The organism is Corynebacterium singulare, assembly GCF_000833575.1.
GTDB classification, from domain to species: domain Bacteria; phylum Actinomycetota; class Actinomycetes; order Mycobacteriales; family Mycobacteriaceae; genus Corynebacterium; species Corynebacterium singulare.
This window is the reverse complement of record NZ_CP010827.1, coordinates 2408439-2639124: the sequence shown is the minus strand read 5'-3', so window position 1 is coordinate 2639124 and position 230686 is coordinate 2408439. Positions and strand designations below refer to the sequence as shown.

Genomic DNA, 230686 nt, shown 5'->3' with positions numbered 1-230686 from the left:
TTCGGTTCGCTGTTTATGGCCTCCGGTAAGCGTTATTCGGAGATTCTTCTGGCGGAGCGCACGGGCGCGAAGATCCGCAAGTCCCTCGAAGGCTATACGCCGACGTATCTGCGCTTTGTGTGGACCCTGGCGGCCACCGCGGTGGTCATGTCGTACTCGCTGTGGGGCTTCCAGCTGTCTAACCTGGCCGAGGGTTCTGCCGGCGTGTGGTACCAGGTGTCCATGGTGCCCTTTACCATCGCCATCCTGCGCTACGCGGCGGACGTTGACCGCGGCAATGGCGGCGCCCCGGATGAGATTGCGCTGGAGGATCGCGTCCTGCAGATCTTGGCGCTGGCGTGGCTGGCCTGCATCGTCATGGCCGTCTATGTTATGCCCTCGATTGGTGGATAGCTACTAACTGCTGTCACAGTGCTAGACTCTTTCCCCATGCGAAAACCCGATTCACGCACCGTTGCGGCGCTCAGCGCGTTGGCCTCGGTTCTCGTGATCGGGGTTTTCTCGTTCTGGGGCGGGTTCGCTCGCCGCTGGATTTCGGATGACGGTCTCATCGTCCTCCGCACCGTCCGCAACCTCGAAGCGGGCAACGGCCCCGTCTTTAACGCGGGCGAGCGCGTCGAAGCCAATACGTCAACGCTGTGGCAGTACCTCATCCTGCTTGCCCACTGGCTGTCGAATGCCCCGTTGGAATCCATCGCGGTCAACGTGGGCCTGCTGCTTTCGGTCGCGGCGATGATGCTTGGCGCGTGGGCAACCGCCCGCGGACTTTACCGCTCCCACGCTTCTGCTGCACGCGGTGCCGCGCCGCTCGTGCTTCCCGCCGGCGCGCTGGTCTACCTCGCGCTGCCGCCGGCGCGTGACTTCTTCACCTCCGGCCTTGAGTGGGGCCTGTCCATTTTCTATCTCGCGGCCCTGTGGGCGCTGCTGCAGAATTGGGCGCAGTCTCACTCCACACCCAGCGCATACTGGCTGGCCCTGTGGGCAGGCCTGTCGTGGTTGGTGCGCCCGGAACTCGCGCTATATGGCGGATTGGCCGGACTGGTGCTCCTTGCGGCGCACCGCAACTGGAAGGTGTGGCTCGGTATCCTCGGGGCGGCGCTGCCCATCCCGGGCGCGTACCAGATTTTCCGCATGGGCTACTACGGTCTGCTGACTCCGCACACGGCGGTGGCGAAGTCGGCGTCGGAAAGCGCATGGGCCAGCGGCCTGAACTATCTTCAGGATTTCGCCGGGCCGTATGCCCTGTACCTGCCCGTCCTCGTGCTGGCGGTGGCCGGCGCGTGGGCCTCCCGTGAGCACCTGCGCCCCACGGCGCTGCGTAGCCCCACGGCCGTAACCTATGTGTTCCTGGGCGCGGCCGCAGTACACACGCTGTATGTCCTGCGCGTCGGCGGCGACTTTATGCACGGCCGGATGCTCCTGCTGCCGCTTTTCGCCGCGCTACTTCCGGTTTTTGTGCTGCCGCTCAAGGGCCTGGCCACGTGGTTCGCGGTGGCCTTCTGTGCCGTGTGGGCCCTCGTCGTTATTCTGCGGGGCCACGAAACGGATTGGGATGCCTATGAGCAGCCCCTTGACATCGTGGACGAGCGTGATTTCTGGACCTATGCCACCAAGCGCGAGGCTGGATATCCGCCGCGCTCGGCGCGTGATTACCTCACAATGAAATTCATGAACGGCTACCCGAGCGCCATGGAGAACCTCGAGGACGGCGATGCCCTGGCCGTCATCTACGTGGAGGACAAGGACGCCGACCGCCTCAACTGGCTTACGGTCCCGCGCGAGGAGGGCCGGAAGGATCAGCCGACGCTGTTCCTGGTGAACCTTGGCATGACGTCGATGAATGCGCCGCTTGACGTCCGCGTCCAGGACACCATCGGTCTGGCCACCCCGTTGGCGGCGCGCATGCCGCGCGAGGACAACGGGCGCATTGGCCACGACAAGTCCTTGGCCCTTGAATGGCAGGCCGCGGAGTCCGGCGCGGACATTGATTATCTGCCGCCGTGGTACGACAAGGAGAAAACCCGCCAGGCTCGGGAGGCGCTGGAGACCCCGGAGCTGAAGGAGCTTGTCGCATCCTATAGCGAGCCCATGTCGTGGGAGCGTTTCCGCGCCAACCTGGGGTTTTCCCTGACGACAGGCCGCACGCTGCAGCTGTCGGAGGACCCGTCCGATTACCTTCCTGCCGGGTAGCCACCCCCGAGGGGAGGCAAAACTCGGCCGAGTGGGCTACTCTACAAAAGATTCTCGTTATTGATCCGTAACCATCGCTGGCGTGTCGGCGATGTAGTAGTGGCAGTAAAAACGTTAAGGAGAAAAATGAGTGCACTGAGCTCTGCCCTGCGGACGCGCGTTGTGGCGGTTGTCGCCGCCATCGCCGTCGCCTTGGGCCTCGTCGTCACCGCCGGCACCCAGGAGGCCTCGGCGGCCAATCGTGACTGGTTGCGTGGGGACGCCACCGGCGCCTGCGAGTGGGACCGCGTGGGCTACTGGGTACAGCGTTGTGATGTGTGGTCCGCTGCTATGGGCCGCACCGTTCCGGTTCAGGTTCAGCCGGCCAAGAATGGTGGCAACGCGGGCCTGTACCTTCTCGATGGCCTCCGCGCCACGGACCGCACCAACGCCTGGATCAATGACGTTAATGCGGCGCGTTCCTACGTGGACCACAACATCACCCTGGTTATGCCGGTGGGCGGTGCGGCTTCTTTCTACGCGGACTGGCGTGCCCCGGCCACCTATGACCTGGTGAAGCCGGTGAACTACAAGTGGGAGACCTTCCTGACCCAGGAGCTGCCGGCTTACCTCGAGGGCAACTTCGGCGTGGCCCGCAACAACAACTCCATTGCTGGCCTGTCCATGGGTGGCACCGCGGCCATCACCTTGGCCGGCAAGCACCCGGAGCAGTTCCGTCAGACGCTGTCCTACTCCGGCTACCTCACCACGACTCTGCCGGGTGCGCAGACCTTTATGCGCCTTGCGCTTCTCGACGCCGGCGGCTTCAACATCAACGCCATGTACGGCTCCGTCATCAACCCGAAGCGCTTCAGTAATGACCCGTTCAACCTGATTCCGGATCTGGCGGCGCACGGCACGGACGTCTTCGTGTCCGCGGCCTCCGGTATCCCGGGCCCGCTGGACCAGCAGCGCTACCTGCCGCAGCACATCGCTTCCGGTGTGGTGCTGGAAGGTTTTGCGAATGCCACGACCCGTCTGTGGGAGCTCAAGGCACGCGCGTCGGGTGTCCGTTTGCAGACGAACTACCCGGCCCAGGGCCTGCACAACTGGGAGCAGTTTGGCTACGAGCTGGAGCACTCCAAGCCGCAGGTACTCAACGTGATGAACGCCTGGTAAGCGTCGCGGCAGCTTCTTTGCGCCGGCTTTTCTGGCGTCTCAGTGACATCCTTTCGCTGAGGCGCTGGGGGAGCCGGCTTTTTCGTGTTCGGTGGGGCAGCGTGGGCGTGTCCCTCTTCCAAAAGTCTCAAGTTCAACTTAAACTTGAGCACACATTAGACCGCTCACCGCGTCTGCAGTGGCGAGTTCCGCAGGAGGGGAACCTGCGGAGCCCGCTCGATGCAACGTGCCTTCACTCGACACATCGCAAGGATTCACCAATGCCGAACACTGCGCCTTCTCAGAAGTCTGCACAGCCGTCCACGCGTGCCGGCCTGCGTTCCCCGTCCGCTGCTCGCAAGGGCCTGACTATTGCTGCTTTGCCCACCGCCGTGGCCGTGGGCCTCGCACTGCTGCCTATGGCTAACGCACAGTCCTCCGGCTCCAGCTCCGGCGAGGGCCTCACCGACATCCTGGGAAGCTCCAATTTCTCGGACTCCTTCGCGCCGTCGAACCCGCCGCAGCGCACCCCGATTGAGACCGAGTACCCGGACATCGAAGGACTGCCGGAGGGCGTCTCCGTCTCCCGTGTCGAGTACCTGACGAACCGCCACCTCAAGGTCTACATCAAGTCCGCCGCCATGCCGGACCAGGAGCAGGTCGTGCAGATTCAGCTGGCTCGTGACTGGTACTCCAGCCCGGACAAGACGTTCCCGGAGGTATGGGCCCTCGACGGTCTGCGTGCCCGCGACGACGAGTCCGGCTGGACCATCGAAACCAACATCCTGTCCCAGTACGCTGACCGCAACGTCAACCTCATTATGCCGGTGGGCGGCGAGTCTTCCTTCTACTCCGATTGGCAGAAGGCAGACAACGGCAAGCACTACAAGTGGGAAACCTTCCTCATGCAGGAGCTCATCCCAGTGCTGGAAAAGGCCTACCGCTCCAACGGCCAGCGCGCTGTTACCGGTATCTCCATGGGCGGTACCGCCGCCATGAACCTGGCCGAGCGCAACCCGTGGGCCTTCAAGTTCGTTGGCTCCTTCTCCGGCTACCTCGACACCACGACCACCGGCATGCCGGAGGCCGTGACCGCCGCCCAGGCAGATGCCGGCGGATACACCTCCACCAACATGTGGGGCGAGCTGTACTCCCAGGACTGGGTTGACCACGACCCGAAGCTGGGCATCGAGAATCTTAAGGACATGAAGGTCTACGTCTCCGCCGGCAACGGCAAGGATGACTACGGCCAGATCGGTTCCGTGGCCAAGGGCCAGGCCAACATGGCCGGCGTGGGTCTCGAGGCCATCTCCCGCATGTCTACCCAGACCTTCGTGGACTACGCCAAGCGCGCCGGCGTGGAGCCGGTAGTGAAGTTCCGCCCGACCGGCGTCCACAGCTGGGAATACTGGCAGTTCGAAATGACCGAGGCGTGGCCGTTCATTGCTGACTCCCTCGGTCTGGACAAGAGCGACCGCGGTGCGGACTGCACCCCGGTCGGCGCCATCGCCGATGCCACCAAGTCCGGCATCATCGGAACGTGCCTGAACAACGAGTATGACGTCGCCGACCGCGGCAAGGCCCAGGACTTCCAGGCCGGTACCGCCTACTGGTCCCCGGAGACCGGCGCCCACGCCGTCATCGGCCGCATCGGCGCGCGTTACTCCGAGCTCGGTGGCCCGACCTCATGGCTGGGCTTCCCGGTGACCGGCGAAGAAAAGACCCCGGACGGCCGCGGCCGCTACGTCCACTTCGAGCACGGCTCCATCTACTGGACCCCGGAGAACGGCGCATGGCCCATCCCGAAGGACATCTTCGACGAGTGGGGCAAGAACGGCTACGAGGGCGGTGACCTCAAGTACCCGACCTCCGATGTCCGCAAGATCGGTGACGGCGTGGTCCAGGAATTCGAGGACGGCGTTCTCACCCACAACCCGGACGGCTCCTTCCACATCGTCCACGGTGCTATCGGCGCCAAGTACAAAGAACTGAAGGCGGCCGAATCCGATTTGGGCTACCCAGTCGGCGAGGAAAAGCAGGTCAACGGCGGCTTCTTCCAAGAGTTCGAGCACGGCAACATCTACTGGTCCATGGACAGCGGCGCGCACTACATCCTCAAGGGCGACATCTTCGACGAGTGGGGCAAGCACGGCTACGAGCAGGGCGAATTCGGCTGGCCGACGGAAGACTACAAGGAAATCCCGGCCGGCGGCCTGACCCAGACCTTCCAGCATGGAGTCATCCGCAAGGTCATGGGCACCGTTCAGGCAGACAAGAAGTAAGCCATGCGCATGCGACGTCTTTCCCATCCCACCGTAGCGGCGGCGCTGCTGGCCGCTGGCGCACTGCTGGCCGGCTGCGGTTCCGCCACTGTCGATGAGAGTGAAGCCACCGAGACCTCCGTGGCGCCGCTTGAGCGTTCCGCGTCCGCGTCGTCGGCGGCGTCGGGGGCGTCCTCTGAAACGTCGACAAGCGCTAGCGAAAACTCCCCTGCAGGCAGCTCATCCCGAGGAACCGGTGACGAACCTGAGGACCGCGGCGCGCGCGAGGTCTCCGAAATCCCCGCACCCGCTCCCGATGAGGGGCCCAACCAGCACTTCCTGGCTGCGATCTCCCAGGGTGGCGTGAACACGGACGGCGTGGAGGACCAGCTCATCGGCGCCGCCCAGGCTTCGTGCCAGGGTGATGCCGTTACCGTGCCCGCGGTGGCCGGCCAGCTCATCGAACAGGGCCGCAGCGAGCTGAGCCACGAGCAACTCACCCAGCTCATCACGGAGCAGGGACGCGCCCTGTGCGCTGGCTAGAGCGAAGCCCAGCGCACACAGCTCCATGTCAGGGATTCCGCAGGGAATCCCGCACCTTCCCAAGCTAGATTTTCCCACCATGCGTAAAACATTCACCGTCCTCGCCGTCGTCGTCCTCCTCGCCGTGATTGGCGGGGGAGCGGTTCACTTCCTCAACACCCGCAACGAGGGTGAACCGGGAGTGCTCGTCGCGCCTTCCGACGACCCAGCGCAACCCGGTGAGGAGGAACCCGCACAGCCTGACTGGTGCCCGCGCTTCGAGTTCGTCTCCGCGCCGGGCACGTGGGAATCTGCCGCCGACGATGACCCCATCAACCCCGGCGCGAACCCGAACTCCTTCATGCTTTCCATTACCAACCCGCTCAAGGAGTCCTACGTCCCCAATGACGTCAAGGTGTGGACGCTGCCGTACACCGCGCAGTTCAAGAACATCAATGCTCAGCAGGAGATGAGCTACGACGAGTCCCGCGATGAAGGAACCTCCCGCCTGGAGGGCGAGCTGACCTACATGCACGAGACCTGCCCCGATACGCAGTTCATCCTGTCCGGATTCTCGCAGGGCGCGGTCATCGTGGGCGATGTCGCCGACCGCATCGGCGGCGGCAATGGCCCCATCCCCGCCAGCAGTGTGGCAGGAGTGGCGGTGATTGCGGATGGGCGTCGCGAAGAAGGCGTTGGCATCAACCCCGGCGCACACGTCGGTGGCGTCGGCGCGGAGATTGCGCTGCAGCCGGTCTCGACCCTCATTCAGGGCATCGTTCCGGGAGCAACGATGCGCGGCGCGCGCGCCAATGGGTTCGGCGAACTAGCTGACCGCACCTTCCAGATCTGTGCGCCCAATGACTCCATCTGTGATGCCCCGCTCGACGTCAGCAACGGTCTTGATCGTGCGATGGACCTCATCGAAGCCAACGGTGTACATGCCATGTACGCCTCCAACCCGCATGTTATTGAAGGGACGACGGCTAGCCAGTGGGTAACGCAGTGGGCCAAGGACATCATCGACGCGCACTAGTGCGTGCCATGTAACACTTTCCCGATCCCGTCTGATATTTTTAGTGTCAAAAGTACGTGACCTATCTACCTCCCCACGAAGGAGCCCACATGGATCTGAAAGCCTTGATCGGCCAGTTCTTCGACGAGAAGGGCAACATCGCCCTGCCCCCGCACCTCACTCTGGCGGGCCTAGCGGAGCACCTCTACGGCGCTGAACAGCAGGCAGGAGTCCCCGACCGCCCGGTTATGCGGCAGTGGGTCTACAACGACAACCCTGAGGGTACCCCGCGTGACTTCACCCGTTCTCAAGTCAACACCCGCATCAAGGTGGTGGCCGCGCGCCTGCAGCAGGTGGGCAAGATGGGGGACCGTGTGGCCATCCTGGCCGGCAACTCGCCGGAATACATCTTTGGCTTCCTTGGTGCCATGTATGCGGGTATGACGCCCATTCCGCTCTATGACCCGAATGAGCCGGGGCACACCGACCACCTGCGCGCCGTGTTCGGGGATGCCAACCCGCCGGTCGTGCTCACCAACAACGTCTCGGCTGCAGCCAACCGCGCCTACTTCTCCGATCGTCCGGCCGCGGAGCGCCCGCGCATCATCTCCATTGATTCCCTGCCGGATTCCCTGGCGGCAAGCTGGACCAACCCGCTGGAGACCGAGGAGGGCAAGGCGGCCCTGGCTGCGCTGAAGACCCCGCCGGTGGATCACCCGGCCTTCCTGCAGTACACCTCCGGATCCACGCGTACCCCGGCGGGCGTGCTGCTGACCAATCGCAACATCATGACGAACGTGCTGCAGATCTTTACCGCGGTGCAGATCAAGCTGCCGCCGCGTGTGGTGTCCTGGCTGCCGATGCACCACGATATGGGCATCATTCTTGCCGTATTCGTCACCATTCTGGGCCTCAATCTGGAGATCATGACCCCGCGTGACTTTGTGCAGCAGCCCAAGCGCTGGGTGGACCAACTGAAGCGCCAGCCTATCGATGCACAGCTGCAGGGTACCTACGCCGTCGTTCCTAACTTCGCCCTGGAACTCGCCGCGCGCTACGGTGCGCCGGCGGCGGGCGAGGAGCTGGATCTGTCCAATGTGGAGGGCATCATCATTGGCTCGGAGCCGGTGACGGAGTCTGCGGTGAATGCTTTCTGGGAGACCTTCGGCAAGGAGGAGTACGGTTTGCGTCGCGAGACCTTGCGCCCGTCCTATGGCATGGCGGAGGCCTCCCTCATCGTGACGACGCCACAGACGCCGGATCGCCCCATCATTTCGCACTTTGACCGCGAGCGCCTAGCGCACGGCGAGGCCGTCATCGTGGAGAAGTCCGAGGATTCGGTGGCGTATGCGTCCTGTGGTCAGAGCGTTGTGGCCCAGGATCTGACCATCGTGGATCCGGAAACTCGAGCCGAGCTTGCCGACGGTCACGTGGGCGAAATCTGGCTCCACGGCGAAAACCGCGCCGCCGGCTATTTGGGCCGCGACGAGGAGACTGCCTCGACCTTCCACAACACGCTGGGTAAGCGCCTGGCTGAAGGTTCGCGCGTAGCGAATGCTCCGGACGACAACAACTGGCTCGCCACCGGTGACCTGGCCACGATTGTGGATAACCAGGTCTACATCACCGGCCGTCTCAAGGACCTCATCGTCGTGGCTGGCCGCAACCACTACCCGCAGGATATTGAAGGCACCGTGCAGGAGGCCTCCGCTCACGTGCGCGCGGATTCCATCGCGGCCTTCTCCGTTGAAGGCGGCAGCACCGAGGAGCTGGTCTTGCTCATTGAGCGCGCCGATGGTGCCAACCCTGCCGAGGATGAAGCCGCCTCCGAGGTCATCCGTTCTGCGGTGTCCTCACACCACGGCGTGACCCCTGCGGCCATTCAGTGGTTCAACGCCAACGAGATTAAGCGCACCTCCTCCGGCAAGATTGCCCGGCGCGTGGCCAAGAAGGAGTACCTCGCCTCCTAGCCCGCGCTTGGCGCTTACCGCGCTCAGCCCGAACGCAGCCCCTGCTTCCTTCCGTGGTGGGGGCTCTTGTCGGTCTGTGTCAACCTCAGCCGCTGGGGCGCTACGGTTCCACACGCACGTATGTGGAACTCAACCGGGTTTTCGCAGGTGGGGGAACATAAGGGCATGTCGGTTATGAAACTCAAGTTAACGAAGTGAGATAATCGTCCGATAACTCTGATAGAAGCGTCGTCGAGCGCGCCTTCGTGCTGCGCAAAATCGACCGACCTTGCACATAGTCCGCGTTAGAAAGCTAAAGATTTATGACCGTTGAAGAGCTTCGTGGCTGGCTGCGCACCTGGGTTGCGCAGACCACCGGCCTGTCCGCCGAGGAAATCACGGACACCAAGCCGCTGGAGAACTTCGGGCTGTCCTCGCGCGACGCCGTGGTTCTTTCCGGCGAATTAGAAAACCTCCTCGGCATTAAACTCGAGCCGACCGTGGCCTATGAGTACCCCACCATTGCGCAGCTGGCGGATCGCCTCGTCAACGGCGCAACTCCCGAGGCGCCGCAAGCAACGTCAGGGCAGACACAGACACCACTCATCGAGGGCGGCGATATCGCCGTCATCGGCTATGCTGGTCGCTTCCCAGGGGCCAAGAACGTCGCCGAGTTCTGGGACATGCTGGCTGAGGGCCGCCCCGGTACCGGACCGCTGCCTGTCGGCCGTTGGTCGGAGTACTCCTCCGACCCAATTACCAGCGAGAAGATGGCGCAACAGAACACCGACGGTGGCTATATCGAGGACATCGCCAGCTTCGACGCTGAATTCTTCGGCCTCTCCCCGCTGGAGGCGGCCAATATGGACCCGCAGCAGCGCATCCTCCTCGAGGTGGCCTGGGAGGCTCTCGAGGACGCCGGAGTGCCCGCCAACCAGCTGCGCGGCACCGCCACCGGTGTCTACATGGGCTCCACCAACAATGACTACGGCATGCTCATCACCGCGGACCCGGCGGAGATGCACCCCTACGCCATGACAGGCACGTCGTCTGCCATCATTGCCAACCGCCTGTCCTACGCTTTTGACCTCCGCGGACCGTCCATCAACGTGGATACCGCCTGCTCTGCCTCCCTCGTGGCAGTCAACCAGGCGGTCAAGGACCTGCGCGTGGGCGCGGCGGACGTGGCCCTGGCCGGCGGCGTCAACATCCTGTCCTCCCCGCACGCCTCCATCGGCTTCAGCGAGTTGGGTGTCACCTCGCCCACGAGCGCCATCCACGCCTTCTCTGATGACGCCGATGGCATCGTCCGCGCGGATGCCGCCGGCGTGCTGGTGCTCAAGCGGCTTGCCGACGCCGAACGCGACGGCGACACCATCGCCGCCGTCATCAAGGGCTCCGCCGTCAACTCCGACGGCCACTCCAACGGCCTCACCGCCCCGAACCCGGAGGCGCAGGTTGATGTCCTCGAGCGCGCCTATGCCGATGCCGGCATCCGCCCGCAGGATGTGGACTATGTTGAGGCCCACGGCACCGGCACCATCCTCGGTGACCCCATCGAGGCCACTGCGCTGGGCCGCGTGCTCGGCCCAGGCCGCCAGGCCGCGACACCGACCCTCCTGGGCTCCGCCAAGACCAACATCGGTCACTCCGAATCCGCCGCAGGTGTCGTCGGCCTCATCAAGGTCATCGAAGGTATGCGCCACGGCGTCATCCCACCGAACATCAACTACGCCGGCCCCAACCGCTACATCGACTTTGACGCTGAACACCTCGAAGTGGTCGAGGACCCGCGCGAGTGGCCCGAATATTCCGGCCAGAAAATCGCCGGCGTCTCCGGCTTCGGCTTTGGCGGCACCAACGCGCACGTCGTCCTCACCGATTACCGCGGGCTGACCCGCCAGGACGCCCCGCAGGTCGCCGTCGGTGAAGGCCAGCCGGTGGCCTTGCCGGTCTCCGGCTTGCTGCCCTCGCGCCGCGCAGCCGCCGCGGCCGACCTTGCGGATTACATCGAGGCCGAGGACCCGAACCTGCTCTCCCTGGCCCGCACCCTCGCCCGCCGCAACCATGGAAGGTCGCGGGCGGTGGTGGTGGCGTCGTCAAGCGAAGAGGCCATCAAACGCCTGCGTCAGGTGTCTGAGGGAACCGTCTCCGTGGGCATCGCCGCGGCGGATTCCCCGACGGTGCACGGCCCGGTCTTCATGTACTCCGGCTTCGGCTCGCAGCACCGCAAGATGGCCAAGGACATGATCGAGATCTCCCCGCTGTTTAAACAGCGCCTGGAGGAGCTCGACGCCATCGTGGCCTATGAGTCCGGCTGGTCCATCCTGGAACTGGTCCACGATGATTCCCAGACCTACAACACCGAGACCGCGCAGGTGGCGATTACCGCCATCCAGATTGCGCTGACGGACCTGCTCGCCGCGTTCGGCGTCCGCCCGGCTGGTGTCATCGGCATGTCCATGGGTGAAATCGGTGCGGCCTACGCCTCCGGCGGCATCACCGCCGAGGATGCCATGCTCATTGCCTGCCACCGCGCGCGCCTCATGGGCGAGGGCGAGGCCTCGCTTGCCGACGACCAACAGGGCGCCATGGCCGTCGTCGAACTCTCCGCCGAGGAGATCGACGCCCTACCTGGACATATCGAGCCCGCCGTCTACACCGGCCCCGGTATGACCACCGTGGGCGGCCCGCGCGAGGAAGTCCTCGCCCTGGTGGAAAAACTCGAAGGTGAAGGCAAGTTCGCCCGCGCCCTCAACGTCAAGGCCGCCGGCCACACTTCCGCCGTGGACCCGCTGCTGGGTGAGCTCTATGCCGAAATCGCCGGCATTGAGGCCCGACCGCTGCACACCACGCTGTTTTCCTCCGTGGACCGCGGCAAGGCTTACCGCCCAGGGACCGTCGTGCACGATGCGGACTACTGGATCCGCATGACGCGCCACTCCGTCTACCTGCAGGATGCGACCGAGTCGGCCTTTGATGCGGGCCACACGCAGATTGTGGAGATCTCCCCGAATCCGATTGCACTCATGGGCCTCATGTCCACCGCTTTTGCCGCGGGCAAGGCGGATGCGCAGCTGCTTTACAGTCTCAAGCGCAAGGTCGATCCCACCGAGTCCCTGCTGGATTTGCTGTCCAAGCTCTATGCCTCGGGTGCTCCGGTGGAGTACACGAAGGTCTTCGGTTCGGGCGCGCTTGTCGACGCCCCCTCCACCCGCTTCCGCCGCCAGCGCTTCTGGACCAACGCCCGCCCGTCCTCCGGTGTGTCCGGCCTGCCTGGTGCGCGCGTCACCCTGCCGGAAGGGGCCGTGGCCTTCTCCACGAATGCGGACCAGGCACCGAGTGCACTCGCGCTGCTGGAAGCCGCCGCCGAGGCCGTGACCCCGGGTGCGCAGATTGCCGCCAGCGAGGAGCACCTCGATCTTCCCGCGAAGGGTGAGGTCACCACCATCGTGCGCCGTACCTTGGGCGGCCTATCGGTAGCGGTGCACTTTGTCGACGGTGCGTCGACCAAGCTCATTGCGGAAGGCTTTGCCTCGACCCTCAACCTTCCAGCGCCCGCTGTCACTCCGGAGCCGACTCTGGCACAGGCCGTGACCGCGCCGCAGTTCGCTGATCCTGAGGTGGGCGTCGACGCCGTGCGCTGGGACCCTGCGAAGGAAACGGTGGAGGAGCGCCTGTCCCTCATTGTCTCGGAGTCCATGGGCTATGACGTCTCTGACCTGCCGCGCGAGCTGCCGCTCATTGACCTGGGACTGGATTCGCTGATGGGCATGCGCATCAAGAACCGCGTGGAGAATGACTTCCAGATCCCGCCGCTGCAGGTGCAGGCGCTTCGCGACGCCTCCCTCGCCGACGTCATCACCATGGTCGAGGACGCCGTCGCCGAGCAGACCCCTGCCGCGCCTGCTGCTGATGCCTCTGACGCCACCACCCCGGCCGACGCGACCCCGGCCCAGGCCACCGCACCCTTCGCGCTCACCGAGAGCGACGACTCCGCCGGAAAAGCCGCCACCGTGAGCGCGAAGGGCGGCGCGGATGAGCTGCGCGGTGACAACCGCGGCGCGGATGGAGCGCAGAACGACGGTGAGCGCGACGGCGAGGCTGAGGGCGTGGGCGTGGCCCCGCGCGATGCTTCCGAGCGCATGGTGTTTGGCACCTGGGCCACCTTCACGGGTAAGGCCGCGGCCGGCGTGACCTCTGCGCTGCCGGAGGTGAGCGACGAGGTGGCCGCCCAGATTGCTGAGCGCCTCACGGAGCGCGCCGGCATCGAGGTCACCGCACAGCAAGTCCACGAGGCCGACGCCTTGGAAAACCTCGCAGACCTGGTCCGCGAGGGCCTGGAAACCGAGGTCGAAGGCAACATCCGCGTCCTGCGCGAGGCCGACGGCCCCGCCGTCTTCATGTTCCACCCGGCCGGCGGCACGACGGTGGTCTACCAGCCGCTGACCCGCCGCCTGCCTGCCGACGTCGCCGTGTACGGCGTCGAGCGCCTTGAAGGCAGCCTGGAGGACCGCGCCGCCGCCTACATCGAGGACATCCTGCACTACGCGCGCGGCCGCAAGGTCGTGCTCGGCGGCTGGTCCTTTGGCGGCGCGCTGGCCTACGAGGTGGCCTACCAGCTGCAGGAGCGCGCCGCCCGCGGCGAGGACTCCGCCGAGGTCGCCTTCATCGCGCTGCTGGATACCACCCAGCCCGCCCACCCAGCGCCGGACACCCTCGAGGAAACCAAGGCCCGCTGGGGCCGCTACGCGGCCTTTGCCAAGAAGACCTACGGCCTCGACTTCGACCCGCCCTACGAGATGCTGGAAACCGTCGGCGAAGATGCGCTTATGGCCATGCTCGCCGAGTTCCTCACCTCTACCGACGCCTCCGAGCACGGCCTGTCCGCCGGCGTACTCGAGCACCAGCGTGCGTCCTTCGTGGACAACCAGATTTTGGGGTCGCTGGATATGGGAAGGTGGGCGTCGGTAAGCGTGCCGGTGCTGTTGTTCCGCTCCGAGCGCATGCATGACGGCGCCATCGAGCTCGAGCCAGCGTACGCGGAGATTAACCCGGACGGCGGCTGGGGCGTTATCGTGAAGAATCTGGAGATTGTGCAGCTGCCCGGCGACCACCTGGCGGTTCCCGACGAGCCGGCAATCGGTATCGTGGGCAAGCACATGGAGGATTGGATCGAGGAGAAGATTCGCAAGTGACTAGCACCGCCGACAAGCTAGCGGACCTGCGCGAGCGCCTCGAGCGCGCCCAGGACCCCGGTAGTGAACGCTCCCGTGCCCGCCGCGACGAGGCCGGCCGCTCGACGCCGCGCCAACGCATCGCCGCGCTTCTCGACGAAGGCTCGTTCGTCGAAACCGGTGCCCTAGGCAAAACCCCCGGCGACCCGGACGCGATTTACTCCGATGGCGTGGTCACCGGCCACGGCCGCATCAACGGCCGCCCGGTGTGCATCTATGCGCACGACAAGACCGTCTACGGCGGTTCCGTGGGCGTGACCTTTGGTAAGAAGGTCACCGACATCATGGATTTGGCTATCAAGATAGGCTGCCCGGTCATCGGTATCCAGGATTCCGGTGGTGCGCGCATCCAGGATGCGGTGACGTCCCTGGCCATGTATTCCGAGATTGCCCGCCGCCAGCTCCCGCTTAGTGGCCGCAGCCCGCAGATTTCCATCATGATGGGCAAGTCCGCCGGTGGTGCGGTGTATGCGCCGGTGACCACGGACTTCATCATCGCCGTCGACGGTGAGGCGGAGATGTACGTGACGGGACCGAACGTGATTAAAGAGGTCACGGGTGAGGAGATTTCCTCGCACGATCTCGGTTCCGCGCGTCAGCAGGAGCTCAACGGCAACGTGTCCGTCGTGGTGCCCTCGGAGGATGATGCCTTCGACCTGGTTCGTGACTTGCTGGACCACCTGCCGCTGACCTGCTTCGATGAGGCGCCTGTCTTTGACGCGCCCTCTGATGAGGAGGTGGCCCAGGACACCGAGCTGGATTCCTTCATGCCGGATGACACGAACGCCGGCTATGACATGATGGATTTGCTCACGCAGCTTGGCGACGATGACGAGCTCATCGAAATCCAAGAAAACTACGCGCCCAACGTCATCACCGCCTTCGGCCGCATCGACGGCAAGGCCGTGGGCTTTGTGGCGAACAACCCGATGCATTCGGCGGGCTGCATTGACGCGGACGCCGCCGATAAAGGTGGGCGTTTTATCCGTATTTGCGATGCCTACAACATCCCGCTGGTCTTCGTAGTGGATACGCCGGGCTACCTGCCAGGCGTGGACCAGGAGAAGGCTGGTCTGATTCACCGTGGCGCGAAGTTTGCGTTCGCCGTGGTGGAGGCCACCGTGCCGAAGGTATCGCTCATCGTGCGCAAGGCCTATGGCGGTGCTTACGCCGTGATGGGCTCGAAGAACCTGACCGGTGACATCAACCTGGCGTGGCCGACGGCCCAGATTGCCGTCATGGGCTCGGCCGCAGCCGTGGTCATGATTGCCGGCAAGCAGCTCGAGGCCGCCGAAACCCCGGAGCAGCGCGCCATGACGAAGAAGATGTTCATGGATTTCTACGATGAGACCATGACCGCGCCCTATGTCGCCGCGGAGCGCGGCTACCTCGATGGCATGATTAAGCCCTCCGAGTCGCGCCTAGCCCTGCGCCGCGCGCTGCGCCAGCTTGCTGATAAGCAGGAGAAGGACCTGCCGAAGAAGCACACCATCTCCCCGCTCTAGCGCCGGTTGTGCTCCCCGGCTGTATGCCGGTTTTCTTGCAGGGGCGTAACGTCGAGGGCATCCTCGCACGATAGACATAAAGTCTAGGTAATCGAATAAAGGAGAATTATCATGCTCTCTAGCGTTATTGACCTCGGTGGCGACATCATCAACCTCGTCATCATGCTGCTCAACCGCGCCGGTGTCTCGGTCTCCGGTTCCTCTCTGAGCTCGAAGTAGTCGCAGACCAGCGCCTGTAGCCCCTCCTTTGGAGGGGCTTTTTCGATCAGTGTTTTAGCGCCAGGCAGGACTGGGGCTGGGAACTGGAGGACCGCCACCGGGCGGCAACCAATGGACTCTGCCGTTGATGCGGTCGACTCGACCCCGGCCGGTAGGGCGAGTGGGGTCGTCATCATTAATGGCGTTGTGGTACTGGCATAAAGGAACCAGATTGGCCACGTTGGTAGGCCCGCCATCCTGCCAGCGTTGAATGTGGTGCATCTGGCACTCCGCAGCTGGTCGTGTACAGCCGAGCCAGGCACACGTCGGGTGCTCTGCGCTGAGTAACAGCCGCTGCTTCTCGTTGGCAAAACGGCTCCCGTAATACAGATTCACCGGCCCCTCGACCGGGTGGAAGAGCGAGACAAAGCCTCGATCGGCAAACTGCGTGCGGAGAAATTCCGCGCCGGTCATGGTGCCGCCGTCGGTAGCCTGCAGGATGATGTCATCGCCCTCGCCGCGCACAATCGTGTCAAGCTCGTCGAGGCGCACAATGACATGTGCATGCAGCGCCGGCCTCGGTGCACCGGAACCCGCGAAGACGTCGTGTGCGGCTTTGAGCAGGTCATCGTTGGTCGCTCGGAGTGTGCCGACCATGTCCGCGATCGCTCGCGGGCGGTCTGTAATGGTGATGCTGTGCATACCAGTCGCGCTGCGGCGCACGCGCACGCCCGGGGAGGGCTGGGGCTTAAGTTCCGCCAGCCGGCGTCGTGCCACAGCAGCAATCTCACCCACCGGCGTCTCACACAACTCCACTCGGAGGTCCCAGGCTTTACGGGAATCCTTCACCCGCGCAACATGTCTTTCGATGGTGAGCAGCGTATCCAGTGCGTGGTTGGTGTTCCGCGCGCGACGCTGCTTAGCGGTGAACGCGGTCTGCCCAAAATACACGCGGTGCAACGCATCCAACTGCCGCGCTACGCGCGGAGTGGCGCCGAGTGCGATCATTTCATCGAGCGTGTGGCCCGCGCACAAGGAAACGACGTGCATGCCGCGAGCGAGTACCCCGAGTAAGTCCCCCAACTTCATGGCTCACACACTAAACCCCCTCCACCTACCCCGCAACTGGAACGGCAAACTCCCAGCTCAAAGGGGGTGACTATGGTTGGTTGTAAGCGTGGCAAGCCTGGCTGGCGGGTGCCTCCCTAACACGTGAGCGCGTCTTGTGAAGGGAAGAAAACAGGCTAGAGGAAATGGCGAAGCCGGATACTAAGCGCGGGAGCGGGAGGTAACAGTAGCGATGGCGCGCCAGCCAAAGAGCAGCAGCGCGGACATGACCGTGGCCACGATGAGGAAGGACCAGTGCGGCAGGCGGCCATTGACCAGCACCCACAGGGCCATGCCGCCAAGGATGGCGCTCACCCACACCACGGCTCCCTGCTTCCACAGGCCGCCAAGCTTCGTGGCCATGATGATAAGCCAGCCCACAATCGCTCCCGCAGTCCACGGCCAGAAGGCATCGAACCATGTGCTCAAGCTCAAACCGCCATGCGCCAGGCGGGCGAGGATGGCGAAGAGGGCGAGGGCGAGGACGTCGATAAGCGGGGCAACGCGCATTTAGGATTCCTTCTGGTTCAGCGCCGCGTAGGAGAAGCCATCGCGGGCGTAGTGGGCGAAGTAGATGACCCATCCAATGATAGTGATGAGCGCAAAGGAAATAAGCCGGTAGATGATGGCCGCGGAGGTGGCATGCACCACGGTCAGACCCGTCGCAACCAGCGGAGCAATAAGTGCGGCCTCAACCGTGCCCAAACCGCCTGGCGTGACCTGTGCGGAGCCGGCCAGTTTTGCGGCGAGGAAAGCCAGGGCAACACCGGCAATTGTGGTGTCGTCCGCACCAGCACGCAGCCACGGGATCTCCCCGGTCACCGCCCACACCGACGCCCACAATGCGGCCATATCTGCCAAACGGTGCACCAGCGACGCCCCGGCAACCACGGCAAAGGGGCCGCGCGAGAGGTGGACCTCGCCCAAGTTGCGGACTTCCTGGATGACTCGATCCCGGGTAGCCCCCGGGTGAAGCTTGCGCAGCCAGCGCTCGAGGGTCACCGGGTGGGAGGTCAGCCAAAAAATTCCGCCAAGCGCGGCAAGCATGAGAACGATGGTGGTAATCAGCGAACCTAGAGCCATATCCGCGTTGAGGAAAAACACCCCGCCGAGTCCGATGAGCGCGAGGAACATTGAGCTAATGACCGAGGACAAGAACAGGAAGTAACTGCACAGCGCCACCGACGCGCCCCAGCGGCGCTGCACCTGGAAGGTCAGCACTGCGGAGAACGCCGGGCCCGCCGGAAGGGTCGTGGACCATGCGTTGGAGGCCAGGGTGATGGCGTAGGTCTCGCGCAGCGGAACGTTGACGCCGCCGGCGCCAATGAGACGCTTCATCACCTCGGCCATGCCGGCGATGGAGAGCAGCGCAAAGACCACGACGAGCACCACGGGGAAAGGTTCGGCGTGGCGCAGGCGGCGCAGACCTTCGGTGATGAAGTCGAGCTGGTCGCGGAAGAACCACGCCAGCGCGGCCAGGATAACCAGGGAGATTATCCAGGTGATCCACTTCTTGTTCATCGTTTATCCGTGGAGTTCAGGCGCCGCATCAGTTCGGTGAAGGGGATGAGTTCCTCGTCCGTGTCGGCGCTGCGGTCACCTCGCACGGCCGCATCGTTCGCGCTGCTTGGCGACGCCCCCTCCTCAGCCGGCGCCTGGCTGGCTGCAGGTGTTGGCGCCGGGCTCGCGGCGGCAGCAGGCTCCGCCCCGGTAGGCTCCGCCACGGTAGGCTCCGGCACAGCAGGCTCTTGTGCAGCGGCGGGCTCGGGGGAGTCGCCGCCAAGGCGGTGGGTCAGGCCAGTGAGGAAGCGCGGTGCCCACCAGTTGTCCTCGCGCAGCAGGTGCATGACGGCGGGGACGAGGAGCATGCGGACGATGGTGGCGTCGATAAGCAGCGCGAAAATCATGCCGAAGGCGATGTATTTCATCATGACGATGTCGGAGAAACCGAAGGCACCGGCGACGACAATCATGATGAGCGCGGCCGCGGTGATGATGCCGCCGGTGTGGGCGGTGCCCGCGGCGATGGCCTCGTCCGTGGACGCACCTTTACGGCGGGCCTCCACCATGCGGGAGACCAGGAAGACCTCGTAGTCCGTGGACAGGCCAAAGACGATGGCGATGATGAGCACCAGGATCGGGCTCATGAGCGGGCCCGCGGTGTAGTTGAACAGGCCAGAGCCCAGGCCGTCGACGAACATGAGCGTCAAGATGCCCAACGTTGCGCCCAGGGAAAGCAACGTCATGATAATGGCCTTGAGCGGCAGGATGAAGCTGCCGAAGACCAGCGCCATGAGGAGGAAGGTGGCCAACACCACGTAGAGGGCCATCCAGGGGAGGGTCTCAAAGAGCGCGTCGAGGGACTCGACCTCCATGGCCGGCGTGCCGCCGACGTAAAGTTCGACGCCCTCGGGAGCCTCGATGTTCTCGAGCTCGTGGACGATACGCCCGTAGTCCTCGCGGTCCTGGATGCCGGCGCCGAGGACGGTGGTGCCGTCGACAGTCGCGGTCTTCGGGCCCATCGGTTCGGTGAGGCCCTGGATGGAGCGGGCTTGCATGACGACGTCTACAAGCTGCTCATTCGTCGCATTCTTCACCACGAGCTTGACCGGTTCGGTGCGGAAGGAGGGGAAGTCCTCGTTGAACTGGTCCTGGGCCACGCGCACGTCGTTATCCGGCGGCAGGTAGGTTTCGTTGATGCCGCCAAATTTCACGCCCAGTACCGGCAGCGTCAGCGCAATGAGCAGGGCGCAGATGGCAGCGGTCATCAGCCCCGCGCGGCGCATGGCCCAGCGTGGTAGTTTGTACCACCACGTGTCCTCGATGCGGCGCCCGCGGCGTGAAGTCTTGCGCACGGTCCACTTGTCAATGTTGTGGCCCAGCATGCCGAACAGTGACGGCAGCACCATAACGGAAAGCAGCGCGGCCAGGCCCACCGCGGAAATGGAGCCATAGGCCACGGACTTGAGGAAGGCCTGCGGGAAGAGGAAAAGCCCCGATAGGGACACGGCCACCATGGCGGCGGAGAAGACCACGGTCTGGCCCGCGGTGGCGGTGGTTATTGCTACGGCCTCCTTGGTGTCGCGGCCCTTATCCAGCTCCTCGCGGAAGCGCGAAACCATGAAGAGGCCGTAGTCGATGGCCAGGCCTAGTCCCAGCAGCGTGACGACTGCCTGAGCAAACACGTTGACCTGCAGGAAGCCGGCCAACACGGAGAGGATGCCCAGCGATCCGAGGATGGACAGCCCGCCCACCACGAGCGGCATAAACGCCGCGACAACGGAGCCGAAAACCACGAGCAGCAGCAGGCCCACGAGCGGCAGGGCGGCCTTCTCCGCGCGGGAGATGTCCTGGGCCATGCCCTCATCCAGCGCGTCAGCCACGGCAGTGGCACCCGCTACCTGCACGGGCAGGTCGCTGGCGTGGAGCGAGTCCTCGATGGCGCGGAAGTCCTTGAGGGTCTGCTCACCGTCGCCTTTGAGCCCAATGGCGGCGAAGGCCCTGGAGTGGTCCCGCGTGATGAGATTGGGGTTACGTGAATCGAAGTAGCTGGTCACGGAGTCAATCTGCCCTGGGTGCTGGGATTTGAGGTCCTCCAGGAAGGCGGTGGCCTCGGCGGCGTGGGCATCGGGGTCCTCAAAGAGGAGGATGACGTCGCCGGAATTGTCACGGCCGAAGGTGTCGAGCTCAATCTGTGCCGCGCTTGTCGACGCCGCCCCCGGATCCTCCCAGCCCTCCTGGCTCATCCGGTCGCTTAAGCGGGTGCCGAAGCCGAAGAAGAGCACCAGGATAAGGCCGACGAGAACTAAGGGAATGGCTTTGCGGTGCGCGTAGGAGAAGCGCCCCCAGGAATAAAACACTGTGGCTCCTAACTGTGCTCGGGCCCGCGCTGCAGCAGCGCGGACAGCGGGCGGAAAGGCTGCAGCCAGGCACCGCCTGGGGGCAGGTTGTCCAGGTTGACGCGGGGCAGCGGCTCGCGGAAGACACCCTCGATGTCTTCGAGGTCAACAAATTCAATCTCCGGGTGGGTCACGGCCCAGGAGGCGTGTTCGTGGAAGCCCAGCACGCAGGTGGGCAGGCCGGATTCCGCGAGCTGTTCCAGCAGGTGCTGGAAATTCTGGCCGTCGGCAGACGCCACGATGACGCCGGAGAGGTTCTCGCGGTTGGCCTTGATGTGCTCCACCATGTCGGGATCGACGTCATCATCCTCGGAGAGCTTGGGTTTGGCAAAGACGGCGAAGCCAACGTTGCGGATGGCCTCCACCCACGGGCGGATGGCGTCAGCGCCGCCGGGGCTGACGTTGGTGAAGACCGCGGCTTCCGGGGTGGCGTCATTGTCTCGGGCTAGCTCGGCGAGCCAGCGGCCAATCGCATCAAAGCGCGGACGGTGTGCGGAGGTGGGGCGCCCGCCCAGGATGGCGCCAAGCCCCATGTCCATGTTGGGGGCATCCCATACCAGGAGATAGGTTCCGGCCATTACTTCTTCTCCCACAGGTACTCGGTGATGACGTGTTCCTTGTCTAGACCCTTGCCCTCAAACTTGGTGATGACCTGGCGGTCGGTGAGGATGGGGCACTCCGGCCACGGCCAGCCCTTGTAACCCAGGGAGGGCTCGACCCGCACTAGCTCATCAATCCACTCGGCATAGCCAGCGTGGTCGGTGGCCACGTGCAGCACGCCGCCCTTCTTCAGGCGGGAGGCGAACAGGTTGAGCGTCCCGGATTGGATAATGCGGCGCTTGTGATGGCGGGCCTTCGGCCACGGATCCGGGAAGAAGATGCGGATGCCGTCGAGGGACTCCGGGGCAATCATGCGCATGAGTACCTCGATGCCATCGCCGCGCACCATACGGATGTTCTCAATGTCATTGCGCACGATGGAGCCCAACAGCTTGGCCAGGCCCGGCTTGTAAAGCTCCACCGCGATGATGTTGGTGTCCTTCTCCAGTGGCGCCATGGCCGCGGTGGAGGTACCGGTACCGGAGCCAATCTCCACGATGGTCTTCGCGCCGTCGTGGCCGAACCAGGAGGGGATGTCGAGGGGGACGTCGGAAAGCATCTGCCCCAGCTTGGGCCAGTGTTCCTCAAAGAGGGCATTCTGGTTGTCCGTCAGTGTGCCGCGGCGGAAGGTGACGTTGCCTAGGCGTGGGTAGTCCAGATCGTTGTCGAACTCGGTGTTGAAGTCCGTCTGGAAGCCGCGGCCGTGCGGCATCTCGGCGGCGGGATTCGGGGAAGAGTCTGCGCTATTCATCAGCTTACATCTTTCCCTTAAGCAGGTGTTTGAGGCAACGTGCCGCGCCGTGCAGAAAAGTCCGATGATGCCCGATCGGACGCGCCGGGGGTAAAAGTACGCCCGTACGGGATGTGCTCGTGTGGGAATTTTTACCCCCATGAAGGGGGATTTCCCGCAGTGTTATGCCCTATTCCACAGTCCTTTATCCTCGGCTAAAGCGGTCTGAGCTGGGTGGATATAACCAGCGTGGCCTTTGTTACACATCCTGGTAGCACCTGTGTCCGTATTCTGGTTGGTGAGACGTCGATGGAGGAGCGTTCTCCACCGGCGCCAAGAAGTGCCCCGGCCTACCGAACACAGGAGAATGTGAAATGACCGCAACTATTCCAGGCCTTGTAGGTGAACTGCCCACGAAGAATGAGAAGCTCATCTCGTGGATCAGTGAGAACGTTGAGCTCTTCCAGCCGGATGAGGTCGTGTTCGTTGATGGCTCGCAGGAGGAGGCTGACCGCCTCGCTGCCGAGCTCGTAGAGAAGGGCACCCTCATCAAGCTTAACGAGGAGAAGCGCCCGAACTCCTACCTCGCGCGCTCCAACCCGTCGGACGTCGCCCGCGTGGAGTCCCGCACCTTCATCTGTACCGAAACCGCTGAGGACGCAGGCCCCACCAACAACTGGGCCCCGCCGGCAGCGATGAAGGAAGAGATGACGGAGGCCTTCCGCGGCTCCATGAAGGGCCGCACCATGTTCGTCGTCCCGTTCTGCATGGGCCCCATTAGCGACCCGGACCCCAAGCTGGGCGTGCAGCTCACCGATTCGCCCTACGTCGTGCTCTCCATGCGCATCATGACCCGCATGGGCCAGCAGGCGCTGGACAAGATTGGTGAGAACGGCGAGTTCGTTCACGCCCTGCACTCCGTGGGCGCTCCGCTGGAGCCGGGCCAGGAGGACGTCGCTTGGCCGTGCAATGACAAGAAGTACATCACCCAGTTCCCGAAGACCAAGGAAATCTGGTCCTACGGCTCCGGCTACGGTGGAAACGCCATCCTGGCTAAGAAGTGCTTCGCGCTGCGTATCGCTTCCGTCATGGCGAAGGAAGAGGGCTGGATGGCTGAGCACATGCTCATCCTGAAGCTCACCAACCCGGAGGGCAAGAAGTACCACATCGCAGCCGCCTTCCCGTCTGCCTGTGGTAAGACCAACCTCGCCATGATTACCCCGACCATCCCGGGCTGGAAGGCTGAGGTTGTCGGTGACGACATTGCCTGGATGCACCTGCGTGAGGACGGTCTCTACGCCGTCAACCCGGAGAACGGCTTCTTCGGTGTGGCACCTGGCACCAACTATGAGTCCAACCCCATTGCTATGAAGTCCATGGAACCGGGCAACACTCTGTTCACCAACGTCGCGCTGACCGACGACGGCGATGTCTGGTGGGAGGACATGGGCGAGGCCCCAGAGCACCTCATCGACTGGCACGGTAATGACTGGACTCCGTCTTCCACCACCAAGGCTGCCCACCCGAACTCCCGCTACTGCGTGCCGATTACCCAGTGCCCGTCCGCTGCTCCGGAGTTTGATGACTGGAAGGGCGTCAAGATTGACGCCATCCTCTTCGGCGGCCGCCGCGCGGACACCGTTCCGCTGGTGACCCAGGCTTTCGACTGGAACCACGGCACCATGATCGGCTCCCTGCTCTCCTCCGGTCAGACCGCGGCTGCTGAGGGTAAGGTCGGCGCTCTCCGCCACGACCCGATGGCCATGCTGCCGTTCATGGGCTACAACGCCGGTGACTACCTGCAGCACTGGATCGACATGGGCAAGGAAGGCGGCGACCGCATGCCGGAGATCTTCCTGGTCAACTGGTTCCGCCGCGGTGAGGACCGCCGCTTCCTGTGGCCGGGCTTCGGTGAGAACTCTCGCGTTCTCAAGTGGATCATTGACCGCATCGAGGGCAATGTCGAGGCCGTGGAGACCGTCGTGGGCCACACCGCCCGCCCGGAGGACATCGACCTCACCGGACTGGACTTCGACATCGAAGACGTCCGCGAGGCCTTGGCCGTGAACCCGGCCGACTGGGCTGGCGACATGGAAGACAACAAGGAGTACCTGCACTTCCTGGGCTCCCGCGTGCCGTCTGAGGTGTGGGATCAGTTCAAGGCCCTCAAGGAGCGCGTTGAGGCTGCTAGCTAATTAGCCTCCCTGCGCTATAGGCTCCCCGCTGAATCTGCGGGGAGCCTTCGCTGTTTTCACGGCTCGGCCTGCAGGACGAGGACCAGGTTAGAAGTGAGGAATTCTCGCAGCACTGGCACCTTTGCCACCCACCAGGCCCACCACGGGTGGTAGCGCGGAAAAGCTGCAACAAGCTTGGCGCCGCGTGCACTCACGCGGCGCGCCCAGTCCAGGCCCTCGCGGGCGGAGAGCGCAAACAGTGAGGTGCCGAAGACGTTCTTCGGTGGGTGGCCGTGGCGGCGGGTGTAGCGGTCACGGGCGAACTCACCGCCCACGTAGTGCTCCCAGAGGCCGGTCTCATGCCCGCCGAAGGGCCCCAGCCACACTGTGTAGCTGAGGATCACCAGCCCGCCGGGCTTGGTCACGCGCAGCATCTCCTCACCCATGTCCCACGGGTGAGGGATGTGCTCAGCCACGTTGGAGGAATACGTGATGTCGAAGGTGTTATCCGCGAAGGGCAAGCGGGTGCCATCGCCGCGCACGGCATGGGCTACCTCAATACCCGCGGCTGCCATCTCGCCCGCGTCCGGCTCCAGCCCCACGTAACTGGCCCCGCGCTGGGCAAAAGCTGAAGCGAAATAGCCGGGCCCGCCGCCGACGTCGAGCACGCGCGCACCGTGAAGGGAGAGGGAGTGGTCGTGGCAGAGGGCGTCGATAAGCGCGGCGGTGTCGTCAGCCAGACCGCCATAAAATACCGCGGGCGCAGTCTGTTCGAAGCGGAAGGAGCGCAGCAACCGCCACGAGCGGCGCAGGGTGGCCATGGCACGGGTGCGTTTCATAACCCACTAGGCTAGTTCCTCGACATGAAAATCCTTCTACTCTGTTGGCGCGATTCCACCCACCCGCAAGGCGGCGGATCCGAGCGCTACCTTGAGCGCGTGGGCGAATACCTGGCGGCCCAGGGGCACGAGGTGGTCTTTCGCACCGCTCGCCACATGAATGCGGCCAAACGCGAGCGCCGCAACGGTGTGCTCTATTCGCGCGCTGGCGCCAAGTTCAGCGTCTACCCGCGTGCGCTGCTGGCGCTGCTGTTCGGCACGCGCGATATGCGTGGCATTGACGTGGTGGTGGACACTCACAACGGCATTCCGTTCTTCGCACGCCTGGCCACCCGCGTGCCTGTTGTCATCCTCACGCATCATTGCCACCGCGAGCAGTGGCCGGTGGCTGGGCCCATCTTGGCGCGGCTGGGCTGGTTCCTGGAATCCCGCGTGGTGCCGGTGCTCTACCGTGGCAACACGTGGGTGACGGTGTCGGAGGCCTCGAAGCGCGACCTTGAGAAGTTGGGAATTCACGGCGCGCACATCATTGAAAATGGCGTCGATCCTCTGCCGGAGCACGTGCCTACCCTAGAGCGCGAGGCTGACATCCACCTGGTGACCTTGTCACGCCTGGTGCCGCACAAGCAGATCGAGCATGCCATGGACACCGTGGCCAGGATTCCGGGCGCGCTTCTCGACGTCATCGGTTCCGGCTGGTGGGAATCCCACCTGCGCGAGTACGCCCGGACCCGCGGCGTGGAGGACCGCGTCCGCTTTCGCGGACAGGTCACCGAGGACTACAAACATGCGCTGCTTGCCCGCGCCGATGTTCACCTCATGCCCTCCCGCAAAGAAGGTTGGGGTCTGGCAGTCATGGAGGCGGCCCAACATGGGGTTGCCACAGTGGGGTATGCCTTCGGCCTGCAAGACAGCGTCATTGATGGGAAGACCGGGGTGCTGGTGCAGCGCGAGGCGGAGTTTACGCAGGCGGTCCAGAAGCTTGTTGAGGACCCGTCCCTCCGCCATCGTTTGGGAGCCGCCGCCCGCGAGCTGGCCGCTACGTATTCCTGGGAGAAGACCGGCGCGCGTTTCGAAGAACTGCTAGAAGCGGAAGTGCGCACCAGGCGGCGCTAAGCATCCACGGTGCCGGCTGGGGTGCGGCGTCGGTGGTGGCCACGATGCGACCGCCCTCAACCACTACGCCCACTCCGAGTTCTTCCAGCCGGTCGAGGTCGCGCTCCGCCCAGGCTGCGGCGGCGGCCAGGTAGCGGGGCGAAGGGTGGTCTACCACGGTGCCGTCGACGGTGAGCGCGCCGGAATCCAGCTTGTTCGTGGCCTTGGAGTAGGGGTCGAGGGCGATGCCGCCGGGGACCTCGACCATGGCGGGGCGGTCCACAAAGTAGGTCAGGCGCCCATCGAGTTCCTCTACCAGCTGGTGGTCCACACCGGTGTCGTGGGGCCGAAGCACAGCGAGCTCCCGCGGCGCATCGGGGGCTTGGAGGAGACACGCGCAGATGGCTAGCGCGGCGGGCAGGCGGTGCAGCGCCCCGATGCCCGCCACGGCCAGCGGCAAGGCGAGCAGGGTGAGCTTGGAGGAATCACGAAGAAGGCCCGCGCCGGGGATATGTTCCACGGCGAAGGCGGTGACCCCAGGTGCAATCCCGCCGAGGATGGCCAGGCCCATGCCCACCGCCGCAAGCACCGCGAGTGGGCGCAATTCACCGCGATCAAGGCTGGAAGCACCCAGGACTGCCAGCACGGCGACCACCAATCCGACCAGCGCGAAGCCCGCCTCGCGGGAAGCCGGAACGGCCGCGGCGTTCCAGATGCCACCAAAGCCGAGCAGCGAGCCGACCGTCCCCGCGTAAGCCTCCGCGCGTGGAGCAAAGGCCGCGGCCTGCGCCGCCGGATCGCCCGCGGCGCGGGAGCTGCCGCTGAGGAGGCTGGGGACCGCCCACGGCAGCCACAGGAGAACTGAACCGCCGGCGAAGAGCCACCGCCTGCGCCCTTCGCGCTCACAGAGAACCGCACTCAGCGCCCCGAAGACCCCGCCGGTGGGCGTCAAGGACGAGGCCCACAGCGCCAGCCATGCCGTACGCGGATGACCGTTTAGGCACCCCCACGCGATCACCGGAGCCAACCACGCCGCCACCACCAGTGACCACTGGCCCTGCAGGAGCCGCTCAATGACGAAAGGATTGGCCACCGCACAGGCCATCGCTGCGGCCGCCGCCCAGGGGCTGGGGTGGGCGCGGCCCAGGGACCAACGGCACGCTGACCACGCGGCAGCACTGGCTGCACCAAGAACGAAGACTCGCGCCAGCCACGCCCCACCGACAAGGGCCAGCACGCCATCCTGCGGGGCATTGCGCGCGGGCAGATCACCGGAACCGAAGGCGGAGGCGGTCAACGCCGGCTGGTCCAGCAGCACCATATCGCGCCACACAAACTCACCGGGCAGGAGAAAGGGCCAGCACACCGCGAGAACGAGCACCACACCCCAGACCCGAAGGGCCCAGCGCACTGCGCTGCTGGCGGACACGCCCCGCGCCACCTTAAGCGCTCTGGGCACGGCGGCGCATAAACATCGCGGCCGCAATCGCCAACAACACCACGCCACTGGTCTTGCCCAGCCAGCCGACAATACTCAACACTTTGACCGTCTCGATGACGCGGCGCACCGCATCAAGGCGAGCGGTGCGGGTGGAGTCGGGCCAGGTGAGGGGGACGTCGAGAAGCGCACGCTCCTTTGTGTCATCGGCCTCAACCATTGCCTGGGCCTGGTGGGAATCCGTGGCCCAAAAGATGCGCGGATGCTCCTCCTCATTGACAATGGTTCCGGTGGTCGGCTCCACCCACACGGTGCGGCTCACGGCGTAAAAAGGCTCGAGGATGACATGGGACGTTGGCTTGAGGTTATAGCGCTCGAGCGACGACGGGGAATAGAAATCGCTGGCAGGGCCGGCTTGGTGGGCATCGAAGGAAAAGACCTCAAGAAGTGAGACCGGGGCGACATCTTGGTAAAAGACGTAGGTGGGGATGCCGTCGAGTTTCTCATCACGCACAAAATCGATGGGAGCGGCGGCCTGGGCCAGCGGGTCGAAGATAGGATAGGAACGCTGCTCCGCGCCGGCGGGGAAGAAATAGCTCATTCCATCGCGCTCAATGCGGTCCTCCACTTGGACGTCGAAGGCGGGAAGCTCGATGTGCTGCGTCGTGTTCGGGCCGGCTACCGGGTAGGTGGATTCGCGGTTGAGCAGGGAATCCTCGGTGATGTGCGCGATGGTCTCGCCATCCGCGACGAGATCCGTGGTGGACTGCGCGCGGGTCACCGAATCCTTCTCTGCCGGGGAGGTGGTGGTGTGGCGGGTGAACTCGACTCCGTCCTGCTCCACGCGGACCTCGAGGTTGAGGTTCGTGGCCAGGGGCCGTGCCTGATTGTTGTAGAGCGGCGGCAGAACAGATCCGAGAATGAGGAAGACCGCAGCGGCAATGGTCACCTGCGCTAGGCGGGAGCGAAGGAACACGTTAGCTCCGATCGGTCGAAGAGAATCACTGCAGAAATAGTATCGTAGTGGGTCATGCGCTTTCTCCCCGAGCTCGAAGGCGTGCGTGCGCTGGCGGCCCTGGCGGTCGTGGTCACGCACGTGTCCTTCCAGACGGCCACCGGCTGGGCCTGGGCCGAGCGCTTGGACTACGGGGTGGCGGTTTTCTTCGTGCTCAGCGGTTTTTTGCTGTGGCGCCGGCGGCATGCGCACACGGTGGGGCAGTATTTTCTTTCCCGTGTGGCGCGTTTGGCGCCGTTGTATGTGGTGTGCGTGGTGGCGGTACTCGCCTTGCTTCCCGACGCCTCCCCCCTCTCCCTCCCTCAACTCCTCACCAACCTGACCGGCACGCAGCTGTATATCGCCGATGGGCTGGTTCCGGGGCTGACGCAGTTGTGGTCGCTGAGCGTGGAGTTCGCTTTTTACGCGGTGTTGCCACTGCTGGCCTGGGGGTTGGATAAGTTGTCAGCGCGTGGGCGGGTGGCGTTTATTGCTGTTGCCGGTCTGCTGAGCCTCGGGTGGGGCTTCCTGCCCTTTGTGGCCTCGTATGAATCAGGCCAGGTCAACACGCAGATTTGGCCGCCGGCGTACTTCTCGTGGTTCGCGGTGGGCATGCTGGCGGCGGAGGCGGAAGCGGCCGGGGTGCGCGTGCGCGCAGGTCGCATCGTCCGTCCTGCCTGCTGGGCGGTGGCTTTGGGCTGCGTGTGGCTGGCGAGCCGCGAATGGTTTGGCCCGCAGGGCCTAGTTCACCCGGCCCCGGATGAGTTCGCGCGCCGCATTGCGGTGGGGGCTGTGTGCGGGGCCTGCATCGTGGTGCCGGTGGCGCTCGCGCCGCGTCAGAGCTGGCTGTCTTCCGAGTGGATGCGGGCGCTGGGCCGCTGGTCTTACGGGGTTTTCCTGTGGCACGTGGCGGTGCTGGCCATCGCCTTCCCGCTCTTAGGCGTTTCGGCTTTTTCTGGTTCTGCCTGGGACTTCGCGGTGGTGCTGGTCTTTACGGTGGTCGTGAGCTGCGCGCTGTCTGCCGCGACTTATGTGCTGGTGGAGGTCCCGGGCCGCGACTTGCTCCGCTCCCTAGCGGCCTCCCGCGGCCGCATCATTGTTCCGCGCTCTCTGCCCCGTCAAGCTGCCGACCCCGCCCGCTCCGCTCGCGCTGGCTCCCGCTCCGCTCGCGCTAATACCCGCTCCGCTCACGCTAAAACCCGCTCCGCTCGCGCTAATTCTTGCCGAAACCCCTGACCTGGTAGAGCCCGGCGGCATGGCAGGCTCGTAAACGGCACCCCACACATGGCATCTTCCAGATGGCATGGGAGAGGTGGCATGTTTCAGAAGGCGTTTTCAAGCGTGAAAACGCCTTATAGGGCGTCCATATGGCGTTTTTACTCCTATAAATGCCTTCTGCCGGATGCCGTCTAGCGGATGCCCGGTGCGCGAGTTGCCCGATGCCGTCTAGCGGATGCCCGGTGCGCGAGTTGTTATGAGTTCGAGGCGGATGATGTTTAAGAGGCAGGGAGAGGGGCGGTCTTAAGCCTCACCTCGGGGCGGGAGGCACGCACAGGTAATAGCCGCGACGCAGAGTAGTTGCACAAGGAGCGAGTCGCCGGCATAACCATCGGAGGGCCAGGGCGCGCGGGCGAGCATCGCGCCGGCGGCGAGGGCAAGCGCGCCCGCGAGGTAGTCAGCGCGCAGCGTGGTCCAACGCGTGACGGCCCATGCTGCAGCAGCGGTGGCAAGGCCGGGCAGGCCAGCCACGAGCGTCATCGTTGCCGCGATCATCAGGGCGATTATGACACTAGTGGGGTGAGACGGGACTGAGTGGTGTGCCGCGGGCAGGGCCGCAGTAACGGCCCGCCGGGGCGGGCGGGAGAGGGCCAACAAGCAGAAAGCCGTGGTGAGCGCGGCGAGAGCGCCGCCGAGGCCGAGGCTCACGCGGTAGGCGCGGTCAGCAACAAAAGAGAGGTGGACGCGGCCGGCGGCACCGGCAGGAATGAGGAAGGCTTGGGTATCGGCGTCGACGGAGCGCGGTTCAAGGTGAAGCGGCTCGGAGCCGGGGTAGCGGAGTTCGCCACGCAAACCCTCGTTGAAGGCGCGGCCGGTGATGAGGAGGCGGTCGTGGTCAGCGGGTTCGATGGCTTCGTCGGGGGCGAGTGGAGTATAGCCACGGTCAGAAACGGACAGCGCGCGGGACGAAGCGGGCAGGGGAGCGGGAAGCGCGGACGCGGTATCGGTCAGCGCGGCCCACGCGCCGGTCGTGCGCACGAGGTGCTGACCGGCGGGGAGGGTGAGGGTGGAGCCGGGGGAGTGGGGGAGGTCGTCGATAAGCACGGGCTTTTCACCGGACACGCGCACGGTCATAGAACGCGGCGCGGTGAAAGAGCGGATGAGAACACCTTCATTATCCTGCTGGAAGAGGAATTGCTCCGCACTGGGTGAGGTATCAGGCACCGTGACCAGGCGGCGCGGCGTTGGCTGATCAACGATGGACGCCTCCGCAATGCCCGTGCGGCGCTGGGGCTCGATGCGGATGGTGGAGGCCCGGGCCCCGGGCACACGGATATCGCGGGCGCGGAAGGCCTCCATGGTGACGGTGACGGAGGAGTCACCATTGTGGATGGTCACCTCAGTCGTGCCGGTGGTCATGAGCCTGAGCGTGGGCGCGGTCCACTCCGTGGCCGCGTGGAGCTCCAGCCAGCCGGTATCACCGGGGGCTGGCCACCAGGCGGTGGAGTTCTCGCCGTCGACGGCCGCGGTCATTGAGCGCGCCGGGTTCGCACCGCCGAAAGCAGACGCATCCGCGGCTGACGACGACGCAGTCACGCGGCCATCGTGTTCCACCACCTGCGTGAGCGGGCCAGCGGAGGGGTAGTCGCGCAGGCGATTGCGCACAGTCGACGGATCGGTCGGCGCCAGCGGCGCGGAGACTGGGCCGTCGAGCGTGCCGTAGTTGCGGTCACGCAGGGAGGGCGAGTCGGTGACGATGGAGGCGTCGGAAGGCACGAGCTCATGCGGTCCCTGCAGGAGCGCCAGCGCCTCACCGCCACCGGCCACGCGCGGCAGATCCGCAGGCGCCAGGTTCATAGAGAGATCGGAGTCGAAGACGACGACGTCGACCTCACCAAACGTGTGGACCTCGCCGGGAATTCGGGCCGAGGAACCGGAGATAAGGTCGTGGCGCACCGCCACTGCGCCGATGCCCAGGCGCTGGAGGACGTCCGGGGCAGTCGCGGGATCGCGTGAAATCTGCGCCATCGCGCCGTCGAGACCACGAATGGCTTCAGGAGGGATGAGGGGGATGGCGTCGCGCACGGCCCAGGGCACGCGGAGAAGCGGCTGCGCAGGCTCATCGCGCGTCCAGCCCCAGTCCTGCCGGGCAAAGGAAGCGGGCGGGTAGATGAGCACGCGCGTATTCAAGCTGTTCATGAAGTCGGCCGCCTCATGCCAGTAGGCGGGCACCTCCTCATACGCGCCCTTTGGCAGTAGCCGCCCAGACCAGGCGGGGGCAGTAGCACCCACCATGATCAGGCCCACGAGAAGGCCTGCCGCTTGGCGGCGCGTGGGATGCACACTGTGTGGCAGACCCATCCGTGACACCACCGCAGCAACGCCCAGCAGAAGCGGTATGCGCACCAGCGGGTCGAATTTGTGCACGTTGCGCAACGCGGCTAGCGGCCCATCCAACGCATCGAGGTACCACGCGGCATGCGTGCCTAACACGGCTACGCCGATCAGCAGCATGACACTCCACATGCGCGGCAGGCGCGCCAGGCCCACCAGCCCCAGGGCGGCCACGCCAACCGTGAACAGCACAAAGACGGGCTCGGTGGCCAACGCCGTGCCGGCGACGCGCTCGGTATCCACAAAGGGCGCCCAGCTTGTTGTGCCGCGCAGGATCTCCGCCAGGTTGAGCCAGCGGGTGGTTACCCCAGCGGACTCGATGAACTCCGTAAATGGCGGGGCATAGCGGCCCAGAATGAGCAGCGGAACAATCCACCACGCGGAGACAGCAGCGCAGCCAGCCAACCAGGCCAGCCCAGTTCGGCCCGCGCGACACCACACCAGAACCAAACCTGCGGGCAGGCAGGCGGCTAGCGTGGCCGTGGCGTTGACCGCGCCCATGCAGGCCACCGCCACGACCGAGGGCGCGGCATCCCGCCAGGTCAGCCGCCCGGCCCGAAGAAAAGGCAGCACCACCCAGGGCGCTAACATGACCGGCCACGTCTCTGAGGAAATCGCGCCGAGCGTCGTGAGCACGCGGGGAGAGAGCGCATAGAGCAACCCACCCGCAAGAGCCGCGTGGGCAGGTGCCGCGGGAAGCGCCGCGCGAACCAACCGGAAGAAACCCCCAAAGCCCACGGCCAGCGACAGAAACCACCACAGGCGCTGGGCTATCCAATCCGGAAGCGGGTCCGTCAGCAGGAAAAACAAGCCCTGCGGGAAGAGGTATCCATAGGCTTGGTTCTGTAGCTGTCCCAGAGTGAAGGTGTCCGTATAGGCATGCAGGGCACCGGCCAAGAACCCGGAGGGGTTGGCCACGAGGTCATGTTTGGTGTCGGCGGCGGTCAGCCCCCACGGCTGCACCACGACCACGAGGGCTAGACACACAAGCCCCCCGATGCGCGCGCGCACTGTTACTCGCGGGAGCCGTACTCCGGCCCGCCCATCACGGCGTCGGAGGCTTTGACGGAGCTAGTGCTCGGCACGGCGTCTGCCTGCGAGAATTGGGCAATCCCCAGGATGGTCACGACCCCCAAAGCCACGCCAACGACCGCGCTGCCCAGGGCCGGACCCAGGGTGCGCTTGTTGAGGGAATCGCTATCGAATGCCATGTCCGCAGATCCTAGCAGGTCGCTAGCGCGTTATGGCCTTTTCTTAGGCGTCGTCGCCGGATGCGTCGGAGTCATCGGAATCATCGTCATTCTCCGGCGGAACGATGAACACCGGCAGGCCCGCATTGCGCACGATGTACTCCGCGGTCGAGCTATTCCACAGCGAGCGGAAGCCGGTCAGCGCGCGGGTTCCGGTGACGATGACATCGACGTCAAGTTCCTGAGCGGCGTCCACAATCGCGCTTTGAATCGACGACACGGATTCCACCAGGTGGGCATGTCCGCGCAGGCCCAGGGACTCCGCCTTGGTGATGCCCCGGCGGCAAATCGCCAGCGCCTCCTCGTACGCGGGGTCGTCCTCGACGTGCTCAGAAGACACTGCAGACTGGTGCAGTCCGCTGCGGCTCACGGCACGCGCAGCCTGGCGCGCGGAGGTCTCCCATGCGGTGAGAATCTTCACGTCGGTGGGGCGCAAAAGATGCGCGGCGTATTCGAGGGCGCGGTCGGCGCGGGCGGAGCCGTCGTAGGCGATCAGCAGGGTCTCTCCGTTACTCATGTGACCATCCTAACAACCGTCCATCGCCCGCGCGGGTTCTTTGAGGCACACTGGTGGGCATGAGAAAAGCAACAACCGCCCTCCTCGTGAGCGCCGCCTGTGCACTGAGCGCGTGCGATTCGGAGCCGGTGCTTTCCGACGTCCCACCCAGCACCGCACCTCACAGCACCGCGCCGAGCAGCGCGGCATCCAGTGCCGCAGCCGCAGGCGAGTCCCCCGAAACCGAAAAAGCCGCGCCCGAGGATATTCGCGCCCAAGCGGCCGCGAAACTCATGCCACCGGCCCTGAACTATGAGGACGCCCGCGCCAAGCTGGACGCGGGCGTGGGTGGGCTTTTCATTCCGAGCTGGGCCGACCCCGAACTGCTCAGTGATGGGCCCCGCGGTCTCAACGCTCTGCGCGCGGAGATGGGCCGCGACTTCGAGGTCTCCATCGACTTCGAAGGAGGCCGCGTTCAGCGCTTTTCCGAGATTCTGGGCGAGTATCCCTCACCGCAGGCCATGGCTCAAGGCCACAGCCCAGAGGAGGTCGAGGCCATGGCCACCGAGATCGGGCACAGCCTGCGCGCACACGGCGTGACGGTGGACTTTGCCCCGGTGCTGGACGTTGACGGGGGAGACCTGGAGGTTGTCGGGGACCGCGCTTTTTCTACCGACCCGGAGACCGCCGGTGAGTATGGCGCGGCCTTTGCCCGCGGGCTGCAGGCAGCCGGGGTGAAGGCCGTGTTCAAACACTTCCCCGGCCATGGGCGGGCTTCCGGCGATACGCACTTAGGTGAGGCCGTCACCCCGCCACTTGAGGAGCTCTACGGACATGAATTCCGTCCCTTTGCACAGGCCGTCCCGCAGGCCCCGGAGGCAGCGCTCATGATGGGGCATCTTGTGGTTCCCGGCTTGGGTGAGGAACCGGCGTCCCTTAACCCGCGTGCCTACCAGCTGGCCCGTGAGGAGCTGGGGTTTGAGGGCACGATTTACACCGATGACCTGGGGGGAATGGCCTCCATCTCGGAGAACTTCAGTGTGCCCGAGGCGGTAGCTGCAGCGTTGGCCGCGGGAGCCGATATGCCACTGTGGTCCACCGATGAGGACATCACCGCTGTCATCGATGCTGCTGCGGAGATCGTGGCCCAGCAGGAATCCAACCGCGCTGCCGACTAGGAAAAACTAGCTGGCAGACGATAGTCTCATACACGTGAAAAAGGCAATCGGACACAGCCAACACCGGCGAGACCGCAACCGCAGGGGACTCAAGGTCTTCCTCGGCATGCTCGTCGGCCTCGTGCTCATCGCCGGCATCGCCTACGCGTGGGACGTCATGGCCAACCAGCACAAGGTGCCGCGCGCGACGTCGGTAGGCGGCGTGGACATCTCCCGCATGGAGCGCACCGCCGCCGTGGGCAAGCTCGAAAAGGAACTCGGGGATGTCACCACCCGCCCCGTTATTGTGCGTGCGGGCGAGAAAACATCTGAGTTCATCCCGCAGGATTCGGGCTTGAGCCTCAACTACCAGAAGGCTGTGGACGGCATCCCGGATGCCTCGCTCAATCCCTTCGCCCGCCTCTACAGCTTCATCAAACCCACCGAGGAGATCCCGGTGGCGGTTGACATCGATGAGGATCAGCTCTCCGGCGAACTTGATCGCGTCAGCGAGGAGCTCAAGGTTGAGCCGAAGGATGGAAACTTGGAGCTTATCGATGGCTCCCTCAAGGAAACCTCACCCGAATTGGGTCAGGCAGTGGAGAAGGAAGCGTTGCGGGGGGACGTCGAGAAGCACTGGCTCGACCCCCAAGGCGTGGAGGTCACGCCCATGGTGGTGGAACCACGGATCAATGACGCGGCGATCGAGGCCATGCGCACCGGTGATGCCGCCCGTGCGTTGGATAACCCGCTGACGCTCAACGGTGAGAACAACACTTCCGGTACCCTGCGCAAGCCGGAGATTTCCCAGTTTGTCTCCATCGCCGCCGAGGACGGCGAGCTGCGCCTCAAGGTGGACAAGAACCGTGCCCGCGAACTGTTTGAGGAGCGCATGCAGGGCTCCGAGGTTCCCGGCACCAACGCCAAGATTTCCTTCAGCGGCAGTGACAAGCAGATCACGCCCTCCGTTGATGGCTCCATCATCGACTGGGAGAAGACCCTCGATGGTTTTGAGGATCGCGTGAGCAGCGAGGATGAGCGCAAGTGGGACGCCGATTACAAGCCGGACCCGGCCGAGTTCACCACCGAGATGGCAGAAAAAGCCACCTTCGATGACACCATCTCTGAGTTCTCTACCGGCGGCTTCTCCGGTGCATCCGGCACCAACATCCGCCTCGTGGCCCAGCAGGTCAACGGTGCGGTGGTCAACCCGGGTGAGACTTTCTCCCTCAACGGCTACACCGGCCCCCGCGGTACCGCGCAGGGCTACGTGGAATCCGGCATTATTATTGACGGCCACGCCGGCACGGCCGTTGGCGGCGGCATCTCCCAGTTCGCCACCACCCTGTACAATGCCGCCTACTTCGCCGGCATGGAGGACACCGCCCACACCCCGCACTCCTATTACATCTCGCGCTACCCGGCCGGCCGTGAGGCCACCGTCTACGAAGGTGCTATCGATCTGCAGTTCACCAACACCTCGAAGCACCCGGTGCGCATTGAGACCAGCTTTGGCAAGGACATCACCGTGCGCTTCAAGGGTGTGAAGACTGTCGAGGTGGAGTCCATCAACAATGGCCGCTGGGCCAAGACCGAGCCGCAGCGCATGTCGGTGGGGGAGGACTGTTCGCCCTCGGGCGGCGCGCCGGGCTTCACCACCTCCGATACCCGCGTGATTAAGGACCTCTCCGGCAAGGAGCTCTCCCGGGAGACCACCACCACGGTCTATGACCCGCAGCCCATCGTCACCTGCGGTTAATCCATGACGCGGCCGATGCACACCGCGGTGAAGGACCCTGCGGACGTCGATCAGCTGGCGGAGCATCCCGTAAAGTTCGGCCGCGTCGCCGGCCTTTTTGCCGCCCACCGCGGCACCCTGCTGGTGGTTCTGGCCCTCATCCTGGCCACGTCCGGCCTTACTGTGGTGCAGCCCTTCCTCGTGCGCCGCACGGTGGATGATGCCATCCCTCACCACGACACCGCGCTGCTGCTGTGGCTCGTCGGCGGCATGCTGGCGGTCACCGTGGTTTCCCAGGCCATTGGTGTCATCCAGTCCTTTCTGTCCGCGCGCGTGGGGCATACCATCATGCACGAGCTGCGCACCCAGGTCTTTGCCAACCTGCAGCGCCAGTCCCTGCAGTTCTTTACCAATAACCGCGGTGGTGAGATTCAGTCCCGCCTGACCAATGACATTGCGGCCATGCGCGGCATGGTGACCACCACCGCGACGTCTGTGGCGAGCAACCTCACCATGACCGTGGCCACGCTGGTGGCCATGGTGGCGCTGTCACCTACGTTGTCCTTACTCTCCCTCATCGTTCTGCCGCCCGCAGTGTGGCTGACTCGCCGTGCTGCCATCCTGCGCCGCAGCCTCATGGAGAAAAACAGTCAGGCCCAGGCCGAGCTCCAACAGACCATTTCTGAGAACCTCTCCGTCTCCGGCATGCGGCTAGCCACCACGTTGGGCGCACAGGACCGCGTCTTCGCCGGTTTTGAGAAGACCTCGCGCTCCCTTATCCGCCTGGAGCTTGAGTCTCAACTGGCCGGGCGCTGGCGCATGGCGCTGACCCAAATCATCTTCGGTGTCATGCCGGCGCTCATTTACCTTGTAGCCGGCCTGCGCCCGGGTATTACCATCGGCACCCTTATCGCCTTTTCCACCCTGCAGACCCAGATTTTCCGCCCTATTACCGGCCTGCTCAATGTGGGCGCGCAGTGGGTAGCTTCCATGGCGCTGTTTAGCCGCATCTTCGAATACCTCGACCTGCAGCCCGAGCTCACTGAGGCCACCGAGCCCGCCCAGCTTGCCGATGCCTCCCTCACCCTCACCCACGTCTCCTACCGCTACCCCGGCACGGACACCGACGCGCTTGCCGACGTCTCCCTTCACATCCCCTCCCACACCACCACCGCCCTGGTGGGGCACACCGGCTCCGGCAAATCCACCATCGCCGCGCTCATGGCGCGCCTGGCCGATCCAACCGATGGTTCTGTACGTCTGGGTGGGGTGGACCTGCGCGATATCCCCGCCGAGCAGCGCGCTGAAGTCATCGGTGTGGTTTCTCAGGAGACCTACCTCATCCACGGCACGGTGCGCGAGAACCTCCTCTTTGCCCACCCGGACGCGTCTGAGGAGGACATGTGGCAGGCCTTGAACGCTGCCAACGTGGCTGAGGTGGTCCGCTCCCTTCCGGAGGGATTAGACACCCTCGTGGGCTCGCGCGGCTACCGCTTCTCCGGCGGTGAGCAGCAGCGCATCTCGCTTGCACGAACGCTCCTGCGCCGCCCGCAGGTGCTCATCCTGGATGAGGCCACCTCCGCCCTCGACAACGAAACTGAGCGCGCCATCCAGGAGGCCGTCTTCGGCGCGGAGGCCACTCGCTTGGTCATTGCCCACCGCCTCTCCACGATTTACGACGCCGACCAGATCATCGTCCTCGACCACGGCCGCATCACCGAACGCGGCACCCACGCCGAGCTGCTCGCCCGCAATGGCGCCTACGCTGCGCTTATCCGTGCTGCTGCCGACGCTACCGACGGCGAGGCCTCCTAGGCCCTCCCCGCAGGCTCTTAAGGGAGTCTTAGCATCCCTACCCTTGGGGACACTCGTGTTAACTTCCCAAGCCTTATCGCCCGCAAACGTTAAGGATTCAGGAAAAATCAAGGGTAAATTTTTCGAAGGATGCGGTCGTTTTGTCGAAACTGGTACTGAATTACCCAATCTACCTGCAGATATTTAAGTACCTTATGTCTAAGGTGCCCTGGTTCAACATTCTCGACACATGGGAACTAGCCTTAAATGAAGCTGCCTTAGCTGTCAAATATAAGTGAATAGAGTGCCAATCTCCCCCAAAATGGGGTAGCTACGCAATGGTGTGACCTACGTTATTTTGCAGACGTGGAAAAAATTTTGATAGCCTTTTGGCCTGGCTATATAAAGATTATGAAGTGTCTTTCGGACGTCAGTCACAGCAAAAATTCATCATATCCCGCAAGGAAGCTGTGGATCGACTATCAGATTTCGGCATCTCGGTATAGGATTTGGCTATGCGATTCACCGGACGTCGTTAGTTAAGGCTGGTGACCTGCGGCGATGGTATTTATCTTTGGAAAAATCTCATCAACCGGGTTGAAAGTTCTTAGCAATGAGTCGGGACATGGTGCGTGAGCCGTGCGAAGTGGATTGCACATCATCAGTGAGGCAAGGCGCCTCATTCCACAACTCATGTAAAGGACCTGTTTCCGTGAACAAAATCTCTCGTACCGCTCGTTCGGTCACTTTCGCTGCAGTCGTAGGCCTCTCCCTGGGTATCTCCGCTCCGGGCGCCTTGGCTGAGGACGCTACCCCTACTACCGAGCAGCAGTCCACCACCCAAAAGGGCAACATCGACTTCTCCCAGAAGGGTTCCATCACCCTCTACAAGAAGAAGGGTGCAGAGTCTGAGAACGCTGCTACCGGTAAGGACATGGAGGGTGTCCAGGGCGAAGCTCTCAAGGGCGTGACCTTCAAGATCACCAAGCTGGACTACGACCTGCAGAACGGTGACTGGTCTAAGTTCCCGAAGAAGGCTGCTGACGTCGAGGAAGGGAAGAAGACCAACCTCACTTTTGAGGGAACCACCGGTGACGACGGCAAGGTGGCTTTCGACAAGCTGCCCCTGGGTATCTACCTCGTTGAGGAAACCGACGCTCCTGACGGCATCGTTGCTGGCGCTCCATTCATCGTGTCTGTCCCGATGACCGATGATTCTTACGAGGGTTGGAACTACGATGTCGTGGCCTACCCGAAGAATACCGAGTCTAAGACCGTCAAGACCGTCAAAGATGCTGACAAGAACATCCAGGACGAGTACACCTACACCATTGAGGCTGACGCCCCGCAGTTCGGCGGCGAGAAGACTCTGGAGAAGTTCGAGTTCTCCGATAAGCTCGATTCCCGCCTGGCTTTCCAGCGCGTCACCGAGGTCAAGGCTGGCGGCACCATTCTGGATGAGGCTGACTACACCATTACCCAGCCGTCTGCTGCCAACGAGAACACCCTCGGCGTCCAGCTGACCCAGACTGGTCTGGACAAGGTGAACTCCGGCGACAAGATGTCCCTGACCTTCGGAGTGAAGCGCACCGAGGTTGGTGCTTCCACCGACGTGAAAAACAAGGCTGACGTTGTCTTCAACAACCCGAACACCAACGACGATGTCAAGCTGAAGACTAACGAGGTCGTCACCTACCACGGCAAGCTCAAGGTTGTGAAGAAGGACGGCAAGGAAGCCGGCGCACTCCTGCCAGGCGCTGAGTTCAAGCTGTACCAGTGCACCAGCCAGGAAAACCTTGGCAACGCAATTTCCATTAATGGCAAGGACACCTGGACCACCGGCGAGGACGGAACCTTCACCATCGACGGTCTGCACGTGACCGACTATGAGAATGACAAAGAGGCTCCCGCTACCAAGAAGTTCTGCCTCGAGGAGACCAAGGCTCCGGCTGGCTACGCACTGCCGGAGAACAAGATTACCGAGATCGACTTCACCCGCGAGAACCTGAAGACTACCGGCGAATACGGCGATGACGAGGTCACCCTCGTCTCCCAGATTGAGAACGTCAAGCAGGGCACCCCGAACCTGCCGATGACCGGTGGTGCCGGTGTGGGCATCCTGGCCGCCATCGGTGCAGCCATCGTTGCCGCAGGTGCTTGGTTCGCACGTCGTACCTCCCGCGCCTAAGCCCGAGTTCCTGCTCGGTGCTGTGAGGCCCTAGAGCCTCACACGTGGAGCAGGACTGGGCACAACCACGATGAGTGAGCGTGCCCGCCCTGTTCCATGCAGCGCACCAGAACCTGGTGCGCTGCTAGCATGTTTAGATTTTTAACGTCGACAAGCATAAGCTTTGTCGGACCCAAATACGTCGTGGGGAGAATCCCGTGGTGCAGTCATCCGTCTCGGTCGCAGAACGCAACGCGAACCGCACAACGAAGCAGTCGAAACGCAAGAGCTTGGTATTGCCAGCGATTGTCGTTATCGTTGGCCTGCTCGTGATGCTCTACCCGGTTGTCTCCACGGCGTGGAACAATAAGAATGCCTCGCGCATTGCGCAGGAGTACGCACAGCTGGAGAAGGATATTCCGCAGGAAACGCGGGATACCCTTTGGGAGAATGCACACGCTTATAACGAGCACCGCACCACCGGCCCAATCCTGGATCCCTGGCTTAGCCGCGTCCCAGAGGACAGCGTTGACTACGCCGAGTACCTAGACCAGTTGCATGAAACTGACGCGATGGCGCGTTTTATCTTCCCCGAGATTGATGTAGACCTTCCGCTCTTTCACGGCACGAAGGAAGACACCCTGCAGCGCGGCCTAGGCCACCTGTATGGCTCCGACCTTCCCGTCGGCGGCGAGGGCACGCACTCCGTCATCACCGGCCACACTGGCTTGTCGAACTCCACGATGTTCGACCACCTCAACACCGCCAAGGAAGGCGATGCCTTCTACGTCCAGGTCGCCGGCCACCGTCTCAAGTACGTTGTGGACCAGATCAAGGTCGTGCTGCCGACAGAGACCGATGGCTTGCACCAGGTCCCGGGCAAGGACTACATCACCCTGATTACCTGCACCCCGTATGGCATCAACTCGCACCGCCTGTTGGTCCGCGGGCACCAGGTTCCGCTACCACAGGAGGAGTCGGAGATCTTCGAGAAGACCCACGGCGCCGGGTGGCAGTGGTGGATGTTCGCGCTGATTGCGGCGGTCATCATCATGGGCAGCGCATTCGCATGGTGGGTCTGGCAGCAGCGCCGAAAGGCTGCGCTTGCCGACACCCTACAACTCAATAACGACAACGTCTCGTGGGAGCACAACAATGACTAAGAACCAGAACAATCGGCTAAAGCGCACGGTCGCCGCCAGTGTTGCTCTTGCCTTCGCGGGACTCGGCCTCGGCCTCGGCCTAGGCCCGGCCTCTGCCGTGCAGGTCGCGGGCCAGGATGGGACCTTCATCGAGCAGTCTGTAGCCACGGATTCTCTCAACATCCGCCTCACCAAGGGCAACCCGGATGATGACACCAACGTTGTCGCCGGGTCCGTCGAGGGCGTGAAGATTCACCTCGACCGCCTCAAAGGCATCAATCCGAAGGATGCTGCCGACATGGAACGCGTGCGTAACGCCTCGCTTGCCGACGTCTCCACTTGGCCCACCGATCACCACCTCACCGACGTCACTGGGTCGAACGGAGAGGTTCAGTTCGACAACCTGGACGACGGTATCTATCTGGTGACTTCCACCGCACCTGCGGGTAACTACCGCGAGATTAATGCCTTCCTTGTCGCTGTTCCTTTCCACTCGTTGAATGACGACCCGGCTCCGGTTCCGGGAGTCATTGTGGCCAAGACTCACACTCCGGGGAATACCCCGCCGGCCACTCCGCCAGAGACCACCCCGCGCACTCCGGACAACCCGCCCGGTGACACCCCGGGTGATACTCCCAAAGACACTCCTGGCGATACACCACGGGATAATTCGCGGGAGACCCCGGGGGAAAGGCCTTCGGATGAGCCGACTCCCGCCGATTCAACCGAGCCTGGCACCCCAGTGGTTCTCGACGGCGAGCCCCCCGCAGGCGAACCTCCCGTCAACGAGCCCCGAGTGCCCTCCGTCTTGGCGATGACCGGTGCGCAAGTCATCGGCCTCGTCACCGTAGCCTCAGTCCTTATCATCGCAGGTTTCATCATTATTGCCGCTAGCCGCATTACGACTAAAGAAAGTGGGAAGAACTAATGTTTAAGACATCGTTCCGCCTACCAGACGCACTGCGTTCCTCCTTGGGCGTGTTCTTCGCCGCTTTCCTCGCGGTGGCCCTCGTCATCGGCGGCCAGTCCCTGGTGCTCAATACTCCGGTGGCCAATGCCGCCACGAACGAAATCTCCGTCAGCCCAAAGGAGCACACCTACAACAGGGTGTCGGCACGACCGATGGATACTCTCGAGTTCACCATCGAGGAAGACGCCACCATTAATGAGCTCGACTTTAAGCTGGAGGGAACCGGTTGGCTCCAGGAATACAACTTGTGGGTCAACGGTAAAGAACTTTCTCCGAAGATCACTCGCTCTGGTGCACCGCAGAAGGCTCCTCTCGTTGAGCACAATAATCTCAATATCGAGGTTAAGAAGGGTGACAAGGTAGAGCTGAAGCTCCGCTACACCGCGCCGACCGTGTCGGGCTCGGTTGCGCTCACCCTCCGCGGTATCCTTCCCGAGCCCGAGCAGCCATCAGAACCCGAAGTAACCTCCGAACCTGAGACCGAAGCCCCGACGGAAGAACCATCGGTCGAGCCGACCACGGATCCTGAGACCGAAAAGCCTGAAGATAAGCCAACTGTCGGCCCCGAACCTACCACTACTGAAGAAACCACCTCTAAGCCGACTGAGACTCCCGTTCCATCTGTGACTTCTCCGCAGCCCAGCGCTGCCGAGGTAACTCCGGCAGCTCCGGAGTTCGTCGATCCTTCTACTTCTGAAAAGTGCGTGGAAAAGGGGTACGTCACTCTCCCGGAGACCGAGGGCGTTGATTACTACCTCAACAGCGTCAAAAAGGCTGCTGGCCTGCACGTCTACGAGCAGACAAAGCCAGGCAAGGTCCAGATCACTGCAAAGGCCCAGGACGGCTTTGTTCTGGCATCTGATGCCACTACACAGTGGGACTTCGAGTTTAGCGGTGAGGTCAAGAATTGCTCGACCAAACCTGACCAGCCTGTCGATGAAGGCGAGAAGGTTCGAGAGTTCACTGCAACCGGCCACGATTTCGCGCTTAACGCAGATGAGGTGGACACTACCCGCCCCAACACCTTCACTGCAGTGGTCGGGGAGGACATCAAGTTCACTCGCGCCACCGTTCGCATAGAGACTAACGCGACCTTTCTTGACCCGCAGTACTACAGGCTAACCATCGACCAGATGGAAGATGGTGTAACGCTTGAACGTCAGAACGTTCACATCGGTAATGGATACATCGAAATGGATGCTGTTCCAGTCAAGAATGGTCAGCCTTATGAATCGAATATTCCCAAAGACGCGGTGTTCACCTTCACTAACAGCTTGTCGCAGAATAAGAACCTCAAGGTAACTCTCGACGTCTATGGTAAGAAGATTGAAAAGAACGAACCGGAAATTATCACCCCTCCGGACGGTGCTGACTGGGTCCACAGCCGCGTAGCGAATCCCCAGCTACCGGAGCAATGCGGCCTTCGCGTTGCGGTGGTAGCCGATATGTCGCGTTCGCTGCAGTACGCCGATACCAATGGTTTCGAGCAGTCGAGACTCGCAGCAAATGCGCTCATCGACGCTCTTGCTGGTACTCCGGTTGAACTCGGCGTCTACAACTTCGCTACTACGGCACCTCAGGTCCCGGCGGGATCTACCTATGGTGGAAACCCGCCCTACGAGTCGATGGAATCTGAAGCGGGTGTCGCAAAGGTTAAGCAGGCAGTAGCCAATTGGAACCGTGTTAGTGCAGACTCCACCAACTGGGAGGCAGGTCTTCAGCAGGTTGAGGACGGTGACTACGACATTGTCTACTTCATCACTGACGGTATGCCAACCTACTCTTCCAAATCCAGGGGCTTGGGCATTAACGGTGAGTTCGTCCAGGCGTCGGCGTTGAATGCTGCGATCGACGCGGCTAACGAGCTCAAGAAAAATGGAACTCGAATCGTGCCCATTATGGTCGACCTGACCCTTGGCGGCAATGGGGCCGAGCGGCACACAGTTACGCAAGACTATGTCCTCAAGGACATCGCGCCATTACCCGACTACCTGGATAAGGGTGGTTACTACTATCAGGTCCAGAGTGCTGATAAAGGACCGCAAACCTCCAAGTACATCAGTAAAACAGACTCAATCACGGTAAACTTTGAGATTGCTGTTAACGGTGGAGGCCTGAAAGTTTATAAATCCACCAATCCGCGAGGTTTTTACACTGCTAAGGAAGCGACGCAGGACAAAAGCGGTTATACCTACGGCCCACGTGGTGTCAAAGTAATGGGTGAGGACATTTCAGGTACCGGCGACACGATTCGTGTCGAGCAGTATTCGTTGCTCGCTGAAAAGATGGGCGAACTCGGTAACCAGATCGCAAATAACTGCCGTGGAATCGTAACCGTGAAGAAGAACATCGTCGATAAGAGTGGAAAGATCCTCGAAGATGGCGCTCCTGGCTGGGATTTCACCCTAACCGCAAATGACGCTGTAATCGACTCGGAATATGGTGCGGATCGACGTACCTCGATGAAGTCTACCTCTGGTTCTAAGTCTTCCTGGGGTACTGCATCCTGGCGCATCAATAGCGATGAGGAGCAGGTCCTGAAGCTTGAGGAAACCCAGCAGACTGGCTTCAACCTCTTTAAGACGGATTCTAAGAATGCGGTCTGTACCCAGGAAATCGATGGTGAGACCAAACCACTGGAAGTTACCAACGACGGAGACCTCGGGTTCAAGGTAAAGATGGCGAAGTCCGGAATGGGATTAGCCTCAGTGAGCTGTGTGGTCAGCAACTACGAAGAGAAGGACTCCCCGAAGGGCAAACTGACCTTCAAGAAGGCACAGTACGGTGCTAATGGCGAGGAGATTTTGGATAACCTCGGCGGTGCTGCCTTCGAGATCTATGCCGCAGCGAATGGGAAGCCTAATTTCGAGGGTCGACCGGTCTTCTCCATCGAGCCAGGTAAGACCTCAGTTGATATTGACAAGACTGGCACGTTCTACCTGGTGGAGACGAGGGCCCCGAGCGGTCTGAACCTGCTGCCTAGGCCAGTAAAGTTCAACATCACTATGGAGTCCGGCGAGTTCAAGGTATCCGTGGATGGTGAGGAGAACCCGTTCCTGGCTGCTAGCGGCACGGGCCAGAATATGGTCCTGACCGTGACTGACACCATGTCCGGCAAGTTGCCGAAGTCCGGTGGACACGGTTTCCTAGCCTGGGCGCTGTTTGGTCTGCTGATGACGGTGGGCGGATTCTTCTGGATTCGCCGACGCGCAGCGGCCTAACAACGACATAGAGCAAAAGGCCCGCTCTTCCTCCACTTCTGGTGGGGAAGGGCGGGCCTTTGGGTTACTGGGGATCGTCGGAAAGCGCGTCGGCGTCGTCCTTGTTGCCGCCTACGTACTTGCGCCACCACAAAATAAGAAGAATGAGCACGAGAGCAGCAGCGGCCAGAATGGCCCACATCCACCACTGCCATTTGGTCTTAGTGCCGTTAAAGACAGACTCTTCAGCCGGGTCCATCGGCACCTGATGACCCGTGACAAGCAAGCGGTGTGTGTTAATGCCATAGGGCGTACACGTGATGAGCGTGACGAGGTCCTCGCCCGGCTGACGAGTGAGGTGGCTGGTCTCAGAAGGCTCAACAACCTGGATGTCATGGACCTCATACTTGAGCTTTTCACCACTGACCATGATGTAGAAGGCATCGCCCTTCTTTACATCCGGGAGGTTGTCCCACAGCGTGGAGTTCTGGAGCCCGCGGTGCGCGGAGAGTGAGGCGTGGCGGCCTTCGCCCTCGCCGACGCCGCCCACCGGCAAGTCCGTACCAAACAAATGACCCGCACCACGGGAAAGGGACTTCTCCGAGGTGCCGTGGTAGATCGGCAGGTCAGAATCAATCGAGGGAATGACGATGCGACCCATGGCGTCAGTTTCCGACAAGACAGAGAGGTACTGGCGGTAGCGCTGGTACTCGGGGGAATCCTCATCAGTGGTCGTGGTCCACGCATCAGTCACCTGGACCTGGCCGAGCTGACGGTTGTACTCCTGTGCCTCTTCCCACGCGGTGTTCAGCGCCTCCGGAGGGACTTGCTTCTCTAGCTTGGCGTACTCCTTTGCGGCCTGGGACTGGTTAAAGTTATTCCACTGCGTGGCCGCAACAGGATAGAGGAGTACGCCAAGCCCCACGAGGATAAGCACCACCGCGATGATGGCGTTGGGGTTGATGCTCTTCTTCTTTTTCTTCTGCGAGTCGCTATTATCTGCTGGTCCGTGTTTGCCCATCGTGTCCTGCCTTGTGTGGGGTTCGTAAAAAGGAGAGTCTTAGAACCTCAGACTAAGGCAGACGCAGGGCCGAGAGAAACTTAATCACCGGTGAACGCAGCACAGACCATTTTCAATCGGTCAGGGATTATCTGGGGTGCCGCAGGGAAGTCATCAACCGTTGGGGGTTACGGGAATGAAGGTTGTGGTGGTCTAGCTTCAGCAAAAGGAGCCATGACCCGCAAAAACAAATGGAGCCGACGACGGGAATCGAACCCGCGCCAGCAGCTTGGGAAGCTGCAGTTCTACCATTAAACTACGTCGGCACGGTGCACGTTATGCACGGGTAAGAGCTTAGCACCGCCACGGTACGCACCCACAAATGGCCCTGTAGGAGGGGAGTGGGGCTTGGGCCGCGTAGACTATAAGCTGTGCTTCTTTCTGATCGTGACATCCGTGCCGCCATCGCAGCAGATGGCCCCGAGCGTCTGAGCATTGAGCCTTATGACGCTGAGATGATTCAGCCCTCTTCTATCGACGTGCGCCTGGATAAGTTCTTCCGCGTGTTTAATAACTCGCGCTACACGCACATTGACCCCAAGGAGGAGATGCCGGACCTCACCAGCGAGGTCGAGGTGGCGGACGGAGACGCCTTCGTGCTGCACCCGGGCGAATTCGTGCTGGGCGCAACGTTGGAGAAGTTCACTCTCCCGGCGAACCTCGCGGGGCGTTTGGAGGGCAAGTCTTCCCTGGGACGTTTGGGTCTGCTGACGCACTCCACGGCGGGCTTCATCGATCCGGGCTTCTCCGGCCACATCACGCTGGAGCTCTCGAACACGGCGAACCTGCCGATTACCCTGTGGCCGAACATGAAGGTGGGGCAGCTGGCGATTTTCCAGATGTCCTCACCTGCGGAAGCGCCGTACGGTTCCGGCGCACTGGGCTCGAAGTACCAAGGCCAGCGCGGGCCGACGCCGTCGAAGTCCTATCTGAACTTCCGTTAAACTTTTCAGCCCCGTCGCGCATGCCGTCTGCGTAGCGCCTAAAATAGCCGGTTATGCGTATGACTGTTATTGGTACCGGCTACCTGGGTGCGACGCACGCCGCCTGTATGGCGGAGCTTGGCCACGAGGTACTCGGTGTAGATGTAGATGAAAAGAAGATTGAGGCGTTGAAGAACGGCCGCGTGCCGTTCTACGAGCCTGGTTTGCCGGAGGTTCTCGAGCGCAACATCGAGTCCGGTCGCTTGGATTTTTCCACCAGCTATGACGACGCCGCGGAGTTCGCCAACCTGCACTTCCTCGGTGTGGGCACCCCGCAGGCCCATGGCTCTTATGCAGCGGACCTGACTTATGTTAAGTCGGTCATCACCGAGCTGGTTCCGCGTCTCAAGGGCGAGCACGTCATCTTCGGTAAGTCCACCGTCCCGGTGGGCACCGCGGCGGAGCTGCAGCAGATGGCTAATGACCTCGCCCCGGAGGGTACCAGCGTGGAAATCGCGTGGAACCCGGAGTTCCTCCGCGAGGGCTACGCCGTCAAGGACACCATCACCCCGGACCGTATCGTCTTGGGCGTCCGCGCGGGTGAAAGCCGAGCCGAAGAGCTTGCCCGCGAGGTCTACGCCCAGCCACTGGCGCAGAACACCCCATTCATCGTGACGGACCTGCAGACCGCTGAGCTGGTCAAGGTCTCTGCCAATGCTTTTCTCGCCACCAAGATTTCCTTCATCAACGCCGTGTCCGAAATCTGCGAGATTGCCGGCGCTGATGTAGTCAAGCTTGCCGACGCCATCGGCCACGACGAGCGCATCGGCCGCAAGTTCCTCGGCGCTGGCCTGGGTTTTGGCGGCGGCTGCCTGCCTAAGGACATCCGCGCCTTCATGGCCCGCGCCGGCGAGCTTGGCGCCGACCAAGCTCTGACCTTCCTCCGCGAGGTCGACGCCATCAACATGCGCCGCCGCGACCGCGTGGTGGACCTGGCCAAGAACGCCTTCGACGGCTCCCTCTTGGGCCACCGCGTCACCGTGCTGGGCTGCGCCTTCAAGCCGAACTCCGATGACGTCCGCGATTCCCCGGCCCTCGCCGTCGCCGGTTCGCTTTCGCTGGCCGGTGCCGCCGTGACGGTCTTCGACCCGGAGGGTATGGAGAACGCCAAGAAGGTTTTCCCCACCCTCAACTATGCGCCGACTGCCGACGCCTCCCTCAAGGACTCCGAGCTCGTCATCCTAGCCACCGAGTGGCAGGAATTCCGTGACCTCGACCCCGAAGCCGCAGGTGAGCTCGTTGCCCGCCGCCACATCATCGATGGCCGTAACGTGCTCAACGTCGATGCTTGGCGCGCGGCCGGCTGGACTGTCGACGCCCTCGGCCGCGTCCTTCCGGCATAGTAAAGGCCGCAATCGCCGTGGTCAGCGGTACTGCGAGGGTCAGGGCCACGGCGCCGAGCAGCGAGCGCATGACCTCCGTAGCCACGAGGTCACTGGACAGAATCTGACCCGCCGGGCGCTGCGCCGCCGTGATGAGGATGAGCAGCGGCAGCGCCGCGCCGGTATAGGTCAGCACGATGGTATACACCACGGACGCGATGTGGTCGCGGCCCACCTTCATTGCGGACGTAAACAGCTTTCCTGGCCCCGCCGCAGGATCAGCTGCGTGCAGCTCCCGCACGGTCGAGGCCTGCGCCACGGCGATGTCGTTAAGGCTGCCCAGTGCGCCCACAATGAACCCGCACAACAGCACGCCGACGACGGGTACCCCGGGCATGTAGAGCAGTAACTTGAGGTTGTCTTCCGAGCTGGCTCCGGTCAACGCCGTGCTGCTTATCGACGCCCACCCCAGCGCCCCCGCAATCCCCAACGCCACCAATGCGCCACCCAGCGCCGAGGCGGACTTCCAATTCACTCCGTGGACGAGTGGTACGACGAGGAAAATGATCGCCGCGCAGGCCACCATAGCCAGCGGTAGCGGCGCGTGCCCTTCCACCAGCGAAGGCACGAGATAAAACAGGACGATGGCGAGGCTAATCCCCAAACCTAGCAGCGCGCGCAGGCCATGCCACGCGGCAAAGCCCACGATGATGAGCGCCGCGATGACGGCCCACAATGCGAGGTTTCCACCGCGTCGGTAGTCGGCGAAGGCATAGGTTCCGTCCGCTGAGCGTGAGAGCATGACCTCGTCGCCGGTAGTGAGCGACGGTTCACCCGCCACCCCATAAAATACAAGCTGCGTTAAGCGGCCTTTGTCTTCGCCGGACGTAAGGTCAAAGAGTACGCGGGTACAGGAGGTGTCATCACCAGAAGCTGGAATGAGTGGTTGTTCATCGAATGCTTTCCCTGTGTGTGGGTCGCTGCACAAGTGGTTATCCACAGTCGTGACCGTACCTTCGACTTGCGGCTGGTTGAGGGCATACGTCGACGCGAATTCAGGGCTGGTGTGCTCCATTAGTGCACTGGTGGGGCGGAGTATAAGTAGGCCAGCCAACGTTGCGAGCGCTGCTGCTGCCAAGAATCCAAGAAGTCCCATCCGCCACGGGCTGAGGTTAGTCATGCTTACTATTGTGAACGATTTTCATGAGGATGCAAACTTATGCTGACGCGTTCAACAAGTTGTCCACAGGCTTCGTCCCGAGCTGTTGTGCAGGCCGTCTGTGCCCATTAGCGTCGCTGGCATGAATCTAGTTGAAGCGCATCTTCGCAGTCAGGCGGCCGGCATTGAGCTCGTCGCCGCCGTTGCGGGGCTCAGTCTCGACCAGCTCCGCGCGTGGGGCCCGGAGTCAGCAGCCCTGTCCCTGCTGGCGCTTCACGACGTCTACTTTTCCCCCACCTCCTTCTCCCGCAAACAGGCCCGCGCTGTCGAGGCCGCTCGCGCCAATAGTCATGATCTGCCTACTCTCAAGCTGATCGAGCGTTTTGCCCGTCGCCTCACGAAACAGCGTGAGGCCTGGGACTTGCGCATCGAGCTGTGCAGTATCAGCGGTGATGAGAAGGTCGTCGCTCGGCATGCCCGCACCCGCATCCGCGAGCTCGCTCCATCGCCTGCTCCCAAACCCGGAGTTACTATCCGCCGCGGCAAAGAACTCTCCAAACTCACCCTCACTGCCCCGGCGTCCCTCATCGAGGATCTCCGCCCCAACATCGACGAGAATGATCCGGTTGGTTCCTTCACAGCCGCGTTTCGTGAAGGCCGCCTTGCTCGCCCCGTCGCCCAGACCTTCGCCGTTATGGAGCTTCCCGAATATGCCCAGATCCTCGGCCGTCTCGGAGACCCTTCCACCCCGCGCCCTGATTCCCATCCCGTTCCTTCTGCAGCGTCTGGCTCTGATTCCACCGGCCCTGACCTGGGTGACATTGTCGTTCAGCTTTCTAACGGTGCGAGAATCACCGGTGCGGAACTCATCGAGCGTGAGCTCGCTGAGGAAGGCCTCGTCATGCTCGTTGACCGCGTTCACGGCCCCGTCGATTTGCACCGCACCCAGCGCCTCGCTTCCGACAAGCAGCGAATCATGGCCATTGGTGAGCAGCCCACCTGCGCATGGGATAACTGCCTGTGCGGCGCGGACTACGCCCAAATTCACCACATCACCGAATGGCGCAACGGCGGCGAAACCAACCCCGAAAACCTCACCCCGCTCTGCGCATACCACAACGCCATCAACGGCCTTCCCGGGCGCGGTCGCATCGTGCGTGAGAACGGCCGAATCAAGTGGCAGCCGCCAGGACCCCGCGACCCGCGCGAGCCCGTTCACCCGCACCGCGCTCCCCGCTCCCAGCGCCTGCACAACGCCCGCACCGCCGGAAACACTTCCGGCACTGCGAGCAATGCCCGTCGGGACATCGAACCGAACCAGAGGGCAGCCAGCACCCCCACGGGGAAGGCATCCCCCTCCGGACCAGCCCCACCCTGCGGCGACCCTTAACCACCCGCCCTCCCCGCTCGGTTATGCGAGCAGGGAGGAGGGCACGCCTGCGTTATTGGCGGTAGCTGGCCAAGAAATTGCCCAGGCGCTCAATCGCATTCCCCAGCTGCGACGCCCACGGCAGTGTCACCACACGGAAGTGGTCAGGCGTGGGCCAGTTAAAGCCGGTACCTTGCACCATGAGGATTTTCTCGGCGCGCAGAATATCGAGCATGAGCTTCGAGTCATCGCGAATGTCATACACTTCCGGGTCGAGGCGCGGGAAGCAATACAGCGCGCCCATCGGCTTGACCACGGAGACACCGGGAATCTCGTTGAGCTTCTCGTAGGCAATGTTGCGCTGCTTGAGCAAGCGCCCACTGTTGCCAGTGAGCTCGTAAATCGACTGCCGCCCGCCCAAGGCCACCTGGATGGCGTGCTGCGCCGGCACATTGGGGCACAGCCGCATGCCCGCCAACAGGTCGAGCCCCTCAATGAACCCACGTGCATGGTTCTTCGGACCCGTCAGCACCATCCAGCCAGCGCGATAACCCGCCACGCGGTATGCCTTCGACAAACCATTGAACGTAATCGTCAGCAGGTCCGGCGCCAGCGACGCAATCGAAATGTGCTTCGCACCGTCGTACAAAATCCGGTCATAAATCTCATCCGCCAAAATCAGCAGATTGTTCTCCCGCGCCACCTGAACAATCTTCTGCAGCGTTTCGCGCGAATACACCGCACCCGTCGGATTATTCGGATTGATGACCACAATCGCCTTGGTCTTCTCCGTGACCTTTTCCCGAATATCCTCAATCGACGGATTCCAGTCATCCTCCTCATCGCACAGGTAGTGCACCGGCGTGCCGCCCGCCAGCGACGCCGCCGCCGTCCACAGGGGGTAGTCCGGGGCGGGGATGAGGACCTCGTCGCCGTCGTTCAGCAGTGCCTGCGTCACCATCGAAATGAGCTCGGAAACACCGTTGCCCAGGTACACATCATCGACATCAAACGCTGGGAAATCCTCCAGCTCATAGCGCGTCACAATCGCTCGACGTGCGGACACAATGCCCTTCGACGTCGAGTATCCCTGCGAGGTCGGCAGAGCCGCAATCATGTCGCGCATGATGACATCCGGCGCATCAAACCCAAACACCGCCGGGTTGCCGGTGTTGAGCTTCAGAATGTTATGCCCGTCGAACTCCATGCGCTCGGCCTCCGCGGACACCTCGCCGCGAATGTCATAAGCAACGTCCTGCAGTTTCGTGGATTGATCAAAAATCCGATTGTGAGTCATGCGGGCTATGTTACTTCTGGTTCCACTGCTCCAACTTGCGTTTCGCCAGATTCATTGCATCTCCCGTGATTTCACTTGCTTGCCGACGCCTCTCCGCCCACTGCGCCTGCTCCAACGCCCTCATCTGGGCGCGCTCCTCCGCGCCAGCGGCCTTGAGTTCGCGCATGCGCTGGCGCTCGATCTGCCGCGGCGACGGGCGGTGCCACGACTCCGGACCCACCTTGGCCACGTAGAGCATGATCCACAGCGCCGGAATGAGGAACAGCAGCCCGGTTCCCGTCATGGCAGCTGCCACTCCAGTCAAAGCGTTGAAAGAAACTATCGAGCCAAAGATCAAACCCAGCGAGCCCACCATCGCGGTGGCCAGCCGTGGCTTTTTCGTAGCCTGGTAGGCGCGCTCCATCTCGCCCTGCGAGTAGATCTTAAGCTCTGTGCTGGCCTTGGTGGGGATATCCATGAAGATATCCGCAAGCTCGCGGCGGGTCGAGGCCTGCATCACCGCGTCGGTACGCTCCTCGAACTCATCCAACGAGAGACGGCCTTCCCCCAGGGCCTGGGCGAGGTCGTTGACGGCGTCGGTCCGTTCGGCGTCGGAAAGCCGCATGCTGAAAGGATTAGTCACAATCCCTACTCTAGCAGCCTATTCTTCCGACTTAGCCGGCTCCTTTTCGCGAACCAGGCTGGCAATGAACGGGAAAATAGCCACGGTCAGAGCGCCACCGGCGATGAAGATGGAGGCCATTTCGTTGTCCACGATTCCCGAGGCCTCCGCCAGCGACATCACCGCCACAATGATCGGCAGGCCCGTTGCCGCGTAAAGGGCAACCTGAATGCGCTCACGCGTGGTTTCCACATCGGAACCAGTGTGGTGAATGTTCTCACGCAGGAACACCGGCAGGCCGCGCGTGACCAGAATAAGCAGCGGGATTCCGAGGACCTTAACCGGCTCGCTCACGATAACGTTCCAGTTAATCGCCATGCCGGAAATGACGAAGAACACCGGGATGAGCATGGAGTAGAACACCACGTCGAGGCGGTTCTCCAAACCCTTGTGAAACTCATCGGGGATGATGCGGTTCAGGATGATGCCGGCCGCGAAGGCACCTAGCACGATGTCGAGCTCGAACACTGCCGTCACCGCCATGAGAATCGCCAGAATCAAGATGATGAGGCGCATAATGGTCTGGTTCGTCGATCCCGCCCCAGAAATGAACGCGTCCTTGAACCACGGCATCAGCGTTGTGATGGCAAACGGCATCAGCGCCACGGCCACCGCGATGCCGATGAACGCGAGCAGGATGAGCATCGTCGCCAGCGTGGACCGCGAACCCAGCAGCAGGGCCATCGCAGTGATAGGCGCAACCTCACCGATTGCACCATGAATAATTACCGAGTCTCCCACCCGCGTGCCGAGCAGTTTGTCTTGCTTCAGCATCGGCGTAATCGTGCCGAGTGCTGTCGACGTCAGCGCAATCGCCATCACGATGGCCCCCGGGATGTCCTCCATGAGGAAGTAGGCGCCGATACCACATACCACCAGGCAAATGGCCCACGTGGAAAAGCCAGTGACGGCTTCCTTCGACTTCAGCGTCGCCAGGTCAATCTCGAATCCAGCAAGCAGGAACAGCGCGCCGACACCCAGCTCCTTCAACATGCCGATGCCTGGGTCCTCGTGCGCTAAATCCAGCATCGAGGGGCCGATAATCATGCCGAAGAAAATAAGCAGCGCCACGGCCGGCATCTTCTTACCCGTCAAGTGGGATACCAGCGGCGCGAGCAAGGCCACCGCCATAATCCATGCAAACGACACCAGCGAGTCGGTGTAGTTGCTTTCGCCAGCGGCGAGGACGTATGTCACGTCAGAAATCATGACTAGAGAGTACCCGCGCTGCCGGCGTCGCGCCTATTTTCTTAAGGGCTCAGCGCAACAGTGTGGGCGGCGTCGCACTAGTCCTCGGTCGGTGGCGTCGGGGCCTTCGGCGCGTCGGGGGCGTTTCGTGACGCCGCTGCGCCTGGTGCTTGTGGTGCCGCCGGAGCACTGGGCGCCTGAGGCGCTTGCGGAACTCCCGGCGCAGCAGGCGCAGCCGGAGCCGCCGGAACCGCCGGTGCAACAGGCGCGCCCGGGGCCGCCTGCGCAGTGGGTGCCTTCGGCGCAGATGGGGCCGCTGGAGCACTAGGTGCTGCGGGTGCCTTAGGCGCACTCGGCGCTGACGGCGCGGCAGGTGCACTCGGTGCTGACGGCGCGGCAGGTGCACTCGGCGCTGCGGGTGCGGCGGGTGTGTCCGGTGCCTGTGGAGCACTCGTTTCCGCCGGTGCGCTTGGCGCTGGGGGAGCCGCCGGTGCCGCAGGAGCAGCAGGCGCAGCTGGGGCTTTAGGAGTCTTGGGAGCCGCAGGTGCCTTAGGCGCACTCGGTGCAGCGGGAGCGGATGGCGCGGCAGGCGCCTTGGGTGCATTCGATGCTGACGGGGCGCTAGGAGCAGAAGGCGTAACCGGAGCACTCGGCGCTGCCGGAGCGGTGGGCGCGCTGGGCGCTGACGGCACGGCAGGTGCACTCGGCGCAGCGGGCGCTGGCGACGACGCAGCGGCTGGCGTAGCCGGTGCGGTCGGTGCGGAGGGGGCTGCCGGTGTTGTGGGGGCACTTGGAGCAGCAGGAGTTGCGGACGCGGTGGGCGCAGGCGGTGCTGCGGGCGCAGACTGCTCGGAAGGCGCAGGAGCAGCCGGCTCGGCAGGCGCAGGAGCGGACGGAGCTGCGGGCTCGGACGCTGGCGCGGGAGCTTCCGTCGCGGAGGCGGCGGGGGAGAGAGGCAGACGGCGCGGCGTGTCGAGGAAGGCCTTCTCCCGCGGGGCGGGGAGGTCGCCAGAGGGAGCGATGGCGTCGCGAAGCATGAGCGCGACGTCATTGACCTTGGGCTGCGCCTCCGGAGCGACAGCCTTCACGCCGCCGGTGAGCATGACGTTACAGAACGGGCAACCCGTGGCCACTTCGGCGGCACCGGTGGCCACCGCCTGCTCGGAACGGAACTCGTTGATGCGCTGGCCGGTGCGCTCCTCCATGAACATGCGCGCGCCACCCGCGCCACAGCAGAACGCCTCATCGCGGTTGTGGTCCATTTCCGCCAAGGAGGCACCGGTGGCCTCGACGAGCTCACGCGGCGGGTCGAAGACCTTGTTGTGGCGGCCCAGGAAGCAGGGGTCGTGGTACGTGACGGGACGGCGGTTCTCCGGCGAGCGCGGAACCGGCACCAGAAGCTTCTCGCGCACCAGACGGTTGAGCAGCTGCGTGTGGTGCAGCACGTCAAAGTGGCCGTCGAAGTCGGGGTATTCGTTGCGAATCGTGTTGAAGCAGTGCGGGCATGTCGTGATGATTTTGCGCTGGCCGGTGGGGACGCCGGCGAAGGCGTCGTTAAGCGCGGCGACATTCTGCTCCGCCATCACCTGGAAGAGGAACTCGTTGCCGGCACGGCGCGCGGGGTCACCCGTACAGGATTCGCCGGTGGCCAGCACACCGAATTTCACGCCGGCGGTGTGCAGCATGTCCACCACGGCGCGGGTCGTGGCGCGGCCCTGGTCGTCGTAGGCACCGGCACAGCCCACCCAGAACAGGTACTCCAGGTCCGAGAAATCCGTGGCATCCTCGCCGATAATCGGCACCTCAATGCCGTCGGCGCGCGCCTCATCAATCCACGTGCGGCGCTCCGAGGCGTTGCGACCCCACGGGTTGCCCTTGGTCTCGATGTTTTTGAACATGCCGGTGAGCTCGGACGGGAAATCGGACTCCGCCAGCACCTTGAAGCGGCGCAGGTCCGCAATGTGGTCGATGTGCTCGATATCGACCGGGCACTGGTCCACGCAGGCGCCGCAGTTGGTACACGCCCACAGGACGTCGTCATCGATCGTGCCGGCCATGGCCAGCACGTTGAGCCCCTCGTGCGGGTTGTAATTATCCAGCGCGCCCTGGCGCAGGTCCATCATGACCTTCTTCGGGCTCAGCGGCTTCTCGGTGTTCCACGCGGGGCACAGGTCTTGGCAGCGGCCGCATTCGGTGCAGGAGGTGGCGTCGAGAAGCATTTTCCAGCTGCCCGGCGTGAGGTCTTCCTCCAGGTCCGGGGTGGGCAGGGACTTCAGGGCCTTCGCGCCGTCGGCGTTGCGCTGGAAGAAGATGTTGAAGAACGCCATGAAACGGTGCCACATGACACCCCACTGGAAATAGCGCGCGATGCACGCGATGAAGACAAGGCCGGAGAGGAGTTTCACCAGGGCAAAGAACTGCACCATGCTTGGCGACGTCCCCATCATCCCCGCCACATGCATCGTCACGAAATCAGCCCACGGCGACCCACCGCCGTAGGTAGCGATGGTGGAGGCCTTCACCAGCAGCATGCCGAGCCCCTCGATGAACACGATGGCCTCCACCAGGCGCGCCGGGAAGACCTGCGAGTTGTAGAAGCGGCTGCCGCGCTCGGTGTGGCCGAGCTTGAGGCGCACCGCGGCGAGGAAACCAATGCCCAGGACCGTGGCGATGCCGAGGACTTCCTCGATGAAGTGATAGACCGGCCAGTCGCTGAGCCACGGCCAACCCTTACCCGGCGCGAAGGTTTGGATATAGGCCTCAAACCACACGACGATGCCGAAGAGGAAGCCCACCATGACCAGCCAGTGCGCCGCGTTGACCAGCGGGCGGCCTTTGAAGTGGGTATGGCCGAAGACCTCGGTGATCACGCGGCCGAGGCGCGCGGCGGGGCGGTCGGTGCGGTTGAGCTGCGTGGGGCCGCCGGAGCGGACGAAGCGGAAGAGCACCCCGACTCGGTGGAAGAAATACAGCCACACCGGGATCGATGCGGCGATGGCAACCCAGCCGTACATGCGCGCTCCTTTATCGCTTGGCTCAATGCTGCCTCCTACCTTAAGGCCTTGGGCTTGAAATCCGGGAGTCGGGATTCAGCTATCATTTTGAGGGTTACGTTGAAGGAGGCGTTGTGGGCAGAATTAGTGTTCCGAAGGCTGCGGCGGGTCTTGTGGCGGGCTTCGCCGCATTCGGTGTGGCTGGCGTTGCGGTGGCGCAGGGCGGTCTGACGGCGAATTTGGCGCTGTCCGGCACGTTCTTCAACGTCAACATGCGTCACTTGGAGGGCGAAGGATTTTCGCTCTTCGTGGACAGTGACAAGAAGGGCGAGGAGGACGTCCCCACCGCGCGGTTGAAGCTGGAGCATGCCGTGGCCTCGGACTTGTGTCTTTATGTCACCACCGACCTGCCCGCGGTGGGCGAGTCCACGCTCGCGCTCAAGGCCAAGGGCGATAACAGCGTGGAGGCCACCGACCTCCTCGTCGGCGCCTCAGATATCGAAGGGTCGCTGGTCATGCAGGACGCCAACGTGGGCATTGATGCCCGCCAGCTCTCCCAGACCGCCGACCCCGGCACGTGGGGCCTCTACGCTAAGCACGTATCGCTGACCGCCGACGATGTCCGCGCCACGTCCATCGGCGCGAAAACCCTCTCGGCAAAGAATGTTGGCGTGTCCGTGGAGCGAGGACGCGGCAATGTCTGCTGACACTGACACCGGCACCGACCCTGCGGCGACGACCCAGACGCGCCGGGCGCGGTTTCAGCAGTGGCGCGCCGGGCGTCCCTTCATCCCGGGCCTGCTGCTCATCCTCTCTGGCATCGTCATCGCCACGCCGGCGTATTTCACGGTGAAGATTTCGGACCTCCTCGTCATGATCTCCACCGTCTCTGGCGTGTCCACGCTGCTCATCGGCGCGCTGCTCGTCATGTTTGGCCTCGGCGCTTGGTTCCGGCCGGCCACCGCGACCTACCTCGGCGTGCTCGGCATCATTGTCGCGGTCATCGCCGTGCCGACCTCGAACCTCGGCGGCTTCCTCATCGGCTCGCTGCTCGGCATCGTCGGCGGCGCGCTCACCTTGGCCTGGGAGCCCAGCGATGGTTAAGCCCCGCCCGACCGCCCCGCGTCGCGTGGCCCGCCCTTCGCGCTCACGGAAAGCGGTGGCGGCGGCCGTGGTGGTCGTCGCGGTGAGCGCGAAGGTCGTGGGAGGAGGCGCGGTGAGCGCGCAGGTTGCCCCGGCGCAGCCGTATTTCTCCACGGTAACCGCAACAGAGGTGACGCTGCGGGGCAACGTGGGCGCCACCATCAGCACCACACCCACCGGCGACGGCGAGGCGCGCGTCCTGGAACTGACCGGAGACCGCCTCGTCGCGCGTGATTTGGCCATTACGTTGCCCGGCAATGCTGGCGATGGCCTTCTCACCACCGACGGCGCGCTCACCACGGTGGAGGGCAGCGTGAAGGTCGTGGCGACCTCCCTGACGGCCACGCCCGCCATCGAAGGCGCGCGCACCGTGCCGGTCACCGTGGATCTCACCGGCGACATCAACCACGTCCTCGATCAGCTCGGCATCCCGCCGGCCCCCAACGCTGCGCTTCCCGACGTCCTCATGGACCACCTCTCCCTCACCAACGTCACCCTCGAACTGGCCAACCTCACGGCCGACTCCTTTGAGGCTCCGGTGATCTCAGTAAGCGTGGACTAGCGTGCGGCGCAGGAAGCGCCGCACAGGGGGACGTACAGCGGTGCGAGCCTGTGCTGAAGCGCGCCGCTGGGCGTGCCGCGCCGGGGGTTAGGACTCGCGGAACTGGGACTGGTGGAGGCGGTGGTAGGCGCCGTGGGCGTCGAGAAGCTCAGCGTGGGTGCCCTGCTCCACGATGCGCCCGGATTCCATGACGATGATGACGTCGGCGTCCCGAATCGTGGACAGGCGGTGCGCGATGATGAAGGACGTGCGGTCCGCGCGCAGAGCATTCATGGCTTTCTGGACGAGCATCTCGGTACGGGTATCCACAGAGGAGGTGGCCTCATCCAGAATGAGCAGCGCGGGCTGGGACAGGAAGGCGCGGGCAATGGTGATGAGCTGGCGCTCACCGGCGGAAATCGCGCCGCCATCCTGATCAATCTTGGTGTCGTAGCCCTCCGGCAGGGAGTGGACAAACCGGTCGACGTAGGTAGCCTTCGCCGCGGCGATGACCTCCTCGTCGGTGGCGTCGAGGCGGCCGTAGCGGATGTTATCCATGATGGTGCCCTCGAAGACGGTGGCATCTTGGAGCACCATGCCCACCTGCGAGCGCAGCTCGTGCCGGGACATCTCGGCGGTGTCGATGCCATCGAGGCGGATCGTGCCCGAGTCGATGTCGTAGAAGCGCATGATGAGGTTGACCAGCGTGGTTTTACCCGCACCTGTGGGGCCGACGATCGCCGCAGTCTGGCCGGGTTCCACGCGCAGCGACAGGTCCTGGATGAGCGGATTTTCTGGGTCGTAGGAGAAATCGACGTCGTCGAACTCCACGAGGCCCTTCGCGCGGCCGCCCAAGGCAGTGACGGTGCGCTCGGGGGACTCTTCCTCGGCGTCGAGAAACTCGAAGACGCGCTCGGCCGACGCCACGCCGGACTGCACCTGTTGCATCATGCCGCCGAGCTGGCCCAGCGGCTGGTTGAACTCGCGGGAGTACTGGATAAAGGCCTGGGCATCACCCAGCGTGAGGTTGCCGGCAGCCACCTTGAGCGCGCCGAGCACCGCGATGACGACGTAGGACAGGTAGGAGATGAATTGCATGATGGGCATGAGCATGCCGGCGAGAAACTGCGCCAGGGAGGCGGAGCGGAAGAGTTCGGCGTTGCGCTTATCGAAGTCCTCCGTCATGGCGTCGATGCGGCCGAAGACGGTGGCGAGATCGTGACCGGAAAAGGCCTCCTCAATCTGACCGTTGAGGTCACCAGTAGCCTTCCACTGCGCCTTGAACTGCTTCTGCGCGCGCGAACCAATCACCGCGACGACCACCGCGGTCAGCGGCAGCGCCAGCAGCGCCACGAGGGCCAGCTGCCAAGACACGGTGAACATCATGACCGTAATGCCCACGACCATGAGCAGGTTATAAAACAGCTGCGAAATGGCCTGCTGGAGGGCGGACTGGATGTTGTCGGCGTCGTTGGTCGTGCGCGAAAGCAGGTCACCGCGCGATTGCGTATCGAAATAGTTGAGCGGCAGCGCGTTGAGCTTGGCCTCGATGCTCTCGCGCAGGTCGAAAACCACCTTCATCACCAGCGAGTTGAGCAGGTAGCCCTGCCACCACTGGAACAGGGAGGACACCACGTACATCGCGATGACGATGAGGATGATGGTTCCCAGCTTGGAGAAGTTAATGCCGAGGCCCGGGGTGAGGTCCATGGCGGAGGCCATGTCCGCGAATTTGTCCTGGCCGCCCGCACGCAGCGCCGCGATAGCCTGCTCCTTGGTGATGCCGGCGGGCATCTGGCGCGAAATCACGCCGGAAAAAATGACGTCGGTGGCCTTACCCATCACCTTGGGCGCGGCCACGGCGAGGAACACACAGACGATGTTCATCGCCGCAATCGCCCACAGCTGCACCTTGAACGGAGCAAGCAGGCCAAAGAGCCGTTTCGCAGAAGGCCAAAAGTTCTTCGCCTTGCGCGGAGCGTTTTCGCCGGTTTTCTGCTCAAACTCGGCGGTGGTCTCCTCGTTCAAGGTATTGTGCTCAGCCATTTATGCCACCTCCGCAGTCTTCTGGGATTCCACGATTTCGCGGTAGGTCTCGGACTTCTCCAGCAGCTCCGCATGCGTGCCGCGCGCGACGATGCGTCCAGCATCCATGACCAGAATCTGGTCCGCGTCCACAATCGAGCTCACGCGTTGCGCCACGATAATCGTCGTGGCGTGGGCGGTGTATTCGCGCATGGCCTCGCGCACGGCGGCGTCCGTCAACACGTCCAGCGCCGAGAAGGAATCATCGAACAGGTACACCAGCGGGCGCGCGACGAGCATGCGGGCAATCGATAGGCGCTGACGCTGCCCACCGGAGACGTTCGTGCCGCCCTGCGCGATGTGCATGTCGAGGTCCTCAACAAAGTCCGCCTGCGCGGTGCGCAGCGCCGCCCACAGTTCCTCGTCGGTGGCGTCCGGGGCGCCAAGGCGCAGGTTGGAGGCCACGGATCCGCTGAACAGATACGGTTTCTGGGGCACGAGGCCCACGCGCTTGACGACGTCCCCCCGTTTCATCTCGGCGACATCCGTCCCGTCGAGAAGCACGTGGCCCTCGGTGGGAAGGTAGAGGCGCGGGATGAGGGAGAGCGCCGTGGTTTTGCCGGAGCCCGTCGCACCGATGAGCGCGGTGGTGGTGCCGGGGGTGGCGGTGAAGGAGACGTCGCGAAGCACAGGCTCCTCGGCGCCGGCGTACTGGAAGGTGACGTTGCGCAGCTCGACCACGCCCGCGGAGCGCTCCGGGACGATGGGGTTAGCGGGTTCGTCGATGGAGGGCGCGTGGTCGAGGACATCAGTGATGCGGCGCGCGCAGATGATGGAGCGCGGCAGGATCATCGCCATGAAGGTACCCATCATGACCGCGGCGAGGATCTGCAGGAGGTACTGCAGGAAGGCCGTGAGCGAGCCGACTTCCACGAGGCCCTCATCCACGCGGTGGCCGCCGAACCATAGCACCGCGCCGGTGGCTACGTTGAGGATGACGGTGATGATGGGGAACATGAGAATGAACAGCTGACCCACCTTGAGGGAGAGGTCGGTGAGGTCGCGGTTGGCGGTGCGGAAGCGCTCCGCCTCGTGGTCCTCGCGGACGAAGGCGCGCACGACGCGAATGCCGGCGATTTGCTCGCGCAGGGTGCCGTTCATGGTGTCGAGCTTGCCCTGCCAGGCGCGGAAGAGCGGCATGAGCTTGACGATGAGCACCGAGATGGCCGCCAGCAGCACGACGACGGAGACAACGACGAGCCAGGACATGCCGGCGTCCTCGCGCATGGCCATGATGATGCCGCCGATGGACATGATGGGGGCGGTGACCATGAAGTTGAGGATCATCATGTAGACCATCTGGATCTGCTGGACGTCGTTGGTGCCGCGGGTAATGAGGGTGGCGGTGCCGAAGTGGCTCATGTCCTCGGCGGAGTAGCGGGTCACGCGGCGGAAGACGTCCGAGCGTAGATCGCGGCCTAAGCCCATCGCCGTGCGTGAGCCGAACCAGATGGCGGCGATGGCGGCAATGACCTGGATGAAGGCCACGCCCAGCATGATGCCGCCGGTGTGCCAGATGTAGTCGATGTCGACTTTAGCCACGCCCTTGTCGATGATCTTCGCGTTCAGCGACGGCAGGTAGAGCGTTGCCGCGGTGGAGAGCGCCTGCAGTAGGAGCACCGCGATGACGTAGCCGGTATAGGGCTTGGAGCGGGATAACAGTATGCGAACGAGTTCCATGGGTGCCCCTCTCTTTTTTGTCTGAGGCAATCTTAGACCGGCGGGAGCAACAACGGGCCGAAGGGGTGCGCAGGCGCAGTGCGAACTCCGGCTGCGTCTACTCCGGGCGGCCTAGCCGGGGTAGTGCTCGGGCAGGCCGTCTTTGCCGTACGATAGACGACGGTGCAGCCACTCGAACGGACCCGGCTTGCCGGCCCACTCGAGCGCCCACGCACCAGCCACCGTAACCAGCCAGATAAGCACCGCCCAGCCAAGCTTTCCGGAGATTGCTGCGTCGCGGGTCGCCCACCAGAACGCGGGCTGGGTGGTCAGGGTGAACAGGACCGTTTGCGCAAGGTAGCCGCTCATGGAACGTTTCCCCAGCGCCACTAGCGGTTGGGCTAGGTGCGGGAGGGGGCCGGAGGCGTTGATACGCGATTGCAACGGCCGGCACGCGAGGGAGATGGCAGCGAGGATGCCGGGGCCGGTGAGCATGCCGACGAGCCCGTTGGTGGCATTGAGCCCTGTAGCCCACCTGGGTTCGAGCGCGCCGATTTCCGCACAGCCCCACGGGATGCCGACGGCCGCGATAACTACGGCTGCAAGAATCGCCCACCCGCGGAGCATCCGGGAGTCGCCGTTGACGTCGCCGAAGATACCGCGGCGGCCCCAGACGAACCCGACCACGACAAGCGGGAAGAAGGCGAGCATCTCGATCACGCCCATTGCCGGGTACACCCAGAAGTTGGCCAGGCCCGCGGCTATGCGGTCGCTGAGGTCGACGATGCGCGCGGGGCTGCCGTCTATCGGTTCCGCTGTCGACGAAAACGCGGCGAATACGCCAGGTGCCTGAAGCGCCGTGTACAGGGCGAACGCAGCACCTGCGAGGGCGTAGAGGGCCTTGTCGCTCCACCCGATGAACAAGCACAGGATAAGTGCCGCGATGCCGTAGGCCGTCATGATGTCGTTGGTAAAAAACAGCGTCTTATGCACCAGACCGAACAGGAACAGGAACCCGTAGCGGCGCGCGAGCACCCCGCGCCGGGCGCGCAGCGGGTAGCCGCGTCGTTCGAGGCTGACAAAAATCATGCCCATGCCAACACCGAGGAGGGTGGCAAACATGGGTAGGCCGCGCACATGCACGAAGAGCGTCTCTAGGAAGACGAGCAGCTTCTCCCACGCGGTGCCGTCGCCGTTGTAGCCGCCGAGGCCCGCCGCGTGGTCGACACCCTCCGCTGGATCCCAGTCGGTGACTATGTTGGCCATCGCGATGCCGACTAGAGCGAAACCGCGGGCGAGGTCGGGGGCCACGAACCGCCGACGGGCGGTGGTGCGCTCACCGGCATGTCTTGTGCTCTCTTTCATGCTCATTTCACGGCCCTCCGCTGCACGGAAGCGTACGCGGCGGCGGCAAGGGCCGCGACCCAGACCGCGATAGTGACCACGCCGGCCGTGCCGTTCCCGGCCGCGCCGCCCGGTAGGATCTTCTCCAGGGCTGCGGCCCACGGCTGGTTGATCGCACTGAGGGCAGTCTCCACAATGACCGACTCTACGACCCAGACGAAGAAGGACGCGGTGCCCGAACCGAGCAGTACGGCTGTCAGGGCCGCGAGTATCGGGTACGCGATCCACAGCTCGGCCTGGTTGCGCACCATATCCGCGCTGTCGGCGCCGCCCAGAGCGACGCTGTCAACAAACACGTGCGCGCCGCCAAGCCCGATCGCCGAGGCGGCAAACGCCGTCAGCGTGCAGGCGAGAGCTGAGATTCCGACGCGGCATGCGAGCTCCCAACCGCGGTGGTTCGACGCGAGGTAGGCGTAGCCGATCGTGCCGCGCGAGTGCGCGCTGCCGGCGGGGAAAGCGCCCGCGGCGAACGCCATGGGGAGCATCAAACTGGCCGGGATGAGCAGCATTGCAGGGTCTGCGGTGCTTGTACCGTTGGGGCCGAAGAGCATCGCGATGGCCATGGGCCCGAGAATGAGGGCGGCCGCGACAAACGCGAGCAGGATGCGCGTCGCGGGGTGGGAAAAGACCTCCCGCAGCGTTGCTTTCAGTGTGTGCATGGAAAACCTCCTACGTCCTATTTCGTCGACTCCAGGAACACTTCTTCGAGGCTTCGGCGGGATTCCTGGAGGGAGTACACCGTCACGCCCACGCGGTGGGCGGCCTCGCCGACGTCTCGGACGGTGGCGTCGTCGACGACAACGGAGTCGCCGATGACCTGGCCGCCGACGGCCTCAGCCAGCCGTGCCGGGTCGCTGCAGGTCGCCTCAACCCGGTTGGAGCCCAGGAAGTCCTCGAGCGGGCCCTCGCCGGCGAGGCGGCCGCGGTTGATCACCACAAGGCGGTCCGCAGTGAGCTGCATCTCGCTCATCAGGTGCGAAGAGACAACTACCGCACGGCCCTCGGCGGCCATCTCGCGGATGCGCCCCCGCATCCAGGCGACGCCCTGCGGGTCGAGGCCGTTGACCGGCTCGTCCAGGATGACGTTGGATGGGTCCGCGATCAGCGCGCTGGCCACGCCGAGGCGCTGGCGCATGCCGAGGGAGTAGTTTTTCACTTTCCGTTTTGCTGCTTCCGCGAGCCCGAACGCCTCAAGCGCCTCGTTGGCGCGGGATTCCGGCACGCCGGCGTAATCGGTGACCATCTTCAGGTGGTCGCGCCCAGTCATGTGCGGGGCGATCCATTCTGGGTTGAGCAGCGCCCCGACGGCGCGTGCGGGCTGGTCGAGGGATCGGAAAGTGGAGCCGTCGATAAGCGCCTCGCCCTCGTCTGGGGTTTCTAGCCCGACGATCATGCGCATGGTCGTGGACTTGCCGGAGCCGTTCGGGCCCAAGAAGCCTGTGACGTCGCCGTCCGGCGCGGTGAACGACAGCGCGTCGACGGCGGTGGAGTTTGAATACCGTTTGGTCAGGTTGTGAACTTCAATCATGGTTCTCACAATCGCGCGCGGCGCAGGCGAAATCGTCCGCCCGCGGGTGTAAATGGGCGCGTACACCCTGGGGTGTACGTGGCTAGTGGCCCAGCAATTCACCGGTGCCCACCAAGCCCGCGCGGAACGCGAAGAGGACGGCGTGGACGCGGTCGCGGGACTCGGTCTTGAACAGAATGCGGTGCACGTGGGTCTTCACCGTCGCGGGGGAGAGCGTTTCGGCCTCGGCAATCTCCTGGTTTGAGTAGCCCAGCGCCACCAAGCGCAGGACCTCCACCTCGCGCGGGGTGAGTCGCTCGAGCATTGCCTCGTTGCGTGCCGCCTCCCGCTGCTCGGGGGCTTGCGCGGCGCCGATGACGTGGCGCGTCACCTTCGGCGCGAGTACCGCGTCGCCGCCGTGGACGGTGCGCAGCGCGTCGAGCAGCTCGTCAGGGTCGGCGTCTTTGAGCAGGAACCCGGAGGCCCCGGCGTCAAGTGCGCCGAGGACGAGGTCGCGCTCGTCAAAGGTGGTCAGCATGATGACGCGGGTGTCCGGGTGCTCGGCGAGCAACGCGCGGCAGGCCTCGATGCCGTCCGTGCCGGGCATCTGAATGTCCATGAGCACGATGTCCGCCGCCGGCTGCCCGGCCACCCCAGCGCCGTCGCCCGCCTGCCAGATCACGTCCATGTCGTCCTGGGAGGTGACGAGCAGGGAGAAGCCGGTGCGCACGAGCGGCTGGTCGTCCACAAGCGCGACGTTGATCATCGTGGTACCTCCGCGGTCAGGACGAACTCGCCGCCGTCGTCGGTCACGCTCACGCGCCCGCCGTGCGCCGCGACTCGCTCGCGGATGCCTACAAGCCCGAAACCGTCGGGGCCGTGCTTGCTTTTCGGCGCAGCGTTGACCGCCTCCACACGCACCGACTTCGCGTCGGCGGAAAAGGTGAGCGCACCTTCCGGTGCGGGCGCGTGGCGCAGCATATTAGTGATGGCCTCCTGGCAGACACGGTAGAGGGTGAAGAGCGTGAGTGGCGGCACATCCTCCGGGAGCTCGTCGAAGCCCGCGACAGTTAAGTCGAGGTCATGGGCGCGGGCGTCGTTGAACAGCGCGGTGAAGTCGCGTCGGCCCGGGGCAGCGCCGGTGGGTGCCGTGGCATCGTCGTCGCGTAACACGCTGAGCAGTCCGCGCATCTGCGACAGCGCGGTGCGTGATTCAGCGCTGATAGTTTCAAGGGCCTCCCTGGCCACTTCTGGGTTGTGTTTGGATGCGTATCGCGCACCGTCCGCCAGGGTGGTGATCCCGGCGAGAGTGTGGGCGACAATGTCGTGCATCTCTCGTGCGATCTGGGTGCGCTCGCGGACGTGAGCGAATTCGATCTGCTGCTCCAACTCGGAGATCTTTTCCCGCCGGTTGCGAAGCTGAACGCCGAGAAGGAAAAAGAACCCTAGAAACACCCACGATAGCGCCACCGTGCAGACTGCGACGGCGGCGGCGCGCCACGCGGACTGGCCGCCCGGCCAGTCCGGTGTGAACATGCTGTGGGTGAAAAGTGCGACGGTGGGTATCGCGAGGAGCCAGACGGTCAACCAGGTGCGGTCGCGCCGGGGGACGCGGGATGAGGTGACGACCGCACCGAAGGCGAGCGCCGGTTCCCAGTAGAGGGGGACGCTCAGCGCAACGAGGCACAGCGCGAAGCTGGCGCACGCGGCGATCCCGGCGACAGCTGCGGCGGGGCGGACGTGGTACGCCGCGCAGCAGGCACCGCACACGGTGATGAGGGCGGCGCCGGCGGCGGTACCGGCCGCACCGTAGGGGGACTGGACTGTGACCCAGTCGAAAGCGAAGAGCAAGGTCAGGATCGCGACGACTATGAGCACGGTCGCTCGCTGCCAGGTTATGTTCATGCGTTCGCCCCGTTCTCGGCGAAGAAGCGCTGCATCGTGGCCAGCAGGTTCTGGTTCCACACCCCGTGGGCGCTCAGCGCCGAAGCGTGGTCCGCGTGCCTGCGGACCTGCTCTGTCAATGCGACGCCGTGCGCAGTAGCCGCCGCGCGGAATGCGTCGTAGCTCTCTGGGGGAACGAGCCGGTCGTGGTCGCTGCGCCAGATCATCGTCGGCTGGGATGCGTCGGTGACGTGGTTGGCGGATGTGACAAAGTTCGCACGCGCCGGCACTTCATCCGGAGCGCCGCCCAGGTACTTCACCGCCGTGTCCTTTGAACCCTGCCCGGCGTACGGGTCGCCCGCCGAGTACACGCGGCGGATATCCAGCGCAGGGGAGTCTACGTAAACGGCCCGCGGCACCGCTGGGGCGCCACCGCAGTCGGAGGCCAAGGTGCCGGCGGCGGCGTCGTAGGTGGCGTTGAGGACCAGCTGGCCCCCGGCTGACTCGCCGTAGGTGAAGATCTTGCTAGCGTCGCCACCGTAATCCCCAGCGTGGCGTCCCACCCACGACAGAGCGCAGCCGACTTCACCCGCGGCGGTGTCCCACGTCGGGCGGCCGGGACGCGCGAGTGTGTAGTCGATCGAAGCGACGACGTAGCCAGCGTCCGCCATACGCCGCATGTTGTAGGCCTGCGAGCGCCTGCTCATCTGGTCCCACCCACCCCCGTGAACGTAGAGCAGTACGGGCCGTGCACCGCCCACGCTGGGTGTGTAGACGTCTACGTCAAGGTCGTCGCCGCCGTGCGTGTCGTAGGTGGCCGTGGCGTCGGGCCCGTGGTCGGTTTTCTCTAGCCCGTCCCAGCTCAAGGTAGCGGCGAGGTCGACGTCGGTGCCCGCCTGCCGCGCGCTCGCAACCTGCGTGGCGAGCAATGAACTGCTGGCGACGGCAGCCAGCGCGGCTACCGCCGCTGGAATTAGGTTCGCCTTGGAAACGGAGCTCAGTGCCGCTGAGGCGACGAGGGTGGCGAGGCCAATCAGCAGCACCGGCCCGATGTACTCGGGGCCGATGAGCGACCCCGTGCCCCAATAGGGGATGCGCGGGGTGAACGGCGCGACCGCCAGCCAGGCCGCCGCGAGCGCCAGCAGCGCGAGCGGGAGCGAACAGATCCGGGCCAGCCATTGCATGCAGACCAGGATAGCGCCTGCCGGGCGGACCGGCGGCGGCAGACTGGGACTAATCCGCTTACTGGCCGGCGCGGGCGTGCTCGACCATTTCCTCCCACTCGACGATCTTCTTGCGCTCGCGCGGCAGGGCAGACTGCTCGCCCAGCTTGCGCTCGGCCTCGTCCAATCGGTACCAGCCGTCCCAGGTGGTGTAGGGGATGTTGCGCTCGTCGAGCAGTTCGAGAATTTCGTCCGGGCCGGTGTGCGACGGGGTGGCGAGCTTGCCGGCGCTGGCGTCGGCGATGAGCATGTCGGTGGTTTCCTTCGCGTTGGACTTGGTGCTGCCGATCAGGCCGATCGGGCCGCGCTTGATCCAGCCGGTGACGTAGAGCTTGTCCTCAAAGCCGGCGTCGTCCTCGATGGTCTCCAGAACGTGGCCGCCGTCGTTCGGGATGACGTTGCGCTCCACGTCGAAGGGCACGCCGTCGACGGGCTCGGAGCGGTAGCCCACCGCGTGGTAGACCTGCTGGACCGGCCAGTCGGTGAACTTGCCGGTGCCCGTGATGCCGCCGTTGCCGTCCAGCTCCTGGCGCTCGGTGCGGAGGCCGGTGATGGCGCCGGAGTCGTCGGTAAGCACCTTGACCGGCTCTTCGAAGAAGTGGATGTAGATTTTGTGCGGCGCGTCGTCCGGCTCGCGCATGGCGTACTGCTCCAGGACCTGGCAGTTCAGGTCGACGGACTTGTCGGCACGGCGGACTTCCTCGCTTGTGGCGTCGTAATCAATGTCCTCCGGGACCACGAGCACCTGGATGGTGTCGGAGAGGTCCATCTCGCACAGCTCCTTCGGGGTGAACTTGGCCTGCGCGGGGCCACGGCGGCCGAACATGTGGACCGTCTCCGCCTTGTTGTTCTTCAGGGACTCGTACACGTTGTCCGGGATCTCGGTGACCAGGAGCTCGTCGCCGGTCTTGGCCAGGATGCGGGAGATGTCGAGTGCGACGCCGTAACGGATCAGCCCGAAGGGGGCGGGCATCTGCTCGAAGAGGTCGACGTGGATGTCGTGCTCGTCGTTGCGGAGGAGGAGGTCGGAGGCGTAAATACCGGCGGGGCCGGCGCCGACGGCGGCGACACGTAAACTCAGTGAGGGTGTCCTTTCAAGGTAGGGAACCGTTAATATTGGAGCAATATAGCGTACAGACAGCTTGGTCTAAAAATGGGTTGGTGTCAAGGGGTGCGGGTGCGGCGTGGCGTCGAGAAGCGAACTGCTCGCTGCAAGTTGGAAAACATTCAGGTAAAAACCGCTGGATGAGCTGGGGGAAGGAAATAGTACTTGCCGTAGACCGCTCAGTACGGCAAACTCGACCGCACGGAAATTTAGTGCCGCACGCCATAGACCGCTCGGTCTGTTCATTAAGGAGGAAGGCATGCCAGCATCGACGGCGACCCGCGCCGTGAAGGAGCGCGCGAAGAAGCCAGAGGGGCAGTGGCTTATCGACGGCACCGAGCCCCTCAACCACGACGAGGAGCTCAAGCAGCGCGAACCCGTCCTGGAGGTCAAGCAGCGCGTCATTGACACCTACGCCAAGGGTGGCTTCGACTCGATCGACCGCGAGGACCTGTACCCGCGCTTCAAGTGGCTCGGCCTGTACACGCAGCGCAAGCAGAATCTCGGCGGCGAGCACACCGGCGAGGACAACTCGGTGCTGGAAGACAAGTACTTCATGATGCGCATCCGCTTCGACGGCGGTATCTGCTCCACCGAGCAAGCCCGCGTGGTCGGCGAGATCTCGCGCGACTACGCGCGCTCCACCGTGGACCTCACCGATCGGCAGAACATCCAGCTGCACTGGGTGCGCATCGAAGATGTGCCCACCATCTGGGAGAAGCTCGAGTCCGTTGGACTGAACACGTGGGACGCCTGCGGCGACGTGCCGCGCGTGGTCCTGGGCTCGCCGGTCGCGGGCATTGCCAAGGACGAAATCATTGACGCCACCCTGGCGATCCGCGAGATCCAGGACATCGTCACCAACGAGGAGTTCCAGAACCTCCCGCGCAAGTTCAAGACCGCCATCTCCGGCAACGCGCGCCAGGACGTCGTCCACGAGATCAACGACCTCGCCTTCATCGGCGTCGAGCACCCGGAGCTCGGCCCCGGCTTCGAGTGCTACGTCGGCGGCGGCCTGTCGACCAACCCGATGCTCGCGCAGTCCCTCGGCGCCTTTGTCACCTTCGAGCAGGTTCCCGAGGTGTGGGCCGGCGTGGTGCGCATCTTCCGCGATTACGGCTACCGACGCCTCCGCAACCGCGCCCGCCTGAAGTTCCTCGTGGCCAAGTGGGGCGCGGCCAAGTTCCGCGAGGTCCTGGAGAACGAGTACCTCGGCTACGCGCTGCCCGATGGCCCGAAGGCGCCCACCAACCTCATCGACCGCGACCACATCGGCGTGCACGAGCAGCGCGACGGCAACGTCTACCTCGGCGTCAAGCCCACCCTGGGGCACATGTCCGGCGAGCAGCTCATCGAGGTCGCCGAGTTGGTGGAGCGCTACGGCTCCACCTCCATGCGCTTCACCCCGTTCAAGGAGCTGCTGATCCTTGACATCGCCCCGGACAAGGCCGAGGCGCTGCAGGCGGACCTGGAGAACCTGGGCCTGTACTCCAAGCCCAGCGAGTTCCGCCGTGGCCTGCTCTCCTGCACCGGGCTCGAGTACTGCAAGCTCGCGCACGTGACCACCAAGTCCCGCGCCATTGAGCTTGCCGACGAGCTGGAGGAGCGCTTCGGCGATCTGGACAGTCCAATCACCATCTCGCTCAACGGCTGCCCCAACGCCTGTGCCCGCCACCACGTCTCCGACATCGGTCTGAAGGGCCAGACGGTGACCAACGCGGACGGCGAGCGTGTCGAGGGCTTCCAGGTGCACCTGGGCGGCACCGTCGGCGAGGGCGCCAACTTTGGCCGCAAGCTGCGCGGCCACAAGGTCGCGTCGACCGAGCTCACCGAGTACGTCACCCGCGTCGTGCAGAACTACGTGGACAACCGCGAAGAGGGGGAACTCTTCCGCGAGTACCTGTTGCGGGCCGACGAGGAGCAGCTGCGATGAGCTTTCGCCGCCAGCCGAACCCGAACCGCAACCACCCGACCTTCTGCCCATATTGCTCGGGCGAGGGCCTGTGGCCGGATGAGGAGACCGAGTTCGCATGGAAGTGCGATGCCTGCCTGCGAATCTTCGAGGTGAAGTTCTACGGGCAGGACGACCCGGACCACGCCCCCGCGCCCGCGCCGTCAACCCCGCAGGCACTGCAAGATTCACTCGCTCGCCACGGGCACACCTCGGTGGCGCGCAACCCTGGAGGCACGAAATGATCAACCTTTTGCAGGGCGACAGCTCGCAATACAAAGACCCCGAGGTCAGCCCCGACGGCCCGACCACGACGGCGCCGCTCGACGAGGCCACCGCCGCGCGCAACGCCGAGCTCGTGGACAAGTACGCCGCATCGCTTTACGACGCCACCGCGGCCGACATCCTCACCTGGGCCCATGAACACGCGCCAGGCCCGCTCGTGGTCACGCTGTCCATGGAGAACACGGTCTTGGCGGAGCTGTCCAAGCAGTTCCTGCCGGGCGCCGACTTCCTCTTCCTGGACACCGAGTACCACTTCGCGGAGACACTCGAGGTGGCGGACAAGGTGGAGCAGCGCTACCCGGACAACCGCCTGGTCCGCGCGACCGCGCAGCTGAGCCGCGCCGAGCAGGATGAGCTGTACGGGCCGAACCTGTACCGCCGGAACCCCACCGCCTGCTGCCGGATGCGCAAGGTGGAGCCGCTGGCGGTGCACATGAGCCCCTACGTCGGCTGGATCACCGGTGTGCGCCGCGACGACGGCCCGACCCGCGCCGAGGCGCCTGCGCTGAGCCTGGACAAGACGGGCCGGCTAAAGATCTCACCGCTGGTGACCTGGACGCTGGAGGACACCGACGCCTACATCGCGGACAATGACCTGATTATCCACCCGCTGACCACCCAGGGCTACCCCTCGATCGGCTGCGAGACCTGTACGTTGCCGGTAGCGGAGGGCGAGGACCCTCGCTCGGGACGCTGGGCGTTTGCGCAAAAGACCGAGTGCGGCCTGCACACCGACTAGATCGCTGGAACCTGGGACAAGGAGTAGAAGGACCACATGACTGTTGCAACGAACGGGGAGCGCGCCGGCGGCGGTACGCTCTCACCGCACCTGAAAGACTTAGAAGACGAGTCGATCCACATCCTGCGCGAGGTGGCCGGGCAATTCGACAAGGTAGGCCTGCTCTTCTCCGGCGGCAAGGATTCCGTCGTCGTCTTCGAGCTCGCCCGCCGCGCCTTTGCGCCGGCGACCGTGCCGTTCGAGCTCCTCCACGTCGACACGGGCCATAACTTCCCGGAGGTCATCGAGTTCCGCGACCGTCTCGTTGAGGAGTCCGGCGCGCGCCTGCACGTGGCGCTGGTCCAAGACTGGATCGACCGCGGCGACCTGCAGGAGCGCCCTGACGGCACGCGTAACCCGCTGCAGTCCGTGCCGCTGGTGGAGACAATTGCCAACCGCGGCTATGACGCCGTTCTGGGCGGCGCGCGCCGCGATGAGGAGCGTGCCCGCGCCAAGGAGCGCATCTTCTCCATCCGCGATTCCTTTGGCGGCTGGGACCCGCGCCGCCAGCGCCCCGAGCTGTGGGACCTCTACAACGGCGGCAAGATGGCCGGCGAGAACGTTCGCGTCTTCCCCATCTCCAACTGGACCGAGTCCGACATTTGGGAGTACATCGGCGCCCGCAACCTCGAGCTGCCGTCCATCTACTACTCCCACCAGCGTGAGGTGTTCAAGCGCAACGGCATGTGGCTGACCCCCGGCGAGTGGGGCGGGCCGCGCGAGGACGAGCAGCTGGAAACCCGCACCGTGCGCTACCGCACCGTGGGTGACATGTCCTGCACCGGTGCGGTGGAATCCACCGCCTCCACGACGGATGAAATCCTCGCCGAAATCTCTGTGTCTACTCTCTCCGAGCGCGGTGCCACCCGCGCCGATGACAAACTGTCCGAGTCCGCCATGGAGGACCGCAAGAAGGAAGGCTACTTCTGATGAGCAACGTTTCCGCGCTTAAGCAGCGCGATACCCTGCGCCTGTGCACCGCCGGCTCCGTCGATGACGGCAAGTCCACCTTCGTCGGCCGCCTGCTTTATGACACCAAGTCCGTCCTGGCGGACCAGGTGGAGTCCATGGAGCGTTCCTCCGCCGATCGCGGCTTCGACGGCATGGACCTCTCGCTGCTGGTCGACGGCCTCCGCGCCGAGCGCGAGCAGGGCATCACCATTGATGTGGCCTACCGCTACTTCGCCACGGACAAGCGCACCTTCATCCTCGCTGATACCCCGGGCCACGTGCAGTACACGCGCAACACGGTCACCGGCATGTCCACGTCCCAGGTGGTGGTGCTGCTTATCGACGCCCGCCATGGCGTCGTCGAGCAAACCCGCCGCCACCTCAATGTCGCAGCGCTTCTCGGCGTGCGTCACGTGGTGCTGGGCGTGAACAAGATTGACCTGGTGGACTATGACGAGGCGACCTTCCGCGCCATTGAGACCGAGTTCAACGAGATTGCCGCCCGCCTGGGCATCACTGATTCGGTGGCCATCCCGATTTCGGCGCTCAAGGGCGATAACGTAGTCGAGCGCTCCACGAACATGGACTGGTATGAGGGCCCGACGGTTCTCGAGGTCCTGGAGACCGTGCCCGTGGCCACGGGCCGCGCCGATGACCTGGACTTCCGTTTCCCCATTCAATATGTCATCCGCGAGCATGCTTCTGACTACCGCGGCTATGCCGGCCGTGTGAAGGCAGGTTCGGTTTCGGTGGGAGACACCGTGAGCGCCCCGGGCGGGCGCACCACGACCGTCACCGGCATTGATACCGCCGACGGCCCGCTTGCGGAGGGCGAATCCGCCACGGCGGGGGACTCGGTGGTGCTGTTGCTGGCCGACGACATCGATTTGGCCCGCGGCGACCTCCTCGCCGGATCTGAGCGCCCCGAGGCCGTGCGTGAGTTTGCTGCCACCGCGGTAGTGCTCACGGAAAAGGACCTCACCCCGGGCCAGATGCTCAAGCTGCGCTACGGCTCTGACCTGGTCAAGGCCCGTATCGCGTCGGTGGACCGCATCCTCGACCTCGACGGCGTGGCCGATGACGAAGCTCCGGAGAAGGCCACGCTCAACGACATCGCCTACATCACCGTTCAGACCCAGGCGGAGCTGCCCGTCGAGGACTATGCCGCCCGCGGCGCGGTGGGCAACTTCTTGCTCATCGATGCCTCCAGTGGCAACACCCTTGCCGCCGGCTTCGTGGGCCAGCGCCTGCGTTAAAGGTTGCGTTGCGGCGGCCGAACCGCCGCGCTTAGCTTCCCGGCGGGACGTCGCCGCTCATGATGACCTTCTGCTGGGCGTCGTCCCAGCGGAAGCCGGCCTCCGTAGTTCCGGTGTGTTCCGCATTGGCTTCGCCCTCGCGCGGCCAGTGGTAGGTCACGGCAATCTCAGTGCCGCTGACCTGCTCGACGGTGGGGAAGAAACCGTAGGGCTCGGCGGTGGCGGTTCCCAGATAGTCGCCCTTGTGGAAGAGCATGATGTGGTACGGCGAAGAGGCCGTTCCGCGCTCGATAGTGATGATCTGCCAGCTCAGCTCCGCACAAGGATCGAACTGTGAAAAATCCACCAGCGTCCAGTTGTTGTCCTTCCACGGAGGAATCGTGCCGATTCCTGATTCATAGGCCGCGTGGGCGTCGATAGACTCGCAGGATTCCGCGTCCGCTTCTTCTGCCGGGGATTCAGCAGGAAGCGTCGGCGAGGCGCCCGCGGCCGGTGGTTCCGACACAGGGTCATCAGTGCTCTCCGTGTCATCCGGAGCGTTGTCCGTCGCGCTGTTTCGGACGGTGTCGAACGCTGGCGAATTATCCTGCGCCGCGTCGCCGGAGCAGGAGGCGAGCGGGAGGCAGAGAAGGGCAGCGCCCATAAGTACACAGCTACGCCTCAACATTGATGTTCCTTCCTCGCATTGTGCGCCTCATGTGGGGCGCACGACTGGCTCTATTTTATCTGGGCCTTCGGGGGAACATCGCCGTTCATGATGACCTTCTGCTGGGCGTCGTCCCAGCGGAAGCTAGCATGCGTCTGGCCCGTCGGCGCGGCATTGGCGTCGCCTTCTTGTGGCCAGTGGTAGGTCACGGAAATCTCGTTGCCATTGACCCGCTCCACACTGGGGAAGAAGCCATAAGGCTCAGCGGTGGCGGTGCCGAGGTACTGGCCGTAGTGGAAGAGCATGATGTGGTGCGGCGAGGAAGCCGTTGCGCCCTCGATGGAAATGGTCTGCCAGCTTAAGCTCGCGCAGGGATCGAAGTGGGAGGAATCAACCAGTGCCCAGTTGTGGGCATTCCACTGCGGAATTTGGGCGATGTTGTCGTTGAAAGTCGCCTGGGCGTTTCCTGCCTCGCAGACTACGGGGCTGGCCTGGGCTTCTGCAGGGCTGCTGCATGCCATAAGGGGGAGGCAGAGCAGTGCGGCTGCGGCGAATACTCGTGGGGTGAACATGGTGTTCTCCTTTCTGAGGTCTCGGTGTGGTTCCAGACCCTACAAGTGGCCGTGGACCCCAGACCAGAGCCGCGGAGAACATTCCTCGGGTCACCGGGTAGTCTCGCAGGCATGGAGAATGTCTTGTTTGTTGCCGCCGTTGACGCCGAAGCCTCGCACGTGCCGGAGGGAGCGCCGCTGCTCATCACGGGTATCGGCACGGTTCCGGCCGCGATTGAGCTCACCAACGCGCTGGCGTCCGCGCAGGTGCTGCCGGAGCGCGTCATCAACATTGGTACTGCGGGCGCGCTTGTCGACGATCACTCTGGCGTCTTCGAGATCTCCCACGTGAGAAAGCACGACTTCCACCTGGACGTGCTCAGTGATGTCTCGCGGTACCTCCTGCCGGAGGTCATCGAGCTGGAGACCTCCGGCAAGTTGCCGACGGCCACGCTGGCCACGGGTGATTCTTTTATCTCGGACACTCAGACCCGCACGCGGCTGGCGGAAGAGTCGCAGCTGTGTGACATGGAAGGCTACGCCATCGCGGCGGTGTGCAGAAAGTTTGGGGTGCCGTGCACGTTGCTCAAGCAGGTGTCGGACACCGCCAATGAGGAGTCCTATGGCACGTGGGCCTCGGTGCTGGACCGTGCGGCAGAGGAACTGGCGGAAGCCTTCGATACGGTGTCCGCAGACTAGGCCCTACATATGGAAAGTGCCCTAGTTGCCAAAACCATTGCTCCCGTCGCGGGTGGTGGGGGAGAAGTTTGGCAACTAGGGCAGTTGCACGGCCGAGAAAGCTCGAGCCATGCGCCGGTTCTGTGGCTAGCGGGCGCCGCTGGCCTCAAGGTGCTCGTAGAGTTCCATGACGGTGTCGTGGCCCTCGGTGGTGGAGATCTTGATGTGTTCTGCCTCGAGCTCGCCGGCGCGCAGGCTGGCCATCTCCTGGTGGTAGCGGAAGACTACGGCGATGGTGGCGGCTACCGGCACGGCGAGGAAGGCGCCGATAATGCCGGCGAGGGCGGAACCCACGGTCACGGACAGCAGCACCATCGCGGCATGGAGACCCATGGCCTTGGACTGGAGCATCGGCTGGAGGACGTTGCCCTCCACCTGCTGCACGATGACGATGAGCGCCAAGGCCAGCAGGGCCTTGGTGAGGCCGTCGGACACCAGCGCGATGATGACCGCGAGAGCGCCGGCGGTGACGGCGCCGATGACCGGGATGAAGCTGGCGAAGAAGGTGACCACGGCAATGACCAGGGCCAGGGGGACCTGGAGGGCCCAGAGGCCGAGGCCGATGAGGATACCGTCGACAGCCGCCACGGCAGCCTGGGCCTGGATGAAGCCGGAGAGCGTATTCCACACGCGGGTGAGCAGCTCCGTGGCGTGCCAGCCGGCGGAGTAGCCGGTGTAGGTGCGCAGCCAGGGCAGGAATTTATCGCCGTCTTTGAGGATGAAGAAGGCGACGAAGAGCATGATAGCTAGGGCCATGGCGATCGAGCTAGCCATCGACACACCGGAAATCACCCCGGTGGCGATGTTGGAAGCTTGGCCCTTGATGAAGGTCATGGCGTCATCAAGTACTTCCTGCACCTTCTCCGCATCGATATCGAAGGGCAGGTCATTGGCCATTTCAACGAGCTTATTCAAGCCGTTCTCGGCCTGGCTCACCAGCGCGCCTCCCTGGGAGGACACAACCGGCGCCATCGCGGCGAAGACGCCGCCGATGATGGCCAAGAAGCCGAGCAGCGTGGTGATGGCAGCCAGCGCGCGGGGGAATTTCTTGCTCCGCAGCCACGCCGTGACCGGGTACAGGACGGTGCACACCAGGATGGCCAGAATGACCGGCAGCAGGCCCACCCAGATGAACTTCAGCAGGTAGCCGGCAAGGCCCACGCCGGCGACCACGATGATGAAGATCAAGCAGACCTTGGCCAACGACACGGCATCGCGGCCGAGGACGCGGGACTTGTCGTCGGTTTCCGAGGGGTGGATGGTGGCATCTTCGCTAACTGGTGTCGCCGCAGCGCCCGAGGTGCGGGGCTGCGGCGCGGTGGTGGCCTCGTCGGCCAGGGAGTCAGTGCCCGGCAGGGCACCGTCGCCGTTGTTTTTACTCATGCGCTATATCTTTGCACACAAGATATCTGTGCACATAAGCAGAAGAAACGACTATGCGCGGATGCTGCCAACCTCACGGATGATGCCGAAGCGGTGCATAGTCACGGAGACTGCCTGCTCGAGGAGGAAGGGAAGGAGCTCGCGGCGGCCGTCGGCAAGCACAGGCTGGTCCAGCACCACGGAGTTGGACTTCACTGCGGCCTCGTAGACGCCCGGCTCCACCGATCCGACCGTACGCACGCGGCCGGACTCCAGCGCCGCAACCTCGCGGGTGAAAGCCTCCAGCGCCACACCATCCACGTTGAAGCCCAGTTCACGCAGCTCCGCAGCCTTCTCCGGGGCAGCGCTGATGCGAACCGGGGAGTTCGTGCGGGTGGCAGCAAGGGCGAGGCGGGCGACATCACGGAGCGAGGCATCCGCCCCAATGCGCACCTGCAGCGGGGTGAGCACCGGACGGTAGCGGAAGACGTTGGCCTCGCAGACCAGGCCGGCGCGGTCGTGGGAGCGGCCGAATTCCTGCTGCCAGGCCAGTTCGTCGAGCTCCGCAGCGCGCCACAGCCAGGCGGTGTCCTCATCGGACAGCGACAGGACATCGAAGGCACGCAGCTGGGCGGCCACCGGCTGGGAAATGTCGACGTCGAAGGGGCGCAGCGGGCCATCGGCCCAGGTACCGAACTGTGCCACGTAGTTCGGGCCACCGGCCTTGGCACCCGGGCCCATGACGGACTGCTTCCAGCCGCCGAAGGACTGGCGCTGCACAATCGCGCCGGTGATGCCGCGGTTGACGTAGGCGTTGCCCACCTCGACGCGCTCGAGCCAGTAATCAATCTCATCATTGTCCAGCGTGTGGATGCCGCCGGTGAGGCCGTAGCCGGTGGAGTTCTGCCACTCGATGGCCTCATCGAGGGTCTCTGCGTGCATAATGCCCAGCACTGGGCCGAAGCACTCGTTGACGTGGAACCAGGAGCCCGGGCGCACGTTATCGCGGATACCCGGTGACCACAGGGTTCCCTCCTCGTTGAGCTTCTTCGGCTTGATGAGCCACTTTTCACCCGGCTCCAGCTGGGTCAAGCCGCGCAGGAGCTTCTCGCCCGGGGCCTCGGCTAGGCCGTTCATCGTGGTGGTGATGTCGTGGCCGGGGCCGGGGATGAGGGTCTCGACGGCGTCGACAAGCTGCGAGCGCAGACGCTCCGACTCGCCCGCCGCACCGACGAAGATGACTAGCGAGGACGCCGAACACTTCTGGCCGGAGTGGCCGAAGGCGGACAGGTAGAGGTCCTGAATGGCCAGGTCCGGGTCCGCGGACGGCGTAATGATGAGCGCGTTCTTGCCGGAGGTCTCCGCCATGATGTTCATCTGCGGGTCCCAGGAACGGAAGAGCTGGCCGGTGGCAGAAGCGCCGGTGAGGATGACGGCGTCGACATCCGCGTGGGAGATGAGCGCGCGGCCGGCGTCGGACTCGTCGGTGAAGACGAGCTGCACCAGGTCCGGGTCGAGGCCCTGGGATTCCAGGGCGGTGCGGAAGGCGTCTACGACCACCTTGGCGCAGTGCACGACCTGCGGCGCGGGCTTGATGATGACGGCGGAACCGGCAGCGAGTGCGGCGGCAATACCGCCGGTGGGGATGGCCACGGGGAAGTTCCACGGCGGGGTCACCACGGTGACGCGGTGCGGGGAGAACTCGGCGGCGTAACCGTCGAGCAGGCGCGCGGACTGGGCGTAGTAGGTGCAGAAATCGATGGCCTCAGAAATTTCCGGGTCAGTCTGCGTGACGGTCTTGTTGGCCTCATAAGCGGCGACGGAGATGAACTCGCCGCGGCGGTTGGCCAGCTCATCGGCCACGGCCTCGAGCGCACGGGCGCGGTCCTCGGCGTCGCGCGCGCCCCAGTCGGCACCCAGCTCGGCGGCGCGGGCCACGTGCTTGTCGACGTCCCCCGCATCCGTCACCTGCTCCACGCCATGCGCGCCAGGGTCGGTGTTCAGCGCCTGGATGGCCCACTCGCGGTTGGGTTCCAGGGCCGGGTCGGTATCCGGCTCGTTGGCAAAACGTCCGGTGCGTGGAGCCTGGCGCCCGGATGCGTGCGTGGCTTCCTCCAGGCGGTTCTGGGTACGGCGAGCACCGGCGAAGGTGTCCCAACGGTTGTCTACTGCCTTGCGGAAGACGGCCTCCTGATCCTGCAGCGCCTTCTCTTCCGGGGCGAAGAGGGCGTAGAGGAAGTTCTGCGGGGCGGCGTTCTCCTCCAAGCGGCGCACGAGGTAGGACACAGCGACGTCGAAGTCCTCCATATGCACCACCGGCGTGTAGAGGATCTGGCGGCCCTCGAAGGCCTTGCGCACTGCGGCCTGCTGGGCCGGGGACATGCCCTGGAGCATCTCAGAATCCATCATGGACAGCACGCCACGCTTCTTGCCCAGCTGGTAGGCAAAAGCCGCGGTGTAGAGGTTGTGGGTGGCCACGCCGATGCGCACAGCACCGTCGAACTCTGGGCGCAGGATGTAGTCGAGCAGGCGGTAGTAGTTAGCATCCACCTCATCCTTGGTGGAGTACGGCGCGGAGGGCCAGCCGTGGATTTCTCCTTGGACGTGCTCCATGGAGAGGTTGGCGCCCTTGACGATGCGAATCTTGATATGCGCACCACCCTCGGCCACGCGCTGCTTGGCAAACTCCGCCAGGTGTGCCAAGGCGTCGAAGGTGTCCGGCAGGTAGGCCTGGAGCACGATGCCGGCCTCGAGGTTCATGAACTCCGGCTCGCTGAGGATCTCCGTGAACAGGCGCACGGTGAGGTGGAGGTCGTGGTACTCCTCCATGTCCAGGTTGATGAAGACCTTGTCCGGGCGGCGGGTGGCGGCCTCATACAGCGGGCGCAGGCGCTCCTTAAGACGGACCAGCGAGCCCTCGATGTCCCACGGGTTGAGCTGGGCCACCATGGAGGAGGCCTTGACGGACACGTAGGTCACGCGCGGGTTCTGGATGAGCTTGAGGGTGCGCTCGGCACGGGAGCGAGCTTCCTTATCGCCGAGCACGGCCTCTCCCAGCAGGTTGAGGTTGAGCTGCTCGCCGGATTCAGCGGCCTTATCCAAGGTCTTGTTGAGGGCCTCGCCCTCAGCATCAAGAACCAGGTGGCCCACCATCTGGCGCATGCGCAGGCGTGCCAGCGGCATGACGAGGTTGGGCAGGATGGGGCCAAAGAAGCCGCCGAGGCCCACGAGGGAGCCGTTGATAAGTCCCAAGAAAGAGGCATCATAGCTGGTGGTCACGGACTTCAAAGCCTGGGCGGCCACCTTGTCATCTTCCGGCCGCATGACGCGGTCGACGAAGTCCATGGTGAAGGCCACGCCATCCGGGTTGCGCAGCAGGTCCGCGAGCTGCTCGGTGGCGGGGTCCTGCTCATCGGCGGTGGAAGCGAGCCAGGAGTGGGCTTGGGCCGCGGAGGCGTCGACAAGCGCGGCGTCAATATCGGTGGACTCGGGTACAGGGGTGTTGGCGTTCGTCATTGAGTTTCCTTGAGTAATGGGGTGTGAATGATGGGCGGTTAGGCCCGGCGAACCGGCGGGCGGTCGCCAGCACGACGTGTGCGGAGAACGGGAGAAATCATCGGATCCGTGTCCCTTTTCAATGAGTGCTGAGGTGTGACAACACTGGCGCGAAAGGTGTGTCACATCGAATGTGCGGACAGTATATGAAATCCCCATCACTTAAACCAGAACGGGGGTTGTGATGCGAGCGGGGGTGCTGGGGCGAAGCGCCGCAGCGGTCATACGCGTCCAGGTCCCACGGGTGCGTGGGCGCTGTGGGGTACGAAAATCAAGAAAGGAATGAGGAAAGCCCGTTTCTTATTGTACCGGCGGCCGATCGCTTAAACGACGAGTCCGCGTCTGAAAAATGCGCACTGCCTGCCGTTTCCTTTCTTATCCGATGGTGGGGCGACCTATGGCGCGCAGCCATCGAATGTGATACTGGTCAAAGTAGTTCAGAAAAGTAATCTTTCCACGATGGGGGCGGGGAGGGGGACCCCCTCGGGCGTGGGCACGATCCACTGTGGCGCACATTGGTCTAAATGTTGGGGGAGCCTTATGGCGTTGGCATGGATGTTGGCAGACAGGCACTTGGGCCATATGGGAGGCGACTGCCCAATATGTGCATAGTCGGATAAGTGGAAGCGTCTGGATGAACGCAGGCGATAAGTGATGGTGCATTTTTGGTCTATGGCTACTGTGGGGGTAGGCGAAATTGGACGAAAGGTCTCAAAATGAGGCTTGTTACCCCCGCATGCGGGGGGGGGGGAGACGGGGATTCTTTGCGGTCTGCCGCCTCGTTGAGGGTGGACTGGGTAATAATTACTGCGTGTTGAATATCTCTCTTAGGCGAGGATATCTTGCCTCTCTCATTGCTATTTTTTGCGTTATTGCTTGCGTAGCGACTGCACAGGCAGACGTCTTTCATCGCTATTGGATTCGCGGCCCTATTTATGAGGCGTACGTCCGCCTCGGAGGTCATGGATTTTTCGGTGATGCTATTCGTAATGAAGCTCAGCTTCCTGATGGTGGCAAGTTTCAAGAGTTTCACAAGGACACATCGATCTATTGGCATCCTGATGCAGATAGTGGAATTGCGCATCAAATAGGAGGGGTCATTAGGGGGAAATGGGGTCAATTGGGGTGGGAAAAAGGACGCCTCGGTTATCCGGTAACTGATGAGTTGTCTCTGCCGAACCGAGAGGGAAAATTTAACCACTTCCAAAATGGTTCGATTTATTGGTCGCCAGAGACCGGGGCTCATGTTATCGACGGCCGCATTCGCGAAAAGCGCCCCGATTTACAATTCAGGGTTAATAAAAACATGGAAGATACAGGGGATGTGAACCTCGGCCTTTACAAAAACGGAATCTTTACTGAGTTTGATTCACGCTCGAGTAATCGAGCTTTTGGTCATGGAGGAAGCGCGCTCTTTGCTAATCCTGGCGGAACGGTTTTGCTGGTGGAGTTAGATTCTTCAATGCTGTCAAAGCAGGCGCAGGAGGCACTGAAAGATTATGCAGAACGAGTAGCGAAGGAGGCCAAAGCGAAAGGATGAGTGGAGCTGGAAATGGAAAGGACAATACAGTGAAGAAACCAGAGTATATATTTGAATGTGGTAAGGGAATCTACGACTATGTCACTTTTGTTGACTGTGATATTGAGTCGGCATGGGAGTATTGGATTTCGAGGTATATCGGCGATCAGGAGATCTTGGCTCAACCTTTGCCGTTGCGTGATGGGGGCGTTGAAGCGTGGAAAAGGGATACTCGCGAGGAGCTAGAGAAAGCTCCTGAGCAAAGGGTAAAGCGAATCCTGACTGAAACGTCAGCTCCTGGTTGGTGTGCATTTGTAAGACCAGCCGTGGTGGGGGAGCCTACTCCTCGGTATGACCGGTACCATCTGTGTGGTCCAAGTCCTGGGATCCATCTAACTCCCTGGGCGAGGTATATAACTGCACAGTATATTCGAGAAGAGGATACGAGAAAATCACGTTCAATCATGATTAACTACACGGATTTTCGGCGGGAGGTATTTTTTCAAGGTGGCATGATTGGTGACCAACTTGCGAACGAGGTGCAGAGGGGGGTGGACAGTTTTCAAGACTCCCTCTGGGTTGACAAAACCAGGCGACGGGTGCCCTCATGGATTAATTGGGACCATGATATGAGCTTTGAGGGCAGAGGGTTTGCTCAGTTGAAAATTGAGCAGATTCGGCTCATGCTTGGCCGCCAAGGGATTGATTGCAGTGATGAAGAGTTGTTTTGTGGTCGCTTCCGTCAAGTAGGGGGATGGGATTTTAAGAAGTCTTTGAATGAGGTAGTGGAATGACGTTCAATTTTGGGCAACTCCCAGTCGGTAAGGATGTTTGTTTTGTGCGAACGACTATTGAAAATGTCGAGCAAGCATTTATGGAATATCCCTATGCCGGAACTCACCACATGACTGATGACTTTCAGTTAGGAAAGAAAGAGTGGGAATCGTTGTATGTTGGGGAGTCGACGGTGGATGATTGGTGTAGGTTGCTTCTTCCACAGAATTTTTTGCATTCCGTTATGTTCGTTGATGTCGATCTTCCGGGATGGGTTGCCGTTGTTTTATGTGAGCCTTTCCCGCTTGGAGTGGATTGGGGCTATAAGATAGCCGATTTGGATATTCGTAGAAGTCGATCAGTTGGTATTCCGGATGACGGTGTGGTCGGCATTCAAATCGGAGGTTGGCCTGGTGCGCGGCGGCACCGCTCCCTCCTTGGACTCGATAAGGCCGACAGACTTTTTGTCACGGTTACGGGAATGGTTGATAAAGGATATGATCCACCTCCATTTGGTTATTACGATGATCTTACGGTTGCCAGGTGGACTTTTGAAGCGTGGGGGATGGAAAAGTATGAGGGCTTAGACTCCCCGGTGTGGCGGGATATGGATAGGGAGATGAAGCCTCCGGCTATAACCGAGGAGTTTAAAGGGCGGCGTGAAAGGATGTTCCACTATGAGGTCGCGGGACGGTCGGCACCGACGTCTGTATTTTTTGATAGCGATGGAAATCCAACGAATGGATACGGAGAAGAGGATAGCTACTATACCAAGCTTCTAGATGAGATATTGGCCCGCGTTCCGTTCGATTATCGTGGGCATGAACGTTTCAATGAGTTCTTTTCTACTGCACACGTTGCGCGGTGGCTGCGTGAGGGTTATGGGATTCGCTGGGATGATCCGGAGTTCTATTCCGGTAAGACATTGGTATATGCGGCTGTGGAACCTGAGGTATCGAGCCTTGACGCCATCACAAGTCCTCGAATGCCAATCGAAGAGTTTCGCGCTCTGTGGAAGATCGATACGGATAAAGTAAATGACCTCATCTCACGTGGAAAATTCTAGGGGGACTGCCATGATTGATACTTTTGCAGCTACGCGCCCGGTTATTGCTGCGCTGAGCTATTTGGGCTATAAATTTATGATCGTGCCCGTTGATGATGAAGGCGGTGCCTATTTCCAAATCCCCACACCTTTGTCGACGGTGTACATTCGGCACGTACCGGGCACCGACATCATTATGGGTGACATCGTAGAGACTCAATTTCCGGAGTCAGCTATGCGAGCGGACTATGATCGTGTCGCGCAACAGCTTCGCGAACTGCCTTTTGCTGTCTTTTTCCTCGTGGATGAACAAACCCCCGCTGGAGTTAAGATAGCGCTGCGAGCCATGCTCCGTCTCGAGTCGGGGTGCACCTGGGAACAGGTGGTTTCTTTCGTACGAATGCTCGTCGAAGTGGGGGAGCACAGGTTTGCACAACTCCGCAAGGCTACGTGGGAGATATCTCCTCTGACGGAAGATGTATTCGATCTGGAGACAGCGGAGATTAATTCCGTCGTTAAACTGCCGGAAGAATTCCGCTCTCCAGCGTTCGGAATTTCACATGAACCAACATCTCCAGTGACAATAGCGCGGCTGCGCGAATACTTGGATGGAGCTGGGGCTGCGGTCAGCGTGGTTAATGAGACCATGCTGCACGCTGAATTGGATGATGCCTATACTTTTTCCTGGGAAAAGTTCGCAGCACGCAATGGTGAGATAGAAACTCTGCGAATTTCCACAGCGGGCCCGCTCACGGAGCCGACACGGCGAGGATGGCTATCTAAACTATCGCGGCGTTCTGTGGCGTCGGCGGATGAGATTTTCGCTCGCCTGAAAGACAAGGACATCGCCCCAGTGGAAGAACGATTTGCCCAGTATGCCCCGGCAAGTCAACTTCATTGTGAAGGTGACCAGCTTCGCATTGCGCGTAGTCTCGATATCACCGAAGGTTGGGATGAAACGCAACTGGCGGTGGCGATGTATCGCGCGACGAATGAACTCTTGGAAAGTTTACAGATTGCGCAGAAATTGATGAGCCGTCACCTTGATGGCCGCAGTCTTGACTTGGCGTAACAACGTGGACGTGGCGAAGTAGGACGCCTCGACTTTATAGGACTCTGAGAATGGAGAAGCATTATGTCTATTGACTGGAAACAGTTTGGGCTCCCGGATCCGATTGGAGAGCTGGCACATGGGGGCCACACCATCTATACATTTGATTCGGGATTGCCTGAGTATTCAGTGCTTGATGAGTTGCATGAGCAAGGATTGCACGGTGCCCTGTGGGCAATGTGGAACGAGAGTATTGATCCCGATGATGTCGAAGAAGAGGACCTTGCTCTGGTCGGTGGATTGAAGGAGTACAAGGAATTCATCGGGCGCGAGTATGAGGCGCTCGCAGCGTTTGGCTTGAATCCTGACCTCTCGGTGCGCGCTGAGGCTGAGGTTGATGAGCCGTCTGTCTGGACTGATTCGGGGGACATTTGGGAAGAGGAAATTGCCAATTCTCAATTTGCGGTAGTGGAAGCATCAGTGGGGCAGGCGGCGATGGCTATGTCCTGTACAGCCTGTGCAAATGTTCTTCCACTGGGCGCCCTGGGACATGTGTTTGATGCTCTGGATACTCGTTTCGGTATGCAATTGCTGGGACTTGGGGACCAAGAACTCCCAAATGTGATTGTCCGTTTCCCCAACGTTGATGGGCAGCGCGAAGACATTGTGGCGGCCTTGAGCGCTGTTGCCGATTGGTTCGATATCTATGAGGAGCCGAACGGGGCGCTGCAGGCAAACCTGTGCTGGGATTAATGCAGATTGGCGTTGAAGTGCGCGGGGTACTTGCGTCGGGAGGGCGGGGCGAGACGTTCCTAAAAGGTGGTAAGGCTCGCGCACGCATCTGTCGGGCGCTTCTCAGGGTGAAGAAGTGCCTACAGTCGTTGCACCTGACTTTCACAATTTGTCTTAGTCCGTGAAAGTCCGTTCAGCCTAACCTAACTCAAGGACACCGCGCTACTGAAAGTCAGGATGCATTGCCTGCCGTGTCTCGGGCGCGGAAATCGGGGTTTCGGGGAGGAAGCGTGTGCAGATTTTTCATAGGTTGACCAGCCATGTTGTGGGCGTGGATAAAAAACTTGAGTGCGTCGGGAACAACTTTTGGGGACTTGGCGTTGTAAGGGTTGAGTGACCGGCGCTCAGGTTTGGATGACTTCGAGTGGCGCTTCTGTTAGAGTCGCTGACTGAACGCGGCAGAAGTTGAGTCGCGAACAATCAACTTAAGAACAAAACCCAACAAGCAAGGAGAAACATCATGGGACGCGCAGTAGGAATCGACCTCGGTACTACCAACTCGGTCGTATCCGTTCTGGAGGGTGGCGAGGCCACCGTTATTGCTAACTCCGAGGGTTCCCGCACCACCCCGTCCGTCGTGGCTTTTGCCAAGAATGGTGAAATCCTCGTCGGCCAGTCCGCGAAGAACCAGGCGGTTACGAACGTTGACCGCACCGTTCGCTCGGTCAAGCGCCACATTGGTACCGACTGGACCATCGATATCGATGACAAGAAGTACACCCCGCAGGAGATTTCGGCCCGCACGCTCATGAAGCTCAAGCGCGACGCCGAGGCTTACCTGGGCGAGGACGTGACCGACGCCGTCATTACCGTCCCGGCTTACTTCGAGGATTCCCAGCGCCAGGCCACCAAGGAGGCCGGCCAGATTGCAGGCCTGAACGTCCTGCGTATCGTTAACGAGCCGACCGCCGCCGCACTGGCTTATGGCCTGGAGAAGGGCGAGCAGGAGCAGACCATCCTGGTCTTCGACCTCGGTGGCGGTACTTTCGACGTCTCCCTGCTGGAGATCGGCGATGGTGTCGTTGAGGTTATGGCTACCGCTGGTGACAACCAGCTCGGTGGTGATGACTGGGATCAGCGCATCGTTGACTGGCTCGTGGAGAAGTTCAAGGCTTCCCAGGGCGTTGACCTGACCAAGGATAAGCGCGCCGTGCAGCGTCTGCGTGAGGCTGCGGAGAAGGCCAAGATTGAGCTGTCCTCCTCGCAGTCCGCCAACATCAACCTGCCGTACATCACGGTGGACTCCGAGAAGAACCCGCTCTTCCTGGATGAGACCCTGTCCCGTACCGAGTTCCAGAAGATCACCCAGGATCTGCTGGACCGCACCAAGGCTCCGTTCAACCAGGTCATCAAGGACGCTGGCCTGTCCTTGTCCGAGGTTGACCACGTGGTCCTCGTCGGTGGTTCCACCCGTATGCCGGCCGTGTCCGACCTGGTGAAGGAACTCACCGGCAAGGAGCCGAACAAGGGCGTAAACCCGGATGAGGTCGTGGCCGTGGGTGCTGCGCTGCAGGCAGGTGTCCTGCGCGGTGAGGTCAAGGACGTGCTGCTTCTCGACGTCACCCCCCTCTCCCTCGGCATCGAGACCAAGGGCGGCGTGATGACCAAGCTCATCGAGCGCAACACCACCATCCCGACCAAGAAGTCCGAGACCTTCACCACGGCTGATGACAACCAGCCTTCCGTGCAGATTCAGGTCTTCCAGGGTGAGCGCGAGATGGCTTCCGCCAACAAGCTGCTCGGCTCCTTCGAGCTTGGCGGCATTGCCCCGGCACCGCGCGGTATCCCGCAGATTGAGGTCACCTTCGACATCGACGCCAACGGTATCGTCCACGTGACCGCTAAGGACAAGGCCACCGGTAAGGAAAACACCATCAAGATTCAGGATGGTTCCGGCCTGTCCCAGGAAGAGATCGACCGCATGGTCAAGGACGCTGAGGCTCACGCCGAAGAGGACAAGAAGCGCCGCGAGGAGCAGGAGACCCGCAACCAGGCAGAGTCCACCTCCTACCAGACCCGCAAATTCATGGATGAGAACTCCGACAAGCTGCCGGAGGACCTCAAGACCCGCGTGACCGAGGCTGCTGACGCCGTCGACGAGGCCCTCAAGGGCGATGACATTGAGGCGATTAAGTCGGCCGTCGAGAAGCTGGGCACCGAGTCCCAGGAGCTGGGCAAGGTCCTGTACGAGGCGCAGGCTGCTGAGGCAGGTGCCGAGGGCGCTGCTGCTGGTGACGCTGCGGGTGACCCGAACGTCGTCGACGCCGAGGTTGTCGACGAGGACGACGAGAACAAGGAGAAGTAAACCATGACCTCCCCTCAGGACCCGGGCAACCCGGCCAACACCGACCCTGAGGCAACCTCCGCCGACGCCGCGGAGGCTGCCGCCGCCGAGGCCGCTGCTGCCGATGGTGCTGCTGACGAGGCCGCTGAGGCCCAGGCTGACGCCGCGACCGCAGACACCGCTGAGGCTGAGGCCGCCGTGGATGATGCCGCACGCGACATCGCCGAGGAAGAAGCGGCTGACCCGGCCGTGGACACTGCGGAGAACTCCCTGGAGGCTCAGCTGGCTGAGCGCACCGAGGACCTCCAGCGCCTCAATGCGGAGTACACCAACTACCGCCGCCGCACCGAGCGCGACCGCCAGGCCGTGATCGAGACCACCAAGGCCAAGGTCCTGGCAGGTTTCCTGCCTATCCTTGATGACCTGGAACTCGCCCGCCAGCATGGTGACCTCACTGAAGGCCCGCTGAAGGCCATCGCGGACAAGCTCAACGGCGTGCTCAGCAACAACCAGCTGGTGCCTTTCGGTGAGGAAGGCGATGCCTTTGACCCCGAGGTGCACGAGGCCGTTCAGGACCTCTCCACTGGTAATGAGCAGGCAGTGGGCACGGTGCTGCGCCCTGGCTACAAGGTAGGCGAGCGTGTTGTGCGTACCGCCATGGTGATTATCGCCGACCCTGCCGGCCAAGCAGAGTCTGCTTCTCCGGATAGCCCGGATAGCGCAGAATAATGGCAGATGGTGGCGTCAGGGTGTTTCTTCCTTGACGCCACTCTTCTTTTAGATACAACTTTTGAGATTCTCCTGAAAGGAGGAGATGCCCAGTGAATGCTAAGCCAGAATGGGCAGACAAGGATTACTACGCGGATCTGGGGGTCTCCTCGTCCGCCAGCGCCGACGAGATTAAGCATGCTTACCGCAAGCTCGCCCGCGAGAATCACCCCGACGCCAACCCGGACAACCCGGAGGCGGCGGAGAAGTTCAAGCAGGTGGCTGAGGCGTACGACGTGCTGTCTGATGCGTCCGACCGCAAGGACTACGACCAGTTCAAGGCCATGATGCGCAGCGGCGGTGGCTTTGGGCGGAGAGGAGGCGCCGGATTTCCCGGCGGGTTTCGATCCCCGAACATGGGTGGACCGGGTGCGCAAGAATTCGACCTCTCCGACATCTTCGGAGGATCCCCTCGAGGAGCGTCTCAAGGCGGCGGTTTTGGGGATATCTTCGGTGGCGTTTTCAACCGCGGCGGTGGTGCTGGCCACACAGCTCGGCCGTCGCGGGGGGCCGACGTCGAAACGCAGATAACTCTCGACTTCCGCGAGGCAGCCAAAGGCACCACGATCCCGCTGCAGCTCAGCGGCGAGGCGCCGTGCACCACCTGCCACGGTTCGGGCTCGAAGACCGGGAAGCTGTCGACGTGTAAGACCTGCGATGGCACCGGTTTCACCTCTGAGCAACGCGGTACCTTCGGCCTCTCGGCGCCGTGTACCGACTGCGGTGGCACCGGCCAGCGCGCGGAGGATCCGTGCCCGGATTGCTCCGGCTCCGGAACCGTACACCGCACGCGCTCTATCACGGTGCGCATCCCCGCCGGTGTTATCGACGGGCAGAAGGTGCGCCTCGCCGGCCAAGGTGAAGCGGGCCCCAACGGCACGCCGTCCGGTGACCTCTTTGTGGCCGTGACCGTGAAACCCGACGAGGTCTTCACGCGTGAGGGCGATGACCTGCACGTCACCGTCCCGGTCTCTTTCGCGGAGCTGGCCTTGGGGGACACCATCACGGTGCCCACCCTGGATTCGCCGGTACGCGTGAAGGTTCCTGCTGGTACCCCGGATGGCCGTACCTTGCGTGTCAAGGGCCGCGGTGTGCCGAAGCGCTCCGGCAAGGCTGGTGACCTTATGGTGAGTGTCCAGGTTGCTGTGCCCACCAACCTGGATGCTGCTGCCTCCTCGGCGCTGCGCAGCTATGCGCAGGCGGAGAAGGATTCCGGCTTTGACCCGCGCAAGGGTTGGGACGGAAACCCGGTAAAGCGCTAGAGGGAGGTGTGTGATGAATAAAGACGCAACAGGCCGAAGCGACTCTGCGAAGCCGAAGGCGATGTACGTCATTTCCGTCGCAGCGGAGCTGTCTGGCATGCATGCCCAGACTCTGCGCACCTATGACCGCATGGGGCTGGTGTCCCCAGCCCGTACCTCCGGTGGCGGACGTCGCTACTCCGAAAGCGATATCGAGCTGCTGCGCAAGATCCAGGCCCTCTCGCAGGATGATGGCGTGAATCTGGCCGGCATCAAGTCCATCATCGAGCTGACAGCGGAGCGTGACCGCCTCGCCGCCGAGCGCGACGAGCTCCAAGCCGAGGTCGAGCGCCTCCGCAGCGAGTCCCGGCCTTCCCGTGGCGAGCTCGTGCACGTGCCGCGCTCCACCTCCGTGGTGATGTGGAAGCCGCGCCGCGGCCGCCGCAGCTAGGCGCTTTTACCCCCTCATTGATGGAGGGGGTTCTACTGTTTTCGGCCTTTCCCAGTCTCGGCCGGCCCTGCCCGGCCACCCGTTTGGGCCCGGCCTGCGTGCCTGCTGCGCTCCCAGGGGCCCTAACTGACGCAGATCCTGCCCCACATTGCTCTGGGGTCCAGATCCCCGTCAGTTAGGGTCCTTCTTCTAGGCCAACTTCTGCGCTAGTTGCCCAGTGCCAAAAGCTTTCTTGTAGAAAAACGTGAGTTTGGCAGAATATATCGCTACACTCGCATTCAATGGTGTGTTGCCCGTCACTTTCTATGAATTTTGTGCGGGCGGCCGCCGTGATGGAAAAGAACCCACAAGAAAGGCACTACGCGCATGACTTTGTATGCAAACCCCGGAACTGACAATGCCATCGTCTCCTTCCGCGAGCGCTATGACAACTACATCGGCGGCGAGTGGGTTGCGCCCGTCGATGGCGAGTATATGGACAACATCACCCCGGTCACCGGTGAGGTCTTCTGCCAGGTAGCCCGCGGTAAGGAAGCAGACATTAACTTGGCTATCGACGCCGCCGAGAAAGCCTTCGAGACCTTCGGCAAGACCACTCCGGCAGAACGTGCTCTTTTGCTGCACCGCATTGCGGACCGCATCGAGGAGAACCTGGAGAAGATTGCTGTCGCGGAGACCTGGGAGAACGGCAAGGCTGTGCGTGAGACCCTCGCCGCTGACATCCCACTGGCCGTGGATCACTTCCGTTACTTCGCCGGCGCCATCCGTGCCCAAGAAGGCCGTCTTTCCCAGATTGACCAGGACACCGTGGCGTATCACTTCCACGAGCCACTGGGCGTGGTGGGCCAGATCATTCCGTGGAACTTCCCTTTGCTCATGGCCGCATGGAAGATTGCCCCGGCCCTGGCTGCGGGCAACACCATCGTGATGAAGCCGGCGGAGCAGACACCTGCGTCCATCCTGCTGCTCATCGAGATTATTGAGGACCTCCTGCCCAAGGGCGTGCTCAACATCGTCAATGGTGTCGGCGACGAAGCCGGTGCTGCATTGTCCGGTTCTGACCGCATTGCCAAGATTGCCTTTACCGGCTCCACCCCGGTGGGCAAGATCATCAACAAGACCGCTGCTGACAAGGTCATTCCGGTCACCCTGGAGCTGGGCGGAAAGTCGCCGTCCATCTTCTTCGCCGACATCATGGATAAGGACGATGACTACCTAGAGAAGTGCGTCGAGGGCTTTGTCATGTTCGCCCTCAATCAGGGCGAGGTCTGTACCTGCCCGTCGCGTGCGCTTATCCATGAGGACATCGCGGACAAGTTCCTTGAGTTGGCTGTGGAGCGCGTGAAGAAGATCAAGATTGGGCATCCGCTCGATACCGAGACCATGATGGGTGCCCAGGCCTCGCAGGAGCAGATGGATAAAATCACCGAGTACCTCGAGGTGGGCCCGAAGGAAGGTGCGGAAACCCTCGTCGGCGGCCACGTGAACAAGGTGGAGGGCCTGGAGAACGGCTATTACATCGAGCCCACCGTGTTTAAGGGCACCAACGATATGCGCATCTTCCGCGAGGAGATCTTTGGTCCGGTGCTCTCCGTGGCCACGTTCAAGGACTTCGAGGAAGCTATCCAGATTGCGAACGACACCAACTTCGGCCTCGGTGCCGGTGTGTGGTCGCGCCACCAAAACACCTGCTACCGTGCTGGCCGCGAAATTCAGGCCGGCCGCGTGTGGATTAACCACTATCACGTATACCCCGCTCACAGTGCCTTCGGTGGCTACAAGGAGTCCGGCATCGGACGTGAGAACCACCTTATGATGCTGGGGCACTACCAGGAGACCAAGAATATGCTCGTGTCGTACTCAGAGGAGCACGCCGGCCTATTCTAAGAGGCCCTGCGCAGCGGGCTAGGTAAGTCCTAACTGCGCTGAGCAATAGAGCCTAGACCCCGCAGGAATGCGGGGTCTTTCCAATAGGTGCCATGGTCGCCCGGCAGGCCGTTCGCGCCGGGGAGGGGAGCGGCGCCGAAATGAGGGGAAGACGGACTAGGGCCGTGGATGCCGCCGAGGGGACCGGTGGTCAGAGCAATGGGATCATCGGCATTGGTGGCACTCCACACACGGCCGTGGAGCTGGTCCGCGCTCGTGGTGGAAGCGCCAGGGCTGCCGACGAGCACGATGTCATCAGCAACCTTCTCCTCGTGGGCGGCCTTGCCCACGACGACCGAGCCATAGGAATAACCGATCAGCATGTGCTGCGCCCGAGGGAAGCGAGCGCGGAGTGCACGTTGAAAGCGAGTGAGCTCCGCCGCCCCGCGCCGGGCCGGCTCCTCGTGCACGGCGCGCGACAAGGAGGAAGGGGCGGAATAACCGAGCCACGCCACCGTGGGCCCACCGGTGGCATGGGCAATGGAGCGAGCACGCTCAAGCGAGGTTGGCCAACCTGCGGGATCGGAGGAACCTACACCGCCCACGAAGGTGCTGACGTTTAACACCTGCGCGGGCTGAGTGGCTAGTCCGGAGGGGTCGATAAGAGCCACGAGGCGCCCGGGACTGGTTTCCAGAATGGTCATATCTGGATTCGCGGCGGCGAGCATGCGGACCTCGTCGCTGGCGAGGGTGAGTTGCACCTGATGGAGCTCGGCAAAGGAGAGATCAGCATAATCGTCGAGGCGGGTTGGGGGAGCGGACATCTCTGGTGTGCACAGGGCGTGGAGTTGGCGGGCGCAGGCCCAATCGAGGGCGTCGGCAAGCGCATCGAGCTGGCCCATGAGACTACTGCGTGGATGGGTAAGAGGGGAAGCACTGAGGCGGGCGCGAAGGTTCTCAATCTTCTCCTGGAGGGGAGCGTAGAGCGACACGATCTGGGCGGCCATACGCATCTGCTGGGCGGGGCTGAGAAGGCTATCCGTGCCTCGGCGAAGAGCGGAGCGGGCAGCATCGCCAGCGGCGCCAGAGATAGCTAGAGCTACCCAATGATGGTGGGACTCATCGATATAATTATCCAGCTCACGGGATAAAGCGGAGAGTTCAGACGAGGTGGCATAGAGGGTCTGCGCGGTGCTCATCGGAAACCTTCCAAACGGGCGGACAGCTCGGAATCGATATCGTTGGCCGCCACCACGAAACGCTCAAGGTCCTCTAAGTGGGCCATGCGCGCGGCGTCGCTGGAGCGGCGAGAAGATTCCCACTGGGAAGCTAAACGCGCGAGCGCCGCAGCGGTGCGGGGCGGGGCATCTAAAGCTGTGGGGCCGGGTGGCGGGCGGTGGTCATAGAGGTTGCGGATCTGGGTGAGGGCAGCATGATCAATGTCGAGGTGGTTCATAGCATCGAGACTGCGCCAGGTGTCCTATCGCCGTAAAGAGCGGCAACCGCGAATCCACGAAATCTGTGGATAACTAGTCCGGGCTCGTCTACCGTAGGCCGCATGAAGGTAGCAGCAGTACAGTTCACCAGCACCGGAGACGTGGAGGAGAACCTGGCCGTAGCGCTGGGGAAAATCCAGGAGGCGGCGGAGAATGGCGCCCAGCTCATTGTCTTGCCGGAGGCAACCTCCCAGAGCTTTGACTCCGGGCGCCTCGATACCCACGCGGAGGGGCTGGACGGACAGTTTGCTACCAAGGTGCGCGCACTGGCAGAGGAGCTTGGTGTGTATGTGGTGCTGGGCATGTTTGCCCCGGCCGATACCGTCGAGCGCGGTGACAAGACCATCAACCGCGTGAGCAATGTGGCGCTCATTGTGGGCCCAGGTGTGCTCGAAGGCTACGAAAAGGTCCACACGTACGACGCTTTCAACTACCGCGAATCCGATACCGTCCGGGCAGGCGATTCCCTCGTGACGTTTGAAGTTGATGGCATCACCGTGGGGGTTGCTATCTGCTATGACATTCGCTTCCCCGAGCAGTTCAAGGAGCTGGCCCGCCAGGGCGCGCAGCTCATCGTGGTGCCTACGAGCTGGGCGGATGGTGAGGGCAAGCTAGACCAGTGGCGCCTACTTACCGCTGCTCGCGCATTGGATTCCACCAGCTATATTCTTGCTGCGGGCCAGGCGCGCCCCGGCGGGGAGGCGAAGGCCGGGGAAGACTCAGGGCCGACCGGTATCGGCCACTCGGTGCTCGTGGCCCCCGACGGCACCCGCGTGGCCGAAGCCGGTTACGAGCCAGAAATCCTCTACGGCGAGGTTGACCCGGACACCGTGGCCTCGGTGCGGGAATCCCTCCCCGTCTTAGATGCCTAAGCGCTTTGAGCGCTTAGGCGCTTTGAGCGCTTAGGCGCTTCGAGCGCTTAGGTCCACTGGGATTTCTTCCACGCGGCCCAGGCCTCCCAATCACCGCCCCAGCCGTCGAGCTCGGCTGCCGACGCCGTCCATTCACTACCGCGCTGCCAGCCTTCCGTGATGATGGATTCCGGCTTTACCCCGCCCTTGAGTAGTGCGGCCTGGGCTACCTCGACGCGGTCAGCCGCGCCAATGAGCACAAAGCGGCGCTCGGTGCCCGCGGCAAGGACCGGGTCCATGGGCTCTGCAGCGACGATGGGGGAGAAACCCGCTGCCGGGGCGGTTGCGCCAAGCAGCCACGGATCGGTCGCATCGCGAACAATGTGCTGAATCTTTAGGGAGGGCACCAACGTTTGCAGGTTCGCCCGAAACTCTGTGTCATAGTGCTTGCCCGGGGTAGGTGCGACGACGACCACGCGCAGGCCCGAGGGGAGGTCGGGGAGGGCGTCGAGAAGCAAGGCGCGCGCACCGGCCCACCCAGTGCCGAAGGCGATGAGGGTCGTGGAGGGGCCGAGACGCACCGGATCACCCGTAGGGGCGCCGAGCGTCCACCAATCGCCCGGTTTGGCCTTCGCCAACATGGATGAGGCCTCACCCGCCAGGGCCACGTGGAAAATCAGCTGGCCTGAGGGATCGGCCGGGGCGGCAGGGGTGAGCAGACGCCACGTGCCGGGGGTGAGCTGCGACGTTACTGGCACAGACTGTCCCGCGCGGTACTCCACTGGCACACCTGACTCCAGCCGCACTACGGCCGTGCGCCGATTCGGCTTCTCGACGGCCACGACTTGGGCGCTATGGGCAGGAGCAACACCGGAGACGTCGGCAAGCGCGGCGGCCTCCTGCATGAGCGAACAGATACGAGAAATGGTGCGCGTGGCCACGCTGTACTGATGCGGCGTGAGCCCCAGCACGCTGAGGCCGTGGATAAGCGAAGCCTCAAACTGGGGATAGATCTCCGGTGGGAAACCATGCCGGCGGTGCTCGCGGCCCAAGCGTCCTAGGCGTTCGGCCACATCGGGGGGAATCCTGCCCTCCTCGAGGTTCTCCAACACCCACGCCAAGGCCGGCGCCATCGAGGGATGGGTGTCTTTCATAGAGAGAGCAAAAATCTGGCGGGCCTGCGCCACGGTGGCGAAAAAGTGACCGTGTACTGCGTCGCGGTACTCCTCGGCGTGATTGCGCAGATGCTCACCCAGTTCCCTCATGCCCGCCCATCATAGTCGCCGGGGGTAGCCATCAATTACCCACGGATTATAAGCAGGGGTGGCATAGCAGGCATGTGGTTGTAGTGTAATCTACGGTTCATTTCCCGGAAGAGGGTGACTCTTATCTCTATGACGCCGCCATGAGCGGCACGGAAGGAAGATTTCGCATGGAAGAATTCTCTGCGTATACGATCATGGTCGATGTCGGCTGGATCTCGTTGCTCATGGTCATCGGCAACGTACTGCGCCACAAGATCAAGTTCGTATTCCAGGATCTGCTCCTGCCCGCCCCCATCACCGCGGGCCTCCTCGGCCTCATCCTTGGCCCCAACGTCCTGGGCTGGGTAGGCCTGTCCGATAATCTTGGCAGCTACACGTCGCTGCTTATCGCGGTGGTCTTTGCGTCTATGGCCTACTCCATGGAGATGGGCGGCAACATGGGCAAGGGTGCTCGCAACATGTGGGGTTATTCCACCATGATGTTCACCGGCCAGTGGGGCTTGTTTATTGTGCTGGGTCTGCTCCTGTTCAAGCCCACCTTCGATACCCCGGACTGGTTTGGCATGATGCTGCCTGTGGGCTTCACCGGTGGCTTCGGTACCGCAGCAGCCGTGGGTGGCGCCCTGGAGGGCGTGGGCGCAGATGCCGCTTCCTCCCTGGGCTTTACGTCCGCGACGGTGGGCACGCTGGCCGCCATTGTCGGCGGCATTGTGGCTGGTAACTGGGGAATCCGTAAAGGCAAGGTGTCGCATGTGCCGAAGGAGCTTCCGGAGGAACTGCGCCGCGGCTATATCTCCCGCCTTGAGGACCGTCCGTCCGTGGGCCGTGCGACAACCAACCCCTCCGCCATTGAGCCCATCACCCTCCACGTCGGCTTCATTGCGCTGACCGTCATGACCGCCTACGGCATCAACCAAGGGATCGCGTCCCTCTGGGAGAACGTTTCTATCCCATTGTTTGCCATGTCCATGGTCGTGGGCCTTATCTTCCGCGCCATCATGAACATGGTGGGCGCCAAGGACTACTTGGACAAGGACACCGTGAGCTCCGTGTCCGGCGCTGCTACCGACTACCTCATCGCCTTCGGCGTGGCGGCCATCGTGCCGGCAGCTGTCGCGGCCTACTGGCAGGCACTCCTCCTGCTCTTCGTTCTGGGCACCATCTACTGCGCGTTCTTCCTTATCTGGTTCCCGGCGGAGTTCTTCGGCGAGCGCTGGATCGAGCGCGGTATCTTTGGTTGGGGCTGGGCCACCGCTACCGTGGCCACCGGTATCGCCATCCTCAAGATCGTGGACCCGAAGCTGAAGTCCGGCACTCTTTCGGAGTATGGCATGGCCTACATCGGCTTCGGACCCTTTGAGATCTCCTGGACCATCCTCGCCCCGATGGCCGTCATGTATGGCTTCACCGCAGGCTTCGGTTGGGTCTCCTTGGGCATTGCGGTGGTCATCTACCTCGTGTTCAAGTTCACTGGCATGATGCCGCCGCGTGGCACCATCTTCAAGGAGGGCATCGGACACGTCGGCGAACGCAAGTAATCTCGCGCTATTCTAGCCCCGGCTGCGGCCGGGGCTTTTGTTGTCTAAACATTTTCAAGGTGGATTGCGGACTTCGAAGCGGTATTGCCAACTAAGTGCATGCGATCGTAGAAAGGCGAATCTGCGAAACTCTGACGAGGAAAAAGCTGAAGTTATTATATTTTTCCGGGGATGTTTATGGTGTGAAGACTTGGGGTAGGATGTTGTGGTGGCGTCACTGCCCCGCGGCAGTGTGATGTTGAAACTAACTGTCGCCTGCACATTGCTGTTTATATATTATTCGGGCTAAAATCTGAGAAGCTGTTAACCTAGCCCTATCCCTCCTCTTACCCATCGGGCTCAAGCTTAGGAAAATGCATGAAGTATCTATTTGCGGATTCGCCTCGTGAGGCCATCCTCGAGGCGGCGGTCCATGTTGCTGCTGCTCATGGTGATGACGCTGTCACAGTGGAGTCGGTGGCCAAATATGCCGGTCTACAGCCCTCTGATGTCACTGCTGTATTTTCCGATCGTGCCGAGATTGTTTCCGCTATCTGCGAGTACTTGTCCCAGCGCAAGGTGTCGTTTCTCAAAGAAACCCTTGAAACTAATCCTGGCTACGCCGATCTTTTCACCAAGCTCACCACGTTCACTGAGGCGTACTACGAATATGCCGAGCGTGAGCCGGAACTATTCCGCTACCTCTTCGAGCAAAAAGCCTGCGTTTTGGAGGATGAATGGCGGACCATCTGTGAGGGAAAGCCATCCAACAATATGGCGCTCGATCTTGTCTACGAGAACATGGTGGCTATCGCCGAGCATGCGGGGCTAGAGGTGGGACCGGATGTGTGTCCGCCGACGTTGGCAAAGTTGAGCGTAGCCAGCTGGGCCACTGTCCATGGCATGGCCCACCTCAGTGTGCTGGGAGTCCTGCGCCATCAGCATTCGGTAGTCCGTCGTTTCAACCTGCGTGAAGTGGGCAAGGCGCTTATCGGCACCCTTTTTCAAGCCGCGGATACCTGCGAGACGCCGGATATGAGGGCACCTATGGAGGAGTACCGTGAGCGCCTGCGTCAGTATGATTCGGGCCGCGATAATATTCCGGATATTTCTGCCATTGAGGACCTCACTGCGCTACCTGCTGACGAGGCTCGCGTTGCCATCATGGAACGCGCTATTCAGCTAGCCGGCAAGAACGGCATGCACGCTGTGACCATTGAGAACGTTGCTGAGTACTTTAACGTGTCCGATGTTTTCGTGGCCTCCCTTGCAGATAATGACTTTGTTCTGCGTGAGCGCGTCGAGCAGGAAACGGACCGTGAGCTTGAGAGTCGAATTCTGTATCTCCTTGACCAGCTCCCGGAGGATGCTCCTGCGCGCGAGAAGCTTCTGTGCATTGCGGTGGCGTACTTTGCGTACGCGATTTCGGAACCGGAACGCTACAGCGCATGCATTGCAGCGGCGTCTGGCTCCGTTGTCCCGCTCAGTGAGGATGGTGAGGAGCAAACCCAGATGGGCGAGTCCTTTGCTCTGCTCATGCGCTTCACGCGTGAAGCCCTGCGGGAGGCCGGCCACGAGCCGGAAGATCGCTTGGTCTATATCAAGAATTTCACCCTGTGGGCTGGTGCTGATGGCATGTGCCACCTAGCTTCTGTGGGCGAGTTCCGCACTATCGATATCGAAGAGAAGTGGTCCATCTACTACGCCGTGGTGGGTATCGTCTTCGCTTCCTTTGCGTACAGCCTGCGCAGCTAAACGCACCGTAGCTCTGATGTCCGCGTGCCTGTGGCACGCGGATTTTTTATGTTCATCCTGTCTCCACCGGCGGCATCCAAGAAAGTTGAGCGCACCAGTATCAACCAGGGGCTGAAAAGTTTTCCAAAAAAGATCTACTTGAGTGGAACAGACTCAAGTTCTTTGGCGTTATAGTCGGTGAAGCTTCCTTTTCCTCCCCATACCGCACGGGTCGACACTGCACGGGCCACCATCGTAAGAGTTGTGGGAAGGGGAGGGGAAGGACTGAGAAACACAAGGAGAAAACTAATCATGAGTTCGTTCAACCCCACCACTAAGACGCAGGAGGCGCTGCAGCAGGCGCTGCAGGTAGCCTCCACCAACGGCAACCCGGATATCCGTCCGGCACACCTTTTAGCAGCAATCCTCGAGCAGAAGGATGGCATTGCCGCCCCGGTGCTCAAGGCCACCGGCGTGGATCCGGAGACCGTCCTGAAGGAGGCCCGCCAGCTCGTTGATGCCCTGCCCAAGGCAGAGGGCGCCAACATGGCGAACCCAAACTTTAACCGCGACGCACTCAACGTCTTAACCCGCGCCCAGGAGCTGGCCGGGGAGCTCGGTGATGAGTACGTCTCCACCGAGGTTCTCCTAGCCGCCATTGCGGGTTCGCAGTCGGATGCTGCGGAGCTTCTGACCTCTCGCGGCGCTACCTATGATGCGCTGAAAGGTGCTTTCCCCTCCGTGCGTGGTGCTGCGAAGGTGACCTCGGAAAACCCCGAGGATCAGTTCCAAGCCCTTGAGAAGTACGCGACCGACCTGACCGCCCGCGCCCGTGAGGGCAAGATTGACCCGGTTATTGGCCGTGATCAGGAAATCCGCCGCGTGGTGCAGGTGCTCAGCCGCCGCACGAAGAATAACCCGGTCCTCATCGGTGAGCCGGGTGTGGGTAAGACCGCCATTGTGGAGGGCCTCGCCCGCCGCATCGTGGCCGGTGACGTTCCGGAGTCACTCAAGGGCAAGACCCTGCTGAGCCTAGACCTGGGCTCCATGGTTGCTGGCGCGAAGTACCGCGGTGAGTTCGAGGAGCGCCTTAAAGCCGTTCTCGATGAGATTAAGGCTTCTGAGGGCCAGATCATCACCTTCATCGATGAGCTGCACACCATCGTTGGTGCCGGTGCCTCCGGCGATGGCTCGATGGACGCCGGCAACATGATTAAGCCTATGCTGGCCCGTGGTGAGCTCCGCCTCGTCGGTGCCACTACGCTGGATGAATACCGCAAGTACATCGAAAAGGACGCCGCTCTGGAGCGCCGCTTCCAGCAGGTCTATGCCGCCGAGCCTTCCGTTGAGGACACCATCGGTATCCTCCGTGGCCTCAAGGAGCGCTACGAGGTGCACCACGGCGTGCGCATCCAGGACTCCGCCCTGGTCTCTGCTGCGGAATTGTCGCACCGCTACATCACCAACCGCTTCCTGCCGGACAAGGCCATTGACTTGGTTGATGAGGCCGGTTCCCGCCTGCGGATGGAAATTGATTCCTCCCCGCAAGAAATCGATGAGCTTGAGCGCATTGTCCGCCGCCTCGAAATTGAAGAACTTGCGCTGAAGAAGGAGTCCGACGCTGCCTCGAAGGACCGTCTGACCAGTCTCCAGCAGGAACTAGCAGATGAGCGCGAGAAGCTCGGTGAGCTCAAGGCCCGCTGGGCCAATGAGAAGAAGGCCATCGATGATGTCCAGGATCTCAAGGAAGAGCTCGATGACCTGCGCCGCCAGGCAGAAATTGCGGAGCGTGATGGCGACCTAGCCCTCGCCTCTGAGATTAACTACGGCAAGATGCCCCCACTGGAGAAGGAGCTGGCCGCCGCCGAGGAAAAGGCCTCCGCGCAGCGCAACACCATGCTGAGTGAGGAGGTCACCCCGGACACCATCGCAGAGGTTGTCTCCGCATGGACCGGTATCCCCGCCGGCAAGATGCTGCAGGGAGAGACTGAGAAGCTGCTCAACATGGAATCCGTCCTGGGCAACCGCGTCGTGGGCCAGAAGGAGGCAGTAACTGCGGTCTCGGATGCTGTGCGCCGCGCCCGTGCTGGTGTGGCGGATCCAAACCGCCCGACTGGTTCCTTCCTCTTCCTCGGCCCGACGGGTGTGGGTAAGACGGAGCTGGCGAAGGCCCTGGCGGACTTCCTCTTCGACGATGAGTCCGCGATGGTCCGCATCGACATGTCCGAGTTCGGTGAGAAGCACTCCGTCGCGCGCCTCGTCGGTGCCCCTCCGGGATACGTAGGCTACGACGCCGGCGGTCAGCTCACGGAGGCGGTGCGTCGCCGCCCGTACACGCTGGTGCTTTTCGACGAAGTGGAGAAGGCCCACCCCGATGTCTTCGACGTCCTCCTGCAAGTCCTTGATGAGGGCCGCCTGACTGACGGCCAAGGTCGAACCGTGGACTTCCGCAATACCGTCATCATCCTCACCTCGAACCTGGGTGCCGGCGGCACCAAGGAGGAGGTCATGGAGGCGGTCAAGCGCAACTTCAAGCCGGAGTTCATCAACCGCCTCGATGATGTTGTCATGTTTGAGCCGCTTACCGCGGACCTGCTCTCTGGCATCGTGGACATCCAGCTCAAGGGCCTCACGGACCGCTTGTCTGGTCGCCGCCTGACGCTTGAGGTGTCTGATGCCGCCAAGCTGTGGTTGGCTGAGCGCGGCTATGACCCCGCTTACGGTGCCCGCCCGCTGCGCCGCCTCATCCAGCAGGCCATCGGTGATCAGTTGGCGAAGAAGTTGCTGGCCGGGGACATCGTGGATGGTGACACCGTGCACGTTGACGTGGCCGATGGCGGCGAACGCCTCGACCTGGCTGCGCGCCGCTAAACCCGCCGCCGCGCGCCATTGAGCTCATGCCCTTATCATCAGGGGCATGAGCATTTTGGTCTCCCCACACGAGCTTCGTGACAAGATTTACCGCGGCGACAAGACAACTATCCTTTCTTCCCTCTGGGCTCCTGGTGAAGGCGAGGCCTTCAACCAGTTCTCCTCCCTCCACGTGCCCACCGCCCAGTACGCGGACGCCGCTTCCGCCTTCGTGGGCCTGCCTGGCTCCACGGCGGGGCGCAACCCCCTCCCGAAGCCGGAAAAGATGCAGGAGTGGATTAACCACTGGGGTCTGCGTGAGGATTACGAAGTCGTGGTCTACGACGAGGGCCGTGGCCTCTTCGCTGGCCGCGCTTGGTGGACGCTGCGGTGGGCGGGCGTGCAGAACGTCTGCATCCTTGACGGCGGCCTGTCCAACTGGCGTGCCCAGGGGCTGCCCACGATGACCGGCCCGGGCAACCTCGGCATGACCTCCACCATCACGGTTCAGCCAGGCTCCATGCCCACGGTCACCCTCGATGAGGTTAAGGAACATACGGGCCTGCTTCTCGACGCCCGCACGCGCAACCGCTTCGCCGGCCGCCGCGAGAACCTCGACCTTAAGGCCGGCCATATCCCGGGCGCAGTGAACCTGCCGGAGCGCCTCTTCCACACGGATGGTGTGACCGTGTGGCGCTCGCCGGAGGAGATCCTCGATATCTTGGGGCAGCACGGCGTGACCAAGGAGAACACCGACGGAGCCATCATCTATTCCGGCTCCGGTAACCACTCCTCCCTGGCCATTGCCCTCCTCGAGTACGTGGGCTTTACCGGTCTGCGCCACTTCGTGGGCGGCTGGTCCCAGTGGTCCGCGAACCCGAAGAACCCCGTCGAGCGCGGCGACCGCGACCACGTTTAATCGCACCACCCTCAGCCCCGCGCCCACCACAGTGCCCCGCTCGGCCCGCTCGCCTTAGCGATTCTGTGCTGCCAAACCAGTACGTGACCAGCGTGCCAGCACGGATCGGGCGCGCCGGGCTATTAGAGTCGGTCAGTGATGCCTTTCGTACTCTTAATCCTCGCCATCGCCGCACTTGCGGCGGGCGTAGCGCTGCTCTGGTGGGACCAGCGCCAGCGCACCACACACCCCACGGTCGACGCCGCTGACTCCACCATCGAGCCCGAGCTAGAGCCCCAGCCGGAACCTCTGCCAGAGCCCGAGTACGAACCAACCCCCGAACCGGAAGCAGCTCCCGAGCCAACACCCGAGCCAGCCCCCGTCACCCCGGACTCAGATCCGGCTGAAGAGGCCACTGACGACGCCACCGACGACGCCACCGAAGAGCCACTCCCGGCGCCCCGCTTTGCTGAGCGTGCGGAGCGGGCCAAGCACTTGGTGCCTGGCAGCGCTCGCCGTGAGCGCAAGGCCTTTGGTCAGCAGCGCGGCTGGGACTATGCCAAGCATGACTCCTACCTGGCTGATGAATGGACGCGCGGCGCCGCCGCTCGTGGCCAGGAGCCCAAGGACATCGTCGCCGGGACCGTCCGCGGCCATGAAACACTGCTCTTTGACATGGGAGCTATTCCGGTCATGGCCATGCGCACCGGCGCGGCTTCCGACATCGTGGTGGATATGCGCCGGGTTGGGGAAACTGTGGACAACCCCTCCGAGGATTTGGTGCATGTGTGCACCGAGGAAGGCTTCGATATCTATGCATCCGAGGCCGGCGTGGGCCAACGGCTTATTGATGACCGAGTTACTCACGCCCTGCAGACCCTGCCTGCCGCAGTGACGGCCGTGTGGATGGAAGGGGAGTGGGTCCTCGCCCAAACCACCAAGCAGGCGCGCAGCTCTGAGTGGGAGGAGCTTCTTGAACCGCTCGCCCTCCTCGCGGATTCCGCCCGGGTACTCCCACCGCGTTCTGAGGCGACCCAGGTCCTGCGTGTGGAGGAGCTCGACCCAAGCCGCGACATCCCCGAACCCCCGCAACCTGAGCCCACCGGCCCCACGGCGGTCCCAGACCGTGATGCTTCCCTTGGTGCCCCTAATATCCAGCGCCCCACCGAGCCTGTGGTGATGCCAAGCCGCACGGCAAGTGAAGCTCGCGGCATCATCGACCACACCAGCTTGGGCGCAGACGAGGTCGATGCTATTGCCGATGGCCACGAACACCCCACCCACGAACACAATCAAGCGCGACTGCCGCGCCGCCTTGACGGCGGCTCCTCTATTTTCGACTAGACGCATCGCCAGCAGCGGCTGCCGGCTCTGGCCGCCGGCCCCGGCTGCTGGCGGCCAGCTTTGTTTGCCTACCTCGGCTGGTGGGGGCCTCGCGTGCGGGAGAGGGTAGACTACAGGGCGGATTTTTAAAGGCCACAAAAGGCTAGGAACAAGCCACACACAAAGGAGCGCGCGATGAGCCTGGATCAGCAGAAGAAGCAACGCCTAGCAGAACTGGTAAAGGAGCTGGCCGTTGTTCACGGCAAGGTCACGCTGTCCTCTGGCAAGGAGGCCGACTACTACGTTGACCTGCGCCGCGCCACTCTGCAGCATGAGGCTTCGCGTCTCATCGGCTCCCTGCTGCGCGAGCTCACCGCCGATTGGGACTTTGCCGCTGCCGGCGGCCTGACCATGGGCGCGGACCCGGTTGCGCTGTCCATCATGCATGCAGATGGCCGCGACATCGATGCTTTCGTCGTGCGCAAGGAAGCCAAGAAGCACGGCATGCAACGCCAGATTGAGGGTTTCAACGTGGAGGGCCAGAAGGTTCTCGTCGTTGAGGACACCACCACCACTGGTAACTCTCCACTGACCGCCGTCAAGGCTCTGCGCAAGGCCGGTGCCGAGGTCGTCGGCGTGGCCACCGTGGTGGATCGCAACACCGACGCCGGTGCCGCGATTGCCGCCGAGGGACTGGAGTACCGTTACCTGCTGGGCCTTGAGGACCTCGACCTTGCCTAATCCCGGCGACGCCGCGAATCCCAGCGAGGCTGCACACCAGGCAGACCCGGCCGATGTCACGGACGCTAAAGGCCCCACCGAGTGGAACGAAGGCCGCCATGGCGTAGGCCCCTGGGAGGGTCCGCTGCCTGAAGGCCCCGAAGCAGAGAAGTATGACCCAGAGCTGCTTGCTGAAGGTGACCGCCGCAACGTCGTTGACGCCTACCGTTACTGGACGCGCGAGGCCATCCGTGAGGATATCGACACCCGCCGTCATGCGCTGCACATCGCTATCGAGAACTTTGAAAACGATGCCAATATCGGCACGGTGGTTCGCACGGCGAATGCCTTCGCTGTCGATACAGTGCATATCGTTGGCCGCCGCCGTTGGAATCGCCGTGGTGCCATGGTGACCGATAGGTACCAGCATTTGATGCACCACGGGGACGTCGGCAAGCTCATGGCGTGGGCAGCCGAGCAGGAACTCACGGTCGTGGCCATCGATAACACCCCCGGGTGTGTGCCCCTGGAAACCGCAGAGCTTCCGGAGCGCTGCCTTCTCCTCTTCGGGCAGGAAGGCCCCGGCGTCAGCCCTGAGGCCCAAGACGCCGCACTCATGACCTGTTCAATCGCCCAATTTGGATCTACACGCTCCATCAACGCGGGTGTGGCCGCGGGGATTGCCATGCATGCCTGGATCCGCCAGCATGCAGACTTGTCAAAAGCATGGTGAGACCCCGCCCACTATGTTTACATGTGAGGTAACGAATTCACACGCCAGGATGATGAGACAAACGTGTTAGAAAAATGGGCCCACCGCGCTGACCTCGCGGAGACAGCCATCAATGAGCGCCACGCGCACGCCGTGTGGGGCCTGCCGCGTACCAACCTTGCCGTGGTGAGCTGGCCGCCCACCACCAAGGAATCGCTCTTCGTCCATTGGCACTACTGGTGGCAGGCTCACTACCTGGACTGCCAAGTCGACGCCGCACTGCGCAAGAACACCAAGATGCGCCGCACACTCATCGCGAACACCATCCGTGGCATCCACGTGCGAAACCTGCGCGCGTTGACGAAGAACCGCTACTACGATGACAAGGCCTGGATGGCCCTGGCTATGGCCCGCGCCGGCGAGCTGAAGAAGCTGCGCCCGCACAAAAAGCTCGGCACTCTGCAGGGCAATATCCACGCGGGCCTTGACGCCCAGGAGGGCGTGCTGCCGTGGCGTGAGGGCGAAACCTTCCTCAACGTGCCCTCCAATGGCCCCGGCGCCATCATGTTGGCCCGCATGGGCCGCTTGGAGGAAGCCCGCCATATCGTGGACTGGATCTATGACCATCTCATTGATGATGACGGCTTCGTCATGGATGGCATCCGTATGCGCATGGATGGCCGCGAGATCGTTCGTGCCATCCACCCTTATTGCCAGGGTGTGGTTCTCGGCGCATGCCTGGAAATCGTCCTCGCCTTGCGTAAGAAGTCTGGGCTGACCTCCCTGGAGACCATCGACACCATCCACGAGGCGGAGCTGGCCAAAGACATGATGGACTACACCACCCGCATTCGCAGCCTCGTACAGGCGGTGGCCACGGGTATGGCTACCCACACTGGTGTCATCGATTGGAATACTGGCGATGGCGATGGCGGGCTTTTCAAGGGCATCCTTGCGCGCTATCTCGCTGATGTTGCCGTGCGCCTGCCCGGTGATTCACCCGCCAACCGTGCCACGAAGAAGCTGGCTGCTCGCCTAGTCATGTGCTCCGCGGAGTCCGTGTGGGAGCACCGACTCGAAGTGGATGGGCTGCCCATTTTCGGCTCCGACTGGACCGCTGATGCCAAGCTGCCCCACAACTATGGCTTCGGGCCGTCGAGCTTGGGGCAGAAGGTCGGGATTATCCGCGTGGCTGAGCGGGACTTGTCCGTTCAGTTGTCCGGGTGGATGCTCCTGGAAGCCTGCACCCGGATTGTGAAGCACAAGTCAAAATCTAAGTAGGTAAGAAAAACTACCTGGCTGTGGCGTACATTCACCGGCGTGCGCCACCCCCTTTAAGTGAGATCACAGTGCATCTCACGGCGCAAATCAACAATAGTAGGCATACTTGGGTGTTGGAACGTGTTGTTTCGCTCGACAATGGAGCAACACGGCTTACTGCACAGCAACTCCAAAGGATGGATCTACATGCCAATCGCAACCCCTGAGGTCTATAACCAGATGCTTGATACCGCCAAGAAGGGCGGCTTCGCATTCCCGGCCATCAACTGCACCTCCTCCGAAACCATCAACGCAGCACTCCGCGGCTTCGCCGAGGCTGAGTCCGACGGCATCATCCAGTTCTCCACCGGCGGCGCCGAGTTCGGTTCCGGCCTGTCCGTGAAGAACAAGGTTGCTGGTGCTCAGGCCCTCGCTGCCTTCGCTAACGAGGCGGCTAAGCACTACGGCGTCAACATCGCTCTGCACACCGACCACTGCCAGAAAGAAGTTCTGGATGACTACGTGCGCCCGCTGATGGCCATCTCCCAGGAGCGCGTCGACCGCGGCGAGCTCCCGCTCTTCCAATCCCACATGTGGGATGGTTCCGCTATCCCGATCGATGAGAACCTGGAAATCGCCCAGGAGCTCCTAGAGAAGGCAAACAAGGCCAACATCATCCTTGAGGTTGAGATTGGTGTCGTTGGCGGCGAAGAGGACGGTGTCCAGGCTAAGGCCGGCGCTAACCTCTACACCTCCCCGGAGGACTTTGAGAAGACCATCGATGCTCTGGGCACCGGTGAGAAGGGCCGCTACCTGCTGGCCGCTACCTTCGGCAACGTCCATGGCGTGTACAAGCCGGGCAACGTGAAGCTGCGCCCGGAGGTTCTGGATGAGGGCCAGAAGGTTGCCATCAAGAAGCTCGGCCTTGAGGACGGCGCGAAGCCGTTCGACTTCGTCTTCCACGGTGGCTCCGGCTCCGAGAAGGAAAAGATCGAGGAGGCTCTGCGTTACGGCGTCATCAAGATGAACGTTGACACCGATACCCAGTACGCCTTCACCAACCCGGTCGCTCGCCACATGTTCTCCAACTACGATGGCGTCTTCAAGATCGACGGCGAGGTGGGCAACAAGAAGGTCTACGACCCGCGCTCCTACATGAAGAAGGCCGAGCAGGCTATGGCTGACCGCGTGGTTGAGGCCTGCACCGACCTGCACTCCGTGGGCAAGACCGTGTCCAAGTAACGGCCTGAGGGCCCGGTGCCTGGCAGAATCCCGTTGAGGGAGCACGCCCTACACTCACGCCCTTGCAAGAATTGAGCACGATAGCTGCCGAACCCTTGAGGTTCGAACGGCTATCGTGCTTATTTTTTGCATTCCGCTTTCTTCACCCTTGCCACTCCTTTATCTAGGTCGCGTAAAATACGGGAACCATGGGAACGCAAGAGTCATCGTCGAATACGTCGAGCACCGTCACGCGCGTTCGCAGGACTACCCGCGAGCAGCTGCGGCTGGTGGATAAGTCTCTCAAATCGCGCTTCACGCGTGTGCGCAACCGTCTTGTCTTCATGCTGCAGAGCACCCTGGGGGCTGGCTTGGCCTTCTACGTCGCGCATGATTTCTTTGGTCACGAGCAGCCCTTCTTCGCACCGATGGCCGTCATCATTATTTTGGGGCTTTCCGGAAGTGATCGCATCAATCGCGCGGTGGACATGGCCATCGGTGGCGTCATCGGCGTTCTCGTGGGCACATTGCTCGTGGATGCGCTTGGCACCGGCCCGATTCACATGACCATCATTATTGGGCTGGCGCTCATCATTGGCTCTTTCGTCACCGGCTCGCAGCTGGTGTCCAATCAGATCGTCATTGCCGCCATCCTTATCGCGACCATCCTTCCCCCGGAAGAAATGGGTGGCGTTTCCCGCGCAATTGACGCCATCATCGGCGCGGTCATTGGTTTGACGATGATTATGTTGATCCCTACGTCACCCCTTCGCGCGGGCCGCTCGGAGGTGTCCAAGGTCTTGGGCATCACGTCGTCGGTTCTCAACGATGTGTCCAAAGGCTTGGAAGATGACGATCCGCACCGCATTCTTGAAGCACGTGATGCCGTCCGCGGAACGCAGGGCGATATCAACAACATGCTGAGCGCCACAAAGGGCGGTGCCGAAACCGCCCGCCTTTCGCCTTTCCTGTGGGGCTCGCAGCGCAACGTCCGTTCTCTCGAGCGTGTCCTTACCCCGGTCGATAACGTTGTTCGCGGCACCCGTGTGCTGTCGCGTCGCGCGCTTGTTCTGTCTGAGGACGGTGACAAGGCCACTACTGAGCAGATTGAGCTTATCGACGCCCTCTCGGACATCATGATGGAACTGTCCGGCCTCTACAGTCACCAATCCGCACGTGAGCGCCGCGTGGATGAGGCCCATGCCATCCCGGACATCGTTCACCGCCTGCGCCAGCTCGCTGCGCGTTCCTCAATGGATATCGCGGGGGAGAACCCAGTGCTCTCCGCGTACTCGGTCTTGGCCCAGACGCGCTCTATCATTGTGGACTTGCTCATGATTTGCGGCATGTCCCGCGAGTCCGCCGTGGCCCAGCTTGCGCCCACGTCGAATCACCCGGCCTACCCTCCAGAAGTACTGGAGGACGAAGATTAAGGATGACTAGGGCCGCAACTTTAGCAGTGCGAATTCGGAAATCATTCGGACTACTTGGTCGGTGAAGGCAAATCAGATGTGACTTTGGCAGCCAACAGAGAACTACTCTGAAAGTACCGGGGTCTCTTCACAAACGCGGAGCCGCGTCCACTTGCTTCGTGCAGGATTTCCTGCTCACCAGCGGTAGTGAGAGTTAAGGCGTGCTTGGGCCCACTAAGGTGATACACCTTGTAGGTTTTCTCCGGTGGATAGCTTTTGACGAGTCGAGAATGGTAGAGTTTTCCGCATACCGCCTAGGTGCATTGCACAATGCGCATGCGGTGAGGATCCGGTTCCGAGCCTAGTACCGAAAGGTAATGCTGGTCGGATCCTCATTTCGTTTTACCCTCAAACTCGGGCTCGAGAATTGAGCTTAAACGACATTTCGTGCTGGCTCCCACATTAGTGGTCCCAGTACTGAGCCAGATTGATCGGATCATTTAGCAGGATAATTAAGGCCGCACTATCTGCAGGTCGCGCAGGTGACGGTAGAACGTCACGCGTTTGACTGGGCGCGGTGCGCGGACTCCATCGACGCTGATGCTTAGCGACGGCCCCCCTGCCTGCACCGCCCTTCCTCTGACTACGCTGGCTGGGTCGAGTTGCCCTGGCTGCACGTGCTTGCGCAGCCGGCCGAACACCCCTCGTCGTGGCGAGGCATCCGCCGCAAAGCTCGATACTGCCCTCGCCGCCACGATGCCCGGAGCATCGGTCATTGGCACGAGGCGAGCACCAAAAACGTGTTTCTCGCGGTCTGCGCGCAGCAGTACGTCGTCATCAACGATAATCTCGCCCGTTATCTCCTCATCCGTCCACTCGGCAATAGTGGCCGCACCCGCTACAGCAAGCCCCGCGTCATTGCGAATGAGGGGTACAGGTTTAACCGGTGCACTCAACGCAAACGAGAGCGCGTCTTCAGCGGATGTAGGCAGTCCCCAATTCATCGCTGCCGTCGATGTCTCATCGGTTGGCACGAAGCCTACCTCAGCCCACAGGTAATCAGCCCGCATCAACCGGGTGAGCACGGCGCTCAGCGCCGCGTCGCTACCTACGACGACTACGCGCAGCGGTTCACGCAAGAATCGTGCTTGCGGTGCTGCGGCAGGCCTTCCTAAATGGTCCACGTCCGGCTGTGCAGCGATCTCATCGAGCGTTGGAGTTGGGTCCTCTGGCAGGATCTCCTTCGCCAGCGCATCAAGCTGTTTGAGCTCGGCGCGGGTGGGAACCTCGCTCACCTGCAGTCGCCGTACTTTAAGTCCTCGCTCTTCAGCGTGGGCAAGGGGAGCGGAAGCTGTGACTGCGAACTGGCCGCCGCAGTCCAAAAGCGCACAGAACATACAAAGATCATAGAAGCCCTATCGACAAACCTGTAATGGCAGGCAGTTGATCAACCGAGAAACGGGGAGCCTTGCCCAATTTTGTAGTGCACATCACAAGCACTGGGTAGTCTGGCACTCGACCCCACAAGGTTTCCTATATCGAAGAGTTCTAGAAGAATCCCATTTTTCCTTGGAGGTTTCCCACCGTGTCTGCTCGCATGACTACTCTCGCACTCCTCTCCGCTACCGGCTTGACGCTAAGCGCCTGCACCTTTGGCGGAGGCTCTGGTGATAAAACCGAAGAACCCACTTTAACCACGGCAGCGGCGATAACCCTGGCAGAGTCGAGCGTGGAAGCACCAACGACCTCGAGTACCTCATCGTCCAGCAGCTCGGCCGCATCTGCTACGAGCGCCAACTGCGGGGAAGGCACGAAGCTGGAGGACACCGAACTCGGTAAGGTGCTGGAGAACAAGGAGGCCTTTGTGAAGGGCTCTACCGAGAAATTCGAGGACCTCACCATCGGCGAGGATGAATATGACCCCTGCAAGTTCCTCAGTTACGTGGTGCTGGAGGGCAAGTTCGGTGGAGAATCCGTTAAAGTCCCTGCTTTCTTCGTCAATGGCAAAATCTATAGCGAGGATGCTCTTTACATCACATCCTCCTCGTTCGAGGTCAGCGAGGATGGCGAGGGCTACACCTATGAGTCCGAGACCGACGGTGACATTGTTGGTGTTGAAGGCAAAGTTTATAAGCGTCCAGGCACCGAAGCACCTATGATGGATGACTCTTTTGACGGTGTGAACTCTGACATCTTCTACCTTGACGTGAAGTCTGAGCCCACCGAGGCCGCGGACCTAGCACAAGACGAAGAAGACCTCCGCGGCGAAGAGCTCTTCACTATCGCTGCCGATGGCTGGAATATGGTCTGCGGAATCGCTGAGGAGAATAACGCTATCGACTGTGCACATGGCGATGGCGGGGGTTGGGGCGTTAAGGGCGGTAAGAGCCCAATGCCAGAAGGTATGGAATTTAACTTAGTGACCTTCCTGCCACTGGAGCACAGTACCCAGTTCAGCCAGTATGACGATGAAATCCCAACCAATGGCAAGAAAATTGAGGGCAACGGACTCTACCGAATTGGCATTGGTGACATTGAGGCTCAAATCGCCGTTGTTGATGACAACATCATCGTCAGTACCCCAGACAAGTCGAGGCTGACGTTCACCAACGACACTATCTATTTCGATAACGAGGACTCAGACGGTGACGAGACAAATACCGAAAGCGTCTAGTTGGATCTTTGCTGAAGTTGCTGCGATCGTGCCTCGTGCTGCCAGCACGCTAATTCTTGATGACCTTGTCACAAACTCACCACCACACCAGCAAGGCAGGTAAAGTAGGTGCGTATTTGACTTCAATAACTAGGAAGTGACACCAAAAATGGCAGCGATCGTCATTGTCGGCGCCCAGTGGGGCGACGAAGGCAAGGGCAAGGCCACCGATATTCTCGGCGGTAAGGTCGATTATGTAGTCAAGCCCAACGGCGGCAATAACGCCGGCCACACCGTCGTGGTCGGCGGTGAGAAGTATGAGCTTAAGCTCCTTCCGGCCGGCATTCTTTCCGAAAACGCCACCCCGGTGCTTGGCAACGGCGTGGTGATTAACCTCGAGGCTCTCTTCGACGAGATTGATGGCTTGGAGGCCCGTGGCGCCAACGCCTCCCGTCTGCGTATCTCGGCCAACGCTCACCTCGTTGCGCCTTACCACCAGACTCTGGACCGCGTGCAGGAGCGCTTCCTAGGCAAGCGCGCCATCGGCACCACCGGCCGCGGCATCGGCCCAGCCTACGCTGACAAGGTGGCTCGCATCGGCATCCGTGTCCAGGACCTCTTCGATGAGTCGATTCTGCGTCAGAAGGTGGAATCTGCTCTCGACATCAAGAACCAGATGCTGGTGAAGATGTACAACCGCAAGGCCATTGACCCAGAGCAGATCGTGGAGTACTTCCTGAGCTACCGCGAGCGTCTACGCCCGATGGTTATCGAGGCCGAGCTGGAGCTCAATCAAGCCCTCAATAACGGTAAGCACGTCCTCATGGAGGGCGGCCAGGCCACCATGTTGGACGTGGACCACGGTACCTACCCGTTCGTGACCTCCTCGAACCCCACCGCCGGCGGTGCCTCTGTCGGTTCCGGCATTGGCCCAACCCGCATCACGACCTCCCTGGGCATTATTAAGGCCTACACCACCCGCGTGGGTGCAGGTCCCTTCCCAACCGAGCTTTTCGATAAGTGGGGCGAGTACCTGCAGACCACCGGCGGCGAAATCGGCGTCAACACCGGTCGTAAGCGTCGTTGTGGCTGGTATGACTCTGTTGTTGCCCGTTACGCCACTCGCGTCAATGGTTTCACGGATTACTTCCTCACCAAGCTCGATGTCCTCACCGGCATCGGTGAAATCCCGATTTGTGTGGCCTATGACGTCGACGGCAAGCGCTACGATGAGATGCCGCTGACACAGTCTGAGTTCCACCACGCCGAGCCCATCTTTGAGACCATGCCAGCTTGGGATGAGGATATCACCGGTTGCCAGACCTTTGAGGAGCTTCCACAGAAGGCCCAGGATTACGTCCTGCGCTTGGAGGAGCTCTCCGGCTGCCGCATCTCCTACATCGGCGTGGGGCCTGGCCGTGACCAGACCATTGTTCGCCATGATGTTATGGAGGATCAGTAGTCCGGACATGTGATCCGCATAAGTACTACTTATTTATTTACCGCCCCGCTTCCTGGATGTAGCGCTGTCAGTGCTCGAGCGCTGAAGCTATACCACGGAGCCGGGGCGGTTTTCTTATGAATTGGTCCAGTCGTGTGCAGTGAAAATTCCCTGCTTGTCGACGTCCCCCCTCATCCCGTCCCGTACAAAACACCCCCAGGTGAGTTAAAGTTCTGTGGCTGGTGTTACAGGTGTGAAAGTGTGACATATTACACTTAAGTGACGGCGTGTCATGTGCGGGGGCTATACCTGCAGGTTGCGGGTGTTTGCATGACGATAACTATGAAACTATTTCTTCTATGGAATTTTAAGGTTGCTGTGCGGTTTTCCAAATGTCTAAAAGCGGATAGCATCTTAAGGGAGTTAACTTACTGATCCCTGGATTCTCTGACCTCTGTCCGGGTGATAGAAAGTGAGTCGCTCTCGGTTGCGTAAGCCGGATTCCCTACTTGCGCGGTCACGTGTCCCTAACGTGATCACCTCTAATAAGTCTTAAGGAAAGGACTTCTTGGCATGACTAAGAAGAACACTCGAGCAGCATCTGCAGCTCGCCGCCGCGGTACCACTATTGCCGCGGCCGCCCTGTCTGTTGCACTTGTTGCTCCGTTCGTACACCCGGTTGCTGCTCCGCAGAACGCTGCGGTTGCACAGGCTGAGGAAACTTCTGATTCTTCTGTTCCTGGAAGCTCCGGCAACAATCCGATTGACGCTGATGCTATTGCTAGTGGCGATGTAACTAGCGGTAGTGATCTGAAGAAGGTCAACGGTGCGCCGGTGTATAACGGTCACGTTTATCTGTTGGCCGGTCAGAACTCCCAGACCTCTGAGAATGATGGCAAGGCGCACGTGCCGGATGGTACAACGGTGTTGTTCCAGTGGATTGATGACGACGGCGCGGTCAGCCCAGTGTACTCGGCAAAGACACACTTCCTTCCGTATGGTGGAGATGGCACCACGTCTGGCCCGGGCACTTTTACTTTCGCCCCGGGATCTTGGACTGATGAGAACGGCAAGGAGCACACTTATGCCTACCGCCATAAGGCACGCATCTGGCTTGCGGAAGGGCAGACTGGACGTGCCGGTCAGCCGCTGCAGCAGGTGTACCAGTGGCCTGGTCGCTTCCCTGGTTTCTACGGTCCGACTGGTAATGAGCCGAATGGTGCGTTTGGTCTAGCGGGCCAGTACATGGCCCGCACAGCTCTTGAAGTAGTTGAAGGGCCGGCTCCGTACATGACGGCGGACCCGGCTGACTGGAAGATCGACACTGACGGCTACGACATCGCTCCGGATAGTCGTGATGACCCGAACCAGTACTACATCGAGGGTCGAGTGTGGCTGGAGTCTGAGCAACAACGCGGTCACATTGGTCTCCCGACTTCCGCAGATGAGCGATTCGTTGAAGGTTACAAGGTCGTCTCCACGATTTTGACTGATGAAGGCCTCCAAGCTGTGAAGCAGTTTGATAAAGAGCGTCCAGACGTGCGAGCGGATAAGATCCGTGAACTGTTCGAGAATAAGGCCAACCGCGATAAGTTCATCGCGCAGACGGTTGTTAATGAGACGAACAAGGACGGTTACTACCGCGCTCACTTCGATACTAAAAACGAAGAGGCGCTGAAGTACGCCTACCAGTTTGTTCAGGACCCGGAAGGAAACTGGAAGCCGACCTACGGTGCTCATGGCGCGAACCTTTTCCAGCCGCTGAACCAAAAGACTTCTGGTGCGGTGAAGAACCCTCTGGGACGTCCTGGTTGGTATAACTCTCACCTGCCTGTTGCGGTTCGCTACGTCGATGAGATCAAGGTTGTCAAGTTTGACGATGAGGATGCCAACGGTGTTGCAGTGCCCGGTCAGAAGGCTCATATTGATGTAACTCGCGTGTTTGACGAGAAGAACCCGGTTCGAGTTGTATGGCGTGACGAGCGTGGTCGTGAGCTGAAGGCATGTGACGGTCTGACCGATACGGCTGGTGCTGAAGCGTGCTCGTTCGACATTCCGGCGGACATCAAAACTCCGCAGACTATCCGTGTGGAGCTCGAGGTCGATGGCAACGTTACAGCATCTGACTCCTTCGTGGTGACTACCAAGACCGTTGTGGATCCGTCTGGTGTGAAGCCGGTCAACCCGACCGATGCGAAGCAGGACACTGGTATTGACGTCAAGAACAAGGACGACGACACCAAGATCTCTGCGAAGGATAAGAACGGCAAGGACGTTCCGGTTGAGATTGATGAGAACGGCAATGTCATCGTCACCCCGGGCACTGATGCAGAGGGTCCGATTTCTGTAACCATTGAGGATCCGGATCTGCCGAAGGATGAGAACGGTGAAAACAAGGTCGTCGTTGACGTTCCGGTTGAGAAGCCGAAAGATTCGGACAACGATGGCCTGACCGATGACAAGGAAGACGAGCTCGGTACCGATCCGAATAAGGCTGATACCGATGATGACGGCATCAACGATGGTGACGAGGTAGACGGTTCTAAGAACCCGTTTGATGAGGACGGCAACAAGGTTAAGCCGGGTGAGAACGGTGCGCCGACTGATCCGACGAAGCCTGATACCGATGGTGACGGCACCAATGATGGTGACGAGGTCAACAACAAGGATAAGGACGGCGAACCTGCTCCGACCGATCCGAATGATCCGGACTCCAAGCCGGCTGTTCCGGTTGAGAAGCCGAAAGATTCGGACAACGATGGCCTGACCGATGACAAGGAAGACGAGCTCGGTACCGATCCGAATAAGGCTGAWACCGATGATGACGGCATCAACGATGGTGACGAGGTAGACGGTTCTAAGAACCCGTTTGATGAGGACGGCAACAAGGTTAAGCCGGGTGAGAACGGTGCGCCGACTGATCCGACGAAGCCTGATACCGATGGTGACGGCACCAATGATGGTGACGAGGTCAACAACAAGGATAAGGACGGCGAACCTGCTCCGACCGATCCGAATGATCCGGACTCCAAGCCGGCTGTTCCGGTTGAGAAGCCGAAAGATTCGGACAACGATGGCCTGACCGATGACAAGGAAGACGAGCTCGGTACCGATCCGAATAAGGCTGAWACCGATGATGACGGCATCAACGATGGTGACGAGGTAGACGGTTCTAAGAACCCGTTTGATGAGGACGGCAACAAGGTTAAGCCGGGTGAGAACGGTGCGCCGACTGATCCGACGAAGCCTGATACCGATGGTGACGGCACCAATGATGGTGACGAGGTCAACAACAAGGATAAGGACGGCGAACCTGCTCCGACCGATCCGAATGATCCGGACTCCAAGCCGGCTGTTCCGGTTGAGAAGCCGAAAGATTCGGACAACGATGGCCTGACCGATGACAAGGAAGACGAGCTCGGTACCGATCCGAATAAGGCTGAWACCGATGATGACGGCATCAACGATGGTGACGAGGTAGACGGTTCTAAGAACCCGTTTGATGAGGACGGCAACAAGGTTAAGCCGGGTGAGAACGGTGCGCCGACTGATCCGACGAAGCCTGATACCGATGGTGACGGCACCAATGATGGTGACGAGGTCAACAACAAGGATAAGGACGGCGAACCTGCTCCGACCGATCCGAATGATCCGGACTCCAAGCCGGCTGTTCCGGTTGAGAAGCCGAAAGATTCGGACAACGATGGCCTGACCGATGACAAGGAAGACGAGCTCGGTACCGATCCGAATAAGGCTGATACCGATGATGACGGCATCAACGATGGTGACGAGGTAGACGGTTCTAAGAACCCGTTTGATGAGGACGGCAACAAGGTTAAGCCGGGTGAGAACGGTGCGCCGACTGATCCGACGAAGCCTGATACCGATGGTGACGGCACCAATGATGGTGACGAGGTCACCGGTTCTAAGAACGACGGTAAGCCGACCGATCCGAATGACCCGAACTCTAAGCCGAAGAAGCCGAAGAAGCCGATGATTCCGGGTCTTCCGTGGGGTCCGTCCTGGCCGGTTCCGCCGACCAAGCCGGGCGATGACAACGAGGGCAAGGACTCCGATGGTGATGGTCTGACTGACGATCAGGAAAAGGAACTGGGTACCGATCCGAATAAGGCTGACACCGATGGTGATGGCATCAAGGATGGTGCTGAAGTAGACGGTTCTAAGAACCCGTTCGATGAGGACGGTAACAAGGTTGAGGACGGCGAGAAGGGTGCGCCGACTGACCCGAAGAACCCTGATACCGATGGTGACGGCACCAATGATGGTGACGAGGTCTCCGGTTCTAAGAACGACGGTAAGCCGACCGACCCGAACGATGCTGACTCCAAGCCTGCTCAGCCTTCTGAGCCGGGTGATGAGCCGGGTGATAAGCCGGGTGACGAGCCGGGCGAGGATGGCTTGTCCTCCAACCTGTCCGAGCGTTGCGTCAACACTGGTTTGGGTATTGGTATCCCGCTGCTGTTCCTGATTCCGGTTGGTCTGGCTTCCCAGATGAACATTCCGGGTCTGTCGGACTTTATTGCTCCGATTAACAAGCAGATTCAGGATCTGAACACCCGTCTGCAGATGCAGACCAACACCTTCAATGGTCCGCTGGCCAAGCAGATGTCTGGTATTGATGCTCAGCTCAAGCGCTTTGGTGTCAACGCTAACCAGGCTGCTGGTGCTGTAGCGCTTATCTCCGCTGGTGCACTGGCTATCGGCCTGCTGGCTGATGCCTGCACACCGGGCGCTGACGAAGAGGGCTCTTCCTCCAACTAACTAAGAGGTTAAAGAGCGTGTTCTCTAAGCCGCTGGCCCCCATGCTGGCGGCCTAGAGTCCTAAGAGGTCTGGTTTAAGCGATAAGCCCACTGTTCTCACTCCCTAAAGGGGTGGGTATGGTGGGCTTTCGTGATCGGAGGGGGCGTCGGCAAGCGTGGCGTAGGCACGGTGACTGAGGGGCGCACACATGCAGTAGCGAGCTGCAAAGCGTAGTCTCTGCAGGAAAATTTGCATGTGACAAAGTCCACAGACTATGCGAACAATGCTGACGGTGTAAGTTTGTCCAGCTGGTGGGCCCACAATTAAAAATAGTTACAAGTTGTTGATGTCAAAAACTTTGCAGCGTAAACCGGGGTATCTTCCTGCGACTTTGCTCAGTACTATCGGGGGCGAACTGCTTGCTGACCGCCGGATTTTCTGACCTCTTTCTGGTGGTAGAGGTGAGTCGCTCTCGGTGTGTAAGCCGACATGTCCTCTTGCACGTTCACGTAGTTCTAGCGTGTCCAACTCTTCACAGTCTCTCAGAAAGGACTTCTTGGTATGTCTAAGAAGCATCTCAGGGTTACGTCCAGAGCCCGCCGCCGCGGAACGTCCTTCGCGGCCGCGGCCCTATCCGTAGCGCTTGTTGCCCCGTTCGTTCACCCCGTCGCAGCGCCGCACAGCGCTGCCGTTGCCGCCGCTGCCGAAATTACAGATGCAGAAGGTAATTACATCCCGGCGGACACTGGCCGCGTTTTCGACAACGGTGTTGACGATGGCGTGCTCTATGTCGGCCTCGTTCCCGAGTTCACCGATGCACAGCAAAATAACCCGCAGTATGTCCTCAAGGTTCCGCATTTGAGGAAGGCGATTTGGAATGGCGGTAAGACCCCGAAGGGGGATACGGACGCGAACGGTCAGTTCATCCGGTTCCGTGATGAGGCCCTCTACTCCCAGATCGCTCGCATGGAGTTGGTTGGTATTAACGGCGACGCACAGGGCTCGTTTACCAAGCGCGATCCGAAGGGCTCTGAGTGGGGCCTGAAGTTTGATGATTCGAGGAACTTCCCGGGTGCCTCTGGCGTGCCGTATGCTTCCTATATTCAGATCTTCTTGAAGGACGACAAGAAGATTGAAGACCTTGGCCTTCCAGCAGAAGGTTCGCAGGTTGACTACTACTGGGTTCGCAGGGACGGTCGAATCTTCAACAACTCCGTGCAGCACGTCAACATCGTTGGCGAGAATCAGTTTGCGGGGGAAAACGGCGTTCCCTCAAGCACTTTCGAGGGTCCCGGAGAGGATGTGTACCACAACGGTATCTCCAAGCAGCTGAAGTATGACCAGGAGAACGGGTCTATCAAGTCCACCACCACCGCCACGATGGCGGGCAGGAATTTCGGTGGCAACAGCTACTGGAACTGGATTCTTAACGAGAACATCAGCCCGGATATAGCGAAGCACATTACCGACGTCACGGTCTACAAGTCTGACATGGAAGGCAATCCGCTTCCGAATGCGAAGAAGTGGAAGATGGACTTCAACAAGGAGACAGGGCTCGCGACCACCGCTACGCGCCCTGAGCTGTCCTATCTCCCACACGAGCCCGGCATTGACGGGAAAACCAAGGACCAAGTGTGGTCCAATATGGACAACATCGTGGGTATCGCGGCTAACGCCACCGGTAGCTACACCATTGAGTACCAGCTCGAAGAAGGCGCTGAAAACCTCTCCAACTCTCCGTACGGCAAGCGTATTGACACCACGTCCTGGATCTCGGTGGACTTTACTGACAAATGGCCGAAGCTACTTCCCAATGCAGAGAAGCAAGACGGCGGCGCTGAGCCGAAGCTACTGAAGCAGACGCTCAAGTCTGATTACCTCAACATCGCGGATTCCGATGGCGATGGCCTGACGGATGATTACGAGCGCGACCTGGGTACTGATCCTTCGAAGGCCGACACTGATGGTGATGGCATTCGCGATGACGTTGAGGTTCTGACTGACAACACGGATCCGCTGGATCCCAAGTCCTTCAAGCCCGCTGCCCCGCAGCCGTCTGAGAAGACCGTCCTGCCTCAGCCGGAATCTTTGTCGGGCACGATTACGCGTGAGCAGGATAAGGACTCCCAGGGCAAGGACATCCCGCTGCTCGATGTCACTAACGCCGACGCAGCACCGGTCAAGATCGTGGCGGTTCCTACCGAGAAGTTGAAGGAAGACGCAGACGGCAATCTCACTTTCGATGCTGCTGATGCTGTCGACGTTGCCACGCTTGGTGACGTCGCCGCCATCCAAAAGGGCGAGTTCAAATCCGGCAAGCTTGAACTGCAAGACGGTACGGAGTACACCCTCGTTGCGGAGTCCCCGAATGGTGAGCGCACCAAGGGTGGCGCTTTCAAGGCAACCTCGGATGCCCCGACGGAAGTGACAGAGACCCCGTCCATCGAGCCAGTGAAGGCCGATGACAGCAAGGTCACCGTGAAGGCCCCTGCCGGCAGCGAGGTGAAGGTAACCCTCCCGTCCGGCACGGAAGTTACCGCAACTGAGGATCCGGACAACCCTGGCACCTTCACGGCAGATATTCCTGTGGGTGAAGAGCTTAAGGCTGACGATGAGATCACGGCTATTGCAACTGAGGCCGGTAAGAAGCCTTCTGAGCCGGCAACCGTAAAGGTTGAGGCCGCGGACGCATCGGAGCCGGAGACCCCAACCGACCCTGAGGCTCCTGGGGCTGATAAGACCTACGGCGTTGACTACCCAGCGCTGAAGAACCTTAGCGTGGACGGTGAGAACGCTACCGCTACGGTTTCTCCGAAGCTAACCCTCAACGGTGAGCCCGTGGATACTTTGCCTAAGGGATCCGAGTTCACGGCAGATACCTCCAATGCCCCTCAGGGCACTGAAGTGAGCTTCGATGAGAATGGTGTTGCAACCATCACCGTTCCGAAGCAGGAGCCCGGTGCTCCAGCCAAGGTCTTTGAGCTGCCGGTCACCGCTACTATCGATGGCAAGGAATACACCGACACCATCGTTGTTCAGGTCCCGGCTGGCGACGAAAAGCCGGCTCCGAAGGACCTGGTAGTTGACAAGATCAAGGGTCAAGAGACTTGGTCCGATGAGGCCATTGACCCGATTCAGGTTTCTGCCAAGACCTCTGACGATGCGGAGCTGTCCAACCCCACGTACGAGCTCGTTGGTGCACCTGCAGGCATCTCCATCGATGAAAACGGCAAGATCACCGGTACTCCTGCTTATAACAAGGACACCGCTGACATTGTGACCGAGAACGGCAACGCTGTCTACAACGTCACCGTCAAGGTCACCGATGGTGACAGCACCGGTACCCAGACCTTCCCGCTCGTGGTCAAGGACGCCACCGCGGACTCCGATAAGGATGGTCTGACGGACAAGGAAGAAGCCGAGAAAGGTACTGATCCGAAGAAGGCCGACACCGATGGTGATGGCCTGAGCGATAAGGAAGAAGTCGACGGCTCCAAGAACAACGGCAAGACGACCGATCCGACTAATGCCGACAGCGACGGCGACGGTGTCAACGACGGCGACGAGGTCAACAACACGGACGCCGAGGGCAACCCTGCCCCCACCGATCCGAATGATGCGAATGATAAGCCGGCAGGTCCGAAGGTAGCTGTTGATGAGTCCTCCAAGACCCCGGTGGAGCCGACTGCCAATGAGCAGTCGACCGGTGTGAAGGTGGAGAACCCGACGGGTAAGACCACTGTCACCGCTAAGGATGAAGACGGTAAGGGTGTCCCGGCCAAGATTGACCCGGAGACCGGTGAAGTCCTCGTTACTCCTGGTGAGGGTGTTGATGGTCCGATTACCGTGACCATTGAGGATCCGTCTCTGGAGCAGCCTGTTACTACTGAGGTTGCGGTCAACGGTCACGAGAAGGGCCAGGATGACAACAACTCTGAGCCTGCGAAGGACTCTGATGGTGATGGTGTTTCCGATGAGCAGGAAGCCGAGGACGGTACTGATCCGAATAAGGCTGACTCTGATGGTGATGGCCTGACTGATGGTGAGGAGAAGGAGCACGGTACCGATCCGAAGAACGCTGATTCTGATGGTGATGGTGTCAACGATGGTGACGAGGTCACGGATGGCACCGACCCGTTGAAGGCTGACTCCGATGGTGATGGCCTGAGCGATGGTGAGGAGAAGGAGAAGGGTACTGATCCTCTCAAGGCTGATACCGATGGTGACGGTCTAACTGATAAGGAAGAGATCGACGGTTCCAAGAACGGTAAGTACGGCAATGAGCCGACGGATCCAGCGAAGGCTGATTCTGATGAGGATGGTCTGACTGACCGTACTGAGATTGAGATCGGTACCAACCCGAACGTGGCCGACACCGATGGTGATGGCGCCAACGATGGTGCCGAGGTGACAGCCGGCACCAACCCGACCGTGAAGGATGAGACTCCTGAGGAGCCTGCCAAGGACTCCGATGGCGATGGTGTTACCGATGAGCAGGAAGCAGCTGACGGTACTGATCCGAACAAGGCCGATTCCGATGGCGATGGCTTGAGCGACGGTGAGGAGAAGGAGCGCGGTACCGATCCGACCAAGGCTGACTCTGATGGCGACGGTGTCGATGACGCCCAGGAGATTGAGGACGGCACCGACCCGCTGAAGGCTGACTCTGATGATGATGGCCTGAATGACGGGGAGGAAAAGGAGAAGGGTACTGATCCTCTTAAGGCTGATACTGATGGTGATGGTCTGAGTGATAAGGAAGAGCTCGACGGTTCTAAGAACACTAAGTACGACAACAAGCCGACGGATCCGACTAAGGCGGATTCCGATGGTGATGGTCTGACTGACCGTACTGAGATTGAGATCGGTACCGACCCGAACGTGGCGGATACCGACGGCGACGGCACCAACGACGGTGACGAGGTCAAGGCTGGTACTAATCCGACTGTGAAGGATGAGACTCCGGAGGAGCCTGCCAAGGATTCTGATGGTGATGGTGTTTCCGATGAGCAGGAGGATAAGGACGGTACTGATCCGACTAAGGCCGATTCCGATGGTGATGGCCTGACTGATGGTGAGGAGAAGGAACACGGTACCGATCCGAATAAGGCTGATTCTGATGACGACGGAGTCGAGGATGGCCAGGAGGTCACCGATGGCACTGACCCGCTGAAGGCTGATACCGATAATGATGGCCTGAACGACGGTGAAGAAAAGGAACTTGGCTCTGATCCGACTAAGTCCGATTCTGATGGTGATGGGCTGAGCGACTCTGAGGAAAAGGAGAAGGGCACCGATCCGACTAAGGCTGACACTGATGGTGATGGGCTGAGTGATAAGGAAGAGCTCGACGGTTCTAAGAACACTAAGTACGACAACAAGCCGACGGATCCGACTAAGGCGGATTCCGATGGTGATGGTCTGACTGACCGTACTGAGATTGAGATCGGTACCAACCCGAACGTGGCGGATACCGACGGCGACGGCACCAACGACGGTGACGAAGTCAAGGCCGGCACCAACCCGACCGCTAAGGACGAGCCTGCTCCCGAGCAGCCGAAGGTCTCCGTCGAGGGAGCTGACAAGCCAAGCACCGTTAACCCGACGGACGACGAGCAGTCGACCGGCGTAAAGGTGGAGAACCCGACTGGTAAAACCACGGTGACCGCCAAGGACGAAGATGGTAAGGGTGTTCCGGCCAAGATTGACCCGGCAACCGGTGAGATTGTTGTAACCCCGGGTGAGGGTGTTGATGGCCCGATTACCGTAACCGTTGAGGACCCGTCTCCAGATGAGCCAGTAACGGTTGAGGTACCGGTCAATGGCCACGAGAAGGGCCAGGATGACAACAACTCCGAACCTGCGAAGGACTCTGACAACGACGGCGTTACGGATGAGCAAGAGGAAGCTGACGGCACCGACCCGGACAAGGCTGATTCTGATGGTGATGGCCTGTCTGACGGTGAGGAAAAGAAGCGTGGTACCGATCCGACGAAGGCCGATTCTGATGACGATGGTATTAACGATGGTGATGAGGTTGCCGATGGCACCGATCCGCTGAAGGCTGACACCGATGGTGATGGTCTGAGCGACGGCGAAGAGAAGGAGAAGGGTACTGATCCTCTCAAGGTTGACACCGATGGTGATGGCCTGAGTGATAAGCAGGAGCTAGATGGTTCCGAGAACGGTAAGTACAACAACGAGCCGACAGATCCGTCGAAGGCTGACTCTGATGAGGATGGTCTGACTGACCGCACTGAGATTGAAATCGGTACCAACCCGAATGAGGCCGACACCGACGGTGACGGCGTCACCGACGGTGCCGAGGTCAAGGCCGGCACTAACCCGACCGTGAAGGAGGAGACTCCTGAAGAGCCTGCCAAGGATTCCGATGGTGATGGCGTCACTGACGAGCAGGAAGCTGCCGACGGCACCGACCCGAACAAGGCTGACTCCGACGGCGATGGCCTGACTGACGGTGAGGAGAAGGATCTCGGTACTGACTCGACGAAGGCGGATTCTGATGACGATGGCGTCAACGATGGTGATGAGGTCAAGAATGGCACCGATCCGCTGAAGTCTGATTCTGATGGTGACGGCCTGAGCGACGGCGAGGAGAAGGATAAGGGTACTGATCCCCTCAAGGCCGATACCGATGGCGATGGTCTGTCGGATAAGGAAGAGCTGGATGGTTCCGAGAACGGTAAGTACAACAACGAGCCGACGGATCCGCTGAAGGCTGACTCCGATGGTGATGGTCTGACTGACCGCACCGAGATTGAGATCGGTACCAACCCGAATGTGGCCGATACCGACGGTGACGGCGTCAACGATGGTGACGAGGTCAAGGCCGGCACCAACCCCACTGTGAAGGAGGAGACTCCTGAAGAGCCTGCCAAGGACTCTGATGGTGACGGTGTCTCCGATGAGCAGGAAGCTGCTGACGGTACTGACCCGAACAAGGCTGATTCTGATGGTGATGGCCTGACTGATGGTGAGGAGAAGGAGCACGGTACCGATCCGTCGAAGGCTGATTCTGACGGTGATGGTGTCAACGATGGTGATGAGGTTGCCGATGGCACCGATCCGCTGAAGGCTGACTCTGATGACGATGGCCTGAGCGACGGTGAAGAAAAGGAGCTTGGCTCTGATCCGACCAAGGCTGATACCGATGGCGATGGCTTGACCGACGCCGAGGAAAAGGAGAAGGGTACCGACCCGACCAAGGTCGATACCGATGGTGATGGCCTTTCCGATAAGGAAGAGCTGGACGGTTCGAAGAACACTGAGTACGGCAATGAGCCGACGGACCCGGCGAAGGCTGACTCCGATGACGACGGTCTGACGGACCGTACTGAGATTGAGATCGGCACCAACCCGAACGTCGCTGACACCGATGGTGACGGCACCAATGATGGTGATGAAGTCAAGGCCGGCACCAACCCGACTGCCGAGCAGCCAAAGGTCTCCGTCGAGGGAGCTGACAAGCCAAGCACCGTTAACCCGACGGACGACGAGCAGTCGACCGGCGTAAAGGTGGAGAACCCGACTGGTAAAACCACGGTGACCGCCAAGGATGAAGATGGCAAGGGCGTTCCGGCCAAGATTGATCCAGAAACCGGCGAGATTCTTGTTACTCCGGGCGAAGGTGTCGATGGTCCGATTACCGTGACCGTCGAGGATCCCTCTTTGGATGAACCGGTAAAGGCTGAGGTTCCAGTTGACGGCCATGAGAAGGGCAAGGACGACAACAACTCCGAGAGCACCGGCGGCACCCCAACCGACCCGACCGATCCAACTGACCCATCTTCTTCTGAGAAGGATTCCGATGGTGATGGTGTCTCCGACGAGCAAGAGGCTGAGGACGGTACTGATCCGAATAAGGCTGACTCCGATGACGATGGCCTGAAGGATGGTGAGGAGAAGGAGCACGGTACCGACCCAACTAAGGCTGACACTGATGGCGACGGTGTCAACGATGGTGACGAGGTCAAGAACGGCACCGATCCGAACAAGGCTGATTCCGATGGTGACGGCCTGACGGATGGTGAGGAAAAGGAAAAGGGCACCGATCCGACTAAGCCGGATACCGATGGTGACGGCCTGAGTGATAAGGAAGAGCTGGACGGTTCTAAGAACGGCAAGTACAACAACGAGCCGACGGATCCGACCAAGCGCGATTCCGATGGTGATGGTCTGTCTGATGGTACAGAGATTGAGATCGGCACCAACCCGAACGTCGCCGATACTGACGGTGACGGCGTCAACGATGGTGATGAAGTCAAGAACGGTACCAACCCGACCGTCAAGGATGAAGAAGATTCTTCTCAGAAGGATTCTGATGATGATGGTGTTTCCGATGAGCAGGAAGCCAAGGACGGTACTGATCCGAATAAGGCTGACTCCGATGACGATGGCCTGAAGGATGGTGAGGAGAAGGAGCACGGCACCGACCCAACTAAGGCTGACACTGATGGCGACGGTGTCAACGATGGTGACGAGGTCAAGAACGGCACCGATCCGAACAAGGCTGATTCCGATGGTGACGGCCTGACGGATGGTGAGGAAAAGGAAAAGGGCACCGATCCGACTAAGCCGGATACCGATGGTGACGGCCTGAGTGATAAGGAAGAGCTGGACGGTTCTAAGAACGGCAAGTACAACAACGAGCCGACGGATCCGACCAAGCGCGATTCCGATGGTGATGGTCTGTCTGATGGTACAGAGATTGAGATCGGCACCAACCCGAACGTCGCCGATACTGACGGTGACGGCGTCAACGATGGTGATGAAGTCAAGAACGGTACCAACCCGACCGCAAAGGACGAGGATGCCGCCGAGGACCCGAAGGTCTCCGTTGATGGTGCTGATAACCCGAATACCGTCGAGCCGACTGATGATGAGCAGTCGACTGGTGTGAAGGTGGAGAACCCGACGGGTAAGACCACGGTGACCGCCAAGGACGAGGACGGTAAGGGTGTTCCTGCCAAGATTGATCCGGAGACCGGAGAGATTGTTGTTACGCCGGGTGACAATGTTGATGGTCCGATTACCGTGACCGTTGAGGATCCGTCCCTGGACCAGCCCGCTACTGCTGAGGTTCCGGTTGGTGGTCATGAGAAGGGCAAGGACGATAACGGTTCTGAGAATGCTGGCGGTTCCCCAACCGACCCGACTGACCCATCTGAGGAGCCTGCGAAGGACTCTGACAATGATGGTGTTTCCGATGAGCAGGAGGATAAGGACGGTACTGATCCGAACAAGGCCGATTCCGATGGTGATGGCCTGACTGATGGTGAGGAGAAGGAGCACGGTACCGATCCGACCAAGGCTGACTCTGACGGTGATGGTGTCAACGATGGTGACGAGGTCAAGAACGGCACCGATCCGAACAAGGCTGACACTGATGGTGATGGTCTGAGCGACGGCGAAGAGAAGGAGAAGGGTACTGATCCTCTCAAGGTTGATACCGATGGTGACGGCCTGAGTGATAAGCAGGAGCTAGATGGTTCCGAGAACGGTAAGTACAACAACGAGCCGACGGATCCGAAGGAGGCTGACTCTGATGAGGATGGTCTGACGGACCGTACCGAGATTGAGATCGGTACCAACCCGAATGAGGCCGACACCGACGGTGACGGCGTCAACGATGGTGCCGAGGTCAAGGCCGGCACTAACCCGACCGTGGAGGAGGAGACTCCTGAGGAGCCTGCGAAGGACACCGACAACGATGGTGTCTCCGATGAGCAGGAAGCCGAGGACGGTACTGATCCGACCAAGGCTGATTCTGATGGTGATGGCCTGACTGATGGTGAGGAGAAGGAGCACGGTACCGATCCGAACAAGGCCGATTCTGATGGCGACGGCGTCAACGATGGTGACGAGGTCAAGAATGGCACCGACCCGAAGAACGCTGACTCCGATGGTGATGGCCTGAGCGACGGCGAGGAGAAAGAGAAGGGTACTGATCCTCTCAAGGCCGATACCGATGGTGATGGCCTGTCCGATAAGCAGGAGCTGGATGGTTCCGAGAACGGTAAGTACAACAACGAGCCGACGAATGCGACCAAGGCTGACTCCGATGAGGATGGTCTGACGGATCGTACTGAGATTGAGATCGGTACCAACCCGAATGAGGCTGATACCGATGGTGACGGCGTCAACGATGGTGACGAACTCAAGGCCGGCACCAACCCGACGGTCAAGGACAAGCCTGCTGATGAGCCCGGTGCCGGCGAAGGCACAGGTGAAGGCGAAGGCACTGGCAACGGTGGGGACAATGGCGCTGGTGAGGAGACCGTGAAGCCGTCTGTTGACCCAGTCAACGAAGGTGACACGGAGATCTCCGGTGAGGCTGCGCCGGGTACGGATGTCACGGTCACGGTGACGGACCCCGAAGGCAATACCAAGTCCGAGGACACTGCCACGACTGATGACGACGGTAAGTGGTCCGTCACGCCGGATAAGGGCGTGGAAGAGGGCGACAAGGTCACTGTTGAGGATGAGAAGGGTAACTCTGAGACCATCACGGTTGGTTCCCCGTCTGATGATGGTGGTGAGAATGGTGCAGAGACCATCAAGCCTTCCATTGATAACGTCACCGAAGGCGACAAGAAGATCTCCGGTACCGGTAAACCTGGTTCCACGCTGACGGTTACTGTCACTGATGCCGCAGGCAAGGAGACTGAGAAGACCGTCACTGTCGGTGAGGACGGTACCTGGAGCGTCGAGCCTGGGGTTGACCTGAAGAAGGGTGACAAGGTCACAGTTTCCGATGAGTCCGGTAACGAGCAAAGCGTCGTTGTCCTGGGGGCTGAAGCACCTGAAGACAACGGCAATGGTGACGGACGCCCGACGAAGCCGATGAACCCGAGTCTTCCATGGGGTCCGTCTTGGCCGATTGCTCCGTCCAAGCCGACCACTCCGGAGAAGCCTTCTGAGGGCGAAGGCACTGAGTCCCACGTCCTCGACGTCGAGCCGGTGAAGGAAGGTGACTCCACGGTCAAGGGCACTGCTACGCCGGAGACCGAGGTTACTGTCACTATCGTCGGCAAGGATGGCAAGGAGAAGTTCAAGGATGAGCACGTTGCCGTCGATAAGAATGGCAAGTGGAGCCTTGACCCGAAGGTAGACATCACTGCGGGCGATAAGGTCACTGTGACGGATTCCGAGGGTGAGGAGGACTCCGAGGTTGCGACCCCGAAGGAATCCACGACCCCGGACTCCCCGGCACCGAAGCCGGATGTGGAATTCGGCTCCTCCGAGCGCTGCATTGAGACTGGCCTGGGTGTTGGTCTGCCGCTGCTGTTCCTCATCCCGGTTGGTTTGGCTTCCCAGCTGGCTATCCCGGGTCTGAAGGACTTCATCGCGCCGATTAACAAGCAGATCGCTGACATCAACGCACGTCTGCAGATGCAGGCAGGCGTGTTCAACGGTCCGCTGGCGGACCAGATGGCTGGCATCAATACTCAGCTCAAGCGCTTCGGCGTTAGCGCTGGCTCGGTAGCGCTGGTTGCCGCTGGTGCACTGGCTATTGGCCTGCTGGCTGATGCCTGCGCACCGGGTGCTTCTGAGGAAGGTTCCTCTAAGTAAGTACCGCGTGTGAACCACACCCCCTTTCCCCACTGCCATCTTTCGGCGGTGAGGGAAAGGGGGTGTGGGGATCATTGGGGGGACGTCGCCAAGCAGCACGGCACCAAATGTGTGCGATAATTCGAGAATGACTACCGCAGGCGATATCGCAGGCCACATTGGAACTCCGCTGACAGGAAGTGCCACCAAGGTGCTCCTTCTTGGGGCGGGTGAGCTGGGAAAGCAGCTGGTGGTGGCCTTTCAGAACCTAGGGTTGGAAGTTCACGCCGTGGACCGCTATGCAGGAGCGCCCGCCCAGCAGCTCGCGCACTTTAGCTACATCGCGGACATCCAAGACCCAAACAAGGTGTGGGAATTGGCACAGCGCATCCACCCAGACTACGTAGTCCCCGAGGTGGAGACCGTGAATGTGGAGGTGCTCGCCCGCATCGAGGAGGAGATGAACTCCATCGTCGTGCCTTCTGCACGTGCGTGCGAGCTTACGCAGTCCCGGGAGAGCGTGCGTGGCGTGGCGGACAGCATCGGCCTGCCCGTAACGGCGTACCGTTTCGCAGAATCCCCTGAGGAGCTCTCGGAGGCGGTAGGGGAGTTGGGGCTGCCGTGCATAGTGAAACCAGATATTACGACCTCCGGTAAGGGGCACGTGTTGCTCAAGCATGCGGAGGACGTGGAGGAAGCGTGGGGCATGGTGCGTCACGTGTCTCCGGAGCGCAAGCGCGTGGTGGTGGAACGTTTCGTGAACTTTGATTATGAGGTCACGCTCCTGGCCGTGCGCTCCATTGACCCAGCGACGGACAAGATGGCCACGTGGTTTAGTGAGCCCATTGGCCACCGCCACGAGAATGGTGACCTTGTAGAATCCTGGCAACCCATGGCCATGAGTGAAGATGCGCTGGCGAATGCGCGTTCCGTGGCTGCGCGTATCTCCAACGAGCTGGGTGGGCGCGGTGTCTACGGCGTGGAGCTCTTTGTGGCCGGCGATGACGTCTACTTCTCTTCGGTATCCCCGCGTCCACTGGATACGGCGATGCTGACGGGGTACACGCAACGTTTCTCCGAGTTTGAGCTGCACGTTCGCGCCATGTTGGGATTCCCCATTGATGTGACGTTGGTCAGCCCTGGTGCTGCGGTCATTCTGCACGCCGACGCTGAGCTTGACGACGTCTCCTTTACCGGCCTCGACGCCGCCCTCTCCTACGAGGAGACTGACGTGCGTCTCTTCGGCAAGCCCGGTGCCTATGCCGGCCGCCGCATGGGCATGGTGGCCACGACAGCCGAGGATGTTGAGACCGCTCGCGACAGGGCCGCTTTGGCAGCGTCCAAGATTACTGTGGGCCCAACTCCTGGTGAGCACGGCGAAGGCTCCTCCCTGCATGTTGAGCCTAGCGAAGCCCCCGTCTCCGATATTGAGGTTCTCGAGGTTGCTGAGCCGGTTATCGACGTTGATCCAAAGCTCACCCGCTCAGCGGATGACTAGCCCAACGGGGGTATAAGTTTGGCCAATGGGGGTAAAACCTGTGTGCAGTGGCGGGGCTGTGTACTTATTTTTTGGCGGTTGCGCGTTCGGCGCAGCCGCCTTGTGTTTGCCTCGGGGCCCGCTGGTGGGGCAATGAGCGAATATATAGGAACGCATGTTCGGTGAAACATTGACGCTTCAACCACTTCCGAAAGAAGGGCTTAATGGTAGGCATCTCCATTTATTGGAGTGCATACTATGGCATGGCCTGCAAATTGTGGATGGGCGAACATATTAATCCCTGCTGAAGCTAAAAATTTACAGTCAGGAATTAAATCGAAAAAATCCTTTTAAACTTAAGAAACTCTCAACGTTACGCATGCGGGTGTCGTTCATGAAGTTCGAACACGTAGGCGATTTTATGGCCATAAAGGTGTTACCAACTGGATCTAGCTGCGGAAATACCATGCTGAAAGCGGTATAGATGAGGGTTATAGAGCAATGATCTTTCTTGCAGTGACCTGAGGGCGGTGATACTCTGCTGAGTGGACTGTAAGAGTTGATCGAGAGTCTGCGGGAATTTCTTCTGGTCAGAGTGGAAATTTCACGTCAAGAATTCAGATAGTCGCAGCGGCCATCCGGCACTGTGCAGAAAAAATTGTAAGTAGTTGCAACATCCGAAGAGGAAACGATGAGTAGATTGAGAAACATCTCCAGAGAGGGGTGGATGGTCTTTACCGCAGTGTTCACTGCCATTGCGGTAATTGCGGCCATGGTCGCCGTTCCTGGAGCAAGGGCGGCGGAGCCTACTGACTTTAAGCCGAACACCACTCTTGGTGAAAATACCGGCAAGGCGGCCGAAGATACCTCTTGGGGGCCGCTAGTTTGGGCTGGTGCCCCGATCGAAGGTCAGACAGGCAAAAAATACCAGGGTCATCCTGAGAATAACGTGGGTTGGGGCTGGTGTATGGATGCTAGCTTGGCAATTCCAATGAACCATAGGGACAAGTATGTCCAAGCGGAAGCGTCGAAGCTTGAAATCCCCGAGGGCTATCGTGACGCTGCTATTAATGTGGCCAGAAAGCTTAAGGCGGCTACCGCGCGAGGCGACAAGAAAGCGGCTGCGAACTATTCCGTGTACCTAGTGGCGCTAGTGTCTCATACTGGTACGTCCAAAGCTGCTGCTGCTGCGACGATTACCGGTCGTGACCCGTACTATAGTTCGGTCTTGGGAAACCGGAAGAATTATCCAGGATTTACCGGTAATGCCGAAGAGTTTACGCAGCTAACTGGTTACAAAATTGTAAGTGATTATGATCCGCCGAAGTTTGAAAAGGATCCGAGTGTCACAATACCTGCGCAGCCTCAAGAGGCGTTTATTACTATTGTGATCCCCACGGATACGCTCTCTGGTCCTGCGCAACCAGTTATGCCCGTTGATCAACCTGGTTTGCCGGATGACGGAGAAGGTGAATCTGAGGAGCCGACTACTTCTCCAGAGAATCCAGATACTGAGGAGAACACGACCGAAGAGACTACCTCTGAGAATCCGGAAGGGGAGACTTCTTCTAGCGAGACGACTACCGATTCTGAGCCGTCCAATACTGAGGAGACCACTCCTAAGGATTCCACTACTGAACCGACCTCTCCTGAGGAAACCACTACGGAGGATACTGGCGAGCCGACTCCGGGTAAGACTACTGATGTAGTACCTAATCCTGATCCGACTCCGACTACGGAGAAGCAGGAGAAGGACCTCAATCCGAAGATTGAGACCGAGGCTTCCTTTGATGGTGACAATCAGCAAGTTGTTGCTGGCGCTACCGTTATTGACACCGTGAGCTACGAGGACCTGGTTCCGGGCAAGAAGTACACCCTGAGGGCTGAGCTGCGTAACAAGGTTGCTGACGAGAATGGTCAGTACCCGATTGTTGGCCGTGGCGAGCTGGTGGACTTCATCCCGGACGCTGAGTCTGGCAAGGTTGAGGTCAAGATTGACGTCGACAAGCAGCTCGAAACCCCGATTGCTGCAGCTGTCGCTTACGAGTACCTCTACTCTCATGAGGTCAATGCTGATGGCAAGGATGCTCCGAATGAGGAGGGCGACGGTAACCTGATCGTCACTCACGATAACATCAACGATGGCAATCAGACTGTTTATACTAAGTGGTCCCCGGAGATTGGCACTGTGGCCAAGCTTGCTGAGGGTAACCGCGTTGTTGAGGGCGCCACGGTTATTGACACTGTGACTTATGAGGACCTGGTTCCGGGTAAGAACTACACCCTGAAGGCAAAGCTGATCTCTAAGGCTGACGGCACGACTGTCCTGGGTGAGGCTACTCATAGCTTCACTGCTGAGAAGTCTGCTGGATCTGAAGACGTTGTAATCACCGTCAACGACAAGGCGAAGAATGCCGTTGGCGCAGCTGTTGCCTTTGAGAAGCTGTTCTCCGCAGAAGTTGATGCTGACGGCAAGGACATCTCTAACTCCGGTGAAGAAGTAGAGATTGCCAAGCACGAGAACATCAATGATCGTAAGCAGACTGTGGATACTACTGAGTGGACCCCGTCTATTGAGACGAAGGCTGATCTTGGTGGGGCTACGCAGGTTTCTGCTGGTGCAGTTGTCAAGGACACTGTGAAGTTCACTGATTTGGTTCCGGGTAAGGAATACACCCTGAAGGCTCAGCTGCGTAACAAGGCTGCTGATGATAAGGGTGAGCACGCTGTTATCGGCGAGGGTTCGAAGAACTTCACGCCTAAGACTTCTGCCGGTGAGGTTGTTGTTGACATTAAGGTTGATGACAATTTCAAGGGTGTTGTTGCTTCTGCTGTTGCTTTTGAGAAGCTGTTCTCGAAGCAGGTGGATGAAAGCGGTAAGGATGCTCCGAATGAGGAGCGTGACGGTAACCTGATCACCACTCACGAGGACATCGACGATGGTGACCAGACCGTGAATACCACTGAGTGGAACCCGTCTATTGGTACCAAGGCCTCCAAGGCTGAAGGTACTGATATTGAGGCTGGCACTGTTGTCACCGATACTGTGACCTACACTGACCTGGTTCCGGGTAAGGAATACACCCTCCGCGCTGAGCTGCGTTCAAAGGTCAAGGATGAAGTCACGGGTGAGTACCCAGTGATCGGTCGTGGTGAGAAGACCTTTATTCCGACGGAGTCCTTCGGTGACGAAGAGGTTGAGATCACGGTCTTGCCTGAGGTTACCGGGGCCGTTAAGGAAGCTGTTGCTTTCGAGTACCTGACCTCTACCGTCGTTGATAAAAACGGTAACGAAACCACGACGGGTGAGAGCAATGATATTGCTGAGCACACCAATATCAATGACCGTGAGCAGACTGTAAAGTCCGATAAGCCGGACGAGACTCCGTCGACTGAGACTTCGGAAACGACCACTTCGGAGAACCCGGGTGAGGAGTGCACGACGACGACTGAGCCGACTCAGCAAACTACTGAGCCGACGCAGCAGACGACGGAGCCGCAGGAGCAGACTACTGAGCCGACGCAGCCGCAGGAGCAGCAGACGACTGAGCCTGCGTCGTCGACTGAGTCGACGACTCCGGTGAATCCGTGTGGTCCGGGTGAGTCTGAGACGCCGAAGACGTCTGAGACCTCGTCGAAGACGACGGTGACGACGACTAAGTCTGAGTCTTCTGTGACGTCGTCGAAGTCGAGTGAGTCCTCTTCTTCTGAGTCTTCTTCCTCTTCTTCTTCGTCGGAGTCTGAGGAGCCTTCTGAGGAGCCGTCGGATGAGCCGTCGAAGCCTTCTGGGCCGGGTGATGAGCCGGGTGAGAAGAAGAATGCGATTGTGTCGACGAATGCTGATTTTGATGGTGGCCTGCGTGTAGTTGTTGGCGGCGCGAAGATTGTGGATCAGGTTTCTTATGAGGGTCTGGTTCCGGGTAAGGAGTACTTCCTGGATGCGAAGTTGATTTCCAAGGCGGATGGTAAGTCTGTTCTTGGTGAGACGACTGGCCACAAGTTTGTGCCGACTGAGCCGAATGGCACTGAGGCTGTGACCATTGTTGTTGATGAGAAGGTTACTGAGCCGGTTGAGGCTGCGGTTGCTTTCGAGAAGCTGACTTCTAAGCAGGTCAATGACAAGGGTGAGGAGACTCCGGGTAATGAGACTCCGAATGAGATTGGCAAGCATGAGGACATCACTGATGATGATCAGACGGTGACTACTAAGGATGAGTTGCCGCGGATTTCTACTAATGCTGATTTCGCTAACGGTGCTACCGAGGTTGTTGCTGGTGCTGTAGTTGAGGACACGGTGTCGTTTAACAACCTTGTTCCGGGTAAGAACTACACCTTGAAGGCTGAGCTGATTTCTAAGGCTGATGGTGAGACTGTTGTGGGTGATGGTCAGCTGACCTTTGCTCCGGAGACTGCTAATGGTGAGGCCGTTGTTGAAATCACTGTTGATGAGAATCTTGAGGGTGTTGTTGAGGCTGCGGTTGCTTTTGAGGAGCTGACTTCTGTCGAGGTTGACAAGTTGGGTCAGGATACTCCGGATGCATCCGAGGATGAGCCGAACTTCATCGCTGACCACAAGGACATCAACGATAAGGATCAGACCGTTCCGAAGGAGACGGAGACTCCGGAAACGACTACGTCTGAGAAGCCGGGTGAGGAGTGTTCGACGACTACTGAGCCGACGCAGCCGCAGGATCAGACGACTGAGCCGACGCAGCCGCAGGATCAGACGACTGAGCCGACGCAGCCGCAGGATCAGGAGACGACTGAGTCGACGACGACTCCGGTGAATCCGTGTGGTCCGGGTGAGTCTGAGACGCCGAAGACGTCTGAGACCTCGTCGAAGACGACGGTGACGACGACTAAGTCTGAGTCTTCTGTGACGTCGTCGAAGTCGAGTGAGTCCTCTTCTTCTGAGTCTTCTTCCTCTTCTTCTTCGTCGGAGTCTGAGGAGCCTTCTGAGGAGCCGTCGGATGAGCCGTCGAAGCCTTCTGGGCCGGGTGATGAGCCGGGTGAGAAGAAGAATGCGATTGTGTCGACGAATGCTGATTTTGATGGTGGCCTGCGTGTAGTTGTTGGCGGCGCGAAGATTGTGGATCAGGTTTCTTATGAGGGTCTGGTTCCGGGTAAGGAGTACTTCCTGGATGCGAAGTTGATTTCCAAGGCGGATGGTAAGTCTGTTCTTGGTGAGACGACTGGCCACAAGTTTGTGCCGACTGAGCCGAATGGCACTGAGGCTGTGACCATTGTTGTTGATGAGAAGGTTACTGAGCCGGTTGAGGCTGCGGTTGCTTTCGAGAAGCTGACTTCTAAGCAGGTCAATGACAAGGGTGAGGAGACTCCGGGTAATGAGACTCCGAATGAGATTGGCAAGCATGAGGACATCACTGATGATGATCAGACGGTGACTACTAAGGATGAGTTGCCGCGGATTTCTACTAATGCTGATTTCGCTAACGGTGCTACCGAGGTTGTTGCTGGTGCTGTAGTTGAGGACACGGTGTCGTTTAACAACCTTGTTCCGGGCAAGACCTACACCTTGAAGGCTGAGCTGATTTCTAAGGCTGATGGTGAGACTGTTGTGGGTGATGGTCAGCTGACCTTTGCCCCGGAGACTGCTAATGGTGAGGCCGTTGTTGAAATCACTGTTGATGAGAATCTTGAGGGTGTTGTTGAGGCTGCGGTTGCTTTTGAGGAGCTGACTTCTGTCGAGGTTGACAAGTTGGGTCAGGATACTCCGGATGCATCCGAGGATGAGCCGAACTTCATCGCTGACCACAAGGACATCAACGATAAGGATCAGACCGTTCCGAAGGAGACGGAGACGACTCCGAACAAGCCGGGTGAGGAGACGACCCCGAATAAGCCGGGTGAGGAGACCACTCCGAATAAGCCGGGTGAGGAGACCACTCCGAATAAGCCGGGTGAGGAGACCACTCCGAATAAGCCGGGTGAGGAGACGACCCCGAACAAGCCGGGTGAGGAGACCACTCCGAACAAGCCGGGTGAGGAGACCACTCCGAACAAGCCGGGTGAGGAGACGACCCCGAATAAGCCGGGTGAGGAGACCACTCCGAATAAGCCGGGTGAGGAGACCACTCCGAACAAGCCGGGTGAGGAGACGACCCCGAACAAGCCGGGCGACAAGCCTGGTGACGAGGATGGCAGCTCGAAGAAGTCTGACCTGCCGTGGTGGCTGCTGCTCATCCCAGGTCTGGGCCTCATCAAGCTCATTATCGACGGTGGCAACGGTGGCAATGGTGGCGACCACGATGGTGGTAAGGGCACCTCTGAGGTCATCGAGGACAACGACCGCGGCGATAACCGCGGCGAGTCCACCGGTGACAACGCTGGTGAGTCGTCCGAGGAGACTGGTGAAAACACTGGTCGCGATGACCGTGAGGTTGTCGTCCTGGACGCTACCCCGCCGGAGGACGCTGGCATGCCGCTGCCGTCCAACGCTGAGCGTGTCGAGATCAAGCACGTACCGTCCGGTGCGACCAAGCTTGAGCCTGGCATGAAGGACTTCATCAAGTAGTCCGCCTCGTCCGCCGGTCCCTAGCCCATCAAGGCAGGGGTTGGAAGGGGCAGAACTTGTGTAGGGCAATCCCCTCCAGGGTTCGTAGTGAACACTGGAGGGGATTTGTCATCTATTGTTTAATTAGAAAAATTATTATTGAAGTGTGTGAGCACCACGAGGTCAACTGCGTGTTGCGGTGGCCTGCAGCAACGAAGGAGTAAACAGCTATGTCTGATTCGGAAGAAACGAACGGAATCCCGAAATATCCCGGGCAGGATTCTGGTGCGGAATCAGATGCCGCGGCGGCATCGTCATCAGCATCGGTGCCGGCCGGTGGCGCACACAGGAAGCCGGATGATGGTGAGAAGAAGGGCGGTAAGAAGGCGCTCTGGGCCATCCTGGCGTTGATAGCCATCATCCTGGTGGTTATCCAGCTGGTGTTGTATTTCGGTCGTAACGGCGACGATGACGCAGGGGACGCAGGCGCGTCTTCGACGGTGGCGTCGGCCACGGAGGAGGCCGCACCGACGACGACCAACTCTGACCCGTTCGTGGATGATTCGGGTGAGCAGAACCAAGAGATTGATGCTGCCCCGGGTGAATTCCGTGACTTCGGTGCGATGTCGCTGGGCATCAACGAGGAGATCGCAGCGGTTGACCCAATTCAGGTCACTGAGAACGGAATGTTGATTCCGCCGCGTGATGTGTCGCGTTTGGGCTGGTACTCGGCGTCGGCAGTTCCCGGCGAGGCAGGCCCGGTGGGCTCCAGCGTGATTACTGGCCACATCAATTACCAGGGCCAGGGCACCGGCTTTGCCGAGAAATTCACCACCTTGGAACAGGGGCAGGAGTTCACGGTTTACATTGATGGCGAGGAGCGCATGTTCCGCGTGACGGAGGCGCCGTATCGTTTGCCGAAGGGCGCAGGATTCCCAGACGTTGTCAATGACACAGAGGGCGAGAACCGCCTGGTGCTCATTACGTGTGGCGGAAAGTTCGTCGGTGGCCAGCTGGGCTACGAGGACAACATCATTACCGTGGCGGAGCCGGTGGCGCCTGTCGAAGGGGCAGGCGAAGTGCCGGCAGAGGCTCCTGCTGAAGCCCCGGCTGAGGTACCGGCGGCCTAATATCGGATCCAGTGCTGTCTAGCTGCGTCTGTGGGGGGGGCTGACTGCAGCTAGACAGAGGCCTCCTGCAGGCGCGCGATGTGCAGCGTTAGGTAGGAGACCTCATCGGGGGTGAGAGCGTCATCGAGGCGCAGCTCAATGAGATTGGAAACAATCTGGGCGGTCTCGCCCGCCTCGGGGTAGCGGGCTGAAATGGCAGTGGCTACTTGGCGGTCATCGGAATCGAGTTGCTTATGCTCCGCCATGCGCACGAAGAGGTAGCGCAGGTGCGTGATGAAACGGGCGACGGAGATGTCCTCGCTGTTGAGCTCCGTGTCATTGTGGGAACCAATCACGGCCAAAATCTGCTGGATGAGGCCCGTCATGCGGTAGGTGCCCGACAAATCACCGACGGCGAAGCCAGCGTTGACAAGATGCAAGGTAATAGCCACAGCCTCATCCTGGGCTAGGGGCTTCTGAAGGCCATCGTTAATGGCGGCCAGAAGATGCTGCGCGAGGGCAAAGTCCTCGGCGTAAAGATGGCGAACCTCAGCCTCCAAGGGATAAGCAATTGCGGTGCCCCGAGAGACCGCGCCGTGGATGTGATCCGCAACTGCCACGACGAGCGTGAGCTTGCTGCGCAGGGCCTCCGACATGTCCACGCTGTGCATGGCATCAATGACCAGCTGCACGTACTCGCCGGGGATACCGGCAATCATGGCGGCGAGGTGATCGGGATCGCGGCCAGAATCGGGGACGAAAACCTTGGCCACCTTGTCCGGATCTACTGGTGATCCGGGGTGGGCTTGGAAGCCGATACCGCGGCCAGTGACGATGACCTCCTCCTCACCGCGCCGTGCGAGAACGACGTTGTTGTTAAACACACGCAACAGTTGCACGAGGCACCTTTCTCTTGTGGGAGGACTCTTCTTGTGAAGAAAGGCCGACTGGGCCTGGGGTGGGCCCGAGGATAAGGTTCGATCCGCATATGACAAAGCTGGCCACGATGGCGGAACATCGAGCCAGCTTAGTCGGAGGTTGTTAACGGGTGGTGGTGATAACCGTGTCGCCCGCAGATGCGTGCTTCAGACCAGCCGGGGACACGGCAGCCAAAGCCTTGGTGTTGGTTACAGCTAGGACGATGGTGGTGTCGTAGCCGGCCGCGCGGACCTTGTCGAAGTCAACGGTGGCTAGGAGCTCACCCTTCTTCACGGTGTCGCCCTTCTTGACGGCTGGTGTGAACCCCTCACCCTTCATCTTTACGGTGTTGATACCGATGTGGACGAGGACCTCCACGCCGTCTGAAGTCTTGATGCCGTAGGCGTGGCCGGATTTCATGGCGCTGACCACGGTGCCGGACACGGGGGAGTAGACGTCATTGTTTTCAGGGACGATGCCCACACCATCACCGAGCGTGCCGGCGGAGAAGACCGGGTCATCGATGTCGGCCATGGCTACAACCTCACCGGCAGCTGGGGAGGCGATGTCAGTGGTGGTGCCAGCAGCGGGTGCAGCGGCTTTGGCCGGGGCGTCGCTCTTGGTGGCGGTAGCGGTTGCAGCACCTGCAGCGCCCGCACCGGCAGCGCCGGCGTCACCGGCATTGTCGGCGTTAGCTTCACCGAGCTCGGCGGCCTCACGTGCGGCCTTAGCCTCTGCGCGTTCCTCCGGGGTGCGGTAATCGGTGAAGAAGATGAGCAGGAAGGCCACGACGAAAGCCACGGCGATGGAGATGGCGTACTTGGCCATCGGGGTGAAGACCGGAATGGTCAGCAGGGAGGTGAACACGAAGGCGTCGGTAGTAATGCCGTTCGTGCCCAGCGTCAGCAAAGCCACAGTCAGGCCACCAGCGAAGCAGCCGACCAGCATGCGCGGGTAAATCCTCTTGAAGCGCAGGTGGATACCGTAGAGCGAAGGCTCAGACACACCACCGAGTAGGCCGGCCAGGAGGGCAGAGCCGGAGGTCTGGCGCATCACGGTGTCGTGGTCACGGATGGAAATGGCCAGAACACCAGCGGTGGCGCCGAAGCAGGCAAAGTTCCATGCACCCATCGGGCCCTGGATGAAGTCATAGCCCAAGGTCTGGATGTTGACCAGCATGAGGGCGTTGAGCGGCCAGTGCAGGCCCAGTGGGACGAGGAATGGGTAGAGCATCGGGATGGCCAGGGCGAAGACGAACGGAACGTTGTCATTCATCCAGGACAGGCCGGCGCCAATGCCGTTACCGGCCCACACGCCGAAGGGGCCGATGAGGAAGGCCGTCAACGGGATGACGAAGAGCATGGTAAGGAAGGGGACGAAGACCATGTGAACCGCGGACGGGATGATCTTCTGGAAACCCTTGTAGAACAGCGCAGCAACGGCGGCCATAATGAGCGGGACGAAGACGTTTCCGCCGTAGTCCTGCAGCTGCATGGTCATGCCGAAAATCTCAATGGAGCACTGCTCCGCACCGAGGGTGTCGTTGGTGACGCACTGGACCGCAGGATTCTCCGAGAGATTGAGGAATTCCGGGGTGAAAAGAGCAAGCATGATCGTTGCGGGAACCCAGGGGTCGATGCGCAGCTTCTTGCCAGCGTTATAAGCCACCATGACCGGCAGGAAGAAGAAGACAGAACGCCACATAGCATCCACGAAGAACCACGAGGCCGGCTTGTCCGGGGAGCGGAAGTCCACGACTTCGAAGGCATCCAGCACTGATGCGAAGGCGATAACCAGGGAGGCGCCCAGTAGCACACCCAGGATGGGGCGGAAGGAATCCGAGAGGTACTCGAAGAAGGCGTCGAGCCACGGCACCTTGCCCTTGGACTTAGCGCGCGCGGCGGCCTTGACATCATCGTTGGAGCGGCCGGTGTGCTCACCGCCTTCCTTCATCTGGGGAAGGGCCATGATCTGGTCGTAGACCGTGGCGACGTCGCCGCCGATGACCACCTGGTAGTTGCGGCCGCCCTGGGGCACGGCACCCATGACCTTGGGGATGGCCTCGAGTGCCTCTTTGTCTGCCTTGGAGGAATCGGCCAGCTCGAAGCGGAGGCGCGTGGCACAGTGCGTGAGCGAGGTGACGTTCTCCGCTCCGCCGATGCCATCGATGATGGCTTCAGCTGGCGAGCGAACTTCAGTCGACATGTCAGTCCTTTCGCGGGTAAGCGGGCTGGAGTATAAAAACCACAAAAGACCTAGGCCGCGATGGTTCATGCCGAACCATCCCCACGCGTCAATGAGTGGGGAGCCTAGGTCTTGCCCGAAGTAACAATCCTGGTCAGAAGCCTACCCCGGGTGGATCACGGTTGACAAGTTTGTGTGGAATAGCGCACTCTCTTGTGGTGCGGCCGCTTCTGTGCAGGGATAATGGCGCGGGACCGTGGCGGGGGTGCGGCGATGGATGGCATGTTCCCGTACTGTGAAGGTGTCACTGTGTGCCCTGTGTGTGAGCGGGGCTACACGCCTTCCCATGAGAGAAAGGTTGTTTATGCCCACCACGTCCTCACGTAATTCTGCATTCATCAGCGTCATCGGACGCGGCTTCGACGGCTTGGGGGTTGAGGCTGTTGCGCAGGAGCTCGGCGCCACCTTCGCCAAGGTTGATGACCTTGGCACGGAACTGAGCCAGGTCCTCGACAACGTCCCGGAGGGCAACGTAGTCCTTCAGGGCACGGGTGTCATGGACTTTGATGCCAAGGCCGCAGCGGCCTTGGGTCTGCCGTTCGTGCTCATCTCCAACGCGCCTGCCCGCACCGCGGAGCTTGCCCTCGATCACGCACGCTCCGTGGGAGCGACTGTGGTGGACGCGCTGACCGATGTCTCCTCGGTTCCCGGTGCCCTCTCCTCACTGGAGGAGATTGAGCCGTATATGTGTGCGGAACTCTTTCAGAAGCAGCTTCTGGACCAGGCCCGCGAGGTGGGCGCGCACATCGTCCTGCCGGAGGGCGAAGATGACCGCATTCTTGAAGCCGCCGGTGAGCTCCTCAAAGGCAAGGTGGCGAAGTTGACGATCCTGGGTGATGACACCGTGGAGAAGCGCGCTCAGGACTTGGGAATCGACCTGTCCGGAGTGGACATCATTAACCACCTGGAGTCCCCGCTAGCAGAAGAGTTTGCTGCGGACTTTGCGGAGCTGCGCAAGAAGAAGGGCGTGACCCTGGAGCAGGCGCGCGAGACCATGAAGGACGTGTCCTACTTCGCCACCATGATGGTCCACAAGGGCCTGGCTGATGGCATGGTCTCCGGTGCCGCACACACCACGGCGCACACCATCAAGCCCTCCTTCCAGATCATTAAGACCAAGCCGGAAGCTTCCGTGGTTTCCTCCATCTTCCTCATGGTCATGCCGGGGCGCCTGTGGGCCTTCGGTGACTGTGCCGTGAACCCGAACCCCACCCCGGAGCAGCTCGGTGAGATTGCCATCGTCTCGGCACAGACCGCCGCGCAATTTGGCTTGGACCCGCGCGTGGCCCTGCTGTCCTACTCCACCGGTACCTCCGGTGCTGGCCCAGACGTGGAAAAAGTTACGGCAGCCGTGGAAGCCGCCAAGAACATCGATTCCTCCGTGGCGGTGGACGGTCCGCTGCAGTTCGACGCTGCGTGCGACCCGGGCGTGGCCGCCAAGAAGGCGCCGGAGTCCCCGGTCGCTGGTCAGGCGTCCGTCTTCGTCTTCCCGGACTTGGAGGCCGGCAACATCGGCTACAAGACCGCGCAGCGCACCGGTGGCGCCCTAGCGGTCGGCCCAATCTTGCAGGGCCTCAACAAGCCAGTCAACGACCTCTCCCGCGGTGCGACCGTCCCAGACATCATCAACACTGTGGCGATCACCGCTATCCAGGCAGGAGTGAAGTAAATGGCGTACGTACTCGTTCTGAACTCAGGCTCCTCTTCAGTTAAGTTCCAGCTGGTCGATCCGGAAAGCTCCGCTACCGATACCCCGCTGGTCTCCGGTTTGGTGGAGCAGGTTGGTGAGCCGCAGGGTGCGGTGACCGTCAAGACCGGCGGTGAGGAATACAAGGAAGAACTGGAGATTCCCTCCCACTCCTTCGGCCTCGACCGTGCATTTAGCATCATGCACGAGCACGGCGTGGGCCCGACGGATGTCGAGGTCATCGCGGTGGGCCACCGTGTTGTGCACGGCGGCCGCCTGTTCAGTGAGCCGCAGCTCATCGTGGACCAGATTGAGTCCATGATTGAGGACCTCATCCCGCTGGCTCCGCTGCACAACCCGGCCAACCTCGATGGCATTCGTGTGGCCCGCAAACTACTGCCGGACATCCCGCACGTCGCGGTTTTTGATACCGCCTTTTTCAACCAGATGCCACCGGCAGCTGCGCTCTACGCCATCAACAATGAGGTGGCCTCGAAGTATGACGTTCGTCGTTATGGCTTCCACGGAACCTCCCACGAATTTGTTTCGCAGCAGGTTCCAGGTTTGCTGGGGCGCGACCCTGAGCACACGCACCAAATCACCCTCCACCTGGGCAATGGTGCCTCTGCGGCCGCTATCCGCAACGGCCGTCCGATTGACACCTCGATGGGCCTCACCCCGCTGGCTGGTCTGGCCATGGGTACCCGTTCCGGTGACATCGATCCGGGCATCATCTTCCATCTGTCGCGTCAGGCGGGCATGTCGATCGATGAGATTGACAACCTGCTCAACAAGCAGTCTGGTGTGAAGGGCATTGCGGGTGTCAACGACTTCCGTGTGCTGCGTGAGCGCATCAACAACGAGGACCAGGATGCTTGGCTGGCGTACAACATCTACATCCACCAGCTGCGTCGCTTCATCGGTTCCTACATGATTGCGCTGGGCCGCGTGGATGCCATCACCTTCACCGCCGGTGTGGGTGAGAATGACACCGAGGTCCGCCAGGATTCGCTGTACAACCTGGATATGTACGGCATTGACTTTGATAAGGAAGCCAACCTGGTGCGATCCAAGGAACCGCGCATGATTTCGACCGCCGAGTCCCAAGTCAAGGTTTTCGTTGTGCCGACCAACGAGGAGTTGGCAATTGCACAGAAGTCTGCGGTCATCGCAGACATGGCACGTGAGGCGGGCCTTTACTAGGTCTTAGCCTGTCCGTGCTTCATCTTTTCAACTGTTCAACGCGTTGATTCCGGGCAGACCCCTGAGAGTGGTGTTCCTCTCTCGGGGGTTTCGGCGTGCGTAGGGGAGCTAGAATGCCGTGGGAGCTAGAAAAGGGTGACCGGGCGGACCTTGTTGGCCAGGTCTACGAGGGCGTAGCGGTGGCGCGAGAAGGGCGCCTGGCGGGCAAGAGCCCGCAGAGTATCGGCCAGGCCATAGCGCAGGCCGCGCTGGGTAAAGGGAAACTCGAAAAGGTCGTTGGGGGAAGCCGAAGCGTCAAGGTCGGCATCGCGCAAGAAAGTTAAGGCGGCCGAGATGACGGCAATCTTGATCTGGAGGAACCGCGGTTCGTTCTGCGGAATCTCCTCAAGGCGGCGGGCAGCGCGGCGAATGCGCGACTCGGAGAGATCATGGACAATGAGCTGAAGAATCGTGGTCAGGCGCGCCATGCGGTGATGGCGCGAGGCATTCGGGACCTTGTCCAGGGTGGTCACGGCCAGTTCCACTTGGTGTTCCGCGCGTAGCTGGCGGGCCAAACCGAAGGCGGAGGAAACCGTCGATGGGTTCGTGGCCCACACGATTCCGTAGAGGCGCATCGAATTGAAACGCAGGTGCGCTGGCTCCTCGGTGACGTGGTCCCAGATTCCCGGCTGTTCCTCGAAAACCTCGTTGGGTAGATCCGCAAGTGAGGTGGTGAGGTTGGCGCAGGCGCGGGCCACGGAGGCGTCGATAAGCGCTGCTTCTGAGAACCCCAACTGTTGGAGAATCAGTTCATTGACTGCGCCAATGGCCAACTTAGGGGCAGCTTCACCAGGTAAAATGTCGAGGACATGGGCGAAGTGAGCCTGGGCCTCGCGGTACTTGTCCAGCAGCAGTTCCGCCACGCCGGAATACCAGTGGAAGCGCCAGTCATTGCCCAGGCGGTCCTTGATGGAGGTCAGCCATTCGCGGGCCTGACCGATATACCCCAGGTCAATCATCGCGCGCACCACACCGAGGGGAATCTCCGCGGACTCTTCATACTCGGGAGTCTGCATGGCCTGGCGGAGTGTCTCCAGAGCTTCCTGTGGCTCCGTGTAGGAGGAACCCTGGAGCAGCGAGGCGCCCACATCGGAACGCATGATGAGCGGGGCCGGAAGGGCGGAAACGACCTCGGGGGCAGTGATGCGGACGGTGCGATCGATGCCGTCAATGAGCTGGTCCGTGCGGAAGACCAGGTGCTTCGTGCCGAAGGTTGTACGCTGCGGAGAGAACACCGAGTGCTGGGCCGGGTGCTGGATGCCATCGCGGATGGCGATGACCTCACGGAGCACGCCAAAGAGCTGATTGCGCAGCTCAGACACGGAGTGGAAGCGCTTGTCCGGATCCGGATCCGTAGCGCGCAGCAGCAGGCGGTAGAAGGAGAGATAGCGACGCAGCAGCGGCTCCTCGGCCGGGGTGGGCAGGCCAGGTTTGTACACTCCGTCCTCGACCGGCAGCTTGAGCACCATGCAGGCCAAGGTGCGGCCGATGGTGTAGATGTCGCTGGCAATGGAGGGCCCCTTGGTGGCGATTTCCGGGGCCTGGAAACCTTGGGTGCCATAGATGTGGCCGAAAGCACCGATGCCCGAGACCGCGCCGAGATCAATGAGCTTGACTTGGTCTTCAGTGACGATGATGTTGGACGGTTTCAAGTCGTTGTAGACCACGCCGCGTGCGTGGAGGTAATCCAAAGCGGGGAGGATCTCCAGGATGTAAGCAATCGCAGTATCGACCGGGAAGACGTCATTCTCCTGGTGGTTGCGGCGGTTCTTGAGTGAGGGGCCACCGACGTATTCCATAACGATGAAGCCGCCGGGCACGCGGGCGTCATCGATGAAGTTGAAAATCTTGACGATGTTCGGGTGCGTAATATCCGCCAAGAACTCGCGCTCCGATTCAGCAGTGGCGGTTTGTTCGGCGGAGTTTTCTGTTTGTTCGGCGGAGTTTTCTGACTGCATGCCTTTAAGCACGACGATGCGCCCGGAAACGAAGTGGTCATTGGCCAGGTAAATCCATCCCAAGCCACCGTGGGCAAGGACGCCGAGAATCTCGTACTGCTCCGCCACTATGTCACCGGGCTTAAGCTGCGGCGGGGCAACACGTGGCGAATCCTCCGGATCAATGAGCGCCTCGCGCGGGTTGCTGGGAACAACGAAGGGCAAGGTAGTCATGCCGTCGGCCACCTCGCGGTCGGTGCGCTTGGTGGTGCGCCGCTGACGGAAGGTGTCGATGGCGCGGCGGCGTGAGGCCTGGGAAGGATCCTCAGTCTTGCGGCGATCACGCAGCTGGCCCAGTTCCTCAATCAGCGCAGCGATGTTGTCGGAATCGACGTAGTCACCGTCGCCGGATGTACCAGAGCGTGGTGCTCGACCAGCGGTCTTACCGCCCGCGCCGGGGTGGGCGGGCGTAGGCAGGACGACGCCGTCTGCATTGCCTTCATCGCCATCGTCCTCATCGTCGGCAAAAGGATCGAAGGGAACGGCCGCGGTGTGGTCGAAAGCTTCGGCGGGGTCTGATGCCCCGGCAGAGCCACCGGCGTCGGCTGCTCCCTGGGCGCTGGATGGGCGGACGGCGGCGACGGTGGCATCCGTGGCTTCTTCTGCAGCCGCAGGGGTGTTGCCTTTGCTAGTCCCTTCACTGTCGACGTCGCTGTTGACCTCGTTGTCGACCTCGTAGTCGTCGTCGGCGAAGGGGTCGAAAGGAACGGCCTCGGTGGCGTCGTTGGTGTCATCGTAGCGCGAGGCATCACTGGGGGCGGGGTGTGCTGAGGGCGCAGCGTCCGGCTCGTGCTCCTCGGGCGTGAGGTGATCGAGCTCGTCTTCGCTGAAGCGGTGCGTCACGGTTGTCCCTCCTTCGTCGTGTCAGCCTTGTTATCGCCCTTGGTGGCGCGGCCCTCACCAGAAGACTCTTCCGAGGAGGTGGACTTTGTGGCAGGCGGTGTCTCATTGAGATACTTCGGCGCGGGAAGCGAGGGGCGATCCATGTAATCTCCCAACCATGTGTTGAAGAGCCTCAGCCACGTGCCATCGGAGCGGATGCGCTCCAAGGTGGAGTTCACCTGCCGGATGAGGGGGCGGGAGTCATAGGAGGCATCTGGCTTGCGCACGGCCACGCCGTAGCGTTGGGTCTCCAGGGCATTGCCGACGATCTCGGTGTAGGAATCCTGAGCCAGCATGCCTGACAGCAGCGCATCATCGACCACAATGCCATCGGTCTGCCCCAGCTGCAGGGCCATGAGGCAATCGCCCCACGCGTGGGTCTCCAGAATGTCGGAGGACGGGGAATGCTTGCGAATGGCATCCACCATGGTTGAGCCTTTCGCCGCGCAGAGCGTCAGCCCCGCGGCGTCCTCAATGGAATGAATGCCGGAGTTCTTGAGCACGAGCAGGCGGGCATCCGTCTTCATGTACGGGATGGAAAAAGCCACCTCGCGCTGGCGTTCCGGACTAATCGTCATGGTGCGAATGACCATATCCACCGTGTGATCATTGAGGGCCTTGGCGCGGTCGGAGGCCTCCACGAAGCGGAAATCCACCTTGGACGAGTCACCGAAGATATCGTGGGCGATTTCGCGGGCAATGTCCACTTCAAAGCCGCGCACCTCACCGGTGACGGTATCGCGGTAGCTCAACAGGTTATTGGAGCGATCCACACCCACGATGAGGCGGCCGCGCTTGATAATGTCCGGCACGCGCTCTTCCGGCGTCTTGTCATCCGGGCGGTAGGAACCATAGGGCTCCGCATCGTTCGGCTTGGCTGCTTCGCCCACACCGGCCGGTTCGATGATGGCATCCTCCGGCAGCGGTGGTCCGGGGGTGGAATGGATATCCGCGCTCGTGGACAGGACGGGATCTGGCGCCGTGGTGTGGGTAGTCTCGCAGGCGCTCAGCATGAGGGAGAAGGTGGCCAGGAGGGACGCTGACAAGCACAGGCGTTTCATTAGAGGTACTCCTGCAGACGCGGACGAATGCCCAACCACACCGCGATGATGGCGCCGAACGTCGCCAGCGAAACACCCGTGGACACCAGGGTCATGGCGTTAAGGCCCCGCATCAAGTACTGGCGCATGGACTCGCGGGCCTCATCGATGAGGGCGGCCAGTGAATTGTCCACCGCATTGAAAGCGCTGGCGGCGGTAGGGGCGCCATCCGGATCGATGGCGGTGGCTTGGTACACCGCGGCGTCGTAGTCGCCCGTGGAAAGGTCCTCCATGAAGGCCTCGTGCGTGGTGCTCCAATCCTCCACTGCCTGCGTGGCCTGGGGGATGAGGGTGGGATCGGAGCTCTCGTCCAGAGCCTCTTCATAATTCCGCAGGGCCTGGTTGACGGAGTAGACCGTGGAGTTGAAGTGCACGGACATGTCTTGCTGGGAGGAGCGTAGGACCAGCGCGAGGGTCTCGGAGGTACGCATCTGCTGGGCCTCAATACGGGACGCGGTGAGCGAGTCCCAGGGGCGCGAAACCGTTTCGAAGCCCTGGTGGCCCGAGGCCCATGTGGCAAAGTTCGCGGCGGAAGCCCATGCCAAGGCGATAAAGAGCAAGCCCGTGGCTACGACGAATCCGCGGTTGAGGCGGCGGCGAGTGAGGCGCCACAGCCACCATTGAGCCAAGCCCAAAAAGATGAGCGCCGCCACCAGTCCGGAGAGCGGGACCCACTGCGGGCGGGTAAGGCGTTGTTGCTGCTGGGTGACCTTTTCCGAAGTCAAGGTGAACAGCTCCGCCGCGGCCGGAAGAATGCGGGTGCGCATCAGCGCAGAGGCATTCGACATGTAGGAATTTGCCACCGCATTGCCCGCGCGGTGGTTGACGCGGGCCTTTTCCACCAGAGCGGTATAGACGGGCAGCTCGCGCTGGATAAACGTGACGAGTTCGCGCACGCGTTCATCCTCAGCAGAAGAGCCCACGACGGACTGTGTGGCGGCGACGGCAGCGGCGTCGATGGCTTCGTTATAGCGCTTGCGGTTGCCCTCCGGCTCCACACCTGCTTGGACAAAGCCGGTGGTGGCAACCGTGTCTGCGAGCGAGAGGTTGGTGTAAAGATGGTGCGCCGCATTCGACATCGGCTCGGTTGAGGTCAACAGCGCGTCGAGGTCGTCATGGCGGGCGGCTGAGGATGAAGACATGGAAAAACCCGCCGCAGCGAGGGCCGCGGTGAGGATGAGCGTGACGGTAAAAAGCTTGCCTGGGGTGGTGGCGGCGAAGCTGTAGAGACGCCTCACCACGCGCGCCGGGCCAGCAAAAGAACTCATGGCTAGCTGCGTGGGACGGCTAAACGCTGGTGCGGCGGGCTCGGTGACGTCATCGAGCCAGTGATCGCCCCACGATTCGGGGGAGTGCTCGCGCAGTTCGGTGGCCGGGCCGGTCATTCCCTTAGGATAGCGCTCTTCACCCGTAAGTGGGTATAGATTGGAGGTATGAGTGCGCGTGTAAACCCAGAACTGTCCGGCGATGGATGGGCCCAAGGTCCGAACGGGGTGCCTGTGTGGGGCAAGTTCGGTGCGGCGGGGCTCTTCCTCGTAGCTGGGGATGAGGTGCTGCTTCAGCACCGTGCCACGTGGACTAATAATGGCGGGACGTGGGGAATCCCGGGCGGGGCGCGCGATAAGCCGGAAACTCCGGAGCAGGCTGCGCTGCGAGAGACCGAGGAAGAAACCGGCATCGCCGTGGCAGATGTGGAGGTCCTCGAGTCCATCGTGACCTCTGGGCCGTTTGATGGCGGCTGGACCTACACCACGGTGCTGGCGCGAACAGTAACGGGCCAGCGCTTGGAAACGACTCCTAACGAGGAATCCGCTGAACTGCGCTGGGTGCCGTTTGCACAGGTAGACCAGTTGGATCTCATTCCACCTTTTCGGGAGGCATTGCCCGGGCTGGTGGAGCGTTGTGGGGAGCTGAACCGCTAATACAGGCACATGGCAGGAAGCTGTGGCACGCTGTAGTGCATGATTGAAGTAGCCGGACTGACAAAACAGTATAAGTCTGTCCGCGCCGTTGATGACCTCACCTTTCAGGTACAGCCGGGACAGGTGACCGGCTTCTTGGGGCCCAACGGCGCGGGAAAGTCAACGACAATGCGGATGATCCTGGGCCTCGACCGGCCCACGGCGGGCACAGCCTTGGTGCATGGCAAGCCCTACCGAGAGCTCAAGCACCCGCTGCGGGAAGTGGGTGCGCTTCTTGACGCTAAAGCGGTCCACGCCAACCGCTCCGCCGCCAACCACCTCAAGTGGATGGCACAGTCCAACGGTATCCCTACCTCGCGCGTTGATGAGGTGCTGGGGCTAGTGGGGCTTTCCGACGTCGCCGGAAAGAAGGCCGGCGGCTTCTCTCTGGGTATGGGCCAGCGCCTCGGCTTGGCAGCGGCACTCCTGGGGGACCCAGGCGTGCTGATTCTGGATGAGCCGGTCAATGGCTTGGACCCCGAAGGTATCCGCTGGGTGCGCTCGCTCGTGCGCGCGCTTGCTGCAGAGGGACGCACGGTGCTCATTTCTTCCCACCTCCTTTCGGAGATGGCACAGACCGCTGACCACCTCGTGGTGATCGGTCGTGGCCGCCTCATGGCCAACCAGCGCACCTATGACTTTGTCAAGGAAAACTCGACTGCCTCCGTCATCGTTCGCTCAGAACACCTGTGCGAGTTCGGCTCCGTCCTGCGGGAGGCCGGGGTGTTCTTCACCACGTCTGTGGATGAGGAAAACCGACCCACGCTGGTTATTCCAGAGCAAACCACGGACTACGTGGGACAGCTGGCCTATTCTACCGGTGTGCCCCTGACGGAGCTCACGCTGCACAGAGCCTCCCTTGAGGAGGCCTTCATGGCGATGACCAATGATGTGGTGCAGTACCAGGCACAGCCTGGTGGGGCGCAGACAGCCGCGGGTAGAGGTGCCGGCATCAACGCAGAAGGAGCTCAGCACTAATGTTTCTCAACATGCTCAATGCGGAGTGGACCAAACTGCGCACCACTAAATCATTCTTCTGGACCACTGGCCTGATCTTGGTCATTGCGACAGGTTGGACGCTGATTAACTCGCTTAACGCGGGCGAGCCCGTCCTGGGCATAAGCCCCCTACAACCCAATTCTCTTGTAGCTGTGCTGCTGCTTTTGGGCGTACCGATCCTCATGATCCAGGGTGCCATGGTGGTGACCACGGAATACCGCCACAAGACGCAATCGGTGACGTACATGGCCAACCCCAACCGGTGGTTAGTGGCCGTTGCGAAGTTAGTGCTCTATGGCTTCATTGCTGCGCTCATCATGTTTTTCAGTGAGGTGTACATCTTTGTCCTCGCCGATATGACGACCAATCCTGCCGCCGCGGAAGCGTTCCACCCCTTCTCAGAGGACAGCGCTCAGCGCCTGCTGTGGACGGCGCCGCTGGCCGCCTTTGGTGCGGTGATGTTTGTCCAAGGATTGGGCCTTTTGCTGCGGCAGACCGCCGGCACCGTGGCGATTGCCCTCATCCTCTACATGGGCCTGGAAAACGTGGTGCGCATCCTTCCTGTGGTGGGGGATGACATTATCCACTTCATGCCGTTTACCGCCTTCACCAACTGGACCATGGACATGGTGGAGGACAGCGCCCCCTGGGATTCAGTAGGCATGGGCGGAGTGGTCTTCTTCGCTTGGGCCATCATCCTGTGGGGTATCGGCGTGCTGGTTCTGGAGAAACGCGACGCGTGATCCCCTTCCCCCTAGTGGCATCTTTGGCGCTGTTGTCCGCAACGGCGCCTTTTGCGACTGACATGTACCTGCCGGTCATGCCAGCCATCGTCGCTGACCTCGCCACCACTCGCTCGATGGTGCAGTTGACCATCTCCGGTTTCTTCATCGGTATGGGTGCCGGCCAGTTGCTGGTGGGTCCGCTCTCAGATGTTATTGGCCGTAAAGCTCTCGTGCTCAGCGGCGCGGCGTTGGCGTTGGCTGCCTCGGTACTGTCTGCCCTGGCTCCCAGTGCCGCTATCCTCGTGGTCGCCCGCGTGCTGCAAGGCCTTGGCGGCGGGGCCTGCGTGGTCCTAGCGCGTGCCATTGTTCCGGACCTTGTCCATGGCGCTGCTGCCGCGAAAGCCTATTCGCTGCTCATGGCCTTGCAGGGCATTGCCCCGGCCGTTGCCCCGGTCTTGGGAGGGGTGTTGGCGGAGCCACTGGGATGGCGGGGTATCTTCTGGGTGCTTGCCGGCTTGCATGCTCTACAACTGATTCTGGCCTGGTTCATCGTTCCAGAGACCGTCAGCGCGCGTTGTGGCCCAGAGTCATCTCGGGTGAGCTTGGCTCGCACTGTTGCCGGTAATTATTGGGCCGTCATCACGAATGCCCGGGTATGGGGCTATCTCATCACCATGGCCTTCGGCTTCTGCTCGATGTTTTGCTACATCTGCGCTTCCGCCTTCGTTCTTCAAAACCAATGGGGCTTTTCGCCCTTGGGCTACTCGCTCATCTTCGGCATGAATTCCGTCGGCCTTTTCGCTGCCACCGTGGTGAATTCTCGGGCCTTGGACTCGCTGTCACCTGCCGTCATGCTGCGGATAGGCGTGTCCGGAATCGTCGTGAGCGCACTGCTCTTGTTGCTCACGGTTGTCATGGACGCGCCGGTGTGGTTGAGCCTTGCCGTCCTCTTCACATGCATCGCGCCCACAGGATTCATCATGGGCAACGCCACCGCCCTCGCCACTGGGCTTATGCGCTCGCGCGCGGGTAGTGTCTCCGCCATCATGGGGTTTGGCCAATCCCTGCTGGCCAGTGTGGTTAGCCCGCTCATGGGGCTCGGCTCTAACCCGGCGCTGACTATGGCACTTGGCATGGTGGTCTGCGGCCTTGTGGCTCTGTTCGGGCTGTGTACTTCCTGCCGCCTAGCTGGTTTTTTGGCGTGGCGCGATTGATCCTGGTGGTGGAGGGTTTCCGCGTGCCGCATTACGAGAGTCACATTGAGGACCATGATTGCCAGCGCACATGTGTATCATGTGCGGCATGTCCGCTCCCCGCCTTGCCGAGCTGCGCCTGCGCAGGTTTAAGTCTTTTCACGATGCCGTACTCACGCTACATCCGGTGACTTTTCTTACAGGTTTAAACAGCTCCGGCAAGTCGAACGCCTTAGATGGGCTTGAGGTTTTGTCGCGGTTATCTTTGGGCTCGGAGCTCAGCGATGCTCTTGATGGACGTATGACGCACGCAGGGCCAATTAGGGGAGGCTCCCGTGGCTGTGCACCACACGGCGAAGATAGTTTTGAGTTGGGCTGCACTGTCGAAGCTGGAAAAGATGTTTTTCGCTTTGACGTAGAAATACAGGTGCTTCCGGAACTGCGAGTGCTAAAGGAAAGCCTGGTGGGGCCAGGGTATTCCGTAAAAAGTGGGGTCAGAACTGAAGAAGCAGAGCTTTTCAAGACTCAACCTGCGGCAGATAAGCTTGCTGGAATTTATACGGAGATTTTCAACGGAAAGCGTGGCGCGAACCCAGCAACCCTTATGCGGGACTCCCGTCTAATTCTAGGGCAGGTAAAGGCAGTTCTTGCAGGGAAAAACCGTGCGGAGAATTCAGTGTTGAAGGGCGCATCGATTGTGAGTACTGCACTTCGATCTGTGTTTCACCTTGACCCGGTGCCAAGTCTTATGCGCACTTACGTTGCGAAGAAGAACGCTCAGCTCAAACGCAGCGGCGAAAATCTGTCGGCGGTACTTTGGCAATTACGAAAAGATTCGCCTGAAACCTTCCGCGATTTAGGACAGTTGGCTGCAAACGTTACCGGAGTGGACTCTACTTTGGATTTTATTGACACTCAGCTGGACGAAGTGATGCTTACTCTTGTTGAGCACTTTGCGGATGGAAGGCATGAAAGCACACCCGCACGTGAAATGAGCGATGGGCTTCTTCGATTCCTGGCGATTGCAACGGCATTAAAAACAGCTCCCAGAGATTTGGATATCGAGCAGCCTCTTTCAAGCGGAGATGATGTGGACAGCGCCGTAGCGCAAATCGTCGTCGAGGAAATGGAAAACGGTCTCCACCCGTCACAGGCGCAAAGAGTTATGCACATGCTTAACGAATCAGCACACAAGCATGACTCTCAGGTTCTTGTAACAACTCATAGCCCCGCGATTTTGGATCAGATTTCTGGTGAAACTAACGGTCAGGTTGCGGTGTGTTACCGAGATGAGAAAACCGGGAATAGTGAACTTTCACCATTGGTGGAATTACCGGATTTCGTGGATTCTATTTCGAAACACAGTCTGGGAGCTGCTGTAACTGCCGGCGAATTGGTCGATGACACCGATACGAAGGCTAGCTTCGACAACCTGAATAAGCTTTTTGGGATTGGCTGATGCGCGTTTACTTCATCGACACTTCTGTGCTGGACAATCTGCTTGAGATTCCGAAAAAATGCCAGGATCGAGAACAAGCGAAGTACGACTTTTCTCAGCGTCAGTCCGAAGACTCTAGGTTTATCTTGCCTATCACTGCTGTTATCGAAACCGAAAATCATATTGCGCAGCTTTCGGATGGTCGGGTAAGACGCGATATTGCGGAAAAGTTTTCGCAGATGCTCGAGCTGACAGCGCAACAGCAAGCCCCGTGGATACTTCATGACTTTCAGTGGAACAAGGAATTTATTTCTGAGCTAATTTTACAACATCGAGCTGGCCAAACGATGGTGGAATTGATGATGCAGCAGGTCGGTGGTGGGGACCTTTGCATTTTGACAGAAAGGGAGCTGTACAGGCGCGCTACCGGAATAACCGCAGAGGTGTGGACATATGACACCATGCTCGCCAGTAACACCTAACGCGAGAGTATGAGCACTGGGGACGTGATCGCGCGCTATTGCAGCGCCGAGGTCAACCGCATCACGTTATCCACGTAGCGGCGCAGCAACCCGCGCTCATTCCACTCCTCGAGGGTCAGCTCGTGGCAGACCTTCTCATAGTTGGTAGCTAGCCGGGTGAAGTCATTGATGAGGTCGCCCTTGGCCACAAGCATGGTGGATTCGTAGTTAAGACCAAAGGAGCGCATGTCCATGTTGGAGGAGCCGAACATGCATAGCGGATCGCGGTTCGGCAGGTTTGGATCTGCCAGCATGAACTTCGAGTGCAAGACAAACGGTTCAGGAAACTGGAAAATGCGCACACCTGCTTCCAGAAGGGCCTGGTAGTAGGAGGACTGCGCGTGGTCGACCATGAACTGGTCAGCTTTCTTCGAGACCAGGAGATGGACCTCCACGTCACGGTAGCAGGCGGTGGTGACGGCCTCGAGCAGGGACTCATCCGGGATGAAGTAGGGCGAACACATCACCAGTTTCTCCTTGGCGTGGTGCACAACCGAATTGAACATGCGCAGGTTCGGTTCAGTGGTGTAGCCGGGGCCGGAGGGGACGAGCTGGAGGTGGTTGGAGTCATCGTCCACGGCATCGTCATAGGGCTGCACGTCGAGGGAAATCTGTTCCTCGGATTCCAAGTACCAGTCCACCGCGAAGACCGCGGCCAGTGAGGTCACCACGGGTCCGGTGAGTTCTACCATGTAGTCGATCCAGGCGCGGTCCTTGGTCTTGTACTGGCGCTTAATCATGTTCATTGAGCCCAGGAAACCCGTGTGTCCGTCGATGACCACGATCTTGCGGTGATTGCGCAGATCGGGGCGGCGGAAACGGCCCTTGTGTAGCTGTAGCGGCAGCATGAGGTGCCATTCCACGCCAATCTCCGTCAAGCGCTTGCCCAGGGAAAAGTAGCCCTTGTACTTGTAGCTTCCAATCTGGTCCAGCAACAGCTTGACCTCCACGCCGCGCTCGCGGGCGCGCTTGAGGGACTGGAAGAAGACATCCGTGACCTCGTCCCAGGACTGGATGTAGATCTCAACGAGCACGTATTTCTCGGCGCGATCCACAGCCCGTGCCATGGCCATGATGGCCTCGTTATAGGAAGCATGAAGCCCCTTGTTGTGTCCAATGAGTGCCGGGTGCCCGGTGAGGTTGCGGTTGAGCTGGATAAGTGACTCGATTTCTGGGGACAACCTGCCCTTCGGGTGGTTCGGTGTGGAGGCGGTGACGTCAGCTATCAGCGCGTTGGCCTCTTGCTGGATGCGGTGACGCCGCCGATTGATGTAGGGCGAGCCCATGAGCAAGAACAGGGGCAGGCCCACGATCGGGAGCACAAGAATGGCGAGTAGCCACGCGGTGGAGCTCGACGGGCGGCGGCCTTCGGGCACGACACCGATGGCGATGATCTTGATGCCATAGTCAAGGATTAGCAGCGCTAACTGCCATGCGGAGAGATCGATGTTGAGGTTCATGGCACGCTAACGCACCGAGTCGAAATCGGGGACGTCGAAATCAGCAATGAGTGGCACATGGTCTGAAGTTTTATCACCCGCACGTTCCACCAGATCCACCTGGGCGCCCTGCACGAGCTCGGCCAAGGGGGCAGAAGCCAGCTGAAAGTCAATACGCATGCCCTCGTTCTTCTGGAAGCGCAGGGACTTGTAATCGAAGTAGGTCCAGCGCTCCTTCTCCGTGAAGCGGCGAGTGACCTCTTCCAGGCCAGCCTCCTCAAGCATCTGGAAGGCCGCGCGCTCCGGTTCGGTGACATGCGTCTTGCCGCGGAACAGGCTCATGTCCCACACGTCCTCATCGCGTGGGGCAATGTTGAAATCGCCCGTGAGCAGCAGCTTCGACTGCGCGCGGGTCTCCACATAGCGCGCGAGCGCGTAGAGGAACTGCAGCTTGTAGTCGTAGTGCGGGTCAGTAATTTCGCGCCCATTTGGGATGTAGAGCGACCAGACTTCGATCCCGCGGATGCGCGCGGATACCGCGCGGGCCTCGCGCTTTTGTTCCTGTGCCGGGTCCTTGTGAAACCCGGGCTGGCCGGGGAAGAAGGTCTGGACCTCGTCCGGCTCGTCCTTGGACACAATGGCTACGCCATTCCACTGGTTCAGACCGTGGCTGGTGACGTGGTAGCCGGCCTCCTCGAAGGGCGCGCGGGGAAACTTCTCATCCGACACCTTGGTTTCCTGAAGGCAGAGCACGTCGATATCGTGCTTGGCCAGCAGATCCACCGCGCGGCCGACGCGGGTGCGGACGGAGTTGATGTTCCACGAAGCGATGCGCATGTGAATCAGGGTACTTGAGCAACGCGGCAGGCGTAACGGTGGCGGTGCTGCTCCAGGAAGCCGAGCTTCTCGTAGAGACCAATCCCGGCTACGTTGTTCGCCACGACCTGCAGGTAGGCCTTCTGTGCGCCGTGCTCCTTGCCCCACGCCAGCATGTGCGCGCCGAGCGCTGTTCCCAACCCCTTGCGCCGCCAGCCTTCAGCCACCTCAACGGCCGAGTAGCCTAACCACAGCGTGCCATCGCCGGATTCGGTGAGCGTGCCGCGCGTAATGGCAATTGTTTCGCCCGCGTCGGACAGCAGGCGGCCAAAGCCCATCGTGCCGTCAATGTGGCTGCGCAGATACTCCAACGCCAGTGGTGGGAGTGACTGACCGCGGAAATGGTAAAGGCTGAGCCACTCGGGGTCGGGTTGCTTGTCGACGACAAAGTGGACGTCGCTAAGCTCCGGCAACTCCCCAAGCTCCCGCACCATGACCAGGATCTCCGGCTCCAAGGACCACGCCTCGGGCGCAGCCGCGATGAGCTTCTCGGCAGGATTGCCAATGCGTTCCGGGACCGCCAAACGCGTGGGCAGGTCATGGCGGGCATAGAAAGCGTCGATCTCCTCGATGGGCACCGGCATAAAGCCCGCCGAGGGGCCCAGGGGAATGGCTGAATTGGAGCGCCCCGTCACACCGTCACCAGCGCGCATGAGCCACTGGCCATCGGCGGTCCACGTGTGCTCCTTGCCGGGGAAGGCGGCGGCGGTGGCGACCTCGACGGCGCGGATATCGGAATTGCGCACCGTGCGCGGCGAGAGGCGCTTAATAATCTTGAGCTGCTCCGGCGGAATCTCCACCGCCTCCAACGAGGACGGGTAGCCACCCACCTCCTGAGGGCGGATGACCAGTGGATCCACGCTCACCACGTGGCCAATGACATCGCTGTGAATCCCGCCAAAATCGCGCCGGGCCACAACGCGCTCGCCCACGGAGACGGCGTCGGAGCGGAAAATGCGGGACATTAGTCGTCGTGCCCGAAAGGATCCTCGTCCTCGCCTGGAACCCAGGTCAGGCCCGCTTCGGTCCATCCGTTGCGCTTGATGGTCTTCTTGGCCTGGCGCTTGTAGCGGCCGGTGAGAACGTCGGTGTAGACGAAACCATCAAGGTGGCCGGTCTCGTGCTGCAGCATGCGCGCGAAGAAACCGTAGCCCTCGATGGAGATGTCTTCGCCCTTTTCATTCTTGCCGGTCACGCGCGCCCAGTCGGCACGGCCGGTGGGGAAGCCCTCGCCAGGAACGGAGAGGCAGCCTTCGTCCTCGGTGCCATCATCGGCCGGCATGGTTTCGGGGATTTCGGAGGTCTCCAGAACGGGGTTGATGACGCAGCCGCGGCGCATGCCACCTTCAGGCAGCTCGGTGCCGTCGGGCCCGTCGGTGTCGGGGCAGTGATAGACAAAGAGGCGCTTGTTTACGCCAACTTGGTTGGCGGCCAAACCAACGCCGTGCGCGGCGTCCATGGTCTCGTGCATGTCCGCGATGAGCTCTTGCAACTCGGGGGAGTCAATGGCTTCGGTCACGGGCTCGGTCGGATTGTGGAGGACCGGGTCGCCGTGGATAACGATGGGGCGAATAGTCATGACATACAGTTTAAGCATGCAGTCCCTGTCAGACCTAGACGCCGCCATTTTGGAGTTCGAGTCCCACGCTCCGCGTGATATCAGTGCCAAGGAGGAGGCCATCCGCGCGCAGTTGGATATGTCACCGGTGCGTTATCATCAGCGCCTCAATGTGCTTCTCGACGCCCCAGCGGCCCACGCGTCCCACCCTCTCCTCGTCACGCGCCTTCGCCGGCTTCGGGATGCCCGCGAGGACGTTCGCCGCGCCGCGCCGCGCTAAGCAATCCACGCTACGCCCGTTGCAGATACTAGAGTTTCCTGTGTGACTAATGTGAATCCGGAAAACTCTGCTTCGTCCGTTAACGGCGCGCGCCCCGCCGCCGATTCCACCGACCCCGCCGCAGTTGGCGTCAACCCTGATGCTCGCGCTGGAGACCCAGTTGCCGCACCAGCTACTGCATCGGCTGCCGCACCGGCTGAGGCGCCAGCCGCCGAGCCTGTCGCTGCGGGTACTGATGCCGGCGCTGCCGCAGCACCCGCCACTAAGCTGCCCGTCCGTGGCCTCGCCATGGTGCTCATCGCCGTGGCCGTGATGTTGGGCATGTGGGCCCTCTATGCCATGACCTCGGATAACTCCGAGAACGTTGCCGAGGATGGCGGCAATAACGATTCCGCCGTTTCAGGTCCCGCCAACGGCGGCGCCGAAGGCGAGGGGCAGGGCGGCCAGGCGGGCGCCGGCAACAAGGATGCCGGCGCGGCGGGCGGCGCGGCTGGCGCCGATGCTGATAAGGACGGCAACGCAGCAGGCAGCGACGCCAAGAAAGACTCCGGCAAGGATGCTGATGCGGCCGGCGGTGACGCCGATGCCGGTCAGGATGCTGCTGCCGAAGGCGACGACGCCGCTGAGCGCGACGGTGCCGCGGCAGACCGCGAACAGGCCGATATCCCGGTCAACGTCTACAACAACTCCGGCCGCGCCAACTTTGCCGCCGATGAAGCCGAGCGCCTGAAGTCCCAGAACTTCAAGGTCTCCGAGGTAGGCAACCTGAGCGGCGAGGTTCTCGTTGCACCGCAGACCACCGTCTACTACCCGGAGGGTGACGCCGCCGCGGAGAACCTGGCCAAGGAGCTTGCTGCCCAGTACTACGGCGGTAGCGTCCCAGGCGGTGCCATCGCGCCCTACCCGGCCGAGCTGATCGGTGATTACACCAAGGGTGACGCCGTCGTCGTGGTCCTCGCCGTGCCGCAGGCTTAAGGAATAAAATCTTATTAAATTCATCCGCTCGACAGATAAGATGAGTGGGTGAATATTCCGGAAGAGAACTTCGCCCGCTCCCTCGAGCCAACACTTGGGGTCGAGTGGGAGGTAGCCCTCGTAGATCCAGTGACCTGGGATCTCGTGCCGCGTGGCGCGGAGCTCATCGACTCCGTCCGTGCCGCCCACCCTGATATCCACTTGGAGAAAGAGTTTCTCCAGAACACCGTGGAACTGGTCACTGGGGTCTGTCGGACCGTGCCGGAGGCGATGGGGGACTTGGGGGCGTCGCTCAGCGCAGTGCGTGAGGCGGCCACCGCTATGGACGTGCGTCTATGGGCCTCCGGCGGGCACCCCTTCACCGATTTCCGGAAGAACCCCGTCTCCAACAAGGCAAGCTACTCCGAAATCATCAACCGCACCCAGTACTGGGGGCAGCAGATGCTGCTGTGGGGCACGCACGTGCACGTGGGCATTCGCCACGAAGACCGCGTGTGGCCCATCATCAACGCGTTGATGACGAAGTACCCGCACCTGCTGGCCATCTCTGCGTGCTCCCCGGCATGGGAGGGCCTCGATACCGGCTATGCCTCCAATCGCACGATGCTGTACCAGCAGCTGCCCACTGCCGGCATGCCCTACCAGTTTGAGAACTGGACACAGTGGCAGTCCTACATGCGTGACCAATCCATTTCGGGTGTTATCAACCACACGGGCTCGATGCACTTCGATATCCGCCCGGCCTCCAAATGGGGCACGATTGAGGTGCGCATCTCTGACGCCACCTCCAACCTGCGCGAGCTCTCCGCCATCGTGGCGCTGACTCACTGTCTGGTGGTGCACTATGACCGCATGCTGGATGCCGGTGACACGCTGCCGACACTCCAGCCGTGGCACGTGGCAGAAAACAAGTGGCGCGGCGCGCGCTATGGCATGGATGCGCTGGTCATCACGTCGCGCGAGACCGACGAGCGGTGGGTCAAGGACGAGCTGGCGGACATGCTGGAGGAGCTCGCGCCGCTATCCCAGGAGCTGGGCTGTGCCCGCGAGCTGCAGCTGGTCCAAGAAATCATCGACTCGGGTGCGGGCTACCAGCGGCAGCGCCGCCTTTACGAGGAGACCGGCAGCTGGCAGAAGGTGGTCAAGGCCACCGCAGATGAGATGGAGCAGCTCCTGCCGCTGTAAACCTGAGGTGGACGATATGGGTATCGATATTGCTACTGCTTCGATGCCGGAACTGCCGTTCCAGCCTTGTAGCGCGGGGCGATGAAGCCCCACAGGGCGTAGGCAGCGATGAAGAGCACGCAGGACAGAGTCCACAGGGACGTTGCCCACGGCTGGAAGGACTCGAGGGTGTCGAGGTTCGCGGAGGACATGGTAAACCACACCGGCACCGACATGAACGGCAGCGACACCACGACAAGCGCTGCCAGCGCTGCCAGGCCGGCGAGCTGCTCACCGAACTTGCCGGACACACGCGCGCCCACCGCCTGGTTCACCGTCACGAAGACCAAGACCGCAAAGGGGATGGTCCACACGAAGTGGTGGTACCAAGAAAACGGGGACACCAAGCAGGTGCTCAGGCCTGTCAGAGCGAAGGCTGCGGTACGGTTGCCCCGCTTGTAGGCCGTGCGCAGCGCCAGGCAGGTGAGCACGAAAACGGCAAGGACGGCCAGGAGCCACCACATACCACCGTCGATGCCCAGAACGCGGAACATCAGCGAGCGCAGCGACTTCGCACCGGGGTTGGCATGCTCGCCCACGCGGGAGGAGTTGAACATGGCATCGGTCCAGAAGTCCAGAGCATCCGGAACGAAGATGAAGCCCAGCACCACCGTCACCAGGAAGGTGACGATGGAGCCGACCGCAGCCCACCAGCGCTTTTCAAAGAGCAGCGCCAAGCCCATGTAGGCCGGAGTGAGCTTGATGCCCGCCGCCAAGCCGATACCCACGCCGGGGAGGCGGCGCTTCATCGGCAGGAAGTCAAGGGCCACGAGGAGCATGAGGAAGACATTGATCTGTCCGTAGTACAGCGAACCGTGCATCGACTCGTTCGCCGGCGTCAGTGCCGTCAGCAGAACCGCAACGACAATGGCTGCAGGGCTGAGCTTGATGCCGCGCTCGCGGAAAATCATCACCACAATCGCCAGCACTGCCAGGAACATGAGTGCTGGCCAGAGGATGGTCAACGCGCCCTCGCTGAAGAAGGGTAGAACCTGGAAGAGGATGCCGGCGAAGGGTGGGTAGGTGAAGGGGAATTCGTAGATATAGGGGGCGTCGTACAGCAGCCCGCCCGCGTTGAGGTCTGCGCCCGCCATGCGGTAAATGGCCAGGTCAAAGGGGAGGATGTAGGTGAACGCTTTGTGGCCGTCGAACTGGATGATGCGGTAGACCATCACCGCGATGCCCAGTGCCAGGACAGTACACAGTGTGGGGATGCCCTGCAGCTTCTTCACGTGAATTCTCCTCGGCCGATGAAAGGTGTCCCTAGGAGAATATAGTAGGGGCCTTTCATCGAAGGGGAACGAACCACCGTTAACTACTTGCGGCGCATGGAGCGCGTAGCCGGGTGTTCGTTGCGCGACATGGACTCCGCGGGGCCGTAGAGGCCTTCTCGGCGAGCGATACGCGAGGTCCGCTGGGCCGTCACCGGGCTGGTGATCATGGCAAAGAGCACGAGCAGGATGAGAATACCCAAGTCGCCGCGCTCAGCCACGCTGAAGTCCTCCGAGCCCGTCACCTTGATGAGCGCGCCCAGGATGGTGAAGATGAGCCCGGTCGTCTGCGGTTTCGAGATGGCATGTACGCGCGCCATGGTGTCGCTGAACCTCGCGACGCCGATCGCTGCCGCCAACGTGAGAATCGAGCCGGCGAGGATGAGGATGATCGAGAGGACATCGGCAATCAGTGCGTAACTCATGAATCCCTCTTCCTGAAACGTGTCACGGATACCGTGGAGATGAAACCCAACAGCGCCACGACGAGCATCGCGTTGGATACCGTGGTGTCCAGGCTCCAGCAGATGTAGGTGGCCATGGCGCATTGGAACATGGCCACGAAACCGTCCATGGCCACGAGCCGGTCGAGCGAGTTTGGCCCGACCACGATGCGCCACGTCGTGATGAGGAAGGCCACCACGAGGAAGCCAGCAGCCACGGTGAGCAGGATGTTATAGAGTCCCGTATCCATTAGAGGTGGCTCCTTTCGAAGATGGCAATCATGTCTGCCTCCAGCTTGCGCACGGCGGCGATTTCGCGCTCGAGGTCTCCTTCGGAGTCGGCGTTGAGCAGGTGGATGGTGAGTATGCGGTTCGCAATATCGATATCGGATACGGTACCGCCCGGCTGCAGGTTGTACAGGCTGACCGCCAGCGCCAGAACGAACTCATTCTCCAAGCGCATCGGGAGCCTGACAATCGCCGTCTTGGGCACCTCCTGTGGGCGCACCGCCAGCCAGCCCACCTTGACGGAAGCTTCCATCAGCTCCACAAACCACTGCACCATGAAGATGAAAAGCTTTCCCCAGCTCACCGAAATCCCCGCCACGGGCATCGCCGGTAGCGGCAGCGCGAAGACGATAAACAGGCTGGCTATCAGCCCGCCCACCAGGTTCGCCACGGTGACTTCACCCATGAGCATGCACCACATGACGATGATCCACACCATGAACCACGGGCGGAAGCGGTGCTTAATTCCGGAGAATCTCATCGCGAAACCTCCTCTTCTTCCTTATCCACGGAGGTGGGCAATGCGGGCGTGGCGCTTGGCGACGTCCTCGTTGTCGGCGCCACCGGCTCCGGATCCGGGAGGGGTTCGCTGCGGTTCTTCCGCGAATCGGCGCCCTCCTCGTAGCGTTCGGCGGGGTCCAAGTGCCGCGTTGGGTCCTCGGCGGAATCCCCCAATACCGCGTAGCGGTAGATGGACTCATCTTGCGCGGACGTCGCCGCGCGGGTGGTGACCCCGGAGATGGGGCCGGCGAGGAAGGTCATCGAGACCGAGGCGATGACGAGCAGGGACGTGGAGGCCAGCATGCCGAAGGGTACGCGGCCGACATCGGCGCGCTCCTCGAATTCGACGTACTCGGTGACCTCCCCGAGCGGGGAGGGCCGCGCCATGGCGAGGTTGCCTTCGGGGGCATCCCTGCGATCACGCAGGAAGCCCTTGGCCCACACGAGGATCATGACGTAGAGGGTCAGCAGCGAAGTGAGGACAGCGCCGCCGATGAGGACCCACGACATCCAGGAACCCTCGTTCGCGCCGGCCTGAATCAACATGATCTTGCCCAGGAAGCCGGAGAAGGGCGGGATGCCGCCCAGGTTCATGGCCGGGATGAAGTACAAAATGGCGATGAGTGGCGCGGAATAAATCAGCGAGCCCAAGCGCCGCAGCGAGGATGTGCCGGCTTGGCGCTCGATGAGGCCTACCACCAGAAAGAGTGCGGTCTGCACCAGAATGTGGTGGACGGCGTAGAAGATGGCGCCCGACAAGCCCTGCGCGGTACCGAGGGCAACGCCGAAGACCATGTAGCCGATGTGGCTGACCAAGGTGAAGGACAGCAAGCGCTTGATATCCGATTGCGCGATGGCGCCCAAGATACCCACGAGCATCGTGGCCAGCGCGACCCACATGAGCAGGCCGTCGAGCCCGCCGCCGGTGAAGATGGAGGTACGCGCGCGGATGATGGCGTAGACGCCGACCTTGGTGAGCAGGCCCGCGAAGACCGCGGTGACGAGCGAGGGCGCGGTGGGGTAGGAGTCCGGCAACCAGGCATCGAGTGGGAAGATGGCTGCCTTGATGCCGAAGGCGATGAGCAACACGGAGAAGACCGCGGTGCGGGTACCGGCTGGGATGTCCTCCATCCGGATGCCGATCTGGGCCATGTTCATCGTGCCCACTGCGGCGTACACATAGGCCAAGGCCAGCACGAAGATGAGCGAGGAAGCCATGGAGACCATGACGTAGCCCACGCCCGCCCGCACGCGCGCAGGCGATGCGCCGAGGGTCAGCAGCACGTAGGAAGACACGAGGAAGATCTCGAAGCCTACGTAGAGGTTGAACAAGTCACCAGCCAGGAAGGACACGTTCACGCCCATGGTCAGCAACATGTAATTAGGCAGGAATACCGCCACCGGTTCGTCCTTGATGCCATCGCGCACGCCCTGTGAGATGGCGTACCACATGACGGAGAACAGGACGACGGAGGAGGTAAAGAGCATGACCGTGGACAAACGGTCCGCCACGAGCGTGATGCCCACCGGGGCGTCCCAGCCGCCCACCTGGAGGGTCTGGATGCCGGTGGTATCCGCGATGAAGATCAGTGCGGCGTTGACCGCGGCCAGCGTGAGGAGGGAGAAGAAGGCGATACGGCGCTGCGCATGAGCATTGCGCGCAAAGAGCATCGCCAACGCGGCCGCCAGTGCGGGGATGATGATCGGAAGGGGGATCAGGAAGCTGACGTAGGGCAGCAGCAGGTCCACCAGGGGTGAGATAGTTTCACTCATCGGTGGCCTCCTTCACGGGAGCCTCGAAGAACTCGGGGCCAAACATATCGCCTTCCTTCGTGGTGCGGCCGGTGGTCGGATCATTGGAGGCGTCGTGGTCGGGGGCGGCCGAGGCATTGCCCGGGCGCGAGGCAATCGCCGCGATGGCGGTGTCCTCGGTGTCATCCTCAATCACGTCCGCGGTGCGGTAGCGGTATTGGCGGTAGGCCAAGGTGAGGATGAAGCCGGTCAGCGCCATTGAAATGACGATCGCGGTGAGGATCATCGCCTGGGCCAGCGGATCGGCGATTTCTTCGCCATAGGGCAGGGAGGTCCGGCCGTCGATAGGCGGCGAGCCCGCCTTGCCGCCGGCCATGAGCACGAAGAGGTTCGCGCCATTGCCCAGCAACAAGATGCCGAGCAGCATCTTGGTCATCGCGCGGTCCAGCAATAAGTACACCCCGGCGCCGCAGAGCACGCCCGCAGCGAGCAGGAGCATGAGGTTGGCATCCATTAGGCGTGTCCTTTCTCTGCGGTGGCAGTTTTTTCTTTCTCTTTTTCTTTCGTGCGGCGTGCCAAGGAGCGGTCGCGGGCGCGTTGCTTACGCATCTCTTCTTCCTCATCGAGCTTGGCGCCCAAGGAGGACAGGACGTAGAGCGTGAGGCCGACGACGATGAGGTAGACGCCGGCGTCGAAAATCAGCGCCGAAGGCAGGGATACATCACCGATGAGTGGCACCCCGACCTTTGTGTACCCGGTGGTCAGCGGCGGGTAGCCCAAGAGCATCGGGGTGATGACTGCGCTGAGGGAGAGCAGCAAGCCGACCGCCATGGTGCGGCCGCCGTCGAGAGGCAGCGCCTCATCGAGCTCCGCGCGCCCGCCGGCCAGGTAGCGCAGAATCAGCGCCAAGGCCGCCACGAGGCCGCCGGCAAAACCGCCGCCGGGGGCGTTGTGGCCGCCGAAGAAGAAGTACAGGGAGAGCACCATCATCGAGGGGAAGAGGATGTGGGTGCTCACGTCCACCATGAGCGAGCGGTTGAGCGCCTTCTCCGATTCCACGCCCGCGGCCAGCCAGCGGCGGCCGGTGACCTGCAAGGTCGGGCGGCGGGAGGAGCGGGTGAAACTCTGCGTGCGGTAGATCAGCGAGGCGATACCCGTCGCCGCGATGATGAGCACCGTGATTTCGCCGAAGGTATCCCACGCGCGCAGGTCCACGAGCAAGACGTTGACCGTGTTGGCGCCGTGGCCGATCTCCTTGGCCAATTCCGGCATGTACTGCGAGATGGGTTCCTCGCGCCGGGCGTTGATGGCGAACATGCCGACCACGGTGACGGCCAGGCCCACGCCCACCGCCAGCCACGCGCGCAGGCGGCCTGATTTGGGGTCCTGCTTCCACTCGGTATTCGCCGGCATGCGGCGCAGCACGAGCATGAAGAGCACCATAATGATGGTCTCCACGAGGAGCTGCGTCAGCGTCAAGTCCGGCGCGCCGTGAAGCGCAAAGATGAAGGACAAGGCGTAGCCCGTCGCGCCCACCAGGATGACGCCGGAGAGGCGGTTATCCAGCACCGTGGCGGCGATGGCGGCGATGATGATGACCACCGCTGCGATGGCCTGCCAGGGGTTCTCGGCCACGATCATGTGCACGTTGGTGAGGTCGCCGCGGATGAGCATGACGATGGGCAGCACCATGAGGGTGGCAAAGATGACCGTGAGGTTGAACTGCAGCGAACCGCGCTGCGTGGAAGCGGTGATGCGCAGGGAGAGTTGGCGCAGGGCGTTGATGACGGCGTCGTAGGAGTCATCGGCCGAGCCCAAGGCCGGGTAGGTGAACTGGGCCTTCGTGAGGGCTTGGCGCTGCCAGTGCAGGAGAGAACCGGCGACGATGATGACCACGGAGAGCAGCAACGGGATGGTGAAGCCATGCCATAGCGCTAGTTCGGACGCGTGCTTCGCGCCAAAGGTGTTGTCCAGGTGCTGCGTGATGCCGTGGGACAAAGGCAGCGGCAGCAGACCAAAGAAGATGGTCAGCAGAGTCAGCACCGTCGGCGGGATCCACAGGAAGGGGCCGATGTGGTGCATATTCGCTACCGCTTCAGAGGGCTCCTCCTGCCCCTTCGAGGAGAACGCGCCCCAGAGGAAGCGCAGCGCATAGGCCATGGTCAGCGCGGAGCCGACGACGACCGTCACGAGCAGCATGTTGCGCGGCATGCCGACCAAGAGCTCCTCGTGCATGATCGCCTCGAGCGTGGCCTCCTTGGACACGAAGCCCAGCAGCGGCGGGATACCGGCCATAGACATCGCGGGGAGGATGGCCAGGATGCACAGCGCGGGTTTCTTCTTGCCCAGGCCTGCCAGCTTGTCGATGTCCCTCGTGCCCGCCGAGTGGTCGATGGCGCCGACGATCATGAAGAGCGCTGCTTTGAAGAGGGAGTGCGCGAAGGTCAGCGCCAGTCCTGCTTGCATGGCCTCGCGGGAGCCGATGGCGATGATGGCGGTGATAAAACCCAGCTGCGAGACGGTACCGTAGGCCAGAACCAGCTTCAGGTCGCGCTGCTTGAGCGCCATCCAGCCACCGAGCAACATGGTGAAAGCACCCAAGGGGATGACCACGAGGTGCCAGGTGGGGATGTCATGTACCGAAGGCGCTAGGCGAGCGACGAGGTAGATGCCGGCCTTCACCATCGCCGCGGAGTGCAGGTAAGCAGAGACCGGGGTCGGCGCGGCCATGGCGCCGGGCAGCCAAAAGTGGGCGGGGGCGATGGCGGATTTGGAGAGCGCACCGCAGAGAATCAGCACGATGGCCACGGTGAGGAAAGGCGTGTTGGCCAGGTCCTCGGTGGCGGCGATATCGCTGAAGGACCACGCGCCGGTCTGGCGGCCGAGGAGGGTAATGCCCACGAGCATGGCCAGGCCGCCGAGGACGGTGACCATGAGTGCCTGCTGCGCTGAGCGCCGGGATGAGGCGCGCTCGCCGTAATAGCTCACGAGGAGGAAGGAGAGCAAGGAGGTGATTTCCCAGAAGACGTAGAGCAGCAGGAAATTATCGGAAATGACCAGGCCGTACATGGCCGTGGCAAAGCCCACCATCTGGCTGCCGAAGAGGGCTAGGCGGCGCCGGGAGTGGTCGAAATAGCCCCAGCAATACAGCAAGACCAGCGCGCCCACGCCCAAAATGATGAGGCTGAACAGCGCGGAAAGCGCGTCCATGCGCAGGTTAATCGTTAGGTGCGCGGCGGGCATCCAGTTGAGGTCGTATGCCAGCTGGTTGCCGTCGCGCAGCGTTCCGGTGGTGAGCTGTTGGAGCACCCAAAAGAAGCCCACCGCGGGCACGACGGCAAGGAGGCCGAAGGCGCGGCGGCCGAGATAGAAAAGGAGGAATGGAGCGGCGATGGTAGTAAGTACCAAGGCGCTGAAGAGAGTGAGCACGAGGTCGCGTGGCGTCCTTTCCTTGTCGGGGACTGGGCAAAACCCACCGCAGCGGCGGGCGTTCACTAATGCTTACGATACAGTCTGAAATCCCAATTTTCACATTTTCGTTTCATACAGTTATATCTGTGTCTCCTGCTGGCGTTCCGCCACGTCGCCACCAACGCATCCAGAAGAAAAGCGAGCCCGCGCCCGGCGGATGGCTCTGTCGGGCGGGATAGTGCCGCTTAAGCGAAACGCTGGAGGAAGAGAGCCTCAGCGATCGCAATGTTCTCAATCTCAGTCGGGTCCACGGACTCGTTGGCGGAGTGGATCGTAGCCTGCGGCTCCTCCACACCAAACAGAGCAATCTCAGCGTTGGGGTGCTTGCCCTGCAACTCCACGGTCAGCGGGATGGAACCGCCCATGCCCTGCGTGATGGCCTCGGAACCGTAGGCCTCACCCAGGCACTGGCCCAGCAACGCTACGGCGGGCTTCTCCGGGTCCGTCTCGAAGCCCAGGTTGGCTTCCAGGATGGTGACCTCGATGTGCGCGCCGAACGGGACGTGCTTCTTGAGGTGCTCTGCTACGGCTTCGGCGGTGGTCTGCGGGTCCATGGTGGCCGGGGTGCGCAGGTTCAGGTTGGCCTCCGCGGTTGCCGGCACCGCGTTGACGGCTTCTGCCACCGGGGTAGAGGTAAAGCCAGTCACGGTGATGGCCGGGCGGGCCCAGATGAGGTCCGCGATGGCGGTGGCGCCTGCAGGGTCGTGGGCGCCCATGACCTCGGTGCCGTCGAGCATCTGCGCGTCGGCGCGGAAGTCCTCCTCGGTGTAGGCGGTGTCCTGGCCGGCGGCGAGGGGCCAGGTGCCGTCACAATCGACGCCGTCGATAGTCGTCCGGCCGTACTCATCCGTCAGGGAGTCCAGCGCGCGCATGAGAGCCTTGACGGCGTCGGGAGCCGCGCCGCCGAACTGGCCGGAGTGCACTGCCGAGTTGAGAGTGGAGACCTTGACGTTGATCTGGGAGCCACCGCGCAGGGAGGTGGTCAACGTCGGCACGCCCGCCTTGGCGTTGCCGGCATCGGCGATCAGGATGGCGTCGGCAGCGAACAGCTCCGGGCGCTCCTCAATGAGTGCGGACAGGCCCTCGCCGCCGCGCTCCTCGGAGCCTTCGATGAGGACGGTGAGGTTGAGGTCGGTGCCGCCATTCGCATCTAGGGCGCGCAGGGCGGCCAGGTGCATGGCCACGTTGCCCTTGCAGTCAGCGGCGCCGCGGCCGTACCAACGGCCATTGCGCTCGGTGAGGGTAAACGGATCCGACTCCCACGCCTCCGGGTTGCCGGCGGGGACAACGTCGTAGTGCGAGTAGAGCAGCACCGTCTTCGCGCCCTCCTTGCCCGGGCGGGTGGCCAGGATGGCGGTGGAGCCGTCGGCAGTAGTGATGGACTGCGGCTCAAGGCCCGCAGTAGACAGGGCGTTGCTGACCCACTCAGCGGCTTTGGCAGTCTGGTCTTCCAAGCCCGGCTCGTTGTGCACGGAGTTGAAGGACACCAGCTCCTTGAGCTGGCTAAAGATGTTCTCGCGGTCGGAAGCGATGAATTCAGAAATGTTGCTCATGGCTTCCAACGTACCCTGTGCGGGCTGGGCGCCGGGCCTACTGGCTAGGTGTAGCGGCCGCGGCATACTAGACTTTCTAAGGTTCACTCCATATTGCATTAGAAAGGACCTGACATGGCGACTACCACCGCCGAAGGTTCCCAGTCCACGCTCCGCGAGCTCACGCTGCGCGGCATCATCATCGGTGGACTCATCACGCTGATTTTTACCGCGGCCAACGTCTATCTGGGCCTCAAGGTGGGCCTGACGTTTGCCACCTCCATCCCGGCCGCGGTGATCTCCATGGCCGTGCTGCGCCGCTTTGCCGGTCACAATGTCAAGGAAAACAACATTGTGCAGACCATCGCGTCGGCCGCCGGCACCCTGTCCGCCATTATCTTCGTGCTTCCGGGCCTGGTGATGGTGGGCTACTGGCAGGGATTCTCCTTCGTCGATACCGCGGCGGTGTGCGCCATCGGCGGTGTGCTGGGCGTGATGTACTCCATCCCGCTGCGCCGCGCCCTGGTGACTGGCTCCGACCTGCCGTACCCGGAGGGCGTGGCCGCGGCCGAGGTCCTCAAGGTGGGCGATAGCTCCGGTGTGGAGGGCGATGTTGCTCACGAGGAAAACGCCAAGGGCCTGCACGTCATCGTCTTCGGCGGCATCCTGTCTGCAGTGATGGCGCTGCTGGGAGCGATGAAGGCGGCGGCGTCGGAAGTCGCGGCGTACTTCAAGCTCGGCTCCGGTGCCACCACCCTGGGCTCCTCGCTGTCCCTGGCGCTCATTGGCGTGGGCCACCTGGTGGGCTTGGCGGTGGGTATCGCCATGCTCGTCGGCGTGGTCATCTCCTACCTGATTCTGCTGCCCATCCTCACCGGCGGTGAGGCTCTGGGAGATCCGGCCACCCTCATGGACACCGTGGATAGCGTGTTCTCCGGCCGCATCCGCTTCATCGGCGTGGGCACCATGGCCATCGCGGCCGTGTGGACGCTCATCAAGATTGCCGGTCCGATTGCGAAGGGCATGGCGGAGTCCTTCGCCTCCTCCCGCCACCGCAAGAGCGGCCAGCAGGTGGACGTGGAGGAGCGCGACATTCCGGCGCCCTACGTCATTGGCACCATCGTTGCCCTCATGATCCCCATCGGCCTGCTGCTGTGGAACTTCGTGCGCGGCACCGATATTCACGAGCACATGGCGGTGCTCATTACCGTGTCTGTACTCTTTACGCTGCTGGTGGGGCTCGTCATCGCCTCGGTGTGCGGCTACATGGCGGGCCTTATCGGTGCGTCGAACTCGCCGATTTCCTCCATTGGCATTATCGCCGTCATCGTCGCCGCGCTCATCATCGCGCTGGTGACTCGCGGCACCGACGCCGAGCCGCTGTCCCTCGTGGCCTACACGCTGTTTACCGCGGCGATTGTTTTCGGCATCGCCACCATCTCTAACGACAACCTCCAGGACCTCAAGACCGGCCAGCTGGTCGGGGCTACGCCCTGGAAGCAGCAGGTCGCGCTCATCATTGGCGTCATCTTCGGTTCCCTGGTTATCCCGCCGATCCTGCAGGTCATGCTCACCGGCTTCGGCTTCCAGGGCATGGAGGGCGCCGGCGAGGATGCCCTGGCCGCCCCGCAGGCAGCGCTCATGTCCTCGGTGGCCTCCGGCATCTTCGATAGCTCTCTGCCGTGGGACCTCATCGGCCTAGGCGCGGCGATTGGCGCCGTCATCATCGTGATCGATGAGTGCCTGCGCAAGTTCACGGACAAGTACTCCCTGTCCCCGCTGGCCGTGGGCATGGGCATGTACCTGCCGGCCGCCATCACCATCGTGGTGCCTATTGGTGCCATCCTGGGCTACGTGTACAACCGCTGGTCGGCCCGCCAGTCCAACCCGCACTTTGTCAAGCGCATGGGCACGCTGCTGGCCACCGGCCTCATCGTGGGTGAGTCCCTCTTTGGCGTGGTCAACGCGGCCATCATCGCGGCCTCTGGCGGCGAGTCCCCGCTGGAAATCTTTGAGGGCGGAACCTCTGCCAAGGTGATCGGCGTCGTGCTCTTCATCGCCGCTATCACGGTGTCCTACAAGTGGACCTCGAAGAAGGCAGTTGCGGAGAAGTAAGGCAACCTCTTCTATTCCCTTAACTCACATACCTACTCACATACCCATGCCGGTTGTTCGGCGGAGGTAGTCGCGGGCGGTGCGCAAGCACCGCCCGTTCGCTTATAGCGTTCGTGTTGAACCTTGCAGTCGGTGGGGGAGAGTGCCAGAATGGTCGCTAGCACTTCCACGTGGCAAGTGCCAGAAATAAATCAGAGTCATCTATGTGGTTGGGGCTGGAGAACACTCGCCAGCCGTGCCGTCGCGGGCGTCCGTCATAGATCCGACGTGAGTGTCGTCCTCAACAAAGCTTAAGGAGCACAAACACATGGCAAAGATCATTGCCTTCGATGAAGAGGCACGTCGCGGCCTCGAGCGTGGTCTGAACACGCTGGCCGACGCCGTCAAGGTCACCCTCGGCCCCAAGGGCCGCAACGTCGTCCTGGAGAAGTCCTGGGGCGCCCCGACCATTACTAACGACGGTGTCTCCATCGCGCGCGAGATCGAGCTCGAGGACCCGTACGAGAAGATCGGCGCTGAGCTGGTCAAGGAAGTTGCCAAGAAGACCGATGACGTCGCGGGTGACGGCACCACCACCGCTACCGTCCTGGCACAGGCACTGGTTCGCGAAGGCCTGCGCAACGTCGCCGCCGGCTCCAACCCGATGGGCATCAAGCGCGGCATCGAGACCGCTACCAAGAAGGTTGTGGACTCCCTGCTGGCTTCCGCCAAGGAAGTAGAAACCCAGGAGCAGATCGCCACCACCGCTGGCATCTCCGCCGCGGACCCGGCTATCGGTGAGAAGATCGCTGAGGCGATGTACACCGTGGGCAACGGCTCCGTGAACAAGGACTCCGTCATCACCGTGGAGGAGTCCAACACCTTCGGCGTGGACCTCGAGGTTACTGAGGGCATGCGCTTCGACAAGGGCTACATCTCCGGCTACTTCGCCACCGACATGGAGCGCCAGGAGGCTGTCCTGGAGGATCCGTACATCCTGCTCGTCTCCTCCAAGATCTCCAACATCAAGGACCTCGTCCCGCTGCTGGAGAAGGTCATGCAAACCGGCAAGCCGCTGCTCATTATCGCCGAGGATGTCGAGGGCGAGGCCCTGTCCACTCTCGTGGTCAACAAGATCCGCGGCACCTTTAAGTCCGTGGCCGTCAAGGCACCGGGCTTCGGTGACCGCCGCAAGGCCACTCTGCAGGACATGGCCATCCTCACCGGCGGCCAGGTCATCTCCGAGGAGGTCGGCCTCTCCCTCGAGACCGCCGAGATCGAGTACCTGGGCCAGGCCCGCAAGGTCGTTGTGACCAAGGATGAGACCACCATCGTCCAGGGTGCCGGTTCCCAAGATCAGATCGACGGCCGCATCAAGCAGATCCGTGCCGAGATTGAGAACTCCGACTCCGACTACGACCGCGAGAAGCTGCAGGAGCGCCTGGCCAAGCTGGCCGGCGGCGTCGCAGTCCTCAAGGTTGGTGCTGCTACTGAGGTCGAGCTCAAGGAGCGCAAGCACCGCATCGAGGACGCTGTGCGCAACGCTAAGGCTGCCGTGGAGGAGGGCATCGTCGCCGGTGGTGGCGTGGCCCTGTTGCAGGCTGCCGACGTCCTGGATTCCCTCTCCGACCTCACTGGTGACGAGGCTACCGGCGTCAAGATTGTCCGCGAGGCGCTGTCTGCACCGCTGAAGCAGATTGCTCAGAACGCTGGCTTGGAGCCGGGCGTTGTGGCTGACAAGGTTTCTTCCCTGCCGGCTGGCCAGGGTCTCAACGCCGCTACCGGCGAGTACGTCGACCTCATGGCCGCGGGTATCAACGACCCGGTCAAGGTCACCCGCTCCGCCCTGCAGAACGCTGCGTCCATCGCTGCACTGTTCCTCACCACTGAGGCAGTCGTTGCTGACAAGCCTGAGCCGGCCGGTGCTGCTGGCGCTGGTATGCCGGATGCTGACGCTATGGGCGGTATGGGCTTCTAATCCCAATGCCTGGGCGCTGTGTCCCAGATGGCTATATCAAAGAGAATGCTCCTCACGGTTTTCCGTGGGGAGCTTTCTCTGTGTTGAGACACTTTCGTGTCTTTTCTCCACCCTATATGGGGGTATTTTTCCGGAGTGCGCTGGAAAATTTTTCAGATTTTTCAGGTTCTGCGCGCACCTTTCAATCGGAAGGTTACGGGATGGTGTTACGTATTTCGGGCCACATTCTGGATCTGTGTGTCCACTGTTCCGCATTTGCCCAGTTAGTGGGGTTTTTGCAGGTAAGGTGAACATTAGGTTAATTGATAACATCTTCTGAATGCTGGTGTGGGAGTCTAGTTTGGCCGAAAAATTAACACCGCCATCCACTTGCAATGTGGGGGAGCTGTGCCAAAATAGTTTCTTGTGACGCCCGCTGAGGGTGTCTGCAAACCGCAAACCCCCTCCGGGCACTTTCTACCCGGACTTCACAAAAGGAGACCATAATGGATCTTTCTTTCATCGGCGACCAGCTCGGCAACTTCGCTGACTTTGCTGAGGGCATCAAGAAGCTCTTCGGCGGCTTCGCTGGCGCATTCGACACCATTACTGGTGCTGTTCAGCAGGGTGACTCTTACGAGTTTGCCCCGGACACCTCCAAGCTCGAGGCTCTGTCCTCCAAGTAAGCCTGATGTGCCTTCGGGCGCATTGAGAACACACACTTTTACTTCCAAGGAGATTTACAATGGGTACCCTTTCTTCCACCGGCATCCTCGGCACCATCCTGTCCGTTCTGTACAACCTGGGTGACGCTGCCAAGGGCGCTTCCAAGCTGATCGGCCTGCTCTAAGCAGCACGCTGTTCACGCAGAACTAAGCGTTAAACCCCGCTGCCTGTTAAGGCGAGCGGGGTTTTCATGTTTTCTCTGAGGGATGCGGGCTCTAGTTGGCTATACGGTACGTTTTCGCAAATATGGCAGCGTAAACACCAGAATTTCGGGACTTGTTTGCGAAAACGTACCGCGGCGTTAGTGGCAGGTACGGACCGGTCATTAGAGTCCATGGATCTTCGGGCCACCATGTGGAAGAAGCGCAGTAGTTGTGGCGGGTTACGTGTGGTGATGCCGCCGTTGTTTCGAGAGTGGGGGTAAATGGGGCCGCTGGGGCAAGGTTTACTCAGCCAGATGTCTGGTTCATAGATAGAATTACTGACATGGCTGACATTAAAGACGACGAACTCCCCGAGATCGACCTTGCACAGACCGACGGCTACGTCGTCGACGACTCCGATGAAGATGACCCTGCGCTGATCATGCCGGATGGCTCGCCAGTCGAGACCTGGCGCGAGAACTACCCATATGAAGAACGCATGACGCGCGACGAGTACGAAAGCATTAAGCGCGCTCTGCAGATTGAGCTGCTGAAGTGGCAGAACTGGACCAAAGAAACCGGCCAGCGCCACATCATCATCTTCGAGGGTCGTGACGCTGCCGGCAAGGGCGGCACCATTAAGCGCTTCAACGAGCACCTCAACCCGCGTGGTGCCCGCACCGTGGCGCTGGAAAAGCCCTCTCCGCGTGAGTCCACCTCCTGGTACTTCCAGCGCTACATCGAGCACTTCCCGTCCGGCGGCGAGATCGTCTTCTTCGACCGCTCCTGGTACAACCGCTCCGGTGTTGAGCGCGTCATGGGCTTCTGCACCGAGTCCCAGCATGCAGAGTTCCTCCGTGAGGTTCCGATGCTGGAGAACATGCTCTTGGGCTCAGGCATCTCCCTGACTAAGCTGTGGTTCTCCGTGACCCGCAAGGAGCAGCGCACCCGCTTCGCTATCCGCCAGATCGACCCAGTCCGCCAGTGGAAGCTGTCCCCGATGGACTTGGCCTCCCTGGATAAGTGGGATGACTACACCCGCGCGAAGGAAGAGCAGTTCCGCTACACGGATACCGATGAGTCCCCGTGGATCACCATCAAGTCGAATGACAAGAAGCGTGCCCGCATCAACGCCATGCGCTACGTACTGTCCAAGTTCGAGTACACGAACAAAGACCACGAGCTCGTAGGCCAGGTCGATGAGAAGATTGTGAAGCGCGGTCGTGAGCAGATTGGTGATTAATCACCACGCCTAGTGCGCCTTTTCAGCAATTCAGGCAGAAAAAAGGAGGCGGCAGGGAATCCCTGCCGCCTCTGTGCAGTTCTCGGCAGAGAAATGAGTGGGTGTAAGAAAAGGCCCAAAAAGTTCATGTCAGTGTTACCCTGCCGTTGCTCAGGCAGGATATCCATTTCATTATGAAATATCACCTTCTTGCACCTGCTGCGCTCGCCGTCGTGGGTCTGTGTACCATATCGCCGGTAGCGTCTGCCCAGTCATCCTTTAGCACGCTGTCCTCTTCGTCTAGCTTCTCGTCCTCACTCTTTAACTGGAATTCCTCTAGTAATTCCAAGAAGCCGGAAGATGTCGCTCCGGGGGACGTGGAGGAAGCTGAGACTCCACTGACGCCGACGGGCAACCGAGTCATCTGGCACGAGAGCTTTGATGAGTTGGAGAATCCCGCCCGCTTTACGCACCGTATGCCGGAGGGGTGGTCCTCCTCCGTCGACGGCGTAAACTCTGGTGAAGCTCGGTGGAAGGGCTGGACTGCGTCAACGATCCGAGACTGGACGTGGGCTGCTCAGACGGACATGCGTCATTGGTTTACTCAAGCCCACGACAATCTAGTCATTATTGACAGCAAGCAGCAGCGCCTCAATGACACCGATGCCATGACCGCACAGTTGACGTCCCCGAGCATTCCTGTGGCGGGCCAAGGTGACATCAACCTCGAGTTTGATCATCATTACCGCCAAGGAAAAGAAGGCCAAAACGCTATGGTGCAGGTCTCCTTTGACGGGGCCGCAGCGCAGACTCTTGCCACGTTTGATCGCGATGTCTTCTCCAAACATGAGTCGCTGCCTATTGAGGTTCCCGTAGGCGCGCAGTCCATGCAAGTCACGTTCACTTACGCCAACGGCAACGATGACTGGTGGTGGGCTGTCGATAATGTAGGCGTTGTCAAACGTCTGCCAGAGGTTACTGGCAAGCCACAGGCCATTGTCGATGTATTATCCGATGTCCAAGGCGACCCCGAAGACTATAAAGAAGCAATTGGGCTGCTCAACGCAATGGACGACACAGCCGGTGCGTTGGTCCTCAATGGTGACATTGTGGATGATGGTTCCCAAGGGCAGTGGGACACGTTCTTGCAGGCACAGAAGGACGCACCTCATGCTGCGGGAACGCAGCTGTGGACTATCGGCAACCACGAGATGTACGGTCCTGAAGGCTCAGAGACTTATCTGAAGCGCTTCCTCACCTACGCAGGCCAGGACAAACCATGGAATGAGATTGTGGTCGACGGTGTGCCGCTCATCTCTGTCAATACGGAATACTATTCCGACATTGACCGTGGCGGAAAGGAACCGTTCCAGAGACTGAGCAAGGAACAATTGGACTGGCTCGATGAGCGTTTGAACTATTGGGATGAAAAGGGAACTCCGGCGTTGGTATTTAGCCACCCTCTGCTGCCGCAGACCGTGTCCATGTCCCATTCGGCCTGGTATCAGAACGACTTTGAGGACCTTGAAGCCCTGTCCAATGTAGTGAATAAGTACACCAACATTGTGTGGTTTAGCAGCCACAGTCATTCTTCCCTTCGGCAGAATAACTGGTGGGGTGTGCGCCGTTACGACGGCACTGGCGAGGCCGGGCGCACCGGATTCCCCGTGGTAAACACTGGCGCAATTCTCAATGAGTACCTGCCGGATGGCGATCATGACGAAAAGGTTGTCAAGGAAAAGGAAGAGGCCTCCAGCGGACTGCGGGTCAAGGTGTTCTCTGACCGCGTCCGCGTGGAGGCCTGGGATTTCAAAGCCAACGAGATTATTGATGTCGTTGACTTTGCCCGTTAATTAGTCCCTACTTCTTCCATGGCTCAATCGGGTTGCCTTGCCACTCGGAATTGCGCGGGACTTGGTCGCCGCGCATGACGAGGGAGCCCGGGCCCACCGTGGCGGTGGAGCCGATGACGGAGGCCGGCAGCGCGACAGAGTGCGCGGCGAGGGTGGCGCCGGCGTCGATAGTCACGGTGTCCAGGCTCATGACGCGGTCTTGGAACAGGTGGGTCTGCACCACGGTGCCCGGGCCTACGGAGGCACCAGCACCGACGGAGCACAGATCCGTCTCGGGGAACCAGTAGGAGTCAATCCACGCGCCGTGGCCAATCTTGACGCCGAGTGCGCGCAGGCCCTGGTTGATTTCACCGGCACCGTAGGTGTGGGTGAAGAACCACGGGGCAGCGACGGCCTCAACGAAGGTGTCCTGCAGCTCGTTGAGCCACACAAACGCCGACCAGAGGGGGTGGTCACCCGGGGTCTGCGTGCCGACGCAGATCCACTTCACGGCCACGGTCACCGTCATCGCGATGGCACCGGCCACCATGAGGATGAGTCCGCCGAGAGCCCAGGCGAGCGCGATACCAAAGGTGCTAGCCAGGGCGTAGAGCGCAGCCATTGTGCCAGCCAGCAGCATGGCTGACGTCATCGGTGCCAGCAGACGCATGGTTTCAATCGCGCCACGCGCAGCCTTGACCTTGAAGCCCGGGTTGTAGGTGAGGGACTCGCCCTCCACGCCGTCGACGTGGGCCTCCACGCGGCGCATACGCTCTGGCGGGGAACCCCACCAGTTTGCGCCAGACTTGGTCTTCTTCGGCGTGGAGGAGAGCACGGCCACCAGCGAGTTCTTCGACAGCTTGCGGCCCGGGCCAGTGATACCGGAGTTACCCACGAAGGAGCGCTTGCCCACCTTGGTCTCACCGGTCAGCATCCAGCCACCGCCGAGCTCGTAGCCACCAATCATGGTGTCATCCGCCAAGAACGCGCCGTCCTTGACTTCGGTGAGCTTAGGCACCATTACGGCAGTGGAAATCTCCACGTCTCTGCCAATGGTGGCGCCCAGTGAGCGCAGCCAGGTCGGGGTGAGCTGGGAGGCGTACAGCGGGAAGAGCTGGGTGCGGGCCTCATCCATGAGGCGCTCCACCGCCCACAGACGCCAGCCCTTGGCTGAGCGCACCGGTGCCACGCCCGGCGTGAGACCAAGCGAGAGCACGCGGACACCGAGCCAGGTCTGCACCATGAATGTCAAGAATGCCGCCAAGGCGCCCACTGGCGCGAAGAACAGGGAGCCGATGAAGGCAGAGCCATCCGTCAGAGCAATGAGGCCTACGACCACGGCCGCGCCCACCGCCAGCGCCACGATGGGCTGCAGGGCCAGCAGGATGGAGGTCGCACCATAGATGGCGACCCACCACGGGCGGCGCTTCGGAGCATGGGATGGGAAGCGGTGCTTGGAGCGGCCCACCTTCTGAGCGGGCGAACCGGACCAGCGCTGACCGTCCTTGATTTTCTTGCGGCCGGTCACGGTGGAACCAGCCTCGACGTGGGCGTCCTTGCCCACGACGGTGCCCGGCAGCAAGGTCGAGCGCGCGCCAACGCGAGCGCCTTCCTTGACCTCAATGGCGCCGACGCGCAGGATGTCGCCGTCGAGCCAGTAACCGGTCAGGTCCACCTCCGGCTCGATGGCCGCATGTTTGCCCAAGGTAAGCAGGCCCGTGACCGGTGGCAGGGAGTGCAGGTCCACACCGCGACCAAACTTGACACCAAGTGCGCGGGCATAGTTGTTGACCCAGGTCGCGCCCGCAATAGAGCGCGAGCCGGAGGCATCCGCCCAGCGTTCTGCGGCCCAAATGCGCAGGTGCGTGGAGCCGCCGCGGGGATATTCGCCGGGCTTAATCCCAGCGGTAATCAGACGTGCGCCAAAACCACCGATGGGGATGCGCCCCACCGGGGTGACGAAGATGACGAGCAGCACGGCCACGAGCCACCACGGAGTGGTCATGGCCCAGTCCACGCCCAGCAAGTTCGCCACATTGGAGCCCAGCAGCAGCCAGGCCAGCCACGTCGTCGCCACAAGCGTCATGACCGGGATCTGGATCAGCGTCTGTGCAATGCGCGTGCCGGCGCCCACGGGCTTGACCTCGCGGGCAGGGCCGGCGTCGTCAACGGACTCGGCGCCGGCGAGCTGCTCTGCGAGCGAGCCCAGACGCGGGTGGTCATAGAGATCACGCACAGCCACGGTGGGGAAGCGCTCGCGGATGCGGCCCACCAACGTCGCGGCGGCTAGTGAGGTGCCGCCGAGGGAGAAGAAGTCAGCGTTGACATCCTCCACGGACACACCGAGGGTGTCCACCCACAGTTCCGCTAGCCACTGCTCGGTTGGGTTGAGGCCCGCGGCCTCCACGCCCACGCCCGGCAGCGGCCATGGCAGGGCCTTCTTGTCCACCTTGCCGGAGGTGCGAATCGGCAGCTCATCCATGACGCAGATGCGCGGAACGAGTGCTGCCGGCATGGTGTCCGCGAGGCGCTCATGTGCTGCCTCGTGGTCGAAGCCCAGGTCCGGGTCATCCAGTGAGACGTAGCCGACGAGCACGGACTCGCCGCCGGGTGTCTTCTGCACGGCCACGGCGGAGTTGTACACGTTTGGCAGTGCGGCTACGTTGGCCTCAACCTCACCGAGCTCGATGCGGCGGCCACCAATCTTGACCTGGTCATCGACACGGCCCACAAAGTACAGGCCGTCTTCTTCCAGCCGCACGTGGTCACCGGTGCGGTAGGCACGCTCCCAGCCCATGGACTCCAGCGGCGCGTATTTCTCCGCGTCCTTCACGGGGTCCAGGTAAGCAGCCAGGCCCACGCCACCAATGACGAGTTCGCCCACCTCACCGACGTTGACGGGGGCGCCGTGCTTATCGACGACCACCAGGTCCCACCCCTTCAGCGGCAGCCCAATCGACACCGGTTGGCCCGGCATCATGCGCTGCGCGCAGGCCACGACGGTGGCTTCGGTGGGGCCGTAGGTGTTCCACATTTCGCGCTCGTCGGTGGCAAGGCGATCGGTGAGCTCCTGGGAGCAGGCCTCGCCGCCGACGATGAGGAGGCGGATGTTGTCGAGGGCCTCGGCGGGCCAGAGACCGGCCAAGGTCGGCACGGTGGAGACCACCGTGATGTCGCGGCGAATGAGCCAGGGACCCAAGTCCATGCCGGAGCGCACGAGGGAACGCGGCGCCGGGACCAGGCAGGCGCCGTGGCCCCAGGCCAGCCACATTTCCTCGCAGGAGGCGTCGAAGGCCACCGATAGGCCTGCCAGCACGCGGTCATCCGGGCCGAGCGGGCCCTGCGGGCTATCGACCAGGAAGAGGGCAGCCTCAGCATCAACGAAGGCGGCTGCGGAGCGATGGCTCACGGCCACGCCCTTGGGCTTGCCCGTCGAGCCTGAGGTGAAGATGATCCAGGCGGTGTCCTCTGGACGCGGCTCATCAAAGGCCACGTTGTCAGCGTCGGAGCCCGTGTCGGTGCCCGTGTTTCCGCCGCGCTCGCGCAGCATGCGGAAGCCCTCGTCGGTGAACACACCGTCGATGTCAGCCTCGCCGAAGACCATCTCGGCGCGCTCGTCCGGGTCGTCGGCGTCAACAGGCACGTAGGCGGCTCCGGCGGCGAGCGTGGCCAGGATGGCCAGGTAGAGCTCGCGCTTGCCGGAGGTCATGCGAATACCGATGCGGTCCCCGCGGCGCACGCCGTTAGCGTGGAGCTCGGAGGCCCAAGCGGAGACGTCGGCAAGCAGCTCAGCGTAGGTGAGGATCTCACCGTCATCGAGGGCTGCGGCGTCCGGGTACAGCTCCGCGGAGGTGCGCACGATGTCCCACAAGGTGCGGGACGGCGCAGCCTCGGAACCAAGGAGGTACTGCTCAGGAACGCGGGGTTCCTCGGTCTTGAGGGCGTGGCGGCCCTGGCTAGTATCGGATTCCTCCATTTAGGCATCACCACCTTCGCCATCGCCGGGGGCGTCTGCCGCGATGATGGCCTTTGCCAACTTGCGCAGGTGCTTGAGCTGCTTGTTCGTGGACTCGTCAAGGGCAGCGTCCTCTGCCTCGGCGACGAGCGCGGCGAGCTCCTTGTGGGCTTTCACGCCCTTCTTGGTGGCGGCAATGATCTGGCGGCGGCGATCCTTGGCGTCGCGCTCACGCTTGACCCAGTTGCGGGACTCCAGCGAGTCGAGGAGGCGCACCATGTCGGAGGCGTCGATGGCCAGGGTTTCAGACAGCGCGGACTGGGAGGACGCGGCCTCAGCGACAAGGCAGGTGAGCACCCAATACTCGCGCAGCGTGGTCTGCTGGGTCTGCAGCGCGGCCTCGACGCCATCGCGGGTGCGGCGGCGGAGGCGCTCCAACTGGAAGGAGGGGGACTCCAACAGAGCGGTAGGAATAGTAACAGAATTTGATGAAGACATGCCGATGATATTAGTCCGCCTACCGTCTGAATCCTAAATCATGGGCCGTGCCCCACTAGTTTTATGCTGAGGCTAACTTCTGGACGATGAGAGTGTTGAGGGATACGCCCTCCCGCTCGGCTTCGATGGTGAGGTTTCGATGTAGCGATTGTGGGATGCGAAGGTTGAACTTCCCCGAAAAGCTGCGCTGGCCAAATGGCTCTGGGGCTTGCTCATTGTTGCGGTGCATATCTTCTAGCGCTTCCTCGACGACACTGCGCAGCTCGGATTCTGCGGTGGCTGCAGAGGCGTCGAGCCATGACAGGGAAGGGAACTCTAGAACGGTGGCAACGAATTCTCCGTCTTCTTCGGACCAGGCGGTTTGGTAGGTGTACTTGTCTGCGGGGTTCATGAAGTGCTCCTAATTGAGGCGGTCGATGGCATCTAGGACTTGGCGGACTTGAAAAGGCTTGGCTTTTCCGTCGCGCCCTTCCTGGATGTTTACTCGGGGGTCGCCCTGCCATGGGGTTTTGTAAACGATGTGTGACGTGCCTCTTCGTTTCCGGCCGGCGCTCTCTTGGCGTTCGAAGTAGAAATCGCACACAAGCTGCAGTTCTGAGAAGTGGACGTTATTTCGTGACGTCCGCATCTTCTTGAGGATCTTTTGTATCTTGGATACCACACTTGAATGGTACCGAAAATAGTACCACTACTGGTTGGGGTAAACCATGGGGCAGCCCTGAGCCTTCCACGCATCCGTGCCGCCGTCGACATTGATGACGTCCCAGCCCTTCGTGTGCTCCAAGTACTGACATACCTGCATGCTGCGCCCGCCCAGATGGCATATGACGTAGATGTCTCGGTCCGGGTCAATCTCGTCGAGGCGCTCGACCAGCTCACCCATCGGGATGTGTGTGGCTCCTTCAGCGTGCTCGGTGTTCCACTCGTGGTCCTCGCGGACGTCGATAAGCTGGGCGTTGTCGGGTACTTCGGTGGGTTGTACGTTTTGCATACGCCCCAGCTTACGTGGCTGCGGTTGCGGCGTTCTCGGGGCCCTTTTATGCTGCGCAGTAGGGGGAGGGGCTTTTAAATCGGAGGGGACTACATGGAGAAAATTGTTGGCCGTGCCGGGGCTCTCGCAGCGGCCAAGGGGGAAGCGATAAAAATTACGCGGGGGCTCTATTTGCCCAGCGAGCCAACGCCGTTGGAATTGGCCAAGGTAGTCAGTGAGCACTGGCCTGACTGTGCACTGGATGGCTATTCTGCGGCTATGATTTTTCTCGGGCGAAAACCAGGATTTCCGTTGCAGCTCATCCGGGAGAAAGGTTTAGAAGATACTCGCTACTACCGGTGCCGTCGCGCGCGGCCGAAGGGCGTCTTTCCATACGACGGCATCAACGTATGCAATCCGCTGCAGGCGGTGGAAGCTATGGAAGAGAAGCACGCCGTGATGTTTCTGGAGAAGTACCTTGCCGGCGGCGATGCGGAAGGGCGGCTAAAGCTACTGGCCATGGACTTTCGGCGGTTCCCACAGCACACCCGGCGGGTGTTGGACAAGGCCGTCATCGGTGCCGATAGCGTTCCAGAGCGGGCGCTTACTCGCGCGTTGGAGCCCTATTTCGTGGTTCGCAATAACTTTAAAATCGGGCCGTATCGGTGGGACTTGTTCTTGGAGAAACATCGCATTGCCATCGAGGTTGACGGATACGCCTACCACCGGGCGGAGAATCGGAGGCAATTCGAGCTTGACCGCCAGAAACTCAATGACGCTGTACATCGCGGTTACACCCCTCTTCACTTTACTGCGACCACGATCGAGCACCATCTGGACAAGGTGGTAGAGCAAGTTCGCGGAGTGGCTCGAGGGACTAGACCGTATCTGGACCCGCCGTGGATGTGGCACCGCATGTTCGTGTGAGTAGTTACTGTCGTTCACGGTAAATAGTGACGAAAAATTGCGAGTTTTTGTGGCTTTTTTACCGTGAGCGTAACGCGGTGGGGGTTCGTGTGAGGGTCGATGTCGTTCACGGTAAATAGCGCCGGAAAACCGCGGATTTTCGGGCGCTATTTACCGTGAGCGTAGATCCCCGAGGCCTCAGCGGTGCGCGGAGAGGTACTCCAAGATCGCTTTGACGCGGCGGTTGTCCTCGCTGGGATCTAAACGCAGCTTGGTGAAGATGTTGGAAACATGCTTGGCCACTGCGGCGGAAGAAAGGACGAGCTCGGCGGCGATGTCCTTGTTGGATTTGCCGCGCGACATTAACTCAAGGACCTCGCGCTCTCGCGGGGTGAGCTCGCCTAGGCCGCTGCGCCCGGAGCTCATGAGAGCTTGGGCCACGGTGGGGTCGATGACGGTGCCGCCCTGGGCCACCACGTCCAGGCTGGAGAGGAAGTCGCGCACTTCGGAGACACGGTCCTTCAAAAGGTAGCCGGTGCCGGCATCGGGGGAGTCGAAGAGCTCCACCGCGTACGCAGGGGCCACGTACTGGGAGAGCACCATGACGGGCAGGCCCGGGTATGCGTTTCTTAAGTTCACGGCGGCTTTCAGGCCGTCATCGCCCATGCCTGGCGGCATGCGCACGTCCGTGATGACGATGTCCGGAAGTTCATCCCGAAGTTGGTCTACCACGGCCTCCAGCGAAGGGGCAGAATCAGCCTGGCCGACGATTACATGCCCGCGGCGCTCCAACAGGCCGGCGAGGCCTTCACGAAGAATGGCGGAGTCATCCGCCACCACGATTCTTAAACTCATTTTTAAACTCCTGACTGTCCGCGATTGAGAAGAAGGGGAATCGAGCCTGCCACCCGGGTCGGGCCGCCGGGTGGGGAGGACAGCGTCATCTCCCCGCCAAAAGCAGCGAGGCGCTCGGCCATCCCGGCCAGCCCATGGCCTTGCACCACCCGCGCACCACCGGGGCCTTCATCCACCACGGTGATCTTTAAGGAGGCATCCGCGGTCACTAAAACAGAGACCGGCGCACCGGGGGCGTACTTGGCCGCATTCGTTAAAGCTTCCGTGCCGAAGAAGTAGCCGCAGGCCAGCACGGAGGCGGAGAGCTTCGGAAGCGGGTGGGGAGCGAAGACGCTGACGTGGGGGCCGTGGGAGGAGGCGGCGTCGGCAAGCGCGGCCACCAGACCATGATCCTGCAGGACCTGGGGGTGGATGCCATGCACCGTGGTGCGCAGGGAATTGAGGCCACGGTCCACGTCCTGCTTGGCGGCGGTGAGGAGCTCGGAGAGGGGGGAGGGGGCGTCGAGAAGCGCTTCGCCCAGCTTCATGCTCGCGGCTACGAGGTATTGCTGCGCGCCGTCGTGCAGGTCGCGCTCGATGCGGGCGCGCTCCACCTCATAGGCATCCGCGATGGCGCGGCGCGAGGCCGTGAGCTGCGCAATCTGCCGCGCCTGTTGCTGTTCGTGGCTGGTGGGTTGGGGTTTTCTTCGGAACACGGTGCTAAGCATATCGGGCGGTGGCCGCACGAGGGGTAGTGCTGGCACTACCGTAAAGAGCAACGCTAGGGCTGTTCTTAAAGCGAGCCCGAGACGGTGGAATGAAAGACATGACACAGACACTTTCCCTGACAGACATCACCAAGGATTTCGGCGGCGGCCCGGTGCTCGCTGGAATCTCCCTCGACATCGCGCCGGGCGAGCTCGTGGCCGTCATGGGGCCGTCCGGCTCCGGCAAGTCCACGCTGCTGCACTGCATGTCCGGCGTGCTCACCCCCACGCACGGCAGCGTGCGCTACGGGGATGAGGAGCTCTCCGCGCTTGGCGATGGCCCCCGCTCCCGCCTCCGCCTACGCAACTTCGGCTTCGTCTTCCAGGATGGCCAGCTCCTGCCGGAGCTGAGCAACGTGGACAACGTGGCGCTGCCCGCAATGCTCAACGGTATGGGGCGGAGTGCCGCCCGCAAGCGAGCACTGGAGCTGCTGGACCAACTGGGCCTGGGCGATTTGGCGGACCGCCGCCCGGCGCAGGTTTCCGGTGGTCAAGCGCAGCGCGTGACCATCGCGCGTGCGCTGGTGGCGAATCCGGGCGTGGTCTTCGCCGATGAGCCCACCGGTGCCCTGGACCAGTCCACCGGTCATGAGGTGATGCAGATGCTGACCACCATCGTGCGCCAGTCGGGTGCCAGCCTGGTCATGGTCACGCACGACCCGAAGGTGGCCGACTGGATGCAGCGCCGCGTGGAGATTCGCGATGGCATCATCCACGACGACCGCCGCCTTGGGGTGATTCGATGAACACCGCAACCTTGGTCTTTGACCTGCAGCGCGAATCGATACGCGCGCGCTCCGGTACTGGAATTGTCTCGGTGCTGGCGATTGTGAGCCTGACCATTGGTTCCGCCATTGCCTTCCTCGTTGCGGGTGGCACCTGGATGTTCTGGGAGCGCGCCCAGCACGTCGAGGACGCCGCCCCGGCTCTCAAGGAGCCCTTCGGCAACGAGATTGAGTTCTTCCTGTATTCGTGGTTTGCTCTGGCCCTGTTGGCCTGCGCCTTCATTCTTCCGGCGCTGTTTAACCTCACAGCCCAAGCCGCTGTCCTCGGCGCCTCAGGCAGGGAGCAGCGCCTGGCCACCCTGCGCCTGTTGGGATTGAGCTCCCGCCAGGTGGAGCGCATGGCCATCGTGGAGACGGGCCTGCAAGCCATCATTGGCATCGTGCTCGGCGGGCTGATCAGCCAGCTCATCGCGCCGGTCTTCACCCAGCTGGACTTCCAGATGCGCTCCATTTCTTTGCCTGAGATTCTGCTGCCCTGGTGGGGTTATCTGGCCGTGGCCGGCGTACTTTTCCTGCTGGCCATCGGCGCAGCACTCGTCGGCATGCGCCGGGTGCGGGTGAGCCCGCTGGGCGTGGCTAAGCGTCAGATGCCCGCGGCTTACCGCTGGTGGCGCGCCATCGTCTTCCTTGTCATCGTGGCGGTCGGCGGGGCTTTCCTCTTCGGCAAGGCGGGCCCGCCCACCGCTATGGTCATCGTGGTTATGTTCGGCATGCTGATGAGCATCAACCTCATCGCTCCCTTCATCCTGCAGCTCGGCGCGCACATCTTGTCCCTCTTCCCGGGTACCGCGCACTTCGTGGCCTGCCAGCGCGTGGCGGGTAATGCGCGCCCCGCGTGGAGGCGGAGTGCTGCCATCGGCTTCTTCGGTTACTTGGCGGGATTCCTCGTTACCGCGCCCTTGGGCTCCGATGCCCTGGCTCTGTCGCTCAAGGAAGACCCCGGAACGAACGTGGTGTTCAAAGACATCTCCACCGGTGTCGTGTTGACCCTCATCTTTGGCTTCACGCTGACCACCATGTCCATCATCCTGGGACAGGTCTCCGGAATCTTTGAAGACAAGGAGCTCATCCGCTCCCTGGATCTCATGGGCGTGCCGCGTGGCTTCCAGTTCCGGTCCGGCGCGCTTGCGGTCATGGGGCCCGTCGTGGGATTGAGTTTCTTCGGCTTCCTCTTTGGCGGCGGGATTGCCTCGCTGATGTTCTTCTCCAGCGTCGAGTCAAGCGACGTCAATGTACTCGCCCGCCTGCTCATGGCCTTCGGCTTCTTGGCAGTGGGCTGGCTGGTTACGCTCCTTGCCATCGTGATTGTGGAGCCTCTCCGCGGTTACGTGTTGCGCACGGGACGGCGAAAAGAATGAAAAACGGTACTGAAAATCTTCGGTGGCCTGTTCGTCGTTGCTCTCATCGCCGTGGTCGCGGCCGTGTACTTCTTCGGCCCCTCCTATGGCGGGGCGTTTGCGGGCAAACCCGTATTCCTCTTCAACGCCAGCGAAAAGCGCATCAACACCGCGATGGTGGATACCGCGGCGCTTACCGGCATCTACGGCGACAGCGATAAATTCCAGCGCGCCCGTGAGGCCTTTGAGGAGGATCCCACGAATGCCGATCTCCTCGATGCCGCCATCGACGCCGCCGGCGGTAAGCATTCCAAGGTCTTTAGCGCCGAAAAGGAAAAGGCGATTGAGAAGACCGCCCCCGTCGTCGACTACGACGACGGCGTCCTGCGCGCCACCGTTCCGTCCATCGGCCGCCACGATGACGGCCAGGCTTACGCGGATACCCTGGCCACAGGGTTGACCGCCCACCCGGAGGCCTGCGCCGCCGTGGTGGACCTGCGGGGCAACGATGGTGGCGACATGGGACCCATGTACGCGGGGCTCAGCCCGCTGCTGCCCGACGGCACCGCGCTGTCCTTCGTTAGCCGCATGGGGACCACGGACGTTGTCATTGACGGCAACTCCGTCACCGGTGGCGGCACACCCACCACCACGTCCGGCGGCAAGCTCGAGGTCCCCGTCGCGGTGCTCACCGATGGCGTCACCGCATCCTCCGCCGAAGCCACCCTCCTAGCCTTCCGTGGCCTGGACAACGTGCGCACCTTCGGTGAGCCAACCGCCGGCTACGCCTCCGCCAACACTGTCATTGACTACCCGGATGGGCGCTCACTCATGCTCACCACGGCCAAGGACAAGGCCCGTACCGGCGAAGAATTCGCCGAGGACCCCATCGCTCCCGACGCGCCAGAGTCCGAGCTTGACGGCTGGCTTGCCACCCACTGCGGCTAGCTTGCTACGACGTTCACGGTAAATAGCGCTCCAAAACCCGCTATTTTTCGCCACTATTTACCGTGAACGACAGTGACTAGTCGGAAAACGCGAAAGATACGCTTCTGCGCGCGGTGGGAACTCACCGTCTGCGGAAACGTACCTCACAATGCCGCGGTTAGCGTGCGGCAGAAGCGCTTACTTGAAGCGAGCCTTGGCCTCTTCGAAGATTTTCTCTGCCTCAGCCTTGTCGCCCCAGCCAGAGCCGGTAACTTCCTTGTTCGGCTCTAGGTCCTTGTAGCGGGTGAAGAAGTGCTCGATCTCATCCTTGATGTGCTGCTCCACATCGGTGATGTCCTGGTAGCGCTCCCAGCGCGGGTCATCAACAACCGCGAGGAGCTTGTCATCGCCGCCGGCCTCATCGGTCATCTTGAACACGCCGACGATGCGAGCCTCAACCACGACACCCGGGAAGACCGGCTCCGGGAGAATGACCAGTGCGTCGAGCGGGTCGCCGTCTTCGCCCAGGGTGTGGTCGATGAAGCCGTAGTCAGCCGGGTAGGCCATCGGGGTGAACAGGTAGCGGTCGAGGTGGACCTTGCCGGTCTCGTGGTCGATCTCGTACTTGTTGCGGGAGCCCTTGGGGATCTCGATGGTTACTTCAACGCTCACGGCTGATTCCTCCATAACGTATAGGTTGATATGTGCTCCGCTTAGTCTACCGCGCTAGTGTAAAGGGCGATGAAAGCGAAGCATGTCTGGTGGAGTACTGCGGCCCTCGTCACGGCGGGAGCCGTTGCGGCGACGGCCGCGTTGGGTGTGAAAATTCAGCGCACCTACGATCACTTGGACCACGGCGAGCCCTATGTGCAGGCAGCGCCTGAGACCCTGGTGCAACCGGTGGAGGCAGGGGAGCTCGACACCGCGGCGCTGAAGAAGCGCCTTGATGAGCTGGGCAAGAATGAGGCCCTGGGGACATTTGGTGCGCAGGTCATCGATACCAAAACCCATGAAGTGGTGTGGGAACGAGAGCCGGCCAAGCCGCTGACCCCGGCCTCCGCGACCAAGGTGCTGACCGTCGCTGCGGCCACGCTTGCTCTCGACGAAGAGGAGCGCATCACCACCGAAGTTCTTAAAGGAGAGAAGGACGGCGAGGTGGTCATCAAGGTCGCCGGCGATGTCTGGCTCACGGAGGAGCGCCTGGATGACCTGGCTGAGCAGATCAAGCATACGACGGGGACGGTCAGGCGGGTCTCCATCGATACCTCGGTATGGGCCGGCCCTGACCAGGCCGCTGGCTGGGATGATGACAACATCGACGGCGGCTATGTCGCTCCCATCCAGCCTGCCATGCTCTATGGCGGTCGCATCGAGGAGAAGACCGGCGATGTCCCGCGCTCTCACGAGCCGGCCCTCGACGTCGCCCGTGCACTCGCCGCAAGATTGGGCACCGACAAAGCAGACATCGCGGCTGTTCCTGCCGGGGCGGAGGTCATCGCCAGCAGCGACTCTGAACCTTTAGCCCTGCGCGCCCAGCAAGCAATCAAGGATTCGGACAACGTGATGGCGGAAGCCATCGCCCGTGAACTCGCCAGCCACGAGCGTGCCGATGCCAGCTTCGAGGGTGCAGCGAAGACCACGCTCGACGTGCTCGCCCACAACGGAATCGACGTCAGTGGAGTTGTCCTGAAGGATGGTTCCGGCCTCTCGCGCGATAACCGCATTCCCGCCGGCGTGCTGGCTCACATTCTGGACAAGGCCGTAGCCGCCGAGGAGCTGCGTCCGCTGTTGGGCTACCTCCCGCTGGCGGGCGGCGAAGGAACCCTCTACCAGCGCTATCCCGAGTCACCTGCGCGCGGCTTCGTGCGTGCGAAGACCGGCACCCTGACCGAGACGTCTGCCCTCGCCGGCACGGCGCAAGGCCAGTCGGGCCACGTCTACGCTTTTGCTTTCCTCGTCAACGATGGTGAGGTCATGTCCGCTCGCCAAGCCCAAGACGCTCTGGCCGCCGCCCTCCATGACTTCTAACGAACCTTTCTGGCCCAGGCAGAGCCCCAACTTCTTGGCCTGCCGCGTTGCAGTCCGCGCTGTCGTGGGAGCGCGCCCACGACGGCTGGCCGTGGGGCTGTCGGGAGGGGCCGATTCCCTGGCGCTCACCGCAGCCCTCGTTGCCGAAGGCCACGACGTCACCGCCCTCTGCGTTGACCACGGCCTGCAGGAGGGCTCAGCCGAGCAGGCGCGCCGGGCAGCCGACCAGGCCCAGGCCTGGGGAGCGGGGGCGGAGGTGATTCGGGTGGACGTCGACAAGCACGGCTCTGTTGAGGCCGCCGCCCGCACCGCGCGGTACCGTGCCTTCGCGCCCTGGGGTGAGGTGGCGGTGGCGCACACGGCCGATGACCAGGCCGAAACGCTGCTCCTAGGGGCCCTGCGAGGGAAGGTGTCGGGCATGCTCGAGCGCGCCGAGGTGGAAGGCGCGCACGTCCTGCGTCCGCTGCTGACCGTGCGTCGCGCCCACACCGAGGCCGCCTGCGCGGAGCTGGGCGTTGAGCCCTGGCAGGACCTGCACAACGTGGACCCCACCTTTCGCCGCGTGGCGCTGCGCCGAGACATTCTTCCGCGCCTGGCGGACATCGTCGGTGGTGACCCCATCCCGGCCCTGGCCCAGGCCGCCCAGGACGCCGCGCTTGACGATGCCTCCCTTCTCACCCCACCCACCAACTCCTGCGTCGAACTGGCCGCGATGCCGGAGCCTAAGCGCCGCCGGGCGATTGCCGCATGGCTGCGCGAGCAGGGCATAGAGGTCACCCGCGAGGCCATCCGCGGCGTGGATAACCTGTGCACGCAGTGGCATGGACAAGGCGGTGTTGCGGTGAGCGCCGCCGCCGGCCACGAGGGTAGGGGAGAAAAGGTGGGCACAAGGTTGGAAGTCTTTCGCGTTGGTGGCACACTGTCACTATTGCCTCGGTCATCAAAGGAGCGCTCACGTGCACGACAATCATGATTCAGCCGTCCCGGCTCACCCTTACGGAGAGGACATCGAGAACGTCCTCGTCGCCGAAGACTCCCTCCAGGAACGCATCCAGGAGATGGCGGATCGCGTCTCCGAAAAGTACAGCAACGCTGAGGATGACCTCATCCTCGTGTGTGTGCTCAAAGGTGCGGTATTCTTCCTTACTGACTTCGCCCGCAAGCTGACTATCCCCTCCCAGCTGGAGTTTATGGCCGTGTCTTCCTACGGCAATTCGGCCTCGTCCTCCGGAGTGGTGCGGATCCTCAAGGACCTGGACCGCGACATTGAGGGGCGCGACGTGGTGATTGTGGAGGACATCATCGACTCCGGCCTGACTCTGTCTTGGCTCATCCGCAACCTGCGAGGCCGCCAGCCGCGTTCTCTGGAAGTGGTGACGCTGCTGCGCAAGCCGGAGGTTGTGAAGGCAGAGCTCGATCTCTTTGATGTTGGCTTCGACATCCCCAACGAGTTCGTTGTGGGCTATGGTCTGGATTTTGCTGAGCGCTACCGCGACCTGCCTTATGTGGGCACGCTGCGTCCGGCGGTCTACAGCAACGATTAAGTCCTTTTTCTTGTCCGGCGTTCCAGCCGCAACTGTGCAAGGTAGTTAATGAAAAACAAGAACATCATCCGCTATGGCTCCATCGCGGGCCTCGTCCTCATCCTGCTGTACGCGTTCACGTTCTTTACCAATGACGCCCGCAGCTTCAAACAGGTGGACACCTCGGTGGCCATGGCGCAGCTGACGGAGAAGAACGTCGAGGAAGCGCAAATCGATGACCGCGAGCAGCAACTGCGCCTCAAGCTCAAGAAACCGGTGACGGTGGAAGAGCAGGAGGGCATCGAGGAGGTCATTGCCAAGTATCCGGCTCGCGCCTCCGAGCAGGTCTTCAACGCGGTGAAGGATTCCGGTGCGGAGAAGTACGAGACGAAGGTCACGCAGGATTCCTTCATCGGTTCGATGGTCAGCTTCCTGCTGCCGATGCTGCTGCTCTTCGCGCTGTTGTTCTGGATGATGTCCCGCATGCAGCAGGGCGCGGGCGGCATGTTCGGCATTGGTGGTTCCAAGGCCAAGGAGCTCACCAAGGACATGCCAACCAACACCTTCGCTGATGTGGCGGGCGCGGACGAGGCCGTGGATGAGCTTCAAGAAATCAAAGACTTCCTCGATGACCCAGAGCGCTACCACGCGCTTGGCGCCAAGATTCCGCGCGGTGTGCTGCTCTACGGCCCTCCGGGTACTGGTAAGACTTTGCTGGCTCGCGCCGTCGCGGGTGAGGCGGGCGTGCCTTTCTACTCCATCTCCGGTTCCGACTTCGTGGAGATGTTTGTTGGTGTGGGCGCCTCCCGTGTGCGTGACCTATTCAAGCAGGCCAAGGAAAATAGCCCCTGCATCATTTTCGTCGATGAGATTGACGCCGTGGGCCGCCAGCGTGGCTCCGGCACAGGCGGTGGCCACGACGAGCGCGAGCAGACCCTGAACCAGCTGCTCGTGGAGATGGACGGCTTCGGTGACCGTGAGGGCGTCATCCTCATCGCTGCCACCAACCGCCCGGACATCCTGGACCCGGCGCTGCTGCGCCCAGGCCGCTTTGACCGCCAGATTCCGGTGACCAACCCGGACTTGGCCGGCCGCGAGCAGATCCTGCGCGTGCATGCGAAGGACAAGCCGTTGGCCAAGGAAGTGGATGTGGCGCAGCTGGCTAAGCGCACTGCTGGTATGTCCGGCGCGGATTTGGCTAACGTGCTCAATGAGGCTGCCCTGCTCACCGCGCGTATCGGCGGCAACGTCATTACCTATGATGCGCTGGAGGAGGCCACCGACCGCGTCGTGGGCGGTCCGCGCCGCCAGGGCAAGATCATCTCCGAGCATGAGAAGAAGGTCACCGCCTATCACGAGGGCGGCCACACCTTGGCCGCGTGGGCGCTTAAGGATATTGAGCGCGTGTACAAGGTCACCATCCTGGCCCGCGGCCGCACCGGTGGCCACGCCATGACCTCGCAGGAAGATGACAAGGGCATGTACACCCGCGATGAGCTGTTCTCCCGCCTCGTCTTCGCCATGGGCGGCCGCGCGGCCGAGGAGCTCGTCTTCGGCGCGCCGACCACCGGTGCCTCTTCCGATATCGAGCACGCAACCAAGATTGCGCGTTCTATGCTGACGGAGTACGGCTTCTCCCCGGACCTGGGCACCGTCAAGTACGGCCAGGAGCAAGGCGATCCGTTCAGCCACTTGGGTGGCGGCGGGTCCATCGATTACTCCGATGCCGTGGCCGCCAAGATTGATGAGCAGATGGCCTACCTCCTCGACAGTGCGCACCGTCAGGCCTATGACATCTTGGCCGCGAACCGCGACTATCTGGACACGTTGGCTGAGATGCTCCTGGAGAAGGAGACCCTGCGCCGTCCGGACCTCGAGGGCATCTTCGAGGGCATTGAGCCGCGCGAGGCCTTCGAGGTCTTCCCGAACGAGGACGAGCGCTTCCCGCGCCAGGCCGGCCGTGAGCCGGTGAAGACTCCGGCGGAGTTGGCCAAGGAGCGCGGTGAGGAGCTTCCGAAGCGCATGACGCTTCTCGACGCCTCCCGTGCCGCCCGCGAGCGCCGCCTCGCCGCCCAGGAGAACGGTCAGCCCGCTCCAAACACCACCTCGGAGGAAATTGGTTTCAGCTTTGGCCAGCATGCGGGTGACGTGGTGGACCCAGAGAAGGGCAACACCTTCTTCGGCGACCCTGACAGCGCTGCTAGCTCCCACACTGTAACCGCCTCCGGCAGCGCAGCTCACCCTGAGACCGAGACTGTCACGGACCCAGCCGGCCGCGAGCAGGAGGTCCCTGAGGAGGAGCTCCGTGAGCAGCGCCGCGAGCACGCTGAGGCCTCCGGAAGCTCCCAGAGTGGCTTCAGCAACGACGAGACCCGTGTCATCCCGCGCGTGACGAAGGGCACCGAGCCGCGTCAGCCGCAGGCTGAGCCTGCGCGCCGCGGACGCCACGCCAAGCCCGAAGCCCAGGCAGGGCAAGCAGGCCAGGAAGCCCAGGCAGGCCAGGAAGCCCAGGCAGGCCAGTCTGACAAGAACACGAGCGGCTGGGACGCTTCCGGTTGGGGAGCACCTGGCTGGGGCGAGCAGGAACACCGCAACAACCCGTACAAGGACGGTCGGAACAATGAGCGATAACATCCCAGCCACGCGCGACTTCGACCACGAGCGTGCCGAAGCGGCCGTGCGTGAACTGCTCATCGCCGTAGGCGAGGACCCTGACCGTGAGGGTCTGCGGGAGACCCCGGGCCGAGTGGCCCGCGCCTACGCGGAGGTCTTTGCAGGTCTGCACGAGGACCCGACAGAGGTTCTCCACAAGACCTTCGCCGAGGAGCACCAGGAGCTCGTCCTCGTGCGCGATATCCCTATTTACTCCACGTGCGAGCACCACCTCGTGCCCTTCTACGGCAAGGCACACATTGGTTATATCCCGGGCCCAGACGGCCACGTCACCGGCCTGTCCAAGCTGGCCCGCCTGGCGGACATGTACGCCAAGCGCCCGCAGGTGCAGGAGCGCCTCACCAGCCAGATCGCAGATGCCCTAGTGGAGGTGCTCCACGCCCAGTCCGTCATCGTGGTTATTGAGTGCGAGCACCTGTGCATGGCCATGCGCGGAATCCGCAAGCCGGGTGCGACCACGACGACGTCCGCGGTCCGCGGTGGATTCAAGAAGAACGCAGCCTCCCGCGCGGAGGTCATGAGCCTGATCAGGAGTTAACCCACTATGGCAGTCAGTAACCTCACTGTCCCCGGCCGCACGGTGGTCATGGGAATCCTCAACGTCACGGAAGATTCCTTCTCTGACGGCGGGCGTTGGATCAACGTCGACGATGCCTTAAACCATGCTCACCACCTTGTGGCGTCGGGGGCGGACATGATCGATGTTGGTGGCGAGTCCACCCGCCCAGGCGCGGTGCGCGTGGCTGCTGAGGAGGAGGAGCGTCGCGTGGTTCCCGTCATCAAGGCGCTGCACGAGGAGGGGATTAAAACCTCGGTGGACACGATGCGGGCGTCGGTAGCCGCGGCGGCAGCCGAGGCCGGGGTGGACATGATCAATGATGTCTCCGGTGGCGCGGCTGACCCAGAGATGTACCACACCATGGCGGCCACGGGCCTGCCGGTCTGCCTCATGCACTGGCGTACCGTCCAGTTCGGCAGTGCGGCCGGCGTGGCGGACCACGGCGGGGATGTGGTGCGCGATGTCCATGAGTCCTTGGCCGCGCTTGCCGACGCCGCCCTCACCGCCGGCGTCAGCCACGACAACATCGTTGTCGACCCAGGACTTGGTTTTGCCAAGTCCCCACAGGATAACTGGGCGCTGCTCAAGGCCCTTCCAGAGTTCCTACAGGGCGAGTTCCCGCTGCTCGTGGGCGCGTCCCGCAAGCGTTTCCTCGCCGCTATTAGGGAGGACCGCGGCGCGGAGTCCAGCCCGCTCCTGGCAGATCCCGCCACCGCAGCCGTCACCGCCATCTCCGCGCAGATGGGTGCCTGGGGCGTGCGCGTGCACGAGGTTGATGTCTCGCGTGATGCTGTGGACGTGGCCGCCGCGTGGACCGCGGGCGCGGCCTATGCCGGTGGCGCGCATGCCTCCGGCAGCTACGCCAACGGTGCCGATGGTGGCACCGTGGTGTCGACATCCTTGGGGAGGGTTTAAAAGTGGCGGACCGCATCGAGCTCACCGGGTTGGAATGCTTTGGCTACCACGGCGTCTTCGAGGAAGAAAAGAAGACCGGGCAGCCCTTCATCGTGGACGTGACCTGCTGGCTGGACACTGCGGGCATCGAGGACGACCTGAACCGCACGGTGAATTACGCCGAGCTTGCCGACGTCACCGCATACATCGTCGAAGGACCTTCCCGTGATCTCATCGAGACCGTGGCGGCCGAAGTCGCCGAGACCGCGATGCAGCGTTTCGAGATTCTGCATGCCATCGAGGTGACCATCCACAAGCCGAAGGCACCCATCCCGCGCACTTTTGCGGATGTGGCTGTGGTGGCACGCCGTTCCCGGAAACGGATGGCCGGCTAATGCGCGCGGTCCTGTCCATCGGCTCCAACATGGAGGATCGCCGCGCGCTCCTCCAGACTGTCTTCGACGAGTTTGCTGATGAGACCGTCGCCGCCTCTCCGGTCTATGCCACCCCACCGTGGGGAGTGACAGACCAGGGAGATTTCCTCAACGCGGTGCTCATTGTGGACGTGGACTGCACTCCGCTTGAACTGCTGCGCCGCGGGCAGAAGTTAGAGGAGGCAGCCGAGCGCGTGCGTGTGCGGCGCTGGGGGCCGCGCACGTTGGACGTGGACATCGTGCAGATTGACGGCGTGACCTCCGATGATCCGGAGCTCACCCTCCCACACCCTTATGCCCACGAGCGGGCCTTTGTGCTCGTGCCGTGGCTGGCTGCGGATCCCGATGCGGCGCTCGATGGCACCCCCGTGCGTGAACTCGTGGCTAGCTTGGACAGCGATGAGGTGGCCGCGGTGAGGGAACTGGGGGAGTGATGAAGAGGACGTCGATAAGCGCGCTCATCGGCACGGCCCTGTTTGTGGCCGCCGCAGCCGCCATCCTCACCATCCGCTTTTATGGCTCCATGCTGGCGATCCCGGCAACCGTCTCGATTTCCCTGTGGGCCATGGCGCTGGTGTGCGTGCTGTTGACCCTCAAGGTGCGCGGCGCCAAGGACGATGAGCACGGCATTGGCTTAGACAATTCGCAGCTTAACCCCATGACCATCGCGCAGTTCCTGCTCGTGGGCAAAGCCTCTGCGTGGACCGGCGCGATTGTGGGCGGAGCCTACGCGGGAATGGCGGTCTATGTGGTGCCGCGCGCCGGCGAGCTCGTTGCGGCGGCCGGTGACCTGGCTGGGGTGGTGAGCTCTGCATTGGGTGGTGCGGCGATGTGCGTTGCCGGAGTGGTGTTGGAGCGACACTGCGAGGTGCCACCTCCAACTGACGGTGCACAGGCGGTAAGTTAGTGGGCATGACGAGCCCGCAGCATTCCCCCGAGCCCCCGCACGAGCCGGCCCCGGATAATCGCCCGACGTCCCAGTTTTCTGCGCAGCCGGACTCTCAGCCGCCCACGCCGGCGACGTCATCCCAGACCGAATCGAAGACGGATGCTGGGTCGATTGGTCTTATCGTTTTGGTCATCCTTGCGGTCATTGCCAGCCTGATCATGCTGATTTCGGGTTCGGCGAATGCTCTGAAGATCGCCTTGCTTGCCTCTCTCTGGGCGGCAGTCGTGGGCTTCTTCCTCGTGGTGCGCTACCGCCGGCAGGCCCAGGAGGCCACGGAGCTTCTGGCGGTCGAGCGCGCCCATACCGCCTCCACGCTGACAGCCTCTGGTTCTGCCACCGCTGATAACAGCGAGGTTCTCGCAGAAATCCGCTCTGAGCTCGAAGCCATCCGCACCCAGATTGAGGAGATCTCAGGCCGCGAGTGGGTCTACGAGCCCGCAGCCCTGTATGCGGAGGCTCGCCGCATCCAGGAGCTGGAGCGCAAGGCTGGTGGCGCCGGTGTAGACGAGCGCGGCGATGCACCTCAGGTGAACTTCACCCAGAAGTCCGGTGGCGCACCGTCTGCCGACGCCGTCGCGGGCCGCCTCGGCTCCCAGCCCACCCACCCAGTGAGCAACCCGCTGGACAACCTGCTGGCGGATAACGCGCGAAGCAATGCTCAGCAGCCTGCTCCGAAACCAGCCGCGAAGCCCGCTCCGCAACCCACTCCGAAACCAGCCGAGCAGCCTGCCGCGAAGCCGGCCGGCCAGCAGGACACCCGCCCGGCCCCGTCTTCCTTCGGTGCACCGCACCCCTCTCAGGGGCGTCCCCCGGCTTTCCGTCCCGTGGGCGAGCCGCAGCCGAAACCGCAACCGAAACCGCAGGCTGCCCCGCACTCGCAGCCCAAGGCCGACAAGCCACAGGCGCGTACCGAGCAGAAGCCGCCGCAGCAGCCCCAGCCGAAATCACAGCCCAAGCCCCAGCCGAATGCGGCACCTCAGCCACAGCAGAAGGCACCGGAGTTCAAGACCGATAGCTTCCAGGCTGTGCGCTGGAACCAGGGTGCCGCAGGTACACAGCACATCAAGGAGGATGCGGGCCTCGCACAACAGCACCACCGTCATCGCAAGCCGGAGGTAGAGACCACGCAGCAGGGTCAGCTGGCGGAATCGAGCAGCCGCGGCCGCCGCCGCAGTGATGAGAAGCGGGAAGGCGCGGTTTCGGTGGCTGAGCTCATGGCGCGCAGCAAGCGCCGTGAGGAGCAGCAGAACACGGGCGACAAGAAGTAGATGCAGGCACCACGCATGCGTGTGGCGGTCTGGGGCAACTCCCGGGCTGGCCTTAATTTCGCGCGACGTTTAGAGTGGGCGGGCCATACCATCGAACGCCTCGAGGACCCCACCCAGCTCGACCGCTTCGATACGCTGATTCTCGCCGTGACGGCCCGGGAGCTGGAGGAGGCGGTCAGGGACGTCGCCAAGCACGTGCGCCCCAAGCAAATCGTCATCCACACCTCATTGCTGGCTGGTGTGGAGGCGCTCGATGATCTGGAAACGCGCGGGTGCCTGACGATTGCCGCAGCTCCCCTGGGTGACTCCTATGCGGTGGGCGCCCTCGATGAAGTTGCAGAGACCGTCATTGGGCTGCTGCTCTCGGAGATTCATCAGACTTCAGAAACGGTGCCTGAGGCGCAACGAGCTGAGCGAGCCGCGCGGCTGTACTACGCTGAAATGCTCGGTGCGCTCTGTGCCTGGGCATCGATTAAGGCGAAGGTCATCGAAGACTTCGGGCATAGCGCCTTTGATCTTGATGCCGGCGACATCATTGCGGCCTATCCCGCCGCCGTGGAACTCGGTATGGCGCGCAACTACCGTGACGTTGCCCGCATGGTGGGCGAGCAGGAGAAGATTGAAGAACTGGAACTGTGGGCACTAGGAAAGGAAGCGCCGTGGCAGAGCAACTCCTAGTGGAGGATATCGAGCGCATCCGCATGGTCGGCAGCGCCTACCGCAAGACGGGCAAGCGCGTGGTGCTCGTGCCTTTGGGGCGCGACATTCATGCCGGGAACCTAGCCCTCGTGAAGGCCGCACAGCGCGTACGCGGTGGCGTGGTTGTCGTCGTCGTTGACGACGGTACGGACATTACCGCTCTCGACAGTGTCGACGTGGTGTGGCGCTATGGCAAGCAGAGCCAGCGCACGCGGGTGATTGCACCCGATCACGGCATGGAAGACGTGAGCGCCGAGCTGACCCGCATTGTAGCGCTGACCTGTGCTTTGGGTCCCAGTGATGTGTTCATGGGGGAGAAGGATTACGAGCTGCTCGTGGCTACCCAGCAGGCGTTCACGGACCTTAACATCGGCGCGCGCGTGCAGGGTGTGCCGCCGGTACGCATGCCGGATGGAGTGGTGATGAGCCTGCGCAACGCTGACGTCGCACCCGAAGCACGTGAGCAAGCCAGCGCCTTGTCCGCGGCACTGACCGCCGGTGCGTACGCGGCGGAGTCTGGGGCCGAGGAAGTTGTCCGCGTGGCCCACGAGGTGCTCACCGCCGCCGGCGTGGAGCCCGAGTACGTGGAGCTGCGCGGACGAGACCTGGGTGAGGCACCTGCAGAGGGCGATGCCCGCCTCTTTATTGCCGCCACCGTTGGTGGTGTGCGGCTTATCGATAACGCGGGTGTGCCGTTGGGGATTGGGTTCCGTAACTTGGAGCAGCGCGGATAAAATCCTGTGGTGTGTGTCTCAACCGGCTAGGTTAGAGACATGAAGATTGGAATTCTGGGAGCCGGCGCCATCGGTGGATACTTTGGCGGAAAACTGAAAGCAGCGGGCCACGATGTCGCCTTCGTTGCTCGTGGTGAGACCTTGCGGGTGCTGGAGGAGACGGGCGTGACGCTCGTCGACGCCCACGCAGAGCCCACCACCACCGAGGTCATTAAGGTCCCGGCCGCGCGCACCTTTGCCGAGGTCAAGGAGCTCTTGGGTGGGCTGGACGTGGCGATTATCGCGTCGAAGGCACTGCCGGGTAACGAGACGTTTGGCAGCGCTGAGGATCGGCAGGCCCTGCAGGGTATCCCGGTGGTGACTACACACAACTCGGTGGAGATTCCGTATTTGGCGGCCGAGGAGTTCGGGGAAGAGAATATTCTTGCTGGTGTGGCACGCGTGTACGCCACCCGCTTGGGTCCGGCCCGGATCAAGCGCAATCCAGGGCCACTATCTCTGGCCTTTGGGCCGCTGAGTGCGGAGGCGCCGGAGTCGCTGCGTGACACTGGCCAGGAGCTGGCGGCGGCGCTGAAGGAAGCAGGTGCCTCCAGTAAATTCCACGACGCAGCGCTTGTCGACGTCTGGTCGAAAGCCATGTTCGTGACCTCCACCGGTACCTTGGGTGCCTTGGTGGATAAACCGATTGGGTATCTCTGCCAAGAAATCCCCGAGCAGCTGGAGGCCTTCATGAAGGAAGTCGAGGCGGCTGGACGTGGCATGGGCGTGGAGCTGCCAGAGGACGTCGTGCAGCAAACTATGGAGTTCGCACGCCAGCAGCACCCGGACAATACGTCGTCGATGCAGCGCGATATCAAAGAAGGTCTACCAAATGAACTTGACGCCCAGGTCGGAGCAATCCGACGCATGGGCGCCAAGGCTGGGGTCATAACCCCGCTGTGGGACTTCGCGCAGGATGTGCTCGAAGCCCAGCTGCGCTCGTCCTAGGACGAGCGGGTTCTTTACTTAGAACCGATCTTGCCGTCCTTCTTCCAGACCACAACGACGGCCGGGCGCGGGGTGGAGTTGCCACCGTCAGGCCAATGCGAGGTGGCCTTCTCGAAGGTGGCGTCATCGGCCTCACCCGGGTGCTGAACGTTGACCATGACGCGGTCATCATCAACGATCGGGCCACAGGTCTCTGCACCCGCCGGGACGGTGAGGAAGCACTTGAGCTCGCCGCGGGTTTCGCCATCAACGGTTACGGCGTACAGACCATCATTGGAGTCCAGCGCGTTGCCGTCAGTGGAAATCCACAGGTTGCCGTGGCTATCGAAGGCCAGGTTATCCGGGCAGGAAATCGGGGAGACCTTCTCCTTGTCGAAACCACCGAAGTAGGTGTTGGCTTCCTTCGGGTCACCGCAGACCAGCAGGAGGTTCCAGGTGAACTTCTCACCGGCGTGGTCGTCCTCGATCTCCATGACGAGGCCGTTCTTGTTCTCCTTGACCGGAGCGTACTCCATCGGGTCTTCCTGGTTCTTCTTGGCGTTCTCACCAGTAGCACCACGGTACTTGTTGTTGGTCAGAGCAACGTAGACCTTGTCGTTGGCCGGGCTGACCTCAACGTCTTCTGGACGGTCCATCTTGGTGGCGCCAACCTTGTCGGCAGCCTCACGGGTGAAGACAGCAACTTCCTCAGCGGACATGCCATCAACGTGGGAATCGAACTTGTTGTTTTCGGTGTCGGAGGTCAGCAGCTTGACCCACTCACCGGAACCGTCGAAAGCGCCGTCCTCCGGCAGGACACCGGAGCCGTCGATCTCCTTCTCCGGAGAGTTGCCTTCCATCTTGGCCACGTACAGGGTGCCGTGGTCCAGAATGGACATGTTGTGCTTCAGATCGCCTTCCTTGTACTTCTTGGAGGAGACGAACTTGTAGATGTACTCGAAGCGGGAGTCATCGCCGGAGTAGCACACCACGGTGCCGTCCTTGGTGATGTGGATGTTGCCGGCCTCGTGCTTGTAGCGGCCCACAGCGGTGTGCTTGATCGGAGTGGAGTTCGGATCCAGCGGGTTGATCTCTACCAGCCAGCCGAAGCGGTTCGGCTCGTTCGGCTCCTTGGTGACGTCGAAGCGGTCGTCGTACTTCTCCCACTTACGCTCAGACGGTCCTTCCTTGATGCCGAAACGCTTGAGGGACTCAGCGGCCTTCTCATCCTTGACGTCGCCGCCAGCGAAGTACTGGTCGAAGTTCTCCTCGCCGGACAGCATGGTGTTCCACGGAGTCACGCCACCGGAGCAGTTGTTGAGGGTGCCGAGGACCTTCTCGCCCTTCTGGTCAGCGGAGGTCTTGACAAAGTCAGAGCCCTTCGCCGGACCAACCAGGGTGAAGGGGGTGGTGGCGGTAATGCGACGGTTGAGCGGGCCGAACTCGCGCTTGAGCTCACCGGTGTCTCCGACCTTGGAAACCTCGAGGATGGTGTGGCCGTGGCCAGCCCAACCAATCTTGACCTGTTCTTCGGTCGGGTTCTCCGGGTCGTAATTCGGGAACATCATCGGCTCGGTGGTGTACTCGTGGGAGCACATGTAGATGAGGCGATCCTTGTTGTCCGGGTGCTCGATGAGGCCGGCAAAGTCATTGTTGAAGCCGAACTGCTTCTCAGCGTCAGCAGCGGTCTGATTGTTGACGTCGAACTCCGGTGCGCCCTCGATAACCGGGTCGCCCCAAGCGATAAGAACGGACTGCTCGTAGCCCTTCGGGATGACAACTTCATCCTTCTCGTTCGGCTCGACCTTCTCGAAGTGCATGCCTTCGGCAGAGGTCAGCTTGATTTCGGACTCCTTGACCTCGGAGGTCTTGCCAGCGGTGCTGCTGCCAGCAGCAGCGGAATCTTCTTCACCCGGTGCAGCACATGCAGCCAGAGCAGAGGAGCCGCCAACGGCTACGACAGCGAGGCCGCCGGCACGCAGTGCGGTACGGCGGGAAAACTGATCACCAAAGTACGGGTTGTCAGAAGAGTTCTCGCACTCGCCGAAGCAGGCGTTACCGCACTTGTAGGTGCAGGTAAGGGAGGAACGAGAAGAGGTAAACATGTTGGTCAAAAGGTTGCGGCCTTGCAGTGCCATGGGATGCTCCAGAGGTCGTAATCATTGAGATGCGCAGAAATGTCGCGTCGGACGTCCTGAGTTAATCCTGCAAAGGTGGCCGTTTGCTTGATCTTTCGTGACGATTAGGTGAACTCTCTGTGAAGCGGGATCGCGCCCCCTTGCGGGGATCGGCTACCCTAGACATTCGTGAGCGAGAAGAAGAATACTGAAGTTAACGACGTCCCAGAGCAGCTGCGCATTCGCCGCGAAAAGCGTGCCCGTTTACTGGAGTCCGGCACCGATGCCTACCCGGTGACCGTTGACCGCACCATCTCCATGAAGGAGCTGCGTCAGAAATACCAGGTGGTTGCCGAAGGCGAAGAACCCGCCGGCGCCGAAGGCGTGACCTATCTCAATGCTGGCGAGGAGACCGACGTTGAGGTTGCCATCGCTGGCCGCCTAATCTTTATGCGCAACACCGGCAAGCTGTGCTTTGCCACTTTGCAGGACGGAGATGGCACTCAGGTGCAGGCGATGCTCTCCCTGGCTGAGGTTGGTGAGGAGCGCCTTGCTGCCTGGAAGTCCGATGTTGACTTGGGTGACTTCATCTCCGTGCGCGGACGCGTCATTGCGTCTCGCCGCGGCGAGCTTTCGGTCATGGCATCGCAGTGGACCATGGCTGCTAAGTCCCTGCGCCCTCTGCCGGTGTCTTTCGCGGACATGAACGAGGAAACGCGCGTTCGCCAGCGCTACAACGATCTCATTGTGCGAGAGGAAGCTCGCAAGAACGCCATGACCCGCGTGAAGGTTATGCGTGCCCTGCGTAATTACCTGGAAGGCGAAGGCTTCGTGGAGATCGAAACCCCGATGCTGCAGACCATCCACGGTGGTGCCGCTGCCCGCCCGTTTGTGACGCACTCCAATGCTCTAGACATTGACTTGTACTTGCGCATCGCACCGGAGCTGTTCCTCAAGCGCGCCGTTGTCGGCGGCATCGACCGCGTTTTTGAGATCAACCGCAACTTCCGCAACGAGGGCGTCGACCGTTCGCACTCCCCGGAGTTCGCCATGCTGGAGACCTACGCGGCATGGGGCGATTACAACGACTGTGCTCGCACCACCCGCGAGTCCATCCAGGCCGTTGCTCGCGCCGTCTTTGGATCCACCACCGTCACCTTGGCCGACGGCACTGAGTACGACTTCGGCGGCGAAGAGTGGCCGGAGATTGAGATGTACCCCTCCCTCAATGAGGCTCTGCAGCGCAAGTTCCCGGGCCAGCCTGAGGTCACCATCGATACCGATGTGGACACGCTTAAGGGCATCGCAGACGTCATTGGTCTCGACGTTCCGAAGAACGGTGGCTGGGGCCACGGCAAGCTGGTTGAGGAAATTTGGGAGGTTCTCTGCGAGGACCAGCTCGAAGGCCCGATTTTTGTGAAGAACTTCCCGGTTGAAACCTCCCCGCTGACCCGCCAGCACCGTTCCGAGCCGGGTGTGACCGAGAAATGGGACCTCTATGTTCGCGGCTTCGAGCTGGCCACCGGCTACTCAGAGTTGGTTGACCCGGTTATCCAGCGTGAGCGCTTCGAGGATCAGGCTCGCCTGGCTGCTGGTGGCGATGAGGAAGCCATGGTCCTGGATGAGGACTTCCTCGCGGCCATGGAACAGGGCATGCCGCCGACGGCCGGCACCGGCATGGGCGTTGACCGTCTGCTCATGGCCCTGACCGGCCTGGGTATCCGTGAGACCGTTCTCTTCCCGATTGTGAAGCCGGAGGCCTAAGCCCACCGGTTTCCGGACAGCCCGCGCACGCCACCATCTCGGCTGCGCGGGCTTTCTCATGCCCACGGCCTGTGGTTTCGGGTGCTTCGTGTGGTGAGAGTCTGGGGCTATATATGTTCCGATCAACGAAGACCTCACAGCAGCCGCCGGTTGTCAGACCTGATTTGTCAGGTATGTACATCCCGGCAGCCCAGGACAGGGAAAATGCGTCGATGTGCTGCATGGAGGCCGGAATCGTGGAACGATTCAGGTATGAAGAAGTTTCTCCCTATCCTCTCCATTGCGATGATCGCCTGCACGGCGGCGTCCTGCTCTTCTCCTGACGACACTGCCAGCGATGAGCCCCAATTCCACCAGACCTCCACTGCAGCCTCCTCGTCCACCGACGCCACTGAGTCGTCGGAGGAGAGTCCGTCACCGACGACCTCTCAGGAAAAAGAGAAAGAAGACCCAGGGCTGCAGGAGCGAGACAAAGAAGCGTTCATTGCGACCAACCTGGGTCATGCGACCTCAAAAGTCTATGGAATCAGTAGTCCGGATGACCGCGTTGCCTGCACGGTTACTGAAGCTGGGGGAATGCTCGGGTGTAACGTTCTGTTTGCTGATCCGCCTTTGTACCCAGCAACCGGCCAGCCAGGCTGGCTCTCCAACGCCGTCAACTTCGATGAAAACAAAGGCTTCTATCCCACCATGACGCTGGGCGGTGATAACGCTGCTCCCACAACGCTTGAGGTGGGTAGCACAGTCACCATGAGTGGTGTGACCTTTGAAGCCACGAGCGCCGATGAGTTCACGGTGAAGATGGACGGTCATTACTTCACGGTTAAGGACCAGGGCCAGTATTACTCGGATACGTTTCCACCGAAGCCGGATTCGGCAGGTCGCTCTATCACCGGAACCATCTGTGGTGATGTAGGCAATGGCGAGTACGTCTATGCACAAGAGCACGGTACGGACTGTAAGAGGGCGATGGAAGTTGTTGATTACTACAAGAATTATGATTTCGCACCGATGGAAGGCGGCAGCCGCGGTTACCTCATGGAAGACGACTTCAGCTGCTCGTATAACGCGGATTCCGGCTGGCCTGATAAGCCAGAATATCGCTGGCTGCACTGCAGCATTGAGGATGCCGGTTCGGTCGTAGTTCTCGATGCGACAGCGCGCGAACTAATCTCAGCGCGGGGTTAAACAACTAAAGCTGGCTGCGCGTCACCGTGAGTTCGTAGGAACCACTGGGCGTCGTAAAGCACAGCATCGAGGTGCCTTCAGGGATGGCGGCGGTGGTGTGCGGAACGAGCCGAATTGGCCCATGGGTGCGGATACACGGTGACGAGAGCTCCGCCGCGAGGAAGCTGCCCACGTTACTCACCATCCAATTGTCCTCCTGCTGCCAGAAGCGGAGGAAATGGCGGTGCATGGCGGCATCATCGGGAGCGAGAGGAAAGTCGCCCGCACGGCCCGCCACGAGCTGCTCGCCCGGACGCACGACCGTACTGTCGCCGGCAGGGCTGGTGAGGAGGAGCTCCCGCTGCATGCGATGGGCCTTTCTCTAGCGGGCATGATGGTGCCCACCCTGCCATCTCCTCCGTACTGCCCGCTGGGATGTTGGGGAGTGTCACCCGAAACGCAGTCTTAGCGGTTTGTGTGGAAACGCTGGACAGTGAGGAGTACGCTGGCTCTCCTGCATGCTCGCCGCTCTGGCGAGCTTCGTGTTTGTGGAAAGGTGTTGCTGGCCGCATGTCCGCCGAGATCCCCGCCAAGGTCATCATTAATCTCAGCATCCTCGTTTTGGGTGCCATGGTCATGATTCTCAATGAGACGTCACTGTCGGTGGCGTTGCCAACGATCATGGCAGACTTCGGCATCCCCGCCACCAGCGCACAGTGGCTGCTCACCGGCTTTATGCTGACCATGGCTGTGGTGATTCCTACGACCGGTTTCCTCATCGAAAGGCTCAGCACACGCCAGATTTTCTTGGTCTCGACGGGACTTTTCCTCGCCGGAACGGTGGTGGCGGCGCTGGCACCGAATTTCCTCATCCTGTTAGGTGGCCGTGTGCTTCAGGCGGGTGGTACCGCGCTCATGATTCCCACGCTCATGACCGTGGCCATGACCCTGGTGCCGGCGCAGCGCCGCGGCACAGTGATGGGAATTATCTCCGTTGTGATCTCGGTGGCGCCAGCGCTGGGGCCCACGGTCGGTGGCGCGATTCTTAACCGCTTTACCTGGCATGTCATCTTCTGGGCCATGGTTCCCCTCATGGCGCTCATCCTGCTGGCAGGCCTGTGGCGCCTCACCAACGTAGGGGAGAGCCGGGACGTGCCGCTCGATGGGTTTTCAGTGGTCTTGTCGGCCTTTGCCTTCGGCGGCCTGGTTTACGGTCTGTCGTCGATTGAGAAGATGCTCACGGGTGGCGCATGGACCGAGATCCTCATAAGCCTTGTGGGCGTTGTGGCGCTCATCGTGTTTATTCGGCGCCAGCAGCGTCTCTCACTCGATGACCGTGCGCTTATGGATCTGCGTCCCTTCCGGATCCGCAACTTCACGCTGGCCGTTATCATCCTGCTTATTTCCTTCGGCCTCATGCTCGGTATGGTCACCGTCCTGCCGATATACCTGCAGACCACGCTGGGAGCCACGGCGTTCGCCACCGGGCTTGCGGTCATGCCAGGTGGCATCATTCAGGCCTTTTTGTCGCCGATTGTGGGCCGGGTCTTTGACTCCTATGGACCGCGTCCGCTCACGATTCCAGGCTCGCTGTTCATGGTGGTGAGCCTCTGGCTCATGGCGACGTTGGGAGAGTCCTCAACGCTGTGGATGGTCGTGGGCATGCACGTGCTCTTTTCCCTGGGCATGTGCCTGATGATGACCCCGCTTATGACGACCGCGTTGTCCTCGCTGCCGGAGAAACTCTACTCGCACGGTTCGGCCATCATGAACACCTTCCAGCAATTAGCCGGTGCGATGGGCACGGCCTTCCTCGTGGTCTTCCTTACTCGCGGCACGGTTGCGGGCGCGGAAGCCGGAATGAATGCCGCCGCTGCCACAGCCCAGGGAACGCACTGGGCCTTCCTCTTCGCTGGGATCGCAGGTATCGCAATTGCGGTGCTCTCCCCAATGCTTAAGCGCGTGGACTAACAGATAGGCAGGCGCAGTCGCGCCTCTTCGGCGTCCTCACCCCACACGAGGACGGCTGCGACGGAGTCCTCAGCAGCCATGTAGAACAACGGCTCCTCGTCCGACACGTCATAGCTGTGGACGGAGCAACGCCCGTTGGAGAGCTCCTGTGCGCCCTGCGCAGGGCCGGCCGCATCGCGCTCAGCGGTACCGGCGTAGCCTGCTACCGAATACGTCACCCCGTCGCCCGAGCAGGTGATTTTGGCGGTCTGGGATTCTTCCGGTTCGCGCGATTCGCACGTTGTGTCTTCAACGCCGCTGCCACCAGGGCGAGGGCTGAGGAGGGCCGGGTGGGCGTCGACAAGCGCTTGCTCCTCCTCGGACCACGCGGCGCGGCCCGTGAAGAACCACGCGAGGCCTGCGATGATGACCAAGGCGGCAGCACCAGCGCCGAGGCCGAGGAGGAGCGTGGGGGAGGACTTCTTCTGCGGCGTATCAGAGTGCGGGACCACCTGCTGTACTGGTTCGGGTGCAGGTTGGGCTATAGGCTGCGCGATATCCTGCTGAGGTGCGGCGTTGTGGGTGCGCAGGGCCTCAACGATGGCCGTGGCAGTAGGGTAGGCCGCATCGGCGCGGAAGGCTGGGTAGGCGGCAGACAGCAGCTGGGCACAACGCGCGATGACCTCCTCCGCGGTCGTCCGCGAGCTTTCCTGCGCATCCGCCGGGCCGACCGTGGCGAAGAAAGCAGTGGAGCGGTGATCCGTCAGAATGATGCGGCGCGGGTTCAGCGCCCGCAGGGCATAAGTAGCCCGGTTGCGGTGGATGAGGAAGTCCACGGCCTCCGCCAGCGGCGTGAAGGTGGCCAGGGCCTCCTCCCGGGAGAGGTGGCGTGCTCCAACCCCAGAGCCGGTGAAATTCGCCAGCAGCTCGCCCGGCAGACAGCGGCGCACGAAGAATTCCTGCCCATTGTTCATCGTGCCCGTACCCACGATGGGCGCGATGGCGCTGTGCTCAAGCTGCCCGGCCACACCGGCCTTACGCAGCACCCCTCGGTGCTCGAGAGAGAAGATCTCCACGAGCAGTTGCTCCTTGGAGGGATCCTCAACGAGGAAGAGTGTGGAACCAGCGCCCTGGTCCAGGATGGCTAGTTCACGAAGCTGGTGCTGGGATGTAAAAAACTCGGGAAGCGTGGTCACGGTGAGAGAGATTCCTTCGGCGTTGAGTTGGACTGGTCATCAGTTTAAAGGACACCGCGTACTGTCACGCCCCAAGCACCTCACTTAGCACAGGGGGAGACTGAGGCGGTCTTCCTTGGCATTCGCACCTGCGATGACGAAGGCGAAGCGTGCGGACACCCCGGTGGGGTACACGCCCCACGTTCCGGGCTGCCCAGGGATTTCCGCAGAGGTGACGGTGCAGGCTTCGCTGGTGAGTTCCTCCACGGTCCCCGGCACAATGGTGTCGCGGTCATCCTCGGTGCCAAAGTCAGCGCCGACAAGAGTGAGGTCCTCGCTCTCACAGATGATGCGGGCGCGCTGGCCGGCCTCAGGCTCGGCGGAGTAGCAGTCGAGGTTGCGCCAAGGTGCACGGCCGGGATTCTCGGGGAAGATGAGAGGGAATTCTCGAGCGAGGACGTCTTCTTCGGCGTCCCACCCGGCGCCGCGCAGTGCGAGGCCACCGACCACGCTAAGGACCATGAGCACTCCGGCCAGGACCGCCGCGAGGATGATGTGGTTGCGGCGTAGGGACCAGCGAGGAGACTCGTCGCGAGCATCCGGGGCGGGGGAGGCAACGTTGTTCGAAGGAGCGATAGCTGGCGGCGTATCCGCGGAGTCCGGCACGTTGGCGTCGTGAGGGGCTGGAGCATTCTCCTGTGGTGGCGCGAGTTCGGCGGTTCCTGCCACGGTGGCGAGAGCGTCGAGCATCTCGGTGGAGCTGGCAAAACGCTTCTGTGGCTCGGGGTGCAGCGCGGTGGCGAAGAAGGAGTTGAGGCTGGGTGCGAGGGGCCCGTCACTTGGCGCAAGGTTGTCCGGAGTCAAGTCCGGAATGACGCGGCTATGCGCCCACTGTTGCGGGCTCGTGGTGCGGCGCAGGTTAACCAAGGTGAGCATTTCCAACACGATGAGCGCGAGCGAGTAACGGTCACTGGCGGCGGTGGGCTGCGGGGGTGACGGGGCCAGCTGTGTGGGGTAGAGCTCCGGCGCCATGTAGGCGTCCGTGCCTACCCGAAGGCCCTCCCGGGTCATGCGGGTGGTGTCCTCATTAATGGCGATGCCGAAATCCGCAAGCATGACATCGCCGGGCTCCTCGCAATCATCCGCGATGATGTTGGCGGGCTTAATATCGCGGTGAATGACCGGGGAGGGCAGCTGTGCCAAATAATCGAGGGCCTGCGCAATAGGGGTCAGCAGCCGCACTGTCTGCTCCACCGTGAACTTGGAGCCTTCCATAATGCGGCGGTTAATGTGCGCTTCCAAACTGGGGCCACGCAGGAACTTCATGACGAAGTAGGGCACGCCGCCGGGGGTGACATCGCCATCATAAATCGGCACGATGGCCGGATGGTCCAGCGCCGCAACGGTGCGCATCTCCGACATGAACCGCCCTACTTCCTCATCATCCCCGGCGGCGTGCTGGGCAATGACTTTGATGGCCACCTCACGGTCAAGGCTCTCCTTGCGGGCAAAAACAATGGTGCCCATTCCGCCCGCACCGATTTGATGAAACTGCGAATAACCTTTGGCGGTGAGTTCAGGCTCAAGGTCCAGAGGCAGGCCGGAGGCTGTGGGCTGCGAGTTCATGTCTAGGCCGCCACGATGATGGGCTGGCGGATGATGAAAGGCTCATAGCCGGCCTGGCGGATGGTGATCTCCGCGGTGAATTCTCCCGGCTCCAGCAGGGAAGCGGCCAAGGTGCATACGCCGAAATTGCAGCTCAATGTGCTTTGCGTGGACTCATCGAGGTGGTTGTGTCCCTCGCTGTCAAGGAGAGCAACGTGCCATTCGGCGTTGTTTTCCAAGTCTGCTTCATTATTGCTGAGATTCATTGCCTGTGCGTTGAGCACGAAGACACCGCCGACTGCCCACTGCAGCACGCCGGTCGGCGCTGAACCGCTCACCGCGCCGTCGTATCCGGTGTTGTCCACCTCCGCGCGCAGCGAGCGGTAGCCGAACTCTTCCAGTTCGGAGTAGTTCGCAACGATTTCGTCCACGGGCCCTGGGCCGGGGCTCTTGGGGGTGATGAGGTAGGAACCATTGTCTTGGCGCAGGTGGAGCCCGGTGGGCTCTGCGCTTTCCGACGCCTCCCCCGCCACCGTCAGCACCGCCTCTGAACGTTGCGTGGTGCCATTCACCGTGAATTTCGGAGCGTCCTCAGCAGCGTCCTTGCTCGCCGAGCACGCAGAGAGCGTGATGAGCGCGAGACCCAGTGCGGCGAGAGCGCGCAGGGAGAACGAGGCGAGCATAGGGCGGATAAATCCTTGCAGAGTCGAGGAAAATAGAATCAGACAAAGAGTATCAGCCCCGTGCAGGGAGCTAGAGCGTAATTAAGAAGATAGAGATGAATTGTTATGAAAGGTGTGCATAATACTGCGGGTGGGCCGCAGCAAACTGGGCCAACACGATGCGCCATGAAATCTTCTGCCCCGGCTGGAACTGGGGAACGCCGAGCTTCTGCAAGGTTTCAGCCAATGTTTGAATTTTGCGCTCGACCTTTTTCTCTGTCCACTCGAGAGCCTCAGCCAGTTCGCGCTGGGTTCCCACGACAACGCGTGGCTCGGCCGCTGGGTTGTCCACGAGAGGCTGGGCTAAAGCCTTCAGAAGGAGGCACTGCTCCTCATTGGGTTCGAAGACATGCGTGGTGAACGGGCCATCCGGCGGCAGGCTGGGTTCTGGGCTGCGCAGCGGCTGCATCACGGTGAGCTCGCACTCATAGCTCATCGTTGCGGTGGAGAAGTACACCGTGGAGGTGCCCGGATGCAACACCTCTATACTGCCCGGGCTCAGCACCGTGCGGCCATAACCGCAGGCAGCCGGCGGTTGAATGGTGGCGGCGATGAAACTGCCAACGTTTTTCAGGAACCACTGTGAGCCGTTGGACCACACTTGCAAGAACGTGCGGTGCATAGCTGGGTCATCGGAGGCGAGCAGGATATCGCCTTGGCGGCCCAGTGTGGCGGACTCGCTGACAGTAAGAAGCTGCGAGTGGCCAATCAAATCGTCGACAAGCAAGGAGCCGTGCTGCGGCTGTGGCTGAGGCTGTGGCATGGCTCCTCCCTTCACGTGTGAACAGTGATAACTAGGACTGTAGTTTACTGCACTGAGTGGGAGGCGTCGCAGACGTCCACGAAAGAGTTCCTTATGCGAAAAGAAACAAACGGTGAAGACTCGGTCGAGGGAAAGGGGCGACGCCGTGAGTGATAGGGCGTGAGTGATAAGGAAAGAGGAACGGGAAACAAGCTCCACACCGCTTCCCGAACCAGCATCGACGATAGTAGCAAGCTCGCGGGCGATTCTCCTAGCTCTAGGGAGAAATCCCCCGGAAGGCCTCTCTGTGAGGCGACGCCCTTTCACTCCTGTTCGCTACCGGCGTACAGTGCCGTGAGCTGGGAAAATGAGGGTTGGGGTGGGATGTTGCCGAAAATCGTGAATGGAGTGTCGGCCCCGCGCGTTAGAGTGGATGACACATTAACAGCGAAAGGTAAGAGGTCATGTTCGAGAGGTTTACTGACCGTGCTCGCCGCGTCATCGTGTTGGCGCAGGAAGAAGCACGCATGCTCAACCACAATTACATCGGCACCGAGCACATCCTCCTGGGGCTTATCCATGAGGGTGAGGGCGTTGCTGCCAAGGCCCTGGAGTCCATGGGCATCTCGCTGGAGGACGTCCGCCGTGAGGTGGAAGAGATCATCGGCCAGGGTTCCCAGCCGCACACTGGTCACATCCCGTTTACCCCGCGCGCCAAGAAGGTCCTTGAGCTCTCCTTGCGTGAGGGTCTGCAGATGGGGCACAAGTACATTGGCACCGAGTTCCTGCTTCTCGGCCTCATCCGTGAGGGCGATGGCGTGGCCGCCCAGGTCCTGACCAAGCTGGGCGCTGACCTGCCGCGCGTGCGTCAGCAGGTTATCCAGCTGCTCTCCGGTTATGAGGGTGGTGAAGGCGAAGGCGGTGGCCAGTCCCAGGGCGGCCCCGGCCCGGTGGGAGCCGGTGCTGGTGCTGGCGCTGGACAGGGTGGCCGCGGTGGTTCTGGTGGCTCCGGCGAGCGTTCCAATTCGCTGGTTCTGGACCAGTTCGGTCGCAATCTCACCCAGGCTGCCAAGGATGGCAAGCTGGACCCGGTGGTCGGCCGTGATTCCGAGATTGAGCGCATCATGCAGGTGCTTTCCCGTCGCACCAAGAACAACCCGGTGCTCATCGGTGAGCCTGGTGTGGGTAAGACCGCCGTGGTTGAGGGCTTGGCTCTCGACATTGTTAATGGCAAGGTCCCGGAGACCCTCAAGGACAAGCAGCTGTACTCGCTTGACCTGGGTTCCCTCGTCGCCGGCTCCCGCTACCGAGGTGACTTTGAGGAGCGCCTGAAGAAGGTGCTCAAGGAGATCAACCAGCGCGGAGACATCATCCTCTTCATCGATGAGATCCACACCCTCGTGGGTGCTGGTGCTGCCGAGGGCGCCATTGATGCAGCCTCCCTGCTGAAGCCGAAGCTTGCCCGCGGTGAGCTGCAGACCATCGGTGCTACCACCCTGGATGAGTACCGCAAGCACATCGAGAAGGATGCAGCTCTCGAGCGCCGCTTCCAGCCGGTCAAGGTGGATGAGCCATCCCTGGATGACACCATCCTGATCCTCAAAGGCCTGCGCGATAAGTACGAGGCACATCACCGCGTCTCCTACACCGATGAGGCGCTTAAGGCCGCTGCCTCGTTGTCTGACCGCTACATCAATGACCGCTTCCTGCCAGACAAGGCCGTCGATCTTCTCGATGAGGCAGGTGCTCGTATGCGCATTAAGCGCATGACGGCTCCGGAGGGCCTGCGTGAAGTTGATGACCGCATCGCTGAGGTCCGCAAGGAAAAAGAAGCTGCCATCGATGCACAGGACTTCGAGAAGGCTGCCGGTCTGCGTGACCAGGAGCGCAAGCTCGGTGAAGAACGCGCGGAGAAGGAAAAGCAGTGGCGCTCCGGCGACCTCGAGGAGATCGCCGAGGTTGGTGAGGAACAGATTGCTGAGGTCCTGGCACACTGGACCGGTATTCCAGTTCTCAAGCTCACGGAGAAGGAATCCAACCGCCTCCTCAATATGGAGGAAGAGCTGCACAAGCGCATCATTGGCCAGGACGAGGCCGTCAAGGCCGTCTCCCGCGCCATCCGCCGCACCCGTGCAGGTCTGAAGGATCCGCGCCGCCCATCTGGTTCCTTCATCTTCGCCGGCCCGTCCGGTGTGGGTAAGACGGAGCTATCGAAGTCCCTGGCTAACTTCCTCTTCGGTTCGGATGATGACCTCATCCAGATCGATATGGGTGAGTTCCACGACCGCTTCACCGCCTCCCGTCTCTTCGGTGCTCCTCCGGGATACGTTGGCTATGAAGAGGGCGGCCAGCTGACCGAGAAGGTCCGCCGCAAGCCATTCTCCGTCGTCTTGTTCGACGAGATTGAGAAGGCACACAAGGAGATTTACAACACCCTTCTGCAGGTCCTTGAGGATGGCCGCCTGACCGATGGCCAGGGCCGTAACGTGGACTTTAAGAACACGGTGCTTATCTTCACCTCGAACCTGGGTACTCAAGATATTTCAAAGGCCGTGGGCTTGGGCTTCAGTGGTTCTTCCGAGACCGATTCGGATGCGCAGTACGAGCGCATGAAGAACAAGGTCAACGATGAGCTGAAGAAGCACTTCCGCCCTGAGTTCCTCAACCGTATCGATGAGATCGTAGTCTTCCACCAGCTCACCCAGGAGCAGATTGTGGAGATGGTGGAGCTGCTCATCGGCCGCGTAGAAAAGCAGCTGTCTGACCGTGATATGGGCATCGAGCTCACCCAGAAGGCCAAGGATCTCCTGGCCAAGCGTGGCTTCGACCCTGTCCTCGGTGCACGTCCGCTGCGCCGCACCATTCAGCGTGAGATTGAGGATCAGCTCTCCGAGAAGATCCTCTACGGCGAAATCGGTGCTGGAGAAATCATCACCGTGGACGTTGAAGGCTGGGACGGCGAGTCCAAGGACAATTCTGAGGCGAAGTTCACCTTCACCCCACGCCCGCGCCCGCTGCCGGAGGGAACCTTCGAAGAGGAGCTCGAGGACTTGGAGGACACCGTCGTGCGCGAGGCTGATGAGGAAGCCTCCTCGAATGAGCCGGACACCATCACTCCGGATGTCCTCGGGGAGTCTGGCAGCGATTCCGCTGACGAGTCCCACAACGACGATGGCGACGACGGCAACCCGCCGCCGGCAGGTGCTGGTGCCGGTCAGCCGCTCTAAGCGCTGACTCTGGCCCAGCCACTGGGCCCATGAGGAGTAGCCCCGAACCGCATGCGTGTGAAACCACGTGCGGTTCGGGGTTTGCTGTGCGTGACCTTCACGGAGCGGCACGCCCCCAGTCCACTACTAGAACTGAATCAGCACACCGTCTCGTGAGATTCGTGCTCCGGGTGCTCAATCTGGATGGTGGAGTGCTCGATTCCAAGTTCGCGCAGGGCGTGCTGGGCGGCGTCCAACAGTGGGCCGGTGTCGACGGTGCCGTCACGCACGATGTGCACGGTCGTGAGCACGCTTACGCCATCCAGGCTCCACAGGTGTAGGTCGTGGATGTCGGCAACGCCCTCGACCTGTCGCAGCGCGGGCTCGATCGCGCTGGCGTCGAAGCCCGCCGGAACCTGCTCGAGCAGCACGCTCGCTGACAGCCGCATGAGTTGCCATGCGCGCGGCAGCACCATCGCCGCAATGACCAGCGAAGCGATCACGTCTGCAGCCACGAACCCGGTGGTCAGCACCACGATGCCCGCCACGATCACTGCCACCGAGCCGAGCATATCGACCAGCACGTGCAAGAACGCGCCCTCCACGTTGATCGAGGATTCGCGGTGGCGGTGCAGCACCCACGCCGATAGAGCATTCGCCACCAGGCCGATCACCGCGATGATCAGCATCGTTTTTCCCTGTACTTCGGCCGGGCTCTGCAGTCGGCGAACCGCCTCGACGACAATCCACACCGAGATCACCAGCACCATTACCGCGTTCGCCAGCGCCGCCAGCACCTCCACCCGCCGGTAGCCGTAGGTGGCCTGGGCTGATGCGTGGCGGCGCCCCACCAACACCGCTAGTACCGCAATGATTAATCCAGCGGCGTCAGAAAGCATGTGCATAGCATCCGCCATCAACGCCATTGAGCCCGCCAACCAGCCGCCGATGAGCTCCGCGAAGAAGACGGTGCCGGTAATGCTGAGCGCAATGAGGAGCGCGCGCAGCGGCGTGCTGGAGTGATCGTGATCGTGGTGCTCGTGTGCCATGCACTCAGCCTATCGCCACTGATGCTTATTGACAAGAAAATGAAAAAGGATGGCGGCTGGTAAAAGCGCGCGTTCTAGCCCTACTTGGCCACGCCGAGGTCTACCAGTGATTTCTTTGCCACCTCAGGGTCATCACTCTTGATCATGTACTCAACGATTCCCTTATCCTCAGGGAGGATTTCCTGAACAGTGAAGATGGCTTCCAATCGCTGTGCCTTGAATGTGGAACCGCGCGTTGATTCTGCTGAAATTTCAGCGGCATCCAAGACGGGCTTACCGTCACGGACGGCGGCGGTGGCGGCTGGGTCATCGGTGAAGACTACGTAACCAACCTCAGGTGCTTTCGTAGTATCTACGGAACAGTTGGTGCCCTTCGCTTCTGGGGCAGGGGAGTTATCCGCGCCGTAGTAGCTGAACACAACTTCATAATCCATGCAGGCACGCACGAAGTCAGCAATCGGCTCGGGTGCTTGGTCGGCGGAGGTGAGGTCGCTTTGAGCGTCGCCAGCAGTATCGCCACCGGCCGTGTCGGCGGTGTCACCGTTGGCAGCCCCAGAATCGGCAGGTGCTTCAGCGGCGGGCTGCGCAGGAGCGGCTGAATCCTCAGATTTGTCACCAAAGAGGGCGTCCTTTGCTGCCACGTACCCAATCGCTACCACCACGATGACCGCGATCACGAGCGGAAGGAGCAACAGCTGCTTCTTTACACTGAGGCCTTGCTTTGAGTCATTGGAGTGGGTGCCTGTGGTTCCCGCGGTGGGGTTCGACGAGGGTGAGGCGGTGCCCGATGTATTTTGCGAAGCCGCGCCTGGGTCTAATAGAGAGCCATGCTTAATGAAATGGCGGTAGCCATCATCCGCAATTAACTGGCCCTCTTCGATGTGTGAGGTGTCTTCTACCCCGTTAAAGTGGTCGGGCGAACCCGGGTATGCAAGTCGGCTCATTATTCAGTCCACCACCGTGGATCAATATCGGAATACAGGGAACGCATCGACTCAACATGCTCTTCCAAGCTGGTGTGCTTGATGCGGTGCTTATTGTCTTTCCATCGTTGAAAAAGTTCCTCCGATGACACCGCGCGCGAGGCCTCCGTCCGTGCTTCACGGCCCGCGGTCAGAGCCCATTGAGCGGCAAAGCGCATGCGTTGCGCGGCCTTTTCCGTGAACCCGCTCCATACTTTGTACGTGTTATAGAGTTGAGCTACGAGGGCCCAGCCACCCTTGTAGGGCAGAACGATGACGTTACCGAGGTTGTCGAGCTCTAGGAACTCAAAATGAGAGGGATCCTTTTTGTTGGCGGTCACGAGGATCCTGCGGTTGGTGATAAACGCGGCGCCATCCACCCCACTTGCTTTCGTAGCGGCGGCTTCCAGCACAATCTCGTCGACACCAAGGCCTTCTACGACGGCTACGGCGGCAGCGTGCACAATCTCGGAATCGCCAGCACGTTTAAGTGCAGCGCCGAGATCTGGCCGGTCTGTCAATGCAATTTGGGGTCCTGTCATGCACACGAGACTAACAACACATCAAAAAAGATGACTGTGTGTGACGTCATATGACGCTAGTCACTCCCCAATATTGGGGTGAGGGACGGGGTGCCGCGGAACCACGTTAGGAAGCTCGGTACTTTGTGAGGGTATGAGCTCAACGTTCACGCCAGCAAAGTTTGATGATACTTGGATCTACCGCCTTACAAAGTTCCCGTGGCCGGAACCGGCGCCGAGCAAAGATGAAGTGCGCCGCCACTCTTGGGGAATGACGTACAAGAGCAATAAGGCGTTTGCGACCCCGCTAGGGGTTGAGGACATCAACGCAAGGGCGGCCAAGTACTACAAAGCATCTCTCGAGGAAAACTGGGGGGTCACTGGTGCACAGGAAGCGCACCAGGCTATTGACGTCTTGCTCGAAGGCAGTCAGCACGTGGAAAATGACCTTATTTTACCGCTCGCATACGCCGTGAAGGATGTTCCAGAGCAGGAACTTGCTGCAGCAATTGAGGAAAGGGTCGAGTTTCTCAAAGACTTCTTTGTTGCCCAAGGCGTGGATCCGCGTCGGGGAGAACATAAGTTCCGTTACCTCGTACGGATGTTGCGCTCCGAAAGCTTTGCCAAGACAGCGGCCCCAGCATTGCCCACCACCACTCGCGCATGGGACATTATCCGGATTCATAACGTCGGTGGACCGGCAACGGAGCTGGGATGGATCTCTCCAGAAGAGTTCCTTCAGATTTCAGATAAGGCCGTGGCGGCCCTGCAGCGCTACTTTGTGTCGTGGGCTGACGTAGCCGCAAGTTTCTGGTGGGGGCGAATGATCTGGGCAAGTGACGGTGAACCCGACGTTGCCGCTGCGATGAAGGACCAATCGCAACGGCTCACTGAGCTGCTCGCACACAGTGATTCGCCTTGGGTGCGCGTGCCTTTGCATGACATCGTGGCTGAAGAGCCTTTCTCGTCCTTGGACGGTCTACATTAGCCAGCTGCTGTCATTGTCCGAGCGACTGTGGCAGCCGCGGGAGAGAGGCGCGAACGGAGCCGAGAGCCGCCTTCACGTTCTGGGACCTTTTGTGATTGACGTGTACTTTTACAGAACTAGGGCTTAGGAAATCTGGCAGTTCGTTGGTGCGGGGACGTCCTTGAAGCGATCGATGAGGTAATTCGTGCCGTGCAGAAGCGAACGAACCGTTGGCGCGGCGTGGTTAGTGCCGGAACCAGGACGCACGTTGACGGCGCGGGCATTCTCAAACTGGACGGTGCCGCCAGCCGCACAAAAATCGCGGGCCATGGTTCGTGCCTGCTGGTAGGGAATGATGTCATCGGTGGGGGAATTCATGACCAGCATCGGGGCGTTGAGTGCATGTTGGCCCAAGCGTTGCTCGCGCATCATGCGTGAGGCCGCCGGCTTGCGGCGCAGCAGTTCAGCGAAAGTTTCGCCGCTTTCCGTGAGTTCGCTGGTGCGGATATTTCCCCAGGTGGACATGGACTCGCGGATGCAGAAGGTCTCGGCATCGGTGAGGAACTCACGGCCGCGTGGGTTTAACTCGTCGATGATCTCGTGGGAAAAGGCGGTGCTGCGTGCTGCAAAACCGTTGATGGCATAGCCCAAGACGTGGACAAGGGCAGAGCCATCGACGGCATTCATCACCTCGAAGAGGTCTGCTGGCGGAGCGCCCGCGAACGAGCCCTTGACGTTGAGCTCGGGGGCGTAGGTGGCCGCGTATTCGCCGGCGGCCGCCGCTGCGCCGCCGCCTTGGGAATAACCGGCGAAGCCGACAGGTGCGGAGGCAGGTGCGCCGGCGAGCTTGAGACCTGCGCGGGCGGCGTCAAGAACGGCGTGGGCCTCTTCAACGTTGTTGACATAGGAGTGGTGGCCCGGGGTGCCGAGCCCGATGTAATCCGTAACCACAACGCGTACGCCCTGGGTCGTGGCGTACTCGTACACGCGCCCGGCCGCGGCCTCGTAGCCCTGGTCAAAGCGGCTACCGTCGGTGCCGGCGCGCACACGTGACGGCGCGCAGTGGTCACCAGCACCGCGGGTGCCTGGCGCATACACGACGGTGGGGCGTTCACCCGGCCCATTCCACGGAGCCTTCGGCTCAAGAACCATACCGGTGACCGTGGTAGGGGAGCCGTTCATGAGAGTGGAGGCATAGGAGATCGTCGTTGCGGTGACGCCCGGTAGCTCTTCCGTAGCGTCCGCGTGTACGCTGCCCGGTGGAGCCGCCTGGGCTGCAGGGGCGGCGATAGCGATGCTAGCGGCGGTGAACACAACCGCCATCAAGGATTTCATTCTCACGAGGTTGAGAGTAACCCTTACGGCGATGCTGCGCATCCGCGCTATGCTATGCGGCATGGGAATTTACTATCGCAAGCGGAAGAAGACCGGCAAGAATAGCTGGATTAACGTCTCTGGCTCTGGTGCTTCGATGTCGACCAAGGTCGGTCCAGTGACGTTTAACTCCCGCGGCGGCATGTGGGTTAACCTTCCCGGCGGCCTCAACTTCCGGGGGCGCTGGCGCTAATGAGTTCTCGCCCCAGCACCGACTATATCCGGATGGGGTATGAGGCTGACGTCGTCCTGCGTTTGGGCATGATGCTGATGGGCGCGGGTACGTCGGGCTACCGTGTGCTGCGCGGCATGAAACGTGCTGCCCGCGCGCTGGGCTTCGACCGGCTCGATGCTGACGTTGGCGTCACCCAGATCACCTGTACCTTTCACCGCGGCCGCGACTTTCGCACCGTGGTGGCTCAGCAGCACTCCCCGGCCGTCGACGCCTCACGCATCGAGGCCCTTGAGGACCTTACGCACAACCGCCTGTATTCAGGGATTACTGCTGAAGAGCTCAGCGCAATGCTGGATGCCATCGAGTCCACCGTGATCAAACGGTGGAACCGCTGGTTGCTAGCCTGCGCGGCGGCAGTTGCCTGTGCATCCTTTGCCGTGCTCAATTACTTCACCGTCTATGCGGTTTTCCTCGTCGCCCTAGCGGCCTTCTGTGGTCAGTTGACCCGCGCCTCACTGCACCACAAACACGTGCACCAGCTGGGCTGCATTGTGGCGGGCGGAACGGTAGCGAGCCTCGTATATTTCTTCACCACCAAGGCGGTTGCCGCCACGGACATCGCGAACCCCGCCGATTTTTCCTCCGGTTATGTGGCTGCGGTGCTGTTCCTCATTCCCGGCTTCCCACTGTTCTCTGCGCTCATTGACCTCGCACGCTTCGATTTCGGTGCAGGCTTGACCCGCCTGGCCTATGCGTTAACCGTCATTACAGCTGCTACTTTCACCGTGGCGCTGGTGAGCTGGACAACGGAACTGACCCCAGAACCAGGAATCCCAAGCCCTGATCCCGAGTGGTATGTTGCCGCAGCCGTGGCAAGTTTCCTGGGTATTTCGGGCTTCGCCTTCCTGTTCAACTCTTCTCGGCGGATGGTGCTGGTGGCGGCGTCGGTGGGGACGGTGGCCAACATCGTGCGCCTGTTCCTCATCAGTTGGGGAGCGACCAACTATGTGGGCGCTTTCGTTGGCGGCCTCATCGTGGGCCTGTTGGGTGCGGTGGCGTCTCAGCGCGCCCACCTGCCGCGTATCACCACGACGGTGCCAGCATCCGTCATCATGATCCCGGGAACATCCATGTTCCGCACCGTCTATCACCTCAATGTGGGCAACATAGACCAGGCTCTGAATAACCTTGCCATCGCCTCGATGGCCGTCGCGGCGATTGGCTGCGGGCTTATCCTGGCCCGCTTGCTCACGGACCGCGATTGGACCATGGGTCATCTCATCGACTTCTCCCACCGCCCTACTGCGGCAGATGGAACAGCCCCTCCTCGTTCTGCTCCATAAGGCCATCTTCTAGAAGAGAGCCGAGCGCGCGGGCTCGCTGCGCTGCGTCCTCCCACACCGCGTCCAATTCGGACTGGGCAACGGGGTGGGGTGAGGCGCGGAGGACGTCGAGAAGCAGCCCCCGCACCTGTCGGTCCGTGCCGGTGAACTTTTGCACGCGCTTCTTCGCCCGCGCGGTTTCGTCCTCACTCGGCTCGGGGCATCCGGCGAGCTGCCAGGCACACGTGGCTTTGATGGGGCAGACTGCGCAGTCCGGATTCTTCGCCGTGCACACCAAGGCGCCGAGCTCCATGAGCGCGGCCGAAAAACGCGGCCCATTCTCCTTCGGGAGAATCTCCTCCACCTGCGCCAACTCGCGCTTCGAGGGCGTCGGTGCCAAGAATCGTCCATCCTCGGCGCGGGCATACACTCGCCGCACGTTGGTATCCACCACAGGAACGTTGTGACCAAAATGGAAACACGCCACAGCCCGCGCGGTGTACTCACCGATGCCCGGCAGGGCCAAGAGCTTATCGACGTCCCCCGGAACCTCCCCCGCACCAATCTCCTTCGCACACTCCCACAGGCGCAGCGCGCGGCGCGGATAACCCAACTTGCCCCACGCGCGCAGCACATCCGCTTTGGACGCCTCAGCCAGGTCCTGAGGCGTGGGCCAGCGCTCCATCCACTCCTTCCACTGCGGGGCCACGCGCGCGACCGGGGTCTGCTGACTCATGACCTCGCTGAGCAGCACGCCCCAGGCCGTAGTCCCGGGTTTCCGCCAGGGGAGGGGGCGCTCAACGGCGTCGAACCACTCCAGTACAGCTTGGGTATCCATAAGCACCTCAGTGTAGGGGCGATGGGACTAGAGTGTGAATCATGCCTCTAGTTCATGTACCTCACGAACCGCAGAAGGTCTGGGAGGCCCTCCAGAAGGGCAACCAGCGCCTTGTGACCGGAAACCTCATCGCCGTCAACCAGGATGCCAAGCTGCGCGCCGGGCTGACCCAGGGACAGGATCCGCGCGTTATCGTGCTGGCCTGCTCGGATTCCCGTGCGCCCATTGAGCACGTGTTCAACATCGGTTTTGGTGATGCTTTTGTCATCCGCACCGCCGGTCACATCCTGGACAGCGCGGTGATGGCCTCCCTGGATTATGCCCTGGAGAACCTCAATGCGAACCTGCTCGTGGTCATGGGCCACCAGTCGTGCGGTGCCGTAGGTGCTGCGTCGGAGTTCCTGGCGGGTGGTGACCTGCCGACGGGCCTGCAGCGCCCCATCATCGAACAGGTAGCCACTGCGTCCTTGGTGGCTCAGCGCGATGGCCGCGAGGAGCGCGCGGACTTTGAGCGTGAGAACACCGCGCAGACGGTATCGCAGATTATCTCCGACATCCCAGCGGCGCGCGAGCTTCTCGACGCTGGCACGCTCGGTGTCGTCGGCCTTCGCTACCTCCTCGAGGATTCCAGCGTGGAGACGGTGGTTCTCCACGGCGTCGAGTAGCCTGAATCTACGCCGCGTGGTGGGGGAATAACGAGACACGCGGCCTTATGCTGGCCCGGGTTGGCGCTCAGTCCCCTTAAACTGAGAGCTGTGACTGAGCCTACCCATACCCCGAAGCCGCTGCCGCGCGAGATTTACGTCCGCCGCCGCCTCGCCGCGCTGGTGGCGATTTTGGTGCTCGTAGTCATCCTCATTTGGGCAGCCACTGCGCTTTTTGGTGGCTCCTCGGAGGAGAAGGAGGAGGGCTCGCAGCCGGCGGCAGCCTCAAGTAGCTTGGCGCAGGCGACGACCTCGCAGGCCGAAGAAACTGCCACGGAGACTGAAGAAGCAACGTCGGAGTCCGCGGACGAGAAGCCGGCGAAGGACGGTGCGGACAACGCTGACGCCGCCGATAAGCCAGAGGAATCCCAGCCCACCGAGCTAGCCGTGGATCCCTCCAAGACGGAATGCTCCCTTGAGGACCTCAAGGTGATGGCTAAGACCAACGAGGACAGCGTCCCCGGCGGCAAGATGCCGACGTTCTACATGGAGGTCTTCAACCCCACCACGAAGGATTGCTCCATCAATTTGGATGAGCAGCAGTTGCGCTTCGAGGTCTACAAGATGGGCTCCAACGAGCGCGTGTGGTCTGATACTGACTGCTATGCCTCGGTGGAGACCGGCAAGCAGACCTTCAAGTCTGGTGAGACGCGTTTCTTCCAAGCTGATTGGTCCCGCAAGCGCTCCGAGCCGGGCAAGTGCACCGACCGCCCTGAGGCTGATCCCGGCGCCTACTTCCTTCACACTGTGATTGGTGAAAACTACTCGGCTGCCCTGCCGTTTAATCTGCTCTAGCCGCCCGCTGCGGCCTAGTTGAGTGCGGCGATGGCTTCGCTCAGAGTCGCAGCGTGGCGTACTCGGATTCCACTGACCTCGACGTCTCCCGGCGGGACGATGGCATGGCGATAACCCAACCGGGCGGCCTCTGCCAGCCGGCGGTCGAGGTTAGGTACGCGGCGCACTTCACCCGCGAGTCCCACCTCACCGATGACGACGGTCTTGGGCGGCAGCGGCCGCTCGTGCAGCGAGGACCACGTAGCCAGCGCCACCGCCAAGTCTGTCGCCGGTTCCTGAATCTTCATGCCACCCACGGTGGCCACGTACGCGTCTTTGTCATTGGTGCGCTCACCCGCGCGGGCCTGCAAGACCGCGAGCACCATCGGTACCCGGTTGGCATCGAGTCCGGTGACCACGCGCCGTGGGTTCTTGGCCACTGGGTCCACTGTGAGCGCCTGTACTTCCGCGAGGATGGGGCGCACGCCGTCCATCGCTACCGTTACCGCGGAGCCGTCCGGCGTACTGCCGTGGTGGGAAAGGAACAGTCCTGAAGGATCGGCCACCTCCCGGATACCCGCTGCGGTTTGTTCAAAGCAGCCCATTTCATCGGTCGCACCGAAGCGGTTCTTCAGGCCGCGCAGTAAACGCAGGGAAGACTGACGGTCGCCCTCGAAATTCAAAACCACGTCCACGAGGTGCTCCAGCACGCGGGGACCGGCCACGTTACCGTCCTTCGTCACGTGGCCGACCAGAAGGATGGGGATTCCCGTGGTCTTTGCCAATGTTGTCAGCGCCGCGGTGACCGCGCGGGATTGGGCCACACCGCCGGCCACTCCCTCGACGCCGGCCGCATGCATGGTCTGCACCGAGTCCACGATGATGAGGCTGGGCTTAAGTTGCTCGCCGTGCCCGAAAACAACGTCCAGGTTGGACTCCGCCGCTAGATAGAGGGTCTCATGCAGCGCGCCGGTGCGTTCAGCGCGGGCACGGACTTGGCCGGCAGATTCTTCCGCGGTGGCATAGAGCGCGGTGCGCCCCAGCTGGGCCCAGCGCGACGCTACTTCCAGAAGCAGCGTGGACTTACCCACACCCGGCTCACCAGCCATGAGTACCACCGAGCCCGGCACGATACCGCGCCCAAGCACGCGGTCCAGCTCCCCAATCCCGGTGTTGAGCGCCTTGGTCTGAGCTGCTCCCACCTTTGTAATCGGTAGCGCCGGGCTCGTCGGAGTCAACCCTTTCGGCATGCGTCCCGTGACCGCTGCCTGGGCGGCACTGCTCTCCTGAGCAACTGCTGTTTCTTGCAGTGTTCCCCAGGAACCGCACTCTGGGCACCGCCCCAACCACTTGGGGGAGACGAAGCCACATTCGGAGCAGGTGTGGACGGGACGAACCTTTTTAGCCATGCCCCACACTCTAGTAAGCCACTCCGACACCGACGATTTTGTTGTCCTATCAGCAAAAAGCTTGGCTACCCCCATATGGATGCTTTTTCTGCGAAGAAAAGCGCCTGCATCACTTTCCCCTTAAAGTATTTGGCAGGTAACAGGCAAACTTTTCCAGTGTTGCGTGAAGCCGCCCCCCCGAAAACATATCCCCGAAGACCCTAAGGTGATTTCATGAAGATCCGTCGTACCCTCGTTGCCGCTGGCGCCGCTGTTGCAATCGCCCTGGCCGGCACGCCTGCCGCTTCCGCTGCCCAG

174 protein-coding genes and 1 tRNA gene (2 of these 175 only partly in view) are annotated in these 230686 nt (G+C 61.7%); 103 read left to right on the top strand and 72 right to left on the bottom strand.

What is annotated here, in order from left to right:
• The 9 genes from CSING_RS12050 to CSING_RS12010 all read left to right on the top strand — a co-directional run.
• Positions 1-393, top strand: the end of a protein-coding gene (locus CSING_RS12050) for a decaprenyl-phosphate phosphoribosyltransferase (protein ID WP_042532640.1). It extends 609 nt beyond the left edge of the window; the window shows 393 of its 1002 coding nt (coding positions 610-1002); its start codon lies beyond the left edge, outside the window; the stop codon is at positions 391-393.
• Between the two features lie 36 nt (positions 394-429).
• Complete coding sequence (zomB, locus tag CSING_RS12045; protein ID WP_042532637.1) at positions 430-2190, top strand: flagellar motor control protein ZomB; 1761 nt, start codon at positions 430-432, stop codon at positions 2188-2190.
• 126 nt (positions 2191-2316) lie between these two features.
• Positions 2317-3348 (top strand): alpha/beta hydrolase, encoded by a 1032-nt coding sequence (locus tag CSING_RS12040; RefSeq protein WP_042532635.1) that lies wholly within the window; start codon positions 2317-2319, stop codon positions 3346-3348.
• A 260-nt stretch (positions 3349-3608) separates the two neighbouring features.
• The gene (locus CSING_RS12035) at positions 3609-5609 is read left to right on the top strand and encodes an alpha/beta hydrolase-fold protein (RefSeq protein WP_042532633.1); all 2001 of its coding nucleotides are present in this window, start codon (positions 3609-3611) and stop codon (positions 5607-5609) included.
• A gap of 3 nt (positions 5610-5612) precedes the next feature.
• Positions 5613-6131 carry a hypothetical protein gene (locus CSING_RS12030; protein WP_236683981.1) on the top strand — a complete coding sequence of 173 codons (519 nt, stop codon included), beginning with the start codon at positions 5613-5615 and terminating at the stop codon, positions 6129-6131.
• A 79-nt stretch (positions 6132-6210) separates the two neighbouring features.
• Positions 6211-7146 (top strand): cutinase family protein, encoded by a 936-nt coding sequence (locus CSING_RS12025; protein ID WP_042532631.1) that lies wholly within the window; start codon positions 6211-6213, stop codon positions 7144-7146.
• Between the two features lie 89 nt (positions 7147-7235).
• The gene (locus CSING_RS12020; RefSeq protein WP_042532629.1) at positions 7236-9095 is read left to right on the top strand and encodes a FadD32-like long-chain-fatty-acid--AMP ligase; all 1860 of its coding nucleotides are present in this window, start codon (positions 7236-7238) and stop codon (positions 9093-9095) included.
• Positions 9096-9397: 302 nt separating this feature from the next.
• The gene (locus CSING_RS12015; RefSeq protein ID WP_042532627.1) at positions 9398-14272 is read left to right on the top strand and encodes a type I polyketide synthase; all 4875 of its coding nucleotides are present in this window, start codon (positions 9398-9400) and stop codon (positions 14270-14272) included.
• Positions 14269-15816 (top strand): acyl-CoA carboxylase subunit beta, encoded by a 1548-nt coding sequence (locus CSING_RS12010; protein WP_042532625.1) that lies wholly within the window; start codon positions 14269-14271, stop codon positions 15814-15816. Before CSING_RS12015 ends, CSING_RS12010 begins: the two co-directional genes overlap by 4 nt.
• A 273-nt stretch (positions 15817-16089) precedes the next feature.
• On the opposite strand, the gene CSING_RS12005 is transcribed toward CSING_RS12010, so the two are convergent.
• From CSING_RS12005 to trmB, 6 genes are all read right to left on the bottom strand, one after another.
• Entirely contained in the window at positions 16090-17103 is a 1014-nt protein-coding gene (locus CSING_RS12005) for an HNH endonuclease signature motif containing protein (protein ID WP_042532623.1), read from the bottom strand.
• A gap of 180 nt (positions 17104-17283) precedes the next feature.
• Positions 17284-17631 (bottom strand): DUF3054 domain-containing protein, encoded by a 348-nt coding sequence (locus CSING_RS12000; RefSeq protein WP_042532620.1) that lies wholly within the window; start codon positions 17629-17631, stop codon positions 17284-17286.
• Positions 17632-18642 carry a lysylphosphatidylglycerol synthase transmembrane domain-containing protein gene (locus CSING_RS11995; RefSeq protein ID WP_042532618.1) on the bottom strand — a complete coding sequence of 337 codons (1011 nt, stop codon included), beginning with the start codon at positions 18640-18642 and terminating at the stop codon, positions 17632-17634. It lies immediately after the preceding gene.
• Complete coding sequence (locus CSING_RS11990; protein WP_042532615.1) at positions 18639-20981, bottom strand: MMPL family transporter; 2343 nt, start codon at positions 20979-20981, stop codon at positions 18639-18641. Before CSING_RS11990 ends, CSING_RS11995 begins: the two co-directional genes overlap by 4 nt.
• A gap of 8 nt (positions 20982-20989) precedes the next feature.
• On the bottom strand, positions 20990-21598 hold the full coding sequence (locus tag CSING_RS11985; protein ID WP_042532613.1) for an NYN domain-containing protein: 609 nt from the start codon (positions 21596-21598) through the stop codon (positions 20990-20992).
• Positions 21598-22371: a tRNA (guanosine(46)-N7)-methyltransferase TrmB gene (gene trmB, locus CSING_RS11980; RefSeq protein WP_042532611.1), complete on the bottom strand. Its 774-nt coding sequence runs from the start codon at positions 22369-22371 to the stop codon at positions 21598-21600. The genes CSING_RS11985 and trmB overlap by 1 nt, the downstream gene beginning before the upstream one ends.
• Positions 22372-22724: 353 nt before the next feature.
• On the opposite strand from trmB, the gene CSING_RS11975 reads away from it, so the two are divergent.
• Positions 22725-24545 carry a phosphoenolpyruvate carboxykinase (GTP) gene (locus CSING_RS11975; protein WP_042532609.1) on the top strand — a complete coding sequence of 607 codons (1821 nt, stop codon included), beginning with the start codon at positions 22725-22727 and terminating at the stop codon, positions 24543-24545.
• 56 nt (positions 24546-24601) lie between these two features.
• Here the strand turns inward: CSING_RS11975 and CSING_RS11970 are convergent, their stop codons facing one another.
• On the bottom strand, positions 24602-25363 hold the full coding sequence (locus tag CSING_RS11970) for a class I SAM-dependent methyltransferase (RefSeq protein ID WP_042532607.1): 762 nt from the start codon (positions 25361-25363) through the stop codon (positions 24602-24604).
• Between the two features lie 24 nt (positions 25364-25387).
• Between CSING_RS11970 and CSING_RS11965 the strand changes: the two genes are divergently transcribed.
• A complete protein-coding gene (locus tag CSING_RS11965) occupies positions 25388-26479 on the top strand; it encodes a glycosyltransferase family 4 protein (RefSeq protein WP_042532605.1) in 1092 nt (363 codons plus the stop codon).
• Here the strand turns inward: CSING_RS11965 and CSING_RS11960 are convergent.
• Both CSING_RS11960 and CSING_RS11955 read right to left on the bottom strand, forming a co-directional pair.
• On the bottom strand, positions 26403-27887 hold the full coding sequence (locus tag CSING_RS11960) for a hypothetical protein (RefSeq protein ID WP_042532604.1): 1485 nt from the start codon (positions 27885-27887) through the stop codon (positions 26403-26405). The two genes, CSING_RS11965 and CSING_RS11960, sit on opposite strands and share 77 nt — an antisense overlap.
• A 13-nt stretch (positions 27888-27900) precedes the next feature.
• Positions 27901-28872 (bottom strand): DUF3068 domain-containing protein, encoded by a 972-nt coding sequence (locus CSING_RS11955; RefSeq protein WP_042532602.1) that lies wholly within the window; start codon positions 28870-28872, stop codon positions 27901-27903.
• 54 nt (positions 28873-28926) lie between these two features.
• Between CSING_RS11955 and CSING_RS11950 the strand changes: the two genes are divergently transcribed.
• On the top strand, positions 28927-30126 hold the full coding sequence (locus CSING_RS11950) for an acyltransferase family protein (protein WP_084226216.1): 1200 nt from the start codon (positions 28927-28929) through the stop codon (positions 30124-30126).
• Between the two features lie 285 nt (positions 30127-30411).
• Here CSING_RS11950 and CSING_RS11945 read toward each other — a convergent pair whose 3' ends face one another.
• From CSING_RS11945 to CSING_RS11935, 3 genes are read right to left on the bottom strand one after another with little or no spacing between them, the layout of a single operon-like run.
• Positions 30412-33513: an alpha-(1->3)-arabinofuranosyltransferase domain-containing protein gene (locus CSING_RS11945; RefSeq protein WP_042532600.1), complete on the bottom strand. Its 3102-nt coding sequence runs from the start codon at positions 33511-33513 to the stop codon at positions 30412-30414.
• A 2-nt stretch (positions 33514-33515) separates the two neighbouring features.
• Entirely contained in the window at positions 33516-33713 is a 198-nt protein-coding gene (locus CSING_RS11940; protein ID WP_042532598.1) for a DUF2613 domain-containing protein, read from the bottom strand.
• Positions 33714-33756: 43 nt separating this feature from the next.
• A complete protein-coding gene (locus CSING_RS11935; protein WP_042532596.1) occupies positions 33757-34269 on the bottom strand; it encodes a universal stress protein in 513 nt (170 codons plus the stop codon).
• A gap of 59 nt (positions 34270-34328) precedes the next feature.
• Between CSING_RS11935 and CSING_RS11930 the strand changes: the two genes are divergently transcribed.
• The 7 genes from CSING_RS11930 (at position 34329) to CSING_RS11900 (ending at position 46437) form a co-directional block, all read left to right on the top strand.
• Positions 34329-35426, top strand: a complete 1098-nt coding sequence (locus CSING_RS11930; RefSeq protein ID WP_052471429.1) for a glycoside hydrolase family 3 N-terminal domain-containing protein — start codon at positions 34329-34331, stop codon at positions 35424-35426.
• 34 nt (positions 35427-35460) lie between these two features.
• Positions 35461-37164: a VanW family protein gene (locus CSING_RS11925; protein ID WP_407637932.1), complete on the top strand. Its 1704-nt coding sequence runs from the start codon at positions 35461-35463 to the stop codon at positions 37162-37164.
• A gap of 3 nt (positions 37165-37167) precedes the next feature.
• On the top strand, positions 37168-38958 hold the full coding sequence (locus tag CSING_RS11920) for an ABC transporter ATP-binding protein (RefSeq protein WP_042532591.1): 1791 nt from the start codon (positions 37168-37170) through the stop codon (positions 38956-38958).
• Between the two features lie 691 nt (positions 38959-39649).
• Positions 39650-41125, top strand: coding sequence for a SpaH/EbpB family LPXTG-anchored major pilin (locus CSING_RS11915; RefSeq protein WP_042532589.1), 1476 nt, complete (start codon positions 39650-39652; stop codon positions 41123-41125).
• Positions 41126-41322: 197 nt separating this feature from the next.
• Complete coding sequence (locus tag CSING_RS11910; protein ID WP_042532587.1) at positions 41323-42267, top strand: class C sortase; 945 nt, start codon at positions 41323-41325, stop codon at positions 42265-42267.
• Positions 42260-43174, top strand: a complete 915-nt coding sequence (locus CSING_RS11905; RefSeq protein ID WP_042532585.1) for an isopeptide-forming domain-containing protein — start codon at positions 42260-42262, stop codon at positions 43172-43174. Before CSING_RS11910 ends, CSING_RS11905 begins: the two co-directional genes overlap by 8 nt.
• Positions 43174-46437, top strand: a complete 3264-nt coding sequence (locus CSING_RS11900; protein ID WP_042532583.1) for a SpaA isopeptide-forming pilin-related protein — start codon at positions 43174-43176, stop codon at positions 46435-46437. Before CSING_RS11905 ends, CSING_RS11900 begins: the two co-directional genes overlap by 1 nt.
• A 64-nt stretch (positions 46438-46501) precedes the next feature.
• Here CSING_RS11900 and CSING_RS11895 read toward each other — a convergent pair whose 3' ends face one another.
• A complete protein-coding gene (locus CSING_RS11895) occupies positions 46502-47437 on the bottom strand; it encodes a class C sortase (RefSeq protein WP_042532581.1) in 936 nt (311 codons plus the stop codon).
• A 231-nt stretch (positions 47438-47668) separates the two neighbouring features.
• A tRNA-Gly gene (locus tag CSING_RS11890) sits at positions 47669-47742 on the bottom strand.
• A 105-nt stretch (positions 47743-47847) separates the two neighbouring features.
• Here CSING_RS11890 and dcd point away from each other — a divergent pair.
• Together dcd and CSING_RS11880 are read left to right on the top strand one after the other, a co-directional pair.
• Positions 47848-48420, top strand: a complete 573-nt coding sequence (gene dcd, locus CSING_RS11885; RefSeq protein ID WP_042532580.1) for a dCTP deaminase — start codon at positions 47848-47850, stop codon at positions 48418-48420.
• A 53-nt stretch (positions 48421-48473) separates the two neighbouring features.
• Positions 48474-49802 carry a UDP-glucose dehydrogenase family protein gene (locus CSING_RS11880; RefSeq protein WP_042532578.1) on the top strand — a complete coding sequence of 443 codons (1329 nt, stop codon included), beginning with the start codon at positions 48474-48476 and terminating at the stop codon, positions 49800-49802.
• Here the strand turns inward: CSING_RS11880 and CSING_RS11875 are convergent.
• A complete protein-coding gene (locus tag CSING_RS11875; RefSeq protein ID WP_042532576.1) occupies positions 49735-50961 on the bottom strand; it encodes a YibE/F family protein in 1227 nt (408 codons plus the stop codon). The two genes, CSING_RS11880 and CSING_RS11875, sit on opposite strands and share 68 nt — an antisense overlap.
• Before the next feature lie 121 nt (positions 50962-51082).
• On the opposite strand from CSING_RS11875, the gene CSING_RS11870 reads away from it, so the two are divergent.
• Complete coding sequence (locus tag CSING_RS11870; protein ID WP_042532573.1) at positions 51083-52330, top strand: HNH endonuclease signature motif containing protein; 1248 nt, start codon at positions 51083-51085, stop codon at positions 52328-52330.
• A gap of 52 nt (positions 52331-52382) precedes the next feature.
• On the opposite strand, the gene CSING_RS11865 is transcribed toward CSING_RS11870, so the two are convergent.
• From CSING_RS11865 to CSING_RS11850, 4 genes are all read right to left on the bottom strand, one after another.
• Positions 52383-53606, bottom strand: coding sequence for a pyridoxal phosphate-dependent aminotransferase (locus tag CSING_RS11865; RefSeq protein WP_042532571.1), 1224 nt, complete (start codon positions 53604-53606; stop codon positions 52383-52385).
• 10 nt (positions 53607-53616) lie between these two features.
• Complete coding sequence (locus tag CSING_RS11860) at positions 53617-54210, bottom strand: DUF1707 SHOCT-like domain-containing protein (RefSeq protein WP_042532569.1); 594 nt, start codon at positions 54208-54210, stop codon at positions 53617-53619.
• A gap of 36 nt (positions 54211-54246) precedes the next feature.
• Positions 54247-55476 carry a cation:proton antiporter gene (locus CSING_RS11855; RefSeq protein WP_042532567.1) on the bottom strand — a complete coding sequence of 410 codons (1230 nt, stop codon included), beginning with the start codon at positions 55474-55476 and terminating at the stop codon, positions 54247-54249.
• A 77-nt stretch (positions 55477-55553) separates the two neighbouring features.
• Entirely contained in the window at positions 55554-58469 is a 2916-nt protein-coding gene (locus CSING_RS11850; RefSeq protein WP_042532565.1) for a (Fe-S)-binding protein, read from the bottom strand.
• A 113-nt stretch (positions 58470-58582) separates the two neighbouring features.
• On the opposite strand from CSING_RS11850, the gene CSING_RS11845 reads away from it, so the two are divergent.
• Genes CSING_RS11845 through CSING_RS11835 form a run of 3 tightly spaced genes read left to right on the top strand, consistent with a single transcriptional unit; the run spans position 58583 to position 60153 of the window.
• A complete protein-coding gene (locus tag CSING_RS11845) occupies positions 58583-59155 on the top strand; it encodes a DUF6230 family protein (RefSeq protein WP_042532563.1) in 573 nt (190 codons plus the stop codon).
• Positions 59145-59552, top strand: a complete 408-nt coding sequence (locus CSING_RS11840; protein WP_042532562.1) for a DUF6114 domain-containing protein — start codon at positions 59145-59147, stop codon at positions 59550-59552. The genes CSING_RS11845 and CSING_RS11840 overlap by 11 nt, the downstream gene beginning before the upstream one ends.
• Complete coding sequence (locus CSING_RS11835) at positions 59545-60153, top strand: hypothetical protein (protein ID WP_042532560.1); 609 nt, start codon at positions 59545-59547, stop codon at positions 60151-60153. The genes CSING_RS11840 and CSING_RS11835 overlap by 8 nt, the downstream gene beginning before the upstream one ends.
• A gap of 87 nt (positions 60154-60240) precedes the next feature.
• Here the strand turns inward: CSING_RS11835 and CSING_RS11830 are convergent, their stop codons facing one another.
• The 8 genes from CSING_RS11830 to CSING_RS14105 all read right to left on the bottom strand — a co-directional run bounded on the left by CSING_RS11830 (position 60241) and on the right by CSING_RS14105 (position 69432).
• Positions 60241-62178, bottom strand: a complete 1938-nt coding sequence (locus CSING_RS11830; protein ID WP_042532557.1) for an ABC transporter ATP-binding protein — start codon at positions 62176-62178, stop codon at positions 60241-60243.
• Entirely contained in the window at positions 62179-63897 is a 1719-nt protein-coding gene (locus CSING_RS11825) for an ABC transporter ATP-binding protein (protein ID WP_042532555.1), read from the bottom strand. It abuts the gene before it with no gap.
• Between the two features lie 111 nt (positions 63898-64008).
• Entirely contained in the window at positions 64009-65247 is a 1239-nt protein-coding gene (locus CSING_RS11820) for a DUF418 domain-containing protein (protein WP_084226215.1), read from the bottom strand.
• A complete protein-coding gene (locus tag CSING_RS11815; RefSeq protein WP_042532551.1) occupies positions 65244-65939 on the bottom strand; it encodes a hypothetical protein in 696 nt (231 codons plus the stop codon). Before CSING_RS11815 ends, CSING_RS11820 begins: the two co-directional genes overlap by 4 nt.
• Positions 65940-65956: 17 nt before the next feature.
• A complete protein-coding gene (locus tag CSING_RS11810; RefSeq protein ID WP_042532549.1) occupies positions 65957-66808 on the bottom strand; it encodes an ATP-binding cassette domain-containing protein in 852 nt (283 codons plus the stop codon).
• A gap of 82 nt (positions 66809-66890) precedes the next feature.
• The gene (locus CSING_RS11805; RefSeq protein ID WP_042532547.1) at positions 66891-67553 is read right to left on the bottom strand and encodes a response regulator; all 663 of its coding nucleotides are present in this window, start codon (positions 67551-67553) and stop codon (positions 66891-66893) included.
• Complete coding sequence (locus CSING_RS11800; RefSeq protein WP_144403146.1) at positions 67550-68752, bottom strand: sensor histidine kinase; 1203 nt, start codon at positions 68750-68752, stop codon at positions 67550-67552. The genes CSING_RS11805 and CSING_RS11800 overlap by 4 nt, the downstream gene beginning before the upstream one ends.
• Positions 68689-69432, bottom strand: coding sequence for an alpha/beta hydrolase (locus CSING_RS14105; protein WP_236684076.1), 744 nt, complete (start codon positions 69430-69432; stop codon positions 68689-68691). Before CSING_RS14105 ends, CSING_RS11800 begins: the two co-directional genes overlap by 64 nt.
• Positions 69433-69490: 58 nt before the next feature.
• Between CSING_RS14105 and CSING_RS14100 the strand changes: the two genes are divergently transcribed.
• Positions 69491-69760: a hypothetical protein gene (locus tag CSING_RS14100; protein ID WP_236684080.1), complete on the top strand. Its 270-nt coding sequence runs from the start codon at positions 69491-69493 to the stop codon at positions 69758-69760.
• A gap of 153 nt (positions 69761-69913) precedes the next feature.
• Here CSING_RS14100 and CSING_RS11790 read toward each other — a convergent pair whose 3' ends face one another.
• The gene (locus CSING_RS11790; RefSeq protein WP_042532543.1) at positions 69914-70975 is read right to left on the bottom strand and encodes a ferredoxin--NADP reductase domain-containing protein; all 1062 of its coding nucleotides are present in this window, start codon (positions 70973-70975) and stop codon (positions 69914-69916) included.
• Positions 70976-71258: 283 nt separating this feature from the next.
• On the opposite strand from CSING_RS11790, the gene CSING_RS11785 reads away from it, so the two are divergent.
• The 5 genes from CSING_RS11785 to CSING_RS11765 are packed head-to-tail and all read left to right on the top strand — an operon-like array spanning position 71259 to position 76220.
• On the top strand, positions 71259-72932 hold the full coding sequence (locus CSING_RS11785; RefSeq protein WP_042532540.1) for a nitrite/sulfite reductase: 1674 nt from the start codon (positions 71259-71261) through the stop codon (positions 72930-72932).
• Positions 72929-73195 carry a hypothetical protein gene (locus CSING_RS11780; protein ID WP_042532538.1) on the top strand — a complete coding sequence of 89 codons (267 nt, stop codon included), beginning with the start codon at positions 72929-72931 and terminating at the stop codon, positions 73193-73195. The genes CSING_RS11785 and CSING_RS11780 overlap by 4 nt, the downstream gene beginning before the upstream one ends.
• Positions 73192-73974, top strand: a complete 783-nt coding sequence (locus tag CSING_RS11775) for a phosphoadenylyl-sulfate reductase (RefSeq protein ID WP_042532536.1) — start codon at positions 73192-73194, stop codon at positions 73972-73974. Before CSING_RS11780 ends, CSING_RS11775 begins: the two co-directional genes overlap by 4 nt.
• A gap of 36 nt (positions 73975-74010) precedes the next feature.
• Positions 74011-74943: a sulfate adenylyltransferase subunit CysD gene (gene cysD, locus CSING_RS11770; RefSeq protein ID WP_042532534.1), complete on the top strand. Its 933-nt coding sequence runs from the start codon at positions 74011-74013 to the stop codon at positions 74941-74943.
• Positions 74943-76220, top strand: a complete 1278-nt coding sequence (locus tag CSING_RS11765) for a sulfate adenylyltransferase subunit 1 (RefSeq protein ID WP_042532531.1) — start codon at positions 74943-74945, stop codon at positions 76218-76220. The genes cysD and CSING_RS11765 overlap by 1 nt, the downstream gene beginning before the upstream one ends.
• Positions 76221-76251: 31 nt before the next feature.
• Here CSING_RS11765 and CSING_RS11760 read toward each other — a convergent pair whose 3' ends face one another.
• Positions 76252-76887 (bottom strand): LppP/LprE family lipoprotein, encoded by a 636-nt coding sequence (locus CSING_RS11760; protein ID WP_042532529.1) that lies wholly within the window; start codon positions 76885-76887, stop codon positions 76252-76254.
• Positions 76888-76937: 50 nt separating this feature from the next.
• Positions 76938-77438, bottom strand: a complete 501-nt coding sequence (locus tag CSING_RS11755) for an LppP/LprE family lipoprotein (protein WP_042532525.1) — start codon at positions 77436-77438, stop codon at positions 76938-76940.
• Between the two features lie 111 nt (positions 77439-77549).
• On the opposite strand from CSING_RS11755, the gene CSING_RS11750 reads away from it, so the two are divergent.
• Entirely contained in the window at positions 77550-78116 is a 567-nt protein-coding gene (locus CSING_RS11750; RefSeq protein WP_042532523.1) for a nucleosidase, read from the top strand.
• A gap of 126 nt (positions 78117-78242) precedes the next feature.
• Here the strand turns inward: CSING_RS11750 and CSING_RS11745 are convergent, their stop codons facing one another.
• A complete protein-coding gene (locus CSING_RS11745) occupies positions 78243-79538 on the bottom strand; it encodes an AI-2E family transporter (protein ID WP_042532521.1) in 1296 nt (431 codons plus the stop codon).
• A gap of 51 nt (positions 79539-79589) precedes the next feature.
• Positions 79590-83033, bottom strand: coding sequence for a proline dehydrogenase family protein (locus tag CSING_RS11740; protein ID WP_042532519.1), 3444 nt, complete (start codon positions 83031-83033; stop codon positions 79590-79592).
• 850 nt (positions 83034-83883) lie between these two features.
• On the opposite strand from CSING_RS11740, the gene CSING_RS13405 reads away from it, so the two are divergent.
• The 10 genes from CSING_RS13405 to exaC all read left to right on the top strand — a co-directional run bounded on the left by CSING_RS13405 (position 83884) and on the right by exaC (position 94884).
• Positions 83884-84612 (top strand): LGFP repeat-containing protein, encoded by a 729-nt coding sequence (locus CSING_RS13405; RefSeq protein ID WP_236683980.1) that lies wholly within the window; start codon positions 83884-83886, stop codon positions 84610-84612.
• 29 nt (positions 84613-84641) lie between these two features.
• On the top strand, positions 84642-85385 hold the full coding sequence (locus tag CSING_RS11730) for a hypothetical protein (RefSeq protein ID WP_144403145.1): 744 nt from the start codon (positions 84642-84644) through the stop codon (positions 85383-85385).
• Positions 85386-85429: 44 nt separating this feature from the next.
• A complete protein-coding gene (locus CSING_RS11725; protein WP_144403144.1) occupies positions 85430-86431 on the top strand; it encodes a hypothetical protein in 1002 nt (333 codons plus the stop codon).
• Positions 86432-86441: 10 nt separating this feature from the next.
• Positions 86442-87482 (top strand): hypothetical protein, encoded by a 1041-nt coding sequence (locus CSING_RS11720; protein WP_042532512.1) that lies wholly within the window; start codon positions 86442-86444, stop codon positions 87480-87482.
• 63 nt (positions 87483-87545) lie between these two features.
• Positions 87546-88214, top strand: a complete 669-nt coding sequence (locus CSING_RS11715; protein ID WP_042532510.1) for a hypothetical protein — start codon at positions 87546-87548, stop codon at positions 88212-88214.
• 499 nt (positions 88215-88713) lie between these two features.
• Positions 88714-90558, top strand: a complete 1845-nt coding sequence (dnaK, locus tag CSING_RS11710) for a molecular chaperone DnaK (RefSeq protein ID WP_042532508.1) — start codon at positions 88714-88716, stop codon at positions 90556-90558.
• Between the two features lie 3 nt (positions 90559-90561).
• Positions 90562-91266, top strand: a complete 705-nt coding sequence (gene grpE, locus CSING_RS11705; RefSeq protein WP_042532506.1) for a nucleotide exchange factor GrpE — start codon at positions 90562-90564, stop codon at positions 91264-91266.
• A gap of 92 nt (positions 91267-91358) precedes the next feature.
• Complete coding sequence (dnaJ, locus tag CSING_RS11700) at positions 91359-92567, top strand: molecular chaperone DnaJ (RefSeq protein WP_042532504.1); 1209 nt, start codon at positions 91359-91361, stop codon at positions 92565-92567.
• Between the two features lie 13 nt (positions 92568-92580).
• Positions 92581-92997, top strand: a complete 417-nt coding sequence (locus tag CSING_RS11695) for a heat shock protein transcriptional repressor HspR (RefSeq protein ID WP_042532502.1) — start codon at positions 92581-92583, stop codon at positions 92995-92997.
• Between the two features lie 366 nt (positions 92998-93363).
• The gene (gene exaC / locus CSING_RS11690; RefSeq protein WP_042532500.1) at positions 93364-94884 is read left to right on the top strand and encodes an acetaldehyde dehydrogenase ExaC; all 1521 of its coding nucleotides are present in this window, start codon (positions 93364-93366) and stop codon (positions 94882-94884) included.
• Between the two features lie 29 nt (positions 94885-94913).
• Here exaC and CSING_RS11685 read toward each other — a convergent pair whose 3' ends face one another.
• On the bottom strand, positions 94914-96062 hold the full coding sequence (locus CSING_RS11685) for an alpha/beta hydrolase (RefSeq protein WP_042532498.1): 1149 nt from the start codon (positions 96060-96062) through the stop codon (positions 94914-94916).
• A complete protein-coding gene (locus CSING_RS11680) occupies positions 96059-96319 on the bottom strand; it encodes a hypothetical protein (protein WP_042532496.1) in 261 nt (86 codons plus the stop codon). The genes CSING_RS11685 and CSING_RS11680 overlap by 4 nt, the downstream gene beginning before the upstream one ends.
• 102 nt (positions 96320-96421) lie before the next feature.
• Between CSING_RS11680 and CSING_RS11675 the strand changes: the two genes are divergently transcribed.
• Positions 96422-97231, top strand: a complete 810-nt coding sequence (locus CSING_RS11675; protein WP_042532494.1) for a carbon-nitrogen hydrolase family protein — start codon at positions 96422-96424, stop codon at positions 97229-97231.
• A 47-nt stretch (positions 97232-97278) separates the two neighbouring features.
• On the opposite strand, the gene CSING_RS11670 is transcribed toward CSING_RS11675, so the two are convergent.
• Entirely contained in the window at positions 97279-98475 is a 1197-nt protein-coding gene (locus tag CSING_RS11670; protein ID WP_042532492.1) for an FAD-binding oxidoreductase, read from the bottom strand.
• A 167-nt stretch (positions 98476-98642) separates the two neighbouring features.
• Between CSING_RS11670 and CSING_RS11665 the strand changes: the two genes are divergently transcribed.
• The 10 genes from CSING_RS11665 to CSING_RS11620 all read left to right on the top strand — a co-directional run bounded on the left by CSING_RS11665 (position 98643) and on the right by CSING_RS11620 (position 112143).
• Positions 98643-100013, top strand: coding sequence for a sodium/glutamate symporter (locus CSING_RS11665; protein ID WP_042532490.1), 1371 nt, complete (start codon positions 98643-98645; stop codon positions 100011-100013).
• A gap of 357 nt (positions 100014-100370) precedes the next feature.
• The gene (locus CSING_RS11660; RefSeq protein ID WP_042532488.1) at positions 100371-101747 is read left to right on the top strand and encodes a TetR/AcrR family transcriptional regulator; all 1377 of its coding nucleotides are present in this window, start codon (positions 100371-100373) and stop codon (positions 101745-101747) included.
• Between the two features lie 291 nt (positions 101748-102038).
• Positions 102039-104597 carry an ATP-dependent chaperone ClpB gene (clpB, locus tag CSING_RS11655; protein WP_042532485.1) on the top strand — a complete coding sequence of 853 codons (2559 nt, stop codon included), beginning with the start codon at positions 102039-102041 and terminating at the stop codon, positions 104595-104597.
• 46 nt (positions 104598-104643) lie between these two features.
• Positions 104644-105495 carry a sulfurtransferase gene (locus CSING_RS11650; RefSeq protein WP_042532483.1) on the top strand — a complete coding sequence of 284 codons (852 nt, stop codon included), beginning with the start codon at positions 104644-104646 and terminating at the stop codon, positions 105493-105495.
• A gap of 138 nt (positions 105496-105633) precedes the next feature.
• Positions 105634-106818, top strand: a complete 1185-nt coding sequence (locus CSING_RS11645; protein WP_042532481.1) for a type III secretion system chaperone family protein — start codon at positions 105634-105636, stop codon at positions 106816-106818.
• 174 nt (positions 106819-106992) lie between these two features.
• A complete protein-coding gene (pyrE, locus tag CSING_RS11640; protein WP_042532479.1) occupies positions 106993-107538 on the top strand; it encodes an orotate phosphoribosyltransferase in 546 nt (181 codons plus the stop codon).
• Positions 107531-108250 carry a TrmH family RNA methyltransferase gene (locus tag CSING_RS11635; protein WP_084226213.1) on the top strand — a complete coding sequence of 240 codons (720 nt, stop codon included), beginning with the start codon at positions 107531-107533 and terminating at the stop codon, positions 108248-108250. The genes pyrE and CSING_RS11635 overlap by 8 nt, the downstream gene beginning before the upstream one ends.
• A 63-nt stretch (positions 108251-108313) precedes the next feature.
• Complete coding sequence (locus CSING_RS11630) at positions 108314-109510, top strand: glycoside hydrolase family 76 protein (RefSeq protein WP_042532475.1); 1197 nt, start codon at positions 108314-108316, stop codon at positions 109508-109510.
• Between the two features lie 186 nt (positions 109511-109696).
• Positions 109697-110731: a class II fructose-bisphosphate aldolase gene (fbaA, locus tag CSING_RS11625; RefSeq protein ID WP_042532473.1), complete on the top strand. Its 1035-nt coding sequence runs from the start codon at positions 109697-109699 to the stop codon at positions 110729-110731.
• Positions 110732-110919: 188 nt separating this feature from the next.
• The gene (locus CSING_RS11620) at positions 110920-112143 is read left to right on the top strand and encodes an FUSC family protein (protein ID WP_042532472.1); all 1224 of its coding nucleotides are present in this window, start codon (positions 110920-110922) and stop codon (positions 112141-112143) included.
• Between the two features lie 491 nt (positions 112144-112634).
• On the opposite strand, the gene CSING_RS11615 is transcribed toward CSING_RS11620, so the two are convergent.
• Positions 112635-113519: a hypothetical protein gene (locus CSING_RS11615; RefSeq protein ID WP_042532470.1), complete on the bottom strand. Its 885-nt coding sequence runs from the start codon at positions 113517-113519 to the stop codon at positions 112635-112637.
• Positions 113520-113719: 200 nt separating this feature from the next.
• Between CSING_RS11615 and CSING_RS11610 the strand changes: the two genes are divergently transcribed.
• From CSING_RS11610 to CSING_RS11580, 7 genes are all read left to right on the top strand, one after another.
• On the top strand, positions 113720-114796 hold the full coding sequence (locus CSING_RS11610) for a hypothetical protein (RefSeq protein ID WP_236683979.1): 1077 nt from the start codon (positions 113720-113722) through the stop codon (positions 114794-114796).
• A gap of 148 nt (positions 114797-114944) precedes the next feature.
• Positions 114945-116237, top strand: a complete 1293-nt coding sequence (locus CSING_RS11605; protein ID WP_042532466.1) for an adenylosuccinate synthase — start codon at positions 114945-114947, stop codon at positions 116235-116237.
• 552 nt (positions 116238-116789) lie between these two features.
• The gene (locus tag CSING_RS11600; protein ID WP_042532464.1) at positions 116790-120998 is read left to right on the top strand and encodes a hypothetical protein; all 4209 of its coding nucleotides are present in this window, start codon (positions 116790-116792) and stop codon (positions 120996-120998) included.
• 541 nt (positions 120999-121539) lie between these two features.
• Complete coding sequence (locus tag CSING_RS11595) at positions 121540-132570, top strand: Ig-like domain-containing protein (RefSeq protein ID WP_042532462.1); 11031 nt, start codon at positions 121540-121542, stop codon at positions 132568-132570.
• A gap of 127 nt (positions 132571-132697) precedes the next feature.
• Complete coding sequence (purT, locus tag CSING_RS11590; RefSeq protein ID WP_084226212.1) at positions 132698-134047, top strand: formate-dependent phosphoribosylglycinamide formyltransferase; 1350 nt, start codon at positions 132698-132700, stop codon at positions 134045-134047.
• A gap of 1366 nt (positions 134048-135413) precedes the next feature.
• Complete coding sequence (locus CSING_RS13755) at positions 135414-140561, top strand: VaFE repeat-containing surface-anchored protein (RefSeq protein ID WP_236683978.1); 5148 nt, start codon at positions 135414-135416, stop codon at positions 140559-140561.
• Positions 140562-140770: 209 nt separating this feature from the next.
• The gene (locus CSING_RS11580) at positions 140771-141670 is read left to right on the top strand and encodes a class F sortase (protein WP_042532460.1); all 900 of its coding nucleotides are present in this window, start codon (positions 140771-140773) and stop codon (positions 141668-141670) included.
• Between the two features lie 50 nt (positions 141671-141720).
• Here CSING_RS11580 and CSING_RS11575 read toward each other — a convergent pair whose 3' ends face one another.
• Both CSING_RS11575 and CSING_RS11570 read right to left on the bottom strand, forming a co-directional pair.
• Positions 141721-142548 carry a PRD domain-containing protein gene (locus CSING_RS11575; RefSeq protein ID WP_042532458.1) on the bottom strand — a complete coding sequence of 276 codons (828 nt, stop codon included), beginning with the start codon at positions 142546-142548 and terminating at the stop codon, positions 141721-141723.
• Between the two features lie 142 nt (positions 142549-142690).
• Positions 142691-144772, bottom strand: a complete 2082-nt coding sequence (locus CSING_RS11570; protein ID WP_042532456.1) for a glucose PTS transporter subunit IIA — start codon at positions 144770-144772, stop codon at positions 142691-142693.
• A gap of 343 nt (positions 144773-145115) precedes the next feature.
• On the opposite strand from CSING_RS11570, the gene pta reads away from it, so the two are divergent.
• Positions 145116-146480, top strand: a complete 1365-nt coding sequence (gene pta, locus CSING_RS11565; RefSeq protein ID WP_042532454.1) for a phosphate acetyltransferase — start codon at positions 145116-145118, stop codon at positions 146478-146480.
• Positions 146481-147701: an acetate kinase gene (locus CSING_RS11560; protein ID WP_042532452.1), complete on the top strand. Its 1221-nt coding sequence runs from the start codon at positions 146481-146483 to the stop codon at positions 147699-147701.
• A 125-nt stretch (positions 147702-147826) separates the two neighbouring features.
• Here CSING_RS11560 and CSING_RS11555 read toward each other — a convergent pair whose 3' ends face one another.
• The 3 genes from CSING_RS11555 to CSING_RS11545 are packed head-to-tail and all read right to left on the bottom strand — an operon-like array spanning position 147827 to position 153104.
• Entirely contained in the window at positions 147827-150580 is a 2754-nt protein-coding gene (locus CSING_RS11555; protein WP_042532450.1) for a serine/threonine protein kinase, read from the bottom strand.
• Positions 150577-151680, bottom strand: coding sequence for a glutamate ABC transporter substrate-binding protein (locus CSING_RS11550; protein WP_084226210.1), 1104 nt, complete (start codon positions 151678-151680; stop codon positions 150577-150579). Before CSING_RS11550 ends, CSING_RS11555 begins: the two co-directional genes overlap by 4 nt.
• Entirely contained in the window at positions 151680-153104 is a 1425-nt protein-coding gene (locus CSING_RS11545; RefSeq protein ID WP_042532448.1) for a hypothetical protein, read from the bottom strand. The genes CSING_RS11550 and CSING_RS11545 overlap by 1 nt, the downstream gene beginning before the upstream one ends.
• Before the next feature lie 48 nt (positions 153105-153152).
• On the opposite strand from CSING_RS11545, the gene CSING_RS11540 reads away from it, so the two are divergent.
• The 6 genes from CSING_RS11540 to CSING_RS11515 all read left to right on the top strand — a co-directional run bounded on the left by CSING_RS11540 (position 153153) and on the right by CSING_RS11515 (position 158517).
• On the top strand, positions 153153-153641 hold the full coding sequence (locus CSING_RS11540) for an NUDIX domain-containing protein (protein ID WP_042532446.1): 489 nt from the start codon (positions 153153-153155) through the stop codon (positions 153639-153641).
• A 39-nt stretch (positions 153642-153680) separates the two neighbouring features.
• Entirely contained in the window at positions 153681-154658 is a 978-nt protein-coding gene (locus CSING_RS11535; RefSeq protein WP_042532444.1) for an ABC transporter ATP-binding protein, read from the top strand.
• The gene (locus CSING_RS11530; RefSeq protein ID WP_042532442.1) at positions 154658-155422 is read left to right on the top strand and encodes an ABC transporter permease; all 765 of its coding nucleotides are present in this window, start codon (positions 154658-154660) and stop codon (positions 155420-155422) included. The genes CSING_RS11535 and CSING_RS11530 overlap by 1 nt, the downstream gene beginning before the upstream one ends.
• Positions 155419-156618, top strand: a complete 1200-nt coding sequence (locus CSING_RS11525) for a multidrug effflux MFS transporter (RefSeq protein WP_042532439.1) — start codon at positions 155419-155421, stop codon at positions 156616-156618. Before CSING_RS11530 ends, CSING_RS11525 begins: the two co-directional genes overlap by 4 nt.
• Positions 156619-156706: 88 nt before the next feature.
• On the top strand, positions 156707-158056 hold the full coding sequence (locus tag CSING_RS11520) for an AAA family ATPase (RefSeq protein ID WP_042533454.1): 1350 nt from the start codon (positions 156707-156709) through the stop codon (positions 158054-158056).
• Positions 158056-158517 carry a hypothetical protein gene (locus CSING_RS11515; protein WP_042532437.1) on the top strand — a complete coding sequence of 154 codons (462 nt, stop codon included), beginning with the start codon at positions 158056-158058 and terminating at the stop codon, positions 158515-158517. The genes CSING_RS11520 and CSING_RS11515 overlap by 1 nt, the downstream gene beginning before the upstream one ends.
• A 35-nt stretch (positions 158518-158552) precedes the next feature.
• Here the strand turns inward: CSING_RS11515 and cls are convergent, their stop codons facing one another.
• The 4 genes from cls to CSING_RS11495 are packed head-to-tail and all read right to left on the bottom strand — an operon-like array spanning position 158553 to position 162450.
• Complete coding sequence (cls, locus tag CSING_RS11510; protein ID WP_042532435.1) at positions 158553-160016, bottom strand: cardiolipin synthase; 1464 nt, start codon at positions 160014-160016, stop codon at positions 158553-158555.
• Between the two features lie 6 nt (positions 160017-160022).
• A complete protein-coding gene (locus CSING_RS11505; protein WP_042532433.1) occupies positions 160023-160832 on the bottom strand; it encodes an exodeoxyribonuclease III in 810 nt (269 codons plus the stop codon).
• Between the two features lie 5 nt (positions 160833-160837).
• Positions 160838-161836 carry an N-acetylglutamate synthase, CG3035 family gene (locus tag CSING_RS11500; RefSeq protein WP_042532431.1) on the bottom strand — a complete coding sequence of 333 codons (999 nt, stop codon included), beginning with the start codon at positions 161834-161836 and terminating at the stop codon, positions 160838-160840.
• The gene (locus CSING_RS11495) at positions 161836-162450 is read right to left on the bottom strand and encodes a peptide deformylase (protein WP_042533452.1); all 615 of its coding nucleotides are present in this window, start codon (positions 162448-162450) and stop codon (positions 161836-161838) included. The genes CSING_RS11500 and CSING_RS11495 overlap by 1 nt, the downstream gene beginning before the upstream one ends.
• A 16-nt stretch (positions 162451-162466) precedes the next feature.
• Between CSING_RS11495 and CSING_RS11490 the strand changes: the two genes are divergently transcribed.
• From CSING_RS11490 to CSING_RS11480, 3 genes are read left to right on the top strand one after another with little or no spacing between them, the layout of a single operon-like run.
• Positions 162467-162709, top strand: a complete 243-nt coding sequence (locus CSING_RS11490) for a DUF3263 domain-containing protein (RefSeq protein WP_042532429.1) — start codon at positions 162467-162469, stop codon at positions 162707-162709.
• A gap of 42 nt (positions 162710-162751) precedes the next feature.
• Positions 162752-163684: a LytR C-terminal domain-containing protein gene (locus CSING_RS11485; protein WP_042532427.1), complete on the top strand. Its 933-nt coding sequence runs from the start codon at positions 162752-162754 to the stop codon at positions 163682-163684.
• 48 nt (positions 163685-163732) lie between these two features.
• Entirely contained in the window at positions 163733-164869 is a 1137-nt protein-coding gene (locus tag CSING_RS11480) for a glutamate--cysteine ligase (RefSeq protein ID WP_042532424.1), read from the top strand.
• A gap of 32 nt (positions 164870-164901) precedes the next feature.
• Here the strand turns inward: CSING_RS11480 and CSING_RS11475 are convergent, their stop codons facing one another.
• The 8 genes from CSING_RS11475 to CSING_RS11440 form a co-directional block, all read right to left on the bottom strand.
• Positions 164902-166140 (bottom strand): glycosyltransferase 87 family protein, encoded by a 1239-nt coding sequence (locus CSING_RS11475; RefSeq protein ID WP_042532422.1) that lies wholly within the window; start codon positions 166138-166140, stop codon positions 164902-164904.
• A gap of 83 nt (positions 166141-166223) precedes the next feature.
• A complete protein-coding gene (locus tag CSING_RS11470) occupies positions 166224-166604 on the bottom strand; it encodes a monovalent cation/H(+) antiporter subunit G (protein ID WP_042532420.1) in 381 nt (126 codons plus the stop codon).
• Positions 166601-166873, bottom strand: coding sequence for a monovalent cation/H+ antiporter complex subunit F (locus tag CSING_RS11465; protein ID WP_042532418.1), 273 nt, complete (start codon positions 166871-166873; stop codon positions 166601-166603). The genes CSING_RS11470 and CSING_RS11465 overlap by 4 nt, the downstream gene beginning before the upstream one ends.
• Positions 166873-167391 (bottom strand): Na+/H+ antiporter subunit E, encoded by a 519-nt coding sequence (locus CSING_RS11460; RefSeq protein WP_042532416.1) that lies wholly within the window; start codon positions 167389-167391, stop codon positions 166873-166875. Before CSING_RS11460 ends, CSING_RS11465 begins: the two co-directional genes overlap by 1 nt.
• On the bottom strand, positions 167388-169184 hold the full coding sequence (locus CSING_RS11455) for a Na+/H+ antiporter subunit D (protein ID WP_042532415.1): 1797 nt from the start codon (positions 169182-169184) through the stop codon (positions 167388-167390). The genes CSING_RS11460 and CSING_RS11455 overlap by 4 nt, the downstream gene beginning before the upstream one ends.
• Positions 169177-169677, bottom strand: coding sequence for a Na(+)/H(+) antiporter subunit C (locus tag CSING_RS11450; RefSeq protein WP_042532413.1), 501 nt, complete (start codon positions 169675-169677; stop codon positions 169177-169179). The genes CSING_RS11455 and CSING_RS11450 overlap by 8 nt, the downstream gene beginning before the upstream one ends.
• The gene (locus CSING_RS11445; RefSeq protein ID WP_042532411.1) at positions 169677-172592 is read right to left on the bottom strand and encodes a Na+/H+ antiporter subunit A; all 2916 of its coding nucleotides are present in this window, start codon (positions 172590-172592) and stop codon (positions 169677-169679) included. Before CSING_RS11445 ends, CSING_RS11450 begins: the two co-directional genes overlap by 1 nt.
• Positions 172593-172819: 227 nt before the next feature.
• The gene (locus CSING_RS11440) at positions 172820-174187 is read right to left on the bottom strand and encodes a dipeptidase (protein ID WP_042532409.1); all 1368 of its coding nucleotides are present in this window, start codon (positions 174185-174187) and stop codon (positions 172820-172822) included.
• A gap of 114 nt (positions 174188-174301) precedes the next feature.
• On the opposite strand from CSING_RS11440, the gene CSING_RS11435 reads away from it, so the two are divergent.
• From CSING_RS11435 to CSING_RS11415, 5 genes are all read left to right on the top strand, one after another.
• Complete coding sequence (locus CSING_RS11435; RefSeq protein WP_042532407.1) at positions 174302-176281, top strand: OPT family oligopeptide transporter; 1980 nt, start codon at positions 174302-174304, stop codon at positions 176279-176281.
• 307 nt (positions 176282-176588) lie between these two features.
• Positions 176589-178238: a chaperonin GroEL gene (gene groL, locus CSING_RS11430; protein WP_042532405.1), complete on the top strand. Its 1650-nt coding sequence runs from the start codon at positions 176589-176591 to the stop codon at positions 178236-178238.
• A gap of 485 nt (positions 178239-178723) precedes the next feature.
• Positions 178724-178903: a PorH family porin gene (locus CSING_RS11425; protein ID WP_042532403.1), complete on the top strand. Its 180-nt coding sequence runs from the start codon at positions 178724-178726 to the stop codon at positions 178901-178903.
• A gap of 526 nt (positions 178904-179429) precedes the next feature.
• Positions 179430-180329: a polyphosphate kinase 2 gene (ppk2, locus tag CSING_RS11420; protein ID WP_042532401.1), complete on the top strand. Its 900-nt coding sequence runs from the start codon at positions 179430-179432 to the stop codon at positions 180327-180329.
• 173 nt (positions 180330-180502) lie between these two features.
• On the top strand, positions 180503-182161 hold the full coding sequence (locus tag CSING_RS11415; RefSeq protein WP_042532399.1) for a metallophosphoesterase family protein: 1659 nt from the start codon (positions 180503-180505) through the stop codon (positions 182159-182161).
• A 7-nt stretch (positions 182162-182168) separates the two neighbouring features.
• Here the strand turns inward: CSING_RS11415 and CSING_RS11410 are convergent, their stop codons facing one another.
• The 4 genes from CSING_RS11410 to CSING_RS11390 all read right to left on the bottom strand — a co-directional run bounded on the left by CSING_RS11410 (position 182169) and on the right by CSING_RS11390 (position 187584).
• A complete protein-coding gene (locus tag CSING_RS11410) occupies positions 182169-186116 on the bottom strand; it encodes a Pls/PosA family non-ribosomal peptide synthetase (protein ID WP_042532397.1) in 3948 nt (1315 codons plus the stop codon).
• Positions 186117-186593, bottom strand: a complete 477-nt coding sequence (locus tag CSING_RS11405; protein ID WP_042532396.1) for a MarR family winged helix-turn-helix transcriptional regulator — start codon at positions 186591-186593, stop codon at positions 186117-186119. It lies immediately after the preceding gene.
• 61 nt (positions 186594-186654) lie between these two features.
• Positions 186655-186984, bottom strand: coding sequence for a type II toxin-antitoxin system HicB family antitoxin (locus CSING_RS11400; RefSeq protein WP_042532393.1), 330 nt, complete (start codon positions 186982-186984; stop codon positions 186655-186657).
• Positions 186985-187281: 297 nt separating this feature from the next.
• On the bottom strand, positions 187282-187584 hold the full coding sequence (locus CSING_RS11390; protein WP_042532389.1) for a rhodanese-like domain-containing protein: 303 nt from the start codon (positions 187582-187584) through the stop codon (positions 187282-187284).
• Positions 187585-187677: 93 nt separating this feature from the next.
• Here CSING_RS11390 and CSING_RS11385 point away from each other — a divergent pair, with 93 nt between their 5' ends.
• A complete protein-coding gene (locus CSING_RS11385) occupies positions 187678-188490 on the top strand; it encodes an endonuclease domain-containing protein (protein ID WP_042532387.1) in 813 nt (270 codons plus the stop codon).
• Between the two features lie 177 nt (positions 188491-188667).
• Here CSING_RS11385 and CSING_RS11380 read toward each other — a convergent pair whose 3' ends face one another.
• Together CSING_RS11380 and CSING_RS11375 are read right to left on the bottom strand one after the other, a co-directional pair.
• Positions 188668-189324, bottom strand: a complete 657-nt coding sequence (locus CSING_RS11380) for a LuxR C-terminal-related transcriptional regulator (RefSeq protein WP_042532385.1) — start codon at positions 189322-189324, stop codon at positions 188668-188670.
• Between the two features lie 2 nt (positions 189325-189326).
• Entirely contained in the window at positions 189327-190031 is a 705-nt protein-coding gene (locus tag CSING_RS11375; RefSeq protein WP_042532383.1) for a sensor histidine kinase, read from the bottom strand.
• A 98-nt stretch (positions 190032-190129) separates the two neighbouring features.
• Here CSING_RS11375 and CSING_RS11370 point away from each other — a divergent pair, with 98 nt between their 5' ends.
• Genes CSING_RS11370 through CSING_RS11360 form a run of 3 tightly spaced genes read left to right on the top strand, consistent with a single transcriptional unit; the run spans position 190130 to position 193140 of the window.
• Entirely contained in the window at positions 190130-190816 is a 687-nt protein-coding gene (locus CSING_RS11370) for an ABC transporter ATP-binding protein (RefSeq protein ID WP_042532381.1), read from the top strand.
• Complete coding sequence (locus CSING_RS11365; protein WP_042532379.1) at positions 190813-192213, top strand: FtsX-like permease family protein; 1401 nt, start codon at positions 190813-190815, stop codon at positions 192211-192213. The genes CSING_RS11370 and CSING_RS11365 overlap by 4 nt, the downstream gene beginning before the upstream one ends.
• Positions 192214-192264: 51 nt before the next feature.
• Positions 192265-193140 (top strand): S41 family peptidase, encoded by an 876-nt coding sequence (locus CSING_RS11360; RefSeq protein ID WP_236683977.1) that lies wholly within the window; start codon positions 192265-192267, stop codon positions 193138-193140.
• Between the two features lie 177 nt (positions 193141-193317).
• Here CSING_RS11360 and CSING_RS11355 read toward each other — a convergent pair whose 3' ends face one another.
• Positions 193318-193791, bottom strand: a complete 474-nt coding sequence (locus tag CSING_RS11355; protein WP_042532375.1) for an inorganic diphosphatase — start codon at positions 193789-193791, stop codon at positions 193318-193320.
• A gap of 69 nt (positions 193792-193860) precedes the next feature.
• Here CSING_RS11355 and dacB point away from each other — a divergent pair, with 69 nt between their 5' ends.
• Genes dacB through CSING_RS11290 form a run of 13 tightly spaced genes read left to right on the top strand, consistent with a single transcriptional unit; the run spans position 193861 to position 205867 of the window.
• Positions 193861-195147, top strand: coding sequence for a D-alanyl-D-alanine carboxypeptidase/D-alanyl-D-alanine endopeptidase (dacB, locus tag CSING_RS11350; protein ID WP_042532373.1), 1287 nt, complete (start codon positions 193861-193863; stop codon positions 195145-195147).
• A complete protein-coding gene (tilS, locus tag CSING_RS11345) occupies positions 195137-196120 on the top strand; it encodes a tRNA lysidine(34) synthetase TilS (protein WP_084226209.1) in 984 nt (327 codons plus the stop codon). The genes dacB and tilS overlap by 11 nt, the downstream gene beginning before the upstream one ends.
• On the top strand, positions 196104-196691 hold the full coding sequence (gene hpt, locus CSING_RS11340; RefSeq protein ID WP_042532369.1) for a hypoxanthine phosphoribosyltransferase: 588 nt from the start codon (positions 196104-196106) through the stop codon (positions 196689-196691). The genes tilS and hpt overlap by 17 nt, the downstream gene beginning before the upstream one ends.
• 48 nt (positions 196692-196739) lie before the next feature.
• The gene (gene ftsH / locus CSING_RS11335) at positions 196740-199301 is read left to right on the top strand and encodes an ATP-dependent zinc metalloprotease FtsH (RefSeq protein ID WP_042532367.1); all 2562 of its coding nucleotides are present in this window, start codon (positions 196740-196742) and stop codon (positions 199299-199301) included.
• On the top strand, positions 199291-199881 hold the full coding sequence (gene folE, locus CSING_RS11330) for a GTP cyclohydrolase I FolE (protein WP_042532365.1): 591 nt from the start codon (positions 199291-199293) through the stop codon (positions 199879-199881). Before ftsH ends, folE begins: the two co-directional genes overlap by 11 nt.
• 6 nt (positions 199882-199887) lie before the next feature.
• Positions 199888-200817: a dihydropteroate synthase gene (gene folP / locus CSING_RS11325; RefSeq protein ID WP_042532363.1), complete on the top strand. Its 930-nt coding sequence runs from the start codon at positions 199888-199890 to the stop codon at positions 200815-200817.
• Positions 200818-200819: 2 nt separating this feature from the next.
• Complete coding sequence (folB, locus tag CSING_RS11320) at positions 200820-201191, top strand: dihydroneopterin aldolase (RefSeq protein WP_042532361.1); 372 nt, start codon at positions 200820-200822, stop codon at positions 201189-201191.
• The gene (gene folK, locus CSING_RS11315; RefSeq protein ID WP_042532359.1) at positions 201191-201664 is read left to right on the top strand and encodes a 2-amino-4-hydroxy-6-hydroxymethyldihydropteridine diphosphokinase; all 474 of its coding nucleotides are present in this window, start codon (positions 201191-201193) and stop codon (positions 201662-201664) included. The genes folB and folK overlap by 1 nt, the downstream gene beginning before the upstream one ends.
• Entirely contained in the window at positions 201664-202137 is a 474-nt protein-coding gene (locus tag CSING_RS11310; protein WP_042532357.1) for a DUF3180 domain-containing protein, read from the top strand. The genes folK and CSING_RS11310 overlap by 1 nt, the downstream gene beginning before the upstream one ends.
• Positions 202138-202142: 5 nt before the next feature.
• On the top strand, positions 202143-203447 hold the full coding sequence (locus CSING_RS11305; protein WP_042533450.1) for a DUF6779 domain-containing protein: 1305 nt from the start codon (positions 202143-202145) through the stop codon (positions 203445-203447).
• Positions 203448-204125 carry a Rossmann-fold NAD(P)-binding domain-containing protein gene (locus CSING_RS11300; RefSeq protein WP_052471424.1) on the top strand — a complete coding sequence of 226 codons (678 nt, stop codon included), beginning with the start codon at positions 203448-203450 and terminating at the stop codon, positions 204123-204125.
• A 23-nt stretch (positions 204126-204148) separates the two neighbouring features.
• Positions 204149-204880, top strand: a complete 732-nt coding sequence (locus CSING_RS11295; RefSeq protein WP_042533446.1) for a pantoate--beta-alanine ligase — start codon at positions 204149-204151, stop codon at positions 204878-204880.
• 39 nt (positions 204881-204919) lie between these two features.
• Positions 204920-205867 carry a 2-dehydropantoate 2-reductase gene (locus tag CSING_RS11290; protein WP_042532356.1) on the top strand — a complete coding sequence of 316 codons (948 nt, stop codon included), beginning with the start codon at positions 204920-204922 and terminating at the stop codon, positions 205865-205867.
• A 14-nt stretch (positions 205868-205881) separates the two neighbouring features.
• Here CSING_RS11290 and CSING_RS11285 read toward each other — a convergent pair whose 3' ends face one another.
• Complete coding sequence (locus tag CSING_RS11285) at positions 205882-207984, bottom strand: PhoX family protein (protein ID WP_042532354.1); 2103 nt, start codon at positions 207982-207984, stop codon at positions 205882-205884.
• 168 nt (positions 207985-208152) lie between these two features.
• On the opposite strand from CSING_RS11285, the gene lysS reads away from it, so the two are divergent.
• Both lysS and CSING_RS11275 read left to right on the top strand, forming a co-directional pair.
• Entirely contained in the window at positions 208153-209727 is a 1575-nt protein-coding gene (lysS, locus tag CSING_RS11280; RefSeq protein ID WP_042532352.1) for a lysine--tRNA ligase, read from the top strand.
• Between the two features lie 252 nt (positions 209728-209979).
• Positions 209980-210915, top strand: a complete 936-nt coding sequence (locus CSING_RS11275) for a hypothetical protein (protein WP_042532350.1) — start codon at positions 209980-209982, stop codon at positions 210913-210915.
• Positions 210916-210919: 4 nt separating this feature from the next.
• Here CSING_RS11275 and CSING_RS11270 read toward each other — a convergent pair whose 3' ends face one another.
• Entirely contained in the window at positions 210920-211261 is a 342-nt protein-coding gene (locus tag CSING_RS11270) for a hypothetical protein (protein WP_042532348.1), read from the bottom strand.
• Positions 211262-211464: 203 nt separating this feature from the next.
• Here CSING_RS11270 and CSING_RS11265 point away from each other — a divergent pair, with 203 nt between their 5' ends.
• Positions 211465-212865: an MDR family MFS transporter gene (locus CSING_RS11265; protein WP_042532346.1), complete on the top strand. Its 1401-nt coding sequence runs from the start codon at positions 211465-211467 to the stop codon at positions 212863-212865.
• On the opposite strand, the gene CSING_RS11260 is transcribed toward CSING_RS11265, so the two are convergent.
• From CSING_RS11260 to CSING_RS11245, 4 genes are all read right to left on the bottom strand, one after another.
• Positions 212862-214040 carry a serine/threonine-protein kinase gene (locus tag CSING_RS11260; RefSeq protein WP_042532344.1) on the bottom strand — a complete coding sequence of 393 codons (1179 nt, stop codon included), beginning with the start codon at positions 214038-214040 and terminating at the stop codon, positions 212862-212864. The two genes, CSING_RS11265 and CSING_RS11260, sit on opposite strands and share 4 nt — an antisense overlap.
• Positions 214041-214124: 84 nt before the next feature.
• On the bottom strand, positions 214125-215645 hold the full coding sequence (locus tag CSING_RS13030) for a serine/threonine-protein kinase (protein WP_052471423.1): 1521 nt from the start codon (positions 215643-215645) through the stop codon (positions 214125-214127).
• Between the two features lie 2 nt (positions 215646-215647).
• On the bottom strand, positions 215648-216307 hold the full coding sequence (locus CSING_RS11250; RefSeq protein ID WP_042532342.1) for a hypothetical protein: 660 nt from the start codon (positions 216305-216307) through the stop codon (positions 215648-215650).
• Positions 216308-216410: 103 nt separating this feature from the next.
• Positions 216411-217109 carry a hypothetical protein gene (locus CSING_RS11245; RefSeq protein ID WP_042532340.1) on the bottom strand — a complete coding sequence of 233 codons (699 nt, stop codon included), beginning with the start codon at positions 217107-217109 and terminating at the stop codon, positions 216411-216413.
• A gap of 443 nt (positions 217110-217552) precedes the next feature.
• On the opposite strand from CSING_RS11245, the gene CSING_RS11240 reads away from it, so the two are divergent.
• The gene (locus CSING_RS11240) at positions 217553-220315 is read left to right on the top strand and encodes an ATP-dependent Clp protease ATP-binding subunit (protein WP_042532338.1); all 2763 of its coding nucleotides are present in this window, start codon (positions 217553-217555) and stop codon (positions 220313-220315) included.
• 137 nt (positions 220316-220452) lie between these two features.
• Here the strand turns inward: CSING_RS11240 and CSING_RS11235 are convergent, their stop codons facing one another.
• The 3 genes from CSING_RS11235 to CSING_RS11225 all read right to left on the bottom strand — a co-directional run bounded on the left by CSING_RS11235 (position 220453) and on the right by CSING_RS11225 (position 222847).
• Entirely contained in the window at positions 220453-221343 is an 891-nt protein-coding gene (locus CSING_RS11235) for a cation diffusion facilitator family transporter (RefSeq protein ID WP_042532336.1), read from the bottom strand.
• 80 nt (positions 221344-221423) lie between these two features.
• The gene (locus tag CSING_RS11230) at positions 221424-222287 is read right to left on the bottom strand and encodes a hypothetical protein (RefSeq protein WP_042532334.1); all 864 of its coding nucleotides are present in this window, start codon (positions 222285-222287) and stop codon (positions 221424-221426) included.
• The gene (locus CSING_RS11225) at positions 222287-222847 is read right to left on the bottom strand and encodes a hypothetical protein (RefSeq protein WP_042532332.1); all 561 of its coding nucleotides are present in this window, start codon (positions 222845-222847) and stop codon (positions 222287-222289) included. Before CSING_RS11225 ends, CSING_RS11230 begins: the two co-directional genes overlap by 1 nt.
• A 250-nt stretch (positions 222848-223097) precedes the next feature.
• Between CSING_RS11225 and CSING_RS11220 the strand changes: the two genes are divergently transcribed.
• A complete protein-coding gene (locus CSING_RS11220; RefSeq protein ID WP_236683976.1) occupies positions 223098-223814 on the top strand; it encodes a DUF1266 domain-containing protein in 717 nt (238 codons plus the stop codon).
• Positions 223815-223937: 123 nt separating this feature from the next.
• Here the strand turns inward: CSING_RS11220 and CSING_RS11215 are convergent, their stop codons facing one another.
• Positions 223938-225128, bottom strand: coding sequence for a lipase family protein (locus CSING_RS11215; RefSeq protein WP_236683975.1), 1191 nt, complete (start codon positions 225126-225128; stop codon positions 223938-223940).
• 61 nt (positions 225129-225189) lie between these two features.
• Here CSING_RS11215 and CSING_RS11210 point away from each other — a divergent pair, with 61 nt between their 5' ends.
• Positions 225190-225360 (top strand): DUF4236 domain-containing protein, encoded by a 171-nt coding sequence (locus CSING_RS11210; RefSeq protein ID WP_082013969.1) that lies wholly within the window; start codon positions 225190-225192, stop codon positions 225358-225360.
• Positions 225360-226685: a threonine/serine exporter family protein gene (locus tag CSING_RS11205; protein WP_042532324.1), complete on the top strand. Its 1326-nt coding sequence runs from the start codon at positions 225360-225362 to the stop codon at positions 226683-226685. Before CSING_RS11210 ends, CSING_RS11205 begins: the two co-directional genes overlap by 1 nt.
• Here the strand turns inward: CSING_RS11205 and CSING_RS11200 are convergent.
• Positions 226642-227502, bottom strand: a complete 861-nt coding sequence (locus CSING_RS11200; protein WP_042532322.1) for an HhH-GPD family protein — start codon at positions 227500-227502, stop codon at positions 226642-226644. The two genes, CSING_RS11205 and CSING_RS11200, sit on opposite strands and share 44 nt — an antisense overlap.
• A gap of 41 nt (positions 227503-227543) precedes the next feature.
• Here CSING_RS11200 and CSING_RS11195 point away from each other — a divergent pair, with 41 nt between their 5' ends.
• Together CSING_RS11195 and CSING_RS11190 are read left to right on the top strand one after the other, a co-directional pair.
• Positions 227544-228167 carry a carbonic anhydrase gene (locus CSING_RS11195; protein ID WP_042532320.1) on the top strand — a complete coding sequence of 208 codons (624 nt, stop codon included), beginning with the start codon at positions 227544-227546 and terminating at the stop codon, positions 228165-228167.
• Positions 228168-228257: 90 nt separating this feature from the next.
• Complete coding sequence (locus CSING_RS11190) at positions 228258-229001, top strand: hypothetical protein (protein ID WP_042532319.1); 744 nt, start codon at positions 228258-228260, stop codon at positions 228999-229001.
• A 14-nt stretch (positions 229002-229015) separates the two neighbouring features.
• On the opposite strand, the gene radA is transcribed toward CSING_RS11190, so the two are convergent.
• Positions 229016-230389: a DNA repair protein RadA gene (gene radA / locus CSING_RS11185; RefSeq protein ID WP_042532317.1), complete on the bottom strand. Its 1374-nt coding sequence runs from the start codon at positions 230387-230389 to the stop codon at positions 229016-229018.
• A gap of 213 nt (positions 230390-230602) precedes the next feature.
• Between radA and CSING_RS11180 the strand changes: the two genes are divergently transcribed.
• Positions 230603-230686, top strand: partial view of a hypothetical protein gene (locus tag CSING_RS11180; protein WP_042532315.1) — the beginning only. 126 nt of this gene lie beyond the right edge of the window; the window shows 84 of its 210 coding nt (coding positions 1-84); it begins with the start codon at positions 230603-230605; the stop codon falls past the right edge of the window.

Coding starts and splice junctions, on each gene's coding strand:
- zomB (WP_042532637.1), top strand. CDS start 430: ATGCGAAAACCCGATTCACGCACCGTTGCGGCGCTCAGCGCGTTGGCC.
- CSING_RS12040 (WP_042532635.1), top strand. CDS start 2,317: ATGAGTGCACTGAGCTCTGCCCTGCGGACGCGCGTTGTGGCGGTTGTC.
- CSING_RS12035 (WP_042532633.1), top strand. CDS start 3,609: ATGCCGAACACTGCGCCTTCTCAGAAGTCTGCACAGCCGTCCACGCGT.
- CSING_RS12030 (WP_236683981.1), top strand. CDS start 5,613: ATGCGCATGCGACGTCTTTCCCATCCCACCGTAGCGGCGGCGCTGCTG.
- CSING_RS12025 (WP_042532631.1), top strand. CDS start 6,211: ATGCGTAAAACATTCACCGTCCTCGCCGTCGTCGTCCTCCTCGCCGTG.
- CSING_RS12020 (WP_042532629.1), top strand. CDS start 7,236: ATGGATCTGAAAGCCTTGATCGGCCAGTTCTTCGACGAGAAGGGCAAC.
- CSING_RS12015 (WP_042532627.1), top strand. CDS start 9,398: ATGACCGTTGAAGAGCTTCGTGGCTGGCTGCGCACCTGGGTTGCGCAG.
- CSING_RS12005 (WP_042532623.1), bottom strand. CDS start 17,103: ATGAAGTTGGGGGACTTACTCGGGGTACTCGCTCGCGGCATGCACGTC.
- CSING_RS12000 (WP_042532620.1), bottom strand. CDS start 17,631: ATGCGCGTTGCCCCGCTTATCGACGTCCTCGCCCTCGCCCTCTTCGCC.
- CSING_RS11995 (WP_042532618.1), bottom strand. CDS start 18,642: ATGAACAAGAAGTGGATCACCTGGATAATCTCCCTGGTTATCCTGGCC.
- CSING_RS11985 (WP_042532613.1), bottom strand. CDS start 21,598: ATGGCCGGAACCTATCTCCTGGTATGGGATGCCCCCAACATGGACATG.
- trmB (WP_042532611.1), bottom strand. CDS start 22,371: ATGAATAGCGCAGACTCTTCCCCGAATCCCGCCGCCGAGATGCCGCAC.
- CSING_RS11975 (WP_042532609.1), top strand. CDS start 22,725: ATGACCGCAACTATTCCAGGCCTTGTAGGTGAACTGCCCACGAAGAAT.
- CSING_RS11970 (WP_042532607.1), bottom strand. CDS start 25,363: ATGAAACGCACCCGTGCCATGGCCACCCTGCGCCGCTCGTGGCGGTTG.
- CSING_RS11965 (WP_042532605.1), top strand. CDS start 25,388: ATGAAAATCCTTCTACTCTGTTGGCGCGATTCCACCCACCCGCAAGGC.
- CSING_RS11950 (WP_084226216.1), top strand. CDS start 28,927: ATGCGCTTTCTCCCCGAGCTCGAAGGCGTGCGTGCGCTGGCGGCCCTG.
- CSING_RS11940 (WP_042532598.1), bottom strand. CDS start 33,713: ATGGCATTCGATAGCGATTCCCTCAACAAGCGCACCCTGGGTCCGGCC.
- CSING_RS11935 (WP_042532596.1), bottom strand. CDS start 34,269: ATGAGTAACGGAGAGACCCTGCTGATCGCCTACGACGGCTCCGCCCGC.
- CSING_RS11930 (WP_052471429.1), top strand. CDS start 34,329: ATGAGAAAAGCAACAACCGCCCTCCTCGTGAGCGCCGCCTGTGCACTG.
- CSING_RS11920 (WP_042532591.1), top strand. CDS start 37,168: ATGACGCGGCCGATGCACACCGCGGTGAAGGACCCTGCGGACGTCGAT.
- CSING_RS11905 (WP_042532585.1), top strand. CDS start 42,260: ATGACTAAGAACCAGAACAATCGGCTAAAGCGCACGGTCGCCGCCAGT.
- CSING_RS11900 (WP_042532583.1), top strand. CDS start 43,174: ATGTTTAAGACATCGTTCCGCCTACCAGACGCACTGCGTTCCTCCTTG.
- CSING_RS11895 (WP_042532581.1), bottom strand. CDS start 47,437: ATGGGCAAACACGGACCAGCAGATAATAGCGACTCGCAGAAGAAAAAG.
- CSING_RS11880 (WP_042532578.1), top strand. CDS start 48,474: ATGCGTATGACTGTTATTGGTACCGGCTACCTGGGTGCGACGCACGCC.
- CSING_RS11875 (WP_042532576.1), bottom strand. CDS start 50,961: ATGACTAACCTCAGCCCGTGGCGGATGGGACTTCTTGGATTCTTGGCA.
- CSING_RS11870 (WP_042532573.1), top strand. CDS start 51,083: ATGAATCTAGTTGAAGCGCATCTTCGCAGTCAGGCGGCCGGCATTGAG.
- CSING_RS11865 (WP_042532571.1), bottom strand. CDS start 53,606: ATGACTCACAATCGGATTTTTGATCAATCCACGAAACTGCAGGACGTT.
- CSING_RS11860 (WP_042532569.1), bottom strand. CDS start 54,210: ATGCGGCTTTCCGACGCCGAACGGACCGACGCCGTCAACGACCTCGCC.
- CSING_RS11855 (WP_042532567.1), bottom strand. CDS start 55,476: ATGATTTCTGACGTGACATACGTCCTCGCCGCTGGCGAAAGCAACTAC.
- CSING_RS11850 (WP_042532565.1), bottom strand. CDS start 58,469: ATGTACGGCTGGGTTGCCATCGCCGCATCGATCCCGGTGTGGCTGTAT.
- CSING_RS11840 (WP_042532562.1), top strand. CDS start 59,145: ATGTCTGCTGACACTGACACCGGCACCGACCCTGCGGCGACGACCCAG.
- CSING_RS11835 (WP_042532560.1), top strand. CDS start 59,545: ATGGTTAAGCCCCGCCCGACCGCCCCGCGTCGCGTGGCCCGCCCTTCG.
- CSING_RS11830 (WP_042532557.1), bottom strand. CDS start 62,178: ATGGCTGAGCACAATACCTTGAACGAGGAGACCACCGCCGAGTTTGAG.
- CSING_RS11825 (WP_042532555.1), bottom strand. CDS start 63,897: ATGGAACTCGTTCGCATACTGTTATCCCGCTCCAAGCCCTATACCGGC.
- CSING_RS11820 (WP_084226215.1), bottom strand. CDS start 65,247: ATGAGCATGAAAGAGAGCACAAGACATGCCGGTGAGCGCACCACCGCC.
- CSING_RS11815 (WP_042532551.1), bottom strand. CDS start 65,939: ATGCACACACTGAAAGCAACGCTGCGGGAGGTCTTTTCCCACCCCGCG.
- CSING_RS11810 (WP_042532549.1), bottom strand. CDS start 66,808: ATGATTGAAGTTCACAACCTGACCAAACGGTATTCAAACTCCACCGCC.
- CSING_RS11805 (WP_042532547.1), bottom strand. CDS start 67,553: ATGATCAACGTCGCGCTTGTGGACGACCAGCCGCTCGTGCGCACCGGC.
- CSING_RS11785 (WP_042532540.1), top strand. CDS start 71,259: ATGCCAGCATCGACGGCGACCCGCGCCGTGAAGGAGCGCGCGAAGAAG.
- CSING_RS11780 (WP_042532538.1), top strand. CDS start 72,929: ATGAGCTTTCGCCGCCAGCCGAACCCGAACCGCAACCACCCGACCTTC.
- CSING_RS11775 (WP_042532536.1), top strand. CDS start 73,192: ATGATCAACCTTTTGCAGGGCGACAGCTCGCAATACAAAGACCCCGAG.
- cysD (WP_042532534.1), top strand. CDS start 74,011: ATGACTGTTGCAACGAACGGGGAGCGCGCCGGCGGCGGTACGCTCTCA.
- CSING_RS11765 (WP_042532531.1), top strand. CDS start 74,943: ATGAGCAACGTTTCCGCGCTTAAGCAGCGCGATACCCTGCGCCTGTGC.
- CSING_RS11760 (WP_042532529.1), bottom strand. CDS start 76,887: ATGTTGAGGCGTAGCTGTGTACTTATGGGCGCTGCCCTTCTCTGCCTC.
- CSING_RS11755 (WP_042532525.1), bottom strand. CDS start 77,438: ATGTTCACCCCACGAGTATTCGCCGCAGCCGCACTGCTCTGCCTCCCC.
- CSING_RS11750 (WP_042532523.1), top strand. CDS start 77,550: ATGGAGAATGTCTTGTTTGTTGCCGCCGTTGACGCCGAAGCCTCGCAC.
- CSING_RS11745 (WP_042532521.1), bottom strand. CDS start 79,538: ATGAGTAAAAACAACGGCGACGGTGCCCTGCCGGGCACTGACTCCCTG.
- CSING_RS11740 (WP_042532519.1), bottom strand. CDS start 83,033: ATGACGAACGCCAACACCCCTGTACCCGAGTCCACCGATATTGACGCC.
- CSING_RS11720 (WP_042532512.1), top strand. CDS start 86,442: ATGATTGATACTTTTGCAGCTACGCGCCCGGTTATTGCTGCGCTGAGC.
- CSING_RS11715 (WP_042532510.1), top strand. CDS start 87,546: ATGTCTATTGACTGGAAACAGTTTGGGCTCCCGGATCCGATTGGAGAG.
- dnaK (WP_042532508.1), top strand. CDS start 88,714: ATGGGACGCGCAGTAGGAATCGACCTCGGTACTACCAACTCGGTCGTA.
- grpE (WP_042532506.1), top strand. CDS start 90,562: ATGACCTCCCCTCAGGACCCGGGCAACCCGGCCAACACCGACCCTGAG.
- CSING_RS11695 (WP_042532502.1), top strand. CDS start 92,581: ATGAATAAAGACGCAACAGGCCGAAGCGACTCTGCGAAGCCGAAGGCG.
- exaC (WP_042532500.1), top strand. CDS start 93,364: ATGACTTTGTATGCAAACCCCGGAACTGACAATGCCATCGTCTCCTTC.
- CSING_RS11685 (WP_042532498.1), bottom strand. CDS start 96,062: ATGAGCACCGCGCAGACCCTCTATGCCACCTCGTCTGAACTCTCCGCT.
- CSING_RS11680 (WP_042532496.1), bottom strand. CDS start 96,319: ATGAACCACCTCGACATTGATCATGCTGCCCTCACCCAGATCCGCAAC.
- CSING_RS11675 (WP_042532494.1), top strand. CDS start 96,422: ATGAAGGTAGCAGCAGTACAGTTCACCAGCACCGGAGACGTGGAGGAG.
- CSING_RS11670 (WP_042532492.1), bottom strand. CDS start 98,475: ATGAGGGAACTGGGTGAGCATCTGCGCAATCACGCCGAGGAGTACCGC.
- CSING_RS11665 (WP_042532490.1), top strand. CDS start 98,643: ATGGAAGAATTCTCTGCGTATACGATCATGGTCGATGTCGGCTGGATC.
- CSING_RS11660 (WP_042532488.1), top strand. CDS start 100,371: ATGAAGTATCTATTTGCGGATTCGCCTCGTGAGGCCATCCTCGAGGCG.
- clpB (WP_042532485.1), top strand. CDS start 102,039: ATGAGTTCGTTCAACCCCACCACTAAGACGCAGGAGGCGCTGCAGCAG.
- CSING_RS11650 (WP_042532483.1), top strand. CDS start 104,644: ATGAGCATTTTGGTCTCCCCACACGAGCTTCGTGACAAGATTTACCGC.
- CSING_RS11645 (WP_042532481.1), top strand. CDS start 105,634: ATGCCTTTCGTACTCTTAATCCTCGCCATCGCCGCACTTGCGGCGGGC.
- pyrE (WP_042532479.1), top strand. CDS start 106,993: ATGAGCCTGGATCAGCAGAAGAAGCAACGCCTAGCAGAACTGGTAAAG.
- fbaA (WP_042532473.1), top strand. CDS start 109,697: ATGCCAATCGCAACCCCTGAGGTCTATAACCAGATGCTTGATACCGCC.
- CSING_RS11620 (WP_042532472.1), top strand. CDS start 110,920: ATGGGAACGCAAGAGTCATCGTCGAATACGTCGAGCACCGTCACGCGC.
- CSING_RS11615 (WP_042532470.1), bottom strand. CDS start 113,519: ATGTTCTGTGCGCTTTTGGACTGCGGCGGCCAGTTCGCAGTCACAGCT.
- CSING_RS11610 (WP_236683979.1), top strand. CDS start 113,720: ATGACTACTCTCGCACTCCTCTCCGCTACCGGCTTGACGCTAAGCGCC.
- CSING_RS11605 (WP_042532466.1), top strand. CDS start 114,945: ATGGCAGCGATCGTCATTGTCGGCGCCCAGTGGGGCGACGAAGGCAAG.
- CSING_RS11595 (WP_042532462.1), top strand. CDS start 121,540: ATGTCTAAGAAGCATCTCAGGGTTACGTCCAGAGCCCGCCGCCGCGGA.
- purT (WP_084226212.1), top strand. CDS start 132,698: ATGACTACCGCAGGCGATATCGCAGGCCACATTGGAACTCCGCTGACA.
- CSING_RS11580 (WP_042532460.1), top strand. CDS start 140,771: ATGTCTGATTCGGAAGAAACGAACGGAATCCCGAAATATCCCGGGCAG.
- CSING_RS11570 (WP_042532456.1), bottom strand. CDS start 144,772: ATGTCGACTGAAGTTCGCTCGCCAGCTGAAGCCATCATCGATGGCATC.
- pta (WP_042532454.1), top strand. CDS start 145,116: ATGCCCACCACGTCCTCACGTAATTCTGCATTCATCAGCGTCATCGGA.
- CSING_RS11560 (WP_042532452.1), top strand. CDS start 146,481: ATGGCGTACGTACTCGTTCTGAACTCAGGCTCCTCTTCAGTTAAGTTC.
- CSING_RS11550 (WP_084226210.1), bottom strand. CDS start 151,680: ATGAAACGCCTGTGCTTGTCAGCGTCCCTCCTGGCCACCTTCTCCCTC.
- CSING_RS11545 (WP_042532448.1), bottom strand. CDS start 153,104: ATGACCGGCCCGGCCACCGAACTGCGCGAGCACTCCCCCGAATCGTGG.
- CSING_RS11540 (WP_042532446.1), top strand. CDS start 153,153: ATGAGTGCGCGTGTAAACCCAGAACTGTCCGGCGATGGATGGGCCCAA.
- CSING_RS11535 (WP_042532444.1), top strand. CDS start 153,681: ATGATTGAAGTAGCCGGACTGACAAAACAGTATAAGTCTGTCCGCGCC.
- CSING_RS11530 (WP_042532442.1), top strand. CDS start 154,658: ATGTTTCTCAACATGCTCAATGCGGAGTGGACCAAACTGCGCACCACT.
- CSING_RS11520 (WP_042533454.1), top strand. CDS start 156,707: ATGTCCGCTCCCCGCCTTGCCGAGCTGCGCCTGCGCAGGTTTAAGTCT.
- CSING_RS11515 (WP_042532437.1), top strand. CDS start 158,056: ATGCGCGTTTACTTCATCGACACTTCTGTGCTGGACAATCTGCTTGAG.
- cls (WP_042532435.1), bottom strand. CDS start 160,016: ATGAACCTCAACATCGATCTCTCCGCATGGCAGTTAGCGCTGCTAATC.
- CSING_RS11505 (WP_042532433.1), bottom strand. CDS start 160,832: ATGCGCATCGCTTCGTGGAACATCAACTCCGTCCGCACCCGCGTCGGC.
- CSING_RS11500 (WP_042532431.1), bottom strand. CDS start 161,836: ATGTCCCGCATTTTCCGCTCCGACGCCGTCTCCGTGGGCGAGCGCGTT.
- CSING_RS11495 (WP_042533452.1), bottom strand. CDS start 162,450: ATGACTATTCGCCCCATCGTTATCCACGGCGACCCGGTCCTCCACAAT.
- CSING_RS11490 (WP_042532429.1), top strand. CDS start 162,467: ATGCAGTCCCTGTCAGACCTAGACGCCGCCATTTTGGAGTTCGAGTCC.
- CSING_RS11470 (WP_042532420.1), bottom strand. CDS start 166,604: ATGAGTTACGCACTGATTGCCGATGTCCTCTCGATCATCCTCATCCTC.
- CSING_RS11465 (WP_042532418.1), bottom strand. CDS start 166,873: ATGGATACGGGACTCTATAACATCCTGCTCACCGTGGCTGCTGGCTTC.
- CSING_RS11460 (WP_042532416.1), bottom strand. CDS start 167,391: ATGAGATTCTCCGGAATTAAGCACCGCTTCCGCCCGTGGTTCATGGTG.
- CSING_RS11455 (WP_042532415.1), bottom strand. CDS start 169,184: ATGAGTGAAACTATCTCACCCCTGGTGGACCTGCTGCTGCCCTACGTC.
- CSING_RS11450 (WP_042532413.1), bottom strand. CDS start 169,677: ATGGATGCCAACCTCATGCTCCTGCTCGCTGCGGGCGTGCTCTGCGGC.
- CSING_RS11440 (WP_042532409.1), bottom strand. CDS start 174,187: ATGAGCAACATTTCTGAATTCATCGCTTCCGACCGCGAGAACATCTTT.
- CSING_RS11435 (WP_042532407.1), top strand. CDS start 174,302: ATGGCGACTACCACCGCCGAAGGTTCCCAGTCCACGCTCCGCGAGCTC.
- groL (WP_042532405.1), top strand. CDS start 176,589: ATGGCAAAGATCATTGCCTTCGATGAAGAGGCACGTCGCGGCCTCGAG.
- CSING_RS11425 (WP_042532403.1), top strand. CDS start 178,724: ATGGATCTTTCTTTCATCGGCGACCAGCTCGGCAACTTCGCTGACTTT.
- ppk2 (WP_042532401.1), top strand. CDS start 179,430: ATGGCTGACATTAAAGACGACGAACTCCCCGAGATCGACCTTGCACAG.
- CSING_RS11415 (WP_042532399.1), top strand. CDS start 180,503: ATGAAATATCACCTTCTTGCACCTGCTGCGCTCGCCGTCGTGGGTCTG.
- CSING_RS11410 (WP_042532397.1), bottom strand. CDS start 186,116: ATGGAGGAATCCGATACTAGCCAGGGCCGCCACGCCCTCAAGACCGAG.
- CSING_RS11405 (WP_042532396.1), bottom strand. CDS start 186,593: ATGTCTTCATCAAATTCTGTTACTATTCCTACCGCTCTGTTGGAGTCC.
- CSING_RS11400 (WP_042532393.1), bottom strand. CDS start 186,984: ATGAACCCCGCAGACAAGTACACCTACCAAACCGCCTGGTCCGAAGAA.
- CSING_RS11390 (WP_042532389.1), bottom strand. CDS start 187,584: ATGCAAAACGTACAACCCACCGAAGTACCCGACAACGCCCAGCTTATC.
- CSING_RS11385 (WP_042532387.1), top strand. CDS start 187,678: ATGGAGAAAATTGTTGGCCGTGCCGGGGCTCTCGCAGCGGCCAAGGGG.
- CSING_RS11380 (WP_042532385.1), bottom strand. CDS start 189,324: ATGAGTTTAAGAATCGTGGTGGCGGATGACTCCGCCATTCTTCGTGAA.
- CSING_RS11375 (WP_042532383.1), bottom strand. CDS start 190,031: ATGCTTAGCACCGTGTTCCGAAGAAAACCCCAACCCACCAGCCACGAA.
- CSING_RS11370 (WP_042532381.1), top strand. CDS start 190,130: ATGACACAGACACTTTCCCTGACAGACATCACCAAGGATTTCGGCGGC.
- CSING_RS11365 (WP_042532379.1), top strand. CDS start 190,813: ATGAACACCGCAACCTTGGTCTTTGACCTGCAGCGCGAATCGATACGC.
- dacB (WP_042532373.1), top strand. CDS start 193,861: ATGAAAGCGAAGCATGTCTGGTGGAGTACTGCGGCCCTCGTCACGGCG.
- tilS (WP_084226209.1), top strand. CDS start 195,137: ATGACTTCTAACGAACCTTTCTGGCCCAGGCAGAGCCCCAACTTCTTG.
- ftsH (WP_042532367.1), top strand. CDS start 196,740: ATGAAAAACAAGAACATCATCCGCTATGGCTCCATCGCGGGCCTCGTC.
- folE (WP_042532365.1), top strand. CDS start 199,291: ATGAGCGATAACATCCCAGCCACGCGCGACTTCGACCACGAGCGTGCC.
- folP (WP_042532363.1), top strand. CDS start 199,888: ATGGCAGTCAGTAACCTCACTGTCCCCGGCCGCACGGTGGTCATGGGA.
- folK (WP_042532359.1), top strand. CDS start 201,191: ATGCGCGCGGTCCTGTCCATCGGCTCCAACATGGAGGATCGCCGCGCG.
- CSING_RS11310 (WP_042532357.1), top strand. CDS start 201,664: ATGAAGAGGACGTCGATAAGCGCGCTCATCGGCACGGCCCTGTTTGTG.
- CSING_RS11305 (WP_042533450.1), top strand. CDS start 202,143: ATGACGAGCCCGCAGCATTCCCCCGAGCCCCCGCACGAGCCGGCCCCG.
- CSING_RS11300 (WP_052471424.1), top strand. CDS start 203,448: ATGCAGGCACCACGCATGCGTGTGGCGGTCTGGGGCAACTCCCGGGCT.
- CSING_RS11295 (WP_042533446.1), top strand. CDS start 204,149: ATGGTCGGCAGCGCCTACCGCAAGACGGGCAAGCGCGTGGTGCTCGTG.
- CSING_RS11290 (WP_042532356.1), top strand. CDS start 204,920: ATGAAGATTGGAATTCTGGGAGCCGGCGCCATCGGTGGATACTTTGGC.
- CSING_RS11285 (WP_042532354.1), bottom strand. CDS start 207,984: ATGGCACTGCAAGGCCGCAACCTTTTGACCAACATGTTTACCTCTTCT.
- CSING_RS11275 (WP_042532350.1), top strand. CDS start 209,980: ATGAAGAAGTTTCTCCCTATCCTCTCCATTGCGATGATCGCCTGCACG.
- CSING_RS11270 (WP_042532348.1), bottom strand. CDS start 211,261: ATGCAGCGGGAGCTCCTCCTCACCAGCCCTGCCGGCGACAGTACGGTC.
- CSING_RS11265 (WP_042532346.1), top strand. CDS start 211,465: ATGTCCGCCGAGATCCCCGCCAAGGTCATCATTAATCTCAGCATCCTC.
- CSING_RS13030 (WP_052471423.1), bottom strand. CDS start 215,645: ATGAACTCGCAGCCCACAGCCTCCGGCCTGCCTCTGGACCTTGAGCCT.
- CSING_RS11250 (WP_042532342.1), bottom strand. CDS start 216,307: ATGCTCGCCTCGTTCTCCCTGCGCGCTCTCGCCGCACTGGGTCTCGCG.
- CSING_RS11245 (WP_042532340.1), bottom strand. CDS start 217,109: ATGCCACAGCCTCAGCCACAGCCGCAGCACGGCTCCTTGCTTGTCGAC.
- CSING_RS11240 (WP_042532338.1), top strand. CDS start 217,553: ATGTTCGAGAGGTTTACTGACCGTGCTCGCCGCGTCATCGTGTTGGCG.
- CSING_RS11235 (WP_042532336.1), bottom strand. CDS start 221,343: ATGGCACACGAGCACCACGATCACGATCACTCCAGCACGCCGCTGCGC.
- CSING_RS11230 (WP_042532334.1), bottom strand. CDS start 222,287: ATGAGCCGACTTGCATACCCGGGTTCGCCCGACCACTTTAACGGGGTA.
- CSING_RS11225 (WP_042532332.1), bottom strand. CDS start 222,847: ATGACAGGACCCCAAATTGCATTGACAGACCGGCCAGATCTCGGCGCT.
- CSING_RS11220 (WP_236683976.1), top strand. CDS start 223,098: ATGACGTACAAGAGCAATAAGGCGTTTGCGACCCCGCTAGGGGTTGAG.
- CSING_RS11215 (WP_236683975.1), bottom strand. CDS start 225,128: ATGAAATCCTTGATGGCGGTTGTGTTCACCGCCGCTAGCATCGCTATC.
- CSING_RS11210 (WP_082013969.1), top strand. CDS start 225,190: ATGGGAATTTACTATCGCAAGCGGAAGAAGACCGGCAAGAATAGCTGG.
- CSING_RS11205 (WP_042532324.1), top strand. CDS start 225,360: ATGAGTTCTCGCCCCAGCACCGACTATATCCGGATGGGGTATGAGGCT.
- CSING_RS11200 (WP_042532322.1), bottom strand. CDS start 227,502: ATGGATACCCAAGCTGTACTGGAGTGGTTCGACGCCGTTGAGCGCCCC.
- CSING_RS11195 (WP_042532320.1), top strand. CDS start 227,544: ATGCCTCTAGTTCATGTACCTCACGAACCGCAGAAGGTCTGGGAGGCC.
- radA (WP_042532317.1), bottom strand. CDS start 230,389: ATGGCTAAAAAGGTTCGTCCCGTCCACACCTGCTCCGAATGTGGCTTC.